This window comes from Burkholderia sp. Bp9031 (genome assembly GCF_003857965.1).
GTDB lineage: Bacteria > Pseudomonadota > Gammaproteobacteria > Burkholderiales > Burkholderiaceae > Burkholderia > Burkholderia ambifaria_A.
On sequence record NZ_QTPW01000010.1, the window covers coordinates 57,672 to 234,640 of the forward strand.

161 protein-coding genes, 2 tRNA genes and 2 pseudogenes (1 of these 165 only partly in view) are annotated in these 176,969 nt (G+C 67.2%); 84 read left to right on the plus strand and 81 right to left on the minus strand.

The window, feature by feature from the left end; genetic code table 11:
- A protein-coding gene (gene gshA, locus DIE15_RS15545) for a glutamate--cysteine ligase (RefSeq protein ID WP_185734478.1) crosses the window boundary here: on the plus strand, nt 1-1,457 show its 3' portion. The gene continues 157 nt to the left of window position 1, outside the view; 1,457 of the gene's 1,614 nt are visible here — the last part of the coding sequence; its start codon lies off the left edge, out of view; it ends in the stop codon at nt 1,455-1,457.
- Nucleotides 1,458-1,536: 79 nt separating this feature from the next.
- On the opposite strand, the gene DIE15_RS15550 is transcribed toward gshA, so the two are convergent.
- Entirely contained in the window at nt 1,537-1,848 is a 312-nt protein-coding gene (locus DIE15_RS15550; RefSeq protein WP_057924659.1) for a DUF4148 domain-containing protein, read from the minus strand.
- 521 nt (nt 1,849-2,369) lie between these two features.
- On the opposite strand from DIE15_RS15550, the gene DIE15_RS15555 reads away from it, so the two are divergent.
- Together DIE15_RS15555 and DIE15_RS15560 are read left to right on the plus strand one after the other, a co-directional pair.
- Nucleotides 2,370-4,010, plus strand: a complete 1,641-nt coding sequence (locus tag DIE15_RS15555) for an L-lactate permease (protein ID WP_057924658.1) — start codon at nt 2,370-2,372, stop codon at nt 4,008-4,010.
- Nucleotides 4,011-4,294: 284 nt separating this feature from the next.
- Nucleotides 4,295-5,020, plus strand: a complete 726-nt coding sequence (locus DIE15_RS15560; RefSeq protein ID WP_057924657.1) for a phosphonate utilization associated transcriptional regulator — start codon at nt 4,295-4,297, stop codon at nt 5,018-5,020.
- 63 nt (nt 5,021-5,083) lie between these two features.
- Here the strand turns inward: DIE15_RS15560 and DIE15_RS15565 are convergent, their stop codons facing one another.
- The 7 genes from DIE15_RS15565 to DIE15_RS15595 all read right to left on the minus strand — a co-directional run bounded on the left by DIE15_RS15565 (nt 5,084) and on the right by DIE15_RS15595 (nt 12,809).
- Nucleotides 5,084-5,356 carry a hypothetical protein gene (locus DIE15_RS15565; protein ID WP_124833733.1) on the minus strand — a complete coding sequence of 91 codons (273 nt, stop codon included), beginning with the start codon at nt 5,354-5,356 and terminating at the stop codon, nt 5,084-5,086.
- The gene (locus tag DIE15_RS15570) at nt 5,353-5,658 is read right to left on the minus strand and encodes a hypothetical protein (RefSeq protein ID WP_124833734.1); all 306 of its coding nucleotides are present in this window, start codon (nt 5,656-5,658) and stop codon (nt 5,353-5,355) included. Before DIE15_RS15570 ends, DIE15_RS15565 begins: the two co-directional genes overlap by 4 nt.
- A gap of 476 nt (nt 5,659-6,134) precedes the next feature.
- Nucleotides 6,135-7,523, minus strand: coding sequence for an FAD-dependent oxidoreductase (locus tag DIE15_RS15575; RefSeq protein ID WP_124833735.1), 1,389 nt, complete (start codon nt 7,521-7,523; stop codon nt 6,135-6,137).
- 124 nt (nt 7,524-7,647) lie between these two features.
- Nucleotides 7,648-8,778 carry a 2-aminoethylphosphonate--pyruvate transaminase gene (locus DIE15_RS15580; RefSeq protein ID WP_057924653.1) on the minus strand — a complete coding sequence of 377 codons (1,131 nt, stop codon included), beginning with the start codon at nt 8,776-8,778 and terminating at the stop codon, nt 7,648-7,650.
- 48 nt (nt 8,779-8,826) lie between these two features.
- Nucleotides 8,827-10,554 (minus strand): putative 2-aminoethylphosphonate ABC transporter permease subunit, encoded by a 1,728-nt coding sequence (locus DIE15_RS15585; protein ID WP_057924652.1) that lies wholly within the window; start codon nt 10,552-10,554, stop codon nt 8,827-8,829.
- Nucleotides 10,551-11,642 carry a putative 2-aminoethylphosphonate ABC transporter ATP-binding protein gene (locus tag DIE15_RS15590; protein WP_057924827.1) on the minus strand — a complete coding sequence of 364 codons (1,092 nt, stop codon included), beginning with the start codon at nt 11,640-11,642 and terminating at the stop codon, nt 10,551-10,553. Before DIE15_RS15590 ends, DIE15_RS15585 begins: the two co-directional genes overlap by 4 nt.
- 111 nt (nt 11,643-11,753) lie before the next feature.
- A complete protein-coding gene (locus DIE15_RS15595) occupies nt 11,754-12,809 on the minus strand; it encodes a putative 2-aminoethylphosphonate ABC transporter substrate-binding protein (protein WP_057924651.1) in 1,056 nt (351 codons plus the stop codon).
- 218 nt (nt 12,810-13,027) lie between these two features.
- Between DIE15_RS15595 and phnA the strand changes: the two genes are divergently transcribed.
- Both phnA and phnY read left to right on the plus strand, forming a co-directional pair.
- On the plus strand, nt 13,028-14,266 hold the full coding sequence (gene phnA / locus DIE15_RS15600; protein ID WP_124833736.1) for a phosphonoacetate hydrolase: 1,239 nt from the start codon (nt 13,028-13,030) through the stop codon (nt 14,264-14,266).
- 28 nt (nt 14,267-14,294) lie between these two features.
- A complete protein-coding gene (gene phnY, locus DIE15_RS15605) occupies nt 14,295-15,749 on the plus strand; it encodes a phosphonoacetaldehyde dehydrogenase (protein ID WP_124833737.1) in 1,455 nt (484 codons plus the stop codon).
- 33 nt (nt 15,750-15,782) lie between these two features.
- Here phnY and DIE15_RS15610 read toward each other — a convergent pair whose 3' ends face one another.
- The gene (locus DIE15_RS15610) at nt 15,783-16,586 is read right to left on the minus strand and encodes an alpha/beta fold hydrolase (RefSeq protein WP_124833738.1); all 804 of its coding nucleotides are present in this window, start codon (nt 16,584-16,586) and stop codon (nt 15,783-15,785) included.
- Nucleotides 16,587-16,667: 81 nt separating this feature from the next.
- Here DIE15_RS15610 and DIE15_RS15615 point away from each other — a divergent pair, with 81 nt between their 5' ends.
- A complete protein-coding gene (locus DIE15_RS15615) occupies nt 16,668-17,282 on the plus strand; it encodes a CGNR zinc finger domain-containing protein (protein WP_124833739.1) in 615 nt (204 codons plus the stop codon).
- A gap of 38 nt (nt 17,283-17,320) precedes the next feature.
- Here the strand turns inward: DIE15_RS15615 and DIE15_RS15620 are convergent, their stop codons facing one another.
- A complete protein-coding gene (locus DIE15_RS15620; protein ID WP_124833740.1) occupies nt 17,321-18,370 on the minus strand; it encodes a DUF3592 domain-containing protein in 1,050 nt (349 codons plus the stop codon).
- A 204-nt stretch (nt 18,371-18,574) separates the two neighbouring features.
- A tRNA-Lys gene (locus DIE15_RS15625) sits at nt 18,575-18,650 on the minus strand.
- Nucleotides 18,651-18,841: 191 nt separating this feature from the next.
- On the opposite strand from DIE15_RS15625, the gene DIE15_RS15630 reads away from it, so the two are divergent.
- Nucleotides 18,842-19,246 carry a PaaI family thioesterase gene (locus DIE15_RS15630; RefSeq protein ID WP_057924645.1) on the plus strand — a complete coding sequence of 135 codons (405 nt, stop codon included), beginning with the start codon at nt 18,842-18,844 and terminating at the stop codon, nt 19,244-19,246.
- A gap of 8 nt (nt 19,247-19,254) precedes the next feature.
- Nucleotides 19,255-20,121, plus strand: a complete 867-nt coding sequence (locus DIE15_RS15635) for a patatin-like phospholipase family protein (RefSeq protein WP_124833741.1) — start codon at nt 19,255-19,257, stop codon at nt 20,119-20,121.
- A gap of 39 nt (nt 20,122-20,160) precedes the next feature.
- Here the strand turns inward: DIE15_RS15635 and DIE15_RS15640 are convergent, their stop codons facing one another.
- On the minus strand, nt 20,161-21,174 hold the full coding sequence (locus DIE15_RS15640) for a D-2-hydroxyacid dehydrogenase family protein (protein ID WP_124833742.1): 1,014 nt from the start codon (nt 21,172-21,174) through the stop codon (nt 20,161-20,163).
- Nucleotides 21,175-21,600: 426 nt separating this feature from the next.
- Here DIE15_RS15640 and DIE15_RS15645 point away from each other — a divergent pair, with 426 nt between their 5' ends.
- Complete coding sequence (locus DIE15_RS15645) at nt 21,601-22,650, plus strand: LysR family transcriptional regulator (protein WP_124833743.1); 1,050 nt, start codon at nt 21,601-21,603, stop codon at nt 22,648-22,650.
- A 129-nt stretch (nt 22,651-22,779) separates the two neighbouring features.
- Here DIE15_RS15645 and DIE15_RS15650 read toward each other — a convergent pair whose 3' ends face one another.
- The 3 genes from DIE15_RS15650 to dprA form a co-directional block, all read right to left on the minus strand.
- Nucleotides 22,780-25,377, minus strand: a complete 2,598-nt coding sequence (locus DIE15_RS15650) for a DNA topoisomerase III (RefSeq protein WP_124833744.1) — start codon at nt 25,375-25,377, stop codon at nt 22,780-22,782.
- A gap of 191 nt (nt 25,378-25,568) precedes the next feature.
- Nucleotides 25,569-25,949 carry a thioredoxin family protein gene (locus DIE15_RS15655; RefSeq protein WP_124833745.1) on the minus strand — a complete coding sequence of 127 codons (381 nt, stop codon included), beginning with the start codon at nt 25,947-25,949 and terminating at the stop codon, nt 25,569-25,571.
- Nucleotides 25,950-25,985: 36 nt separating this feature from the next.
- Entirely contained in the window at nt 25,986-27,308 is a 1,323-nt protein-coding gene (gene dprA / locus DIE15_RS15660; RefSeq protein WP_175825856.1) for a DNA-processing protein DprA, read from the minus strand.
- A 185-nt stretch (nt 27,309-27,493) separates the two neighbouring features.
- Here dprA and def point away from each other — a divergent pair, with 185 nt between their 5' ends.
- The 14 genes from def (at nt 27,494) to DIE15_RS15730 (ending at nt 40,259) form a co-directional block, all read left to right on the plus strand.
- Nucleotides 27,494-27,997 carry a peptide deformylase gene (gene def, locus DIE15_RS15665; RefSeq protein WP_057924826.1) on the plus strand — a complete coding sequence of 168 codons (504 nt, stop codon included), beginning with the start codon at nt 27,494-27,496 and terminating at the stop codon, nt 27,995-27,997.
- A gap of 34 nt (nt 27,998-28,031) precedes the next feature.
- On the plus strand, nt 28,032-29,015 hold the full coding sequence (gene fmt / locus DIE15_RS15670) for a methionyl-tRNA formyltransferase (protein ID WP_124833747.1): 984 nt from the start codon (nt 28,032-28,034) through the stop codon (nt 29,013-29,015).
- Nucleotides 29,016-29,125: 110 nt separating this feature from the next.
- Nucleotides 29,126-29,767, plus strand: a complete 642-nt coding sequence (locus tag DIE15_RS15675; protein WP_124833748.1) for a LysE family translocator — start codon at nt 29,126-29,128, stop codon at nt 29,765-29,767.
- 100 nt (nt 29,768-29,867) lie between these two features.
- Nucleotides 29,868-30,725 (plus strand): zinc metalloprotease HtpX, encoded by an 858-nt coding sequence (gene htpX / locus DIE15_RS15680; RefSeq protein WP_006485774.1) that lies wholly within the window; start codon nt 29,868-29,870, stop codon nt 30,723-30,725.
- A gap of 175 nt (nt 30,726-30,900) precedes the next feature.
- The gene (rsmB, locus tag DIE15_RS15685) at nt 30,901-32,289 is read left to right on the plus strand and encodes a 16S rRNA (cytosine(967)-C(5))-methyltransferase RsmB (protein WP_124833749.1); all 1,389 of its coding nucleotides are present in this window, start codon (nt 30,901-30,903) and stop codon (nt 32,287-32,289) included.
- Nucleotides 32,286-32,876 (plus strand): DUF4390 domain-containing protein, encoded by a 591-nt coding sequence (locus DIE15_RS15690; protein ID WP_057924636.1) that lies wholly within the window; start codon nt 32,286-32,288, stop codon nt 32,874-32,876. Before rsmB ends, DIE15_RS15690 begins: the two co-directional genes overlap by 4 nt.
- Complete coding sequence (esaS, locus tag DIE15_RS15695; protein ID WP_057924635.1) at nt 32,866-35,280, plus strand: sensor histidine kinase EsaS; 2,415 nt, start codon at nt 32,866-32,868, stop codon at nt 35,278-35,280. The genes DIE15_RS15690 and esaS overlap by 11 nt, the downstream gene beginning before the upstream one ends.
- Nucleotides 35,281-35,982 (plus strand): response regulator transcription factor EsaR, encoded by a 702-nt coding sequence (esaR, locus tag DIE15_RS15700; RefSeq protein WP_057924634.1) that lies wholly within the window; start codon nt 35,281-35,283, stop codon nt 35,980-35,982.
- 61 nt (nt 35,983-36,043) lie between these two features.
- Nucleotides 36,044-36,119, plus strand: a tRNA-Phe gene (locus DIE15_RS15705).
- Between the two features lie 347 nt (nt 36,120-36,466).
- Nucleotides 36,467-37,201, plus strand: a complete 735-nt coding sequence (gene queC, locus DIE15_RS15710) for a 7-cyano-7-deazaguanine synthase QueC (protein WP_057924633.1) — start codon at nt 36,467-36,469, stop codon at nt 37,199-37,201.
- Nucleotides 37,202-37,276: 75 nt separating this feature from the next.
- Nucleotides 37,277-37,909 (plus strand): 7-carboxy-7-deazaguanine synthase, encoded by a 633-nt coding sequence (gene queE, locus DIE15_RS15715; RefSeq protein WP_057924632.1) that lies wholly within the window; start codon nt 37,277-37,279, stop codon nt 37,907-37,909.
- Between the two features lie 18 nt (nt 37,910-37,927).
- Nucleotides 37,928-38,380: a 6-carboxytetrahydropterin synthase QueD gene (gene queD, locus DIE15_RS15720; RefSeq protein ID WP_057924631.1), complete on the plus strand. Its 453-nt coding sequence runs from the start codon at nt 37,928-37,930 to the stop codon at nt 38,378-38,380.
- Between the two features lie 311 nt (nt 38,381-38,691).
- The gene (locus tag DIE15_RS15725; RefSeq protein ID WP_124833750.1) at nt 38,692-39,477 is read left to right on the plus strand and encodes an HpcH/HpaI aldolase/citrate lyase family protein; all 786 of its coding nucleotides are present in this window, start codon (nt 38,692-38,694) and stop codon (nt 39,475-39,477) included.
- Nucleotides 39,474-40,259, plus strand: coding sequence for a tetratricopeptide repeat protein (locus DIE15_RS15730; protein ID WP_057924629.1), 786 nt, complete (start codon nt 39,474-39,476; stop codon nt 40,257-40,259). Before DIE15_RS15725 ends, DIE15_RS15730 begins: the two co-directional genes overlap by 4 nt.
- A 104-nt stretch (nt 40,260-40,363) precedes the next feature.
- On the opposite strand, the gene rodA is transcribed toward DIE15_RS15730, so the two are convergent.
- The 5 genes from rodA to DIE15_RS15760 all read right to left on the minus strand — a co-directional run bounded on the left by rodA (nt 40,364) and on the right by DIE15_RS15760 (nt 46,929).
- Nucleotides 40,364-41,512: a rod shape-determining protein RodA gene (rodA, locus tag DIE15_RS15735; protein WP_124833751.1), complete on the minus strand. Its 1,149-nt coding sequence runs from the start codon at nt 41,510-41,512 to the stop codon at nt 40,364-40,366.
- Nucleotides 41,513-41,523: 11 nt separating this feature from the next.
- Complete coding sequence (gene mrdA, locus DIE15_RS15740) at nt 41,524-43,800, minus strand: penicillin-binding protein 2 (protein ID WP_124833752.1); 2,277 nt, start codon at nt 43,798-43,800, stop codon at nt 41,524-41,526.
- A 380-nt stretch (nt 43,801-44,180) separates the two neighbouring features.
- Complete coding sequence (mreD, locus tag DIE15_RS15750) at nt 44,181-44,693, minus strand: rod shape-determining protein MreD (protein WP_009687274.1); 513 nt, start codon at nt 44,691-44,693, stop codon at nt 44,181-44,183.
- Nucleotides 44,690-45,757: a rod shape-determining protein MreC gene (gene mreC / locus DIE15_RS15755; protein WP_124833754.1), complete on the minus strand. Its 1,068-nt coding sequence runs from the start codon at nt 45,755-45,757 to the stop codon at nt 44,690-44,692. The genes mreD and mreC overlap by 4 nt, the downstream gene beginning before the upstream one ends.
- A 128-nt stretch (nt 45,758-45,885) precedes the next feature.
- Nucleotides 45,886-46,929, minus strand: coding sequence for a rod shape-determining protein (locus DIE15_RS15760; RefSeq protein ID WP_004189550.1), 1,044 nt, complete (start codon nt 46,927-46,929; stop codon nt 45,886-45,888).
- A 367-nt stretch (nt 46,930-47,296) separates the two neighbouring features.
- Between DIE15_RS15760 and gatC the strand changes: the two genes are divergently transcribed.
- The 7 genes from gatC (at nt 47,297) to DIE15_RS15795 (ending at nt 54,726) form a co-directional block, all read left to right on the plus strand.
- Nucleotides 47,297-47,596: an Asp-tRNA(Asn)/Glu-tRNA(Gln) amidotransferase subunit GatC gene (gene gatC / locus DIE15_RS15765; RefSeq protein WP_006477478.1), complete on the plus strand. Its 300-nt coding sequence runs from the start codon at nt 47,297-47,299 to the stop codon at nt 47,594-47,596.
- 69 nt (nt 47,597-47,665) lie between these two features.
- The gene (gene gatA / locus DIE15_RS15770) at nt 47,666-49,237 is read left to right on the plus strand and encodes an Asp-tRNA(Asn)/Glu-tRNA(Gln) amidotransferase subunit GatA (RefSeq protein ID WP_124833755.1); all 1,572 of its coding nucleotides are present in this window, start codon (nt 47,666-47,668) and stop codon (nt 49,235-49,237) included.
- A gap of 2 nt (nt 49,238-49,239) precedes the next feature.
- Nucleotides 49,240-50,715, plus strand: coding sequence for an Asp-tRNA(Asn)/Glu-tRNA(Gln) amidotransferase subunit GatB (gene gatB, locus DIE15_RS15775; RefSeq protein WP_124833810.1), 1,476 nt, complete (start codon nt 49,240-49,242; stop codon nt 50,713-50,715).
- Nucleotides 50,716-50,833: 118 nt separating this feature from the next.
- Nucleotides 50,834-51,673, plus strand: coding sequence for a polyphosphate kinase 2 family protein (locus DIE15_RS15780; protein ID WP_057924623.1), 840 nt, complete (start codon nt 50,834-50,836; stop codon nt 51,671-51,673).
- A 49-nt stretch (nt 51,674-51,722) separates the two neighbouring features.
- The gene (locus tag DIE15_RS15785; RefSeq protein ID WP_057924622.1) at nt 51,723-52,496 is read left to right on the plus strand and encodes an exodeoxyribonuclease III; all 774 of its coding nucleotides are present in this window, start codon (nt 51,723-51,725) and stop codon (nt 52,494-52,496) included.
- A 583-nt stretch (nt 52,497-53,079) separates the two neighbouring features.
- Nucleotides 53,080-54,090, plus strand: a complete 1,011-nt coding sequence (locus DIE15_RS15790) for a DUF6402 family protein (RefSeq protein ID WP_244104870.1) — start codon at nt 53,080-53,082, stop codon at nt 54,088-54,090.
- Between the two features lie 141 nt (nt 54,091-54,231).
- Nucleotides 54,232-54,726 (plus strand): hypothetical protein, encoded by a 495-nt coding sequence (locus DIE15_RS15795; protein WP_124833757.1) that lies wholly within the window; start codon nt 54,232-54,234, stop codon nt 54,724-54,726.
- 612 nt (nt 54,727-55,338) lie between these two features.
- Here DIE15_RS15795 and DIE15_RS15805 read toward each other — a convergent pair.
- Nucleotides 55,339-56,391, minus strand: coding sequence for an NAD(P)-dependent alcohol dehydrogenase (locus tag DIE15_RS15805; RefSeq protein ID WP_124833758.1), 1,053 nt, complete (start codon nt 56,389-56,391; stop codon nt 55,339-55,341).
- 228 nt (nt 56,392-56,619) lie between these two features.
- Here DIE15_RS15805 and DIE15_RS15810 point away from each other — a divergent pair, with 228 nt between their 5' ends.
- A complete protein-coding gene (locus tag DIE15_RS15810; RefSeq protein ID WP_124833759.1) occupies nt 56,620-57,564 on the plus strand; it encodes an AraC family transcriptional regulator in 945 nt (314 codons plus the stop codon).
- A 52-nt stretch (nt 57,565-57,616) separates the two neighbouring features.
- Here the strand turns inward: DIE15_RS15810 and DIE15_RS15815 are convergent, their stop codons facing one another.
- The 13 genes from DIE15_RS15815 to argB form a co-directional block, all read right to left on the minus strand.
- Nucleotides 57,617-58,663 (minus strand): M48 family metallopeptidase, encoded by a 1,047-nt coding sequence (locus DIE15_RS15815; RefSeq protein WP_057924823.1) that lies wholly within the window; start codon nt 58,661-58,663, stop codon nt 57,617-57,619.
- Complete coding sequence (locus tag DIE15_RS15820; RefSeq protein WP_057924618.1) at nt 58,653-60,074, minus strand: AmpG family muropeptide MFS transporter; 1,422 nt, start codon at nt 60,072-60,074, stop codon at nt 58,653-58,655. Before DIE15_RS15820 ends, DIE15_RS15815 begins: the two co-directional genes overlap by 11 nt.
- Nucleotides 60,075-60,190: 116 nt before the next feature.
- Nucleotides 60,191-60,799 (minus strand): methionine biosynthesis protein MetW, encoded by a 609-nt coding sequence (gene metW / locus DIE15_RS15825; protein ID WP_057924617.1) that lies wholly within the window; start codon nt 60,797-60,799, stop codon nt 60,191-60,193.
- Complete coding sequence (locus DIE15_RS15830) at nt 60,796-61,941, minus strand: homoserine O-acetyltransferase (RefSeq protein WP_057924616.1); 1,146 nt, start codon at nt 61,939-61,941, stop codon at nt 60,796-60,798. Before DIE15_RS15830 ends, metW begins: the two co-directional genes overlap by 4 nt.
- Before the next feature lie 261 nt (nt 61,942-62,202).
- Entirely contained in the window at nt 62,203-65,088 is a 2,886-nt protein-coding gene (locus DIE15_RS15840; RefSeq protein WP_124833760.1) for an autotransporter outer membrane beta-barrel domain-containing protein, read from the minus strand.
- A 468-nt stretch (nt 65,089-65,556) separates the two neighbouring features.
- Nucleotides 65,557-66,099: a fimbrial protein gene (locus DIE15_RS15845; RefSeq protein ID WP_057924614.1), complete on the minus strand. Its 543-nt coding sequence runs from the start codon at nt 66,097-66,099 to the stop codon at nt 65,557-65,559.
- Nucleotides 66,100-66,346: 247 nt separating this feature from the next.
- Complete coding sequence (locus DIE15_RS15850) at nt 66,347-67,375, minus strand: fimbrial protein (protein ID WP_175825866.1); 1,029 nt, start codon at nt 67,373-67,375, stop codon at nt 66,347-66,349.
- A gap of 64 nt (nt 67,376-67,439) precedes the next feature.
- Nucleotides 67,440-70,133 (minus strand): fimbria/pilus outer membrane usher protein, encoded by a 2,694-nt coding sequence (locus tag DIE15_RS15855; protein ID WP_124833762.1) that lies wholly within the window; start codon nt 70,131-70,133, stop codon nt 67,440-67,442.
- 113 nt (nt 70,134-70,246) lie between these two features.
- Nucleotides 70,247-71,011 (minus strand): molecular chaperone, encoded by a 765-nt coding sequence (locus DIE15_RS15860; RefSeq protein ID WP_082664573.1) that lies wholly within the window; start codon nt 71,009-71,011, stop codon nt 70,247-70,249.
- A gap of 102 nt (nt 71,012-71,113) precedes the next feature.
- Complete coding sequence (locus tag DIE15_RS15865; RefSeq protein WP_057924611.1) at nt 71,114-71,656, minus strand: fimbrial protein; 543 nt, start codon at nt 71,654-71,656, stop codon at nt 71,114-71,116.
- 521 nt (nt 71,657-72,177) lie between these two features.
- Complete coding sequence (gene slmA, locus DIE15_RS15870) at nt 72,178-72,843, minus strand: nucleoid occlusion factor SlmA (RefSeq protein WP_057924610.1); 666 nt, start codon at nt 72,841-72,843, stop codon at nt 72,178-72,180.
- Entirely contained in the window at nt 72,810-73,601 is a 792-nt protein-coding gene (locus tag DIE15_RS15875) for a pyrimidine 5'-nucleotidase (protein ID WP_057924609.1), read from the minus strand. Before DIE15_RS15875 ends, slmA begins: the two co-directional genes overlap by 34 nt.
- The gene (gene argB, locus DIE15_RS15880) at nt 73,598-74,497 is read right to left on the minus strand and encodes an acetylglutamate kinase (protein WP_057924608.1); all 900 of its coding nucleotides are present in this window, start codon (nt 74,495-74,497) and stop codon (nt 73,598-73,600) included. Before argB ends, DIE15_RS15875 begins: the two co-directional genes overlap by 4 nt.
- Before the next feature lie 282 nt (nt 74,498-74,779).
- Between argB and DIE15_RS15885 the strand changes: the two genes are divergently transcribed.
- The 3 genes from DIE15_RS15885 to DIE15_RS15895 all read left to right on the plus strand — a co-directional run bounded on the left by DIE15_RS15885 (nt 74,780) and on the right by DIE15_RS15895 (nt 77,075).
- On the plus strand, nt 74,780-75,004 hold the full coding sequence (locus DIE15_RS15885; RefSeq protein WP_057924607.1) for a cysteine-rich CWC family protein: 225 nt from the start codon (nt 74,780-74,782) through the stop codon (nt 75,002-75,004).
- Between the two features lie 108 nt (nt 75,005-75,112).
- A complete protein-coding gene (locus tag DIE15_RS15890; protein WP_057924606.1) occupies nt 75,113-76,519 on the plus strand; it encodes an ATP-binding protein in 1,407 nt (468 codons plus the stop codon).
- 13 nt (nt 76,520-76,532) lie between these two features.
- On the plus strand, nt 76,533-77,075 hold the full coding sequence (locus tag DIE15_RS15895) for a response regulator transcription factor (RefSeq protein ID WP_057924605.1): 543 nt from the start codon (nt 76,533-76,535) through the stop codon (nt 77,073-77,075).
- 83 nt (nt 77,076-77,158) lie between these two features.
- Here DIE15_RS15895 and hslU read toward each other — a convergent pair whose 3' ends face one another.
- The 8 genes from hslU to dapF all read right to left on the minus strand — a co-directional run bounded on the left by hslU (nt 77,159) and on the right by dapF (nt 85,327).
- Nucleotides 77,159-78,502, minus strand: a complete 1,344-nt coding sequence (gene hslU / locus DIE15_RS15900; protein ID WP_057924604.1) for an ATP-dependent protease ATPase subunit HslU — start codon at nt 78,500-78,502, stop codon at nt 77,159-77,161.
- A gap of 10 nt (nt 78,503-78,512) precedes the next feature.
- The gene (hslV, locus tag DIE15_RS15905) at nt 78,513-79,049 is read right to left on the minus strand and encodes an ATP-dependent protease subunit HslV (protein ID WP_057924603.1); all 537 of its coding nucleotides are present in this window, start codon (nt 79,047-79,049) and stop codon (nt 78,513-78,515) included.
- 234 nt (nt 79,050-79,283) lie between these two features.
- Entirely contained in the window at nt 79,284-79,700 is a 417-nt protein-coding gene (dksA, locus tag DIE15_RS15910; protein WP_006477498.1) for an RNA polymerase-binding protein DksA, read from the minus strand.
- Between the two features lie 494 nt (nt 79,701-80,194).
- Complete coding sequence (locus DIE15_RS15920) at nt 80,195-81,265, minus strand: GTP-binding protein (RefSeq protein ID WP_124833763.1); 1,071 nt, start codon at nt 81,263-81,265, stop codon at nt 80,195-80,197.
- Between the two features lie 201 nt (nt 81,266-81,466).
- Nucleotides 81,467-82,681, minus strand: a complete 1,215-nt coding sequence (locus tag DIE15_RS15925; protein ID WP_057924601.1) for a class I SAM-dependent rRNA methyltransferase — start codon at nt 82,679-82,681, stop codon at nt 81,467-81,469.
- Nucleotides 82,682-82,757: 76 nt separating this feature from the next.
- Nucleotides 82,758-83,678 carry a tyrosine recombinase XerC gene (gene xerC, locus DIE15_RS15930; protein ID WP_124833764.1) on the minus strand — a complete coding sequence of 307 codons (921 nt, stop codon included), beginning with the start codon at nt 83,676-83,678 and terminating at the stop codon, nt 82,758-82,760.
- Nucleotides 83,679-83,691: 13 nt separating this feature from the next.
- The gene (locus tag DIE15_RS15935; protein ID WP_057924599.1) at nt 83,692-84,420 is read right to left on the minus strand and encodes a DUF484 family protein; all 729 of its coding nucleotides are present in this window, start codon (nt 84,418-84,420) and stop codon (nt 83,692-83,694) included.
- A 37-nt stretch (nt 84,421-84,457) separates the two neighbouring features.
- Entirely contained in the window at nt 84,458-85,327 is an 870-nt protein-coding gene (gene dapF / locus DIE15_RS15940; protein WP_124833765.1) for a diaminopimelate epimerase, read from the minus strand.
- Nucleotides 85,328-85,746: 419 nt separating this feature from the next.
- Here dapF and DIE15_RS15945 point away from each other — a divergent pair, with 419 nt between their 5' ends.
- Together DIE15_RS15945 and DIE15_RS15950 are read left to right on the plus strand one after the other, a co-directional pair.
- Nucleotides 85,747-86,025 carry a type II toxin-antitoxin system RelE/ParE family toxin gene (locus tag DIE15_RS15945; RefSeq protein WP_057924597.1) on the plus strand — a complete coding sequence of 93 codons (279 nt, stop codon included), beginning with the start codon at nt 85,747-85,749 and terminating at the stop codon, nt 86,023-86,025.
- A gap of 14 nt (nt 86,026-86,039) precedes the next feature.
- Nucleotides 86,040-86,342: a HigA family addiction module antitoxin gene (locus tag DIE15_RS15950; protein WP_057924596.1), complete on the plus strand. Its 303-nt coding sequence runs from the start codon at nt 86,040-86,042 to the stop codon at nt 86,340-86,342.
- Between the two features lie 25 nt (nt 86,343-86,367).
- Here DIE15_RS15950 and lpxL read toward each other — a convergent pair whose 3' ends face one another.
- Nucleotides 86,368-87,252, minus strand: coding sequence for a lauroyl acyltransferase LpxL (gene lpxL, locus DIE15_RS15955; RefSeq protein ID WP_124833766.1), 885 nt, complete (start codon nt 87,250-87,252; stop codon nt 86,368-86,370).
- Between the two features lie 265 nt (nt 87,253-87,517).
- Between lpxL and metK the strand changes: the two genes are divergently transcribed.
- Nucleotides 87,518-88,705 carry a methionine adenosyltransferase gene (gene metK, locus DIE15_RS15960; protein ID WP_040128500.1) on the plus strand — a complete coding sequence of 396 codons (1,188 nt, stop codon included), beginning with the start codon at nt 87,518-87,520 and terminating at the stop codon, nt 88,703-88,705.
- A 117-nt stretch (nt 88,706-88,822) separates the two neighbouring features.
- Here metK and DIE15_RS15965 read toward each other — a convergent pair whose 3' ends face one another.
- A complete protein-coding gene (locus tag DIE15_RS15965; protein WP_124833767.1) occupies nt 88,823-89,164 on the minus strand; it encodes a hypothetical protein in 342 nt (113 codons plus the stop codon).
- Between the two features lie 354 nt (nt 89,165-89,518).
- On the opposite strand from DIE15_RS15965, the gene DIE15_RS15970 reads away from it, so the two are divergent.
- Entirely contained in the window at nt 89,519-90,292 is a 774-nt protein-coding gene (locus tag DIE15_RS15970; protein WP_124833768.1) for a phytanoyl-CoA dioxygenase family protein, read from the plus strand.
- A gap of 150 nt (nt 90,293-90,442) precedes the next feature.
- Here DIE15_RS15970 and DIE15_RS15975 read toward each other — a convergent pair whose 3' ends face one another.
- A complete protein-coding gene (locus DIE15_RS15975) occupies nt 90,443-90,649 on the minus strand; it encodes a DUF3185 family protein (RefSeq protein ID WP_057924822.1) in 207 nt (68 codons plus the stop codon).
- A gap of 184 nt (nt 90,650-90,833) precedes the next feature.
- On the opposite strand from DIE15_RS15975, the gene mgrA reads away from it, so the two are divergent.
- Entirely contained in the window at nt 90,834-91,877 is a 1,044-nt protein-coding gene (gene mgrA / locus DIE15_RS15980; protein ID WP_124833769.1) for an L-glyceraldehyde 3-phosphate reductase, read from the plus strand.
- Nucleotides 91,878-91,994: 117 nt separating this feature from the next.
- Here the strand turns inward: mgrA and DIE15_RS15985 are convergent, their stop codons facing one another.
- The 3 genes from DIE15_RS15985 to DIE15_RS16000 form a co-directional block, all read right to left on the minus strand.
- Nucleotides 91,995-92,180 carry a hypothetical protein gene (locus DIE15_RS15985; protein ID WP_011353526.1) on the minus strand — a complete coding sequence of 62 codons (186 nt, stop codon included), beginning with the start codon at nt 92,178-92,180 and terminating at the stop codon, nt 91,995-91,997.
- Nucleotides 92,181-92,479: 299 nt separating this feature from the next.
- Nucleotides 92,480-93,361: a DMT family transporter gene (locus DIE15_RS15990; protein WP_124833770.1), complete on the minus strand. Its 882-nt coding sequence runs from the start codon at nt 93,359-93,361 to the stop codon at nt 92,480-92,482.
- Nucleotides 93,362-93,761: 400 nt separating this feature from the next.
- Entirely contained in the window at nt 93,762-95,012 is a 1,251-nt protein-coding gene (locus DIE15_RS16000; protein WP_057924590.1) for an MFS transporter, read from the minus strand.
- Between the two features lie 332 nt (nt 95,013-95,344).
- On the opposite strand from DIE15_RS16000, the gene DIE15_RS16005 reads away from it, so the two are divergent.
- Both DIE15_RS16005 and DIE15_RS16010 read left to right on the plus strand, forming a co-directional pair.
- Nucleotides 95,345-95,557, plus strand: coding sequence for a hypothetical protein (locus DIE15_RS16005; RefSeq protein ID WP_011353523.1), 213 nt, complete (start codon nt 95,345-95,347; stop codon nt 95,555-95,557).
- 58 nt (nt 95,558-95,615) lie between these two features.
- A complete protein-coding gene (locus DIE15_RS16010; protein WP_409364301.1) occupies nt 95,616-96,638 on the plus strand; it encodes a serine/threonine protein kinase in 1,023 nt (340 codons plus the stop codon).
- A gap of 73 nt (nt 96,639-96,711) precedes the next feature.
- Here DIE15_RS16010 and DIE15_RS16015 read toward each other — a convergent pair whose 3' ends face one another.
- Nucleotides 96,712-98,154 (minus strand): coniferyl aldehyde dehydrogenase, encoded by a 1,443-nt coding sequence (locus DIE15_RS16015; protein WP_057924588.1) that lies wholly within the window; start codon nt 98,152-98,154, stop codon nt 96,712-96,714.
- 717 nt (nt 98,155-98,871) lie between these two features.
- On the opposite strand from DIE15_RS16015, the gene DIE15_RS16025 reads away from it, so the two are divergent.
- Complete coding sequence (locus DIE15_RS16025) at nt 98,872-100,512, plus strand: GMC family oxidoreductase (RefSeq protein ID WP_124833771.1); 1,641 nt, start codon at nt 98,872-98,874, stop codon at nt 100,510-100,512.
- Between the two features lie 33 nt (nt 100,513-100,545).
- Here the strand turns inward: DIE15_RS16025 and DIE15_RS16030 are convergent, their stop codons facing one another.
- Genes DIE15_RS16030 through fliF form a run of 6 tightly spaced genes read right to left on the minus strand, consistent with a single transcriptional unit; the run spans nt 100,546 to nt 107,278 of the window.
- A complete protein-coding gene (locus DIE15_RS16030; protein WP_124833772.1) occupies nt 100,546-101,823 on the minus strand; it encodes a flagellar hook-length control protein FliK in 1,278 nt (425 codons plus the stop codon).
- 31 nt (nt 101,824-101,854) lie between these two features.
- Nucleotides 101,855-102,313, minus strand: coding sequence for a flagellar export protein FliJ (gene fliJ, locus DIE15_RS16035; RefSeq protein WP_124833773.1), 459 nt, complete (start codon nt 102,311-102,313; stop codon nt 101,855-101,857).
- Nucleotides 102,314-102,318: 5 nt separating this feature from the next.
- Nucleotides 102,319-103,860: a flagellar protein export ATPase FliI gene (gene fliI, locus DIE15_RS16040; protein WP_124833774.1), complete on the minus strand. Its 1,542-nt coding sequence runs from the start codon at nt 103,858-103,860 to the stop codon at nt 102,319-102,321.
- Nucleotides 103,854-104,537 (minus strand): flagellar assembly protein FliH, encoded by a 684-nt coding sequence (gene fliH / locus DIE15_RS16045; protein ID WP_057924583.1) that lies wholly within the window; start codon nt 104,535-104,537, stop codon nt 103,854-103,856. Before fliH ends, fliI begins: the two co-directional genes overlap by 7 nt.
- Complete coding sequence (gene fliG, locus DIE15_RS16050) at nt 104,530-105,525, minus strand: flagellar motor switch protein FliG (RefSeq protein ID WP_057924582.1); 996 nt, start codon at nt 105,523-105,525, stop codon at nt 104,530-104,532. Before fliG ends, fliH begins: the two co-directional genes overlap by 8 nt.
- Nucleotides 105,515-107,278: a flagellar basal-body MS-ring/collar protein FliF gene (gene fliF, locus DIE15_RS16055; RefSeq protein ID WP_057924581.1), complete on the minus strand. Its 1,764-nt coding sequence runs from the start codon at nt 107,276-107,278 to the stop codon at nt 105,515-105,517. Before fliF ends, fliG begins: the two co-directional genes overlap by 11 nt.
- Nucleotides 107,279-107,527: 249 nt before the next feature.
- On the opposite strand from fliF, the gene fliE reads away from it, so the two are divergent.
- The 6 genes from fliE to DIE15_RS16085 all read left to right on the plus strand — a co-directional run bounded on the left by fliE (nt 107,528) and on the right by DIE15_RS16085 (nt 111,655).
- Nucleotides 107,528-107,872, plus strand: a complete 345-nt coding sequence (gene fliE, locus DIE15_RS16060) for a flagellar hook-basal body complex protein FliE (protein ID WP_057924580.1) — start codon at nt 107,528-107,530, stop codon at nt 107,870-107,872.
- A gap of 293 nt (nt 107,873-108,165) precedes the next feature.
- Nucleotides 108,166-108,600: a flagellar export chaperone FliS gene (gene fliS, locus DIE15_RS16065; RefSeq protein ID WP_124833775.1), complete on the plus strand. Its 435-nt coding sequence runs from the start codon at nt 108,166-108,168 to the stop codon at nt 108,598-108,600.
- A complete protein-coding gene (locus DIE15_RS16070; protein WP_057924578.1) occupies nt 108,597-108,929 on the plus strand; it encodes a flagellar protein FliT in 333 nt (110 codons plus the stop codon). Before fliS ends, DIE15_RS16070 begins: the two co-directional genes overlap by 4 nt.
- A gap of 75 nt (nt 108,930-109,004) precedes the next feature.
- A complete protein-coding gene (locus DIE15_RS16075; protein ID WP_124833776.1) occupies nt 109,005-110,330 on the plus strand; it encodes a flagellar hook-length control protein FliK in 1,326 nt (441 codons plus the stop codon).
- Nucleotides 110,327-110,653 carry an EscU/YscU/HrcU family type III secretion system export apparatus switch protein gene (locus DIE15_RS16080; RefSeq protein ID WP_057924576.1) on the plus strand — a complete coding sequence of 109 codons (327 nt, stop codon included), beginning with the start codon at nt 110,327-110,329 and terminating at the stop codon, nt 110,651-110,653. Before DIE15_RS16075 ends, DIE15_RS16080 begins: the two co-directional genes overlap by 4 nt.
- A 267-nt stretch (nt 110,654-110,920) precedes the next feature.
- Complete coding sequence (locus DIE15_RS16085) at nt 110,921-111,655, plus strand: PepSY-associated TM helix domain-containing protein (RefSeq protein WP_057924575.1); 735 nt, start codon at nt 110,921-110,923, stop codon at nt 111,653-111,655.
- Nucleotides 111,656-111,733: 78 nt separating this feature from the next.
- Here DIE15_RS16085 and DIE15_RS16090 read toward each other — a convergent pair whose 3' ends face one another.
- The 9 genes from DIE15_RS16090 to DIE15_RS16130 all read right to left on the minus strand — a co-directional run bounded on the left by DIE15_RS16090 (nt 111,734) and on the right by DIE15_RS16130 (nt 120,397).
- A complete protein-coding gene (locus tag DIE15_RS16090) occupies nt 111,734-112,759 on the minus strand; it encodes an XdhC family protein (RefSeq protein WP_057924574.1) in 1,026 nt (341 codons plus the stop codon).
- Between the two features lie 233 nt (nt 112,760-112,992).
- A complete protein-coding gene (locus DIE15_RS16095) occupies nt 112,993-114,393 on the minus strand; it encodes an amino acid permease (protein WP_057924573.1) in 1,401 nt (466 codons plus the stop codon).
- A 216-nt stretch (nt 114,394-114,609) separates the two neighbouring features.
- Entirely contained in the window at nt 114,610-115,266 is a 657-nt protein-coding gene (gene rqpR / locus DIE15_RS16100; protein WP_057924572.1) for a response regulator transcription factor RqpR, read from the minus strand.
- A gap of 7 nt (nt 115,267-115,273) precedes the next feature.
- On the minus strand, nt 115,274-116,089 hold the full coding sequence (rqpS, locus tag DIE15_RS16105) for a quorum system sensor histidine kinase RqpS (protein ID WP_124833777.1): 816 nt from the start codon (nt 116,087-116,089) through the stop codon (nt 115,274-115,276).
- Nucleotides 116,090-116,502: 413 nt separating this feature from the next.
- Nucleotides 116,503-117,273, minus strand: coding sequence for a ferredoxin--NADP reductase (locus DIE15_RS16110; protein ID WP_059535031.1), 771 nt, complete (start codon nt 117,271-117,273; stop codon nt 116,503-116,505).
- A 226-nt stretch (nt 117,274-117,499) separates the two neighbouring features.
- Nucleotides 117,500-118,147 carry a LysE family translocator gene (locus tag DIE15_RS16115; protein WP_124833778.1) on the minus strand — a complete coding sequence of 216 codons (648 nt, stop codon included), beginning with the start codon at nt 118,145-118,147 and terminating at the stop codon, nt 117,500-117,502.
- Between the two features lie 74 nt (nt 118,148-118,221).
- The gene (locus tag DIE15_RS16120) at nt 118,222-119,037 is read right to left on the minus strand and encodes an endonuclease/exonuclease/phosphatase family protein (RefSeq protein WP_057924568.1); all 816 of its coding nucleotides are present in this window, start codon (nt 119,035-119,037) and stop codon (nt 118,222-118,224) included.
- 5 nt (nt 119,038-119,042) lie between these two features.
- On the minus strand, nt 119,043-119,531 hold the full coding sequence (locus DIE15_RS16125; protein ID WP_124833779.1) for a hypothetical protein: 489 nt from the start codon (nt 119,529-119,531) through the stop codon (nt 119,043-119,045).
- Between the two features lie 146 nt (nt 119,532-119,677).
- Nucleotides 119,678-120,397 carry a nitroreductase gene (locus tag DIE15_RS16130; RefSeq protein ID WP_124833780.1) on the minus strand — a complete coding sequence of 240 codons (720 nt, stop codon included), beginning with the start codon at nt 120,395-120,397 and terminating at the stop codon, nt 119,678-119,680.
- A gap of 230 nt (nt 120,398-120,627) precedes the next feature.
- Here DIE15_RS16130 and DIE15_RS16135 point away from each other — a divergent pair, with 230 nt between their 5' ends.
- The 10 genes from DIE15_RS16135 (at nt 120,628) to DIE15_RS16180 (ending at nt 132,001) form a co-directional block, all read left to right on the plus strand.
- Nucleotides 120,628-121,608: an AAA family ATPase gene (locus tag DIE15_RS16135; protein ID WP_057924566.1), complete on the plus strand. Its 981-nt coding sequence runs from the start codon at nt 120,628-120,630 to the stop codon at nt 121,606-121,608.
- Between the two features lie 152 nt (nt 121,609-121,760).
- On the plus strand, nt 121,761-122,870 hold the full coding sequence (locus DIE15_RS16140; RefSeq protein ID WP_124833781.1) for an NAD(P)/FAD-dependent oxidoreductase: 1,110 nt from the start codon (nt 121,761-121,763) through the stop codon (nt 122,868-122,870).
- A gap of 159 nt (nt 122,871-123,029) precedes the next feature.
- Complete coding sequence (locus DIE15_RS16145) at nt 123,030-123,341, plus strand: high-potential iron-sulfur protein (protein WP_124833782.1); 312 nt, start codon at nt 123,030-123,032, stop codon at nt 123,339-123,341.
- Between the two features lie 191 nt (nt 123,342-123,532).
- A complete protein-coding gene (locus tag DIE15_RS16150) occupies nt 123,533-124,840 on the plus strand; it encodes an MFS transporter (RefSeq protein WP_057924564.1) in 1,308 nt (435 codons plus the stop codon).
- Between the two features lie 328 nt (nt 124,841-125,168).
- Nucleotides 125,169-126,797, plus strand: a complete 1,629-nt coding sequence (locus DIE15_RS16155; protein WP_124833783.1) for an ABC transporter substrate-binding protein — start codon at nt 125,169-125,171, stop codon at nt 126,795-126,797.
- 111 nt (nt 126,798-126,908) lie between these two features.
- Nucleotides 126,909-127,919, plus strand: a complete 1,011-nt coding sequence (locus DIE15_RS16160; protein ID WP_057924562.1) for an ABC transporter permease subunit — start codon at nt 126,909-126,911, stop codon at nt 127,917-127,919.
- 4 nt (nt 127,920-127,923) lie between these two features.
- On the plus strand, nt 127,924-128,841 hold the full coding sequence (locus tag DIE15_RS16165; RefSeq protein WP_124833784.1) for an ABC transporter permease subunit: 918 nt from the start codon (nt 127,924-127,926) through the stop codon (nt 128,839-128,841).
- Nucleotides 128,842-128,851: 10 nt separating this feature from the next.
- Nucleotides 128,852-129,850, plus strand: a complete 999-nt coding sequence (locus DIE15_RS16170; RefSeq protein WP_124833785.1) for an ABC transporter ATP-binding protein — start codon at nt 128,852-128,854, stop codon at nt 129,848-129,850.
- Complete coding sequence (locus DIE15_RS16175) at nt 129,847-130,863, plus strand: peptide ABC transporter ATP-binding protein (RefSeq protein ID WP_124833786.1); 1,017 nt, start codon at nt 129,847-129,849, stop codon at nt 130,861-130,863. The genes DIE15_RS16170 and DIE15_RS16175 overlap by 4 nt, the downstream gene beginning before the upstream one ends.
- On the plus strand, nt 130,856-132,001 hold the full coding sequence (locus tag DIE15_RS16180; RefSeq protein ID WP_057924559.1) for a TraB/GumN family protein: 1,146 nt from the start codon (nt 130,856-130,858) through the stop codon (nt 131,999-132,001). Before DIE15_RS16175 ends, DIE15_RS16180 begins: the two co-directional genes overlap by 8 nt.
- Nucleotides 132,002-132,558: 557 nt before the next feature.
- Here the strand turns inward: DIE15_RS16180 and pxpA are convergent.
- From pxpA to pxpB, 3 genes are read right to left on the minus strand one after another with little or no spacing between them, the layout of a single operon-like run.
- Nucleotides 132,559-133,323 carry a 5-oxoprolinase subunit PxpA gene (gene pxpA, locus DIE15_RS16185; RefSeq protein ID WP_124833787.1) on the minus strand — a complete coding sequence of 255 codons (765 nt, stop codon included), beginning with the start codon at nt 133,321-133,323 and terminating at the stop codon, nt 132,559-132,561.
- A 55-nt stretch (nt 133,324-133,378) separates the two neighbouring features.
- On the minus strand, nt 133,379-134,446 hold the full coding sequence (locus DIE15_RS16190) for a biotin-dependent carboxyltransferase family protein (RefSeq protein WP_057924557.1): 1,068 nt from the start codon (nt 134,444-134,446) through the stop codon (nt 133,379-133,381).
- Entirely contained in the window at nt 134,443-135,099 is a 657-nt protein-coding gene (gene pxpB, locus DIE15_RS16195) for a 5-oxoprolinase subunit PxpB (protein WP_057924556.1), read from the minus strand. The genes DIE15_RS16190 and pxpB overlap by 4 nt, the downstream gene beginning before the upstream one ends.
- Before the next feature lie 148 nt (nt 135,100-135,247).
- Here pxpB and DIE15_RS16200 point away from each other — a divergent pair, with 148 nt between their 5' ends.
- Complete coding sequence (locus DIE15_RS16200) at nt 135,248-135,760, plus strand: winged helix DNA-binding protein (RefSeq protein ID WP_057924555.1); 513 nt, start codon at nt 135,248-135,250, stop codon at nt 135,758-135,760.
- A gap of 68 nt (nt 135,761-135,828) precedes the next feature.
- Here DIE15_RS16200 and DIE15_RS16205 read toward each other — a convergent pair whose 3' ends face one another.
- Complete coding sequence (locus DIE15_RS16205) at nt 135,829-136,440, minus strand: 5-formyltetrahydrofolate cyclo-ligase (protein WP_057924554.1); 612 nt, start codon at nt 136,438-136,440, stop codon at nt 135,829-135,831.
- Between the two features lie 8 nt (nt 136,441-136,448).
- Here DIE15_RS16205 and DIE15_RS16210 point away from each other — a divergent pair, with 8 nt between their 5' ends.
- From DIE15_RS16210 to DIE15_RS16225, 4 genes are all read left to right on the plus strand, one after another.
- Nucleotides 136,449-138,401, plus strand: coding sequence for a lytic transglycosylase domain-containing protein (locus DIE15_RS16210; RefSeq protein WP_057924553.1), 1,953 nt, complete (start codon nt 136,449-136,451; stop codon nt 138,399-138,401).
- Nucleotides 138,402-138,771: 370 nt separating this feature from the next.
- Entirely contained in the window at nt 138,772-139,734 is a 963-nt protein-coding gene (locus DIE15_RS16215; protein WP_057924552.1) for a complex I NDUFA9 subunit family protein, read from the plus strand.
- A gap of 55 nt (nt 139,735-139,789) precedes the next feature.
- The gene (locus DIE15_RS16220) at nt 139,790-140,437 is read left to right on the plus strand and encodes a glutathione S-transferase family protein (protein ID WP_124833788.1); all 648 of its coding nucleotides are present in this window, start codon (nt 139,790-139,792) and stop codon (nt 140,435-140,437) included.
- A complete protein-coding gene (locus DIE15_RS16225; RefSeq protein ID WP_057924550.1) occupies nt 140,434-141,675 on the plus strand; it encodes a multifunctional CCA addition/repair protein in 1,242 nt (413 codons plus the stop codon). Before DIE15_RS16220 ends, DIE15_RS16225 begins: the two co-directional genes overlap by 4 nt.
- 45 nt (nt 141,676-141,720) lie before the next feature.
- Here DIE15_RS16225 and DIE15_RS16230 read toward each other — a convergent pair whose 3' ends face one another.
- A complete protein-coding gene (locus tag DIE15_RS16230; protein ID WP_124833789.1) occupies nt 141,721-142,536 on the minus strand; it encodes a helix-turn-helix domain-containing protein in 816 nt (271 codons plus the stop codon).
- A 444-nt stretch (nt 142,537-142,980) separates the two neighbouring features.
- Between DIE15_RS16230 and DIE15_RS16235 the strand changes: the two genes are divergently transcribed.
- Nucleotides 142,981-144,831, plus strand: coding sequence for a M24 family metallopeptidase (locus tag DIE15_RS16235; protein WP_124833790.1), 1,851 nt, complete (start codon nt 142,981-142,983; stop codon nt 144,829-144,831).
- Between the two features lie 86 nt (nt 144,832-144,917).
- Here the strand turns inward: DIE15_RS16235 and DIE15_RS16240 are convergent, their stop codons facing one another.
- The 3 genes from DIE15_RS16240 to flgA all read right to left on the minus strand — a co-directional run bounded on the left by DIE15_RS16240 (nt 144,918) and on the right by flgA (nt 147,226).
- Entirely contained in the window at nt 144,918-145,358 is a 441-nt protein-coding gene (locus tag DIE15_RS16240; protein ID WP_057924818.1) for a flagella synthesis protein FlgN, read from the minus strand.
- Between the two features lie 85 nt (nt 145,359-145,443).
- Nucleotides 145,444-145,776: a flagellar biosynthesis anti-sigma factor FlgM gene (flgM, locus tag DIE15_RS16245; RefSeq protein ID WP_057924547.1), complete on the minus strand. Its 333-nt coding sequence runs from the start codon at nt 145,774-145,776 to the stop codon at nt 145,444-145,446.
- 118 nt (nt 145,777-145,894) lie between these two features.
- On the minus strand, nt 145,895-147,226 hold the full coding sequence (gene flgA / locus DIE15_RS16250; RefSeq protein WP_124833791.1) for a flagellar basal body P-ring formation chaperone FlgA: 1,332 nt from the start codon (nt 147,224-147,226) through the stop codon (nt 145,895-145,897).
- A 205-nt stretch (nt 147,227-147,431) separates the two neighbouring features.
- Between flgA and flgB the strand changes: the two genes are divergently transcribed.
- The 14 genes and pseudogenes from flgB (at nt 147,432) to DIE15_RS16320 (ending at nt 161,130) form a co-directional block, all read left to right on the plus strand.
- Nucleotides 147,432-147,920: a flagellar basal body rod protein FlgB gene (gene flgB, locus DIE15_RS16255; protein ID WP_124833792.1), complete on the plus strand. Its 489-nt coding sequence runs from the start codon at nt 147,432-147,434 to the stop codon at nt 147,918-147,920.
- 36 nt (nt 147,921-147,956) lie between these two features.
- The gene (gene flgC / locus DIE15_RS16260) at nt 147,957-148,382 is read left to right on the plus strand and encodes a flagellar basal body rod protein FlgC (RefSeq protein WP_057924544.1); all 426 of its coding nucleotides are present in this window, start codon (nt 147,957-147,959) and stop codon (nt 148,380-148,382) included.
- A 76-nt stretch (nt 148,383-148,458) separates the two neighbouring features.
- Nucleotides 148,459-149,202: a flagellar hook assembly protein FlgD gene (locus DIE15_RS16265; protein ID WP_057924543.1), complete on the plus strand. Its 744-nt coding sequence runs from the start codon at nt 148,459-148,461 to the stop codon at nt 149,200-149,202.
- A 28-nt stretch (nt 149,203-149,230) separates the two neighbouring features.
- A complete protein-coding gene (gene flgE / locus DIE15_RS16270; RefSeq protein WP_124833793.1) occupies nt 149,231-150,472 on the plus strand; it encodes a flagellar hook protein FlgE in 1,242 nt (413 codons plus the stop codon).
- A gap of 20 nt (nt 150,473-150,492) precedes the next feature.
- Nucleotides 150,493-151,251 (plus strand): flagellar basal-body rod protein FlgF, encoded by a 759-nt coding sequence (flgF, locus tag DIE15_RS16275; protein WP_057924541.1) that lies wholly within the window; start codon nt 150,493-150,495, stop codon nt 151,249-151,251.
- A gap of 35 nt (nt 151,252-151,286) precedes the next feature.
- Nucleotides 151,287-152,075, plus strand: a complete 789-nt coding sequence (gene flgG / locus DIE15_RS16280; RefSeq protein WP_014895799.1) for a flagellar basal-body rod protein FlgG — start codon at nt 151,287-151,289, stop codon at nt 152,073-152,075.
- 21 nt (nt 152,076-152,096) lie between these two features.
- Nucleotides 152,097-152,786: a flagellar basal body L-ring protein FlgH gene (gene flgH, locus DIE15_RS16285; protein WP_057924540.1), complete on the plus strand. Its 690-nt coding sequence runs from the start codon at nt 152,097-152,099 to the stop codon at nt 152,784-152,786.
- Nucleotides 152,787-152,791: 5 nt separating this feature from the next.
- Nucleotides 152,792-153,982: a flagellar basal body P-ring protein FlgI gene (locus DIE15_RS16290; protein ID WP_124833794.1), complete on the plus strand. Its 1,191-nt coding sequence runs from the start codon at nt 152,792-152,794 to the stop codon at nt 153,980-153,982.
- 277 nt (nt 153,983-154,259) lie between these two features.
- Nucleotides 154,260-155,243 (plus strand): flagellar assembly peptidoglycan hydrolase FlgJ, encoded by a 984-nt coding sequence (flgJ, locus tag DIE15_RS16295; RefSeq protein ID WP_057924539.1) that lies wholly within the window; start codon nt 154,260-154,262, stop codon nt 155,241-155,243.
- Nucleotides 155,244-155,460: 217 nt separating this feature from the next.
- Nucleotides 155,461-156,216, plus strand: coding sequence for a flagellar brake protein (locus tag DIE15_RS16305; protein ID WP_057924538.1), 756 nt, complete (start codon nt 155,461-155,463; stop codon nt 156,214-156,216).
- 191 nt (nt 156,217-156,407) lie between these two features.
- Nucleotides 156,408-157,791 (plus strand): annotated as a pseudogene (flgK, locus tag DIE15_RS16310) (flagellar hook-associated protein FlgK); the annotation flags it as partial.
- A 158-nt stretch (nt 157,792-157,949) separates the two neighbouring features.
- A pseudogene (locus DIE15_RS38150) lies at nt 157,950-158,342 on the plus strand (flagellar basal body rod C-terminal domain-containing protein); the annotation flags it as partial.
- Nucleotides 158,343-158,359: 17 nt separating this feature from the next.
- Nucleotides 158,360-159,595: a flagellar hook-associated protein FlgL gene (gene flgL / locus DIE15_RS16315; protein WP_124833796.1), complete on the plus strand. Its 1,236-nt coding sequence runs from the start codon at nt 158,360-158,362 to the stop codon at nt 159,593-159,595.
- A gap of 230 nt (nt 159,596-159,825) precedes the next feature.
- Nucleotides 159,826-161,130, plus strand: coding sequence for a solute carrier family 23 protein (locus DIE15_RS16320; protein WP_057924535.1), 1,305 nt, complete (start codon nt 159,826-159,828; stop codon nt 161,128-161,130).
- Nucleotides 161,131-161,169: 39 nt separating this feature from the next.
- On the opposite strand, the gene DIE15_RS16325 is transcribed toward DIE15_RS16320, so the two are convergent.
- Entirely contained in the window at nt 161,170-162,063 is an 894-nt protein-coding gene (locus DIE15_RS16325) for a transcriptional regulator GcvA (protein WP_124833797.1), read from the minus strand.
- 96 nt (nt 162,064-162,159) lie between these two features.
- Here DIE15_RS16325 and DIE15_RS16330 point away from each other — a divergent pair, with 96 nt between their 5' ends.
- The 6 genes from DIE15_RS16330 to gor all read left to right on the plus strand — a co-directional run bounded on the left by DIE15_RS16330 (nt 162,160) and on the right by gor (nt 167,700).
- A complete protein-coding gene (locus DIE15_RS16330; protein WP_124833798.1) occupies nt 162,160-162,774 on the plus strand; it encodes a chromate transporter in 615 nt (204 codons plus the stop codon).
- Nucleotides 162,771-163,298, plus strand: coding sequence for a chromate transporter (locus DIE15_RS16335; protein WP_057924532.1), 528 nt, complete (start codon nt 162,771-162,773; stop codon nt 163,296-163,298). The genes DIE15_RS16330 and DIE15_RS16335 overlap by 4 nt, the downstream gene beginning before the upstream one ends.
- Nucleotides 163,299-163,356: 58 nt before the next feature.
- The gene (locus DIE15_RS16340; RefSeq protein ID WP_124833799.1) at nt 163,357-164,112 is read left to right on the plus strand and encodes a YoaK family protein; all 756 of its coding nucleotides are present in this window, start codon (nt 163,357-163,359) and stop codon (nt 164,110-164,112) included.
- Between the two features lie 257 nt (nt 164,113-164,369).
- A complete protein-coding gene (locus DIE15_RS16345) occupies nt 164,370-165,491 on the plus strand; it encodes a porin (RefSeq protein WP_057924530.1) in 1,122 nt (373 codons plus the stop codon).
- Between the two features lie 380 nt (nt 165,492-165,871).
- A complete protein-coding gene (locus tag DIE15_RS16350; protein WP_057924529.1) occupies nt 165,872-166,096 on the plus strand; it encodes a hypothetical protein in 225 nt (74 codons plus the stop codon).
- A gap of 248 nt (nt 166,097-166,344) precedes the next feature.
- A complete protein-coding gene (gene gor / locus DIE15_RS16355; RefSeq protein WP_124833800.1) occupies nt 166,345-167,700 on the plus strand; it encodes a glutathione-disulfide reductase in 1,356 nt (451 codons plus the stop codon).
- 85 nt (nt 167,701-167,785) lie between these two features.
- Here gor and DIE15_RS16360 read toward each other — a convergent pair whose 3' ends face one another.
- From DIE15_RS16360 to DIE15_RS16395, 8 genes are all read right to left on the minus strand, one after another.
- Nucleotides 167,786-169,087: an FAD-binding oxidoreductase gene (locus DIE15_RS16360; protein WP_124833801.1), complete on the minus strand. Its 1,302-nt coding sequence runs from the start codon at nt 169,085-169,087 to the stop codon at nt 167,786-167,788.
- Nucleotides 169,088-169,112: 25 nt separating this feature from the next.
- Nucleotides 169,113-170,417, minus strand: coding sequence for an FAD-binding oxidoreductase (locus DIE15_RS16365; protein WP_124833802.1), 1,305 nt, complete (start codon nt 170,415-170,417; stop codon nt 169,113-169,115).
- 112 nt (nt 170,418-170,529) lie between these two features.
- A complete protein-coding gene (locus DIE15_RS16370; protein ID WP_124833803.1) occupies nt 170,530-172,107 on the minus strand; it encodes a DUF3138 family protein in 1,578 nt (525 codons plus the stop codon).
- Between the two features lie 102 nt (nt 172,108-172,209).
- The gene (locus DIE15_RS16375; RefSeq protein ID WP_057924524.1) at nt 172,210-173,049 is read right to left on the minus strand and encodes an ABC transporter permease subunit; all 840 of its coding nucleotides are present in this window, start codon (nt 173,047-173,049) and stop codon (nt 172,210-172,212) included.
- Entirely contained in the window at nt 173,046-174,032 is a 987-nt protein-coding gene (locus tag DIE15_RS16380) for an ABC transporter permease subunit (protein ID WP_057924816.1), read from the minus strand. Before DIE15_RS16380 ends, DIE15_RS16375 begins: the two co-directional genes overlap by 4 nt.
- 10 nt (nt 174,033-174,042) lie before the next feature.
- Complete coding sequence (locus DIE15_RS16385; protein WP_124833804.1) at nt 174,043-175,197, minus strand: ABC transporter ATP-binding protein; 1,155 nt, start codon at nt 175,195-175,197, stop codon at nt 174,043-174,045.
- Nucleotides 175,198-175,387: 190 nt separating this feature from the next.
- Nucleotides 175,388-176,506: a polyamine ABC transporter substrate-binding protein gene (locus tag DIE15_RS16390; protein ID WP_057924522.1), complete on the minus strand. Its 1,119-nt coding sequence runs from the start codon at nt 176,504-176,506 to the stop codon at nt 175,388-175,390.
- Between the two features lie 62 nt (nt 176,507-176,568).
- Nucleotides 176,569-176,969: aminotransferase class III-fold pyridoxal phosphate-dependent enzyme (locus DIE15_RS16395; protein ID WP_124833805.1), on the minus strand; the 401-nt coding region annotated here is incomplete at its 5' end.

Here is a 176,969-nt window from a genome sequence, read left to right on the forward strand (position 1 = left end):
CGCATCCGCGCGCGCTCGGTTCGGCCCTCACGCACCCGTCATTGACGACCGACTATTCCGAGGCGCTGATCGAACTGATCACGCCGGCGGAAGCCGACGCGTCGCTCACGCTCGAACGTCTCGACGATCTGCACCGCTACGTGTATGCGTCGCTCGGCGACGAGATGCTGTGGAACGACTCGATGCCGGGCCTGCTGCCGGCCGACGATGAAATCCCGATCGCCGATTACGGCATGTCGAATATCGGCCGCCTGAAGACGGTGTACCGCCGTGGCCTCGCGTATCGCTACGGTCGCACGATGCAGTGCATTGCCGGCATCCACTACAACTATTCGCTGCACGAGGAAGTGTGGCGGCGCTTGCATGCGGACGAAGGCTCGACGGCCACGCTCGTCGACTATCAGTCGGAGCGCTATCTCGCGCAGGTTCGCAACTTCCGCCGCCGCAGCTGGCTGCTGATGTACCTGTTCGGCGCGTCGCCCGCGCTCGACGCGAAATTCCTGCGCGGCAAGCCGCACAAGCTCGACACGTTCGACGCCGATACGCTGTACCGGCCCTATGCGACGAGCTTGCGGATGAGCGACCTCGGTTACTCGAACACGACCGCGCAGGCCGCGCTGCAAGTCGACTACAACACGCTGCCCGGCTATCTCGACGCGCTGTCGAAGGCCGTGAGCGAGCCGTATCCGCCGTACGAGGCGATCGGCACGCATCGCGACGGCGAGTGGATCCAGATCAACACGAACGTGCTGCAGATCGAGAACGAGTTCTACTCGACGATCCGGCCGAAGCGCGTCACGTATTCGGGCGAGCGTCCGCTTCATGCGCTTGCGTCGCGCGGCGTGCAGTACATCGAAGTGCGTTGCCTCGACATCGATCCGTTCGAGCCGACCGGCATCGCGCTCGATACCGCCCGCTTCATCGACGCATTCCTGCTCGCGTGTGCGCTCGACGAGAGTCCCGTGCTCGATTGCGACGCATACAAGGAAGCGAATGCGAACTTCGGCAGCGTGACGATGGACGGGCGCAAGCCGGGGCTCACGCTGATGCGCGACGGCCAGCCGGTCACGCTGCAGGCATGGGCCGACGAGTTGATGACCGACATCGAAACAATCGGGCGCCGTCTCGACGAGATTCGCGGCGGCGACGAGCATACGCGTGCGATCGCCGCGCAGCGCGAGAAGCTCGCCGATCCGGAGCGCACGCCGTCGGCGCGCGTGCTGCGCGAGATGCGCGAGAACGGGCAGTCGTTCCTCGCGTTCGCGCGCGCGCACAGCGAAGCGCATGCCGCGCACTTCCGCGCGAATCCGCCGTCGGCGGAGACGATGCGCACCGAGCAGGCGCTCGCGGCAAAGTCGCTGGCCGAGCAGGCCGAGCTGGAAGCGAAGGAGGCCGGATCATTTGACGCATTCGTCGCGGCCTATCGTGCATACACGCTGAACCGCTTCAGCGTGTAATGGCAGCTGCGCGTCGCGCGGCGGGCAGGCCGCCGGCGGGTGGTCGCGTATTTACGCGCCCGGCCCGGTTTCGTCCGCTTCAGTGATGCGCGTACGTGTCGCGATCGACCCCGTGCGGCAGCGCCGGCTTCCCCGATTCCACGTTCGCATGGCCGTCTCGGCCGTAGCCGGCCGCGTCGCCGCGCGCCTGCGCGGCGCGCTGCATGATCTCCTGCATGTTTTGCGGAAAGTCGGGACTGCTGGCGAGACTCGGCCGGTAGCCGGCTGCCTGCAGTTCCGCGAGTTCCTGGCGAACTTGCGCACGCGTCAGCGCCGACGCGGCCTGGGCCTGGGCGGCGACAGCCGAGCCGATCAGCAGTAACGCGCAGGCAGCAAGTTTCATGGTTTTCATCGTGTTTGCTCCGTGAGGTCTCCGGAGCCGTGCCGTTTTCCGGCGCGGGCGGAATCGATGCAGCCAGTCTAGGCTTCGGATGCCAAACGAAACACCCCGCTCGCCGTCAGTCACCTTTGTCGACTGAGCAACATTGCGCCGCCGGCTTGCTGGCGCGCGCGTCAGCGGGCCGTTAGCCGCCGTTCAGCGTGCCGCGGATGCCGTGTATCGGCGCCACGCGTATGGGGCTTGCCCTCCTTGTGAAAGCGCGATGTGCCTCCTAACCTCTTTTAAGCGACCGATCGGTCGGCGCTGCGGCATGGTTGCATGCACAAGCGTTGGATGGATGATCGTCGCCGCCGTGGAACACACGTTTGATACGGGACCGGGGCATGCGCAGGCGTCAGGGCGTTCGCTTCAGTCGAAGGCGAAGCATGGAACCGGAGCAAGCGCTAAAGGGCCAACTCCGGTCGACCGCGAAGCATGGGACCGGAGCAAGCGCTAAAGCGCTAACTCCGGTCGACACGGAGACACGAGACACGATGAATCCCACCGCAACCCTGCCGCCCGGCATCCTGTTCGCGCAGCCGTTGACGCCCGTCGCCAACTCGCTGTTCCTGTCGTTCCTCGTCGCCGTGATCCCGATCGCGGTCGCACTGATCGCGCTCGGCGTGCTGCGCCGGCCGGCGTGGCAAGCGTCGCTGGCCGGGCTCGTCGCTGGCCTCGCAGTCGCGATCGGCGCCTGGGGCATGCCGGCCGGCCTCGCGTTCAACGCGGTCGGCGCCGGCATGGCGCTCGCGGTCGTGCCGGTGATGTGGATCGTGTTCAACGCGCTGCTGCTGTACAACATTGCGGTGAAGTCGGGCCGCTTCGACCAGTTCCGGCAATGGATGCTCGACAACCTGCCCGACGACCGCCGCCTCGTGCTGCTCGTCGTCGCGTTCTCGTTCGGCTGTCTGCTCGAAGGGATCTCCGGCTTCGGCACGCCGGTCGCGATCACCAGCGCGCTGCTGATCGCACTCGGCTTCCCCGCACTCGAAGCGCTCACCTACACGCTGCTGTTCAATACGGCACCGGTCGCGTTCGGCGCGCTCGGCGTGCCGATCACCGTGCTCGGTGCGGTCACGTCGCTGCCGCCCGCGACGCTCGGCGCGATGGTCGGCCGGCAACTGCCGTTCTTCGCGCTGCTGCTGCCGTTCTACGTGGTCGGCGCATACGGCGGCCTGCGCTCGATTTCGAAGCTGTGGCCCGCGCTGCTCGTGTCGGGTGCCAGCTTCGCGATCGCCCAGTTCGTCACGTCGAACTTCCTCGGCTACCAGCTCACCGATGTGCTGTCGTCGCTCACGTCGCTGATCGTCACGATCGGCTTCCTGCAGGTATGGAAGCCCCAGCCCGATCCGCAATATGCGCTCGCGCGCAGCGTGCCCGCCACGGCCGGCGCCGCGCGCGCGGGCTTTGGCGGCTGGCTGCCGTGGATCGTCGTGTCGGTGGTCGTGATCGTCTGGGTGCACGCGAACATCGCGGCGATCGGCGACGTGAAGATCCAGTGGCCGGGCCTGCACAACACGGTGTTCGTGTCGCTGTACCACAAGCCATATGCGGCGATCTGGGACTTCCAGCCGCTCGGCACCGGCACCGCGATCCTGATCTCGGCGATCATCACGGCCGTGCTGACGCGCACCGGCGTCGGCGCGTTCTTCGAATGCGTGGTCAAGACGTGGCGGCAGACGTGGATCGCGATCGTCACGGTGATGATGATCGTCGGGCTCGCCTACCTGCTGAACTACTCGGGGATCAGCTACACGCTCGGCACCGGCGTCGCGTCGACCGGTGCGCTGTTCCCGCTCGTGTCGGCGTCGCTCGGCTGGATCGCGGTGTTCCTGTCCGGCAGCGACACGTCCGGCAATGCGCTGTTCGGCAACCTGCAGGTCGTCGCCGCCAGGCAGCTCGGCCTCGATCCGGTGCTGATGGCCGCGACCAATTCGTCGGGCGGCGTGATGGGCAAGATGATCTCGCCGCAGAACATCGCGACGGGCGTGTCGACGACCGACCTGAAGGGGCAGGAAGGTGTCGTGTTCGCGCGCACCTTCTGGCACAGCGTGATCCTCACGCTGCTGCTCGGCGTGCTCGTGTTTCTGCAGCAGCACGTGCTGACGTGGATGATCCCCGCGCTGCCGAAGTGACGCGCGGCGGGAAGCCGCAACGAAGCACGAGGAAAGCCACGAGAGAAGGCGTGGGAAAAGCGCCGGAAAGTGCAGGAAGGTGCAGGAAGGTGCAGGAAAGTGCGATCCGAAATTCGCGAAACCGGTGAACGCGCGCGGCGGCTCAACGCGCGTTCGCCGGCCGCGCGATTGACTTTTGGAAACTGAAAACTGTTGACAATCTATCGGGGCGAGGGTATACAAGGATCATTCGCCGACATGGCGCCCTCGTTTTTTTCACCCGCAGCTGCGCTGCCTGCCCGACCATGACTGCCCCGAACGCGCTCAACGCCATCGAACTCCTGCAAAGCCAGTCGCTCGCGATGATTGTCCAGGACATGCTCGAGCGTGCGATCGTATCCGGCGAATACGCGCCGGGCGAGAAACTCAACGAAGTCGATATCGCGACCAAGCTGAACGTGTCGCGCGGTCCCGTGCGTGAGGCGTTCCGCGCGCTCGAGCAGGCCGGGCTGCTGCGCAACGAGAAGAACCGCGGCGTGACGGTGCGCGTCGTGCCGCTGCGCGAGGCCGAGGAGATCTACGAAGTGCGCGCGATGCTCGACGAGTCGGTCGCGCGCGCGCTCGCGAAGCGCATTTCGCCCGACACGCTGAAGGTGCTGAAGGGCATCATCCAGTCGATGAAGGATGCGGCGAAGACGCACGACGTCACGCGCTACACCGAGCTGAACGTGCAGTTCCACGACGCGATGGTGGTCGGCGTCGGCAATACGCACCTCACCGACACCTATCGCCGGCTCGTGCGCCAGCTCGGGCTGCTGCGCCAGGCCGCGATCGAGGCCGAGGAGGATGCGATCGCGGTGTCGGCGGCCGAGCACGACAAGATCGTTCAGGCGCTCGCGAGCGGCGACGAGGAGAAAGCGGTCGCGCTGGTGCGCGAGCACGTCTCGCACGGCCTCGCACGGATGCGCCGCACGCATGAGCAGGGGCTGCCGGGAGCGGGCAAGGCGGCGCGGGAGAGGGCCGGCGCGTGAGCGGACGCGGTACGTGTCGCCGCACATCCATGACGAAAGAATGCGGCGATCGCCGGTAAGCGACTATTTGCCGCCTCGTTTGTCGAAGAAATCGTCGAGGACCCAGCCGGTACCGGATTCGCAGCGCACTTGAGTGTATGCGTAAATTTTGGCAACACGATCCGTCAGAGGAACGCAGGACTCGCCTTTCCCGATCGTAAAGATTGGCTGGGTTCTATCGTCGTTGGGCTCGGCGAAGGCAGGCATGTCTTGAAGCGCCGTCCATTGCTCATCTCTATATTTCGAGCACGCACTGAACATCACGACGAGTGCGGCTAATAGCAGAAAGCGCGTCATTTCTTTGGGTATCGTCTGATTCCAATCAATCGTTTCGAATGGTGCAGACCGGTCATCAAATCCGCTGGGGATATGATACCCGGGAGCTGCCATCTCGGGTCGTAAGCCAGTATTCCCGCCTTGCCGAGTATTTCGGCTATATTTGATGAGCAGTTGTTGTCGACAAGAGAGTGGTGCTTGTTTTCATTCCGCCTCTTTATTATCTCGGAAATAATAATCCCTTTTTCGGCCTCGGAGGCGTTGACGAGATAGCCGACCGTATCGCGTTGCATCTTGGTTTGTTGACGATTCAGGTAGTTCAAGACATTATCAACGTCCCATCCCGGATGGGCTCTGCCGTATACAACTCCATCGACTGCGATCGCTGCATGTCCGAACTGTGATCCCCTTGAGATGGATCGGGAGTCGCTAATCAAGATTTCGATAGTGGATGACCGGTGCATGAAAAATGCGAGGAATCCATTTTTTGTTGAAAACGTGAAATCCTATCATGTCGGTTTTGTCAATAAAATCGAGATAATGGAAGGGTGGTATGTCGCGTAATGAATGTATCGTTAATCCACTCGGCATCGGGACGGGTCTTATTGATTTGCAGTTAATTACATGGCGGACTGATTGATTTAGAGAAGGCAAGGCATCGACGATTTGACTTGTTCTATTGAAGGACTTTCCCTTCCTTGTTATCCGTGCGGTGCGCGAGCTCGAATCGAAGTCGGTGATGCGGCAGCCCTGGCGAGCCGGGTGCGTTTCTTGACCCCCATCACATCGTGCTCGTCAGTCACGCCTTGTCGGCCTTCCCCGCCGCACTCGCAAACTTCGCGAGCCACGTGTCGACGAGCGCCGGCTGCCGGCTCTCGTCTTCCGCTCGCTCCTTGCGGCGGATCGCGTTGCGCACGACGTGCGCGCCGACATAACGAATCGGCTCCGGCGGGAAAACCCCAAGCGGGCCGCGCACGATCGGGCTGCGCGTCCACGCGTTGTCTAGGCCGAGCACCAGCGACGACAGGATCTGCCCGCCCATGTAGGTCGGTCCGACGCCGTTGCCCGAATAGCCGAAGCCGTAGAACACGTTCGGTGCGTCGTCGAGGCGGCCGAAGAACGGGAAGCCCGTCACCGAGCGGTCCGACGGGCCGTTCCAGCTCGCGGTGACCGGCACGCCCGCGAGCGACGGGAAGAATTCGCGCAGGCTGCGCGTGAGCTGCGCCTCGTACGGCGAGCGCCGGTCGAACACCGGCGCGATGCGGCTGCGCCACGAGAACGTGTTGCCGCCCTTGCCGAGCATCAGCCGGCCATCGGCGGTCGTGCGGTAGTAGTACACGAAGATCCGCGAATCGAGCACCGACACGCCGTCCACGAGCCCGGTCTGCTCGAGCAGTTCCGGGCATTTCTCGGTGATGACCATGTCGCTCGATACGACGGCGATCGTGCGTTCGAACTGCGGGAAGCGGCTCGCCATCCACGCGTTGATCGCGAAGACCAGCTTGTCCGCCCGCACGCTGCCCGACGGTGTGCGCACGACGGCCGGCTGCCCCGGCGTGAAGTCGACGAACGGCGTGCGCTCGTAGATCCGGATCCCCATGTCGAGCGCGACGCGCCGCAGCCCGCGCACGAGCTTGCCCGGATGCACGGTCGCGGCGATCGGCGAGTACACGCCGTCGAGATTGCGCGCGGAGCCCGAGCGGCGCACGACTTCGGCGGCCGGCAGCGGCTCGTAGCTGTGGATGCCGCACGCGGCGAGCGCGTCGAGCACCGGCGCGAGCGTGCCGACCTGCGCGCGCGACGTGGCGGTGTACAGCGTGCCGTCGAGCCGCAGTTCGGCACCGATCCGATGCGCGCGGCAGAAGTCGGCAATGTGCTGGACGGCTGCCTCCGACGCCTTCACGAGCCGGATCGCTTCCGCTTCGCCGAACAGGCGGCGCAGCGTCAGGAATTTCGCGGACCATGTGAGCAGGCACCCGCCGTTGCGTCCGCTCGCGCCGGCGCCGCACAGATCGGCCTCGAGTATCGCGATGTCGAGCGCCGGGTTCTGCTGCTTCGCCTGGATCGCGGTCCAGAGCCCCGTGAAGCCGCCGCCGACGATACAGACGTCGGCCTGCGTCGCACCCTGCAGCGCGCGGGCGAGATCGCCGTCGTTGAACAGTGCTTGTTCGATCCAGAAAGGTCGCATCGGGTGTCGTGCCGGTAAGGGTCGGATGGCCGTGCCGCGCACGGCGGGAAAGCGAAAACGAAACCGCCGTACGGCGACGCGCGGCGGGTGGGCCGCGCGCCGCAGTGCGGCCGGGTGTGTCGCGTCAGGCCGCCGCTTCGGCGGACACGCGGCGCACGCCCATCGCCTTCAGCGTGTCGGCGATCGCGGCGACCGCGCCCGGAATACCGGCTTCGCCGAAGTGGCCGATGCAGCCGACGCGGAACGTGTCGACTTCGGTCAGCTTGCCCGGATACAGAATGTAGCCGCGCTTTTTGACCTCCTGATAAAACCGCTTGAAGTCGTAGTTCGGATCGTCCGGCGCGTGGAACGTGACGATGATCGGCGCCTGGATCGCCGGATCGAGGAACGGCCGGAAGCCGAGCGCGCGCATCCCGTCGATCAGCGCGCGATAGTTGCGCTGGTAGCGGCCGCCGCGTGCGGCCAGGCCGCCTTCGTCGACGTACTGCGCGACGGCCGCGTCGAGCGCCGCGACCACGTGCGTCGGCGGCGTGAAGCGCCATTGCGTCGTGCGCTGCATGTACACCCACTGGTCGTACAGGTCCATCGCGAGCGAGTGGCTATTGCCTTCGCAGCGTTCGAGCGTCGCGCGCTTCGCAATCACGAAGCCGAGCCCCGGCACGCCTTCGAGGCATTTGCCGGATGCCGCGATCACCGCGTCGAACGGCGTCGTGCGCGCGTCGATGTCGATCGCGCCGAACGAGCTCATCGCGTCGACGATCAGCCCGCGGCCGTGCTTCGCGACGACCTGCGCGACGTCATGCAGCGGGTTCAGCACGCCGGCGCCGGTTTCGCAGTGCACGAGCGCGACGTGCGTGATGGTCGGATCGCTGACGAGTGCCCGTTCGACGTCGGCGGGATCGACGCGGCGGTCCTCGCTGTAGTCGATCGTCGTGAGCTTGCGGCCGAGCACGCGGCAGATCTTGGCGAGGCGCGCGCAGTACGCGCCGTTGTTCGGCACGAGCACGTGGCCGTCGCGCGGCACGAGCGTACCGATCGCGGCCTCGACCGAAAATGTGCCGCTGCCCTGCAGCGGCACGCATTCGTGCGTGCCTTCGCCGTGCACGATCTGCAGCAGCCGTTCGCGCAGTCGAGCGGTGATCGCGTTGAAGTCGCTGTCCCACGAACCCCAGTCGCGCAGCATCGCGTCGCGCGTGCGGTCCGAGGTCGTGAGGGGGCCAGGGGTGAGCAGGATGGGCTGGGTGGCGAGCGTCATGGTGTCTCCTTGGTGAAGTCGGGACGTCACGTGAATGCGGCTAACGGATCAACGGCGATGCGGGGTGCGCCAGGCTTGCGTGCGGCGCAACAGCCGGTGCGAGATGCAGGCGAACAGCACGCAGGCGAACGACGAGGTCGCGAGCACGAGCGTCGCCATCGCGGCGGCCGGGCCCATCTGGCCCGCGTCGTCGAGGTTCAGGATCGCGACGGAAGCGGGCTGCGTGTCCGGCGAGTACAGGAACGCGACGGCGGAGACCGTCGTCATCCCGTTGACGAACAGGTAGCGCGCGATCAGCAGGATCGCAGGCAGGCACACGGGCACGGTCACGCGCAGGAAGGTCTTGTAGAACGGCACCTTCAGCGACGCCGACACGGCCTCGAACTCGCTGTCGATCTGCCTGAGCGCGGTGACGGCGGTCAGGTGGCTCGACGCGTAGTAGTGGACGACGGTCACGATCGCGAGCAGCCACAGCGACCCGTACAGCCCGTTCAGCGGATTGCCGGGCGCGTTGAACAGGAAGATGTAGCTGATGCCGAGCACGAGGCCCGGCACGCCCATCGGCAGGATCGCGCACAGGGCGATGAAGCCGCGCAGCCAGCGCGCGCCGCGAGTCTTCTCGATCAGGTACGCACCGCCGAACACGACGATCGTGCCGCCGAGCGCGACGGTCGCGGCCATCCGCAGGCTGTTCTTGTACGCATCGAAGATGCCGGCGCCGATCAGTCCCATCTTGTAGTGCTGCAGCCCGAGGCTCATCTGGTACGGCCAGAACTTCACGAACGACGCGAACACCGAGATGCCGACGACCGCGATGAAGAACGCGCAGACGAGCGCGCAGTACGCGAGCATCGCGAAGTCGAAACCGCGCGACGGCTTCGGCTGGTACGGCGTCGAGCGTGCGCCGAGCTGAGACTGCTGGCGGCGGCGGATGAAGAAGTCGACGCCGAACGCGACGAGGGCCGGGCACAGCAGCATCAGGCTCACGACCGCGCTGCGGTTGAAGTCCTGCAGCCCGATGATCAGCTTGTAGATGTCGGTCGACAGCACGTTGTACGAACCGCCGATCACCACCGGCACGCCGAAGTCGTTGATGCACATCGTGAACGCCACCATCGTCGCGCTGATCAGCCCGTACTTCGCGCCGGGCAGCGTGATCGTGAAGAACTTGCGCGTGCGGCTCGTGCCCATTGCGTCGGCGGCTTCGTAAAGCCGGCCGTCGGCGAGCGACAGCGCGGTGACGAGAATCATCAGCACGTGCGGGAACGACGCGTACACCATGCTCGCGACGATCCCCGGCAGCCCGTAGATCGAATGGCCGTGCAGCAGCGGCTTGAGCAGCCCCGCGTTGCCGAACCAGTAGATGAACGACACGGCGGACAGCAGCGTCGGCGCGAGCAGCGGCAGCAATGCGATCGTGCGTGCGGCGTTCTTCAGCGGCATGCACGAGCGCGTGAGCGCATACGCGAACGTGAACGCCATCGGCACGACGATCGACGTGACGAGTGCGCCGACCGTCAGCGAATGGAGCATCGAGCGCAGCACGCCGCTGTCCTCGAGATATTCGACGAAGTTGTGCGCGCCGACGAAATGGCCGTCCGCATCGACGAAGCATTTCTGCACGACGAGCGCGAGCGGAAGCAGCAAGAACAACGACATCAGCGCAGCCATCGCGACGAGCGCGAGTTGCGCGATGCGGTCGTGCCAGTGCGTGATCTGGCGCACGTCGGCGGGGGCGGCCGCGCCGCGGCGGCGTTCGGTGAGGACCGTGCTCATTGCAGTCGCTCCTTTGCGCTCGGGAACACGCGGACATGCTCGCGATCGAGCGCGAGGTCGATGCGCGCGCCGGCCTGCACGCCGGTGCGGTCGACGTCGTGATACGACAGGTCGGCGACGATCTCCTGGCCGTCGAGCCCGTCGATCCGGAAACTCACGCGGCAGAACGCGCCGAGGAACTCAAGCTTCTCGACGCGGCCGGCCAGCACGTTGTCGGCCGTCTCGCCCGGAATGCGGATGCGCAGGTCCTCGGGCCGCACGTAGACCGACACGGCCGCGCCCTGTGCGGGCCGGGCGGTGCCGTGCCGGCAGTCGAAGCCGACGCCGCCCGCGCGCAGCGTGCCGTCCTGCGCGACTTCGGCGGCAATCGTATTGACGCGGCCGATGAAGTCCGCGACGAACGGCGACGCGGGCTGCCGGTAGATTTCGAGCGGCGTGCCGATCTGCTCGATCACGCCGTGGTTCATCACGACGATCCGGTCCGCCATCGACAATGCTTCTTCCTGGTCGTGCGTGACCATGATCGTCGTCACGCCGAGCCGCTGCTGCAGCGCGCGGATTTCCTGGCGCAGTCGCACGCGCACGCGGGCGTCGAGCGCCGACAGCGGCTCGTCGAGCAGCAGCAGGCCGGGCGACGTCGCGAGCGCGCGTGCCAGCGCGATGCGCTGCTGCTGGCCGCCGGACAATTGACCGGGATGCTTGCGATGGCTGTCGGGCAGGCCGACCAGCGCGAGCAGCGTATGCACGCGCTTGTGGATCTCGTCGCGCTTCATCTTGCGGTTCACGAGCCCGTACGCGACGTTGTCGTAGACGGTGAGGTTCGGAAACAGCGCGTACGACTGGAACACGATGCCGTAGTCGCGCAGTTGCGGCGGCAGCCGCGAGATGTCGCGGCCGTCCTGCGTGATGTGGCCGGCGCTTTGCGCCTCGAGCCCTGCGATGATCCGCAGCAGCGTGGTTTTCCCGCAGCCGGACGGCCCCAGGAAGCAGATCATCTCGCCCTTCATCACGCTCAGGTTGATGTCGGTGAGGACCTGTGTGTCGTTGTACCGCTTTTCGATGCGTTCTACGCTCAGATAGGGTGCCATGCACGCCTCCACGCTGCGGGTGGCCCGCAAGCGGGCCGGATACGACGAAGGGAAGGGATGCGGGGCGGCGCGTCGCGCAGCCCCGCTGCCTGTTGTGGCGTTACTGCTGCGTCATTGCTGGGTTTTCGCCCCGTAGCGCTTCTGCCAGGTGTCGAGGATCGACTGGCGGTTCTTCGCGGACCACACGAAGTCGTTCTTCACGAGCAGGTCCGAATAGTTGTCGGGGATGCCGGTCAGCTTGCGCGCGACGCCCGGGTACGCGACGATCGCCCACCAGCGCGCGGTGATCTCGTTCGCGTCCTTGCTGGCCATGAAATCGGCGAGCTTCTTCGCGGCGTCAGGCTGCTTCGTCGTCTTCATGACCGCGGTGCCTTCCATGTCCCAGCCGAGCCCTTCCTTCGGGAACACCAGGTCGATCGGCGCACCCTGCGCCTGCAGTTCATGGCCGCGGAACTCGAACGAGATGCCGATCGGGAATTCGCCGGTGCCGGCGAGCGTGCACGGCTTCGAGCCCGAGTGCACGTACTGCGCGACGTTCTTGTCGAGCGCATCCATGAATTTCCAGCCACGGTCGTCGCCGAAGGTCTGCAGCCACGCGGTCACGTCGAGGTAGCCGGTGCCCGACGACACCGGGCTCGGCATCACGATCGCGCCCTTGTAGATCGGCTTCGTCAGGTCTTCCCACGACGTCGGTTTCGGGATGTTCTTCGCCTGCGCGGCGACGCGGTTGTAGCAGATCGTCGCGCCCCACACGTCCATGCCGACCCAGTGCGGCGGCGTGTTCGCATCGCTGTACTTGCGCGTGAGCTGGTCGAAGCCCTTCGGCGAATACGGCATCAGCATCCCCTGCAGGTCGAGCAGCGTGAGGCTCGATGCGGCGAGGCCGAGCACGACGTCCGCGCGCGGGTTGTTCTTTTCGGCGAGGAGTTTCGCGGTGACCGAGCCGGTCGAGTCGCGCACCCAGCGGATCTCGATGTCGGGGTTCGCCTTCTCGAACGCGTCCTTGTAGGGCTTCATCGCCTCGTCTTCCAGCGCGGTGTAGACGAGCAGCGACGTCTTCGCGTGGGCCGCCTGCGCCGCGCCCAGTGCGACTGCGGCGGCCAGCGCGAGACGGGCCACGCCCGTCGCCCATCCATTCAAACGCTTGTGTACCGGCACTTCGTTCATCTTCAGACCCCTTGACTGTGGCGCCGCGGCGAGCGGCGGATGAGTGGAGACCAGCCCTCTTTGTGCTTCCTCGTGCTTTCGTATTTTGCTTTCTGTTCTCTGCATGTTGTTGACAATCTACAAATCATCCATTTTAATGTCAAGCATGGAAAACACCTCCTCGGCGCGGCGCGGGCGCCGACAGCTCAACCCCCTTCGAACCGAAAGGACTGAACGTCATGACTGAAACGCCTGTATCCGTGGAAGTGAACGGCCGCCGCTACAACTGGATGAGCCGCCCCGTGGTGGTCGTCTGCGTCGACGGCTGCGCCTATGAATATCTCGAGATGGCGGCCGAGGCCGGCGTCGCGCCGTTCCTGCGCACGCTGCTGAAGCCGGGCACGGCGCTCAAGGGCGAGTGTGTGGTGCCGAGCTTCACGAACCCGAACAACCTGTCGATCGTGACCGGCGTGCCGCCGGCGATCCACGGGATCAGCGGCAACTACTTCTACGATCGCGACACCGGCGCCGAGGTGCTGATGAACGATCCGAAGTACCTCGTCGCGCCCACCGTGCTCGCGACCTTCGCCGAACAGGGCGCGCGCGTCGCGGTCGTCACCGCGAAGGACAAGCTGCGGCGCCTGCTCGGCAAGGGGCTCAAGGGCATCTGCTTCTCGTCGGAAAAGGCCGACGAGGCGAGCATCGAGGAAAACGGCATCGACAACGTGCTCGAACTGGTCGGCAAGCCGGTGCCGAGCGTGTACAGCGCGGACCTGTCGGAATTCGTGTTCGCGGCCGGCGTGCGCCTGCTCGAGACGCGCCCGATCGACCTGATGTACCTGTCGACCACCGACTACGTGCAGCACAAGTGCGCACCCGGCACGGACGGCGCGAACGCGTTCTACCAGATGATGGACACGTACCTGAAGCGGCTCGACGAACTCGGCGCGATCGTCGCGATCACGGCCGACCACGGGATGAACGCGAAGCACGACGGCGAGACCGGCGAGCCGAACGTGATCTACCTGCAGGAGCTGTTCGACGAGTGGCTCGGCCACGATGCGGCGCGCGTGATCCTGCCGATCACCGATCCGTACGTCGTGCACCACGGCGCGCTCGGCTCGTTCGCGACGGTCTACGTGCCTGGTTCCGCCGATGCCGACGCGCTGCGCGCGCGGCTCGCCGCGGTGGACGGCATCGAGGTCGTGCTGACGGGCGCCGAAGGCTGCGCGCGGTTCGAGCTGCCGCCGGCGCGGATGGGCGACCTGATCGTGATCTCGAAGCAGGATGTCGTGCTCGGCACGCGCCGCATCAAGCACGACCTGTCCGGCCTCGACGTGCCGCTGCGCTCGCACGGCGGGATCTCCGAGCAGATCGTGCCGCTGATCTTCAGCAAGCCGGTCGCGACCGACGTTTCGGGCCGCGCGCGGCTGCGCAACTTCGACATCATCGACATCGCGCTCAACCATCTGCAGTGATACGCACGTATCCGCCAGGGAGATACTCATGAACGCCATTGCAGCATCGACGGGTGTCCGCGCGCTTCATCGTGAAGCACTGCGAATCGACGGTGAGCGGATTTATCGCGACGAAGTCATCGACGTGCGCAACCCGTACGACGGCTCGCTCGTCGGCACCGTGCCGAAGGCGACGCTCGACGACGTGCGGCGCGCATTCGCGGTCGCGCGTGCATACCGGCCGTCGCTCACGCGCCACGAGCGTGCGGCGATCCTGCGCCGCGCGGCCGACATCGTGCGTGCGCGCACCGCCGAGATCGCGGCGCTGATCACGGCCGAGGCCGGGTTGTGCATCAAGGATTCGACGTATGAAGCCGGGCGCGTCGCCGACGTGCTCACGTTCGGCGCGGGCGAAGTGCTGAAGGACGACGGGCAGATCTTCTCGTGCGATCTGACGCCGCACGGCAAGAAACGCCGCGTGTACACGCAGCGCGAGCCGCTGCTCGGCGTGATTTCCGCGATCACGCCGTTTAACCATCCGATGAACCAGGTCGCGCACAAGGTCGTGCCGTCGATCGCGACCAACAACCGGATCGTCGTGAAGCCGTCGGAGAAGGTGCCGCTGTCGTGCTACCTGTTCGCGGACATCCTGTATGAAGCCGGCCTGCCGCCGCAGATGCTGCAGGTGATTACCGGCGACCCGAAGGAAATCGCGGACGAGCTGATCACGAACTCGGCGATCGACCTGATCACCTTCACCGGCGGCGTGTCGATCGGCAAGTCGATCGCGTCGCGGATGGGCTACCGGCGCGCGGTGCTCGAGCTCGGCGGCAACGATCCGATCATCGTGATGGAAGACGCCGATCTCGACGAGGCAAGCACGCTCGCCGTGTCGGGCTCGTACAAGAACTCGGGGCAGCGCTGCACCGCGATCAAGCGGATGCTCGTGCACGAGGCGGTGGCCGATCGCTTCACCGAGCTGGTCGTCGAGAAAACCCGCGCTTGGGGCTACGGGAACCCGGCCGATCCGTCGGTCGACATGGGCACGGTGATCGACGAAGCGGCCGCGAAGTTCTGCGAGCAGCAGGTGAACGACGCGATCGCGCGCGGCGCGCGCCTGCTGGTCGGCAACGTGCGCGACGGTGCGCTGTACTCGCCAACCGTCATCGATCGCGTGACGCCCGACATGCCGCTCGTGAAGTACGAGACGTTCGGGCCCGTGTCGCCGATCATGCGCTTTCGCGACATCGACGAGGCGATCCGGATGTCGAACAGCACCGACTACGCGTTGTCGTCGTCGGTCTGCACGAACCGCTTCGACAACATCACGCGCTTCATCACGGAGCTCGAGGTCGGCAGCGTGAACGTGCGCGAGGTGCCGGGCTACCGGCTCGAGCTCACGCCGTTCGGCGGCGTGAAGGATTCGGGCCTCGGCTACAAGGAAGGCGTGCAGGAGGCGATGAAGAGCTTTACGAATACGAAAACCTATTCGCTGCCCTGGTAAGCCGCACTTCCCGATGCACCCGCGCGGGTGCGCCTACCGGTCGAGCACGGCGGCGACAATCGCCTCCGGCGCATCTTCCTGGACCAGGTGACCCGCGCGCGGCACCCTGATCAGCTTGCCGTTCGCGATGCGATCGGCAAGCGCCTGCCCCTGTTCGAGCGGAATCCATCCGTCGTCCTCGCCCCATACGATGTGCACCGGAAAGTCCGGCGGCGCATAGCGGGCCTCCGCTTCCTCGATGTAGCGCTGGCGCATCTGTGCGATCTGGCGATAGAACGCGGCCTGGCCGGCCGGCGTGAGCCACGGCGAGCGGTAGATCGACAGCACGTCGTCGCTCAACGGCTGCGCGACCGCATTGCCGATATAGGCTGACACCAGCGCATGATGCGCATAGGCCGGCAATCCGGTGAACGCGGCTTCGTGCTGCGCGACATGCCGCACGAACGGCGAGCCTTGCGGCGCGATCGCGACCGGGTTCACGAGTGTCAGGTCCGAATATGCGATGCCGTCGAGGAAATGCGCGCGCAGCACGGTCGCACCGCCGTAATCGTGCGCAAGCACGCGCGGGCGCGAAATATTCCATTCGTCGAGCAACGCGCCGAACAGCACGTTCTGCCGTCCGAGCGATACGTCCGCGTCGGGCATGTCCGACTGGCCATAGCCGAGCAGGTCGTAGAAGAACACGCGATGGCGCCGCGCAAGCCACGGTGCGATCCGGCGCCACACCTGCGATGAAAACGGCGTGCCGTGCACGAGCACGAGCGGGGGGCCTTCGCCGAGCGTACCCCATGCGATCCGGTGACCTTCGAAAATGAAGCGATTGGCGAGATCGAGCATCGGCGCCTCCGTGCTAACCTGTTTTGGTTATTAACAGGTTACGCCTGTTCATCCGGATATGAAACCTATAGGCGGAAATAAATGGTTACTCGACGCGAGCCTGCGCGACAGGCGCACGCATGGAGCGCGGCCGATTTCGTCGGCGGCCATCCGGCGCTCGATTTCCTGAACACGGTGGCCGACACGGGCAGGACGCGCGCCGACGACAAGTTCGTCGACTGGCTGGCCGTGCGTGCGTGGGCCGGAAAGTCAGGGTTGCTGGAGGCGGCCGACCTGACGCGGTTCCTGCGTCATCCGCGGCAGGATGGCGCAGATGAACTCTCCGCGCTGCATGGATTTCGCGAGGATGCGTATGCGGCGCTCACGTACCTCACGGCCGGCGACGGCGGCAGCGCAGGCGCGCGAGCGGTGGACCGGCTCGCCGTGGCGATTCGCGATGCGATCGGGCGCAGCACATTCGACGTGGTCGATGGCCGCTTCGCGTGGCGCCCTGATGCGCGCGCCGCGTCGCGCTGGATCGATGCGGCCGCGCTCGGGTTCGAGCATCTCCTGCGCGGCGACGACTTCGCGCGTGTGCGGCAGTGCGGCCGTTGTACCTGGTTCTTCGTCGATCGCGGCCGCGGCGTCGGGCGACGCTGGTGCGACATGCGCACGTGCGGGAACCGCGCGAAGGTGGAGGCGTTCAGGGAGCGGTGAGGGTGGGGCGCGACGTTGACGGCTCGGCTTCGCGTTCGTCATTCGGCGATTTCGAGCGGCCGGTGCTCCGGCCACAGCACGCCTGCGACGAACAGTCCGGCGACGAGGAACGGCGTGCCGATCGCGAACAGGATTGCCGTGAGTTCCCATCGATCCCAGAACCGGTCGACGACTGCGCGCTCGGGCGTGACCGGGTCGTACAGCACGTTGACGATTTCGCCTTCGTACAGCCCGGGATGCGATGACGTCGAGTCTTGTGCGAACGTGACCAGGCGGCCGCTGTCGGTCGTGAACGCGATGCTCACTGAATAGAGTGATGTGCGGGCGCGGGGCGAGTGTGTTGTTTCGGCGATCTCGACGACATGACCGGTCGAGTGCGCGTAATGGCGGGCGATCTGCCACTGGCGCAGCCCGACTGCGCCGGCGCTGGCCAGGAAGCCGGTGCCGATCGCGATCGGTACCAGCACGATCGCGATGTTCCAGCGGCGCCGGACCGCCTTGCGTGCGGCCAGTGCGGAAAGCGTGTCGAGTTGCCGGCTGCGGCGCTCGTTCACGTACAGCAGGCTGCCGATCGCAAGCGACACGACCGCGAGCAGTGCCGGGACCGCGACGGGAAACCAGCGTTGCGCGAAATCGTCGATGAGCACGGGACGGTTCGGATGGTCCGGGTCGACCAGGATGTCGACGCTTTCGCCGATGTCGTACGCCGGGACCGTCGATGCGGTATTGCCGACGACTTCGTGGCGCTGGCCGTCGTTCGCGAGATAGGTGACGATCGGACGATATGCACGCATCGCGTCGTTGTCCTGCACGATGCGCACGACCGTGCCCGGCGCGCGGAGCAGATGGCCGGCCGCGCGGCTCGCGATGACGGCGAGCGCGGCCGCGACCACGAGCAGCGCAATGCCGAGCGCGAACGCGACGAGGGCGTCCTTACGCAGCATGAGCGGATCCGCTGCGCGCGTCGTGCGACGGGTCCGGATGCGATCGGGGGGCGGGCGCGACTCGACGTGCGCGCCGATATCGGCGCGACCATGCCCTTTGAATGGTCGCGTCTCGCTCGGATGATTCCATGTGTAACGTCCCATGCTCTCTCAGAGCCGGCGGCGATACGGCGATCACCGTGACGGCCATGTGATATTTATCGGACGATTCTAGCGGAAAGTGTATGGGCGAGGAGGCATGTATGTGATTGCCTGCCGTGATGCGACAGCGGCCGGGCGGCGCCGAAAGGTGTGCGAAACCAATGGAAAAAGCCCGGTTAGCTTTCGCTAACCGGGCTTCGGAATTCCTGGTGGGGCGTGAGTGACTCGAACACTCGACCTACGGATTAAGAGTCCGCTGCTCTACCAACTGAGCTAACGCCCCCAACAGAAGAGAGATTATGCATGGGTATTTCGGTCTTGGCAAGTGCTTTCTGCAAATTCCCTCAAAATATTTCGTGACCCCTACGGCGGCTGTCGGCGCGGTAACGAGCCATCGCAGTTGGCGCGCTCCCGGTATGATGACGTCCACACTCGTTGCGCGGCGGTCGCGCAACGTTTTCTGGACATTCGAAGATGGACGAAAACGCAGTCCGCGAATTGCTGGATCGCCTGCTGGCCCCGTGGGTCCGCTCGCTTGGTCTGGTCCCCGTATCGATCGGCGACGACAGCGTCACGATGCGCCTGCCGTTTTCCGGCGAATTCCGTCATTCGGGTGGCATCATCTGCGGCCAGGTGTTCACGGCCGCCGCCGACACCGCGATGGTGGTGGCGATCTCGGCCGCTCTCGGCGAGTTCCGGCCGATGACGACCGTATCGCTGAACACGAACTTCATGCGGCCGGTGCGCAAGGGCGACGTGCTCGTCACCGCGCGCGTGCTGCGGATGGGCCGCAACCTGGTATTCGGCGAAGTCGAGCTGTTCGACGAGGACGGCAAGATGGCCGTTCACGCGACGTCGACCTACGCGCTCGTCGGCTGAGCCGCGCGATGTTCGACCAGATCGTCTTCGCGGGAGGCGGCAATCGCTGCTGGTGGCAGGCCGGCTTCTGGGGCGTCGCGCAGCCGGCGCTCGGCTTGCGCCCGCGCGTGATTGCCGGCATCTCGGCCGGCGCGGCGACGGCCTGCATGCTGTATACGCGCGACGCCGCGTGGGTGATGCGCTATTACGAGGAAGCGCTGCGCCACAACCGCAAGAACGCGTACTGGGGCAACCTGTTCGGGCGCGAGCCCGTGTTCCCGCATTACCGGATCTACCGCCAGGCGCTGCTCGACATCTACGGCGAGCCGTTCGCGCAGCTCGCCGGCGCACCGGAGATCCGCATCGGCGTGTCGCACGTGCCGCGCTGGCTCGGCGCACGCAGCGCGGTCGCCGCGGGCCTCGTCGCGTACAACATCGAAAAGTACGTGCGCAAGACGCTGCACCCGACGCTCGGGCGCACGCTCGGCTTCCGGCCCGAGTTCGTGCGCGCGCAGGCCTGCACGAGCGTTGACGAACTCGCCGACCTGATCCTGCAGTCGTCGTGCACGCCGCCGTTCACGCCGGTGCTGCGGCGCGGCGGCCGGCCGGTGCTCGACGGCGGGATGGTCGACAACGTGCCGGTCGACGCGCTCGACCCGTCGCCGGGCGACGTGCTGGTGCTCGTCACGCGGCTGTATCCGCGCCCGCAGATGTTCACGGTTGCGCATGGCGACCAGCGGCGGCTATACGTACAACCGTCGAGCAAGGTGCCGATTTCGAGCTGGGATTACACGAGTCCGTCGCAGATGCGGCATGCATACGACCTCGGGCGGCGCGACGGCGAGCATTTCCTCACGCGCGTCGACGCGAGGACGGGCGGCCGTGTGACGGCCTGAAGGCGGGAGCGGGGCCGCGGCGCGCGCGGCCCGCACTGGTCAACGCACGCGGCGCGGCGTCAGCGCTTCCGGGTTGACGACGCTCGACAGGTCGCCCTGGTCGAACGCAAGGATGTTCCGGAACGCCGCGCTGAAATAGAGTTCGTAGCTTTCGCGTTCGACGTAGCCGATGTGCGGCGTGCAGATCACGTTTTCCATCCGCAGCAGGCTGTAGCCCTGCAGGATCGGCTCGCTTTCGAACACGTCGATCGCGACCATCCCCGGGCGGTTGTGCGACAGCGCGTTGACGAGCGCGTTTTCCTCGAGCAGCTCCGCGCGGCTCGTGTTGACGAGCAGCGACGTCGGCTTCATCCGCATCAGGTCTTCCTGCTTGACGATTCCGCGCGTGTCATCGTGCATGCGCAGGTGCAGCGACAGCACGTCGCTCTGCTCGAACAGCGCCTCGCGGCTTTCGGCGGCCGTGTAGCCGTCGGCGCGTGCGGCTTCGAGCGAATGCTCGCGACCCCAGATCAGCACGTTCATCCCGAACGCCTTGCCATAGCCGGCGACCAGCCGGCCGATCTTGCCGTAGCCCCAGATGCCGAGCGTCTGGCCGCGCAGTACCTGGCCGAGGCCGAAGTTCGGCGGCATTGCCGACGTCTTCAGGCCCGACTGCTGCCAGGCACCCTGCTTGAGGTTCGCGACGTACTGCGGAATGCGGCGCTGGGCGGCCATCACGAGCGCCCAGGTCAGTTCGGCCGGCGCGACCGGCGAACCCGTGCCTTCGAGCACCGCGATGCCGCGGTCGGTACACGCTTCGAGGTCGATGTGGCTCGAGATACGGCCGGTCTGGCTGATCATGCGCAGGTTCGGCAGCTTGGCGAGCAGTTGCGACGAAATCGGCGTGCGTTCGCGAATCAGCACGAGCGCCTCGACTTCCGCGAGACGGCTCGCGAGTTGCCCCAGGCCGCGCACCGTATTGTTGAAGACCTTCACGTCGTGCTCGGCAAGCATCTCGAAGCAGTTCAGCTTGCGGACGGCGTCCTGGTAGTCGTCGAGGATGGCAATTTTCATGATCAGCGGGAGTCGCGCGTTGAAAGCGGCGGTGGCGGCGGCGCACGTCGCGCACCCGTCCCGCCCGGCCGGGGCCGACATGATGCTACGTCGGCGCACATCGTGGTGTCTTTTTAACAGGTTGTTACGCTCCGCCGCAATCGGCGCCGGCCTGACTCCGCGGCGCTCTCGTACGGGGCGGCGGGGTGCGCTGCTGTGTCGCATCAAACACGTCCTTCCTGATTCGGCCGTTTACCCGACGAGGTTCACCCAATTGTTGCTCCAATCAGAATAATTGGATCATCCATTCGCGATGAGTGAGGATTTTTGACTATTTTTATCGTCAACCGCGGCGTTGTTGAGCAACTCTGCATCATTTCCGCTGTCGTAGGAGAATTACGCATTTGCTTCAACTTTTTGAAGTTGTAACAGCGGCAGGAGTCGTTTATGGATCATTTGCAGTCGATGCGCGTGTTCGTCAAGGTTGCGGATCTCGGCAGTTTCGCGCGGGCCGCGAGTGCAATGGATATCTCCAACGCGGTCGCGACGCGTCACGTTGCCGATCTGGAAGGCCGGCTCGGCACGCGGTTGCTGAACCGCACCACGCGCAGCCTTTCACTGACGGAGTCGGGCCAGGTCTATCTGGAGCGGGCGCGCCAGATTCTCGATGAGCTCGAAGATGTCGAGCAGATGGTCGTCGCGCGCAATCACGAGCCGGTCGGCACGTTGCGCATCGTCGCGCCGGTCGTGTTCGGCCTGCACAACCTTGCTCCTGTCCTGCAGTCGTACACGGAGAATTTCCCGAAAGTGGTGCCGGATCTGACGCTGGTCGACCGCCAGGTCGATCTCGTCGAGGAAGGTTTCGACGTCGGCATCGTCGTCACGCGCCAGATGCGCAGCGCGAGCATCGTCACGCGGCGGCTGACCACGGGCTGCATGACCGTGTGCGCGACGCCGAGCTACCTGGAAAAACACGGCGTGCCGACCCACCCAGAACAGCTCGCCGAGCATCCGGCGCTGAGCCTGCCGACCGAATACTGGGGCGACGAGCGCGTGTTCACGGGGCCGGATGGCGAAGTGCGCGTGCGCCCGACCAACGTGATCGTCGCGAACAACACCGCGATGCTGCGCCAGTTCGCGCTGCTCGGGATGGGTGTTGCGATCCTGCCGAGCTACCTGATCGGCAGCGACATCGCGCGCGGTGCGCTGGTGCGGCTGCTGCCGGATTTCCGGCTGCCGCAGGTCGAGATCAACATCGCGTATCCGAGCCGGCGCCACCTGCCCGCGAAGGTGCGCACGTTCATCGACCACCTCGTCGAGTATTTCAGCCACTCGACCGACGCGATGATGGGCGAACAGTGGGTTGCACAGGGTGCGGCGCCTGCGCCGATCGGCGTCGAGATGCGTGCCGAGCCGGCCGAGTCGACCGACCCGAACCTGCAGCCGCGTCTCGCGCGTGCGCCGCGCGCGCGCGTTGCGGTGCCGTCTCCGCTGTAACGGCGCGGCGGCCGCGTATTGAGGCGGCCGGCACCAAAGAAAAAACGCGGATCGAGCGATCGATCCGCGTTTTTTATTGCCGTTTGACCGGCGTGCAATGCGCCGGGGAAACCCCCGGCGGCCGGGTTGTTACGAGCCCGTCTTGCGCGCCGTCGTCTTGCGGGCGGCAGTCTTGCGAGCCGGTGCCGGTTTCTCGTCGGCGCCTTCCGTCACGGTTTCGGCATCCTTCGTCGCCGATTTTGCCGTCTTCTTCGCGGCAGCGGCCTTCGGCTCCTTCTTTTCGAACTCGAAACCGATCTTGCCGTCCGGCTGCTTCACGAGGAACGCCTTGAAGTTGCGGCCCGTGCGCGACGACTTGAAGTTCGGCAGTAGATCCGTGCGGCCGTCGGCGAGCAGCTTGGCCATCTGCTCGCGGGTGATTTCCTGCTGCAGGATCACCTTGCCCGAACGGAAGTCGCAGGTCTTCGGGTTGGCCACCGAGTGTTCGCACACGTAGCTCATCCCGTGCTCGAACACGCGGCCCTTGCATTTCGGGCACGCGCCGACCGGTTCCTGCGCGGAAAAGTCGGGCGCCTCGCCTTCCTCGCCGCCCTGGTCCTGACCGAAGTCGAACTCGAGCTTGTAGTTCTTCGTCTCGTCGTCGAAGGACAGCTTGAGGATCGCCGAGAACGGGCGGCCCATCTTGCTGCGGAAGCCGGACAGCGGGCCGATGGTCTTCTCCCGCAGCAACTCCTCGACTTCCGCGATTTCGAACTGCCGGCTGCCCGGGATCTTCGAGATCGAGAACTCGCACTTCGTGCACGCGAAGCGGCGATAGTTTTCCTTCACCTGGCCACCGCAGTTCGGGCACGGCGTCTCGAGCGTCGCGTAATCGCCGGGGATCGTGTCGGAATCGTATTCCTTCGCGCGCTTGACGATCTGCTGCGTCATGCGGGCAATTTCCTGCATGAACGCGTCGCGCCCGAGGTTGCCGCGCTCCATCTGCGACAGCTTGTATTCCCATTCGCCGGTGAGCTCGGGCGCGGTCAGTTCCTTCACGCCGAGCCCGCGCAGCAGCGTCATCAGCTGAAATGCCTTCGCGGTCGGGATCAGTTCGCGGCCTTCGCGCACGAGGTACTTCTCGCCCAGCAGGCCTTCGATGATCGCCGCGCGCGTGGCCGGCGTGCCGAGGCCCTTCGCGGCCATCGCCTCGCGCAGCTCGTCGTCCTCGACGAGCTTGCCAGCGCCTTCCATCGCGGACAGCAGCGTTGCTTCCGAGTAGCGTGCGGGCGGCTTCGTGACGAGCGCGACGGCGGCGATTTCGTCCGTCTTCACCTTCTCGTCCTTCTGCACCGGCACGAGGTTCGCATCCGCGCCTTCGGCGTCGCGGCCGTACACCTGCAGCCAGCCCGGCTCGACGAGCACCTTGCCTTCGGTCTTGAAGTGATGGCCGGCGACTTCGGTGATCCGCGTCGTGACACGGAATTCGGCGGCCGGGAAGAACACGGCGAGGAAGCGCTTCACGACCATGTCGTACAGCTTCTGCTCCGGCTCGGACAGCGACTTCGGCGCCTGTAGCGTCGGGATGATTGCGAAGTGGTCGCTGATCTTCGAATTGTCGAAGATTCGCTTGTTCGGCTTCACCCAGCCCTTGTCGAGCACCCGCTTCGCATGCGGCAGGTAGTTGTGGCTCTCCTTGAGCATCTCGAGCGTGGACTGCACCGTCGAAATGTAGTCTTCGGGCAGCGCGCGCGCGTCGGTACGCGGGTAGGTCAGCACCTTGTGCTTTTCATACAGCGCCTGCGCGAGGCCGAGCGTGTTCTTCGCGGAGAAGCCGAAGCGGCTGTTCGCCTCGCGCTGCAGGCTCGTCAGGTCGAACAGCAGCGGCGACAGTTGCGTCGACGGTTTCGACTCCTCCGAGACCGTGCCGACCTGGTCGCGGCACGCGGCGACGATGGTTTCGGCGGCCGGCAGGCTCCACAGGCGGGAGTCGCGTTTTTCCGGATCGAATTCGTCGCGCTTGAATTTCGGGTCGAACCACTTGCCTTCGTAGAAGCCGCCTGCGCATGCGAACTCGGCCTTCACTTCCCAGTAGTCGCGCGGGATGAATCGGCGGATTTTCTCTTCACGTTCGACGACGATCGATAGCGTTGGCGTCTGAACGCGGCCAACGGTCGTCAGGAAGAAGCCGCCGCCCTTGCTGTTGAACGCAGTCATCGCGCGCGTGCCGTTGATCCCGACGAGCCAGTCGGCTTCCGAGCGGCAGCGTGCGGCGTCGGCGAGCGGCTGCATGTCGGTGTCGCTGCGCAGGTGCGCGAAACCGTCGCGGATCGCTTGCGGCGTCATCGACTGCAGCCACAGACGCTGGACCGGCTGCTTCGCCTTCGCGTGCTGCACGATCAGGCGGAAAATCAGCTCGCCCTCGCGCCCCGCGTCACATGCGTTGATCAGGCGATCGACGTCCTTGCGCTTCATCAGCTTGGTAAGGACCTTCAGGCGCGACTCGCTTTTTGCGATCGGGTTCAGGTCGAAATGCGGGGGGATGACGGGCAGATGGGCGAAGCTCCATTTCCCGCGCTTGACCTCGTACTCTTCCGGGGCGGCGATTTCCAGCAGGTGGCCGACTGCGGACGAAAGGACGAATTCGTCGCTCTCGAAGTATTCGTCATGCTTGGTAAAGCCGCCCAAAGCGCGCGCGATGTCGTTCGCGACAGAAGGCTTTTCCGCAATGATCAGAGCTTTGGACATGACAGGTGTGTGTTGGTAGACCGGGTTCGCCGGTGTGGGTCCCTTTTACGACGGCTTTATAGCACACGCCGCGGCGACGGCGGCTCGGCGTGCAAAAAGCGGCTCATCATAGAGGGGGGGCGCAACGGCGGCAAGCGCCCGGCGCGGCGGCGCGCGCAACGGTGCGACGAGCCGCCCGGCCGGTGCGCGGCTTACGCCTCGACGTTCAGGATGTTGCGCAATTTCGGTGCGTGCGGCGTGCCGGGTACCGCGCTCAGGTCGGACAGCATCCGTTCGACGATCGCCGCGTGCGGCAGCACCGTGCCGAAGAAACGCGCGGTGTTCGCGTCCTCGATCAGGATCGTAGGGAAATTCTCGACGTCGAGATCGTCGAGCCGGTCGGCATGGGTTTCGATGTCGATCCACGCGAAGCAGGCGTCGGGATGGGCATCGGCGAGCTGCTCGAAGGCCGTCCGGTAGTCGCGGCAGGTGCCGCACCACTCGGCGCACAGGCAGGCGACCAGCAGCGTGTCGGGATCGGCGAGGCGCTCGGCGATCCGATCGGCATCGGTGTCGAGATTCAGCGCGGGCATGGAATTCCTTGGGTATCGTCGGCGGCACGGCCGCCCCTATGCGGGGGAATGTAGCACGCCGGACCGAGGCGGGGTGGGCGCTGCGTCAAGTCGCGCGAAGCGTCCGCCGGGCACGGTCGCGACGCGGCCGGTCAGTTCGAGCGCGAGCAACGCGCGATGCAGTACGTCGTCGGACAGGCCGCTGTGCTCGGCGAGCCACTCGTAGGTAACGGGGCCGTATCCCAGTGCGGCGAGCACGGCTTGCTCGGCCGGGTTGTCGGGCGGCGCGCGTTCGATTCCGCCGGATGCGGCGGCTGCACCGGCGGCGTCCGCTTTCGCGACGTGCCCGCTCGCACGGTGACCGGCCGTGCCGGCTGCTTCGTCGTTATCGGGGCGCGAACCTGAACTCGCCGTGGCGTGGATGGCTTGAGCACCCGGTTCGCCCAATCCGTATTCCTCCAGCACGTCGAGCGGCGTCGAAGTGAGCTTCGCGCCGTCGCGGATCAGCGCATGGCAGCCCTGCGCGAGCGGCGCATGGATCGAGCCCGGCATCGCGAACACGTCGCGGCCCAGCTCGTTCGCGAGCCGCGCGGTGATCAGCGAGCCGGAGCGCGGTGCGGCTTCGACGACGAGCGCGCCGAGCGCGAGCGCGGCGATCAGCCGGTTGCGCTGCGGGAAATGCGACGCCCGCGCAGGCGTGCCGAGCGGCCATTCGGACACGATCGCGCCGCGTGCGGCGATCTCGTGCGCGAGCGTGCGGTGCCGCGCCGGATAGACGAGATCGGCGCCCGTCGCGATCACCGCGATCGTGCTGGCGCGGCCGTCGAGCCCGCCGCGATGTGCGGCGCCGTCGATGCCGAGCGCGAGGCCGGAGACGATCGCGAGCCCCGCATCGGACAGCGCATGCGCGAAGCGTGTCGCATCGGCGAGCCCTTGAGGCGTCGCGTGGCGGCTGCCGACTACGGCGAGCCCACGGGCGTGCAACAGGTCGAGCCTGCCCTTTACATATAGCAGCGCCGGCGGATCGTGCAGGTCGCGCAGCCGGGGCGGATAGACAGGGTCGTTGAGCGCGACGATCGCGTTGCCCGGTGCGTCGAGCCACGCGAGCGCGGCGTCGGTGCGCGCGTCGAGGTCGTCCCGTTCGCTCGCGCGCACCGCCCGCGCGGCGGCCGCGCTGCTCGCCGCGCCGATGGCCTGGTCGGATGCGCGCAGCAGCGCTGCCGGCGAGCCGAATGCATCGAGCAGCGCGTGCAGCACGGCGGGCGAGAGGCCCGGTGCATGCGCGAGCTGCAGCCACGCGCGCAGCGCGGAGGTGGTCAGCGCTTGCGGCGACATGAGGTTCCCCTCGAATGAGGTGGCCAGCGGACGGCGTGGCGCCATGATAAAATTTTCATCATCCGAAATACTCGACAGGGCCGCGCGCACGGCGTCCGGCCAATTGCAGGAGGCATGACCTGCGGCGTTGATATGCCGCGTGTCCGCCTTATCTTCATTGCATCCCGGCAATGGCGCCAGCCGGCCGGATGGCCGATGCGGCACGCCGCTCCACCGAAATACCGAACACCATGGCTTTGCTGAACATTCTTCATTACCCCGACAAGCGGCTGCACAAGGTCGCCAAGCCCGTCGACAAGGTCGACGACCGGATCCGCAAGCTCGTCGCCGACATGGCCGAGACCATGTACGCCGCACCCGGCATCGGCCTCGCGGCGACGCAGGTCGACGTGCATGAGCGCGTGATCGTGATCGACGTTTCCGAGGAGAAGAACGAGCTGCGCGCGTTCATCAACCCCGAGATCATCTGGTCGAGCGACGTGAAGCAGGTCTACGAGGAGGGTTGCCTGTCGGTGCCCGGGATCTACGACGAGGTCGAGCGTCCGGACCACGTGCGCGTGCGTGCGCTCAACGAGCACGGCGAGACCTTCGAGCTCGATTGCGAGGGCCTCCTGGCCGTGTGCGTGCAGCACGAGATGGATCACCTGATGGGGCGCGTGTTCGTCGAATACCTGTCGCCGCTGAAGCAGACCCGCATCAAGACGAAGATGAAGAAACTCGAACGCGCGATGTGACGCGCGTTCGCCAAGCCCGATTTCGAACGCTGTCATGACCCATACGTTGCGCGTGATTTTTGCCGGCACGCCGGAATTTGCCGCGGCCGCACTCGCCGCGATTCACGAGGCCGGTTTTTCGGTGCCGCTCGTGCTTACCCAGCCCGACCGCCCCGCCGGGCGCGGGATGAAACTGCAGGCGAGCGCGGTAAAGCGCTATGCCGTCGAGCACGGGATGCCCGTCGCGCAGCCGCCGTCGCTGCGCCGCGCGGGCAAGTACCCGGCGGAGGCGGCCGATGCGATCGAGCTGCTGCGCACGACCCCGCACGACGTGATGGTGGTCGCCGCGTACGGTCTGCTGCTGCCGCAGGAAGTGCTCGACATTCCGCGCGCCGGCTGCATCAACATCCACGCGTCGCTGCTGCCGCGCTGGCGCGGCGCCGCGCCGATCCACCGCGCGATCGAGGCTGGTGACGCCGAGACGGGCGTCACGCTGATGCAGATGGACGTCGGCCTCGACACCGGCGCGATGATCGAGGAGGCGCGTCTCGCGATCGCGCCCGACGATACGACCGCCACGCTGCACGACCGGCTGGCCGCTGACGGCGCGCGGCTGATCGTCGACGCGCTGGTGCGGCTCGAGCGCGACGGCATGCTGACCGCGACCCCGCAGCCGGCCGACGGCGTGACCTATGCGGAAAAGATCGGCAAGCACGAGGCGGCGCTCGACTGGCGCAAGCCGGCCGACGTGCTCGCGCGTCAGGTGCGTGCGTTCGACCCGTTCCCGGGCGGCGTCGCGACGCTCGACGGCGCGGCAATCAAGCTGTGGGCGGCCGAGCCCGTGGCGGCGCACGGCGACACCGCGCCCGGCACGATCGTGGAGGCTGCGCCGGAAGGCGTGATCGTCGCGTGCGGCAGCGGCGCGCTGCGCATCACGCAACTGCAGAAGCCGGGCGGCAAGCGGCTGCCGGCGCGCGAATTCCTGGCCGGCTCGCCGCTCGCCGCGGGCCAGTGCTTCGCGTTGCCCGACGCGGCCTGAGCGTCATTCGACACGGCACGCCGGCCGCGCGCAATCGGCCGGACGGCCGAGTCGCGCGGCGCGGCAGGCGCGCGTAGAATTTCCCTGCGCTTTCCGGTTTCGAGGTTTTCATGCTTGGCATCACCCATTTCGGCTTCTTCGTGCTCGCGGTTTTCCTGCTGAACGTCACGCCCGGCCCGGATACGGCGTACATTGTCGGCCGCAGCGTCGCGCAGGGCCGTGGCGCGGGGCTGATGTCGGCGCTCGGCATCTCGACCGGCTGCTGCGTGCACGCGCTTGCATGCGCATTCGGCCTGACCGCGCTGCTCGCGGCGTCGGCCGCCGCGTTCACGGTCATCAAGCTGGTCGGTGCCGCTTACCTGATTTACCTCGGCGTGCGCATGATCCTCGTGAAGCAGGCCGCGGCATCGGCAGGCGCCGAGGCGGCGCAGGCCACGGCCGCGAAGCCGCTGCGCCAGCTGTTCATGCAGGGTTTCTGGACCAACGTGCTGAACCCGAAGGTCGTGCTGTTCTTTGTGTCGTTTTTCCCGCAGTTCGTGTTGGCCGACAGCCCGCACAAGGCGCTGGCGTTCCTGGCCCTCGGTTCGGTGTTCGTCGTGATGAGCACGATCTGGACCTGCATCGTCGCGTGGGTCGCGGGCAGCGTCACACAGCGCTTTTCCGGCAAGCCGGGCGTCAAGAAATGGCTCGACCGCACGGTCGGCAGTGCGTTCGTCGGCCTCGGGCTGCGGCTCGCGGCGGCGCAACGCTGAAATTGAATTTTTCCGGCAAGACCTTATCTAACAAATCACTTACAATTTTCTGCCGCGCGCGGTGATGTGTGGCGGGTCCCCTGACGGATAAGGAGTGGGTATGTTCAATTGGGTCAAAACGGCGATGCTGATGGCCGCGATCACGGCCCTGTTCATCGTGATCGGCGGCATGATCGGCGGCTCGCGCGGCATGACGATCGCGCTGCTGTTCGCGCTCGGCATGAATTTCTTTTCGTACTGGTTCTCCGACAAGATGGTGCTGCGCATGTATAACGCGCAGGAAGTCGACGAGAACACGGCGCCGCAGTTCTACCGGATGGTGCGCGAGCTCGCCACGCGCGCAAACCTGCCGATGCCGCGCGTCTACCTGATCAACGAGGACGCGCCGAACGCGTTTGCCACGGGCCGCAACCCGGAACACGCGGCGGTCGCCGCGACGACGGGCATCCTGCGCGTGCTGTCCGAGCGCGAGATGCGCGGCGTGATGGCGCACGAGCTCGCGCACGTGAAGCACCGCGACATCCTGATCTCGACGATCACCGCGACGATGGCGGGCGCGATTTCGGCGCTGGCCAACTTCGCGATGTTCTTCGGCGGCCGCGACGAAAACGGCCGTCCGGCCAACCCGATTGCGGGGATTGCGGTCGCGCTGCTCGCGCCGATCGCCGGCGCCTTGATCCAGATGGCGATCTCGCGGGCGCGCGAGTTCGAGGCTGACCGCGGCGGCGCGCAGATCTCCGGCGATCCGCAGTCGCTCGCCACCGCGCTCGACAAGATCCATCGCTATGCGGCCGGTATCCCGTTCCAGGCGGCGGAAGCGCATCCGGCCACCGCGCAGATGATGATCATGAACCCGCTGCACGGCGGCGGTCTGCAGAACCTGTTCTCCACGCACCCGGCGACCGAGGAGCGCATCGCCCGCCTGATGGAGATGGCGCGTACCGGCCGCTTCGACTAAGTCGCGTCGCACTCGACACATCGCCCCGCACGCCCCGCGCTGCGGGGTGTTTCATTTGTGCGCCCCGTAAAGGGGCCGCATGGCCTCACGCTACAATGCGCGGTTTGGAATCGCGGCGGCCACGCGGCCGCAGGGTTCCCGCCGCTCGCGGCGCCCGTTTGCCGATTTTGCTCCGATGACACGAACCCGTTCCTCCGCTCCGTCTTCCTCCGGCCGTCCTGCGCGCCTGTCCGCGCTGCATCTCGCGCCCGATTCGCTGGGCTTCGCGCTCGACGCGGCCGCGCAGGCAGTCGATGCGGTCCGGCGCGGCACCGCGCTGCCGGCGGCACTGGCCGCGGTGTTCGCGCAGATGCCGGCCGGTGCGCAGGCGCTGGCGCGCGGCGCGACGCAGGACGTCGCGTACCGCACGATGCGTCGCCTCGGCAGCACGGACTGGCTGATCGGCCGGCTCGTCAGCAAGGCGCCGCCCGCGTACGTGCAGGCGGTGCTCGCCGGCGCGCTTGCGCTGCTGCTCGATCCGGAAGAGACGGCCGCGTATCCGGCGTTCACGATCGTCGACCAGGCCGTGACCGTGATCGGCGCACGGCGTGAATATGCGTTCGCGAAGGGGCTGGTCAACGCGGTACTACGCCGTTTCCAGCGTGAGCGCGACGTGCTCGTCGCGGCGCTGCAGGACGATCCGGTCGCCCGCTGGAACTACCGTCCGTGGTGGATCGATGCGGTGAAGCGCGCGTGGCCAGACGCATGGCAGGCGATCCTCGCGGCCGGCGAGCGCCAGGGGCCGCTGACGCTGCGCGTGAACGCGCGCCGCGCGAGCGTCGACGCATATCTCGACACGCTGCGCGCGAACGGAATCGACGCGAGCGCGATCGGGCGCCATGCGGTGCGACTCGCGTCGGCGTTGCCGGTCGATCGCATTCCGGGCTTCGTCGACGGCGTCGTGTCGGTACAGGATGCCGGCGCGCAGCTCGCGGCCGAATGGCTCGGCGCGCGTGACGGCATGCGCGTGCTCGATGCATGCGCGGCACCGGGCGGCAAGACCGGCCATATCCTCGAGCTGGCCGATGCGGACGTCGTCGCGCTTGAAAGCGACGCGACCCGCGCGGCGCGCATCGGCGAGAACCTCGCGCGCCTGTCACTCGCGGCGGATGTGCGCGTCGGCGATGCAGGCGCGCCGCACGCGTGGTACGACGGCCGTCCGTTCGACCGCATCCTCGCCGACGTGCCGTGCTCGGCGTCCGGCATCGTGCGCCGTCATCCCGACATCCGCTGGCTGCGCCGCGAAGCCGACATCGCCGCGCTCGTCGCGGAACAGCGCCGCATCCTGACGGCGTTGTGGCCGCTCGTGAAGCCGGGCGGCGAACTGCTCTACGTGACCTGTTCGATCTTTCCCGAAGAAGGAGAATTGCAGGCCCGCTGGTTTGAAGCGGCCTGTGAAGATGCGGTACGATTGGACGCGCCCGGCCAACTGCTGCCGGGCGGCGTGCACGGCGGGGCGGCCGCCGCACTCGACCAGAACACCGATCACGACGGATTTTTCTACGCGCGGTTTCAGAAACGGTGACGATCAAACACCTTTTTCCACTTCGGCTCGCGGCCGTCCTGCTGGTCGCGCTGGCGCTGTGCCTGACTGTCGTTCGGCCGGCGCGCGCCGAGTCGATCGCCGTGCAGCGCGCATCGCTGCAGGCTGACGGAAGCGGCTGGAGCCTCGATGCCCGCTTCGATTTCGAGCTGAATCCGAACCTCGAGGATGCCGTCAACAAGGGCATCCCGCTTTACTTCACGACCGACTTCGAACTGAGCCGCGCGCGCTGGTACTGGTTCGACGAGCAGCCGGTGTCGGTGTCGCAGACGATCCGCCTGTCGTTCCAGCCGCTCACGCGCGAGTACCGCGTGTCGACGGGCGGGCTGCAACTCGGCTTTCCGTCGCTGAAGGACGCGCTCGCGGTCGTCCGGCACATCACGTCGTGGCACGTGATCGACCGCAACCAGGTGCGTGCCGGCGAAACCTACATGGCCTCGGTGCGCATGCAGCTCGATACGGCGCTGATGCCGAAGCCGTTCCAGGTCGACGCGGTGAACAACCGCGACTGGACGCTCGGCTCGGACTGGAAGCGCTTCAACTTCACGGTGACCGAACGTGCTAAATAAAGTGCGCCGCGCGGCCAGCGGGAAGAGCATCCTCATTCGCGTGATCGTTTCGACCGTCGCGCTCACCGCGCTGCTGCTGCTCGTGCTGCTTGCGGCCGCGAGCGCGAACACCGAGTTCTTCGACCGCTACTACTCGTGGCTGTACGCGATGAACATCATCGTCGCGCTCGTGTTCCTGCTGGTGGTGCTCGGGCTGATCGGGATGATCGTCGCGCGCCTGAGGAAGGGCAAGTTCGGCACGCGGCTGCTCGCGAAGCTCGCGGTGTTCTTCGCGCTCGTCGGCGTGCTGCCGGGCGGGATCATCTACATCGTGTCGTACCAGTTCGTGTCGCGCAGTATCGAGTCGTGGTTCGACGTGAACGTCGAGACCGCGCTGACGGCCGGCCTGAACCTCGGCCGCGGGATGCTCGATGCGTCGCTGTCCGACCTGCAGACGAAGGCGCGGCTGATGTCCGACCAGCTCGCGAGCGTCGATGCGAACACGAACGGCACGACGCTCACGCTCTTGCGCCTGCGCGACCAGTTCGGCGTGCAGGACGCGACGATCGTCGAGCCGAGCCGCGGCGGCTCGGGTGCGGCGCCCGACCTGCACATCGTCGCGCAGGCGTCGGGCAATTTCGCCGCGCTGATTCCGGACGACCTGCCGACGCCGCTGATGCTGAGCCAGGCGCGCGAACACGGCGCATATGCGGCGATCGAGGGCGAAGTCGACGGCGACCCGCGCGCGCACGGCGCGAAGGGTGCGTTGCGGCTGCGCGTCGTGCGGCCGATTCCCGACGCGACCACGTCGCTGCTGCAGCCGGCGGAGCGGTTCCTGCAGCTCACGCAGCCGGTGCCGCCCACGCTCGCGCACAACGCCGACGCGGTGCAGCGCGCGTATCGCGAGTACCAGGAAAAGTCGCTCGGCCGCACCGGGCTGCGCAAGATGTACATCGGCACGCTGACGCTCGCGCTGTTCCTCGCCACCTTCATCGCGATGATGCTCGCGCTCGCGCTCGGCCAGCAGCTCGCGCGGCCGCTGTTCCTGCTCGCGCAGGGCACGAAGGAAATCACCGAGGGCGACTACACGCCGAAGCGCGAGATCAAGTCGCGCGACGAGCTCGGCTTTCTCACGCAGTCGTTCAACGCGATGACGCGCCAGCTGTCCGAGGCGCGGCTCGCGGTCGAGAAGAACCGGGTCGCGCTCGAGCATTCGAAGACGTATCTCGAGAGCATCCTCGCGAACCTGACCGCCGGCGTGTTCGTGCTCGACCGCCAGTTCCGGCTGACGACAGCCAACCGCGGCGCCGAGCGGATCTTCCGGCAGCCGTTCAGCTCGATGATCGGCACGGCGCTCGACCGGATCGGCGTCGTGGCGGAATTCGGAGCGATGGTGCGCAAGGCGTTCGCCGATCGCGAAGCGGCTTCCGACGGCGGCAGCGGCGATCGCGGCCACTGGCAGCAGCAGTTTGCGATCGAAGTGCCGGGCGAAGCCGATCCGCTGACCTTGCTCGTGCGCGGCACGCGCCTTGTGTCGACGGTCGAGGGGCAGGCCGACGATCCGCAGACGTCCGGCTACGTCGTCGTGTTCGACGACATCTCCGACGTGATTTCCGCGCAGCGTTCGGTCGCATGGGGCGAGGTCGCGCGGCGGCTCGCACACGAGATCAAGAACCCGCTGACACCGATCCAGCTGTCGGCCGAACGGCTGCAGATGAAGCTGTCCGACAAGCTCGCGCCGCACGACGCGGACGTGCTCAAGCGCGGCTCGACGATGATCGTCAACCAGGTGGCCGCGATGAAGCGGATGGTCGACGACTTCCGCGAATATGCGCGCACGCCGCCGGCGGTGCTCGGGAACCTGCAACTGAACGAACTGGCGAGCGAGGTGCTCGGGCTGTACGGTGTCGGTGAAGGCAAGAGCGCCATCGTCGCCGAACTCGCGCCGTCGCTGCCGGTGATCCGCGGCGACGCGACGCAACTGCGCCAGGTGATTCACAACCTGCTGCAGAACGCGCAGGATTCGGTCGCGGAAGTCGCGCATCCGCGTGTGTTGATCGAAACCAAGACAGTAGAATATGGCGACCCCGACGCCGAGGGCAAAACGCGCGTCGCGGTACGTCTTACCGTGTCCGACAACGGGCCCGGTTTTCCGGCACGCATCCTGACCCGTGCGTTCGAGCCTTACGTGACCACGAAGGCGAAGGGCACGGGGCTCGGGTTGGCCACGGTCAAGAAAATCGTCGACGAGCACGGCGCGCGGATCGATCTGCGCAATCGCATGCACGGCGAGACCGTCGAGGGTGCGCAGGTGTCGATCCTGTTCCTGCAGATGGCGAGCGATACGCCAGGCGCCGAACCCGGCGCGCAGGGTGGGGCGGCTCCCGCCAAGACAAAAGCAAGTGTGCAGACAAAGGCAGCGTAAATGGCAACCATCCTGGTGGTAGATGATGAAATGGGCATCCGGGAATTGCTCTCGGAGATCCTCAGCGACGAAGGACATGTCGTCGAGGCGGCGGAGAACGCGCAGGCCGCGCGGGAATACCGACTGAATCAGGCGCCCGATCTCGTGCTGCTCGATATCTGGATGCCCGATACCGACGGCGTCACGCTGCTCAAGGAATGGGCGGCGCAAGGCTTGTTGACGATGCCCGTGATCATGATGTCCGGGCACGCGACGATCGACACGGCCGTCGAGGCGACGAAGATCGGCGCGCTCGATTTCCTCGAGAAGCCGATCGCGCTGCAGAAGCTGCTGAAGTCGGTCGAGCACGGTCTCGCGCGCGGCGCGGCACCGGTGTCCGTCAACGCGGCGGCGAAGGCCGGCGCCGGCCAGGCCTCGGGCCCGGCGGCGGTCGCGTCCGCCGCCGCGCTGCCGACGCTCGGCGACGACATGGCAGCGGCGCTCGGCCTCGCGGGCCAGACGGCCGCGATTCCGTTCGACATCCCGTTGCGCGAAGCGCGCGACGCGTTCGAGCGCGCGTACTTCGAATATCACCTCGCGCGCGAGAACGGCAGCATGACGCGCGTCGCGGAGAAGACGGGCCTCGAGCGCACGCACCTGTATCGCAAGCTCAAGCAGCTGGGCGTCGAGCTCGGCAAGAAGCCGTCGGAAGGCGCCGTATAAAATATTTCGCGAAAACACTTGCGTAAGTGAAGAGGGCTGGATATACTTTCTCTTCTTCGTTGGCCCGGTAGCTCAGTTGGTAGAGCAGCGGATTGAAAATCCGCGTGTCGATGGTTCGATTCCGTCCCAGGCCACCAGCAGTTCCAACCCCAAGAATCGGAAGGTTCTTGGGGTTTTTCGTTTGTGGTGGATTCGCGGCATCGGCGGCGCGCCGGGCAGCATTCGGCGGGGCGTGATAAAATCCGTGCCCGCTCAATGACTTAGCGCATCGCTTCATACGCACGGCTGGCTGCCCGCAGGCGCCGCCGTGGCGCGCGGCAACGATGCCGCGGGATGCGCGGTATAAGCGCGCCGCCGCGTTCGCGGCCGACCGCGCTGCCTATACTGGTCGAGCCGGCGCAGGCCGGCACGCGTCGGGCCGCCCGGCGGCAGCCGGCCCCGGGGCGCAGCGCGACGCGAGCCTACACATTCACGGAGTATCACGGTGATTCGGACAGACGCTAAAGACGGCGCGCTCGTGTTGTTTTCCGGCGGGCAGGATTCGGCCACGTGCGTGGCCTGGGCCCTGGAACGCTACCAGACGGTCGAGACGCTCGGCTTCGATTACGGCCAGCGCCACCGCGTCGAACTCGAATGTCGCGAGGGCGTGCGCGACGCATTGAAGCATCAGTTTCCCGCCTGGGCCGACCGTCTCGGCGACGATCACATGATCGACCTGTCGGTGCTCGGCGCGATCAGCGATACCGCGATGACGCGCACGATCGAGATCGAGACCTCGGCGAGCGGCTTGCCGAACACGTTCGTGCCGGGCCGCAACCTGCTGTTCATGACGATCGCGGCCGCGATTGCCTATCGCCGCGGACTGCGCGTGCTGGTCGGCGGGATGTGCGAGACCGATTTCTCGGGCTACCCCGACTGCCGCGACGACACGATGAAGGCGCTGCAGGTCGCGCTGAACCTCGGGATGGACACGCGCGTCGTGCTCGAGACGCCGCTGATGTGGCTCGACAAGGCGCAGACCTGGCAACTCGCCGAGCAGCTCGGCGGCGAGGCGCTCGTCGAACTGATCCGCGTCGAGACGCACACGTGCTACGTGGGCGAGCGCGCGGAACTGCACGACTGGGGCTTTGGCTGCGGCGAATGCCCGGCCTGCAAGCTGCGCAAGCGCGGCTACGAGGCCTACCTGAAGGGCGAGCGGGTGACCGAAGCGCCGCTGTGACGCGGGTGCGCCGGCAGCGCTTGATGGACAACGGATTCTGATCGACAACGAGCGGCGCGAGCCGGACGAAGCACGATGACTTACGCGGTCAAGGAAATTTTCTACACGTTGCAGGGCGAGGGCGCGAATGCGGGCCGTCCGGCCGTGTTCTGCCGGTTCGCCGGCTGCAATCTGTGGTCGGGCCGCGAAGAGGATCGTGCGGACGCCGTGTGCCGCTTCTGCGATACGGACTTCGTCGGCACCGACGGCGAGAACGGCGGCAAGTTCAAGGACGCCGAAGCGCTCGTCGCGACGATCGCCGGCCTGTGGCCGGACGGCGAAGCGCACCGCTTCGTCGTCTGCACGGGCGGCGAGCCGATGCTGCAGCTCGACCAGCCGCTCGTCGACGCGCTGCATGCGGCGGGTTTCGAGATCGCGATCGAGACCAACGGCTCGCTGCCGGTGCTCGAGACGATCGACTGGATCTGCGTGAGCCCGAAGGCCGACGCGCCGCTCGTCGTCACGAAGGGCAACGAACTGAAGGTCGTGATCCCGCAGGACAACCAGCGGCTTGCCGACTACGCGAAGCTCGATTTCGAGTATTTTCTCGTGCAGCCGATGGACGGCCCGTCGCGCGACATCAACACGAAGCTCGCGATCGACTGGTGCAAGCGGCATCCGCAGTGGCGGCTGTCGATGCAGACCCACAAATATCTGAACATTCCCTGAGCCACGGCTTTTGACATCGTGCTGATTACCCGAAAACTCGAATTCGACGCGGGCCACCGCATTCCCGATCACCGCAGCCAGTGCAGGAACCTGCACGGCCATCGCTACGTGCTCGAAGTCACGCTGCGCGGCGATCTCGTCGATACCGAGGGGGCGCCCGACCGCGGCATGGTGATGGATTTCGCCGACGTGAAGGCGCTCGCGGTCGAGCACCTCGTCAACAAGTGGGACCACGCGTTCCTGGTCTACGCGCGCGACGAAGTCGTGCGCTCGTTTCTCGAGCAGATGGCCGACCACAAGACCGTCGTGATCGACCGGATCCCGACCGTCGAGAACCTCGCGGCAATCGCGTTCGACATCCTCGCGAACGTGTACGACGCGCACTATGGCGTGAACCTGCGCCTGGAGCGCGTGCGCCTGTACGAAACGCCGAACTGCTGGGCCGACGTCGAGCGCCAGCCCGGCAACTGATCCTGCCTTCGCGGCAGCCCCGCCGGCCGGCGCGGGCTGCGTGCCATCGCGTCCCGCGGCCTCGCGCCGGCGCTGTCCCCTGCCTGTTCCCACATTCCGCGCAACGCCGCGCTATGATCGTTGCGTGGCACCGGAAAACGCGCCCGTGTGCCGTCGGCCGGCTCGCGCTGTCAGATCGGCCGCCCGCGGCCGACTAACGTCGAGGGTCCGCTTGGACGCCACCGCCGTGATTCGATTGCCCGGCGTGTCGCGCCCCGCTTCGCCCGTTGCTTGTCCCGTTCGATTGCCGTTCCGTCCAGGAGGCCGTATCGATGAGCACGCTCACCAATTCCCTCAAACAACGTCTGCATGACGGCGACGAGCCGCTGTACGGCCTGTGGCTGTCGCTCGGCTGCGATTCGGCCGCGGAAGCGCTCGCGCACGCCGGCTACGACTGGCTCTGCATCGACATGGAGCACGCGCCGAACGACAGCCGTGACGTCGCGTCGCAACTGCGCGCGCTGGCTGCCGCGCACCTGCCGAGCGAGCCCGTCGTGCGTGTGCCGGGGCGAGAGCCGTGGCTCGTGAAGCGCGCGCTCGATGCGGGCGCACGCACGCTGATGTTCCCGTGCATCGAGACGCCCGACGAGGCCGCGCACGCGGTGCGGCTCACGCGCTTCCCGTCGCCGGATTCCCCGGACGGGCTGCGCGGCGTGGCCGGGATGGTGCGCGCGGCGGCGTTCGGCATGCGCCGCGATTACCTGCAGACGGCCAACGCACAGGTCGCGGTGATCGTGCAGATCGAATCGGCGCGCGGCATCGACGAAGTCGAGCGGATCGCCGCGACGCCGGGTGTCGATTGCCTGTTCGTCGGCCCGGCCGATCTGGCGGCGAGCCTCGGGCATCTCGGCGACAGCCGCCACCCGGACGTCGAGACCGCGATGGCGCGCGTGCTTGCCGCCGGCAAACAGGCTGGCGTCGCGGTCGGCATCTTCGCGAGCGATACGGCGACCGCACGCCAGTATCGCGAGGCCGGCTACCGGATGATCACACTGTCGGCGGATGTGAGCTGGCTGCTGCGCGCGACGCGGCAGGCGCTGCAGGAGGTGCGGTCATGAACGGTGGCAATGGCGCGGGCCGCGCACGCACGCGGCGTGCGATCGGTATGGCCGGTGCAGGTGGGCGGATCGGCGCGATGCTCGGCATCTGGGCTGTGTGCGTTGCCGCGGCCGCGCAGGGCGCGTCGCACGAGAAACCGGACCCGGCGCACGAGACGCAATCGGCGGTAGCCGACTACAACGCCGGTGACTATCGTGCGGCGCTGGTGCAGTTCCACGACGCGGCCGAACGCGGCGACCGGCTCGCGCAGTTCAATTACGCGATGATGCTGCTCACCGGCGTCGGCGTGACTGCGAACGTCGACGAAGGGCTGCGCTGGCTCAAGCGGGCGGCCGACGCGAATATGTCGCATGCGCAGTACGTGTACGGGCGGATGTTCGACGACGGCGAGTTCGTCGCACGCAACCCGGCCGAAGCGCACCGCTGGTTCCTGCGCGCGGCGAAGCAGGGGCATGTGCAGGCCGAGTTGTCGCTCGCGAACCAGTTCCTCGACGGGCGCGGCACGCCGCGTGACAACCGGCAGGCGTTCGCGTGGTACAAGCAGGCGGCCGACGCGGGCGAGCCGACCGCGCAGTACGTGACCGCGTCGTTCTACGAGCGTGGCGGCGATGGCGTCACGCAGAACCTGAACATCGCACGTGCGTATTACGCGGCCGCGGCCGCGCAGGGCGACGAGACGGCCGAGCTGAAATTCAAGGAGTTGAGCGCGCGGCTGAAGACGCAGGAGCCGGCGTCGGGTGCCGGTGCAGACCACGGGAGCCCGCGCGCGACGCCGCAGTGAGCGGGCGGTACGCGCTGCATTCGGCCTTGCCCAACGAAAAACGGCGCCCGACGCGCCGTTTTTCGTTGTTGCGACTGCTTGCGGCCATGTGCCGTGCCGCGCCGTCAGCTCTTCATCAGCCGCCGCTGTCGCCCGACGCTCATGATCATCCCGATCGCGATGCCGAGCGTCGCGAGCGCGGTGCCGCCGTAGCTCATGAACGGCAACGGCACGCCGACGACGGGCAGCACGCCGCTCACCATCCCGATGTTGACGAACGCATAGACGAAGAACGCGAGCGTGAGCGAGCCCGCGAGCAACCGGCCGAACAGCGTCGCGCCCTGCGCGGCGATGTAGAGCCCGCGCGCGATCAGCGCCATGTACAGCGTCAGTAGCACGAGGCCGCCGACGAGCCCCCATTCTTCCGAGAACACCGCGAAGATGAAGTCGGTGTGCTTCTCCGGAATGAATTCGAGATGGGCCTGCGTGCCCTTCAGGTAGCCCTTGCCGAGCACGCCGCCCGAGCCGATCGCGATCACGGCCTGGATCGTGTGGAAGCCCTTGCCGAGCGGGTCGGAGGTCGGGTCGAGCAGCGTGCACACGCGGTGCTTCTGGTAGTCGTGCATCAGCGGCCACTGCACTTCGGGCTGGCAGATGCGCTCTTCGAACACGGCAATCGAGCCGACCGCGATCACGCCCGCGACGAGCACCGGCACGATCAGCTTGAACGACAGGCCGGCGAGGTAGATCACGAAGAAGCCTGCCGCGAACACGAGCAGGCCGGTGCCGAGGTCGGGCTGCTTTGCGATCAGGCCGACCGGGACCAGCAGGATCCCGAACGCGGCGATGAAGTCGTACCAGCGCAGCCCGCCTTCGCGGCGCTGGTAGTACCACGCGAGCATCAGCGGGGTCGCGATCTTGAGGATCTCCGACGGCTGGATCACGACGCCGACGTTCAGCCAGCGCTTCGCGCCCTTCTTGGTCATCCCGAACAGCGCGACCGCGACCAGCAGCGCGACCCCGAACGTATAAAGCGGGACCGCGAAGCGCATCAGCGTCGTCGGCGGGATGTTGGCGATCACCCACATCAGCACGAACGTCAGCAGGATGTTGCGCAACTGATCCTCGACGCGGCCCGGCATGTCGATCGCCGCGCTGTACAGCGTGACGATGCCGACACATAGCAGCAAAAACACGATGAGGGCGAGCGGGCGGTCGAAGCCCGCGAACATCTGCTTGATCTTGTCGAGCCAGGCGCGCTTGTCGAATTGCATGCCTTTCTCCGTTAATGAGCGGTGCCGGCATTGGCCGTTTTCGCGGCGGCCGTGGCACGGAAGTTGTCGTCGCGTGGCGCCGCGGCGAGCGGCTGCGCGTCACTGGTGGGCCGGCGTGGCCGGTGCGGGCGTCGGATCGGCGGCAGGCTCGCGGCCCTCGGCGCTGCGGCGCTCGCGTCGGACGCTTGCACCGCGCTCGCGCCGGCTGCGCTCGACGCATCGGGTGCCGATGCGTCGTTTGCCGCACTGGCTGCAATCGGCACGACCGGCTGCGGCAGCGCGGTGAAGCCGGCCGCGACGGCGGCGGGCTTCGAGGTATCGCCGATCACGGGCGCGCTCACCGGCTCGGTCGCCGATGCGGCGGCGGCCACGGCCGCGGCCTCGTTCTGCGGGTTCTGGCGCTCGACGAGGTAATAGTCGAGCACGCGACGGGCGATCGGACCCGCGGCCTGCGCGCCCCAACCGCCGTTCTCGACGACCAGCGCGAGCGCGATCTGCGGATGGTCGACCGGCGCGTACGCAATGAACAGCGCGTGGTCGCGCAGGTGCTCGGCGAGCAGGTGGCCCTTGTAGTTCGAGCCCTGCAGCGAGAACACCTGCGCGGTACCGGTCTTGCCGGCCGCGAGGTACGACGCGCCGCGGAACACCTTGTACGCGGTGCCGGACGGGTTCTCGATCACGTTTTCCATCCCGCGCTTCACGACGTCGATGTCGGCCTGCTTGAGCGGGATCACTTCGCTTTCCTTCGGCACCGTCAGATGGCGCGCGCGCGAGATCGGATCCTCGACTTCCTTCACGAGGTGGGGCTTCATCACGACGCCGTTGTTCGCGAGCGTCGCGGTGGCATGCGCGAGCTGCAGGATCGTGAACGAGTTGTAGCCCTGGCCGATCCCGAGGCTGATCGTCTCGCCGTCGAACCACTTCTGCTGCGCGGCCTTCTTGAACGCCTTCTTCTTCCAGTCGGTCGACGGCAGGATCCCGCGCGCCTCGCCCAGGATGTCGATGCCGGTGATCTGGCCGAAACCGAACGGCTTCATGAAGTTCGCGATCGCGTTCACGCCGAGGTCGCGCGCGAGCATGTAGAAGTAGGTGTCGTTCGACACCATGATCGCCTTGTTCATGTCGACCCAGCCCTGGCCCGAGCGCACGTCGTTGCGGAACGTGTGGCCGCCAAACGTGAAGTAGCCGGGATCCTGGAAGCCCCAGCCGGGCGTGCGTTTGCCGAGCGTCAGACCGGCGAGCGCCATGAACGGCTTGTACGTCGAGCCGGGCGGGTAGGTGCCGTGCAACGGGCGGTTCAGCAGCGGCTTGTCGGTCGAGTTGTTCAGCTCGTCCCAGGTCTGCTGGTCGATGCCGTCGACGAACGAATTCGGGTCGAAGCTCGGCGACGACACGAACGCGAGCACGTCGCCCGTCTTCGGCTCGATCGCGACGAGCGCGCCGCGCTTGCCGGCGAACGCCTGCTCGGCGACCTGCTGCAGCCCGATGTCGAGCGACAGCACCAGGTTGTTGCCGGGCGTCGCCTGCGTGCGCGACAGCGTGCGCACGGGCCGGCCGCCGGCCGTCACCTCGACTTCCTCGAAGCCCGTGAGGCCATGCAGCTCGGTTTCGTAGCTCTGCTCGACGCCGATCTTGCCGATGTAGTCGGTGCCCTTGTAGTTGTTCGCGTCGCGGCGCGGATCGTAGTGCTCCTGGTCGCTGTCGTTGTCGTCGCTCATCGCGTCGATGCGATCCTGGTCGCGCTTCGAGATCCGGCCGATGTAGCCGATCACGTGCGCGGCCGTCATGCCGAGCGGGTACTGGCGGAACAGCCGCGCACGCACGTCGACGCCGGGGAAGCGGAAGCGCTGCGCGGTGAAGCGCGCGACTTCCGCGTCGGTGAGGCGCGTGCGGATCGGCAGGCTCTCGAAGTTCTTCGAGTCTTCCTGCAGCTTCTTGAAACGGCGGCGGTCACGCGCGTCGATCGGGATGATCTCGGACAGCTTGTCGATCGTGTTGTCGAGCGTGTCATCGAGCTTCGATGGCGTGATCTCGAGCGTGTACGCCGAATAGTTCTTCGCGAGGACCACGCCGTTGCGGTCGGTGATGATCCCGCGGTTCGGCACGATCGGCGCGACCGAGATGCGGTTTTCCTCGGCCTGCAGCGCATATTTGCCGTGCTGCATCAGCTGCAGGTAGAAGAAACGGCTCGCGAGCAGCCCGAAGCAGACGAACACGAACACGCCCGCCGCCGCGACGCGCAGGCGGAACTTCGAGAGCTGCTGTTGGGTGTCGTTGAATTCGGTCATGCGGCTAGGGTCTATTTACATATGGAACGTGCATGCGTTGCCACGAGAACGGCCGCTCGCTGGACGTATTCGCAAGGAGCGCAACGCGGCGAGCGGCCGTTCTCGTGGCAACCCCAAATTTAAAGTTCATTCCAGGGGAATGCCCGAAATCGCCCGTATGGCGGCGTCGCTCGTCACTTGTTTGGCTCGGCCAAACGGCGCTCCTCACTTCTTGCCCTACGAGCGATTTCGGGCATTCGCATGTACGTTCCATATGTAAATAGACCCTAGGGTCGGTCTGACCCGTGCGCGTCGCACGCGCGCGGGCGAGGGGCCGCCCCGGAGCGCAGCGCGCGGCGGGCGTGGGGGCGGCGGGTATTCAAGGTCGGTCCTAGTGCGGCTCAGATGGGGCGCGTATCGTCCGGGTCGACCGGGCGGCGTTGCGGCATCAGCAGCAGGTGGCTCGCGATCGGCCAGAGCGCGGCCTCGACGAAGCCGTCCACCAGATAGCGCCAGCCGGGAAACGCGGCGCCCATCACGAGGCGGATCACGAACGGCACCAGTTGCGCGACGACGAGCAGCGGCGTGACATACAGCACCTGCACGCCGATCGGCATCCACAGCACGCGGCGATGGATCGTGATCGCGCCGTACGACAGCAGCGTATAGGCGAGCGCGTGCTCGCCGAGCAGCCCCGCATCATGCACGTCCATCAGGATGCCGAGCGCGAACGCGACGCCCATCCCGACCTTGCGCGGCTGGTGGATGTTCCAGAACAGCAGCACGAGCGCGACGAAGTCGGGCACGCCGGGCAGGCGGCCCCACGGCATCAGGTTCAGCAGGAACGCGGCGGCGAGGCTGAAGACGATGAAGTACGGGTTGACCGGCTGCAGGATGTATTGCGGGCGGTTCATCGCTGGGCTCCTGGTTGCCCGGCCGCGGGCTTCGCGGGCGCGGCGGCGGGCTTGGCCGGAGCGGCAGGCGCCGCCTGCGCGGGTTTCGCTCCGGGTGCGGCCGCCGCGGCCGGCTTCGCGTTCGCGTCGGCCTTCTCGGCTTTCTCGCCCTTCGCGGCGGCCTTGGCGCCCTTCTTGCCCTTCGCGTTCTTGTCGGCGGCCGGCTCGGGCTCGGCCGGCCGCGGCGGAACGTCGTTCTGGTAATGCAGCACGAGCATCTGGCGTGCGCCGCGCACAGCTGCGACCGGCGCGCAGGTCACGCGCGCGAACGCGGTATCGGCGAGCTTGTCGACGCGCACGACCTTCGCGACCGGCAGGCCCGGCGGATAGACGCCGTCGAGGCCGCTCGTGACGAGCTCGTCGCCCGCGACGAGGTCCGAGCTCGTTGGCACGAAGCGCAGGTCGAGCGAATCGCCCTTCGGCGTGCCATAGATCACGCTGCGCAGGCCGGTGCGCAGCACCTGCACGGGAATCGCGAGATCGCGGTCGGTGATCAGCGTGACTTCGGCCTGCAGCGGGAACACGCGCGTGACCTGGCCGATCACGCCGTCCTCGCTGACGACCGGCGCGCCATTCTGGATGCCTTGCTGCGACCCCTGCCCGATCACGATCTTCTGCGTGAACGGGTCGCTCGTGTCGTACTGGATCTCGACCGGCGTCGATTGCGTCGCGATGTGCTGGCGCAGCTCGAGCACCGCGCGCAGATGCGTGTTTTCCTGCGCGAGCACGGCGGCCTGGTTGGCCTGCGTGGACAACTGCAGGTTGCGCTTGCGCAGCGCGTCGTTCTCGTGGCGCAGCGATGCGCCCGTGACGGCGATGTCGGCCGCGCCCATGAACAGGTCGCGCGGCACGAGCGCCGCCCGCTGCAGCGGGTACAGCACGGTGCCGAGCACGCCGCGGACGATTTCGAGCGTGCTGAAGCGCGCGTCCGACACGAGGAGCGCGATGGCGAGGGCGACGAAGAAGATGAGCCGCGCGAGTGCGGGCGGACCTTGCTTGAAGAGGGGCGGCGGACTGTATTCCATGGTCGGCGCCGGGCGCGTGGCGATCGGTTAAATAATGCTCAGACGCGCAAACGGCGTGGCGGTTCGTTCTGAACGAGCGATCCGGCCACGCCGCGGGTGCGTCATATCAAACGGGACTGCTTAGGCGATCACTCGTACGAGAAGATGCTGCCCAGCTTGTCCATGCGCTCGAGCGCCATGCCCGAGCCGCGCACGACGCAGGTAAGCGGGTCTTCGGCGACGAGCACCGGCAGGCCGGTTTCTTCCGCGAGCAGGCGATCGAGGTCGCGCAGCAGCGCGCCGCCGCCCGTCAGCATCATCCCGCGCTCGGCGATGTCGGCGCCGAGTTCCGGCGGCGTCTGCTCGAGGGCGATCTTCACCGACGACACGATCTGGTTCAGCGGATCGGTCAGCGCTTCGAGGATTTCGTTGCTCGAGATCGTGAAGCTGCGCGGAATGCCTTCCGACAGGTTGCGGCCCTTCACTTCCATTTCCTTGACTTCGGAGCCCGGGAACGCGGAGCCGATTTCCTTCTTGATCGCCTCGGCGGTCTGCTCGCCGATCAGCATCCCGTAGTTGCGGCGGATGTAGTTGACGATCGCTTCGTCGAACTTGTCGCCGCCGACGCGCACCGAACCCTTGTACACAATGCCGCCGAGCGAGATCACGCCGACTTCCGTCGTGCCGCCGCCGATGTCGACGACCATCGAGCCGGTGGCTTCCGACACCGGCAGGCCCGCGCCGATCGCAGCCGCCATCGGCTCTTCGATCAGGTAGACCTGCGATGCGCCGGCGCCGTGCGCCGCTTCCTTGATCGCGCGGCGCTCGACCTGGGTCGAGCCGCACGGCACGCAGATGATGATGCGCGGCGACGGCGAGAACATGCGCGACTCGTGCGCCGTCTTGATGAACTGCTTGATCATCTGCTCGGTGACGGTGAAGTCGGCGATCACGCCGTCCTTCATCGGGCGGATCGCCTCGATGTTGCCCGGCACCTTGCCGAGCATCTGCTTGGCTTCCTTGCCGACCGCCTGGATCGTCTTCTTGCCGTTGGGGCCGCCTTCCTGGCGGATCGACACGACGGACGGCTCATCGAGCACGATGCCTTTGCCGCGCATGTAGATCAGGGTGTTTGCGGTGCCGAGGTCGATCGCCAGATCGTTGGAGAAATAGCTGCGCAAAAAACCGAACATTCAGAATCCTGTTTCGCTCTGGGCCGGCCCTGCATAGCGAGCGCTGAGGGCGGCAGCGGAAAAAATAACAGCCTCGGGAAGCGTGGCGGATGCGGCCGCCGCGGCGCACGAAGCTGCGAGTGATGTCTACCGGGAATCGCACGAAGCACGCACGGGTTGCCGAAGCGGGGCGAAACGGTGCGGGAAAAGGCTGCCGGGTTTGGGTCGAACGCGTAATGATACCTTATAATTTCGCGGTATTTGAATCGAAACGGGCGGTATTTTTGCCGCTTCGGCCCCGATTTTTGAGGGTGGGATCGCACCCTCCAACCCCCCGCCGCAGTGCCGCTTTTGATGCGCTGCGCAGCCTTGTTTTTCCGGTGATCGCATGGCCCTGACCCTGACCGATGTGAAACGCATCGCGCACCTGGCGCGACTCGAAATGGCCGACGCCGACGCCGAGCACATGCTCGGCCAGCTCAATGAATTCTTCGGCCTCGTCGAACAGATGCAGGCGGTCGACACCGCCGGCATCGCGCCGCTCGCCCACCCGATCGAACAGATCCAGGAAGTCGCGCAGCGCCTGCGCGACGACGCCGTGACGGAAGTCGTCAATCGCGACGACAACCAGCGTCCGGCGCCGGCCGTCCAGGACGGCCTCTATCTCGTGCCGAAGGTGATCGAGTAAGCATTCGATGACAAGCGCGCCGCCGCCTTCGCGCAGCGCGCCACCCAGAATTCCCAGGAAAACCACTCAATGCACGCAAAAAGCCTGACCGAACTGCGCGTCGCGCTCGCCGCCAAGGAATGCTCGGCCGTCGAGCTCGCGCAGCTCTACCTGAAACGGATCGATGCCGCGCGCGACCTGAACGCGTTCGTCCAAGTCGACGCCGACCTGACCCTCGCGCAGGCGAAAGCCGCCGACGCGGAGCTCGCGCGCGGCGCGGGCGGCGCGCTCACGGGCCTGCCGATCGCGCACAAGGATGTCTTCGTCACGCGTGGCTGGCGCTCGACTGCCGGCTCGAAGATGCTCGCGAACTACGAGAGCCCGTACGACGCGACCGTCGTCGCCCGCCTGCAGGCGGCCGGCATGGTCACGCTCGGCAAGACCAACATGGACGAGTTCGCGATGGGCTCGTCGAACGAGAATTCGGCGTTCGGCGCGGTGAAGAACCCGTGGGACACGAACGCGGTGCCGGGCGGCAGCTCGGGCGGCAGCTCGGCCGCCGTCGCCGCGCGCCTCGCACCGGCCGCGACCGGCACCGACACCGGTGGCTCGATCCGCCAGCCCGCGTCGTTCGCGGGCGTGACGGGCATCAAGCCGACCTACGGCCGCGTGTCGCGCTACGGGATGATCGCGTTTGCGTCGTCGCTCGACCAGGGCGGCCCGATGGCGCAGAGCGCGTCCGACTGCGCGCTGCTGCTGAACGCGATGGCCGGCTTCGACGAGCGCGACTCGACGAGCCTCGAGCACGACGATGAAGATTTCACGCGCCATATCGGCCAGGCCTGGACGGCCGGCAACGATGCGGCCAAGCCGCTCGCGGGCCTGCGCATCGGCCTGCCGAACGAGTATTTCGGCGACGGTCTCGCCGACGACGTGCGTGCGGCGATCGACGCGGCGCTGAAGCAGTATGAAGCGCTCGGCGCGACCCTCGTGCCCGTATCGCTGCCGAAGACGGAGCTGTCGATCCCCGTGTACTACGTGATCGCGCCGGCTGAAGCCTCGTCGAACCTGTCGCGTTTCGACGGCGTGCGCTTCGGCCACCGCGCCGCGCAGTACGGCGACCTGCTCGACATGTACAAGAAGTCGCGCGCGGAAGGCTTCGGCCCCGAAGTGAAGCGCCGGATTCTGGTCGGCACGTACGTGCTGTCGCACGGCTACTACGACGCGTACTACCTGCAGGCGCAGAAGATCCGCCGCATCATCGCGAACGATTTCCAGGAAGCGTTCAAGTCCTGCGACGTGATCATGGGCCCGGCGTCGCCGACGGTCGCATGGGATCTCGGCGCGAAGGGCGACGATCCGGTGCAGATGTATCTCGCGGATATCTACACGCTGTCGGTGAGCCTCGCCGGCCTGCCCGGCATGAGCGTGCCGTGCGGCTTCGGTGCCGGTGCGAACGCGAAGCGCCCGGTCGGCCTGCAGATCATCGGCAACTATTTCAACGAAGCCCGGATGCTGCAGGTCGCGGACGCGTTCCAGCGCGCGACCGACTGGCACAAGCAAGTTCCGGCAGGGGTGGGGAATGAGCCCCCACGCTCACTTTGTTCGCTGCCCCCCGAGGGGGCGCATGCCTCCCTTGAGGCGGCTCGGCGGGAGGCATGAATATGGCTACTCAATGGGAAGTCGTCATCGGTCTCGAGACGCACGCGCAACTGTCGACCGTCTCGAAGATTTTCTCCGGCGCGTCGACGCAGTTCGGCGCCGAGCCGAACACGCAGGCCTGCCCGGTCGACCTGGCGCTGCCGGGCGTGCTGCCGGTGCTGAACCGCGGCGCGGTCGAACGCGCGATCCGCTTCGGCCTCGCGATCGGCTCGACCATCGCGCCGCGCAGCATCTTCGCGCGCAAGAATTATTTCTACCCCGATCTGCCGAAGGGCTATCAGATCAGCCAGTACGAGATTCCGGTCGTGCAGGGCGGCCAGATCACGATCCAGGTGCCCGCCAATGAAAAGGCCGGCAAGGAAGCGTACGAGAAGACGGTCAACCTGACCCGCGCGCACCTCGAAGAGGACGCCGGCAAGTCGCTGCACGAAGACTTCGCCGGGATGACGGGGATCGACCTGAACCGCGCGGGCACGCCGCTGCTCGAGATCGTCACCGAGCCGGAAATGCGCAGCGCGGCCGAGGCCGTCGCCTACGCGAAGGCGCTGCACGGGCTCGTCGTGTGGCTCGGCATCTGCGACGGCAACATGCAGGAAGGCTCGTTCCGCTGCGATGCGAACGTGTCGGTGCGCCCGGTCGGCCAGGAGAAGTTCGGTACGCGTGCGGAAATCAAGAACCTGAACTCGTTCCGGTTCCTCGAGGAAGCGATCAACTACGAAGTGCACCGCCAGATCGAACTGATCGAGGACGGCGGCGAAGTCGTGCAGGAAACGCGCCTCTACGATCCGGACAAGCGCGAGACGCGTTCGATGCGCAGCAAGGAAGACGCGCACGATTACCGCTATTTCCCCGACCCCGACCTGATGCCGCTCGTGATCGGCCAGGACTGGGTCGAACGCGTGCAGGCCGGGATGCCCGAGCTGCCGGCCGCGATGCAGCAGCGCTTCGTCGAGCAATATGGCGTGTCCGCGTACGACGCCGGCGTGCTGACGTCGAGCAAGGCGATGGCCGCGTACTTCGAATCGGTGGTTGCGAAGGCGGGTGCCGCGAACGCGAAGATCGCCGCGAACTGGCTGATGGGCGACGTGTCGTCGCAACTGAACCGCGACGGCATCGAGATCGACGCGATTCCGGTGTCGGCCGCACAGCTCGCGCTGGTGCTGCAGCGCATCGCCGACGGCACGATCTCGAACAAGATCGCGAAGGAAATCTTCGCGACGATCTGGGACGAGAAGGCGACCGACGAAGCCGCGGCCGACCGCATCATCGACGCGAAGGGCCTGAAGCAGATCTCCGACACCGGCGCGCTGGAAGCGATCATCGACGAAGTGCTCGCGGCCAACGCGAAGTCGGTCGAGGAATTCCGCGCGGGCAAGGAAAAGGCGTTCAACGCGCTGATCGGCCAGGCGATGAAGGCGACCAAGGGCAAGGCCAACCCGCAGCAGGTCAACGAACTGCTGAAGAAGAAGCTCGGCTGAGCATGAGCGCGCGCCTGATCCGCGCTTGACGACGGGCCGCTCCGAACCAGTTCGGGGCGGCCCGTTGCGTTTGGTGGATGCGTTATCGTATGCACCACAGCGTCCAATGGAGGAACGAATGGCGAAACAACCGTCGCTCGACGATTTCCGCGTGCCGTACAGCACGCGCGAGAAGGAAGCTGCCGCATTCAAGCTCGATGCGTTCGACCCGGCCGCGAAGCCGTTCTCGTCGGGGTCGAAGGACGCCGACCGCGAACGGCTCACCGCCGTGTCGACCGAGCTCGACGTGCAGCAGGAGCGCCTGCACACGCAGCAGAAGAAGCGCGTGCTGCTCGTGCTGCAGGGGATGGACACCAGCGGCAAGGACGGTACCGTGCGCGCGGTGTTTCGCGACGTCGATCCGCTCGGCCTGCGCATCGTGCCGTTCAAGGCGCCGACGCCGATCGAGGCCGCGCACGACTTTCTGTGGCGCGTGCATGCGCAGGTTCCGGCAGCGGGGGAGCTCGCGATCTTCAATCGTAGCCATTACGAGGACGTGCTCGTGCCGCGCGTGCTCGATGCAATCGACAGCAAGGAATGCGAGCGCCGCTACCGGCAGATCCGCGATTTCGAGACGATGCTCGCGGAGAACGGCACGACGATCGTCAAGTGCTTCCTGCACATCTCGAAGGACGAGCAGCGCGAGCGGCTGCAGGCGCGCATCGACGATCCGACCAAGCACTGGAAGTTCGACATCTCCGATCTCGACGCGCGCAAGCACTGGGATGCGTACCAGTCGGCGTACCGCGACGCGCTCGCCGCGACGTCGGCCGAGCATGCACCGTGGTACGTGATCCCGGCGAACTCGAAAACCCATCGCAACGTGATGATCGCCGAGCTGCTGCTGCGCACGATGACCGACATGAAGCTCGAATTCCCGCCGCCGAAGCCGGAGCTCGAAGGCGTGAAGATCCGCTAGGCCGCGATCCTGCAAAAACATCGAACTGAACTGAACAACGGAACCCGACATGATGCGAGTGATTACCGCCAACCTGAACGGCATCCGCTCTGCCGCGAAGAAGGGCTTCTTCGAATGGCTCGGCGAACAGAACGCCGATTGCGTGTGCGTGCAGGAAATCAAGGTGTCGGCCGACGACCTGCCGGCCGAATTCGTCGAGCCGCACGGCTTCAGGAGCTATTTCCACCACGCCGAGAAGAAGGGCTACAGCGGCGCGGGCGTGTACAGCCGCCACGAGCCCGATGACGTGATCATCGGCTTCGGCAGCAGCGAATTCGATGCCGAGGGGCGCTACGTCGAGGCGCGCTACGGCAAGCTGTCGGTCGTGTCGGTGTACGTGCCGTCCGGCTCGAGCGGCGAGGAGCGCCAGCAGGCGAAGTACCGCTTCATGGACGAATTCATGCCGCACCTCGCCGAGCTGAAGAAGAAGCGCGAAGTGATCCTGTGCGGCGACGTGAACATCGTCCACAAGGAAATCGACATCAAGAACTGGAAGAGCAACCAGAAGAATTCGGGCTGCCTGCCGGAAGAGCGCGCGTGGCTCACGCAGCTGTTCGACGACGTCGGCTACGTCGACGTGTTCCGCACGCTCGACCCGCGCGCCGAGCAGTACACGTGGTGGAGCAATCGCGGCCAGGCGTACGCGAAGAACGTCGGGTGGCGGATCGATTACCAGATCGCGACGCCGGGCGTGGCCGGCACCGCGAAAAGCACGTCGATCTTCAAGGACATCAAGTTCAGCGATCACGCGCCGCTGACGGTCGATTACGACTACAAGAAGTGATGTTTTCCGCCGTGCATCGTGCGCGGCGGCGCGGTATGTGTCCGATCGCAGCTTGCCCCGGTGTATCGGGGGAAACTTCATATTGACTCGCGGGCGGCATCTTGCCCAGTTGCAGTCGTCTCGGTTCGCCGGACACGGGTGCTTCATCACATGCGGCCGTTCGGCGGGCATTTCTCCCATGCACCACGAAGTTACTTCAGGCGCTTGGCGTACATTTCATCAAATTTTCGTACTCCTCCTATTTTCGCGTGTGCGCGTTTTCGGAAGACTGTCTGTCGAAATGGCGTGTGCGGGCTGAAGGTGCGAATCACCAATGACCAGTCATGTGGGCGGGCGTGATTGTGCGAGCCCGCGCTTCATGTCGAACGACGGGGACGGAATGGGAGCGCGATGATGAAGCTGTCGTATTACAGAGATCAACAAGATCTTCTGGATATGGACGCGATGCGAAGGCAAGGATGGTTGCGAAATTGTTCGTGATGCGACGTTGTCAATGGGCAAGGCGCCACCACCATTGCCAGAGCCGCCGAAGAAGCCCGAGCCCCCGAAGCCGCGCCCCCGGCGGTTGACTCACAAGGATCGCGTGAACAATACCTTCGATGGGCTGTTGGCCGCGGCCGAGGGAATTTCGCGCTTCAAGAAATGGCTGAACACACCTGATCCGCCGAAGGAACACAAGCCTGCACCGGTCAAGAAACAGGAAAAGGAGTCGACTGTCCCGCCGTTCGATATTCAGGAAATTCCGCGGGCGATGCGCAAGATCTTTTTGCCGAACTCGGCCGAGTTGATGGAGCGATGGTTTGCCGGACGGCTCAACTATTCGCAGGTCGACGCCGACGAAGGGGCGGAGATCAATCAGGACGGCAAGCCCTATCCGCCTGATATGTACGATACGACGACGATAAAGCTGGATTGGGTGTTCCGCTTTCCTCGTGCCAAGGAGAAATATGACTATCTGATCCGCGAAGCCATTCGATCACCTCAGGGAATCGGTGAGCTCACCAAGATGCTCGCGACGCACAAGGACCAGGTGATTGATCTCTTCACCGGAGACATTTGCAAAAGCAATCCCGTGACCTTGCATCGCAATTTTCAATTTCAGTATGTCGCAGTCGATGGGACGTTCGGGCAGAAGATAAATCTATTGCTGACAGCGGAGTGGGAGCGTAGTGGTGCTCCTGACGATCTCACCGGTGCACTCGGTTCGTTCGTCATCTACGCCGCCCTTGGTCGTGCACAGTTCTCCTGGGATGTCGAATGGCGCCGGACCGTGGTCGAGGTAACCGGCATTTGGGTATACGTGAAAGATAACTACACATTCACCGACAAACCCGGCGACCGTTCGCAATACTTGGGCCACTGGAGCAGTAACGGCGTCATCGTCGTGCCGCTCGATACGTTCGCGGCCCAGATCCCGTATGTCAAATCCGCCGTCATGCTTGGAAATCCTGCGACGAAGGGAAACGTCTACTATCCGGTGCACAACGCCGATTTTCGACAGTGGGCGATCAAGCATCAACGAGGTGGGGATTTCATCATCTACTCTGATTGTCGTTATGTTCCTGTCAATCCGAGTATCAAGATCTATCTATGATTCGATCAGCCAAGACCATCACGCTGCCGAAGTCTGATACAGCGGAAGAACATCCTTGCAACATGGAGAAGCGGCGAAAATCAATTGAACGGCGGATGACACCATTGGTTGTCCCACTCGCACGCCGATCGAGGTGTCGTCATGATGGTTGATTTCGGTGAGCCGCTCGCGGCGCTGTTCGGCGCATCTGTCGCATTGATTGCCATCACCGTCGTGGCAATCAAGTGGCGCACGTGGCAAGAGGTGTCACGTGCGAGAGCGACGAAGATCGGCAAGGTGGCCGCGATATCGGTTGCTATCTACATGTGCTATGTCGGCTTCTTCAACAGCACGCCGAATGGAACCGGATGCCGGAGTTCAGCATCGTCAGACGGCCGCTATATGGCGGAGCTGTGCCTGCTGAAATGGGTTCCTGGCGGGAGTTCGACGTACGTCGGGAGGATATTTGACGCGGGCAGCGGGAAACTGGCGGTACAGCGCACCTTTAGCACGCCGACTCCTGAAATCTCGTGGTTCGACAACAGTATGTCGTTCTCCCGCGGAGGTGACGAGTCCACATTCATCACGTTTCCACTTTCGATGTGGGACAGGGTCTTGGCTGGGCGTCCGCGTATGCACTTTGAGGTGTCGCCGTGATAATTGATTTCGGTGAGCCGCTCGCGGCGCTGTTCGGCGCATCTGCCGCATTGATGACTATCGCCTTCACGGCAATCAAGTGGCGCACGTGGCAAGAGGCGTCACGTGCTAGAGCGACGAAGATCGGCAAGGCGGCCGTGATATTGGCCGCCATCTACATGTGTTACGCGAGTCTCTTCAACAGCACGCCGGATGGAACCGGGTGCCAGAGTTCAGCCTCTTTGGATGGCCTTTACATTGCAGAGCGATGCTTGCTGAAATGGGTGCCTGGGGGGAGTTCCAAGTACGTAGGACGGTTATTCGACGCAAAGAGTAGAAAGTTGCTCGCCCAACGTACGTTCACTACATCGAGCCCGGAGATTGAGTGGTCCATAAACGGTCGTTCTGCTTACTTCTCGAGGGGAGATTCGGATGATGGCGACGATGAAATAACGCTGCCACCTTCAAGATGGGACAGACTACTTGCCGCGCGCCCACGTTTGTAACAACCGCTACATGCCCGTTATTTCACAGGCTGGCGTGATCACATGCGGCGGCACGTGACGCGATTCGCGTCCGTGCCGCCATTTCACGACATCATCCGACCGGCTGACTGAAACGCCGAATCGTTGCTCAGTGCTTGAGCGACGCCATGTCCACCACGAACCGGTACTTCACGTCGCTCTTCAGCATGCGCTCGTAAGCGGCATTGATCTGCTGCATCGGAATCGTTTCGATATCCGACGTGATGCCGTGCTCCGCGCAGAAGTCGAGCATTTCCTGCGTCTCCGCGATCCCGCCGATCAGCGAGCCCGCGAGGCGGCGGCGCTTGAAGATCAGGTTGAACACCTGCGGCGACGGATGGTCGTGCTCCGGCGCGCCGACGAGCGTCATCGTGCCGTCGCGCTTCAGCAGGTTCAGAAACGGGTTCAGGTCGTGCTGCGCGGCGACCGTGTTCAGGATGAAGTCGAAGCTGTTCAGGTGCGCGTTCATCTGCGCTTCGTCCTTCGAGATCACCACTTCGTGCGCGCCGAGCCGCTTGCCGTCCTCGATCTTCGACGGCGACGTCGTGAACAGCACGACGTGCGCACCCATCGCGCGCGCCAGCTTCACGCCCATGTGGCCGAGGCCGCCGAGACCGACGATGCCGACCTTCTTGCCGGGACCGACGTTCCACTGCCGCAGCGGCGAGTAGGTCGTGATCCCCGCGCACAGCAGCGGCGCGGCGCCGGCCGGGTCGAGCGTGTCCGGCACGCGCAGCACGAACGCCTCGTCGACGACGAGTTGCGTCGAATAGCCGCCGTACGTGAGCTCGCCCGTCACGCGATCCTGGCCGTTGTAGGTGCCGACGAAGCCGTTCTCGCAATACTGCTCGAGGCCTTCCGCGCAGCTCGGGCAGGTGCGGCACGAATCGACGAGACAGCCGACGCCGACCAGCTCGCCGACCTTGAAGCGCGATACCTGCGAGCCGGTCGCGGTCACGCGGCCGACGATTTCATGGCCCGGCACGACCGGGTAGATCGTGTTGCGCCATTCGTTGCGGGCCTGGTGCAGGTCCGAGTGGCAGACGCCGCAGTAGAGGACCTCGATCTGGACGTCGAGTTCGCGCAGCGCGCGGCGCTGGAATTCGAACGGGGCGAGCGGCGAGTGCGCGTCGGTCGCCGCGTAAGCGTAAGTTGTGCTCATGCAGGGGCTCCTTGTCCGGGAAAAACATCCGGCAAATCAGACTGCCGCCGCACCATGTGGCGACGCGGCGAGACAGGTGCCCATCGTAAGGAGCGCGCCGCGTCGGCGAAATACACGAAGGTCTCGAAGATTTGCCTATTCCTCTCGAATTTCGCGCGAACGGCCGTCAAAACGCTTTCAAGGTGCTACATTGCGAGCCAGATTCTCTTGCCGGACAGGACGACGCCGATGAGCTTCCAGCCCCTTTTCGACGACTCGGGCGAGCGTGTGCGGCGCCGCATGATCGAGCTGCATTCGCGCCTCGCACCGAACGACGGCGATACGCTGGCGGCGCTCGACGGCGTGCGTTTCATCCGCGTGAGCCGTCCCGTGCCGCGCATGCCGGTGCTGTACGAGCCGAGCATCATCGTCGTATGCCAGGGCCGCAAGCTCGGCTATCTCGGCGACCGCTCGTTCGTCTACGACGCGCAGCAATATCTCGTGCTGTCGGTGCCGCTGCCGTTCGAATGCGAGACCTTCGCGAGCATGGACGAGCCGTTTCTCGCGATCTCGATCCGCGTCGATCTCGCGGTGATCGCCGAACTCGCGATCCTGCTCGACGAGACACTCGGCGCGGCGGTCAGTGAGCCGCACGGCGTCTATTCGACGTCGCTCGATGCGCCGCTCGCCGACGCGGTGGTGCGGCTGCTCGAAGCGCTCGCGTCGCCGCACGACACGTGCGTGCTCGGGCCGGCGATCATGCGCGAGATCGCGTACCGCGTACTGACGGGCGCGCAGGGCGACGCAATTCGCGCGGCGCTCGTCCAGCAGCATCATTTCGGCCGCGTCGCGAAGGCGCTGCGGCGCATCCATGCGGACCTGAAGGCCGATCTCGATGTCGAAACGCTCGCGCGCGAAGCCGGGATGAGCCTCGCGGTGTTCCACGCCCAGTTCAAGCACGTGACGGCGACGTCGCCGATGCAGTATGTCAAGACCGCGCGGCTGCACCAGGCACGATTGATGATGGTGCAGGACGGCGTCGGCGCGGGTGCTGCCGCCGCGCGAGTCGGCTATGCGAGCGCGTCGCAGTTCAGCCGCGAGTTCAAGCGGCTATTCGGCCGCAGCCCCGGTGACGAAGTGCGCTGGATGCGCGAGAGCGGCAGCCGACCGGTCGAATCGGACGTCGGCGCGTAGCGCCGCATCACGCTCCGGCCAGGTCCGATGAGAAAGCCGCGGGCTGCGGTGCTCAGCGCCGCACGACCTTGCGCCGCTGCGCGCTGATGCCGGCGTAGTCCGGGAGCGTGTCGACCCGTTTGCCAATCGCCTTCGCATACAGCGGCATCAGGTCCGGCAGGCGGTTCAGCAGATCCTGCCGCCGCGTCGCGCCGTACGGGTGCATGTAGATGAAGCCCGACGTCTTGTTCGCGCGCGTCGCGGCCGCGAGCTTGTCCCACAGCGTGATCGCCGCGCGCGGATCGAAGCCCGCGCGGGCGGCGATGTCGCCGCCGATCACGTCGGCTTCGGTTTCGTCGGTCGGGTCGTAGCGCAGCGTCTGCAGGCGTGCGCCGAGGTTCAGCGCCTGCGGCAGCGGATCGCCGACGCCGAACAGCGGCGGCAGCGCGGCCGCGCGCAGCGACGTTTGCGACGTCGCGCTGAAATTGCTGCGCGCGTGTTCGCGCAGCGCATGCGCGATGCCATGCGCGAGCAGCACGCCGAACTCGTCATCGTTCAGGCGGACGCGATCGAGCAGGCCGCCGTATACGAGCACCTTGCCGCCCGGCAGGCAGGTGACGCGGATGTCACGCGAGCGGATCGCGTTGACGTCCCACGCCCAGTTCTTCACGCGATCGTTCCACTTCACCGAATACGGCGCGAGCTTCATCACGATCGCGCGCAGGCGTTTCACGCGCGGCTGGTTCGCGGGCAGCAGGCGGTCGCTGTCGGCGGCGGCCTGCACGATCTGCGCGTATTCGCTCGCGGTGAGCTGTTCGAGCAGCGGCGACGGGATCAGCGTGCGGAACGCGATCGCGTTGCCGTAGCGGACCTGCTGCGGCGTCGGTGTATAGGCTTTCGCGGGTACTGCCGCGCCGGTCGGCTGCGCGGCTTCGGCGGCGGACGGCGGAACCGGGGCCGCCGGCGTGGACGGCGCAGCCGGCACGGTGGCGGGTGCGGAGCCGGCCGCGGTCGCACTGGCGTCGGCGGCATGCGCGCTTCCCGCCGCGCCGAGCGTCGCGATGCCGACGCTCAGCGCGGCGGCAACGCGTGCGACGCGATGCAATCGATCATTGCGCACGGCTGGCCTCGCCGTTGCGCGCGACACCGTTCCACGGCGCGATCTTGAACAGCAGCAGCATGCCGGGAATCGCGAGCGCGGTGCACACGATGAAGTAGTCGAACCAGCCGATCTTCGCGACGATGAAGCCGCTCGCCGCCGACGCGAGCGTGCGCGGCACGGACGCGAGGCTCGTGAACAGCGCGAACTGCGTGGCCGTGTAGCGCGGGTCGGTCGTGCTTGCGATGTACGCGACGAACGCGGCCATCGTCAGGCCGGTGGTGAAGGTTTCGGTGCCGTAGACGATCGCGAGCGCGACCGTCATCGGGCTGAACTGCGGCGTGACGGCGATGCCGAACACCGACAGCGCCGACGCGATCGCATGGCTCGTCGATACCGTGAAGTCGTACAGCACGGCAAGCACGGGCGAGCCGGGGCCGAGCTGCGCGAGCCACGCGAAGCCGAGCGTCGACACCATTTGCAGCGCGCCGAAGATCCACAGCCCGCGGCCGATCCCGATCTTCACGAGCCAGACGCCACCGATGATGCCGCCGGCGACGCTCGCGACGAGCGCGGTGGTTTTCGCGACGATGCCGATCTCGGTACGCGTGAAGCCGATGTCGAGGAAGAACGACGTCGACAGCGTGGTGGCCATCGTGTCGCCGATCTTGAACAGGAAGATGAACGCGATGACGAGCAGCGCGCCGGCCCAGCCGTCGCGCTGGATGAATTCGCGGAACGGCAGCACGATCGCGTCGCGCAGGTTGCGCGGCGGCGCACCGACCACTTCGGGCTCGCGCACGACGAGCGTCATCAGGATGCCCGGCAGCATGAACGCGCCGGTGAGCGCGAACACGGCGTCCCACGGCATGTGGTCGGACAGGATCAGCGCCAGCGAGCCGGGGATCAGCGCGGCGAGCTTGTACGCGTTCACGTGCACCGCGTTGCCGAGGCCCTGCTCGGTGTCGCGCAGCAGCTCGCGGCGGTACGCGTCGATCACGATGTCGGCGCTCGCGCCGAAGAACGCGACGAGCGTCGTGAGCGCGGCGACCGTCCAGATCGAGTCGCGCGGCGACACGAAGCCGAGCGCGGCGATCGCGCCCGCGACCAGTATCTGCGTGAGCAGCAGCCAGCCGCGCCGGCGGCCCGGCCGCCAGCCGGGCAGGCGCGGGATGTAGCGGTCCATCAGCGGCGCCCACAGGAACTTCCACGTATACGGGAACTGGATCAGCGCGAACAGGCCGATTTCCTTCAGGTTCACGCCCTCGGAGCGCAGCCATGCCTGCACGAGGTAGACGAGCGTGAACAGGGGCAGACCCGACGTGAACCCCAGGAACACGCAGATCAGCATGTGCGTGTTCAGATAGGCTCGCCAGCCGGGGTGATCCTCGTGAGCGGTGAGCGCGGGCGCCTCGTGTGGCGTTTTGGACATGGACTGGAACTGGGTAGCGTTGACTGATTGCGGCGGCAGCGCAGGCGGCGCGGGTAGCGCAGGGGCGCGGCCGCACGTGCGTGCAGACCGTCGGCGTCCGTCAACGGCTCCCCGGCTCAGCTGCGCTTGACGCGGTAGACAGCAAGACTACCACGCCAGTTCGCTCCCCATCGAATCGGCTGGCCTTCGTGCAGCACGATGCGGTCGAGGATTGTGACGCCGACTTCCGGCGCGAGCGCCTCGAAATCCTTGATCGTCAGCACCCGCACGTTCGGCGTGTTGTGCCACTGGTACGGCAGCGACTTCGACACCGGCATCCGGCCGCGCAGCACCGACAGCCGGTGCGCCCAGTAGCCGAAGTTCGGGAACGACACGATGCACTCGCGCCCGACCCGCGCGGTTTCGCGCAGGATCGCGGCCGTCTGGTGGATCGTCTGCAGCGTTTGCGACAGGATCGCGAAATCGAAGCTGTGGTCCTCGAACAGGCGCAGGCCGTCCTCGAGGTTCTGCTGGATCACGTTGATCCCGTTCTTCGTGCTCGCGAGCACGCCTGCGTCGTTCAGTTCGATCCCGTAGCCGGACACGTCCAGCTCTTCCGACAGCAGCGACAGCAGCGAGCCGTCGCCGCAGCCGAGGTCGAGCACGGTTGCGCGCGGTTCGACCCAGCGGGCGATCGCGCGAAAGTCCGCGCGTGCGGACAGGGAATTCAGCGCTTGCTGGTTCATGCACCCACCTCGATGGCGATTCGTTCGTAATACGCGCGGAGCAGGTTGTGATAGCGCGCGTCGTCGAGCAGGAACGCGTCGTGGCCGTGCGGCGCGTCGATCTCCGCGTAGCTGACCGTGCGCTTGTTGTCGAGCAGTGCCTTCACGATCTCGCGGGAACGCGCCGGCGCGAAACGCCAGTCGGTCGAGAAGCTCGCGATCAGGTATTTCGCCTGCGTGCGCGCGAGTGCGGCGCTCAGGTTGCCGTCGAACGCCTTGGCCGGATCGAAGTAGTCGAGCGCACGCGTAATCAGCAGGTACGTGTTCGCGTCGAAGTAGTCGGCGAACTTGTCGCCCTGGTAGCGCAGGTATGACTCGACCTCGAACTCGACGTCGAAGCTGAAGTTGTACGCGTCGAGCGCGCCGTCCGCGCGGCGCAGCGCACGGCCGAATTTCTCGGCCATGTCGTCGTCGGACAGGTACGTGATGTGGCCGATCATCCGCGCGACGCGCAGGCCGCGCTTCGGTTTCACGCCGTGCGCGTAGTAGTCGCCGCCGTGGAAATCGGGATCGGACAGGATCGCCGAGCGCGCGACCTCGTTGAACGCGATGTTCTGCGCGGACAGCTTCGGTGTGGACGCGATGTCGATGCAGTGCGCGACGCGCTCCGGATACATCAGGCTCCACGCGAGCGCCTGCATTCCGCCGAGGCTGCCGCCCATCACCGCGGCGAAACGCTCGATGCCGAACGCGTCGGCGACACGCGCCTGCGCGTGCACCCAGTCCTCGACGGTGACGACCGGAAAACGCGCGCCGTACGGCTTGCCCGTTGACGGGTCGGCGCTCATCGGGCCGGTCGAGCCGAAGCACGAGCCGAGGTTGTTCACGCCGATCACGAAGAAGCGGTTGGTGTCGAGCGGTTTGCCGGGGCCGACCATGTTGTCCCACCAGCCGGTGCTGCGCGGATCGTCCGCGTAGATGCCGGCGACGTGGTGCGATGCGTTGAGCGCGTGGCAGACGAGCACCGCGTTCGAGCGCGCGGCGTTGAGCTCGCCGTACGTCTCGACGACGAGCTGATAGTTGCCGATCACGCTGCCGCTTTGCAAGCGCAGCGGTTCGGCGAAGTGCATGGTCTGTGGAGCGACGATGCCGATCGATTCCATTCGTTCCGCCTTATGACTGGGCAGCTAAATGGTGTCGGCGATGCGCGGAGTCGGAGATGCGCGGCTGACGACCTCTTTAGCCGCATTTGTAGTGAACCCGCCGGGACAAAGACATATCAAGGCCCCGGCCGGTTCGCGCGCCCGCAATCGAGTCAGCAAATCGGCGCGCTTCCGACCTGCCGCCAAGGAGGCGGCAGTCGGAGGAGTATAGCGGAATTCCGCAGGGTGCGGATTTCACGCCCCGCCGGCGGTCGGTGCGGCTTACCAGCGATATTTTGCCGAGAGTTGCCCCCGGACGACCGAATAGTCGGACAGATTGCCTTCCACGCCGAGGCTCGCCGAAATCGAGAATTGCCGGCTCAACTGCCCGGTCGCGCCGATCCGGACGGCAACCCGGTCGCGCGGCACGCTGAACGAGAACGCATTGCGATCGAGCATCAGCGAGCGCGAGCCGGGGCCGTGCCACCAGTTTGCTTCGATGAACGGCCGAAGTTCGCGTCCATGCGGCATCGCGGTTATGCCATGCACACGCACGCCCAGGCGGGTGAGCACGTCGGTGGAGCCCTGGCCGTCGACACGGCCGCCGGCCGTGCCGTGTGCATCCGCGCGATAGTCGGATACGACGAGCTGCGCTTCGGGCTCGACGAAGAATCGTGTGTCGCCGCGTTCATAGAACCCGAACGAATAGCCGGTTTCCAGCGAGCCCGTGACGGTGCGTGACCGGTACGAATCGGCTGCGAGGCTGCCGCCGACGCTGTTCGCATAGGCACCGTACATGAACCATGCGTCGACATAGGGGCCGGTCAGGATGTCGCGGTTGCCGTACCACGTGCCATACAGCCCGACGTTGTAGCCGGAGACGCTGCCGCGAGCGGTGGCGTTCATCACGCGGTGCTCGATCGCGTTCCACAGGGGGCGCGTCGACCAGTTCGTCTGACTGCCGTACATGCCCATCGCGCCGGCGCGGATACTGCCGCCGCGACCGTCGTCGAAGCGGAGCAGGTCGGCGCCCGCATGAATCAGGCGGCCGTTGCCCGACACGCTGCGGTTGCTGCCCGACATCGACGTCATCTGGCCCTCGGCGCGCAGCCAGACCGCGCCGTCGAGCGGGCCGGCTGCTTCGGTGCGCAGCGAGCGATCGTCGCGCTGATGCAGCGTGTGGATTGCCATCGTCGACGCCGCATCGGCGTTCGCGAGATACGCATCCGGCTCCGGGGCGGCAGTGCGAGGGGGCGGATTGATTTCCGGGCTGATCGGCGGATCGGGATCGACGGGGCCGGGTGGCTGCGGCGGTTCCGGCGGAACGGGTTTTGCCGCGGAGACGAGATACCAGTCGTCCTCGCGGCCGCCCTGGCCGCCGCGCTTGAGCATGTAGTCGTAGCCGCCGGCAGACAATGTGCCGAAGCCTTGCCGGTAGCCGTCCGATGCTGCATCGAGCGTGAAGGCCGACGCGTCGGTCGTGCCGCCATTGCGCGTTTCGACGATCGGGATGCCGACGGTCGTTGGCGCGCCGTCGCCACCCGAACGCTTGACGACGATGCCGGTGTCGCCCGACGCGTGGCCGCCGTCGATCACGAGGCGGTCGGTGGGCGACGCGTCGTCCTGCAGCGTCGTATGGAGAACCAGCCGGCCGTTGCGGGCCGCATAGTCGCCCGTCACGACGAGTGTGCGCTGTGTCGGCGTGCCACGGGCCGCGGGTGCGGCGAACGCGATCGTCGAATCGTTCAGCGCGACGGAGCCGACCGTCGAATCGGCGGTGACGGTCCAGCGGCTGTTCGTGTCCAGCGACAGCGAGCGGACCACGTCGGTCGCGCCGGTCCACGCGGACGCATTGGCGAGCGTGACGTTCGTCACGGCATCCGTCGGGCTGCCGTCGTCGGTCGGCTGGTTGATGATGTCGCCGTCGGCACGGGAACCGGTGTCGAGCGTCAGGAGCACGGGTGCGCCTGACGCCGCATGGACGGATAGCAGCGTGCCGTTGCCGCCGATGGCGCGGGTGCCGTTCTTCAGTGAGATGATCGCGTCGGATGCGTCGATCGCGCCGTGGCGTTCGCTGACCAGCGAGCCGTCATCGATCGTCAGCGTGCCGCCGTAGACGGCCGCTGCATGGGCGCCGTCGCCGGTTGCGCGCGCGCTGGTCCGCACGAGGTCGATCGTGCCGCCGACGCTCGAATAAAGCGCGACGGCTTCCTTGCCGTGGGTTTCGACGCTTGTATCGACGAGCGATGCGACGGAGTCCGTACCGGCCGACATCACGCCGCGCGCGCGTTCGCCGCTCGTCGTGATGCCGCCGCGCGTCATCGAGATCTTGCCGCCGAGGCGGGCGATCGCGCCGATCGCGCGCGTGCCGGTGGTGGTCACGAACGTATCGGTTGCATCGACGGCCGGCGTATCGGTGTACTCCTTCGATGCATAAAGCCCGTGCGCGCTGTTGCCGTGCGTGATGACGCGCGTGCGCGCGAGCTCGACGCTGCCCTCGCGCGTGTCCACGCCGAGCGCGTAGTCGCCGGCGGTTTCCAGGTGCGAGTCGCTGAATGCAACTGTGGAAGCGCTCGGTAGATACAGCACCGACGCATAGTCGCCATCCGTACGGATATCGGTGCGGGTCAGTGTTGCCCGGACGCCGCCGTAACTGATGGACAGGCCGACGCCGAACAGGCCGCTGGTACGGATCAGCGTGTCGGACACGTCGATGGTGCCGCCCGGCGCCAGGATCGCCGTGATGCCATGCGCTTCCTTGCCGCGCGTCACGATCACGCTGTCGGACAGCGTGAGGCGCGCATTGTCGCCGTCGACGGACGCGCCATGCGAATAGTCGCCGTCGGTATCGATGGACACGCGCTCCGCGGATGCGTTACCGCCGTTACGAAGGTCGATGCCGGCGCTGGAGCTGCCGCGGGTCCGGATTTCGGTATCGCGGAGGACGACGCGCGACTGGCTGCCCCACGCGGCGGCACCCGCCGCGCCGTTGCCGGTCGAAAAGACGCGGGTCCGGCTGTTGGTCGTCAGGATGCCGCCGTTGATTGCGGACAGCACGGCTTCGCCGGACTTGTGCGTCGAATATTCACCCGGCGCAACTTCGAGTTCGATGCCGTCGGCTCGTTGCGGGCCGCCGCCCGTGACTTGTGCGGTTGACGGCGACGACATCGCCGCGCCAGCGAGCAGGGCCGAATGTGCGACATATAGTCGGACGCGCGCTCGGGACGAGAGGAAATAACTGCGGTTCACCGGATCACCTTTTTTGTCTTGAACAGGTGAAAAGTAGTTTTGTTGAGTGATTTTGGATATTGGACGAGTTCGAATTTTCGGAAGAGACCGACGGGCGGCATGGAGGACACGTGAGGCGCGATAGTGCTTCGGAACCGACTGTCTGAATGATTGCGGGCGTTGGGGTGTGTCTTTGACCCATTGCGAGTCACTCGGCGTGAGCGTTTCCGGCCTGGTTGGTAAGGGGATCCTGAAAGAGGCGAGGTGCAGTGCCGACTGGTCGAACGACAATGCCGTCGGCATGCGGATCGATGGCGCGTTGGTTCGCCGAAGATGCCGGGGAAGGGGCGCGCGCCCCCGCGCCCCTGTGACGATCCGGCGCACGGGACGCGCGCCGGCTCTCGGACTTTACTGATACATGATCGAGTACATCACCGAGGTGTTCACCGTGCCTTGGCCTGCCGGGCCGCCCGTCGCGACGTACTGAGCGTAATACGGCAGCTCTGCAGCGCCGTTCGACAGTGCGACCGTCTTCGAATTTTCATCGGCCTTGCCTACGCCGATGTTGCTCGTGTCGCCGTTGAGCAGGCCGACTTCGACATTCTTCGCGGTGCCCGTTGCGTTGAACAACTGGCCGGTGGTCGAGTTGACCGTGGTGCCCGGTTCGAAGTGCGTGTAGACGTTGCCGGTTGCCGGCGAGCAGTTCGTCAGGCCGATCTTGAACGGCGTGCGGCCGGCCGTCGAGCCGCCGCTGGCGAGCGACGACGTCGACACCTTCGGCAGTGCGACGGTGAAGTCCTTGCCGCCCGTGCCGTTGCCGTTGATCGTGCAGGTCTGCGTACCGATCTGGCCGTTGATGGTGATCGTGCCGTCGGTGGCGTGCGCCACGGTGGGCAGGGTTGCTGCGGCAACGACGGCGAGTGCTGCGATGCTGGAGAGTGCGAGCTTCATATCAAATCCTCTGGTACTGGTTGAGAAAAAAATGGACTTCGTCATCAGGTCGCTCACCTGCCATGACAGGTCGTACGAACAACATCCGACTTGGTCCGAAAGCCAACCTTCCGATGCATCTATAAGGACTGCAAAATGGAAGGTCGTTCGACCATCGATCGGGCGATGGCCGTCAGTGAGTATCGGTCGCTCCGCGCTACCCGGCGACCGGTACTACCGAATTACTGTGCCGTTCGGCGTGCTGCGACTACTGGTAACTCATCGTGAATGTAGCGACCCCCTTCACCGTTCCACTGGACACCTTGCCGGTCGCGATATATTGCGCGGTCAGCGGAATGTTGCTAAGCGTTGCGGACGGGCCGACATACCATTGATTCGTGTTGCCGATGGCGGCCGAATCCGGACCGTAGCCGACGGGCTGTCCATTTCTCAAAATGCGCAGCTTCACGCCTTGCGCCGACGAATCCGGCGTGAGCGTCAGTTGATTTCCCGTATTGCCCTGGTTCGTCAAATCAGTCAGCGTCACGTAGACGTTCGATCCGGACTTGCAATTCAATCCGATGTTGAATCCGGTATCGCCCGCGGTCATGCCCACTGTACCGAGCTTGCTCGCGGCCACCGGTGGCAATGGAAACCTGATATCCGGCGTGGTGACGGTGCAGGTCTTCGGCATGATGACCAGCTTTCCTTTGCCGGCTTCATTCCAATAGATCTGATACTTGTATCCGTACGTGGGACGAGCCCGGTTCTGTGCGCCTATCTGCCATATGCCGACGGTGCCGTTGGGGATGACCGCGTTGTATATGCGATCGCTGGCCTTGATCAGTTCGATCTTGATTCGGTATCGGCCTTCAATCGGTTTCGTTGTTGTATGAGGCGGTGCCCAATCCTGCGTTGCGCCGTTATAGACCATCATGACCTCTCCGGTCTCGAGATTGGTGAAGCGCAGCCCCAGGGATTCCGGCGCGGGCAAGCTGGTCAGAACATACGAAACGCCGGGAATGCCGGTGGGCCGCTGATTGTTCATGAAGTAAAACGAATATCCATAGGGCGAAGTAGTATTCGCGTCGCATCGATATGGCATCGTCAGGGTCGTTGTCGCCAAAACCGTGCCGTCAGGTACGTCGCTCGGGACAAGGACAGTGCCGAAAGAGAAGCTGCGCTGATAATCGGCACCAGTTTCGTCGTTATAGCATCTTGGAATTTGCGCTTGACTGGCGACTGAATACATCGAGCCAGCGATACAGAGCGTGGTAATCAGCAGATACTTGAGCATGGTCTTTCCGTTTTGCATTGGGTGACATTCCGCCTGGACAGGCATTCGGGGAATGCCGAGTTTCCTAGTGCGAACCGTTGCCGGGAGGAAGCTTCGCGCCAACGGTATCGATCGAATCATCGGTCTCTTCCCGTGCATCGGTTGCGGCGGCGTTATGCGACGCTGCAGCGTTGTCGCATGTCGATTCGACACGTGTGTACACGTCGCTCTTGCTGTGCTTGACAGGCAGTTGGTAACTGAAGGAGCAGACTTCGGTCTTGCGATTGCCCCATTTCGCCGTCAGGGTGCCGGTGTCGCTCAGGCCGCGGGCGAACAACTTGCCGCCCTGTCCCGCCATCCCGATGGTCTTGCCGCCTGCGTCGATGACGGCGCTGCCGAACGGTACCGGCGAGCCATCAGGCTGGCGCATCGTCAGCAGGACCGCGCGACCGCTGACCGTCCCGAACTTGAGCTTCACGACCGAATTCGCACGTGGCGCGACCTGCTGGCTGGTCGTCAGCATTTCGACGTCGGTCGGGATGCCCTTCGGATCCAGTTCGACGGTGTTCATCTTGTACGGCGTCAGATACGGGAGCACCGCGTAGCCGCGCCCGTCAATCCGCACGTCCGTGCCGTTCGTGACTTGCGCGCCGACGGCGTCTTTCGCCTCGACGATCGCGGCGGTGTCGCCGAGATCGTTGGTGAGCGTGATGCCGCCCGCGTGACCGACGAATGCGCCCGATACGCCGGCGGACACGCTCGAGTAGCCGCTGCCGCCGGTCGCGCTGCCGGAGAACGTTGCGAACGGGCTGCGATACTGCGCATTGCCGCCGCCGGACGTCGCGCCGCCGCCGGAATTGACGTTGACGCCGTACGAGAACGCATTGGACTTTCCGACGGTGCCGGTCAGCGACGTCTGGGCGGTCGTGCCGCCCTGGCTGTTGCGTGCGACGCTCGCGCTCAGCGTCGGTGCATACGAGCGTCGGCCGAGCGGAACCGTTACGTTCGCGTACACCTGGTTGCTCAGTTGGCCGGTGGAGCCGTCGCGTTGCCGCGAGACCGACAGGTTGTAGCTCAGGTTGAGGCCGGCGACGCGCAGGCTGTTGTTGTAGCCAAGCTGGAACTGCGTCGTCGTGCCGGGGTGATTCCAGTAGTTGACCGTCGAGCCCACCGCGAACAGGCTGCCGCGCTTTTCGCCGAGCGTCTGATTGAGCGTCAGCTGGACCTGGTTGCGTTGCCGGTAGACGCTGTTTGTATCGTTGCCCTTGGCCGCGAGCTCGCGGGCATACATCGCGTCGCGCATGGTCCAGTAGCCGCGCGACGAGTAACGATACGCGGCGACCGCGACGTTCGTGCCGGTCGCCTCGACGGACTTGCTGTAGCTGACGCGAACGCTTTGCCCGGTCGTTGCGGAGGCGCCCGGAATACGCGCGCTCGCATGCGTGACGTCGGTGGCGAACGCGCCGAACGACGTATTGAGTGCCGCACCGACCAGCCCGGCCAGGTAGTTCTCCGCGACGATCGCGCCGACGTAGCCCGTTATCAGGTTGTTGATGCCGCGCTGATAAGTGGCCTGCGCGAAATTCGGATGGCGTTCGAGCTGCGGCTCGCGCAACTGCCCGAGCGCGACGCCGAACCGCGAGATGCCCGGACGCAGCGATTGCACGACGGCCGCATACGGCACCGTGAAGCTGTGCGTCTTGCCGTCGGCCTCGGTGACCGTGACGAGCAGGTTGCCGCCGTAGCCGGTTGCGTACAGGTCGTTGATCTCGAACGGCCCCGGCGCGACGTTGGTTTCGTACAGCACCGCGCCGTTCTGCGAAACCGAGACGTGCGCGTTGCTCGTTGCGATGCCGCGGACCACGGGTGCGTAACCGCGCATCGAATCGGGCAGCATCCGGTCGTCCGTCTCGAGCGTGACGCCGCGCATGCCCACGCTGTCGAACAGCGTGCCGTCGGTGTAGGTCTCGCCGATCTTCAACTGGCTGCGCCAAGCCGGCAGGTCGCGTTGAACGTACGTGTTGAGGCTTTGGTAGCGGTTGTCGCCCTGCGTTTGTGCGGTGTAGGTGCCGTTGTGCCGGAAATGCCAGTTCGCGACGTTGACGCCGGCATTCAACCCGACGTATCCCTGCATGCTTTCGTATCCCGACGACGTGTTGCGGAACACGTTGGCGTTGTACTTGAGCGTCGCGCTCGTCACGCCGCTGTCCCACAGTTCCGGACTCACGTAGCCGCGCGGATTGCGCAGCAACGCGGCCTGCGGAATGCTCACGTTCAGCCGCAGCTCGGACATGTCGAATTCGACCGTCGCGCCGCCCACCAGTTTGTCGACAGTTGTGCATTCGCCGGCCTGCACGCGCGCCAGCTCGGCACGCGCGACGTCGGTCAGCGCCTGGTCGTCGAGGTTGAGGCGGCTCACGAGCGTGCGATCGAAGCACGGCGTCGCGTCGGTCGCGCCTGCCGTTGCGTCGAAGCGCACCGTCGAGCGGCCGGTCCACGTTTCGTTGACGTAGAGGTCGACCAGGTAGTCGCCGGCAGGCACCGGATTGCCTTTCGCGAAGCGATCGAGGTCGAGCCGCTGGCCGCGCGGTTTCATCATCAACGTATCGTTGAACTGAACCTGCGCGACGTCGAAACGGCCCGCCGAGGCGGCCGTCGTGTCGGCAGCCTGCGCACCGGCCGCCCAGCCGCCGAGCGTCGCCATGACGAGCAGATAGCTCGGCTTGAGCGCAAAACGTGCGGTGGCTTCCAGCGGTTGATTTTGATGATTCGCTCGCATGAATTCGATAAATTAATGCCGCATCGTCATATTGCGAGCGACAGTCTGCTAGCGCCGGCGCGATTGAGCGCCGTCGATCAGCGACGGATTGAGTCAGGAATGCCTGGGTGGCGTCAGTGCGCTTTCTTCGGTGCGTAGCTGCCTTCGATGCCCGCGCCGTAGTCGTTGAGGAACGTGTAATCGACCTCGATCGGTGCGCCCGGCATCGATTGCACGTTGCCGACGTCGAACTGCTCGGTCGCGCCAGGCTTGACCATGCCGCCTTTGTCGTCGGTCCAGGTCGTGCCGCCGGACTTGACGGTGAGCTTGGTGAACGTCACGTGGTAAGGCGTGGGGTTCTTCGCCTGCAGCGCATAGCCACCACCGGCTTTCGGTGCGAAATTCCAGGTCACCTTTTCCGCGGACTCGTCGGCGATGCCTTGCAGCGCGGCCGGGCGGAAGAACAGCTTGATGCGCGAGCGGAACGCGAGTTGCAGCAGGTTCGGCGTATTGGCGTCGTCCGCGGCCTGCGGCGGGACGTCGAGCACGTTGAGCCAATACAGCGTTTCCTTGTCCTGTGCGAGCGGTTCCTGCGTGTAGATCAGTCGCAGGCTCTGGCCTTTCTTCGGATCCAGGCGGAACAACGGCGGTGTCAGCATGAACGGCACTTTCGATTCGTCGGGCAGCGCGTTCGCGTTGCCGTCGTCGATCCAGGCCTGCACGAGCGACGGACGATCGCCTTCGTTGGTCAGCTTGACCGTTACCTCGCGCTCCTTTTCCGGATAGACCACGCGCGTTCCGCCGATCACGACGCTTGCGTCCGCCGTACCCATGCCGGAAAGCGACGCGACCAGCGCTGCGGCGCCCACGCTCAAGCGCCAGTTCATTGGCATACCCATCGCCGAGTTCTCCTTACAGATGATCATATTTACAGTTGGTCCGGTGCGGCCCGCTCACCGCTGCAGCTTTGCGGTGCACGGGCCGCCGGTCGGGGGACCGGGTTACTGGTACGAGACTGAGTACATGACCGACGTACCGACCGTGCCTGCGGTGGAGGCGCCGCCGGTCGCGACGTATTGCGCGTAGTAGTCGAGGGTTGCCGCGCCGCCCGAGATCGGCACGGTTTGCGAGTTCTGCTGTGCCTGGGCTGCGCCGAGCTTGATGTTCGAGCCGTCCTTGTTCAGCAGGCCGACCTCGACGTTCTTCGCGTTACCCGTCGAGTTGAACAGCTGGCCGGTTTGCGCGTTGACCGTCGTGCCTGGTTCGAAGTACACCGACGCATTGCCCGAGTTCGGCGAGCAGTTGGACAGTGCGATACGGAACGGTTTGCGGCCGGCCGTTGAGCCCGGCACGGAGAGCGCCGACGTCGACACGGTGGGCAGCGTGACGGTGAAATCCTTGCCGCCGCCGTCGCCCGAGATGTTGCAGGTTTGGGCGGTGATTTCGCCGGTGATCGTGATCGTGCCGTCAGCTGCCTGAGCCGACGAGGCAGCGGCGAGGAGACCTGCTGTCGCCATCAGAATGGAAAGTGCTTTTTTGGACATTTACGTACCTATTAGTAAGGGCCTCGCGTCGAAAGACGACGCACGGACGTTTCCATCGCGCTGTCGCGCATCGCTGCTACGGGGCGGCAGCAGCTGCGGGAAACAGGTGATATTGTTCCCGAGTAAGCCATTCGAAAGAATGGGACAATCTCTAAGTCGACTGGCTTTCACGTAGGTCGAGTACTAAATTTCTTTTAAGAATCGTCAGGGGACGTGACTCGCATGCCGCACACACGTGCCGAGACGTCGACGTTGCGGGGGCGCTGCAAGGATCGAGAGGCTGTCTGGTGGATGCAGCGCGCTTCGGCGCCGGTTCAGGTAGGAATGTATTAAGGATGGCGAATTAATGACGGCGTGCTCGGGATATGAGCCCCGCGCCGATTCCGGCTGTCAGTACCGCGAGCGTGGACAGGCGAGGCCATGCCATGTGCCACGGCTAGCGCGGATTCGGCGCCTGGGCGTCGACGCGTGTGACCAAGCGTGTGCGACGCTCGATGGCGCGCACGTCGGCGTCTCGAGCGTTACTGCAGGATCAACCGCAAATGCGCATCGGCCTGCTCGCCGGGCGGCTTCTGGAACCCGCCCTTCGCGAAACGGTGCCACCGGCCGATCACGTAGCTGACGAGCAGGCTCGCGCGGGCGGCGGGATCGTAGTCGGCCGGTAGCGAGAACGGTGCGGCGCCGTCCTGCGGCGCGCTGGCTTCCGTGCGCGCGACCCGCAGGCATTGCTTGACGGTCGCCTCGATCCGGTCGAGCAGCTGGTTCACGCGTTCGGTGAGCCGCTCGTCCTCGCCGACCAGTGCCTCGCCGGTCAGCACGCGCGTCATCCCGGGGTTCTTCGCGGCGAAATTGAGCATCGTCAACGCGATCGTGCGCGCCTGCAGTACGCCGTTCGGCTCCTTCGCGACGATCTGGTTGACGAGTCCGAACAGCGCCTGCTCGATGAACTCGATCAGCCCTTCGTACATCTTCGCCTTGCTGGCGAAATGCCGGTAGAGCGCTGCTTCCGACACGTCGAGCCGGGCCGCGAGCGCGGCGGTCGTGATTTTCTCGGGCTTGGGCGCCTCGAGCATCGCGGCGAGTGTCTGCAGGATCATCACGCGCCGCTCGCCCGGTTTCGGGCGCGGGCGGGACGGTGTGGCCTGGTCTTCCGTTACGGCTTGGTCCTGCGGGTAAGTCGGCTGCATTTCTGTCGCCCCGATCGTGTGCCCAGTCGCAGCGATTTTAACGAACGAATGCGCTGGTCGACATAATGCGGACGGCCGATGTTCGGCAAATGACCCGGCAGGTGGCCGGTGATCCATACGGTGCCGATGCCGAGGCGCTTGTAGCGCTTCAGGTGGCTGCGGGTATCTTCGACGAGGATCGCGTCGGCCAGCCGCGCGTGCGCGGCGCGCAGCGTCCGGCGCAGCATCGTGTGGTCGGGCTTCGCGCGCCATGTGCGCCGGTCGCGCATGTGCTCGATCGCGATCACGCGCTCGAACAGCCGCTCGATGCGCAGCTCGCGCAGGACCGCACGCGCGTAATTCTCCGGCGCGTTGGTCAGCACGAACTTGCGCCCCGGCAGCGCGGCGACGATGCGCGCGAGGCCGCGCTCGGCGCGCAGCATCGCCGGCAAATCGGAAAACGTGTGGACGACCCGCAGGAAGTCGTTCGGATCGATCGGATGATGGCGCGCGAGGCCGAGGAGCGCGGCGCCGTAACGCTGCGTGTAGCCGGTGCGCAGCCGGTCGGCCTCGGCACGCTCGACGTGGAGCGCGTCGATGATGTACTGCGTCATCGCGCGGTTGATCTCCGGAAAGATCGCGTGCGATGCGTGGTGCAGCGTGTTGTCGAGATCGAACAGCCAGACGGGCGCGCCGGCACGCGGCCGGCTGCGGGAGATGCGCCGGCGTCGCAGCGACGCTGGCAAGTCGGGGCGAGTGGGCGGGCGGCGCGCGCTCAATGCGAGCGGATCATCGTGCCGAACGGCTGCTCGGTCAGGATTTCCAGCAGCACCGAGTGCTCGATCCGGCCGTCGACGATGTGCACCGACTTCACGCCGCTCTTCGCGGCGTCGAGCGCCGACGAGATCTTCGGCAGCATGCCGCCCGAGATCGTGCCGTCTTCGAACAGCGCGTCGATCTCGCGTGCGGACAGGTCGGTCAGCAGGTTGCCGTCCTTGTCCATCACGCCGGGGATGTTGGTCATCATCAGCAGCTTTTCGGCGTTCAGCACCGTGGCGAGCTTGCCCGCGACGAGGTCCGCGTTGATGTTGTACGACAGGCCATCCGCGCCGAAGCCGATCGGCGAGATCACCGGGATGAACGCGTCGTCCTGCAGCGCCTTCACGACCGCCGGGTTGATCGCTTCGACTTCGCCGACCTGGCCGATGTCGATGTACTGGCCCGGGTTGTCGCGGTCCGGCATCAGCAGCTTGCGCGCGTGGATCAGGCCGCCGTCCTTGCCCGTCAGGCCCACCGCATGGCCGCCGAAGTGGTTGATCAGCATCACGATGTCCTGCTGCACTTCGCCGCCGAGCACCCATTCGACGACTTCCATCGTCTCTTCGTCGGTCACGCGCATGCCCTGGATGAAGGTGCCGGCCTTGCCGATCTTCTTCAGCGCGTGATCGATCTGCGGACCGCCGCCGTGGACGATCACCGGATTGATGCCGACCAGTTTCAGCAGGATCACGTCGCGCGCGAAGCCCTGCTTGAGCCGCTCTTCCGTCATCGCGTTGCCGCCGTATTTGATCACCACGGTCTTGCCGTGGTATCGGCGGATGTACGGCAGCGCCTCGGCGAGGATTTCTGCCTTCAGCGTGGGGGCGATCTGCGAGAGGTCGATGGGCTCGGACATGGCGGCGGCTCTGGCTGGGAACGGTTGAAACAGGGCGAATTGTACAGGAGTGGCGCAGCGCAGCATCGGGTTTTTGGGCTGGCCGGACGGCAGATCGTGCGGGGCGGGCGGCCCGCCGGCTATGGCGCGGGGCCCTGCGGCAGTGGTCCGGGCGGGGCGGCGAGCGGCGCATCCGGCGGTGCCGGCGGCACGCCTTGGCCGGACGGCCGACGTGCAAAATCCGTCCGCCGCGCTATGCTTGTCGCGTAGGGTGACGTTCATGCCCGCTTCCGCGCTTGCCCCATGACCGATTCCGCCGCCGACGCCCGTTCGACCCCGCGCCGCGCGCGCTGCCCGCACTGCGGGCGCAGCTTCGACTGCGGCGTCCGCACGCAGCCGTTCGACTGCTGGTGCACGTCGATGCCGGCCCTGCCTGGCGACGCGCCGCCAGCGGCCGGCGCGCGCTGCCGCTGCCCCGAGTGCCTCGCCGATGAGATCGCGCAGCGCATGGCCGGTGCGGCCGGCTGACGGCGCGAGCCCGTGCAACCCGACGAGACGCCGGCTTGCCCGGCTGTCGGGCGAGTATCCGATCCGGCCCCGTAGAGGCGCCGGGTGCTAAACGGGTAAACTGCTCGGATGCAACGAATCACCACCACCGGGCGCGTCAACCTGAGCCACCTGTTCTGGCTGCGCAATCTCGCGATCATCGGCCAGCTCGTGACGATCGGCGTCGTGCAGACCTATTTCGGCGTGCATCTGCCGTTGCCGGCGATGCTGATGGTCATCGCGCTCGAAATCGTTTTCAACGCGCTGACCTGGGTGCGCGTGCTGCGCGCGCGGCCCGAGACCAATTTCGAGCTGCTCGGCCAGCTGTGGGTCGACCTCGGCGCGCTGTCGGCGCTGCTGTTCCTGTCGGGCGGCACGACCAACCCGTTCGTGTCGCTGTACCTGCCGTCGCTCGCGATCGCGGCGGCCGTGCTGCCGTGGCACCTGATGATCTGGCTCGCGGCGTTCGCCGTCGCGTGCTACGCGGCGCTCGGCTTCGATTCGGTGCCGCTCAACATGGACAACCCGGCGAACCTGTTCGACTACTACCGCACCGGGATGTGGGCGAACTTCATGGTCAGCGTCGGGCTGATCGCATGGTTCGTCGCGCGCATGTCGAACGCGCTGCGCCAGCGCGATTCGGCGCTCGGCGAAGCGCAGGCGCACCTGCTGCGCGACGAGCGGGCGGTCGCGCTCGGCGTGCAGGCTGCTACCGTCGCGCACGAGATGGGCACGCCGCTGTCGACGATCGCGATGCTCGCGGAGGAGTTGCGCGACGCGGCACGCGCCGATCCGGGGCTGGCGCGCTACGAGGCCGACCTGAAGGTGCTGGAAGAACAGATGACGCTCTGCACATCGGCGCTCGCGCGCCTGCGCAGCCGCGCGAGCGCGCCGGCGAGCCGCCAGCCGGTGGACGACTGGCTCGACACGTTCGTCGAGCACTGGCGCCTGCGGCATCCGCACGTGCAGTTCGAGCTGCTCGGCGCGCGCCCGTCGGGCGTCGCGCTCGACGATACGGTCGCGGCCGGCCAGATCCTGACGATCCTGCTCGACAACGCCGCACGGGCGAGCCCGCACCGCGTGACGCTGGCCGCGAAGCTCGCGCACAACGAGCGGGCGGGCGACCAGATCGAATTCGAAGTATGCGACGACGGCCCGGGAATTCCGGCCGCGTTGCGCGAATCGCTCGGCGCGATGCCGGTCGACAGCACGCAGGGCGGGCACGGGGTCGGCCTGTACCTTGCGTTCAGCGCGGCAGTGCGCCTCGGCGGCGAGATCGAGCTGTCCGATGTCACGCCGCGCGCGGCGATCGGCAACGGTCGCGCCGGTGGCGGAGCGAACGGTCACGCCGCTGCCGCGTCGGGCCGGCGCACGACCGAACGAGCGGCAGCCGCGCCGGACAGCCGCCCGGCCGGCGCTTCCGGCCGCGGCACGCGGGCGGTGCTGCGCCTGCCGGTGGCGCGCATCGCGGCGCCGGCCGCCTCAACCAACACGTAGACGGAGAAACCACATGAGCGAGAACAATTTCCTGGTGATCGACGACAACGAGGTGTTCGCGGGCACGCTCGCGCGCGGCCTCGAGCGCCGCGGCTACGCGGTCCAGCAGGCGCACGACAAGGAGGGGGCGCTGCGGCTCGCGGCCGGCGGCAAGTTCCAGTTCATCACCGTCGACCTGCATCTCGGTGAGGATTCGGGCCTGAGCCTGATCGCGCCGCTGTGCGACCTGCAACCCGACGCGCGGATCCTCGTGCTGACGGGCTACGCGAGCATCGCGACCGCCGTGCAGGCCGTGAAGGAAGGCGCCGACAACTATCTCGCGAAGCCCGCGAACATCGAGTCGATCCTGGCCGCGCTGCAGACCAACGCGAGCGAAGTGCAGGCCGACGAGGCGCTCGAGAATCCGGTCGTGTTGTCGGTCGACCGGCTCGAATGGGAGCACATCCAGCGCGTGCTCGCGGAAAACAACAACAACATCTCGGCGACTGCGCGCGCGCTGAACATGCACCGCCGCACGCTGCAGCGCAAGCTCGCGAAGAAGCCGGTCCGGCAGTAAGCGGCGGCGCGGCATCGGCCGGCCGCACCAACGAAAACGGGCGGCCCGCCGGGCCGCCCGTTGCGCATTCGACGCCGCGCGCGTTACAGCACGTAGCGCGACAGGTCTTCGTCCTGCGACACTTCGCCGAGCGCACGGTCGACATACTTCGCGTCGATCGTCACGCGCTCGCCGGCGTGGTTGCCGGCCGAGAACGACACTTCCTCGAGCAGCTTCTCGATCACCGTGTACAGGCGGCGCGCGCCGATGTTCTCGGTTTTCTCGTTGACCGCATACGCGATCTCGGCGAGGCGGCGAATGCCGTCCTCGCCGAACTCGAGCTGCACGTCTTCCGTTGCGAGCAGCGCCTGGTACTGCTTGACGAGGCTCGCGTCGGTCGCGACGAGGATCGCCTCGAAATCGTTCACCGACAGCGAGTCGAGCTCGACGCGGATCGGGAAGCGCCCCTGCAGTTCCGGAATCAGGTCGCTCGGCTTTGCGAGGTGGAATGCGCCGCTCGCGATGAACAGGATGTGATCGGTCTTCACCATCCCGTACTTCGTGTTGACCGTCGTGCCTTCGACGAGCGGCAGCAGATCGCGCTGCACGCCCTGGCGCGACACTTCGCCGCCGCTGCCTTCGTTGTTGCGGGACGTGATCTTGTCGATCTCGTCGAGGAACACGATGCCGTTCTGCTCGACGTTCTGCACCGCCTTCGTCTTCACTTCCTCGTCGTTGAGCATCTTCGCCGCTTCCTCGTCGGTCAGCAGCTTCAGCGCTTCCTTGATCTTCACCTTGCGGCGCTGCTTCTTGCCGCTGCCGAGGTTCGAGAACATCGAGCGGATCTGCTCGGTCATCTCCTCCATCCCCGGCGGTGCCATGATGTCCATGCCGGCCGACGGCTGCTCGATGTCGAGCTCGACTTCCTTGTCGTCGAGCTGGCCTTCGCGCAGGCGCTTGCGGAAAGTCTGGCGCGTCGCGTTGTTGTCGTCGTTCGCGTGATCGGCGTTGCCGCCGAAGCCCACCGCGCGCGGTTGCGGCAGCAGGAGGTCGAGGATGCGGTCTTCCGCCTGGTCGGTCGCCTTGCTGCGCACCTTGCGCATCTCGGATTCACGCGTCTGCTTGACCGAGATCTCGATCAGGTCGCGCACGATGCTGTCGACGTCGCGGCCGACGTAGCCGACTTCGGTGAACTTGGTCGCTTCGATCTTGATGAACGGCGCGTCGGCGAGCTTCGCGAGGCGGCGTGCGATTTCGGTCTTGCCGACGCCCGTCGGCCCGATCATCAGGATGTTCTTTGGCGTGATTTCCTGGCGCAGCGGGTCGGCGACCTGCTGGCGGCGCCAGCGGTTGCGCAGCGCGACCGCGACGGCCTTCTTCGCCTTGGCCTGGCCGATGATGTGCTTGTCGAGTTCCGAGACGATCTCGGCAGGGGTCATGGTGCTCATGGTGCGGTCCTTACTCGATCGTTTCGATGATGCGGTTGTGGTTCGTGTAGATGCACATGTCGCCGGCGATCGCGAGCGATTTCTCGACGATTTCGCGCGGGGACAGCTCGGTGTTCTCCGCGAGCGCGCGAGCCGCGGCCTGCGCGTACGCGCCGCCCGAACCGATCGCGCAGATGCCGCCTTCCGGGTCGAGCACGTCGCCGTTGCCGGTGATCACGAGCGTGGTGGTCGCATCGGCCGTGATCAGCATCGCCTCGAGGCGGCGCAGCATCCGGTCGGTGCGCCAGTCCTTCGCGAGCTCGACGGCCGCGCGGGTCAGGTTGCCCTGGTGCTTCTCGAGCTTCGCCTCGAAGCGATCGAGCAGCGAGAACGCATCGGCGGTGCCGCCCGCGAATCCGACCAGTACCTGGTTGTTGTAGATCCGCCGCACTTTCCGCGCGCCACCCTTCATGACGATGTTGCCGAGGGTTACCTGGCCGTCGCCGCCGAGCGCGACCTTGTCGCCGCGTCGGACCGAAACGATGGTCGTGCCGTGAAATTGCTCCATCTGCGTTCCTTGAGAAAAACGGGGAAGAGTCGGGCGGCGCGGGGCGCCGCCGCATGAATCGCAGTGCGCCGGGGAGCGGCCCGGCGCGCGTCCGTTTCATTTTAGGGCGGGCGCCGGGATATCAAGAGGGGGATGCAAATCGGCCCGGACGGGAACCGGTGCCGGAAAAACAAAAAGCGCGCGGCAGGCCGCGCGCTTTCGGGAAGCAGCGTGTCGGAGCGGAACGCCGCTCGATCAGTCGCCGAACAGCTTCTGGCGCAGCTCGCGGCGCTCTTGCGCCTCGAGCGACAGCGTGGCCGTCGGGCGCGCGAGCAGGCGCGGGATGCCGATCGGTTCGCCGGTTTCCTCGCACCAGCCGTAATCGCCGGAATCGATGCGGGCGAGCGACTGCTGAACCTTCTTGAGGAGCTTGCGTTCGCGATCGCGCGTGCGAAGCTCGAGCGCGTGCTCTTCCTCGATCGTCGCGCGATCGGCGGGATCGGGCACGATCACCGTCTCGCGCAGGTTCTCGGTCGTCTGGCCTGCGTTCTTGAGGATGTCCGCCTGCAACTGTTCGAGCCGATTTTTGAAGAAGGCGAGCTGATCCTCATTCATGTAATCCTTGTCGCTCATCTTCAGGATTTCGGCTTCGGTCAAGAGTTTCTTCGTCATCTGCTTGCTTCTTCAATGTGCGGCAAATCAAGAGATATTGCCTGCACTTTGGGATTACCCGCAACTGCGCTTGCAATCATTTGCGATTTGCCGCCGCGGGGCCGAAAGCCTCTGGAAAACCGGTTCTCAAATACCAGGATAGGCCTGGCGCGGATTTGCGCGCGCGGCGAACCGGTGCTGCGCGGCAGATCGCATCGGCCGCGGCCGGGTGGCGGATGGGCGATCCGGCGCGGTTGCGATGCCCGGATTAATGGTTCAGCAAGAACCGGGCCTGTTATTGCCGTACTCCAGCGGGCACGTATTGTAACTGAATCGCAAGCGGGCGCCGTATCGGGTCGATCCCCGTCGGCTGCGCCAATATCTAGAAAATATAACGCGCAAATCGCGAAAAAGCGATGACGGCGAAACCCTGCCCGGAAAAGGCGCCCCGCGGCCGCAGCCGCCGCCTGCGAGACGGCCGTGCGGGAAGGGGGCGCAACGGTTGCCCGCGCGCGTCAGGCGAGGCAGGCGTCGAGGCCGTCGGTGATCAGGTCCTGCGGCAGGTCGACGCCGATGAACACCATCTTGTTGGTCTTCTTCTCGGCCGGCAGCCACTTCGCGGCGAGGTCGCTGCCCATCATCTGGTGCACGCCCTGGAACACGACCTTGCGATCGACGCCCTTCATGTACAGCACGCCCTTGTAGCGCAGCATCCGTTCGCCGTAGATCTGCAGGATGCCGCCGAGGAAGTCTTCCAGCTTGTTCGGGTCGAACGGGCGGTCGTTGCGATACACGAACGACTTGATCTTGTCGTCATGGTGCGCGTGGTGGTGGCCATGATCGTGATCGTGCGCGCATTGACCGTGATCGTGGTCGCAATTGGCGTGATCGTGATCATGGTCGTGATCGTGGTGGTGATGCGCGTGATCGTCTTCGGCGAGGAAGTCGGGGTCGATCTCGAGCTTCGCGTTCAGGTTGAAGCCGCGCAGGTCGAAGATTTCCTTGATGTCGGCTTCGCCGAAATTCACGACCTTGATCGTCGCCTTCGGGTTCATGTGCATCAGACGGTGCTTGAGGCCCGCCACCGTCTGGTCGTCGACGAGGTCCGACTTCGTGATGAACAGGCGATCGGCGAAGCCGACCTGGCGCTGCACCACTTCATGTTCGTCGAGCTGCGCGTTCGCATGCTTCGCGTCGACCAGCGTGATGACGGCGTCGAGCAGGAAATCGTCGGCGATCTCGCTGTCGATGAAGAAGGTCTGCGCGACGGGGCCCGGATTCGCGAGGCCGGTGGTTTCGATCACGATGCGGTCGAAGTCGAGCTTGCCGTCGCGCTTCTTCGCGGCCAGGTCGCCCAGCGCGCGTGCGAGGTCGCCGCGGATCGTGCAGCAGATGCAGCCGTTGCTCATCTGGATGATCTGCTCTTTCGTGTCCTGAACGAGGATCTCGTTATCGATGTTCTCTTCGCCGAATTCGTTCTCGATCACGGCGATCTTCATGCCGTGCTGTTCGTTCAGGATGCGCTTGAGCAGCGTCGTCTTGCCGCTGCCGAGGAAGCCGGTAAGGATGGTGACGGGAGTGGCCATGTCGGTCGCCTGTGGTTCGTGAATCGGGGTCAAAACCAGGATGTGTGCGTCGCGCCTTCGGCTCGCGAGCCGGGGCGCACAACCATCCATTGAAACATACCTGTCAAGCCCTCGCCCGTCGTCCGGACGACAGGCGGGAGTACGAATCCGCCGGGTGCGAGGGTGCGGCCGGCGGACGGTTACGCGCGTAGATCGGGGCGATCAGACGATTTGCAACAGCAGGCCCTTCAGATATTCGCCTTCCGGGAACGCGGCGAGCAGCGGATGGTCGACGCCCGCGCCGAGCCGCTTCAGGATCCGTGCGTCGACCTTCGCGTCGGCCGCCGCGCCCGCGACGATCTTCTGGAACAAGTCCATGTCGATCGCGCCCGAGCACGAGTATGTGAACAGCAGGCCACCCGGGCGCAGCAGCTTGAAGCCGCTCAGGTTGATGTCCTTGTACGCGCGTGACGCGCGCTCGACGCTGTCGCGGGTCGGGGCGAACTTCGGCGGATCGAGCACGATCAGGTCGAAACGTTCGCCTTCGTCGACGAGGCGGCGCAGCGTCTTGAACGCGTCCGCGTCGAGCCAGGTCGTGCGTTCGGCATCGAAGCCGTTCGCCACGACGTTCTGCTGCGCGAGCGCGAGCGCATCGCCCGACGAGTCGATCGACACGACGCGTTTCGCGCCGCCCTTGAGCGCCGCGAGCGAGAAGCCGCCGGTGTAGCAGAAGCAGTTGAGCACGTCGCGGCCGTCCGCGTATTGCGCGACGAGCGCGCGGTTGTCGCGCTGGTCGACGTAGAAGCCCGTCTTGTGGCCGTTCGGCACGTCGACGTGATACCGCACGCCGTTTTCGTTCGCGATCAGCGTGGCGGGCGGCGCGTCGCCGGCGAGCACGCCGGTCGTCTGCTCGAGCCCTTCCTTGTCGCGGATCGACACGTCGGAGCGTTCGTACACGTTCGGGCAGCCAGTCGCGCCGCTGAGCGCCGCGACGATCGCGTCCTTCCAGGCTTCGACGCCCGCGGCCATGAACTGGCACACGAGCTGGCCGCGCGGCGTGGCGCCCTGTTCGGCCGTGTCCGCGATGTAGTAGTCGACGATCAGCCCCGGCAGCCCGTCGGCTTCGCCGAACACGAGCCGCACGGCGCCCGTGCCCGACACCATCGTCGTGCGGTGCGCGACCGCGCGCTGCACGCGGCGCTTGAAGAATGCGTGGTCGATCGGCTCGTTCTCGTCGAAGCTCCACACGCGCACGCGGATCTGCGACTGCGGGCTGTACGCGCCGCGTGCGAGGAAGCGGCCGTCGTGCGCGCGCACGACCACGGTCGCGCCCGGCGCGGGCTTGCCGTCGACGCGATCGATCGCATTGGCATAGATCCACGGATGCCGGCGCAGCAGCGATTTTTCCTTGGACGGTTTGAGTGTGACGGTTTGCATGATGAGATCGAAATGGGCCGTGCGCGAAGCCGGCCGTTGCCGGTCGCCGCGCGCGGCGGGTAACGCGGGACGCGCGTCAGTCGCGCTTCTTCGCGCGCGGATGCGCGCTGTCGTAAATCTTCGCGAGATGCTGGAAGTCGAGCGACGTATAGACCTGCGTCGCGGCGACGCTCGCGTGGCCGAGCAGTTCCTGCACCGCGCGCAGGTCGCCGCTCGACTGCAGCATGTGCGTCGCGAACGAATGGCGCAGCACGTGCGGGTGGACGTTGGCGGGAATACCCGCGGCGAGCGCCGCGCGTTTCACGCGGTCGCGCACGACGCCCGGCGCCATCCGGTTGCCGCGCACGGACACGAACAGCGGATGCGGGTCGTGCTTCACGAATTCGCTGCGCACCGCGAGCCACGCGTTCAGCGCGTCGATCGCCTTGCGGCCGACCGGCACCTTGCGTTCCTTGTTGCCCTTGCCGAGCACGGTGACTTCGGCTTCGGCGAGATCGAGCCAGCCGGCCGAGCGGTAGCCGTCGGCCTGCGTGTACATGACGTCGAGCCCGACCAGTTCGGCGAGGCGCAGCCCCGACGAATAGAACAGTTCGAGGATCGCGTGATCGCGGATGCCTTCGGTCGTGCCGGCGAGCGGCGCGTCCATCAATGCCGAGGCATCGTCGACCGACAGCGCCTTCGGCAGGGTTTTCGGACGCTTCGGCGCACGCACCGCGGCGACCGGGTTTGCGGGCATCTCGATGCGTTGCGCGAGCCAGCGGTAGAACGCGCGCCATGCGGACAGCCGGTGCGAGATCGAGCGCGCGGACAGTCCGCCCGCATGTGCGCGCGCGACCGCACCGCGCATGTCGGCGGCCGTCAGCGCGTCGAGCGGCCGGCCGGCGGCGAGCTTCTTCAGTTCGTCGAGTTCGTGCGTGTACGCCCGCAGCGTGTGTTCCGACAACTGCCTGACGTGCTTCAGGTTCGACAGGTAGGCGGCGATCGGATCGTCGGTCATCGCGGGCGCGAGATCAGTGCGGCAGCAGGCGCGTGAGCGCGGCGCTCGCGAGCGTCGCGATCTGCGCGAGGAAGTCGGTCGCCATCCCGTCGTGGAAGCGGCGCGGATCGGGCGAGCCGAGCACGAGCAGGCCGAACGCGGGCGCATCGGTGCCGGCGAGCGGCGCGCGCAGCGCGAGCAGTGCGACCGACGTGGCCGCGCCGTCACCGGCCGGCGGCGCGGCTTCCACGCCATCCGTCGCATTCGCGGCCGAGGCGGCGACCGTGGGCGCGAGCCACTGCGCGGCCTCGAAGCCGGTGTTCGCGCCGCAGTACGGCGTCGACAACCCGTTCGTAAACAGGCGCACTTCCTCGCCGACCTGGCGCGCGAAATCGGCCTGCGCATAGGTGTCGGCGACATCCCACACGCGCAGTGCCGTTTGCGGCACGTCGAACACGTCGGCGATGCCTTCGGCGATCGTGCGCGGCAGCGCGTACGGGTCGCGTTCCGCGATCACGCGCGCGGTCCAGCGGCTGAACTTCGCGGACAGGCTGTCGTTCTCGTGGCCGTAGCGCACGAGCTCGGCGAGCCGGCGCTCGAGATGCTTGTTCTTGTCGCGCAGCATCTCCATCTGCCGCTCCTGCAGCGAGATCGCGGCCTTGCCGTGCGGGTTCGCGAGGCGGATCGTCGCGAGCAGCTCGGCGTGCCGCGCGAAGAATTCGGGATTGGCGAGCAGGTAGTCGGCGACTTCGCGATCGTTCATGTGGCTGGAGCGTTCAGTTATCAATGACGTTGCAGGGTCAGACGTTCAGGTCGATCTCGCCTTCGAACACGGTTGCGGCGGGCCCGGCCATCATCAGCGCGGCGGTTTCGTCGCGCGCGCCGTCCCAGCTGATCGTCAGCGTGCCGCCGTGCGTGTGAACGGTCACCGGCGAATCGAGCAGGCCGCGCCGGATGCCGGCCGCCACCGCCGCGCATGCGCCGGTGCCGCACGCGAGCGTCTCGCCCGCGCCGCGTTCGTACACGCGCAGTTTCACTTCGCTGCGCGACACGATCTGCATGAAGCCGGCGTTCACGCGCTGCGGGAAGCGGGCGTGGCGCTCGATCAGCGGGCCTTCTTCGAGCACCGGATACGCTTCGGCATCGTCGACGATCTGCACCGCGTGCGGGTTGCCCATCGACACCGTCGAGATCCAGCGCGTCGCGCCGCCGACGTCGAGCGGCCACAGCGTGTCGTGGCCCTCGGTGCGGCCGTCGAGCCCCGCTGCGTCGAACGGTACCTGCGCCGGCACGAACACGGGCGCGCCCATGTCGACGACGACTTCACCGTTGTCCTGCATCGTCAGCGTGATCAGGCCCTTCATCACCTGCACGCGCACGCTGCGCTTGTCGGTCAGGCCGCGGTCGCTGACAAACTTCACGAAGCAGCGCGCGCCGTTGCCGCAGTGTTCGACCTCGCCGCCGTCGCAATTGAAGATCCGGTACTTGAAATCCGCGTTGTCGGCGGTCGGTTTCTCGACGACCAGCAACTGGTCGGCGCCGATGCCGAAGTGTCGGTTGGCGAGTGCGCGTACCTGCGCTTCGGTGAGCGGCGGCAACGCGCGCGAATAGCCGTCGAGCACGACGAAGTCGTTGCCCGCGCCGTGCATCTTGGTGAACGAGAGTTTCACTGGGTCCGGAATTCCATGGCGAACAAGGCGGTCGGCACGACGGACGCGGCATGCCGTCATGTCGGGCGCCGTCGTTCGTCGTGCTGATCTCAACCGCAAATGATACATGCAGCCGACAGGGGCGTCCTGCTCGGGCGGCGCGGCGGGTGTCGTTCGGGCGGCGGAGCCGGAAGAGGTCGGCCGATCGGCCGACTGGTCGCGCGGGCGACGAGTCGGCAGATTGAGGCGGTGCGGTGTGGCGGGCGTTGCCAGGGCGAGTGAATCCGGCGGCATGCGTCCGGGCTTTGCCTACGCACGGGACGAACCGCGTGCGTGTTTTCGTACCGGTCGAATTGACAACTCAATCGGGCGATTCGTATAGTCAGGCTATACGCCATGTGGGCCATGCCATCGATATCGCACGCAAGTATGGGAGGCCCATGATCAAGTCATGGCAGCACAAGGGGCTGGAGGCGTTTTTCACGAACGGGAGCAAGGCGGGCATCCGGCCGGATCATGCCTCGCGGTTGCGGCGCCAGCTTGCTCGTCTCGACATGGCGAGTCAGCCGCTCGACATGAACGTGCCGGGCTGGCGCCTTCACCGCCTCGCCGGCGGGATGGAGGGTTACTACTCGGTGAGCGTGAGCGTCAACTGGCGCCTGACGTTCAGGTTCGAGGGGCCCGATGTCGTCCTGGTCAACTATCAAGACTATCACTGAGGTCATTCAACGCCATGACTCGCATCTTCAATCCGCCCCATCCGGGCGAAACGCTGCGTGACGACATTTTGCCGGCGCTCCGCCTGACCGTGACCGAAGCCGCCGCGCAGCTCGGCGTCACGCGGGCGGCACTGTCGCGCATCCTGCACGGTCACGCCGGCATTTCGCCTGAAATGGCACTGCGTCTCGAAGCGTGGCTCGGTGAGGAAAACGGCGGGAAGGCCGATCTGTGGCTCGCGCAGCAGTCGGCCTACGATCTGTGGCAGGCACGCGCGAAAGGCGTGCCGAAGGTGGCGAGGGCGCGGGCGCGCGTTTGACGGCGCGCTCGCGGCCCCGCTCGACTCAATAAAGGCTCGGCTCGCCGGGCGGGCGCGTCTTGAAGCGCTTGTGGACCCAGTAATACTGCTCGGGCATCAGCGGAATCTGTTCCTCCAGGAATTCGTTCATCCGCCGCGCGTCGAGATCGTCGTCGCCGGTCGGGTAGTGATCCCACGGCTTGAACACCTTCAGCCGATAGCCCTTGTAGTTCGGCAGCACCTCGCCGATGAACGGCACGACCTGCGCGCGGCCCGTCTTCGCGAGCCGGCCGACGGCCGTCAGCGTGCACGCGGGCACGCCGAAGAAGGGTACGAACGTCGAATTGCGCAGACCATAGTCCATGTCCGCGCCGAGCATCACCGGCTTGCGGTCGCGCAACCAGCGCAGCACGACGCGCGCGCTGTCCGCACGGCCGACCATCTCGGCATCGAAACGCCCGCGCGCCTTCTTCGCCTCTTCCTCGAGCACGGCATTCGAGAACGGCTGGTACAGCGATCCGCAGCGACGCTGCAGCGAGCGGTTCAGCCAGATCGAGCCGGCTTCGATGCCGACGAAATGCAGGCCCAGGAACAAGGTCGGGGGCAGATCGGGATCGGTGAGATCGACCGCACTGTCGACCTGGATCAGCTTCGCGAGCTTCCTCTCGGAGCCGAACCACTGGACGCTGCGCTCGACGTAGCTGCGGATCGCGTGACGGAAATGCAGGCCCGCCACTTCCTCGCGCCGTTCGCCGCTCCAGTCGGGGAAGCAGAGTTTCAGATTGGTATGTACGATGCGCTTTCGCCGGCTGGGAATCTGGTACAGCAGCCAGCCGAGGCCGTCGCCGAACCGTGCGGTCAAGCCATACGGCAGCAGGGCGAGCAGCTTCAGCAAGCCGATGGCGAGGTGCGTGCCGAGGCGGCCTAGCATGCGGAATCTCCGTGGGGCCGGCTGGCCGGCACGTTGCGAACAGGGGGGTAGGACAGCGGACGATGCAGCACGGGTGGCGCTCTGTGACAATTCACGAAAGCCGCTATAATACGGGCTTCGCCGAGTTAACTGACAACTTGCGGGGCGAAGCCGGCTGGCGCGAAGCGCGCTGCCCGGTCCTGGTAATCCGCTAAAGCGTCGCCGCTTCAGGCCCAACGAAGCTGGCTACGTGAAACCAACCGTAACCACACAGGAGCCTGAAAAAGTGGCAAACGATTATCTCTTCACGTCCGAATCCGTCTCCGAAGGCCATCCGGACAAGGTCGCGGACCAAATCTCGGACGCGATTCTCGACGCCATCCTCGAGCAGGACAAATACTCCCGCGTTGCAGCCGAAACGCTGTGCAACACGGGTCTAGTCGTTCTGGCTGGTGAAATCACCACGACGGCCAACATCGATTACATCCAGATCGCGCGCGACACGATCAAGCGCATCGGCTACGACAACACCGACTACGGCATCGACTACAAGGGTTGCGCGGTGCTCGTCGCGTACGACAAGCAGTCGCCGGACATCGCGCAAGGCGTCGACCGCGCACATGACGACAACCTCGATCAAGGCGCGGGCGACCAGGGCCTGATGTTCGGTTACGCCTGCGACGAAACGCCGGAACTGATGCCGCTGCCGATCTACTTGTCGCACCGTCTGGTCGAGCGCCAGGCCAGCCTGCGCCGCGACGGTCGCCTGCAATGGCTGCGTCCGGACGCGAAGTCGCAGGTGACGGTCCGCTACGTCGATGGCCGCCCGGATTCGATCGACACCGTCGTGCTGTCGACGCAGCACGCACCGGACATCGAACTGCCGGCACTGCGCGAGGCCGTGATCGAGGAAATCATCAAGCCGACGCTGCCGGCCGACCTGATCAAGGGCGACATCAAGTTCCTGGTGAACCCGACCGGCCGGTTCGTGATCGGCGGCCCGCAGGGCGATTGCGGCCTGACGGGCCGCAAGATCATCGTCGATACCTACGGCGGTGCCGCACCGCACGGCGGCGGCGCGTTCTCGGGCAAGGATCCGTCGAAGGTCGACCGTTCGGCAGCGTATGCCGGCCGCTACGTCGCGAAGAACATCGTCGCGGCAGGCCTCGCATCGCGCGCGCTGATCCAGGTGTCGTACGCGATCGGCGTCGCCGAGCCGACCTCGGTGATGGTCAACACGTTCGGCACGGGCCGCGTGTCGGATGCGGTGATCACGAAGCTCGTGCGCGAGCATTTCGACCTGCGTCCGAAGGGCATCATCAAGATGCTCGACCTGCTGCGCCCGATCTACGAGAAGACGGCAGCTTACGGCCACTTCGGTCGCGAAGAGCCGGAGTTCTCGTGGGAAGCAACCGACAAGGCACTCGCGCTGGCCGAAGCGGCCGGCGTGGAGCCGACGGCGCGCGTCGCGTAAGCGTCGTCCGCCAGAAACGAAAAACCCCGGCATGCCGGGGTTTTTTTATGCGTGTCGCGCGCCGGCGAGATGGCGGCGCGCGTGGCGGGTACGGCGCGCCGGCGCGGGGGTTCAGGTTCAGCGTGCGCTGAAACCGAACCACCCGTTGCTGGCCGCGAGGCGGCGCGGGCGGTTGATGCGGCGCTGCGGGCCGAGCGTGCGGCGCAGCGCGAGCGCGCGCAGCGACGACGGCTTTTGCAGCAGCGAGCGCAGGCCGGCGCGGCGTGCGAACGTCTGCGCGCTCATCATCGAGAAGAACGCGTGGAACCACGCGCGGATGCCGTCCAGCCGGCTGTGCGCGTGCGTGTGCTCGGCGAGCGCCTGCGCGCGGGCGCGGTGATGGCGCAGCGAGCGGGCGGGAGCGGACGGCACGACGCGCTTCGCAGCGCGGCTGAGACGGGAAGTCAGACGGAATGGCATGTGAACGATGCTTCGCTTGTATGGATGGCGCCCTTGAAGAGCACACTGGTATGAACGGCCTCGGATGGCGCAACGGATCTTACCGAAAGTCGTCGCGCGCCGCGCCCGCCAGAATTGACAGGCCGCGACAGGCTACAGGGGTTTCATGACGCGCAAAAGTCGCGATAAACCCTTGTGCCGCAAGCGAGTCGCCGCATACCGCCTGTCGCTGAGGCTCGCGCCGCGCCGCACAGTTCCCTTGCGCCAGATCAAATCGGCGATTGGCATGCCCCTGCGCACGACAATGGCGCTGTTCGCGGAATCCGGCGCCGATTTACAATCGTCACATTCACACCAATAAACGTCTGGCATCCCATGTCGTCTCCATTGCAGTCGGAATCGATCCGCGCGCAAGTCGCGGAATTGCTCGAACGCGGTTTCGTCGTTGCGCGCGGCCTCGTCAGCGAAGCGCAGTGCGCGGCGCTCAAGCGCATCGCGGAGCGCCAGTTGCAGGAAGCGGCGGAGCCGATCGAGTTCGAGGCGGATTTGCGCTACCCGGGCGCGCCGGAGTCGAAGCATGCGCCGGGCGGGCATACGGTGCGGCGGCTGCTGGACGCCTACACGCGCGATCCGGCGTTTGCCGAGCGCGCGATCGCGCCCGAAATCGGCGCGTGGATGCGTGAGTACTTCGGCGAGCAGCCGGTGCTGTCGTGCGCGCATCACAACTGCATGATGACGAAGCATCCCGCGTACGGAAGCCTGACGGGCTGGCATCGCGACTTCCGCTACTGGTCGTTCGAACGTGCCGACATGGTGTCGGTGTGGCTCGCGCTCGGACCGGAAACGAACGAAAACGGCGCGCTCTGGCTGGTACCGGGGTCGCACACGGCCGAATTCGGGCCCGAAGCGTTCGACGACGCGAAGTTCTTCCGCAGCGACCTGCCGGAGAACCGCAAGATGATCGACGCGGCAACCTGTCCGCCGCTCCAGACGGGCGACGTCGTGTTCTTCCACTGCAACACGCTGCATTCGGCGGGGCAGAACCGCTCCGACCAGGTGAAGTTCTCGCTCGTCTACACGTATCACGGCGTGAGCAACCGGCCGGTGCCGGGCACGCGTTCGGCGACGAAGCCGGAAGTGCAGTTCTAGCAGTGCTTCGGGGCGGCGACGCAGCCGCGCCGATGGCCCGATGCGGCGCTGTGCGGGCGGATGAAGAAACGGGCGGCCTCGGCCGCCCGTTGCATTTTGCGTGGCGCGTTCGCGCGACGCGGGCCCGTCATGAGCCGCACCGCTGCGCGATCAGCGCTTGCTAGGCGGCATCGCGAGGCCGATCAGGCCGATCAGCGAGGCGACAGCGCCGCCGGCGATCAGCAGGATCGTTTTCGTGGCGGGCGAGCCGGTGAAGAAGCGCGACATGTTGTCGTTGATCGAATGGAACGACTGGCCGCCGAAATACAGCAGCACGACGCCGCCGACGAGCAGTGCAACCGAGATGACCCGGGACATACCAACCTCGCTGTAACGGTGATTCGAGACGCCGCAGTGTAGGCGACGCGCGCGGTCGCGTCCATTGCCGTGCGTGCTCGCGCCGCGTTCGCTACCATAGCCGTCGTGTGTTTCCTTCGCCGTCGGCGCGCGATGTTCGCGTGCGGCGCGCGTCCCTTCCCCGACGTCTTGACGGAACCGACCCATGGCCTACGAAGCAGCTTCCGAACGTTATGCCGACATGCAATACCGCACCTGCGGCAAATCCGGGCTCAAACTGCCCGCCCTGTCGCTCGGCCTGTGGCACAACTTTGGCGACTCGACGCCGATCGCGACGCAGCGCGACATTCTGCGCACCGCGTTCGACCTCGGCATCAATCACTTTGACCTCGCGAACAACTACGGGCCGCCGTACGGCAGTGCCGAAACCAACTTCGGCCGGCTGCTGAAGGAAGATTTCCGGCCGTACCGCGACGAGCTGCTGATCTCGACGAAGGCCGGCTGGGATATGTGGCCGGGGCCGTACGGCAGCGGCGGCGGGTCGCGCAAGTACGTGCTCGCGAGCCTCGACCAGAGCCTGCAGCGGATGGGCCTCGACTACGTCGACATCTTCTATTCGCATCGCTTCGACGCGCACACGCCGCTCGAGGAAACGGTCGGCGCGCTCGCATCGGCCGTGCAGCAGGGCAAGGCGCTGTACATCGGCATCTCGTCCTACTCGGCCGCGAAGACGCGCGAGATGGCCGAGTTGCTCGCGCAATACAAGGTGCCGCTGCTGATCCATCAGCCGTCGTACAACATGCTGAACCGCTGGATCGAGCAGGATCTGCTCGGCACGCTCGACGAGATCGGCACGGGCAGCATCGCGTTCACGCCGCTCGCGCAGGGGCTGCTGACGTCGAAGTACCTGAACGGCGTGCCGGCCGATGCGCGGGTGAACAAGCCGGGCGGCGGGTCGCTGAAACAGGATCACCTGAGCGCGGACAACCTCGAGCACGTGCGCAAGCTCAACGGCATCGCGGAGCGGCGCGGGCAAAGTCTCGCGCAGATGGCGCTTGCGTGGGTGTTGCGCAATGGCCGCGTGACGTCCGCGCTGATCGGCGCGAGCCGCGCGGAGCAGGTGCGTGAAAACGTCGGCGCGCTGAAGAACCTCGAATTCTCGGCCGACGAACTTGCGGAGATCGATCGCTACGCGACCGAAGGCGGCATCAATCTGTGGGAAAAGCCGTCCACCGATCAGGCGATCTGACCGGCAGCAACGACAGTCGATACGGGATGCGAACGATCGCATGCCGTATCGCAACACGCACACGAACGCCCTCGCGTCGCTGCGATACAGCGATGTGACCGGCGCGCAAATGCGTCGCTAGATCAGCGCAGGCAGGCCTTCGACGAGCAATACCGCAACGCCGACGCCGAGGATGACGCCGAGCACGCGCAGCAGGTTGTGGCGGAATTCGGTTGCGCACGGCACCGCGCCGAGAAATAGCGCTCCGGCCAGCGCCATCGGAATCAACAGGATGAAGTCGCCGATCGTGAAATAGGTCGTCATGCGTGTCTCCATAGTCGGCCGGCGCAGGCACGCGCCTGTTCCCGCCCCGATGCCGGGCATTTCTCATGTTGTGCCGACCCGATTGCGAGCGGGGCGACAGTTCGAGTATAGGCAACCTCGCGGCGTTTTTCGCTATCCGAACCATTAAAAGTATGCGGAAAACCCGGGGAATTCCGCATTTTTCCCGCGAACAAGACGAACGCCTTGCGCAAGTCTTTCCCGTTCCTTTCGTTTTGTGCAGATACGTCGTACGTGTTCGATCCGGAGCGCCGCACCCGCGGGTACGGCGCTCCGTCCGCTTACGCGCGGTCGGGTTGCGCGCGAACGGCCGGCGTGCGGAACACGAGCGCGAGCCCCGCGACGATCGCCCCCATGCCGGCGAGCGCGAGCGGTTCAGGCCGGTTGCCGAGCCAGACCGCGTCCATCAGCGTGGTGACGACGGGCACGAGATAGAACAGGCTCGTCACGTTGACGAGATCGCCGCGCTGCATCAATCGGTAGAACAGCAACTGCGCGATCACCGAGATCACGATGCCGAGCCACAGCAGCGGCACGACGAGCGCCCAGCCGACTTCGACCGAGATCGGCCGGAACGGCAGGACCGCCGCGCACAGCGCGAGGCCGATCGCGTTCTGGAGCGGCAGCACGTCGGCGGGCGCCGCCCGCGCGCGTTTTTGCAGCAGCGAGCCGACGGTCAGCGCGACGAGTGCCGTGAGCGCGCACGCGACGCCGATGATCGGCAGGCCGGCGCCGCCCACGCCGCGGCACACGACGAGCGCGAGGCCGCCCAACGACAGCCCGAGCCCGGCGATGCGCATCGGCTGCCAGCGCCGCTCGACGATCGCGAGCGTGAGGATCGGCTGCACGCCGAGGATCGTCGCGAGCACGCCCGGCGCGATCCCGCGCTCGAGCGCGAGCAGATAGAAGATCGAATAGCCGCCCATCATCAGCAGGCCGGTCAGCGCGGCCATGCGCCGCTCGCCGCGTGGCGGCAGCCAGCGGCCGCGCACGACGGCCGGCACGAGCAGCACGAGTGACGCGAGCGCGAAACGTGCGGTGAGAAAGACGAACGCGGATGCGTGACGCAGACCGAGTTCAGCGAAGATCGCGCCGCTGCTCCACAGCAGCACGAAGAGCGACGTCACGCCATGCGCGGCGAGCGCGCGTTTGAACGAAACCATGTGAATCCACCTGTCGAACGGATCGAAACGTTCCATGTCGCGCGCGGCAACGCGCCGTGCGTGATCACGCACGAACGGCCGCAAACGGGCGAATGGAAAACGGAAAGGAAAGCCGGCTGGTCAGCCGACGCGTGCCGCCGGCGGGGGCGGCGCGGCGCCGACGAGCGGCGGTGCGACAGGAGGAGGAAGGACCGACGGATGCGCGCACGCCTGCGGCCGCGAGTCGAACTGCGGCCGGGATTTTGCGAGAGCGGACGTGAGCGGATGCATCGTGTCGAAAGGCGCTTGAACGCGAATGAGCGTCAACGGTACCGCAAGGCGGCCATTCAGCGCAACTGCCAGCGCAACTGCCGCACTGGCGGCATGACGCCACCGCCGTCGCGCGAACGACCGAACAAGGTCACGCGGCGCCGCGGCGTTCGCGCATGCGCAGCCACGCGGCAGCGGCGAGCCCGTTCGCGAGCAGCGTGGCGACCAGTGCTGCGACGCCCGGCCAGCCATACGCGCTCCAGAAGCGTCCGCCGAGCGAGCCGACGATGCTCGAGCCGAGATAGTAGGACAGCAGGTACAGCGCGGCGGCCTGGCCCTTGCCCCGCGTCGCGAGGCGGCCGACCCAGCCGCTTGCGGTCGAATGCCCGGCGAAGAAGCCGAACGTCACGCATGCGATGCCGAACGCGATCGCCGCGACCGGCTGCAGCAGCGTCAGCGCGACGCCGGCCAGCATGATGACGACGCTGGCGATCAGCACGCGGCCGCGGCCGAGCGAGTCGGCCATGCGCCCTGAAAGCGGCGACGCAACGACGCCGACGAGATAGACGACGAAAATCGCACCGATCGTTGCCTGGTTCATCGAATACGGCGGCGCGAGCAGCCGGTAGCCGACGTAGTTGTACAGCGTGACGAAGCCGCCCATCAGGATGAAGGCCAGCGCGAACAGCACGGGCAGCTCGCGGCGGCCGGCGAGATGCCGGCCGAGCGCGGCGCGATGCTGCGCGAAGCCGAGCCCGCGGCGTGGTGCGAAATGGCGCGACGGCGGCAGCAGCGCGCGAAACGCGAGCGTGGACGCGAGTCCGAGCACACCGATTGCACCGATCGCGATGCGCCACGTGAACAGGTCGGCCAGCACACCCGCGATCACGCGTCCGGCCATTCCGCCGATCGCGTTGCCGCCGACATAGAGCCCCATCGCGAGCCCGAGGCCGTCCGGGCGGACTTCCTCGGCGAGATACGCCATGCCGACCGCGGGCACGCCGCCGAGCGCCAGCCCGGTGAGCATGCGCAGCACGAGCATCTGGTGCCAGTGCGGCGCGAATGCGGCGACGAGCGTGAGCAGCGACGACAGCAGCAGCGACACCGTCATCAGCCGGTGGCGGCTCACGCCTTCCGAGACGAAGCCCGCGACGAACACGGCGACGGCGAGCGCGGCCGTCGAGAACGACAGCGCGAGGCTGCTCTGCGCGGGGCTGACGCCGAACGTGCCCGAGAATTCCGGCAGCAGCGGTTGCACGTAGTAGAGCAGCGAGAAGGTCGCGTAACCGGCGAACAGCAGCGCGACGCTCGCGCGCCAGTAGCTGCGCGAGCCGCGTTCGAGATAGGGCGGGGAGGCGTCGCGGCGCGCGGCCGCGGGCGTGGTTCCGTTGGAGGCGGTCACGCGAGATCTCCTGACGGCCGGGGCAAAGGCCAGACGATACGCGCAATGCGCAATTCGCGTGCGCATCGCATGGCCGGCCGGATTCGGGAGACAGTCACATTCGACAGGGTATGATGGGGGTGTCCGCCCGTGCAAGCGCACGCGCGACGCAGTGGTTGATTGGAGACATTCGACGAATTCGCGGCACTTCACCCGCTTCTTCTTCTTTTCGCGCTTCGATAAACCGTGAACAATGGGATCACGCGCAACACCCCGGCGAGGGCGGCGCGGATCGTGCATTTGCCGGCTCGCCAGCGGGCCGGGTTTCAAAGTTTCAAGAGTGGGGAACCATCATGCATGTCGGGTCGATTGTCTGTACTACCCATATCGCGGTGCCGAAGGGCGCGCGCGGCATCGTCCAGCGCGTTCTGGGCGACATGGCCATGGTGACCTGGTACGCGGGCGTGCCGGGCGAGTCGAAGGAACTCAACACCGAGCCGTTCTTTCTCGAGGACCTGATCGACACCGGCGAATCCGTGCTGCCGGCCGGCGCCGCGCTCCACTGAGCATGCGTGCCGCACCGGACGCTCGTGTTTCGGCGCGGCTGACGGCACAATGCGGGGCATGAAAGACGTCACTTCCGCCCCTGCTGCTCCCGCCGGCCCGCCGTTCGCCGGCCTCACGCCCGAGTGCGTGCTCGACGCGCTCGACAGCGTGCTGATGCCGGCCGGGTTACGCACCGACGGGCGCCTGCTCGCCCTGAACAGCTACGAAAACCGCGTCTACCAGGTCGGCATCGAAGACGGCCCGCCCGTCGTCGCGAAGTTCTACCGGCCCGCGCGCTGGACGGACGACGCGATCCTGGAAGAACACGCGTTCGTCGCCGAACTCGCCGCGCGCGAGATTCCGGCGGTGCCCGCGCGCGTGTTCGACGGCCGCACGCTCCACGCGTTCGACGGCTTCCGCTTCTCGATCTTCGAGCGGCGCGGCGGCCGCGCGCCCGATCTCGACCGCAGCGACACGCTCGAATGGCTCGGCCGTTTCATCGGTCGAATCCACGCGGTCGGCGCGACGCAGCCGTACGTCGCGCGTCCGGTGCTCGACATCGGCACCTTCGGCTACGAGCCGCGCGATTACCTGCTCGCGCACGACTTTCTTCCCGACGATGTTCGGCCCGCCTACGAGACGGCGGTCGCGCTCGCGCTGGAAGGCGTCGAGGCTGCGTTCGAGCGCGCAGGCGACATCCGCCTGCTGCGCACGCACGGCGACTGCCATCCGAGCAACGTGCTGTGGACCGACGCGGGCCCGCATTTCGTTGACTTCGACGACAGCCGGATGGCGCCCGCGGTGCAGGACCTGTGGCTGCTGCTGCCGGGCGATCGTGAAGGCGCGTCGCGCGCGCTCGCGGACCTGCTCGCCGGTTATGAGGACTTCTGCGAATTCGAGCCGCGCGAGCTGCATCTGGTCGAGGCACTGCGCACGCTGCGGTTGATTCATTACGCGGCCTGGCTTGCCCGCCGCTGGGACGATCCGGCGTTTCCGGCCGCGTTCCCGTGGTTCAACACGCACCGCTACTGGGAAGCACGCGTACTCGAGCTGCGCGAGCAGATCGGCGCGATGCAGGAAGGGCCGCTCTGGCACGTGTGACGGCGCGCGCGGCAGCGTCGCCGCGCGGCATTTGCGAAGTGGGCGGCCGCGCGTTGTGCGCGGCCCGCATCGCTCAGAACTTCAGCATCATCCTGATCACCGCGGCGAAGCGTTTGCCGTAAGGCGGCGCGATCAGCCCGCGGGTGTTCAGGCGCGCCTGCGTGAGCACGGGCTTCATCTTCGAGAACGTCACGAAGCCGTCGTAGCCGTGATACGCACCCATTCCGCTCGCGCCGACACCGCCGAACGGCAAGCTGCCGCACGCGATGTGCATCAGCGCGTCGTTGACCGTCACGCCGCCCGAGATCGTTTCGCGCATCACGCGGTCGATCGTGCCGCCGTCCTCGTCGAACAGGTATAGCGCGAGCGGCCGCGGACGCGCGTTCACATAGGCGATTGCTTCGTCGAGCCGCTCGTACGGCACGAGCGGCAGCAGCGGCCCGAAGATTTCCTCCTGCATCAGCTGTGACGCGGCTGGCGCGTGCGTGACCGCGCACGGCACGAAGCGGCGCGACGCGGGATCGGACTGCGCGTCCGACAGCGGATGCAGTTGCGCGCCGGCCGCCTGCGCGTCGGTCGCAAGCTGTTGCAGCCGCGCGTAATGACGCGGCGATACGATCGTCGTGTAGTCGCCGTTGGTCGACAGGTCCGGATACAGCTTCGCGAAGCGTGCGCGCGCGCGCTCGATGAACGCGCCTTCCATCCCGCGCGGCAGCAGCACGTAGTCGGGCGCGATGCAGGTCTGGCCCGCGTTCAGCGTCTTGCCGCCGATGATCGCGTCGACGGCCGCATCGAAGCGCGCATTCGGGCCGACGATCGCCGGCGACTTGCCGCCGAGCTCGAGCGTGACGGGCGTGAGGTTGTCGGCGGCCGCGCGCATCACGTGGCGGCCGACGTGTGTCGAGCCGGTGAACAGCAGGTGGTCGAACGGCAGCGCGCTGAATGCGGCGCCGATCTCGGCATCGCCGTTCACGACCGCGACGTGATCGCGCGAGAAGGTCTTCGCGATCAGTTGCTCGAACAGCGCCGACGTGCGCGGCGTCAGTTCGGACATCTTGATGATCGCGCGGTTGCCGGCCGCGAGCGCGCAAATCAGCGGCCCGGCCGCGAGCAGGATCGGATAGTTCCACGGCACGACGATGCCGATCACGCCGAGCGGTTGCGGCAGCACCTTCGCGCGCGCCGGCCGCAGCCACTTGTTCATCGGCTTGCGGATCGGCTTCATCCAGCGCTTGCCGTGCTTGAGCGCGTCGTCGATCTCTTCCTTCGCCATCCAGATTTCCGACAGCAGCACTTCCTGCTTCGCGCGATGCCCGAAGTCGGCGCTGATCGCATCGGCAAGCGCATCCGCGTGATCGATCAGCATCGTGCGCAGCGCGCGCAGGTGCTGCGCGCGGGTGTCCCACTCCGGATACGGCGTGCGCAGGTAGGCCGCGCGCTGGTCGTGCAGCAGCGTCGTCAGCGCATCGACCGACGGCAGCGCTTGCGGGGCCAGTTCGGGCAGATCGTTCTTCATGTCGTCTCCTCCAGTTGAGCGTGGCACGTCGGCCAGCAGTCAGGTCGCACGTACCCGCTCGGCGAGCGTGGCGGGGCGGGATTGGCGTGCGTCGCGCGGCGCGGGGCCGGATGCGACGCGCGGGCGAATACAGGGGGCAGCGTGCGGCAACCGTCGCATCCGCGCGACGGTGTTCGCGTCCGAAAACGGGATTGCACGGCTCGCGTGGACGGCCCGATGCGATTTCCGATGGGGGCACGATCGCGCGCTGAGAGCGCTTGCCGGCGCACCGAAGCGGGGCGGCACGCGGCGCGCGGCGACATACGCACTGGCTCGTCGTGCCGCTCGTGCGACGCGCCATCCAAACGGTCGGCGACACGTGGCGTCGTTCGATTTCGACCGGGCACGCGCACGGTGTCGCACGTCACCGACCGGGCATCCGTTTGAAATGAAATGCGGGCCGCGCGCGGTGCGTCCGGATCACCCGGTCGGCACGCGGCCTGCAGAACGTCGCGCTGCATCGTCGTCTCCCCAGTTTCGCGACGGCGCGGCTTCTGGCGGCCGGTGCAGCGCGTCGCATCGATCGATACATCTTAAATTTAGTTCACGCGGGCGTTTAGAGGAATCGCTCTTGAATCGGCGCGCCGCGCGCGCGACGGCCATTCCTACAATGCCCGAACATTACAAGCGGGAGCCGGTCCGCGCCGGGCGCCGTTCATGACACGAAGGAGACGTGACATGCAATACGACTACATCATCGTCGGCGGAGGGTCGGGCGGGTCGAGCCTTGCCAGCCGCCTCGCCGATGCATGCCCCGACGCGACGATCGCGCTGATCGAGGCCGGTTCGCATACGGAGCGCAACCTGCTCGTCAACATGCCGGTGGGGATCGCGGCGCTCGTGCCGTTCAAGCTGGGCACGAACTACGGTTACGAGACAGTGCCGCAGCCGGGCCTCGGCGGCCGCCGCGGCTACCAGCCGCGCGGGCGCGGGATGGGCGGCTCGAGCGCGATCAACGCGATGATCTACACGCGCGGCCACCCGGGCGACTACGACGAGTGGGCACAACTCGGCGCCACGGGCTGGGGCTGGCAGGACGTGCTGCCGTATTTCCGCCGTGCGGAAGGCAACGCGCGCGGCGCCGATATGTGGCATGGCGCGGACGGCCCGTTGACGGTTTCCGATCTGCGCTTTCGTAATCCGTTCTCCGAACGATTCATCCAGGCCGCGCACGCGGCCGGCTATCCGCTCAACGACGATTTCAACGGCGCGACACAGGAAGGCGTCGGCTTCTATCAGGTCACGCATCGCGACGGCTCGCGCTGCAGCGTCGCGCGTGCGTACATCTACGGCCGCAACCGGCCGAACCTGCGCGTGATCACCGACGCGACGGTGCTGCGCGTGGGCTTCGACGGCAAGCGCGCGGTCGGCGTCGTGGTGTCGCGCGACGGACGCATCGAGACGCTCGGCGCGCGCGCGGAGGTGATCCTGTCGGCCGGCGCGTTCAATTCGCCGCAACTGCTGATGTGCTCGGGGATCGGTCCGGCGGAACAGCTGCGTCGGCACGGGATCGCGGTCGTGCAGGACGCGCCGGACGTCGGCACCAACCTGATCGACCATATCGACTTCATCATCAACACGCGCGTGAATTCGTCGGAGCTGGTCGGCGTCTGCCTGCGCGGGATCGCGAAGATGACGCCGGCGCTCGCGCGCTATTTCTCGAGCCGCACCGGGATGATGACGAGCAACGTCGCGGAGGCGGGCGGCTTCATCAAGAGCGATCCGTCGCTCGATCGTCCGGACCTGCAGCTGCATTTCTGCACGGCGCTCGTCGACGATCACAACCGCAAGATGCACTGGGGCTTCGGGTATTCGCTGCACGTATGTGCGCTACGGCCGTTCAGCCGCGGCACGGTCGCGCTTGCGAGTGGCGATGCGCGCGACGCGCCGCTGATCGATCCCCGTTTCTTCAGTGATACGCGCGATCTCGATCTGCTCGTGCGCGGCGCGCAGGCGATGCGCCGCATCCTGTCGCAGGCGCCGCTCGCGTCGCAGGGCGGGCGCGAGTTGTACACGCGCGCGGACCAGAGCGAAGCGGAGCTGCGCGCGACGATCGTCGCGCATGCCGACACGATCTATCACCCGGTCGGCACCTGCCGGATGGGTTCGGATGCGCGGGCGGTCGTGGATCCGCAACTGCGCGTGCGTGGCGTCGAGGGGCTGCGGGTGGTGGATGCGTCGGTGATGCCGACGCTGATTGGCGGCAACACGAATGCGCCGTCCGTGATGATCGGCGAACGCGCGGCGGACTTCATCGTCTCGGCGCGTCGGGGCGGCGTGCCGCGCGGCGAGGCGGCCGCGGCGGCGCACGGCCGCTGAACGGCGTGCACCGGCTCGCGGCCGACGCGATGCTCAGGCGAACGTATCGACGAGGCCCGCGCGGCTCACGGTCGCGCCGGCCGCTGCGGATTGCGCAGCGTCGAGCGGTGCGTCGACGGCTGACGTTCCGGCGCGTGCGCGCGGCGACGACCGGCCGCCGGCGAAGTTCTGTTGCGGGTTCTGTTGCGACGCGAAGCCGCCGTCGCTGACGGTCGCGCTGCCCAGGCCGAGCCCACCCGCCTCCATCGCTTCGCGCAGCTTCGGCAGCGCGGCTTCCACCGCGTCGCGCACTTGTGCGTGCTGCGACACGAACAGCGCATGCGCGTGGTTGTCCGCCACGCGCAGCACGACCTGCAGCGGGCCGAGGTCCGGCGGGTTCAGCGTCAGCTCGGCGCTCTGCTGGTGCGCATTGGACAGGAACACGACCTTCTGGCTCAGCGCATCGGTCCAGTCGGCCGTGCCGACATGCGGGGCCAGCACGTGCGCGTTGGCCGCGGCGATCGAGCTTGCGGCGGGCGCCGTCGCGACGTTCGCCTGGGCGGCCGCCGCCGCCGCTGTGGCTGCCGCGACCGATGCGTCGGCGGCCGGGCTGGCGGTTTCCCCGTCGGCCGCGAGTGCGTGTGCCGCGGACTGGCCGGTCGCGCCGGCCTGCAGCGCCAGGGCGGTGGCTTGCGTGGGCGTCTGCTGCGTCGCGAGCGTGCCTTTCGCGTCGGCGAGCGTGTGGTCGAAGGTCGGGACTTGCGGCGTCAGCGGTGCATCGGCCGCTGCCGTGCCCGTCCCGGGCATCGCGATCGCCCCCGCACCGCCGGTCAGTCTCGCCAGCGCGCCCTGCAGTGCGTCGCGGCCCGATGCCGGCACGGCGGCCGCATCCTTGCCTGCATGATTCGCCAGCGCCGCCGTGGCGTCAGGCTGGCCGGACACGGCGGTCGTTTGCGCGGCGGTGGCATCGGCCGGCGCCGCGCCGTTCTCGCGCGCCTGCAGCTGTGCCTGCACGGCCGCCGCCGCGGCGAGCGCGGCGGCGTCGGGACCGGACGTCGCGTTCGCGTCGTCGGCCGACTTCTCGTCGTCGCGGTCGGCGGGTTTCGTGCCGGCGGCCGGCGTCGACGACGCGTGTTTCGTCGCGGCGTCCGGCTTGCCGGCGTTCGCCGTGTCGTGCCGCGTGACGACGCTTCGCTTCAGCGTCTGCGCGAACGGCACGGCGGCCGGGCTGTTTGCGGCATCGTCGCTGGCGGACGAACTCGCGCCGCGGACGGCCTTGAGTGCGATGCCGGCGGTGTCGAGCAGCGCGCCGAGCAGGGGCAGGGGAGGCATGGCGATTCTCTCGTTCGAAAGCGGTGAGCGGTTACGCCGAGCGGGCCGCATCGGCCCGCATGCGCAGGATTTTGGCGGCGTGTTCGTCGGCGTCGCGCTGTTCGCGCTTCGCGGCACGCTGCGCTTCCTGCGCGACGCCGCGCGCCTGCAGGGTTTCGTATGAGCCGACGGTGCGTTTCTTCTGTTGCCAGTTCGGGCGCGCTTCGTCGATGCGGAGCTCGGCCGCGGCCAGCACGTTGCGCTGCTGCGCGATTGCCGCGTCGAGCGTGTCGATGAACGACTGGAAATTGCGCAGGTTGCCGGCGGGCATCCCGTGCTGCGCGGACTGCGCGAAGCGCGCGTGGTATTCGTCGCGATAGCGCAGCAGCGCATCGAGCTGTTCGGCGGCCGCGGTGCGGTCGCGCTGCGCGGTGCCGAGCTGCTTCGCGGCGGTGTCGAGATCTTCCTGCGCGCGATCGAGCAGCAGTTGAAGGGGAAAGCCGTGTGGCATCGGGATCAGCCTCCGTGTACGTCGAACAGCGCATCGAGTGCGGTGAGGCTCGACGAGAACGGCGCGCGTTCGCGAAAGCCCTGCTGCAGGAACGATTCGATGCGCGGATAGAGTGCGATCGCGCGGTCGAGCTGCGCGTCGCGGCCGGGTGCATACGCGCCGACCGCGATCAGGTCGCGGTTGCGCTGGTAGCGCGACAGCATCTGCTTGAACTGCCGCACGCGGTCGAGATGCGTTTCATCGATCAGCGCGGTCATCGCGCGGCTGATCGATGCCTCGATGTCGATCGCCGGATAGTGGCCGGCCTCGGCGAGCGCGCGCGACAGCACGACGTGGCCGTCGAGGATCGCGCGCGCCGAATCGGCGATCGGGTCCTGCTGGTCGTCGCCTTCGGTCAGCACCGTGTAGAACGCAGTGATCGAGCCGCCGCCTTCGGGCCCGTTGCCGGTGCGCTCGACGAGCGCCGGCAGCTTCGCGAACACCGACGGCGGATAGCCCTTGGTCGCGGGCGGCTCGCCGATCGCGAGCGCGATCTCGCGCTGCGCCATCGCGTAGCGCGTCAGCGAATCCATCAGCAGCAGCACGTGCTTGCCCTGGTCGCGGAAATACTCGGCGAGCGACGTCGCGTAGGCGGCGCCCTGCATTCGCAGCAGCGGCGACACGTCCGCCGGCGCCGCGACGACGACCGAGCGCGCGAGCCCGTCCTTGCCGAGGATCTGTTCGATGAATTCCTTCACTTCGCGGCCGCGTTCGCCGATCAGCCCGATCACGATCACTTCCGCACTCGTGTAGCGCGCCATCGTGCCGAGCAGCACCGACTTGCCGACGCCGGAACCGGCAAAGAGGCCCATGCGCTGCCCGCGGCCGACGGTGAGCAGCGCGTTGATCGCGCGCACGCCGACGTCGAGCACGTGGTGGATCGGCTCGCGATCGAGCGGGTTGATCGACGGGGCCGACAGCGGCGCGTCGACCTTCGACGCGAGCGGGCCCAGGCCGTCGAGCGGGCGGCCCGACGCGTCGACGACGCGTCCGAGCATTTCCCAGCCGACCGGCAGCCGCTTCGCGCCCGCGAGCGGGTCGGCGACCGGTGCGCTTTCGAGCGGCCATACCCGGGCGCCGGGCAAGACGCCGGCGACGTCGGTGGTCGGCATCAGGAACAGGCGATCGCCGGAGAAGCCGACGACTTCCGCTTCCGCATGCGGCAGCGTGCTGCCGGGCGGCAGTTCGATCATGCATTCGGCGCCGACCGACAGGCGCAGCCCGATCGCCTCGAGCACGAGGCCCGCGGCACGCGTGAGGCGCCCGCTCGGGCGCAGCGGCAGCGCGCGGTGGCTGCGCGTCGCGAGCCCGTTCAGGTGCGTGCGCCAGTGCGCGAGATGCGGATTGTGCGGTGCGCGCGGCGCATCGTCCGATGCGGGTGCCGCGTGCGGATCGGCGCCGTGTGCGGTGTCAGGCGCGCTGTCTGGGCCGAACGACGCGAGCGCGAGTTCGCGCTCGAGCGGCGTCATCCCGTCGTGCAGGATCGATTCGGGCGTGGGCGTCACCATGCGCTCACCTTGCCGATCGCGGCGGCGACACGCTGCCAGCGGGTGGGCAGCGTCGCGTCGACCTCGCCTGTCGCGGCGTGCGCGCGGCAGCCGCCGCGCTCGATCGACGCGTCGGTGCGCACGTTCCAGCCGAGCGTATCGAGATCGTCCTGCAGGTACGCTTCGACGACGGGCAGGTCGGCCGGATTCACCGCGAGATGCGGCGCGCCGGACAGCGCGGGTTCGGCTGCGAGCACGTCGCGCACGGCGGCAACCAGCGCGGCCGGGTCATGCTTCACGTGTTGGCGCACGACCTGCTGCGCGATGTCGAGCGCGAGCTGCGCAAGGTCGGACGCGAGATCGTGCTCGACGCTCGACACGGCTTCGCGGAACGATGCGGCGAGCGCCGCGAGCTGCGCGGCCTGTTCGCGGGCTTCGGCCTGGCCGGCCTCGAAACCCTGCGCGCGGCCCTGGTCGAAACCGGCCTGGTAACCCAGGGCCTGACCTTCGACGTGGCCGGCCGCATGGCCTTCGGCATGCGCGGCGTCGCGCACGCGCTGCAGTTCCTCGGCGAGCGCGGCGGCAGCCGCTGCCGCATCGTCGGGCGGCGGCGGGGGCGGAGGCGGATCGAACGACGCCATCTCCCACCGCTGGTACGCGGTGAGGGTGCCGGCGCGGTCGCGCGCGGAATCAGACATACGCGTCTTCCGCCTTGCCGCCGATCGCGATCTGACCGCTTTCGGCAAGGTTGCGCACGATCTGCAGGATGCGGCGCTGCTGCGTCTCGACTTCGGACACGCGCACCGGGCCGCGCGCGTCGAGATCCTCGGCGAGCAGTTCGGCCGCGCGTTGCGACATGTTCGCGAGGAACTTCTGGCGCAGCGCGGGCGGTGCGCCCTTCAGCGCGATGATCAGCGTTTCCGATTCGACTTCCTTCAGCACCATCTGGATCGCGCGATCCTCGAGGTCGAGCAGGTTCTCGAACACGAACATCTGGTCGACGATCTTCTGCGCGAGGTCGGCGTCGTACTGGCGCACGCTTTCGAGCACGCCTTCTTCATGATTGCTCGTCATGAAGTTGAGGATCTCGGCCGCGGTGCGGATGCCGCCCATCGGGCTGCGCTTCAGGTTGTCGCTGCCGGACAGCAGGCCGGTCAGCACGTCGTCGAGCTCGCGCAGCGCGGCCGGCTGGATGCCGTCGAGCGTTGCGATCCGCAGCATCACGTCGTTGCGCAGCCGATCGGTGAAGCACGACGCGATTTCGGACGCCTGGTCGCGGTCGAGGTGCACGAGGATCGTCGCGATGATCTGCGGATGCTCATTCTTGATCAGTTCGGCCACCGCGCCCGAGTCCATCCACTTCAGGCCCTCGATGCCGCTCGTGTCGCTGCCCTGCAGGATCCGGTCGATCAGCACGCTGGCCTTGTCCTCGCCGAGCGCCTTGGTCAGCACCGAGCGGATGTACTCGCTCGAATCGAGCGACAGCGCGGTGTGCTGCTCGGCTTCCTTCGCGAATTCCTGCAGCACGTCCTCGACCTGCTCGCGCGTGACGTTCTTCAGCGCGGCCATCGCGGCGCCGATCTTCTGCACCTCGCGCGGCGCGAGGAACTTGAATACCTGCGCGGCCTCTTCCTCGCCGATCGACATCAGCAGCAGCGCGCTCTTGGTCAAGCCTTCAGCGTTCATCGGACACCCAGTTCTTCACGACGGTGGCGACGATCTTCGGATCCTGGCGGGCGATCGTGCGCGCGTAGTCGAGGTTGCGTTCGTAGCGGCTCCTTTCGTTCTCGAAGCCGAGCAGCAGCGGATCTGACTCGTCGGATTTGTCCGGTGCGGGCAGGCCGTCGAGCGCGACCGGATCGTCCGGCCCCGCGAGCGCCGGGGCGACCGGCGCGGGCGGCGGGAACGCGCGGCGCATCGCCGGGCGCACGAACATGAAATAGAGCGCCGCCGCGGCCGCCGCGATGCCGAGCCACTTCGCGGCTTCCTTCGCCATCGCGATCATGTCCGGCTGGCGCCACCACGGCAGGTCGGCGTACGGGTCGCTGACGGTCGAGAACGCGCTGTTCACGACGTTCACCGAGTCGCCGCGCTTCTCGTCGTAGCCCATCGCGTCCTTCACGAGCTGCTCGATCTGCGCGAGCTTGGCGGGCGGCAGCGGCTGCATCGTCACGTGGCCCTTCGCGTCGGCGACGGGCTGGTAGTTGACGACGACGGCGACCGACAGCCGCTTCACGTTGCCCATCGGCTGCTCGACATGGCGGATCGTCTTGTCGAGCTCGTAGTTGGTCGTCTGGTCCTTGCGGTCGCTGACGGGCGTCGACTGCGGCCCGTTCTGGCCGTTGCCGGCGACGACCGGCGCGGAGGCCGGCTGTGGCGGCGTGTTCGACAGCGCGCCCGGCACGCCCGATGCGCCGCCTTGCGCGAGTTCGGTCGCGCTGCTGGTCTGCTGGCTGCGGATCGCGGCCTGCTGCGGCGCGCCGTTCGGGCCGTAGCTTTCCGAGGTCTGCTCGAGCTTCGAGAAATCGACGTCCGCGCTGACCTGCGAGCGTGCGTTGCCGGCGCCGAAGATCGGCGCGAGGATCGCGTCGATGCGCTTTTGCGTATTGCGCTCGACCTGCTGCACATACTTGAGCTGGCTCGCGTCGAGGCCGGAGGCCGATGCGGTCTGCGTCAGCAGGTTGCCGTCCTGATCGACGATCGTCACGTTCTTCGCCGGCATGTCGGGCACGCCGGACGACACCATCCGCGTGATCGCCTGCACCTGGCCCTCGTCGAGCACGCGGCCCGGGTAGAGGTCGACGAACACCGACGCGCTCGGCGCCTCCTTGTCGCGCACGAACACCGACGGCTTCGGGATCGCGAGATGCACGCGCGCGCCGCGCACCGCGTTGATCGATTCGATCGTGCGCTGCAGCTCGCCTTCGAGCGCGCGCTGGTAGTTCACCTGCTCGGCGAACTGGCTGATGCCGAATTTCTGGTTGTCCATCAGCTCGAAGCCGACCGAGCCGCCCTTGGGCAGCCCCATCGCGGCGAGCTTCAGGCGCGTTTCGTGCACCTGGTTCGACGGCACGAGGATCGCGCCGCCGGCGTCGGCGAACTTGTAGGGAACGTTTGCCTGCTGGAGTGCGGCGATGATCGCGCCGCCGTCGCGATCCGACAGGTTGCTGTACAGCACGCGATAGTCGGGCGCGCGGCTCCACAGCACGAGCGCGGTGATCGCGGCAATCGCGAATGCGACGGCGATCACGAACGGCAGCTTCGGATTGCCCTTCATCCGCGAGATGCCGGGGATGCGTTCCGCGAAGCCGCCGAACCCGAAGTCCGCGCCGGCGCCGCCCGCTCCCGGCAACGCGGCGGCCGCGGTGGCGCCTGGCACCGGGCTGGCGAGGCCCGTGCGGGCGTCGGGGTTGATCAGCGAGTTGGCCTGCGAATCCATGCGAGGAGTTTCTCCGGAGCGGAACGACTGAGCCGCTCGGACGAGCGGACGGACAATGACACGATGCGATTATCGGGACCCGGGAGCGACTCCGATCGACCGAAAAGAGCGGGGTTTCCCCCGTACTTTCGCGGCTTTGGCGCGCACGGCGCTGCTATTCTTTTTCGCGATCCGGCATGGTGCGCGTGGTGCGGCGCCGGCGGAAACGCCCGGTGCGTCCGGGTCTCTTCTCTTATGTCTGGGGACAGCATGGCTGCCAACGTCAGCGGAATCGGTTCGGTGTTGCAACAGATGCAGGCGATGGCCGCGCAGGCGAGCGGCGGCGCCGCGAGCCCGGCGGCGGCGCTCGCCGGCTCGGGCGCCGCGACGGCCGGCACGTTCGCGAGCGCGATGAAGGCGTCGCTCGACAAGATCAGCGGCGACCAGCAGCATGCGCTCGGCGAGGCGCAGGCGTTCGAGGTCGGCGCGGCGAACGTGTCGCTGAACGACGTGATGGTCGACATGCAGAAGGCCAACATCGGCTTCCAGTTCGGGCTCCAGGTCCGCAACAAGCTCGTGAGCGCGTACAACGACATCATGCAGATGTCGGTGTGACGCGACGGGCATCCGGGGACGGCTACCGGCGACGGGCATCCGGGGACGGGCATCCGGGGACGGCCACCCGGCGACGGCCACCCGGCGACGCACACCCGGCGACGCCCATCCGGCGACGCCCATCCGGGGGGCAGCTACCTGGACGGCGACCCCCGGGGCGGCCGGCCCGACGGAGCCGGCGGCCCGCGAGCCTAAAGCTTTTCAATTCCCTTCCGATAACTCCGGTACAAGGCCGCGTCGTGCAATGCAGGGCGGCGGCTTCCGCATAGCCAACGCATCACAAGGAGAAGCGCATGTTTTCCCCAGGACACGCTGGAGCCAGTGCGTACGCGCGTGTCGGCGTCGAGACAGGGGTGATGGGCGCCTCCCCGCACCGGCTGATCGCGATGCTGTACCAGGGCGCGCGGCAGGCCATCGCGCTTGCGCGCATGCATCTGCAGCAGGGCAACGTGCCCGCGCGCGGCGAAGCGATCGGCAAGGCGATCGGGATCGTCGAAAGCGGCCTGCAGGCGGCGCTGAACCGCAACGCGGGCGGCGAGATCGCCGGGCGCCTCGACGCGCTGTATTCGTATATCGGCCGGCGCCTGCTACAGGCCAATGCGCAGGCAAGCGACACGATGCTGGTCGAGGTCGACGGGCTGCTCGCCACGCTCGAGGAAGCGTGGACGGGCATTGCCCCCGAAGTCGCGCGGATGGCCGCGCAGCAGGCAGCGGACGTGGCGCGATGAATCGCAAGGCCGAATACTTCGCTCGCTACGAGGCGCTCGCGGCCGTGTCGGGCCGCATGCTGAGCGCTGCTCGTGGTGCCGACTGGAGCGCGCTGCCGGCGTTGCAGGCCGAATTCCTGCAGCTCGTCGACGGATTGAAGGAGGCCGATCCGGGCGTCGCACTCGACGAATCGGATCTTGGCCGCAAGCTCGCGCTGATCCGCCGCATCCTCGCCGACGACGCCGCGATCCGCGATCTCGCGAGCCCCGAAGTCGCGCGGCTTTCCGCGCTGTTCGAGGCGCGGTGCTCGACCAAGGCATTGGCCGATCTCTACCGCGCTCGCGGATAGTGCCCGTTTGCCGGGGCCGCGGTTGTCGCGTCCCCGGCTTTGCAACGATGTGGCTGAGGTGAGCAGGCTTCGATCATGACCGGTATCGACTCCGTTGCGGCCGCCCTGCTGGCGAGCCGCCTCGACAGCCTGCTGACCGGCACCGTGACGGCGTCCGCCGGCGGCGCGACCGCGCAGGTCGGCACGCCGGGCGCCAGCGTGTCATCGCCGCCCTCGACGGGCGCACCGCCGGCCGCGCCGCCGGCGTCCGCGCAGACCGCGCTGTCCGACGTGGCACTTGCGCTCGACGCGATCTCCCGCGCGGGCGGCGTCGCGACGCCGGTGATTGCCGGACGCACGCCGCTGCTGGCCGATCCTGCCGTGCTGCTGAGCGCGGCCGCGCCGCCGGACGGACAACCGGCAGCCGGTCCGGCCGCGTCTGCCGCCGCTTCTTCCGCTCCTTTGTCCGCGTCCGACGTCGCGGCTGCGCGCGCTGCGTCGGACGTGTCGCCCGCCGCGGCGCTGCGCGCGGCGCTTGCGCAAGCCGTGAGCGAAAGCGGGCTCTTTTACGAATCCCATCTCGCGCAGTGGCTGGCCGGCCAGCGGCCGCTCGCCGCGCTGATGCGCGAACCGCAGGCGCGTCTCACGACCGCGCCGGTGCAGCCGGCTCCGGATGCCGCGCAGCACGATGCGCCCGATGTGCTCGACGAACTGCTCGCGCAGCGTCTGTCGTTGCCGACGGCCGCGCCGCGACCCGCCACGCAGCTGGGCGCAGCCCCGCACGAGCTCGCGCAGAACGCGCAGGCGGCTGCCCGGCAAGGCGCGGCGTCGGGTATGGCCGGAATGGACGACCCGCTCGGCCCCGACACGCGCTGGACGCCCGCGCGCGCCGAACTGGCCGCCGCATCGGCCGATCCGCAGGCGCAGGCAGTAGCTTCCGTGCATCCGGCGGCCGTACCGATCGTCCGGCAGCAACTCGATGCCCTCGCGACCGACCAGTTCCGCTGGACGGGCGAGGCATGGCCCGGCGCGCGGCTCGACTGGACGATCGAACCCGACGATCCGGGCGGCCACGCGTCGCGCAGCGGCGACGATGGCGGTGACGGTTTCGCATGGCGCACGCGGCTGACGCTGACGCTGCCGTCGCTCGGGACGGTCGACGCGGAACTGGTGTTGAACGGCAAGCAGCTCGTCGCACGGCTGCGCGCGAATTCGGCCGGCGCCGACCGGCTCACGCGGAACGAGGCCGCGCTGCGGCAGCGGTTCGAGGGATCCGGTCTGCAACTCGGCGGGCTGTCGATTCGCGCGGTCGGCGACGAACCGGACAGCTTCGACCCGCGCGTCGCGCAGGCGGCCGCCGCCGCGTATGCGCGCGGCGCGGCTGGCGGCACGCCGGGCGCCGACGACGAGGTGCAGCGATGAGCATGACGTCGCGCAAGCGCGCGGCCGCGCTCGTCTACGATCCGAAAGGCGGCGATACCGCGCCGCGCGTGGTCGCGAAGGGGTACGGCCTGCTCGCCGAGATGATCGTCGCCCGTGCGCGCGATGCGGGGCTGTACGTGCATACCGCGCCGGAGATGGTGTCGCTGCTGATGCAGGTCGACCTCGATGACCGGATTCCGCCGCAGCTTTACCAGGCCGTCGCGGATCTGCTCGCGTGGCTGTATGCGCTCGATCGCACCGAGCCAGAGCCCGAGCCGGGCGACGCCGCGCCGCGCTTTCCGCTGCCGCCGCTGCGCCGCTGAGTACACGGCGGCCGCGGTTTCTTGCGAAAGGCTGTCTCTGTCTTTCGTCATCATTCAGCCGGCATTTTTCTTCTATTGACCGGTATCGGCGTGCAATCCGCACGCTTCATCGGCCATCGGCGGGCGTTTCGCGCTGGCGCGCCGTGCGCCCGCGGATTGAGCGGCTGCGCCATTTGTGTAATGATATCCATTCTCATTTTCATGCTCTCCGGGCGGCACACGTTTTCCGTGCGCCGCCCGTTGCTTTGAACGAATGGACACTCTCGCGTGAACGCGCCCGAAACGATCGCCCCGCCGCAGGCGGGCAGGCCCCCCGCGGGCGTCACCGTGCCGCATCCGGCCGCACGTCCCCTGAGCGACGCCGAACTGGCGGCGCGCCGCCAGCGTTCGCGCCGCGCGACCTTCATCAAATGGCTGCGCAAGGTGCACGGCTGGGTCGGGCTATGGGGCGCGGTGCTCGGGCTGCTGTTCGGCGTGACGGGCGTGCTGCTCAATCACCGCGCGCCGCCGCTGAAGATCTCGACCGGCGAACCGCAGGTCGAGCAGATGCAGATCGCGTTGCCGGACCCGGTGCCGAAGTCGCCTGCCGCGATGACGAAGTGGCTGCAGCACGAGCTGCATTTCGACGGCCGGCCGGGCCGCATGCGCAAGGAGCCTGCGCAGCCGGTCGCCTGGGGCGACAAGCGCGTGATGCAGCCCGAGCACTGGCAGATGGGGCTGTTCGGGCCGCACCAGAACCTGCAGGCCGAATACTGGGTCGGCAACGGCTACGTGTCGGTGAAGCGCACCGGCAACACGTTCCTGACGACGCTGAACAACCTGCATCGCGGCGTCGGCATGAATCTCGGCTGGGTGCTGCTGATGGACACGATCGCGGGGTCGCTGATCCTGTTGTCGCTGACGGGCGTGCTGCTGTGGACGGAGCTGAACAAGCGCCGCACGGTCGGCGTCGTGCTGGTGGCCGGCTCGGTCGCCGCGGCGCTCGCCGCGGGCCTTGCTTGACCCAGGCGCAGCAGTCGAAACACGCCGGCTAGCCGCCGGCGCGCGACGGCCGTGCGCCGGTGTCGGTGTCGGCGGGCCTCAGAGGCCGCAGGTCGCGCCGTTGTTTGCCGCGATCTCGCGGGCGGCTTTCGCCCCCTCGACCTGAAGGATCGTCGGCAGCGACACGTTGTTCTTCGCGGCCGTGACCTCGGCCAGGATCGAGATCGCGATTTCCGGCGGCGTGCGGCTGCCGATATAGATGCCGGCCGGCCCGTGCAGCCGCGCGAGTTCCGCGTCGGTCAGGTCGAATTCGAGCAGCCGCTCGCGCCGCGCCGCGTTGTTGCGCCGCGAGCCGAGCGCGCCCACGTAGAACGCGGGCGTCTTCAGCGCTTCCATCAGCGCGAGATCGTCGAGCTTCGGGTCGTGTGTGAGCGCGATCACGGCCGAACGCGCGTCGAGCTTCATGTCGAGCACCGTGTCGTCGGGCATCGTGCGCACGACGCGCGTGCCCGGCACGTCCCACGCATCCGTGTACTCCTCGCGCGGATCGCAGATCGTTACCTGGTAGTCGAGCCCGACCGCGATCTGGCACAGATAGCGCGACAACTGCCCCGCGCCGATCACGAGCATCCGGTAGCGCGGCCCGTGGATCGTCACGAGCCGTTCGCCGTCGAACGCGAGCCCGTCGGTCGCCTGCGCGGGCGATAGCGACGCGCGGCCGGTCGCAAGCGTCATCGTGCGCGTGATGAGGCGGCCGGCTTCCACTTCGGCGCACAACGCGGCGATCCCGCTGTCGCGCGTGAGCGGTTCCAGCACGAGCTGGATCGTGCCGCCGCAGGGCAGCCCGAAGCGGTATGCTTCCTCGGCCGTCACGCCGTACTTGACGGCTTCCGGGCGCGCATCGGCCGCGATGCCGCTTGCATGCACGCGGGCGATCAGGTCGTCCTCGATGCACCCGCCGGACACGGAGCCGACCACGAGCCCGTCCTCGCGCACCGCGAGCATCGCGCCCTCGGGGCGGGGCGACGAGCCCCACGTCTTCACGACCGTCACGAGCAGCACGCGGCGCCCTTCGTCGAGCCAGCGCGCGCTCGACTTCAACACGTCGAGATCCACACTTTCCATGTCGTTACCTCATTGATTGACGCGCATTATGAACCGCCCGCTGCAGCCTTGCTTGCCGAGCGCCGGCGTGCGGCCGATCGGTGGCGGGATCGGGAGGGCCGGTTCGAGCTGCGGGTTCGAGTTGCCGGTCGGCACCCCGTTCAGGCTGCCCGCCGCGCCGCAAAAGCAAACGGCGCGCCCGCGAGACGGGCGCGCCGTTGAAACGGGGTGACGCAGCGCGTCGCCGCCGGGCGTCAGTCCGCGTGGCCGCGGGCGAGCTTCGAGTTGTGCCGCGAATACAGGAAGTAGATCACGAGGCCGATCACGAGCCAGATGCCGAACGCGGCCCACGTGATGGGCTGCAGGTTCAGCATCAGGAACAGGCATGCGCCGACCGCGAGGATCGGCACGACCGGCACGCCCGGGCAGCGGAACGCGCGCGGCAGTTCCGGGTGCGTGCGGCGCAGCACCAGTACCGCGATCGACACCATCGAGAACGCGGCGAGCGTGCCGATGTTGATCAGCTCGGCGAGCACGTTGAGCGGCACGAGCGCTGCGATCAGCCCGAAGAACAGGCCGACGAGCCAGGTCGTCAGGAACGGCGTCGCGTAGCGCGGATGCACGCGCGACAGCGTCGCCGGCAGCAGCCCGTCGCGCGACATCGCGAAGATGATCCGCGTCTGGCCGTAGCTCATCACGAGGATCACGGTCAGCATGCCGAGCACCGCGCCGAGATCGATGAAGCCCGCAACCCACTTCTCGCCGGCGATCTGCAGCGCATACGAGATCGGGTGCGACACGTTCGCGTACTGGGCCGCCGGCACGATGCCGGTCGCGACCGCCGCGACCGTCACGTACAGCACCGCGCACACCGCGAGCGACGCGATGATGCCGATCGGCAGGTCGCGCTTCGGATTTTTCACTTCCTCGGCGGCCGACGACACCGCGTCGAAGCCGATGAACGCGAAGAACATCACGGCCGCCGCGCCGAACACGCCGTTCCAGCCGTGCGGCATGAACGGCTTCCAGTTCGCGGGCGTCACGTGGAACAGGCCGACCGCAATCACGAGCAGCACCACCGACACCTTGATGAACACCATGATGTTGTTGATGCGGGTCGACTCGCGGATGCCGATCGACAGCAGCGTCGTGATCACCAGCATCACGAGGAACGCGGGCAGGTTGAACCACGTGACGACGCCCGGGATCGCGCCGGGCGCGGCGCTCAGCACGGTCGGCAGCGAGAGCCCGAAGCCTTGCAGCAGCGACTGCAGGTAGCCCGACCAGCCGACCGACACGGCCGACGCCGCGAGACCGTACTCGAGCATCAGGTCCCAGCCGATGATCCATGCGACGAGCTCGCCGAGCGTCGCGTACGAATACGTGTAGATCGAGCCCGCGACCGGAATCGTCGACGCGAATTCGGCATACGACAGCGCCGCGAGGCCGCACGCGATCGCGGCGATCACGAACGACAGCATCAACGCGGGGCCGGCCTGCACGGCGCCCGTGCCGGTCAGCACGAAGATCCCGGTGCCGATGATCGCGCCGATGCCGAGGAAGGTGAGGTCGATTGCGCCGAGCGCTTTCTTGAGCCCGGCGCCGTGCGCACCGGCGATCATGCGATCGACGTTTTTCTTGCGGAAGAGGGACATTGCGGATGAGTCTCCAGCGCGCGCGAAAGCGCGGCGGCGCCGAGTGAGTGAAAACCCGGAATTTTAGCCGATTTGGCGCGGAAGACCCGCTGCGGCGCAGCGGTGTGCTCCGGAATCGTCCGATAAAACAAGCGCTTGCATGCAATGTGCGGCGGCCGTGGCCGGCCTCGCGCAGGCCGGCGCGGTGAATCGCGCGATGCCGGTGAATGCGATGGATCAGGCGCCCGACGCGGGCGCCATGTCGACGAGCCGATTGCTCATCACGTAGAACGTCAGTTCCGCGTTGTTCGACAGCCGCATCTTCTCGAGCAGCCGCGACCGGTACACGCTGACCGTCTTCACCGACAGCGACAGCGTGTTCGCGATGTCGGTGAGGCGCTTGCCCGACGCGAGCATGCAGAGCGTCTGGTATTCGCGATCCGACAGCTTCTCGTGCGGCAGCGGTTCGTTCTCGAACGACACGTATTCGGCGAGCGCCTCGGCCATCGCCGGGCTCACGTACTTGCGGCCGGCCGCGACCTGCTGGATCGCGCCGATCATCTGCGCGGCATTCACCGTCTTCGACAGGTAGCCGGACGCGCCGGCCTTCAGCGCGCGCACCGCGTACTGGTCCTCGCGGTACATCGAGAACATCAGCACCGGCGTGCCCGGCAGCTTGCGCTTGATGCGCTTGAGCAACTCGATGCCGTTCGTGTCCGGCAGCGAGATGTCGAGCAGGATCACGTCGAAGCTTTGGCGGTCGATGGCGGCCACCGCATCGCTGCCGGTCTCGGCTTCGGTCACTTCGCGCGCGACGCCGCGGTCGATCAACAGGTGGCGGATCCCTTGCCGGACGATCGCGTGATCGTCAACGAGCAGGATGTTCAGGCTCATGACGACCTCACGAACGCGATGCGCGGCGCACGGCGGCCGGCACCGAGAACAGCGAGTCCCACGCGAAGCGCGCGGTGACGCGCGTGCCGCGCCCCGATTCCGGTGCGCTCGCGTCGAAGCTGCCGCCGAACGCCTCGCAGCGGGCGCGCATGCCGGCGAGGCCGTAGCCGGCGCGCCGGCTACGGGCAAAACCGGTCCCATCGTCCGTGACGATCAGCGACAGATGCGAGCCGTCCGTGTCGATCTGCACGTCGACGGACGCCGCGCGCGCATGCTTCGCGACGTTCGACAGCGCTTCCTGCGCGACGCGGAAGATCGCGAGCGCGCTGGCGCCGGCGAGCTGCGGGAGCCGCGCGTCGGCCGCGCAGACGAAGCTCGTGCGCAGGCCGGTGCGGGCCGCGTGGCTGTCGACCCACGCCGACAGTGCGCCGATGAGGCCGCCGTCGAGTGCCGGTGTGTCGCGCTCGTCGATCAGCCGGCGGTTTGCGTCGGTTGCGGCGTCGAGCGCCCGCTGCGCGAGTTCGAGCGCGCGCAGGCAGCCGTCCGGCGCATCGGCCGGCAGCCACGTTTGAACGTTTGCGAGCGCGAAACGTGCGGCGGTGAGTTCGGCGCCGAGCCCGTCATGCAGTTCGCCGGCCAGATAGCGGCGGGCCGCTTCGTCGGCGACCATCAACTGGGTGGACAGCGCCGCGATCCGGGCAGCGCAGGCGTCGCGTTTGGGCAGGGTTTCGGCCACGGGTGCGGCCTCGGCGCAGCTGTGCGCGAGCGGCCGCGACGGGAACGGGGCGTGGGCGCCCGGGGGCGCGTTGAGCGACGTATCCATACTCTCCCTGCTGTCAGAAAGCGGTTCAGACACCGGCTGGCTGCGTGGACCGGCTGCCGTTTCGATGACGGCTGCCGCCAGAGAATCGCCTCATGCAGAGGTAACAAAAGTTACATCTTGTAACGTTTGAGTCCGACCCTTCAATGGTCGCCCGATCGGCGACCGCGCGGGGCGAATAATATCTCAAAAAATTGGAAAACGTCATGCTGGACGGACATTTAAGGGTAAATGTGAATAATCGGAACGAAGCCGTTGTAGGAAAAATACCGACACGAAAGCGTCCGGCGAGCCCGTATCAAAATGTAACTATTTGAGATGGGATGGTCCCAGTTTGTTACGAATTCGCCAAGTCGGGACGAAAAAAAACCGGAGCTTTTGCTCCGGTTCTTGATGCGGCACAAATTCGGGGGCGATCAGTCCACGAATGCGCGCTCGATCACGTAGTGGCCCGGCGCGCTGTTCTTGCCTTCGACGAGGCCGGCCTGCTTCAGCAGGTCGGTCGTGTCCTTCAGCATCGCGGTGCTGCCGCACAGCATCACGCGGTCGTTTTCCGGCGAGAACGCCGGCACGCCGAGGTCCGTGAACAGCTTGCCCGTCGCGATCAGGTCGGTGATCCGGCCCTCGTTGTCGAACGCTTCGCGCGTGACCGTCGGGTAATAGACGAGCTTTTCCTTGATGATGTCGCCGAGATATTCGTGGCCCGGCAGGTCGTGCTTGATGTAGTCCATGTACGCCAGCTCGCCCTTCAGGCGGCAGGTGTGCGTCAGGATGACCTTGTCGAAGCGTTCGTAGATGTCCGGGTCGCGGATGATCGACATGAACGGCGCGAGGCCCGTGCCGGTCGACAGCATCCACAGCGTCTTGCCGGGCAGCAGGTTGTCGGCGACGAGCGTGCCGGTCGGCTTCTTGCCGATCAGCACCGAGTCGCCCACCTTCAGGTGCTGCAGGCGCGACGTCAGCGGGCCGTTCTGGACCTTGATGCTGAAGAATTCGAGGTGCTCTTCGTAGTTCGGGCTGACGATCGAGTAGGCGCGCGCGAGCGGCTTGCCGTCGACCTCGAGGCCGACCATCGTGAATTCGCCGTTGTTGAAGCGCAGGCTCGGCTCACGGGTGCAGGTGAAGCTGAAAAGCGTGTCGGTCCAGTGATGGACGGATTGGACGGTGGCGGTGTCGTATTTGCTCATGGCTTTGAAAACGGACGCGCGTAGCGAACGCGTGTAACGGGCCCAAAAACGGGCAAAAAACCGAGTGCGTCGGCCCGATCGCGGATCGGCCGGCCGGCGCGTCGGACACGCGCCTTCTCGATGACAGACGATTGAGGAACTCGCTATTTTACCCTGCTTGGGGCAGATGCGGGCTTGACCCGCGCGGCTGCGCGGATTTGGCGCAACGAATCATTTCAACGAGCTTTCAGCGGTCGGCCGCGAGCTTCGCGCCGAGACCGACGAGCGCGGCGCCGCACAGCGCGTCGAGCGGGCGCCGCACGCGCCGGTAGCCGCGCTGCGCGCGCGGGCTCGCGAACAGGTACGCGACGCACGAATACCAGCCGGCCGACAGCACGCCGATCGTCACCAGCACCGCGCCGTTGAACCACAGCGGCACGTGCGCGGGCAGCATCGCCGCGAACACGCTGGTCCAGAACGCGCACGACTTCGGGTTGGTCAGGCAGGTGAACAGGCCGCCGCGATAGGCGCGCAGGTAGTCGCGAGCGTGCGGCGCGGCCAGCGGCGTGCTCGCATTCGCGGTGTCGGCCGGCGCCGCGTCGCGGCGCACGCCCGAGCGCAGCAGCTTGATGCCGAAATACACCAGATAGACGGCGCCGCCGATCCGGATCGTCTCGTACAGCCATTCGACCTGGTGCAGCACGGCTGCGAGGCCGAGCATCGCGAGCGTCGCCCAGGCGACCGACGCGGTGCCCACGCCAAGTGCCGACGCGGCGCCGAGGCTGCGTCGCCCCGCGAGCGACAACTGCGAAATCATGAAGAAGTTCGGGCCGGGCGTGATCGCCGCGACGAGATAGACGACGGCGATTTGCAGCAGGATCGGGAGGTAGCTCATGGCGGCGCGACGGCGGGGCGGGCAAAGCGCTACTGTAGCGCGCGCAGCGCGGCCGCACTTGCGGCGCTGCTGCATCACGGCTGATCGAGGCGCAGCCGCGCGATATACGGCAGGTGGTCGGACAGCCACGCGGTTTCGCCGGACGGTGCCTGCCATTCGAGCGGCGTGAGCCCGCGCACGAACATCTTGTCGAGCGCGAGCGCCGGCGAGAACGCGGGGAACGTGCGGCCCGACTGGCCGAGCAGCGTCGCGACCTCGGACAACCCGATCTCGCCGAACAGCGCGACCGAATCGTTGCGCCAGTCGTTGAAGTCGCCGGCGAGCACGAGCGGATCGTCGCCCGCGTTGCGCACGATCCAGTGCGCGATCCAGTGCATCTGGCGCAGTCGCGCCGCACGCGTGAGCGCGAGGTGCGCGCACAGCAGCGTGACGGGGCGCGCGCCGGCGAGCGTCGCACGCGCGACGAGCAGCCCGCGCCGCTCGAAGCGGTGCGCGGAGATGTCCCAGCGGCCGCCGAGATCGAGCGGATGCGGCGACAGGATCGCGTTGCCGTGCCGCCACGACGGCTTGAACACGTTCGGCCCGAGCGCGATCTGCCAGTCGAGCGCCTGCGCGATCTCGGTGGCCTGGCAGTGCCACACGTCGTCGACCGCGTCGTCCATCGGCGCACCGAAGCCGGGGGCGAGCATCGGGCGCGGCATGCGGCGCGCCATCGCTTCCTGCAGAAAATACACGTCGGCGTGCGTCGACTGCATCCAGTTGCGCATCGCGTTCCACGCGGTGAAGCCGAGCGGCGAGCGGCCCTTGTGCAGGTTCCAGCTGACCGCGGTGATTTCGTCGGGCGCGGCGTGCGGTTCGGCGAACGGCAGGGACAGGGCGTCGGCGGACATGGCGCTCAGTCCTTTGCGGCGTGCGCACGCACGCGGTAGACGAGATGCGGGTGCTGCTCGACGATCGTCCAGTCGGTCCACGCGTCGCCGCCGACCGCCAGCCCCGGATGGCTCGCGACGATCTGCCGCGGCGACGCGGGCAGGCATGGATCGCTGCGCGTCGCGTTTTCGTCGTCGAGGGTTTCCTGCACGTCGAGCGCGAGCGACACCGTGTGCGCGGCGTCGTCGACGGCGAGCGGCGCGACCGTCACCGAGCGCGAGCGCTCGGTCGGCACGACGCGCGCGGCATTGCCGCAGCCGACGGGCACGGCGGACGGATAGCGATGGGTGTCGGTGCGGGTCTGACCCACGGTGGTGCGTTGCTGGAACGTGTCGATCGTCTGACTGTCGCGCACCACCTGGATCTCCCACGCGACGACGGCCGGTGCGGGGCTCTGCGCATGGGCCGCGAGCGCGATGCTCGCGAGCAGGACGGCCAGGCCGTGTTTCAGCATGGAACTTCTCCGGAAACGCGGGGTAGCGGGGAACGGACGCACATCTTACGCCCGATCGATTTGGACGGTGGTCTGACAGGACGCGTCGCCGCGGGTTCGCAGCACGATCCGGTCCTGATCGAAAGGTAGGTTCGCGTCACGCGTTTTCAAGCGAAAAAGCGCGCGAACTCGGCGACGCTCGCGCGCTCGGTGACGAGGCGGTTCTCGATCGCGTCCGGATCCGCGTGGCCGAGCGACATCCCGCAGACGAGCTGCTCGTTCGCCGGTATCCCGAGATGCTCGGCGACGACCCGGTGGAACGGCACGAACGCGGCCTGCGGGCACGTGTCGAGGCCGCGTGCGCGTGCGGCCGTCATCACGCCCTGCAGGAACATCCCGCAGTCGAGCCAGGCGCCGTGCGTCATCAGGCGATCGAGCGTGAAGAACAGCGCGACCGGCGCATCGAAGAAGCGGAAGTTGCGCGCGTGCTGCGCGTGCATCCGGGCTTTTTCGTCGCGTCCGATGTTCAACAGGCCGTACAGGTCCCAGCCGACCTTGCGGCGCCGGTCGATATACGGCGACACCCATTCGCGCGGATAGTAGTCGTACTCGGCGACATATTTCTCGTCGCGCGCCGGATCGTCGTATGCCGCCGTGAGGGCCGCGGCGAGCGCGTCACGCGCCGCGCCGGTCGCGACGTACACGTGCCATGGCTGGATGTTGGTGCCCGACGGCGCGCGGCTCGCGGCTTCGAGGATCGCCTCGAGCGTGTCGCGCGGCACGGGTGTCGGCAGGAAGGCGCGAATCGCGCGGCGCGACTTGAGCGCGGCGTCGACGGCATGGATCGCGTCGCGGTCGACGCGCGGGGCAGCAGCGGGGACGGACATCGGCATACCTTCGAAACGAAGCGCGCGCGCCGCCGCGCGGGCGCCGTCGGCGAGGCCGGCGCGGCGGCCGGTGAACTTTCGATCATACGCCGTGCGGCGCGATGCTGCAGTGCGCGCGCGGTGTTAGCAGCAGACTCGCGCGGCTGCTTGCTTGCGCGCCGATGCGGGATCGCTACACTGAAATCGTAAGGGTCTGATGGTTGTGTGACGGCAGCGGTAGCGAGGTTGGTATGACGACGGCGATGGTGAAACAGGAACTGGCGGTGGCGTCCTTCAGCACGGTGTACGACCTCGAGCAGGTCGAGACCGCGCTGAACGACCTGAACGAGAGCGCGAGCGACGCACTGCGCGCTACCTACGAGCGGATGCTCAAGACCGGCAATCTGCGCTTTTGCGTGAAGCCGAACCGGATGCCGTCGTTCGACGAGCTCGGCGACGCGCTGCCCAATTTCACCGAGCCGCTCGACGACGTGCGCAAGCAGGTCGCGCTGTGCCTCGAGACCGACGATCGGCTCGAACTGATGCCGATCCTGCTGCTCGGGCCGCCCGGCATCGGCAAGACGCATTTCGCGAAGGCGCTCGCGCAGTTGCTCGGCACCGCGTACCACTACGTGCCGATGAGTTCGCTGACGGCCGGCTGGATCCTGTCGGGCGCCTCGTCGCAATGGAAGAACGCGAAGCCCGGCAAGGTCTTCGATGCACTCGTCAACGGCAGCTACGCGAACCCGGTGATCGCGGTCGACGAGATCGACAAGGCCGGCAGCGACGCGCAATACGATCCGCTCGGCGCGCTGTACGCATTGCTCGAGCACGACACCGCGCGCGCGTTCGTCGACGAATTCGCCGAAGTGCCGATCGATGCGGGCAACGTGATCTGGGTCGCGACCGCGAACGACGCGCAGGCGATTCCGGAGCCGCTGCTGAACCGGATGAACGTGTACGAGATCGCACCGCCCGATGCGGCCGGTGCGCGGCGGATCGCGCAGACGATCTACGACGAGATCCGCACGTCGCACGCGTGGGGGCGGCGCTTCCCGGACACGCTCGACGACGACGCGCTCGACGTGCTGGCCGCGACGCCGCCGCGCACGATGCGCCGCGCGCTGCTGCATGCGTTCGGTGCGGCGCGGCTCGACGGCCGCGACGTGATCGCACCGTCCGACATCCGCGCCGACGAAGGCGCGGCGAAGCGCAGGCCGATCGGATTCTGAGCCGGCGGCGCGCGTATCGCCGAGGCCTGCGCACGTCGCGCCGCGCGTCGCGGCGCGTGCGTACGTGCCGATACACATACGTTCGGCAAGCGGGCGAACCGGGACGTACAATTCCTTTCTCTCCCCTCGACGCGTGAGTGAAGCGAAACGCCATGGAGCAGATGGATTGTGTGGTGATCGGCGCAGGTGTCGTCGGTCTTGCGATTGCGCGCGAGCTCGCCGCGCGCGGGCGCGAAACGATCGTGCTCGAGGCCGCCGACGCGATCGGCACGGGCACGAGTTCGCGCAACAGCGAAGTGATTCACGCGGGGCTCTACTACCCGCGCGGTTCGCTGAAGGCGATGTCGTGCGTGCACGGGCGCGACCTGTTGTACGAATTCTGCGAAACGCACCACGTGCCGCACCGGCGCGTGGGCAAGCTGCTCGTCGCGACGAGTGCCGCGCAGGTGAAGCAGTTGAAGGCGATCGCCGCGCGCGCAGTGGAAAACGGTGTGCTCGACCTGATGCCGCTCACGCGCGCCGAGGCGCAGACGCTCGAGCCCGCGCTCGAATGCACGGAGGCGTTGTTCTCGCCGAGCACCGGCATCGTCGACAGCCGCCAGCTGATGCTCGCACTGCTCGGCGATGCCGAGCGCGACGGCGCGATGTGCGCGCTGAAGTCTCCCGTCGAATCGATCGAGGTGCTGCGCGGCGGCCGCTTCGTCGTGTGCACCGGCGGCGACGCGCCGACCGAGATCGAGGCCGCCTGCGTGATCAACAGCGCGGGCCTCGGTGCGCAGGCGCTCGCGCGCCGCACGCGCGGCCTCGATCCGCGCTGGGTGCCGCCGCTCTATCTCGCGCGCGGCAATTACTTCAACCTGTCGGGCCGCGCGCCGTTCTCGCACCTGATCTACCCGATGCCCGATCGCGCGGGGCTCGGCGTGCACCTGACGCTCGATCTCGGCGGGCAGGCGCGCTTCGGCCCGGACGTCGAGTGGTGCGACTCGCTGCGCTATGAAGTCGATCCGGCGCGCGCGGGCGCGTTCTACGCGTCGATCCGCGCATTCTGGCCGGGCTTGCCCGACGACGCGCTGCAGCCGGCGTACGCGGGCATCCGGCCGAAGCTCGCGGGGCCCGGCGAGTCGCCGGCGGACTTCATTGTGCAGGGCGCCGCGCAGCACGGCGTGCGCGGGCTCGTGAACCTGTTCGGCATCGAGTCGCCGGGGCTGACCGCGTCGCTCGCGCTCGCGCAGCGCGTCGGCGACATGACGTCGCATGCGTGACCCATGCGGCACGCGCGGGGACGGACCGGCCGTGCGAAACCCGTGTGAAATCCCTTATCTCCGGCATTTCGGCGCGCACATTCATCCGCTTGAGCGTTATTCTGTCGAACGGCTGTCGGCAGAGCAGCTTTCAAACCAATAACGTGGAGCGAGTCCCCCATGAAAACAACCCGTCGGAGTTTCCTGATTACGAGCATTGGCGCCGTGTCCGCGCTGGCACTGTCGCGCGAAGCGCTGGCCGATGCGCCGATGCTGTCGGAAACGGATCCGACCGCCGTGGCGCTCGGCTACAAGGCCGATGCCACGAAGGTCGACAAGACGAAGTATCCGAAATACGCAGCGGGCCAGGATTGCGCGGCCTGCATGCTGTACCAGGGCAAGAAGGGCTCGGCTTCGGGCCCGTGCGGCGCGTTCCCCGGCAAGCAGGTGTCGTCGAAGGGCTGGTGCAGCGCATTCTCGAAGATGGGTTGACGTCCGCTGCGGCATCGTGCGATGCCGCAATGTGGCGAAAACCGCAAAACGCCCGCCGTCGGACGACGGCGGGCGTTTTTATTGCTTGAAAACGGTTCCGTCGCTTTCTACACTCGCTGCAAACCAGCGTGCCGCGGCATCCCCGCGCGCCGCGCCGCCCGATACGGCGAATTCACGAGAACGAGGCTCGCATGGCGACGATTGCGAATTCAACCAAAACGATCCGGCCCGAGCGTGCGCTGAACCGGCGCGCGGTCGCGGCGGCCGTGATCGGCAACGCGCTCGAGTGGTACGACTTCACGGTGTTCGGCTTCATGACGGTCGTGATCGCCGAGCTGTTCTTCCCGACGACCAGTGAATACTCGTCGCTGCTCCTGACCACCGCGACGTTCGGCGTCGCGTTCTTCATGCGCCCGATCGGCGGCATCGTGTTCGGGCTCTATGCGGACCGAGCGGGCCGCAAGGCCGCGCTGTCGCTCGTGATCCTGCTGATGACGGCCGGCATCTTCCTGCTCGCGATCGCGCCGCCCTATGCGGCGATCGGCATCGGCGGCCCGATCCTGATCGTGCTCGGCCGCCTGCTGCAGGGTTTCTCGGCGGGCGGCGAATTCGGCAGCGCGACCGCGCTCTTGATCGAAGCCGCGCCGTTCTCGAAACGCGGCTTCTACGGCAGCTGGCAGATGGCGAGCCAGGCGGCCGCGCTGCTGATCGGCGCACTGGTCGGCGCGGCCGTCACGCGCGGGCTGTCGCACGACGCGCTGCACAGCTGGGGCTGGCGCGTGCCGTTCATCCTCGGCCTCGTGATCGGGCCGATCGGCTTTTATATCCGCCGTCATCTCGCCGATTCCGAAGCGTTCCTGCATGCGCAGCAAAGCGCGCGCCGTGCGACGCTCGGCGAAGTATTCACGCGCCACCCGCGCGAGGTGCTGTGCGGGCTCGGCTCGGTGATCGCGCTGACGGTGACGATCTACGTACTGATCAGCTATCTGCCGACCTTCGCGGTGAAGCAACTGAAGCTGCCGTATGCGGAATCGTTCTACGCGGTGATCGTCGGCAACCTGCTGCTGATGGTGCTGTCGCCGATCGCCGGCGCGTGGTCGGACCGCATCGGCCGCAAGGGGCTGTCGCTGTGGTCGCTCGTGCTGACGCTCGCGCTGATATACCCGTTGTTCGCGTGGCTCGACGCCGCGCCGAGCATCGGGCGGCTGATCACGGTGCAGGCCGTGCTGTCGGTGACGCTCGCCGGCTACTACGGGCCCTTCGGCGCGATGATCGCCGAGCTGTTCCCGGCCAACGTGCGCTCGACCGGGCTGTCGATCGCGTACAACGTCGCGGTGATGCTGTTCGGCGGGTTCGGGCAGTTCATCGTCACGTGGCTGATCAAGGCGACGGGCACGCCGCTCGCGCCGACCTATTACGTGATGGCGGGGCTCGCGCTGTCGATCGTCGCGGTCGCGTTCGTGCCCGCGCGCAGCGCCGATCTCGACGCGCCGGCCTGACGGTACGTGCCAGGACAGGCATCTCATCGTTTCCGAAAACGCAACGATGCGCGGCGAAGCCCGGAAATCACGCGGACATACCGCGTGACGCACGTTCGCATGCACGCACGAATTGTTTAGTTATCGAAGGAAACACGCGCCGGATCGGCGAAATGGCCGCTCGCGCGTGCAGACGCACTTTTCGCGTGTCCAAGACATCGGCAAAAACCCGCGTGGATGCGTCTAGAAGAGTTTTTTCTCCGGCTTGTTGCAGAATCGCTAGCTCAAGTAATATCCGCGTACCCGGCCCCCTGGGGGACCGGTTCCGATCTGGAGACCTGGAGGAAACATGGAATACAACCGTCTGTTGCACACCCTGCGTGTTACCGCCATTGCAGGCGTGGCAGCGGCATCGCTCGGCGTCGCGGGTTCTGCATTCGCACAGATCCCGAACAAAACGCTCGTCTACTGCTCAGAAGGCAGCCCGGCGGGTTTTGATTCCGCGCAATTCACGACCGGCGTCGATTTCACCGCCGCCACGTTCACCGTCTACAACCGGCTCGTCGAATTCGAGCGCGGCGGCACCAAGGTCGAGCCGGGCCTCGCCGAGAAGTGGGACGTCTCGTCCGACGGCAAGGTGTACACGTTCCACCTGCGTCATGGCGTGAAGTTCCACACGACCGACTTCTTCAAGCCGACGCGCGAATTCAACGCGGACGACGTCGTGTTCACGTTCGAGCGCATGCTCGATCCGAACCAGCCGTTCCGCAAGGCCTATCCGGTGTCGTTCCCGTACTTCACCGACATGGGCCTCGACAAACTGATCACGAAGGTCGAGAAGGTCGATCCGTACACCGTGAAGTTCACGCTGGCCGAGCCGAACGCGCCGTTCATCCAGAACATGGCGATGGAATTCGCGTCGATCCTGTCGGCCGAATACGGCGACCAGCTGATGAAGGCCGGCAAGGCCGCCGACATCAACCAGAAGCCGATCGGCACGGGCCCGTTCATCTTCCGCAGCTACACGAAGGACGCGACGATCCGTTTCGACGGCAATCCCGATTACTGGAAGAAGGGCGCGGTGAAGATCTCGAAGCTGATCTTCTCGATCACGCCCGATCCGGGCGTGCGCGTGCAGAAGATCAAGCGCAACGAATGCCAGGTGATGAGCTATCCGCGTCCGGCCGACATCGCGACGCTGAAGGCCGACTCGGGCATCGACATGCCGTCGCAGCCGGGCTTCAACCTCGGCTACCTCGCGTACAACGTCGAGCACAAGCCGGTCGACAAGCTCGAAGTGCGTCAGGCACTCGACATGGCGATCAACAAGAAGGCGATTCTCGAATCCGTCTATCAGGGTGCGGGCCAGGCCGCGAGCGCGCCGATGCCGCCGACCCAATGGTCGTACGACAAGAACCTGAAGATGCCCGCGTACGACACCGCGAAGGCGAAGGCGCTGCTCACGAAGGCAGGCTTCCCGAACGGTTTCGACATCACGCTGTGGGCGATGCCGGTGCAGCGCGCGTACAACCCGAACGCCCGCCTGATGGCCGAGATGATCCAGGCCGACTGGGCGAAGATCGGCGTGAAGGCGAAGATCGTCACGTACGAGTGGGGCGAGTACATCAAGCGCGCGCACGGCGGCGAGCAGGACACGATGCTGATCGGCTGGACGGGCGACAACGGCGACCCCGACAACTGGCTCGGCACGCTGCTCGGCTGCGAAGCGATCAAGGGCAACAACTTCTCGCACTGGTGCTACAAGCCGTTCGACGACCTGGTTCAGAAGGGGCGCACGACGACGGGCCAGGATGCGCGCACGAAGATCTACACGCAAGCCCAGCAGATCTTCGCGCAGCAGCTGCCGTTCTCGCCGATCGCGAACTCGACGGTCTACCAGCCGGTACGCAAGACCGTGGTCGACATGCGCATCGAGCCGCTCGGCTATGCCCGCTTCGATGGTGTCGGCGTGAAGTAATACGGCCCGTATAAGCTGTCTACGAAGACTGGCTAACTCATCCGGCGGCGGGAGGCCAAAAGCTTCCCGTCGCCGGTCGCACATTTCCCACAAGAAAATACGAGACGCATCATGTTCAGATTCGTGTTGCGCCGCGTGGGCATGGTGATCCCGACCTTCATCGGCATCACCATCCTGGCGTTTGCGCTGATTCACCTGATACCGGGCGACCCCATCGAAGTGATGATGGGCGAGCGCGGCGTCGATCCCGCGATGCATGCGGAGGCAATGAAACGGCTCGGGCTCGACCAGCCGCTGCCCGTGCAGTACATCCACTACATCGGCCGTGCACTGCACGGCGACCTCGGCACGTCGATCATCACCAACACCAGCGTCGCGGGCGAGTTCTTCGCGCGCTTCCCGGCGACCGTCGAGCTGTCGCTGTGCGCGCTCGTGTTCGCGCTCGCGGTCGGCCTGCCCGCCGGCGTGATTGCCGCGCTGCGGCGCGGCTCGGTCGTCGATCACGGCGTGATGGGCACCGCGCTCACCGGCTACTCGATGCCGATCTTCTGGTGGGGGCTGATCCTCATCATGGTGTTTTCGTCGTATCTCGGCTGGACGCCCGTGTCGGGCCGTATCGCGGTCGAATACGACTTCCCGCATCCGACGGGCTTCATGCTGATCGACGCGCTGCTCGCGCCGGACGAAGGCTCGTTCAAGTCGGCGGTGAGCCACCTGATCCTGCCGTCGATCGTGCTCGGCACGATCCCGCTCGCGGTGATCGCGCGGATGACGCGCTCGTCGATGCTCGAAGTGCTGCGCGAGGACTACATCCGCACCGCACGCGCGAAAGGGCTGTCGCCCGTGCGCGTGGTCGTCGTGCATGCGCTGCGCAACGCGCTGATCCCGGTCGTCACCGTGATCGGCCTGCAGATCGGCACGCTGCTCGCGGGCGCCGTGCTGACCGAGACGCTCTTTTCGTGGCCCGGTGTCGGCAAGTGGCTGATCGATGCGATCGGCCGCCGCGACTATCCGGTCGTCCAGGGCGGCATCCTGCTGATCGCGACGCTCGTGATCGTCGTGAACCTGGTCGTCGACCTGCTGTACGGCGTGCTGAATCCGCGCATCCGCCACACGAGGTAATTCCATGAGCAATCTGCAAAACACCCTGCCGACCGAATCCGCGCCGGCCGGCGGCCGTGCGCTCGCGCTGCGCGAGTTCTGGGCCAACTTCTCGCGCAACCGCGGCGCCGTCGGCGCCGGCGTCGTCGTGCTGGTGCTGATCCTGGTCGCGATCTTCGCGCCGCTGATCGCGCCGCACAGCCCGGTCGAGCAATACCGCGACTTCGTGAAGATCCCGCCCGCGTGGCTTGACGGCGGCAACTGGAAATTCATCCTCGGCACCGACGAAGCGGGCCGCGACATTCTTTCGCGCCTGATGTTCGGCGCGCGGATGTCGTTCTGGATCGGCTTCGTGTCGGTCGTGCTCGCGCTGATCCCCGGCATCGTGCTCGGGCTGGTCGCCGCGTTCTTCCAGAAGTGGGCCGACACGCCCGTGATGCGCATCATGGACGTGCTGCTCGCGCTGCCGTCGCTGCTGCTCGCGGTCGCGGTCGTCGCGATCATCGGCCCGGGCCTCACCAACACGATGTTCGCGATCGCGATCGTCGCGCTGCCGGCCTATGTGCGTCTCACGCGCGCGTCGGCGCTCGGCGAGCTGCAGAAGGAGTACGTGACGGCGTCGCGCGTGGCCGGTGCCGGCACGCTGCGCCTGATGTTCTCGCAAGTGCTGCCGAACTGCACGGCGCCGCTGATCGTGCAGGCGACGCTCGGCTTCTCGTCGGCCATCCTCGACGCGGCCGCCCTCGGCTTCCTCGGCCTCGGCGTGCAGCCGCCGACCGCCGAGTGGGGCGCGATGCTGGCCTCCGCGCGCGACTACATCGACAACGCATGGTGGATCGTGACGATGCCCGGCCTGTCGATCCTGATTTCGGTGCTCGCGATCAACCTGCTCGGCGACGGGCTGCGCGACGCGCTCGATCCCAAGCTGAAACGGATGGCGTGACATGACACAAATGACACAAGATCTTCTGACCATCCGCAATCTCGCGGTGAACTTCAACGGCCTGCCCGCAGTCGACCGGATCAACCTGTCGATCGCACCGGGCGAGGTGGTGGGCGTCGTCGGCGAATCGGGCTCGGGCAAGAGCGTGACGATGATGGCGCTGATGGGCCTGATCGATGCACCGGGCAAGGTGACGGCGGATGAAGTCACGTTCAACGGCGTGGACCTGCTGAAGGCGTCGCCGAAGGCGCGCCGCAAGATCGTCGGCAAGGACATCGCGATGGTGTTCCAGGACGCGCTGACGAGCCTGAACCCGAGCTACACGGTCGGCTACCAGATCAAGGAGGTGCTGAAGCTGCACGAAGGCCTGCGCGGCGATGCGCTGCACCGGCGCGCGCTCGAGCTGCTCGACCAGGTCGGTATTCCCGACGCGAAGAACCGCGTCACGTCGTTTCCGCACCAGATGTCGGGCGGGATGAACCAGCGCGTGATGATCGCGATGGCGGTTGCGTGCAACCCGAAGCTGCTGATCGCCGACGAGCCGACCACCGCGCTCGACGTGACGATCCAGGCGCAGATCATGGACCTGCTCGTGAAGCTGCAGAAGGAGCGCGGGATGGCGCTCGTGCTGATCTCGCACGACCTGGCCGTGGTGTCGGAGGTCGCGCAGCGCGTCGCGGTGATGTATGCGGGCGAGGTGATCGAGACCAATCGCGTGCCGGACATCTTCCGTGCGCCGCATCATCCATACACCGAAGCGCTGCTCGCGGCGATTCCCGAGCACAATAAGGGGGCGCGTCGCCTTGCCGCATTGCCCGGCATGGTGCCGGGCCGCGATGATCGCCCGTCCGGGTGCCTGTTCGCGCCGCGCTGCAAGTACGTCGTCGACGACTGCCGCAAGGCGCGGCCGGCGCTCGATACGCTGGTGTCCGGCAACGATGCGATGCGCGCACGCTGCATCAAGCCGCTCAATGTTTCCAACCTCGACCTGACGGGAGGTGCACGATGAATGCAGTCAATCAAACGCGTGCCACGCCGCACGACGAGGAAGCCGTGCTGGTGGCCGACGGCCTCGCGAAACACTATTCGGTGAAGCGCGGGATGTTCGGGCAGGGCACGGTGAAGGCGCTGAACGGCGTGTCGTTCTCGCTGAAGCGCGGCAAGACGCTCGCCGTCGTCGGCGAATCGGGCTGCGGGAAGTCGACGCTCGCGCGCCAGCTCACGATGATCGAGACGCCGACGGCGGGCAGCCTGACGATCGACGGCAAGAACGTCGCCGGCGCAAGCCGCGAGACGGTCGCCGACCTGCGCCGCCGCGTGCAGATGGTGTTCCAGAACCCGTTCGCGTCGCTCAATCCGCGCAAGACCGTCGAGCAGACGCTTTCCGAGCCGCTCGAGATCAACGCGAACCTGACGGCCGCCGAGCGCGGCGCGCGCATCGCACAGATCATGCGCACGGTCGGCCTGCGGCCCGAGCACGCGAAGCGTTATCCGCACATGTTCTCGGGCGGCCAGCGCCAGCGGGTCGCGATCGCGCGCGCGATGATCCTCGATCCGCGCATCGTCGTCGCCGACGAGCCGGTGTCCGCGCTCGACGTGTCGATCCAGGCGCAGATCCTGAACCTGTTCATGGATCTGCAGGAGCAGTTCAAGACGAGCTACGTGTTCATCTCGCACAACCTGTCGGTGGTCGAGCACGTCGCGGACGACGTGATGGTGATGTATTTCGGCAGCGTCGCCGAGCTCGGCGACAAGGCGACGATCTACGCTCGGCCGCGCCATCCGTACACGCGCGCGCTGATGTCGGCGACGCCGGCGATCTTCGAGGAAGACCGCCGCGTGCAGATCAAGCTGCAGGGCGAGCTGCCGTCGCCGCTCAATCCGCCGTCGGGCTGCGCGTTTCACCAGCGCTGCCCGTACGCGGTCGAGCGGTGCCGCGTCGAGGAACCGCAGCTGCGCGACGTCGACGGACGCCGCGTGGCCTGCCATCGCGCCGAGGAGGTGGGGGAGGCGAATGCCTGATGGTTTGGCGGCGCGCGCGCCTGGCGTGCGCCGTTCGGGGGCCGGCAGCGCGCGCATGATGCGCGCGTGCCGCAACGCACGGCGCTGGAGCGTGCGCACGGTCACGGGCGCGGCGCTGGCCGGCGCATGCGTGGCCGCCAGCATGCTGGTGCCGGTCGATGCCGCGCGTGCCGAAGGGCGCGCGCCGGCGAGTTCGCCGATCCATCCATCGCAGGTTCCGCCGCCCGGCATGAGCCTGCCGGGCTTCCACGCGCCGTCCGTGTCGAACGGCACGGTCGCGCGCGGCACGGTGCGCGTGCAGCCCGCACGCATGCCGTTCTATGTCGCCACCAAAGGCAGGGTCACGCTGTACCTGCTCGGCACGCTGCACACGGGCGACCCGTCCGACTATCCGGGCGCGCAGCCGTTCCGGCCGCGCATCCTCGCGGCGCTCGCCGCGTCGCCGACGCTTGCGCTCGAGCTGTCGCCGGACGATCTGCTCGAATCGCAGGACGACGTGTCGAAGTACGGCGTGTGCCGCTATCCGTGCCTGCAGCGCCTGCTGCCCGAGCCGCTGTGGCAGCGCCTCGCGGCGCGCCTGCGCGGCAACCCGGCCGCGCTCGTGGAGATCCGCCGGATGCGGCCGTGGCTCGCGGCGCTGGTCGTCGAGACCTACGACTCGCTGTCCGCCGGCCTGCAGACCGAGTACGGCACCGAGGCGCAACTGCAGAACGTGTTCCTGAAGAAGAAGGGCGGCCGCGTGATCGGGCTCGAGACGCTCGCCGAGCAGATGCGCGCGTTCACCGGGCTGACGCTCGCCGAACAGCGCGAAATGCTCGCGCAGGACATGGTGCAGACGCCGGCGCAGAACGCCGACGACATCAAGTCGCTGCACCGGCTGTGGCAAATTGGCGACGCCGATGCGATCTCGGCGTGGGCGGTCGCGAAGAGCGAGCGGCTGGCCCGTTCGAAGGCGCTGTCTGCGTCGATCGACAACAAGATCCTGTACGAGCGCAACCGGCGCTTCGTTGCACGGATGACGGCAATCGCCGCACCGAACCGGCCGGTATTCGTCGCGATCGGCGCGCTGCATCTGGGCGGCCCGCGCGGAGTGCTCGAATTGTTGCGCCAGCAAGGATACCAAGTCGACGCGAACTGATCGCGCCGGGTGCCGCGCACCGATCCTCCCCTGTTTGATCGACGCTGCGCGCGCGGCGTGAAGCGCCTGCGCGGCCGCGCGGTTCGATAAGGAAAACCCTCGAATCCTCAGGAAATAGCGTTTAAAACGATTGACATCCCGTTCTGCCAATATCTATTCTTCATCCCACAAGTTGAAAAAATGAAAAGAATAGAAAAGTTCTACGGGGTAGCAGAAAACAAAGCGCGGGGTTAGCGTAGCCGGCACGTGATGATCGTGCCGGCCGCGGAGTGTCTGCATGCACGGCGGGGCCAAACATCGTCGGCACAACAAATGCATGCGACAGACTTGCGGATAAGCGACGCTCCGTCGTCCGGCCGGGGGAAGCAGCAATCGGGCGGCGGCGGACGTTTTTTAATCCGGAGCATTTTTCCGGTCACCGTCGACAGACGGTTTCGGGGGGCGAATCGACAGACGGCGAAGTCCGCGGCGATTGCGCCAACAGAAAAGCGCCACGAGGGCGCTTTTTTCTTGTGCGCGGCAGATTTTGCAAGGCGGCAGCGGGGCGGACGAACCCGTCACGCGCCTTCGTCGGCCTGCAGCGCGCCGGGCGCGACGACGTCGACGCCTGCCGCTTCGAGCGCCGCGCGGATCCGCTTCGCGAACGCGAGCGCATGCGGGCCGTCGCCGTGCAGGCAGACGGTCTGCGCATTGAGCGGTACCCACTCGCCGCTCACCGCCCGCACCCGCCGCTCGCGCACCATGTCGAGCGTGCGCGCGAGCACCGCGTCCTCATCGTCGATCAGCGCGCCGGGCTGGCTGCGCGGCACGAGCGAGCCGTCCGCGCGGTAGCCGCGATCGGCGAACACTTCCTCCACCGCGGCGAGCCCCGCGTGGCGCGCGGCCGCGACGAACACGCTGTTCGCGAGCCCGAACACGGCGAGCGACGGATCGAAGTCGTGGATCGCGGAGACCACCGCGTCGGCGATCATCGGGTCGCGCGCGGCCTGGTTGTATAGCGCGCCGTGCGGCTTCACGTGCACGATGCGGCTGCCTTCGGCCTGCGCGATCGCCGACAGCGCGCCGAGCTGGTACAGCACGCCCGCATAGATGTCGCCGGCCGGCAGCTGCATTTCCTTGCGGCCGAAATTCTCCGGGTCGTGAAAGCTCGGGTGTGCGCCGATCGACACGCCTTTCTGCACGGCCCAGCGCACGCAGTCGCGCATCGCATTGGCGCCGCCTGCATGCCAGCCGCACGCGATGTTCGCCGACGTGACGAGGTCGAGCAGCGCCTCGTCCGATCCGCATCCTTCGCCGAGATCGGCATTCAGATCGATTTCCATAATGTTCCTCGTCCACTGATGGCGTGGCGCGTCCTCCGTGTTGCTTCCGCCATTGTCACGCCGCGCGCGACTGCGCGCGGCGGCGCGCTTCCTCGCGCATCTCGATCGCGACGTCGATCTGCCGCAGATAGGCACGTTCTGCGGTCAGGGCGGCGCGCGCGGCGTCGGGTGTCGTGCGCACGAAGCGGATCGGCAGGTTGAGCCGTGCTTGTGCAAGTTTCCAGAGATCCGCGCGGATCACCGTGCCGATCTTCGGATAGCCGCCGGTGGTCTGCGCGTCGTGCATCAGCACGATCGGCTGGCCGTTCGGCGGCACCTGGATCGTGCCGGGCAGCACCGCGTGCGACAGCAGCTCGGCCGGCCGCTCGCGCGCGAGCTCGGCGCCGGCGAGCCGATAGCCCATCCGGTTGCTGTTCGCGGTGACGAGCCATTCCTCGTCCCAGAACGCCTGCTGCGAATCGGCCGCGAACGACGCGTAGTCGGGGCCCGGCAGCACGCGCACGGGCATCGCCCATGGCGCATGCGCGGGACGGTGGCGGCGCGGCGGCTCGTCGACGCGCACGAACGCGCACCACGCGGGCGCCTTCACGCCGAACTCGGGCGCATCGGCCGCGAGGCAGCCGGCGCCGGCCGGCGGCACACCGATCGGGAGCCGGTCGCCGTCGCGCAGCGCGCGGCCGCCGAGGCCGCCGAAGCGCGACGCGAGATCGGTGCTGCGCGAGCCGAGCATCGGCAGCACGTCGATGCCGCCTGCGATGCACAGATAGCCGCGCATCCCGCGCTTCGCGGCCGGCAGCACGAGCGTCTGCCCGGCCGTGACCGGCAGGCTCCACCATGAAAACACGGGCTTGCCGTCGAGCGTCGCGCCGAATTCGGTGCCGGTGATCGCGATGCGCGTCGCGCGCGTGAAGCGGAACGCGGCCGGACCGATCGTGATCTCGACGGCCGCCGCGTCGGGGCGATTGCCGACGAGGCGGTTGCCGACCTCGAGCGCGAGACCGTCGAGCGCGCCGCCTTGCGCGACGCCGAGATGGCGTGTGCCGCGGCGGCCGAGATCCTGCACGGTCGACAGCGGGCCGGCGCGGACGACCTCGATCGTGCCCGGTGCGGTGTTCTGGCTCATGTCGCGTCGACTCCGGCAATGGTGAAGCGCACGCGGTCGCCGGGCAGCAGCAGCGTCGGCTGCGACCGCGTCGGGTCGAACAGCACGTGCGACGTGCGGCCGATCAGCTGCCAGCCGCCGGGCGACGTGGCCGGATAGATGCCCGTCTGCGCACCGCCGATGCCGACCGAGCCGGCCGGCACTTCGAGGCGCGGTGCCGCGCGGCGCGGCGTGTGCAGCGACGCATCGAGGCCGCCGAGATACGCGAAGCCCGGCTGGAAACCGACGAAGAACACGACGTATTCGCCGGCCACGTGGCGCGCGACGACTTCATCGGCCGACAGCCCCGTATGCGCGGCGACGGCCGGCAGGTCGGGCCCGGCGGCGCCGCCGTATTCGACCGGGATCTCGATGTCGCGGCCGTCCGCGTGCTCGACGTCGGCGGTTTCCCACGCGTCGCGCAGCGCCGGTGTGAGCGACTCGGCCGTCGCGGCGAGCGCGTCGAACACGATCGTCAGGTTGTTCATGCCCGGCACGACGTCGATCACGTCGGGCCACGCGCGCGCGACCTCGGCGACGGCCCAGACGCGGCGCTGGCAATCGAGCGTGGCGGGCGGCGGCACCTCGCAGACGAGGGCGGCATCGCCGAGCGGATAAATGCGGGGTTGCGTCATCGGACTGGCACGGTTCGGACGGCAATGTTAGCGCACATTGTCAATAAAATATCGACAACTTCCCAATAAGCGTTTTCGCCTAGCCCGGATGCGGCGGCTTCTGTCGTACACTCGGCACACTCTGACATCCGGCTTGCGCCGCCTTTCCATGAAGCGTCCTGCGACCAAGATCGTGTCATCCGAACACCTCGTTTCCGATTCGAGCGCGGAGCTGTCGGAGCTCGAATACGGGCTCATCATGGCCGGCAACGCATTCAACCGCTGGATGGTGCGCTGCATGTCGGCGGCGGGCGCGAAGGACATGACGGCGGTCGAGGTGTCGCTGCTGCATCACGTCAGCCATCGCGAACGCAAGAAAAAGCTCGCCGACATCTGCTTCGTGCTCAATATCGAGGATACGCACGTCGCGACCTATGCGCTGAAAAAACTGATCGCGCGCGGCTATGTGAAGAGCGAGAAGAGCGGCAAGGAAGTGTTCTTCTTCGCGACCGACGCGGGCCGCGAGCTGTGCCTGAAGTATCGGGAGGTGCGCGAGCATTGCCTGATCGAGACGCTGAAGGACAGCGGACTCACCAACGCGCAGATCGGCGACGCGGCGCAGCTGCTGCGCCACGCATCGGGCCTCTACGACACGGCCGCGCGCGCGGCGGCCTCGCTGTAAACGATTGCGGACGGGACGGTGAACGCGGTGACGCGCGGCATGCCGCTGACGCGGTGTCGCGCGCCGCGTCATCCGGCAGCGGCCGGGTAAAGCGCGCCGTCGGTCACGATCCAGCGCATCGCGAGATCGTGTGCTTCGGCCGGCAGCGCATCCACGCGGCACGCTTCATACGCGATGCCGACCGTCACCGGCAGCGTGTCGCCCGGCCACGTCGCGAGCGTGCGGTCGTAATAGCCGCCGCCATAGCCGAGCCGGTAGCGCTGCAGATCGAATCCCACACACGGAATCAGCAACAGGTCGGGCACGACGACGATTCCCGACGCCGGCTCCGGAATCCGGTGATGCCCTTCGCGCATCGGCGTGTGCGCATCCCACGCATGGAACGCGAGCGGGGTGTGGCGCTCGCCGATCACCGGCAGCGCGGCACGGCGGCCCGTGCCGGCCGCGGACCACGCGAGCACCGCGTCGCGCGCGTCGAATTCGCCCGGCAGCGGCCAGTAGAAGCCGACCGTGCGCGGTGCGAGCTGCGCGAGCAACAGGCGCAGCCGTGTGTCGAGTGCGGCGTTTGCATCGGGCTGCGACGCGGCGTCGCGACGCGCGCCGGACAGCGTTTTGCGCAGCGCAACCTTCGGGTTCGGCACAGGGTTGCATGCTATGCTTTCGCTCACTTCGTGCTCCATTCAAAACGATGTCGAACAGCCTTTTCCGAGTATATCGCGCGCTCGCGCTCGCGCTGTCGGCCGCCGCGCTCGTCGCGGGCACGGCCGCGTGTGCGGCACCGAACGACGACACGCTCGCCGGGGACGACCAGATCTTCGTGCAGCTTCGCGAAGCCGCGCGCCGCAACGACGCCGCGAAGGCCGCGCAGCTCGCGTCGACGATCCCGAATTATCCGGTCCCGTCCTACGTCGAGTATTTCCAGATCAAGCCGCAGCTGTTCGATTCGACGGGCCGCGCGCGTGTCGACGCGCCCGACGCCCCCGTGCAGTCGTTCCTGCAGCGCTACGACGGCCAGGCGATCGCCGACCGCCTGCGCAACGACTACCTGCTCGTGCTCGGCGCGCGCCACGACTGGCGCAACTTCGACGATCAGTACAAGCGCTTCGTGCTCGACGACGACACGCAGGTCAAGTGCTACGCGCTCGAATCGCGCGCGGCGCGTGGCGAGAACGTCGCCGAGGCGGCGCGCGCGCTGCTCGTCGAGCCGAAATACTACGGCGACGCCTGTGTCGACCTGATTACGGCACTGACGGTCAACCAGCAGTTCACGAGCGACGACGTGTGGCAGCAGGCTCGCCTCGCGTACGAGCAGAACTACACGACGCTCGGCGGCAAGATCGTCGACGCGCTCGGCCCGCGCCCGGTCGGCTTCGACCAGGCGACGAGCGCGCCGCCGCTGTATCTCGCGCGCGGCGTCGGCCCCGACGCCGCATCGCACCAGCTCGCGCTGATCGCGCTCGGCCGCATGGCGCGCAACGATCCGGACGCGGCAGCAGGGATGCTGACGTCGGTCGCCGGCTCGCTGACGAAGCAGGAGCAGGCGATCGCGTGGGGCGCGATCGGCTACCAGGGCGCGATCAAGCGCTCGCCGCTCGCGTCGGTCTGGTATGCGAAATCTGCGAACGCGCCGCTGTCGAACCCGGGCTACGAATGGCGCACGCGCGCCGCGCTGCTCGTCGGCAACTGGCCGATGGTGCGCTGGTCGATCGAACAGATGCCGCCGTCGCTGCGCGACGATCCGGCATGGATCTACTGGCATGCGCGTGCGCTCAAGCAGAGCGGCGACACGCTGCAGGCGAACCAGGAATTCGAGCAGGTCGCGGGCCAGTTCAACTTCTACGGGCAGCTCGCCGGTGAAGAACTCGGCCAGCGCACGTCGATTCCGCCGCGCACGAAGGTGAGCGACGCCGAGGTCGACGCGATGAGCAAGATCCCGGGCTTCGCGCTCGCGCAGCGCTTCTACGGGCTGAACCTGCGTCTCGAAGGCAACCGCGAATGGAACTGGCCGCTGCGCGGGATGACCGATCGCCAGCTGCTCGCGGCCGCCGAATACGGCAAGCGCATCGACCTGCTCGACCGCACGGTCAATACGGCCGACCGCACGAAGGCCGAGCACGACTTCACGCTGCGCTACCCGTCGCCGTATCGCGACATCGTCGAGCGCTACGCGCAGTCGTCGGGCCTCGACATCGAATGGGCGTACGGGCTGATCCGCCAGGAGTCGCGCTTCATCACGAACGCGCGTTCGTCGGTCGGCGCGGGCGGGCTGATGCAGCTGATGCCGGCCACCGCGCAACTCGTCGCGAAGAAGCTCGGGATGGGCGCGATCACGCGTGCGCAGATGCACGACATCAATACCAACATCCAGCTCGGCACCTGGTATCTGGCGGACATCTACAACACCTTCGACAGCTCGCCGGTGCTGGCGACCGCCGGTTACAACGCGGGCCCTGGCCGGCCGCGCCAGTGGCGCCAGGTGTTGACGCAACCGGTTGAAGGCGCGATCTTCGCAGAGACGATTCCATTCAACGAGACGCGCGACTACGTGAAGAACGTGCTGTCGAATACCGTCTACTACGCGGCGCTCTTCGAGGGCAAACCGCAGTCGTTGAAGAAACGTCTAGGCATGATCTCGCCCTGATCCGCAACATACACACTGCCGCGCGAGACGCGGCAGTGTTTAAGGGGCTGTTCACGCTAACAACGGGCTTGCGCTGGCCGCCAGAAGGGCCGAGCGCAAGGATTGCGACGAAGCGAATACTCGACGTATTCGCAAGGAGCATGACGCAGCGATCGGCCCTTCTGGCGGCCAGCCCCGCGAATGATTTTTTCCAAACAGGGGAACGAGCCTTGCCGGCCGCATTGCGGCGTCGCGCGTCGCTTGTTTGGCTAGGCCAAACGGCGCTCCTTGCTTCTTGCACGCGCCCGAAGGAAGTCCCCTTGGGGGGCAGCCGGCAAGGCTCGTTCGCAAGCCCGTTATTAGCGTGAACAGCCCCTTAGAGGTCTCGAACATGGATGATCGCCAGACTGTCGCGCTGTTGGGCGGCACCGGCTTCATCGGCAGCCGGCTCGTCAACGCGCTGCTCGACGCCGGCAAGCAGGTGCGGATCGGCACGCGGCGGCGCGAGCACGCGCGCCACCTGCAGATGCTGCCGGTCGAGATCGTCGAACTCGATGCGTTCGATACGCGCACGCTGGCCCGCTTCGTCGCCGGCGCGCACGCGGCCGTCAATCTCGTCGGCGTGCTGCACGGCGGCCGCGGCACGCCGTACGGGCCCGGGTTCGAGCGCGCGCACGTCGCGCTGCCGGCCGCGCTCGCCGCCGCATGCGTCGAAGTCGGCGTGCGGCGCGTGCTGCATATGAGCGCGCTCGGCGCCGATTCGCACGGCCCGAGCATGTACCAGCGCTCGAAGGGCGACGGCGAGGCCGCGTTGCATGCGGTCGCGGCGACCGATTCGCTGGCACTGACGATCTTCCGCCCGTCGGTCGTGTTCGGCCCCGGCGACGCGTTCCTCAACACGTTCGCGAACCTGCAGCGCACGCTGCCCGTGCTGCCGCTCGCGATGCCCGACGCGCGCTTCCAGCCGGTGTTCGTCGGCGACGTCGTGCGCGCTTTCGTCAACACGCTCGATCTCGCGGGCGCGCACGGCAAGACCTACGAGCTCGGCGGCCCGACCGTCTATACGCTCGAGCAGCTGGTGCGCTATTGCGGCACGCTGGTCGGCCGGCAGGCACGCATCGTGCGGCTGCCCGACGCGCTCGCGAGGCTGCAGGCGCGCGTGTTCGAATGCCTGCCCGGCGAGCCGGTGATCACGCGTGACAATCTCGCGTCGATGTCGGTGCCGAACGTGCTGTCCGGGCCGCTCGCGCCGGAACTCGGGGTGTCGCCCGCGAGTCTCGAGAGCATCGCGCCCGCATATCTCGGCCACGCCGCGCGGCGCTCCCGCTTCGACTGGTTCCGTTCGCGCCGCTAGGTGCCGCGAGCCGTCGCTTTCCGTCATTCACTTTCGCGCTTATCGGAACACCGCCATGAAACTCGTCATTGGAGACAAGAATTACTCGTCGTGGTCGATGCGGCCGTGGCTGCTGCTCGCGCATTTCGGGATTCCGTTCGACGAGATCGCGATCGAGCTGCGTCGCGACGACACGGCCGCGCGCATCAGCGAGTACTCGCCGACCGGCAAGGTGCCGTGCCTGATCGACGATCACGGCACCGCGATCTGGGATTCGCTCGCGATCGCCGAGACGCTCGCCGAGCGCTATCCGCAGTTCCCGATGTGGCCGGCCGATTCGCTCGATCGCGCGCATGCGCGCTGCATCTCGGCCGAGATGCACTCGGGCTTCGCCGCGCTGCGCACGCAGATGGGGATGAACGTGCGTGCATCGATGCCGGGGCGCGGCGCGACACCGGATGCGCTCGCCGACGTCGCGCGCATCGACGCGCTGTGGGGTGCGTGCATCGAGGCATCGGGCGGCCCGTTCCTGTTCGGCGAATTCGGGATCGCCGATGCGATGTATGCGCCCGTCGTGATGCGCTTCAACACGTATGCGCCGGCGCTGTCGCCGGAGGCGGCCGGCTACGCGGCACGCGTGACGGCGCTGCCGGCGGTGCAGCGCTGGATCGAGGCCGCACGCCGCGAAACCAACGTGATTGCCGAATACGAACCCGCGCCATGAACATCTACGCAGTAGGTGGAGCGATCCGCGACGAATTGCTCGGCGTGCCGGTGCAGGACCGCGACTACGTGGTGGTGGGCGCGACGCCCGAGCAGATGGCCGCGCAGGGCTTTCGGCCGGTCGGCAAGGATTTCCCCGTGTTCCTGCATCCGGACACGCAGGAGGAATACGCGCTTGCGCGCACCGAGCGCAAGACGGCGGCCGGCTATCACGGTTTCCAGTTCTATTACGCGCCGGACGTGACGCTCGACGAGGACCTCGCACGGCGCGACCTGACGATCAACGCGATGGCGCGCGAAGTGAGCCCGGAGGGCGCGCTGATCGGGCCGGTGATCGATCCGTTCGACGGGCAGGCCGACCTGCGCGCACGCGTGTTCCGGCACGTGGGCGACGCGTTCGTCGAGGATCCGGTGCGGATCCTGCGGATCGCGCGCTTTGCCGCGCGCTTCGCGGATTTCACGGTCGCCGACGACACGCTCGCGCTGATGCGGCGCATGGTCGAGGCAGGCGAAGCGGACGCGCTGGTGCCCGAGCGCGTGTGGCAGGAGATCGCGCGCGGGCTGATGGAGGTGAAGCCGTCGCGGATGTTCGCGGTGCTGCGCGCGTGCGGCGCGCTCGCGCGCATCCTGCCCGAGGTCGACGCGCTGTGGGGCGTGCCGCAGCGCGCCGACTACCACCCGGAAGTCGACACGGGCGTGCACGTGATGATGGTCGTCGACTATGCGGCGAAGCAGGGCTATTCGCTGCCGGTGCGCTTCGCGGCGCTCACGCACGATCTCGGCAAGGCGACGACGCCCGCCGACGTGCTGCCGCGCCACGTCGGCCATGAAGGCCGCAGCGTCGACCTCATCAAGCCGTTGTGCGAGCGGCTGCGCGTGCCGAACGAATGCCGCGAGCTTGCGCTGGTGGTCGCGCGCGAGCACGGCAACCTGCATCGCGTGATGGAGATGGGCGCGGCCGCGCTGGTGCGGCTCTTCGAGCGCAGCGACGCGCTGCGCAAGCCGGCGCGCTTCGCCGAGATGCTGCAGGCGTGCGAATCGGACGCGCGCGGCCGGCTCGGGCTCGACACGCAACCGTATCCGCAGGCCGAGCGGCTGCGCGTGGCGCTGGTGGCGGCGCGCAGCGTCGACGCGGGCGCGATCGCGCGCGGTATCGGCAACGATGCGATGCAGATCAAGGACGCCGTGCATCGCGCACGGGTCGAGGCCGTCAAGCAGGCGCTGGCGATCGGCGAATAGTGCGGAAGAAGCGGGTGGCGCGGTGCGCCGCCCGGCCGCCAGCCGTCATTTCGTCGTGCGGGCGGGGGGGCGGCGGGCCGGGGTGGCGGCGGCCGGACGTTTGCCGGCGGCCGCGCGTGGCTTGCCGGCAGCCGGCTGGGTTGCCGCTGCGCGGGCCGGTGTGTCGGTGGACTGAGCGGCGTCCGTGTCGCGCTCGCGTTTCGGCGCCGCTTCACGGCGGCTCACGCGCGGCTCGCCCGGCGCCGCGCCGGCATCGCGCGCAAGCGGCCTGATTTCCCTCTCCGCGGACCCGAATTCGGCGCAGCGGTCGTCGAAGAGCGGCAGCGTGCCGACCGCGATGAGTTCGGCGGGCCCGTCGCCAACGTTCGCGACGCGATGGCGCTTTCTCGCATCGAAGTGCAGCGAGTCGCCGGGCGACAGCGGGTAATCCTTCTTGCCGATCGTGTAGCAGACGTGGCCGGTCAGCACGTACACGAACTCGTCGCCGCCGTGCGCGACCCATTCCGAACGGTAGCCCTCCATCATCCGGACCTTGAGCGCGTTGATCTGGCTGCCGTCGAAGGTGGTGGACAGCCGCTCGTACCACTGCGACGTGGCGTCGACCGCATACGGTTCGCGGCGGCCGGCGTGCGAGTCGGGCTGCGCCTGGCGCGGCTGGTCGATCAGCGTGCCGAGCGGCACGTTCAGCGCCTTCGCGACGTTGACGAGCGACGACAGCGAGATGCCGGTGAGATGGCGCTCGACCTGCGACAGGAACCCGATCGACAGGTTCGCCTCTGTCGCGACTTCCAGCAGCGTCTTCTTCGCCTCCCGGCGCAGGCGCCGAATGCGCTGGCCGATACGCATGATGTCTGAATCCATGAATCTCTTTCGTGGCAACGAGTCGGAAGGCGAGCGGAGGGCGGGGCAGTCGCCGGGACGTTGCTTTTCCGCGAATCGCACGAAGCACGGCCGTCGGGACGGCGATGCCGGCGCATTGTACCGCGCAGTGGCGCACGCACGGCGCCACGCCGCGCAGGGGCGCGCGGCCGTCGTGCACCGTGCCGGTAACACCATGCCGGGAATTTTAGCCCTACGAAAATTTTAGCTTGACCTCAATTTCAGCGTGCTCTAGATTCTGTCGCGCGCATCAAACAAAGTTAAGTGAGACAAAAATTTTCCCGAAGACCTGCCGCTGGAACGGCACCGCGGCCCGGCTGTCTGCCGCGCCGCGCGTCGGCTGTGCACGGGTGGCGTGCCGCTCCCGGCGTGCGCCATGCCGCGCAACGCCGCCGGCCGCCGACAACAATCCATAACGGGCATCCGATGATCGATCGACTGAAATACAGTTTCTCCGGCCTTCCCTCGTATGACGCGTCCGTTGGCGACGCGCAGGCGGGCCTGTCGCGCGTGATCGACGCGCTGCGGCTCGACGCCGTGGTCGTCACGTCGCAGGACGAATACATCACCGAATACCTGCCGCGCCGCAACAACCCGCGCTACGCGGTGTCGGGCTTCGACGGCTCGGCCGGCTGCGGGATCTTCCTGAGCGCGGCGACCGCGCAGGCGCTCGGCGTGCCGCCGTTCGTGCTGTTCGTCGACGGCCGCTATCACCTGCAGGCCGAACAGCAGTGCGACCCGGCGCGCGTGCGGATCGAGAAGCTCGCGATGGACGTGACGATCTGGCAGGCGCTGGCCGACTGGCTGGTCGCGCATGCGAGCCGGCTCGCGCGGGTCGGCTACGACGCGCTGCGGATCAGCGTCGCGCAGCGCGACCGGCTGTTCGCGCAGACGCAGGCCGCGTCGCTCGACTGGACGAGCCTCGCCGAGCGCGAGATCGACCGCGCGATCGCGCTGCCAGGCTGGGTGGTCGAGCGGCCGATCTTCGAGCTGCCGGACACGATGACCGGCGCAAGCGTCGCGCAGAACCTCGACGCGCTGAACCGCCGGCTCGCCGCGCACACCGGCGCGGCACCCGGCAAGACCGCGTTCTTCACGTGCGCGTCGGACGATCTCGCGTACCTGCTGAACAGCCGCGGCTATCACATCCCGAACGCGTCGTCGCACCTGGGCTTCCTGTTCGCGGTCGGCGAGCAGGTCGCGCTGTTCCTGCCGGAAGGCTGCGACCGGTGCCCGGTCGAGCTGGCGTCGTATCCGGCGCTGCACGTGATCCGGCGAGACTTCGCCGAACTCGAGCGCTTCCTCGCGCGGTTCGCGGTCGACCACGTGTGCTACGGCTTCGAATCGGTCAATTGCGCGCTCGTTGAGTCGGTGCGCCGCGTATGGCCGCACGCGCGCCACGCCGATTTCAATCCGGTCGAGGCGATGCGGGCCGGCAAGACGCCGCAGGTGCTCGACCGGTTCCGGGACGCATTCGCACGCAGCTCGGCGGCGATCGCCGAGACGATGCGCTGGGCGAAGGCCGGCGAGCCGGGACAGCGCCATACCGAATACGACCTGGCCCGCACGATCAACGACGCGTACGGTGCCCGCTCGGCGGTCGCGCTGACGTTTCCGTCGATCGCGGCGAACGGCTCGAACAGCGCGTTCGCGCACTACACGGCGGCAAGCGCCGAGGTCGAGCTGACGGAGGGCGAACTCGTGCTGCTCGACAGCGGCGCATACTACGACGCCGGTTTCGCGACGGACTGCACGCGCGTCGTGTTGCGTCGCACGCAGCCGGAGACGGTCGCGCAGCCGTGGCAGCGCGAGATCTACACGGTCGCGCTGAAGGCCTGCATCAAGGGGCTCGTCACGCGCTTCCCGAAGACGGCGACGGGCGGCGACGTCGATGCGGCCGTGCGGCAGGTGTGCCGCGACCACGGCTATGATTTCGGCCACGGCACCGGGCACGGCGTCGGGATCCACGTGCACGAAGGCGGCGTGCGGTTCGCGCCAGGCGCGAAGTACGGGCTGGTGCCGAATGCGGTGATTTCCGTCGAGCCGGGCATCTACGTGCCGGGCAAGGGCGGCGTGCGGATCGAGAACATCGTGATCGTGCGCGCGGACGACGACGAATCGGACACCGTCGCGTTCGAGAACATCGTCACGGTCGGCTACGACTGGGACCTGATCGATGTCGAGCTGCTGGACGACGACGAGCGCGCGTACCTGCGCGACTACGAACGGCTTTGCGTGGAGCGCGGCACGCAGGTCACTGCGTGTCCGCTGCTGTAAGGCGGGGATGGCGCGCGCGGCCGCGGCAGGGCCGCGGTGCGCAGCCGGCGCGTCGGTACGCCGGCGTGGTCAATACATCAGTGCAATCAGCGCATCAGCGCCGACACGCGCCCGTCGGGCCCGTAGACGCCGGCCGGCGCGGGCGCCGAGCGCAGCACCGCGAGCGCGCGCTCGTTGTAGTCCATCCGGATCCGGATCAGCATCCCGTTGGTCGCATTGGCCTGGCGCGCGCGTTCGGCGGCCTGCAGCAGCAACTGCCAGCGGCCGGCAAGGCGCGCATCGCGCTCGGCGGCCTGGTCCATGCCTTTCTTGCCGGCCGGAAAGCCGAGCGCGGACAGCTGCGTGTCGCGCGTGCGTTCGAGCTGCGCGAGCCGGTCGATCAGCACGCTCTTCTTCTCGACGATGCCGGGCAGCATTTCCAGCGGCTCCGGGGTCGTGAGCGCCTTTTCCTCGTAGGCGAGCAGGGACGCGAACGCTTCGACCGTCGCGTGTTCGTCGTTGACCGTGGCCAGCAGCTCTTCTCTCATCGCGTCATGCTCGTCGCGCCGGCACGCGGGTGCGCATGCCGGCAAACCAGGGGGCCGGTCAGGGCGTGACGGGCCCCGGGCCGGTTCAGTTGCCCTGCGGGCGCTGCTGTTGCAGCAGGTCGCGGGCGGTATTCAGTACGCCGTCGGCGATCTTGTTCACATCGATCGTCAACGTGCCGTTGTTCAACGCGTCCTTGATCGACTGGACGAGGGCCGTGTCGATGTCGGCGCTGCCGGAGGCCGACAGCGAACGCAGCTGGCCCGACAGACCCGACAGGTTCACGGTCGTGTCGCCGCCGGTCGATCCTGCGTCGGCCGCCTGCGCGGGCGACGACGAAGCCGCGCCGGATTGCGCGCGGGTCGCGCCGTTGCCGGTCGACGCGAGTGGGCTCGGGTTCGGAGTGGAATCGATCTTCACGATGGGTTTCCTGTACGGTATGACCCAGATAACGGCCGGGTCGGCCCGAACTTTAGCATCGTGAACCCGAAATTCTCCGAATAAACAATTCTTTGCAATCTTGCGGCGGGATCCGTCCCTACAGCGGAATTTCCACGGTCCCGGCGTCCTTGACGATCGCCGTGACGATCTGCCCCGCGGCCATCCTGACCCGCACCGACTGGCCCGGCGCCGCATTCGCGAGCGCGCTGCCCTCGGCCGAGATCGTGAAGCCGGGCCCGGCCGCGACGACCCGCACCGTCTGGCCGGCCGACACCGACGCGGCGCTCTTCAGCATGTCCTGGCGCAGCGGCAGCCCGGCCGAGATCCGGGCCAGCGCGGTCGCGCCGACCGCCTGCGCGGGATCGGTGATCACTGCGAGCGGCAGCACCGTCAGGTCGCCGTCGCGCGCGACGAGGTCGGCGGCGGTGAGCGGCTCGCCGGGCGGGATCTGCCGCGCGGCGACGTAATAGGTGGCCTGCACGGCGACCTTCGCCTGCAGGTAGACGGTCCACGGCCGTTCGCCCGCGCAGCGCACGCCGACCGTCGTGCGGCCCCACAGGCGCGCGCCGGTCGGCAGGAACGGCTCGAGCGTCGTGCACGCGGCGAGCCCGCGCGGGAATGCGGCGGCGACGGTGGCGGTGGTCTTGCCCGGCAGGCCCGCGATCTGCTGCTGCAGGAATGCGAGGGCCGTGCGTCGGATCGCGTCGGGGTCCTGCTGGCCGGGTGGCGCCGCCTGCTGGAGCGCGGCGGCCGCCTGGGCCGGGGGGGCGGAAGTCATCGGCGCGCGCGGCGCCGGCGCGGCTGCAGCGGGGCGGGCTGCCGCGGTGCGCGTGGCGATCGCCGGGCGCGCGGGATTCGATGCGGGTTCGGCCGTACCGGCGACGACGGTCGCGACGGCGCCCGGATCGGTGGCGTGCGGCATGCGGTAACCGTACCCGTAACCGGCGCTCGCGCGCGCGGCCGCGTAGGCGGGGCGTGGCGCGGGCGTCGGCACGACGGCCGGCGGCGGGACGCTCGTCACGACCATCGAGCCGGCCGCGGCCGTGCCGGTCATGCCGGTCGCACCACTCGCACCGGCCGCCATCGCCATGCCCGCACCCGCACCCGCACCCGCACCCGCACCCGCACCCGCACCCGCACCCGCACCCGCACCCGCACCCGCACCCGCACCCGCACCCGAAGCCGCACCCGAAGCCGAAGCCGAAGCCGAAGCCGAAGCCGTTCCCGCCTTCCCGCCGAACTGCCCGCCGCTCGCCGCATTCGCCTGCGCGAGCGCGGTTTCGGCCGTCTCGCCGCGTCCGGGAATCACGATCATCCCGTCGTCCGCGTGGGCAGCCGACACCATGAGCCACAGCGCCGCGGCGAGCGCGAACGCACGCGGCACGCGTGTGCCGCGTGCGGCGTTTTCGCGAAGTGCGCTGCCTGTCATCGCCGTGTCCTCGAAACCGTTGATCCGATTCGCATTCTAGGGAGCCGGGCCGTCGCGCAAACGATGAATAGAGGGGGCCTTTGCCGCGTTATTCGTCCGATTGCCGGTTGCGCCCGACGCCTACCATCGCTGTCATGGAAAAAAGCCCCTTGGGCCGCCATCCGGCGCAACGGGCGTGCAGCGCTTCATACGGAGAGACGCACACATGCTGGACAAACTCGATGCCGAATTCGCGTTCGGCCGACAGGCGCTCGACGTGCGCGCCTATCGGCAGGAACTGCTGTCGTCGAACATCGCGAACGCCGACACGCCCGGCTACCAGGCCCGCGACGTCGATTTCGCGTCGACCCTCGCGCGCTCGCTGAAGCAGACCAGCGGCGGTCTCGCGCCGAGCAACGCCGCGCAGCTGCCGATGGCGCAGCCGGCCGGCGTGGCGAGCGGGATGACGATGGTGTCGACGGCGCCGGGCCACATGGCCGGCACCGCGAAGCTGATTCCGACGGGCGGCCCGGCCGACGACTACGGTCGCGCGCAGTACCGGATGCCGCTGCAGCCGTCGCTCGACGGCAACACGGTCGATCTCGACGTCGAGCGCGTGCAGTTCGCGAACAACGCGCTGCACTACGAAACCGGGATGACCGTGATGACCCAGCAGATCAAGGCGATGATCGCCGCGATCTCGACGAACTCGTAAGCGCGCGGCGCTTGCGCACCCGAACAAGGAGCCTCCATGCCCTCGTTGATGAACATCTTCGGCGTCGCCGGTTCGGCGCTGTCCGCGCAATCGCAGCGCCTGAACGTCACCGCGTCGAACCTCGCGAACGCCGACAGCGCGACCGGCCCCGACGGCAAGCCGTACAAGGCCAAACAGGTCGTGTTCGCGACCGACCCGATCGGCGGCGCGCGCACCGCGTCCGGCCAGGGCGTGGGCGGCGTGCGGGTGACGAAGGTGGTCGACGACCCGTCGCCGATGAAGTCGACCTACGACCCGTCGAACCCGTCCGCCGACGCGAACGGCTACGTGCAGATGCCGAACGTCGATCCGGTGCAGGAGATGGTGAACATGATCTCGGCATCGCGCTCGTACCAGGCCAACGTCGAGACGCTGAACACCGCGAAGACGCTGATGCTCAAGACGTTGACGATCGGCTCGTAAGCCGCGCGCCGAGCGACGTTCCAGACCGATACCCCAGACCAGACAGTTCCGACAGTTCCGACACAAGGCACCCCGGATGACATCCTCCAGCACGACGATCGGCAGCAACGGCACCAACGTGTCGACCCTGCCGACCGACACGATGAACACCAACAACGTGTCGATGACCGGCACGTCGGCGAGCGATCTGCAGGCGACGTTCCTGAAGCTGCTCGTCACGCAGTTGCAGAACCAGGATCCGACGAGTCCCGTCGACAGTTCGCAGATGACGTCGCAGCTCGCGCAGATCAACACGGTGAGCGGCATCGCGCAGCTGAACACGTCGCTCACGTCGCTGTCGACGCAGCTCGCGGCCGGCCAGCAGACGCAGGCCGCGCTCCTGATCGGCACGAACGTGCTCGCGCCGGGCAACGCCGTCGCGGTGAAGGGCGGCGCGGCGTCGCCGTTCGGCGTGTCGCTCTCGAGCGACGTGTCGAACCTGACGATCACCGTGAAGAACAGCTCGGGCGCCGTCGTCAACACGATCAATGCGGGCCAGCAGTCGGCCGGCACGGTGCCGTTCAACTGGACGCCGACGGACGCGTCCGGCAACGCGCTGCCGGACGGCAAGTACACCGTGAGCGCGCAGTACACGGGCAGCGACGGCAAGACGTACGCGCCGACCGTGCTCGCGGCCGCGCAGGTGCAGAGCGTGATCAAGCAGGCCGACGGCACGGCGGGGCTCGTGCTGTCGAACGGCACGACGGTGGGGCTCACCCAGGTCGCGTCGATTTTCCCGAACGCCGCGTCGTCGTCCGGCGGCACGACCACCACCAACTGATCCAGCTTTCTCGAAAACGGAGACCGAAATGGGTTATCAACAGGGTCTGAGCGGCCTCGCCGGCTCATCGACCGCGCTCGACGTGATCGGCAACAACATCGCGAACGCGAACACGGTCGGCTTCAAGTCGAGCACCGCGCAGTTCTCCGACATGTATGCGAACTCGATCGCGACGTCGGTCAACACGCAGATCGGGATCGGTACGACGCTCGCATCGGTGCAGCAGCAGTTCGGCCAGGGCACGATCAATACGACGAACTCGTCGCTGGATGTCGCGATCAACGGCAACGGCTTCTTCCAGATGTCGAACAACGGCGTGATGAGCTACACGCGCGACGGCACGTTCCAGCGCGACAAGAACGGCTACATCGTCAATGCGCAGGGCATGAACCTGATGGGCTACGCGGCCGACAAGAGCGGCGTGCTGAACACCTCGCAGACCGTGTCGCTGCAGGCGCCGACGACCAACATCGCACCGACCCCGACGACCAGGATCACCGGCCAGTTCAACCTGAACTCGCAGGACACGGTGCCCACCAAGACGCCGTTCGACCCGACCGACACCACGACGTACAACTATTCGACGTCGGTCCAGGTGTATGACTCGCTCGGCGGCTCGCAGGCGGTCAACATGTACTTCGTGAAGTCGGCGACCGGCACGTGGGAAGCCTACGCGGGCGTGCAGGGCAGCACCGCGACCGACCTCGGCACGGTCACGTTCGATTCGTCGGGCGCGATCCAGAGCACGACGACGGGCACGCCGCCCGCGCCGACCACGTCGGTCGGCCAGTTCCAGTTCACCGTGCCGACCACCGACGGCTCGGCGACGCCGCAGCAGCTCACGCTCAACCTGACCGGCACCACGCAGTACGGTGGCAAGGACGGCGTGAACAACCTCGCGCAGGACGGCTACGCGAGCGGCACGCTGACGACCTTCTCGATCGGCTCGGACGGCAAGCTGACCGGCAGCTACTCGAACGGGCAGACGGCGGTGCTCGGGCAGATCGCGCTCGCGAACTTCAACAACCCGAACGGCCTCGTCAACATCGGCGGCAACCAGTACACCGAGACGGCCGCGTCGGGCGTGCCGCAGATCTCCGCGCCGGGCAGCACGAACCACGGCACGCTGCAGGGCAGCGCGCTCGAGAACTCGAACGTCGACCTGACGTCGCAGCTCGTCAACCTGATCACCGCGCAGCGCAACTACCAGGCGAACGCGCAGACGATCAAGACGCAGCAGACCGTCGACCAGACGCTCATCAACCTGTAATGCGCGGATAACCGGCAGCCATGGACCGACTGATCTACACGGCGATGACGGGCGCGTCGCAGTCGCTCGACCAGCAGGCGATCGTCGCGAACAACCTCGCGAACGCATCGACGACGGGCTTTCGCGCGCAGCTCGCGACCTACCGCGCGGTGCCGATGAATTTCGGCGACGGCAGCACGATCGACCCGACGACGACGCGCACCTACGTGCTCGCGTCGACGCCCGGCGCGGATTACGCGCCGGGTCCGATCACGCGCACCGGCAACCCGCTCGACGTCGCCGTACAGGGCGCCGGCTGGCTGTCGGTGCAGACGGCCGACGGCGGCGAGGCGTACACGCGCGCCGGCAACCTGCACGTCGATGAAAACGGCCAGCTCGTCAACGCGAGCAACCTGCCGGTGATCGGCAACGGCGGCCCGATCTCGGTGCCGCCCAACGCGGAAGTGACGATCGGCAAGGACGGCACGGTGTCCGCGCTGATGCCGGGCGACCCGCCCACCGCCGTCGCGATCGTCGACCAGATGAAGCTCGTGAACCCCGACCCGGCCACGCTCGCGCGTGGCAACGACGGGCTGTTCCGCACCGCCGACGGCAATCCGGCCGATGCCGACCCGAACGTGGTCGTCACGCCGAATTCGCTCGAAGGCAGCAACGTGAATCCGGTGACCGCGATGGTCGCGATGATCGACAACGCCCGGGCGTTCCAGCTGCAGTCGAAGCTGATCCAGACGGCCGACCAGAACGAGCAGTCGGCGAACCAGCTGCTCAACTTCAGCTGAGCGGCACGGCCCTCGCTACCAGGAGAAGATTCAACATGAACCGATCGCTCTACATTGCCGCCACCGGCATGAATGCGCAGCAGGCGCAGATGGACGTGATCTCGAACAACCTCGCGAACACCAGCACAAACGGCTTCAAGGCGTCGCGCGCGGTGTTCGAGGATCTGCTGTACCAGACCATCCGCCAGCCGGGCGCGAACTCGACACAGCAGACCGAACTGCCGTCGGGCCTGCAGCTCGGCACCGGCGTGCAGCAGGTCGCGACCGAGCGCCTGTACACGCAGGGCGGCCTCACGCAGACCGGCAACTCGAAGGACGTCGCGATCAACGGCGCGGGCTTCTTCCAGGTGCTGATGCCGGACGGCACGAACGCGTACACGCGCGACGGCTCGTTCCAGACCAACGCGCAGGGCCAGCTCGTCACGTCGAGCGGCTACCAGATCCTGCCGGCGATCACGGTGCCGCAGAACGCGCAGTCGCTGACGATCGGCAAGGACGGCGTCGTGTCGGTCACGCAGCCGGGCTCGAGCAACGCGGTGCAGATCGGCTCGCTGCAGATCGCGACCTTCATCAACCCGGCCGGCCTCGAGGCGAAGGGCGAGAACCTGTTCGCCGAGACCACGTCGTCGGGCGCGCCGAATGTATCGCAGCCGGGCCTGAACGGCGCGGGCGTGCTCAACCAGGGCTATGTCGAGGCGTCGAACGTGAACGTCGTGCAGGAGCTCGTCAACATGATTCAGACGCAGCGTGCGTACGAGATCAACAGCAAGGCCGTGACGACGTCCGATCAGATGCTGCAGACCGTCACGCAGATGAAGAGCTAACCGGAAAGTCCAGTCGTCGCCATGAAGCAGGTTCGCCTCCTCCCGTCAGCCCCCGTCCGCGCCGCGTGCGCGGTCGCGGTGGCCGCGCTCGCCGGTTGCGCGCAGATTCCGCGCGACCCGATCATCCAGCAGCCGATGACGGCGCAGCCGCCGATGCCGATGTCGATGCAGGCGCCCGGCTCGATCTACAACCCGGGCTACGCGGGCCGTCCACTGTTCGAGGACCAGCGGCCGCGCAACATCGGCGACATCCTGACGATCATGATCGCGGAGAACATCAACGCGACCAAGTCGTCGGGTGCGAACACCAACCGGCAGGGCACCACCGACTTCAACGTGCCGACGGCCGGCTTCCTCGGCGGGCTGTTCGCGAAGGCGAACCTGTCGGCGGCCGGCAACAACAAGTTCGCGGCGACGGGCGGCGCGAGCGCGGCGAACACGTTCAACGGCACGATCACGGTGACCGTCACCAACGTGCTGCCGAACGGCAATCTCGTCGTCAGCGGCGAGAAGCAGATGCTGATCAACCAGGGCAACGAATTCGTGCGTTTCTCGGGTGTCGTGAACCCGAACACGATCTCGGGCGCGAACTCCGTGTACTCGACGCAGGTCGCCGACGCGAAGATCGAATACTCGTCGAAGGGCTACATCAACGAAGCCGAGACGATGGGCTGGTTGCAGCGCTTCTTCCTCAACATCGCACCGTGGTGATGACGATGCAGCAGCCTCTTTTCCACCGCCTGTCCCGCCGCATCGCGTTCGGCGCGCATGCCGTCGCGCAGCTCGCCGCCGCATGCGTGCTGGCGGCGTGCGCGTTCGGCACGGCACCCGCGCACGCGGAGCGCCTGAAGGACCTCGCGCAGATCCAGGGCGTGCGCGACAACCCGCTGATCGGCTATGGCCTCGTCGTCGGCCTCGACGGCACGGGCGACCAGACGATGCAGACGCCGTTTACGACGCAGACGCTCGCGAACATGCTCGCGAACCTCGGCATCTCGATCAACAACGGCTCGGCCAACGGCGGCCCGTCGTCGCTGAACAACATGCAGCTGAAGAACGTCGCGGCCGTGATGGTGACCGCCACGCTGCCGCCGTTCGCGCGGCCGGGCGAGGCGCTCGACGTGACCGTGTCGTCGCTCGGCAACGCGAAGAGCCTGCGCGGCGGCACGCTGCTGCTCACGCCGCTGAAGGGCGCGGACGGGCAGGTGTATGCGCTCGCGCAGGGCAACATGGCGGTCGGCGGCGCAGGCGCGAGCGCGAACGGCAGCCGCGTGCAGGTGAACCAGCTCGCGGCCGGCCGGATCGTCGGCGGCGCGATCGTCGAGCGCTCGGTGCCGAACGCGATCGCGCAGATGAACGGCGTGCTGCAGCTGCAGCTGAACGACATGGACTACGGCACCGCGCAGCGGATCGTGTCCGCGGTCAATTCCAGCTTCGGCCCGGGCACCGCGACAGCGCTCGACGGCCGCACGATCCAGCTCGCCGCGCCGGCGGATTCCGCGCAGCAGGTCGCGTTCATGGCGCGCCTGCAGAACCTCGACGTGAGCCCGGACAAGGCCGCCGCGAAGGTGATCCTGAACGCGCGCACCGGCTCGATCGTGATGAACCAGATGGTCACGCTGCAAAGCTGCGCGGTTGCGCACGGCAACCTGTCGGTGGTCGTCAACACGCAGCCGGTGGTGTCGCAGCCGGGGCCGTTCTCGAACGGGCAGACGGTGGTCGCGCAGCAGTCGCAGATTCAGCTGAAGCAGGACAACGGGGCGCTCAAGATGGTCACGGCCGGCGCGAACCTCGCCGACGTCGTGAAGGCGCTGAACACGCTCGGCGCGACGCCGGCGGACCTGATGTCGATCCTGCAGGCGATGAAGGCGGCCGGCGCGCTGCGCGCCGACCTGGAGGTCATCTAAGGGTCTGCCTACTCATGAAACGTACATGCGAATGCCCGAAATCGGCCGTCCCCCAAGGGGACTTCCTTGCGGGGCGCAGGGCAAGGAGTGAGGAGCGCCGTTTGGCCGAGCCAAACAAGAGACGAAGGACGCCGCCATGCGGCCGATTTCGGGCATTCCCGTGGAATGCAATTTAAATTTGGCGTTGCCCCGAGACGGGCCGCTCGCGGCGTCGCGATCCTTGCGAGCGGCCCGTCTCGGGGCAACGCATGCACGTTTCATGAGTAGGCAGACCCTTATGGCAGCTAATCTCCCGAACGCGAACGACCTCACGCAACGCTTCGCGCTCGACGTGCAGGGCTTCGACGCGCTGCGCGCGCAGGCGAAGCAGTCGCCGCAGGCCGGCGCGAAGGCGGTGGCTGGCCAGTTCGACGCGATGTTCACGCAGATGATGCTCAAGAGCATGCGCGACGCCACGCCCGACGGCGGCCTGCTCGATTCGCACACGTCGAAGATGTACACGTCGATGCTCGACCAGCAGCTCGCGCAGCAGATGTCCAAGCGCGGGATCGGTGTCGCCGACGCGCTGATGAAGCAGCTGCTGCGCAACGCGGGGCAGGGCGCCGGCAGCGATACGGCGGCCGACGCCGGGGCGGCCGGGCTTGGTGCGGCCGGCTTCGGCGCGGCGGGCAACGAAGGCAGCCTCGCCGCGATGAACGCGATGGCGAAGGCGTATGCGAACTCGGCGAACAACGGCGGGCTTGCCGGCGCACGCGGCTACTCGGCCGGCAGCGCGCTCACGCCGCCGCTGAAGGGCGCGAGCGGCGTGCAGGATGCCGACGCATTCGTCGACCGGCTCGCCGGTGCGGCACAGGCGGCGAGCGCGACCACCGGCATCCCGGCGCGTTTCATCGTCGGCCAGGCCGCGCTCGAATCGGGCTGGGGCAAGCGCGAGATCCGCGCGAGCGACGGCTCGACGAGCTACAACGTGTTCGGCATCAAGGCCAACAAGGGCTGGACGGGCCGCACGGTGTCGGCGCTGACGACCGAATACGTGAACGGCACGCCGCGCCGCGTCGTCGCGAAGTTCCGCGCGTACGATTCGTACGAGCACGCGATGACCGACTATGCGAACCTGCTGAAGAACAACCCGCGCTACGCGGGCGTGCTCAGCGCGAGCCGCAACGTCGAGGGTTTCGCACACGGGCTGCAGAAGGCCGGTTATGCGACCGACCCGAATTACGCGAAGAAACTGATCTCGATCATGCGGCAGATCGGCTGACAGGCCCGCCCGTCGCCCGCCTGCCGTCTTTCGGACCGCGCCCGGCACCCGCCGCGCGCGGTTTCAACGTTTGCGCGAAAAAAAGCGGCAATTCGATCTAAACTTTCGGTGAGCACTGCCGCTAAGTGTGTGAGACCTGCAACCGGGCCCGTGTTCTGGCCCGGTTTTACTGCGTCCCGGTTGCCCCGGGCGCCCATGAAAAGAAAACCGGCTAGCCATGAATATCGAAACGTCGACCGATCAGGGCCTGGATGCGGGCCATTCCGGGCCCGACTATGCCCGCCGCAATCCGCTGGAAATCGGCGTGCAGTTGCGCAACCTCGTGAACCGCGGCGACTTCCTGACCGTCCAGTACCCGGGCGGCCAGCTCGTCACGCGCCTGCTCGAGGTCGACGTCGGCGCGCGCACGTTCACGTTCGACTGGGGCGCGCTGTCCGAGCAGAATGCCGGCATCCTCGCCGCGTCGCACTGCACGTTCTCGGCCGCGCCGGACGGCGTGCGCGTCGAATTCACCACGAGCACGCCGCGCGAGACGCGCTACGAGGGGCTGCCCGCGTTCGTCGCCGATTTCCCCGACGTGCTGATGTGCATCCAGCGCCGCGAGTATTTCCGCGTCGATGCGCCGATCGTCGATCCGTTCCTGTGCCGCGGCAAGCTGCCGGAGGGCGAGAGCTTCGTGTTCGAGGTGCATAACCTGTCGCTCGGCGGCGTCGGGCTGCGCACGGCCGACGAGCGCGCCGAGGCGCTCGAGGTCGGCACGCTGCTGCCGGACGTCGAGCTCGAGCTGAACGGCCACGGCAAGCTGTCGCTCGACCTGCGCCTCGTGTCGCAGCGTTCGACGCAGATGCCGAACGGCTCGCGGCGCTACCAGCTCGGCTTTCGCTTCATGTCGCTGCCGGGCAGCGCGGAGAACACGCTGCAGCGCCTGATCACCCAGCTCGAGATGAAGCGCCGCTCGCTCGCGCGGGCCTGACGCACCCGCTCGCGGCTCCGCTCGGGGCCGCCTTCGCACCGGCGCCGGCAGTGGCCGCCGGGGCCCTCGAACGGCGCGCGCACGTGCGCGTCGCGCGTGCATTTTTTCCTCAATTTTTCCGATCCGCGGCCGTTATACCGGGAGTCACGCAACCCGGCGGCCGCAGCGCGGCCGGCTCATCAGGATCGCGCATGTCCAACACACTCATGAACCTCGGCGTCAGCGGCCTCAATGCCGCGCTCTGGGGCCTCACGACGACCGGTCAGAACATCAGCAACGCAGCGACGCCCGGCTATTCGGTCGAGCGCCCCGTTTATGCCGAGGCGAGCGGCCAGTACACGTCGAGCGGCTACATGCCGCAGGGCGTGAACACCGTCACGGTGCAGCGGCAATACAGCCAGTACCTGAGCGACCAGTTGAACAGCGCGCAGTCGCAGGGCGGCGCGCTGTCGACCTGGTATTCGCTCGTCGCGCAGCTGAACAACTACGTCGGCAGCCCGACGGCCGGCATCTCGACCGCGGTCACCAGCTATTTCACCGGGCTGCAGAACGTCGCGAACAATGCGTCCGACCCGTCGGTGCGGCAGACCGCGATGAGCAACGCGCAGACGCTCGCGAACCAGATCACCGCAGCCGGCCAGCAGTACGACTCGCTGCGCCAGAGCGTCAACACGCAGCTCACCAGCACCGTGTCGCAGATCAACGCGTACACCGTGCAGATCGCGCAGCTGAACCAGCAGATCTCCGCGGCGAGCAGCCAGGGACAGCCGCCCAACCAGATGATGGACCAGCGCGACCTCGCGGTGTCGAACCTGTCGAGCCTCGCCGGCGTGCAGGTCGTGCGCAGCGACAGCGGCTACAGCGTGTTCCTCGCGGGCGGCCAGCCGCTCGTCCTCGCCGACAAGAGCTACCAGCTCGCGACCGTCACGTCGCCGTCCGATCCGAGCGAGCTGACCGTCGTGTCGCGGGGGATCGCCGGCGCGAACCCGCAGGGCCCGAACCAGGCGCTGCCGGATGCGTCGCTGTCGGGCGGCACGCTCGGCGGCCTGCTCGCGTTCCGCAGCCAGACGCTCGACCCGGCCGAGGCGCAGCTCGGCGCGATCGCGACGAGCTTCGCCGCGCAAGTCAACGCGCAGAACGCGCTCGGCCTCGACTTGTCGGGCAACCCCGGCGGCAATCTCTTTACGACCGGCACGCCGACCGTCTATTCGAACCAGGGCAACACCGGCGACGCAACGCTGTCCGTGTCGTTCGCGAACGCGTCGCAGCCCACGACGAGCGATTACACGCTGTCGTTCGACGGGACCCACTACACGCTCACCGACCGCGCGACCAGCACGGTGGTCGGCCAGATGGCCGGCCCGATGCCGGTTTCGCTCGGCGGCCTGAATTTCTCGGTGCCGTCCGGCGCGATGAAGGCCGGCGACCAGTTCACCGTGCTGCCGACGCGCGACGCGCTGAACGGCTTCGGTCTCGCGACGTCGACCGGCTCGGCGATCGCGGCGGCGTCGCCGTACGCGTCGTCGGCGAGCACGACGAACACGGGCACCGGCACGATCGGCTCGCTGTCTGTCACGAGCGCATCGGCCGCGGCCAACGCACACAACTACACGATCACGATGGGCGGCACGTCGGCCGCGCCGACCTATACGGTCACCGACAACACGGCCGTGCCGCCGACCACGTCGGGCGCGCAGCCGTTCCAGACCGGTTCGCCGATCACGCTGACGGCGGGCGTCGCGGTGACGGTGTCGGGCGCGCCGGCAGCCGGCGACACGTTTGCGGTCGCGCCGAACACGGGTGGCACGAACGACGGCAGCAACGCGCTCGCGCTGTCGAAGCTCGTCAATTCGAAGTCGTTCGGCAACGGCTCGACCACGCTGACCGGCGCCTATGCGAGCTACGTGAACGGCATCGGCAACACGGCGAGCCAGCTGAAGTCGTCGAGCGCCGCGCAGACCTCGCTCGTCGGCCAGATCACGACCGCGCAGCAGTCGGCGTCCGGCGTGAACCAGAACGAGGAAGCGGCGAACCTGATGCAGTATCAACAGCTTTACCAGGCGAACGCGAAGGTGATCCAGACGGCGGCGACGCTGTTCCAGACCGTGCTCGGCCTGTTCAATTGATTCCGGGGACAGAAGCGATGCGGATTTCCACTGCCCAGTTTTACCAGATGAACGTCGCGCAGATGAGCGACCAGCAGGCGCAGCTCGCGCAGCTGTATCAGCAGATCTCGAGCGGCGTGAGCCTGTCGACCCCGGCCGACAACCCGGTCGGTGCGGCGCAGGCCGTGCAGTTGTCGATGACGTCGGCGACGCTTTCGCAGTACTCCGCGAACCAGAACGTCGCGCTGTCGTCGCTGCAGAAGGAGGATCAGGCACTGACGAGCGTCAACAACCTGCTGAACAGCATGCACACGATCGTCATGCAGGCCGGCGATGGTTCGCTGGCCGACAGCGACCGGTCGGCGCTCGCGACGCAGCTGGAGGGCTATCGCAACCAGTTGCTGACGCTCGCGAACACCACGGACGGCGCGGGCAACTACCTGTTCGCGGGCTTCCAGTCGACCACGGCGCCGTTCGCGGATGCCGCGGGCGGTGGCGTGACCTACAGCGGCGACAGTGGCGCGCGCCAGGTGCAGATCGCCGACACGCGCTCGATCGCGCAGGGCGACAGCGGCACGAACGTGTTCCTGTCGGTGCCGATGCTCGGCAGCCAGCCCGTGCCGGCCGCGGGCACCGGCAATACGGGCACGGGTACGATCGGTGCGGTATCGATCACGAACCCGTCGGCGGCCACCAACGCGCACCCGTTCACGATCACGTTCGGCGGCACGTCGACCGCGCCGACCTATACGGTCACCGACAACACGATCGGGCCATCGAGCCAGACCGCACCCCAGCCGTACTCGGACGGTGCCGCGATCGCGCTCGGCAACGGCCTGACGGTGCCGGTATCGGGCACGCCGGCATTGGGCGACACGTTCACGGTGACGCCCGCGCCGCAGGCCGGCACCGACGTGTTCGCGTCGCTCGACACGATGATCGCCGCGCTGAAAATACCGATCGGCAGCGATACGGCCGCCTCGGCCGCGCTGACGAACGCGATGACGACCGGCACGACGAAGCTGAACAACACGATGACGAACATCCTCACCGTGCAGGCGTCGGTCGGGGGCCGCGAGCACGAAATCCAGGCAATGCAGGCCGTGAACCAGACCAATACCGTGCAGGTCAGCAGCGACCTGGCGGACCTGACCAGCACCAACATGGTGTCGACGATCAGCCAGTTCCTGCAGATGCAGAATGCGCTGTCAGGCGCGCAGAAGGCCTACGCGCAACTGCAGAACCTGTCGCTGTTCCAGTACATCAATCCGTGACACCCGCGGCGCACTGCCCGGTGTGAGCGCCCGCTTACATCACACAGTGCGCCGGTTAAGCGCTGTCGGCGGCTGTCGGCGCTATCGTGCCGCCCGGGTGCCAGCCCCGCGGGCACCGCCGTCGCCCCGGCGGTTCGCGCTTGCCAGCCCCATTTCCGCTCCGTAAACTCGCGCCAGATTCCAGACCGGCGCACCGTCCGCAGCCGGCGTTCGACAGGAGCCCTTTTCCCATGTCCGATTCCTACTTCCCGCGCTGGCGGGTGCAATCGACCGGCGCGTCGCGCGTGGTCGGCCCCGACGAACGCCTTGCGTGGCCGCAGATGGTCGCGATGGGCGTGCAGCACGTCGTCGCGATGTTCGGCTCGACCGTGCTCGCGCCGCTGCTGATGGGCTTCGACCCGAACCTGTGCATTTTCATGTCGGGCATCGGCACGCTGCTGTTCTTCGTGCTGGTCGGCGGCCGCGTGCCGAGCTACCTCGGCTCGAGCTTCGCGTTCATCGGCCTCGTGATCGCGGTGACGGGCTACGGCGGCAGCGGCCCGAACCCGAACATCCCGGTCGCGCTCGGCGGGATCATCGCGTGCGGCGTCGTGTACGTCGCGCTCGGCGCGCTGGTGCAGGCGATCGGCACGCGCTGGATCGAGACGCTGATGCCGCCCGTCGTCACCGGGGCGGTGGTCGCGGTGATCGGGCTGAACCTTGCGCCGATCGCGGTCAAGGGCGTGTCGGCATCGACCTTCGACTCGGTGATGGCGCTCGTCACGGTGCTGTGCGTCGGCGGCGTCGCGGTGTTCGCGCGCGGGATGATGCAGCGCCTGCTGATCCTCGTCGGGCTCCTGATTGCCTATGCGATCTACGCGATCGCGACCAACGGGATGGGTCTCGGCAAGCCGATCGATTTCGCGATCGTCGCGCATGCCGCGTGGTTCGGGGTGCCGAGCTTCCGCGCGCCGGTCTTCGATCCGCACGCGATGCTGATGCTCGCGCCGATCGCGGTGATCCTGGTCGCGGAGAACCTCGGCCACATCAAGGCCGTCAGCGCGATGACGGGGACCAATCTCGACCGCTACGTCGGTCGCGCGTTCATCGGCGACGGGCTCGCGACGATCGTGTCGGGCAGCGTCGGCGGCACGGGCGTGACCACCTACGCGGAGAACATCGGCGTGATGGCCGTCACGCGGATCTATTCGACGCTGGTGTTCGCGATCGCCGCGCTGATCGCGATCGGGCTCGGCTTCTCGCCGAAGTTCGGCGCGGTGATCCAGACGATTCCGGGCCCGGTGCTCGGCGGGGTGTCGATCGTCGTGTTCGGGCTGATCGCGGTGACGGGCGCGCGGATCTGGGTCGTCAACAAGGTCGACTTCTCCGACAACCGCAACCTGATCGTCGCGGCGGTCACACTGGTGCTCGGTGCCGGCGACTTCTCGCTGAAGTTCGGCGGCTTCGGGCTCGGCGGGATCGGCACCGCGACGTTCGGCGCGATCATCCTGTACGCGCTCCTGCGCAAGGAGAAGGAACCGGGCCCGGTGGTGTGAGCGGGAGTGGGCGGTGCAATGCCGCCCGCCGGTGCGGACCTACGCGCCGGTATTCGACTGCCCCTGCAGCCACGCGCAGAACTGCGCGACGAGCGGATCGTCGGCCGGCGCGCGCGGCGCGATCCACCAGTAGCTGCGCGTCGCGATGCGCGGCCCGTCGAGCGGCATCACCAGGCGCCCGCTCGCAAGCTCGTCGTCGATCAGCGGCAGCGGGCCGAGCGCGACGCCCAGCCCGTCGACGGCCGCCTGCAGCGCCAGGTAGAAGTGGTCGAACGACTGCCGCTTGCGCCCCTTCATCGCCACGCCGGCCGCCGCGAACCAGTCGCGCCAGCCTTCCGGCCGCGTATCCGAATGCAGCAGCACGTGCCGCGCGAGATCGTCCGCGCGGGTGATCGGCGCGCGCTTGAGCAGCGCGGGGCTGCAGACCGGAATCACGCTTTCGTCGAGGAAGTGGCCGCTCGTGCAGTTCGGCCAGTGGCCGGGGCCGCGGCGGATCGCGACGTCGAAGCCGTCGAGCGCGTCGAGCGCGTCGAGCGGCGCGTTCGACGTGGACAGCTTCAGCTCGACGTTCGGCACGTCGCGCTGGAACCGCGACAGGCGCGGCAGCAGCCATTTCATCGCGAAGGTCGGCAGCGCATTGATGCGCAGCACACGTGCGGCACCGGTGTTGCGCAGCTGCTCGGTGGCGAGCGCGATGCTGTCGAACGCGGCGCGCACGGTGTCCAGGTAGCGGCGGCCTTCGTCGGTGAGCTTCACGCGCTTGCCGTAGCGGTGGAACACCGGCTTGCCGAGCCACGCCTCGAAGCCGGCGATCTGCCGGCTGATGGCACCGTGAGTCACATGCAGCTCGTCGCCGGCGGCGCTGAAGCTTTCATGTCGTGCCGCTGCTTCAAAGGCCCGAAGCGCGGAAAAAGGTGGGAGGTCGCGTGCCATGCTTGTGATTTTAGATCACAAGGACGCGCCGATAAAATCGTTTTGCCGGCATCCCGAACGGCGGTAACCTCGGGGCACCGTTTGATGAGGAGCCCCATGCAATCCGTTTCTCCGCCGCCTGCTGCGTCTCCGCGCCGGATCGGCCTCGCCGAGCTGTTCACCGGCTTCCTGTCGCTCGGCCTGATGTCGTTCGGCGGCGCGCTGCCGTTCGCGCGGCGCACGATCGTCGACGAGCGCAAATGGCTGTCCGCCGACGAATTCACCGATCTGCTCGGCCTGTGCCAGTTCCTGCCGGGCGGCAACGTGATCAACCTGTCGGTTGCCGTCGGCATGCGCTTTCGCGGCGTCGCGGGCGCGTTCGCCGGCATTCTCGGGCTGATCGCGGGCCCCACCCTCGTGGTCGTCGCGCTCGGCGTGCTGTATGCGAAGACGCAGGGCGATCCGCGCGTGCAGCACCTGTTCGGCGGGCTCGCCGCCGCGGCCGCGGGCCTGCTCGTCGCGATGGCCGTGAAGGTCGCGAAGCCGCTGCTGCAGGCGCCGCGCACCGCGGCCGGCATCGCGGCGCTCGCGTTCGTCGCGATCGCGGTGCTGCGCATTCCGCTCCTGACCACGATGCTGGTGCTGACGCCCGTGAGCATCTGGTTCGCGTCGCGGCGCCGCGAGACGCCGGCATCGCAGCGCACCGCCGCACGCGACGGAGGCCGGTCATGAACGACACGCTGATCGCGATCGCGACGATCTTCAGCCAGCTGTCGCTGCTCGCGTTCGGCGGCGGCAACACGATCCTGCCGGAGATGCAGCGGCAGGTGGTCGACGTGCATCACTGGATGAGCGCGCACGAGTTCACCGCGCTGTTCGCGCTCGCGCAGGCGGCGCCGGGACCGAACATGATGATCGTGTCGCTGGTCGGCTGGCATGTGGCCGGCTGGTCCGGGCTGCTGGTCGCGTCGATCGCGAAGTTCGGGCCGTCGTCGGTCGTCACGGTGCTCGCGCTGCATGCGTGGGAGCGCTTTCGCGACCGGCCGTGGCGCCGCTACGTGCAGCAGGGGCTGATGCCGGTTACGGCCGGGCTCGTCGCGGCCAGCGCGGTGCTGATCTCGGAAGCGTCGAACCGTTCGGCAATCCAGTGGGGCATCACGGCCGCCTGCGCGGCGCTCGCGTGGCGCACGCGCATCCATCCGCTGTGGCTGCTCGCGGCCGGTGCGGTTATCGGGCTCACCGGCATCGGTCAGTGAGCGGCGCACGACCGGCCTCCCGTGCGCGATACTGGCGCGACTCTTCACGGGAGGCTTGATGGATCTCGACGGCGCCAGCCGCAACCTCGCCGTCGCCGCGCTGCTCACGCTGTCCGGCGGCTACCTCGACGCGTACACCTATGTTGGCCACGGTCACGTGTTCGCGAACACGATGACCGGCAACGTCGCGCTGCTCGGCATCAACCTGTCGGCCGGTGAATGGGCGGCCGCGCTGCATCACGTGCCGCCGCTCGGCGGCTTCGTGGTTGCGGTGTTCGTCGCGCATCTGCTCGGCCTCGCCGCGCAGCGTGGCTGGATGCGCCACACCGCGTTCGCGAGCCTGATCGTCGAGATCGCGTTTCTCGGCATTGCCGCGAGCGGGCTCGTCGGCGCGTCGAGCGCGTGGCTGATTCCCGGCATCTCGTTCGTCGCGACGCTGCAGACGCTGTCATTCACCCATCTCGAGGAACTGTCGTACACGTCGGTGATGACGACCGGCAACCTGCGGCGTGCCGCGCAGAAGCTGTTCGTCGGCCTGATTCCGCGCTACGACGCGGGTGCGCTGCACGACTCGGCGCTGCTCGCGACGATCAGCTTCTGCTTCCTGGCCGGCGCGGTGGTCGGCGGCCTCGTCACGCGGCTCGTGCCGGACGTCGCGCTGTGGGGCGCGGTGCTGCTGCTCGTCGGTGCGTTCGCGGAAATCGTGCGGCGGGCGTGGCGGCGCGCGGGCGGGGGAAGCGACAGCAGGGGGGGCGCGGGCGGCGCGGGTAGCAATGGCAGCACTCCTGACGGCGGGAAGCCGCGGCCGACCTGACGCGCGCCGATCCTTACAGCACCGACCCGTTTTCCGCCGTCGCCGCGCCCCGCATCCGCAGCGCGAGAGGCAAGCCCGGCGCGGGAAACGTTGTTGCCGGGCGACAATCGCGCCTTACCACGCGTTTCAATTTCTTTCAGCAAGCGCACTCGTCTTATGATTCAGCCCACATCGCGCGCGCCATGAGCGTGCTCGATCGCCACCCGGCTGCGCACGCGGCCGGCCATGAATGGAGACACCCACAAAAAGGAAAGCTCATGAAGCAGACCACCCGACTCGCAGCCATCGCAGGGGGCGCGGCCCTGGCCTTCGCCAGCCAGTACGCAGCCGCACAAAGCTCGGTCACGCTCTGGGGCGTCGCCGACGCCAGCATCCGGTACCTGACCAACGCAAACGCCAAGAACGACGGCCTGCTGTCGATGACCAACGGCGCGATCACCAACAGCCGCTTCGGCATCTACGGCACGGAAGACCTCGGCGGCGGCCTGAAGGCCGTGTTCAACCTCGAGAGCGGCGTGAACCTGCAGAACGGCGCGTTCGCCGACAGCGGCCGCCTGTTCAACCGCGCGGCGTACGTCGGCCTGCAGAGCCCGTACGGCACGGTGACCCTCGGCCGCCAGAAGACCCCGCTGTTCGACCTGCTGTCGGACACCTACGATCCGCTGACGGTCGGCAACTACCTCGAAAACGCGTGGCTGCCGGTCGCGCTGGGCGGCGGCCTGTATGCGGACAACCAGATCAAGTACACGGGCAAGTTCGCGGGCCTGACCGCGAAGGCGATGTACTCGACGGGCACGAACTACGAATCGACCGGCGCGGGCGGCTTCTCGGGCCAGATCCCGGGCTCGCTCGGCAAGGGCAATGCCTGGGGCGTGTCGCTGTCGTACGTGATGGGGCCGCTGAGCATCGCGGCCGGCGCGCAGCAGAACAGCGACAACTCCGCACGCAAGCAGACGATCTACCACGCGAACGTCGTGTATGCGTTCAGCAAGGCGAAGGTCTACGCGGGCTACCTGCGCTCGAAGGACGACACCGGTTTCGTCGACAGCCTGCTCGCGCAGCAGTCGATCCCGGTCGCGAAGGGCACGGGCCGGATCGACGACGGTCCGTTCGCGGGCGTGAGCTGGCAGGTCAGCACGCCGCTGACGCTGACGGGCGCGTTCTACTACGACCACATGCGCAACGCGATGACCGCGAACGGCACGCTCGCGAGCGGCAACCGCTACGCGATTGTCGGCATCGCCGAATACGCGCTGAGCAAGCGCACGGAAGTCTACGGCACCGTCGACTTCAACAAGACGAACGGCGCGGCGAACGTCGAGCTGCCGGGCCGCAGCAACCAGACCGGCATCGCGATCGGCCTGCGCAATATCTTCTGACGAAAATCGGAACGCATGTGCCGGCTCCGGCTCCGGCTCGGCGCGCATCGAAGAGGCTCCCGCGGGAGCCTCTTTTTTTTCGTCACGCGAGCTTCAAGCGCGCGAACGACCATTCAGCGATCACTCCATCGGAAACGGCCTGTCCGTAAGCGTTCCGTCGGCAATCCGGAACATACTTTGACAGTGCGCGCGAGGCGTTTCCGCTACGCTGCGTGGATGATCCGCGGTGTGCCGCAGCACGCGCGCGGGCGTCGTTCCGGCGCGCGTTTTGCGTGCGGCCGGCCTGGTGCGTAACTTGTGTATCCGGTGATGACAAACACGGTCTGCCGGTTTTTTTTCGTGGGACGATGCGCTCACGATTTTCTTGAAAGGGGATGACAATGGGTATCCTGAACACCGTGGGTGAAATCGCTGGCGCCGTGGCGGCCGTCGAGGCAGCGGAGAAGGTCGATCCGGATGCGGGCCTGCTGACCAAGGCGGCGGCGGCCATCGCCGGCTTCAAGGGCGCCGAAGCGATCGAAGGCATGCTCGAGAAGAAGGAAGAGCAGCCCCCGCAGGCAGACGATACGCAGGCGACGGACGGCAGCGACACGTCGCAGGCCTGAGCATGGCGCTGGTTCCGCCGCGGGTGCGCCGTTCGCGTGCCCGGGCGGACCGGTGCCGCGCGGCCGGCAGGCCGGGCATGTGGTCGATCGGTGACGCATGGCACACCCGGCAGCCGGTTTGACCGGCGAGAGGCGACGTCTCTCGCCGTTTTTTATGAGCGCGCGCTGCGGCGCCACGCTCCGCACGAATTCCGGAATCTTGCTATCGTGCCGTCATCCGAACTGCTGAACAACGATGAGGGCTTGCGATGGATTTCAACTACGATCTGTTCGTCATCGGGGCCGGCTCCGGCGGCGTGAGGCTCGCCCGGATGTCGGCGTCATACGGCGCACGCGTCGGGATAGCGGAAGAGGAGCAGATCGGCGGCACCTGTGTGCTGCGCGGCTGCATCCCGAAGAAGCTGCTCGTCTACGCATCGCACTATCCGCACGAGCTCGAGGACGCGAAGGGCTTCGGCTGGACCTTCGGCGCCGGCACGCTCGACTGGCCGGCGCTGATCGCCGCGAAGGATCGCGAGATCAACCGGCTCAGCGACATCTATATCAACCTGCTGCGGCAATCCGGCGTCGAGATGCACGCGGGGCGCGCGACGCTCGTCGACGCGCATACGGTCGCCGTCGGCGATCGCACGATCCGCGCGCGCCACATCGCGATCGCGACCGGCTCGCGCCCGTCGCTGCCGCCGCGGCCGGGCATCGAACACGTGATCACGTCGCGCGAGGCGCTGTCGCTCGCGAAGCGGCCCGAGCGCATCGCGGTGGTCGGCGGCGGCTATATCGCGGTCGAGTTCGCGGGCATCTTCAACGGCTTCGGCAGCCATGTCGATCTCTTCTATCGCGGCGAGAAGATCCTGCGCGGTTTCGACGACGACGTGCGGCAATTCCTGACCGACGAGATGACCAAGCAGGGCGTCGCGATCCATTCGCGCGGGGTGGTCGAGTCGATCGCGCGCGCGGACGACGGCACGCTCTCCGTGCGCGTCGGCGATGCACAGCACGGGCCGTACGACGCGGTGCTCTATGCGACGGGCCGCGTGCCGAACGTCGAAGGGCTCGGGCTCGAACGCGCGGGCGTGCTGCTCGACGCGCGCGGCGCGATCGCGGTCGATGCGTATTCGGCGACGTCGGTCGAATCGATCCATGCGATCGGCGACGTGACGTCGCGGCCGCAGCTCACGCCGGTCGCGACGCGCGACGGCGCGCTGCTCGCGGCGACGCTGTTCGGCGGGCGCCGCGTCGCGACCGATCACGAATGGGTGCCGTCGGCCGTGTTCAGCCAGCCCGAGGTCGCGACGGTCGGGCTCACCGAGGCGCATGCGCGCGGCGTGTACGGCGAGCTCGACATCTACCGCACGTCGTTCAAGGCGCTGCGCCACACGCTGTCGGGCCGCGACGAGCGCACGCTGATGAAGCTCGTGGTCGCGCGCGACAGCCAGCGCGTGGTCGGCGCGCACATGGTCGGCCGCGACGCGGGCGAGATCATCCAGGGCATCGCGATCGCGATTCGCGCGGGCGCGACGAAGGCGCAGTTCGACGACACGATCGGCATTCACCCGACCGCGGCCGAGGAGTTCGTGACGATGCGGCAGAAGGTGGTCGAGTAGCGGGAACCGTGCCGTCGCACCGGGTAAAAGGGAGACGGCCGCGCGCGAGCGCGGCCGTTTCGCATGGGGCGGCCGTGCCGCCGGCTCAATGCACGCCGAACGCGTCGAGCAGCCGATACCAGCTCATCGCGAGCACCAGCGCAGGCGTGCGCAGCGTCGCGCCGCCGGGGAAGTCGCGATGCCGGACCTTGTCGAACAGGTCGAAGCGGCTCGCCTGGCCGTCGATCGCCTCGGCGATCAGCTTGCCCGCGAGCGCGGTCGTGTTCACGCCATGCCCCGAGAAGCCCTGCGCGAAATACATTGTCGGCGCGACGCGCCCGAAATGCGGCGCGCGGTTCATCGTGATGTCGACGAAGCCGCCCCATGCGTAGTCGACCTTCACGTCCGCGAGCTGCGGGAACGTCTTCAGCATGTCCGCGCGCATCGCGTCGGCGAGATTGCGCGGCGGCCGCGTCGAATAGCTGACCTTGCCGCCCCACACGAGCCGCGTGTCGGGCGCCGGCCGGAAATAGTCGAGCACGAAGCGGCTGTCGCAGACGGCCGCGCGCGCGGGCATCAGCGCGGCGGCGCGCGCTTCGCCGAGCGGCTCGGTCGCGATCACGTAGGTGCCGACCGGCATGATTTTCTTCGACAGCGCAGGCGCGAGCGTGCCGACATACGTGTTGCACGCGAGCACGACGAAGCGCGCGCGCACCTGCCCCTGGTCCGTTTCGACGACATGACCGCCCGTGACGTCGCGCACGCGCGTGACGCAACTGTCCTCGTGGATCCGCACGCCGGCATCGGTCGCCGCGCGCGCGAGCCCGAGCGTGTAGTTCAGCGGATGCAGGTGGCCGCTGTCGGGGTCGTACAGGCCGCCGCGATAGCGCGCCGACTGTACGTAGTCGCCGAGCGCGTCCGCTTCGACGAAATGCAGGCGCTCGTAGCCGAAGCGCTTCGCAGCCTCGTCGCGCCAGCGCTTCAGCGCATCCGCGTCGCGCTCGGTGTTCGCGGCGGTCAGGTAGCCGGGCACGAGCGCGCAGTCGATGTCGTGCTTCGCGATGCGCGATTTCACGAGCGACAGCGTTTCGAGCCCCATGTCCCAGATCCGCTTCACGTCGCCTTCCGGCATGAAGTTGCCGAACGTATCGATGTCGCACGCGAAGCCGCCGATCAGCTGGCCGCCGTTGCGCCCGCTTGCCGCCCATCCGACCCGCGACGCCTCGAGCACGGTCACCGAATGGCCGCGCTCGGCGAGGTTGAGCGCGGCGGACAAGCCGGTGAGGCCCGCGCCGATCACGCACACGTCGGCGGTGGTCGCGCCGGCGAGCGGCGCATGGCGGGTCGTATCGTTGGCGCTAGCCGCGTAGTACGACGCGGCGTGCGGCTGGTTGGCGAATGTCTGCATGATAAGGATCGCGAAGGAAGGGGGCTCAGAACAGCTCGCGCACGCGGTGGTACAGCATCCCGAGTTCGAGCGCAGGCTGCCGCCACGCGTCGCCGCCGGGAAAGCGCCGGTGGCGCAGCCGCGCGAACAGGTCGAACGCGCCCATGTCGCCCGCGATCGCGCTGGCGATCGTGCGTCCGGCGATCCCGGTCAGCGCGACGCCGTGTCCGCTGAAGCCCTGGACGTAGAAGAAGTTCGGATCGAGCGCGCCGAAGTCGGGCGCGCGATTGCGCGTGACGTCGACGAAGCCGCCCCATGCGTGCTCGACGCGCACGTCGGCGAGCTGCGGAAACACGCCGACCATGCGCTGCCGGATCGTTTCGGCGAGCGTGTCGGGCGACGCGCCCGCGGAGTTCGCGCGGCCGCCGAACAGCATCCGGTGGTCGGCCGACAGCCGGAAGTAGTCGAGGAAGAAGTTGTTGTCGCACACGGCTTCGCGCTGCGCGATCAGCGCATCGGCACGTGCGCGGCCGAGCGGTTCGGTCGCGATGATGGTCGACGCGATCGGCGCGATGCGCGCGGCGGTGGCGGCCGGCAGTATGCCGCCGGGGCCGGCGTTGCAGCACGACACGACGAAGCGGCAGCGCACTTCGCCAGACGGCGTGCGCACGACCGGCCGGGCGCCGCGCACGACGTCGAGCGCGGGCGTATGCGCATGGAGCGCGACACCTTCGCGGCGCGCGGCGTCGGCGAGGCCGAGGCAGTACTTGAGCGGATGCAGGTGGCCCGACAGCGGATCGTAGACGCCCGCCAGATAGCGGGACGACGCGATGCGTGCACGGATCGCGCCGGTGTCGAGCCACGACAGCGACGGATGGCCCCAGCGCGAACGCGCGGCCTCCATCCATGCGCGCAGGTCGTCGATGCGGCGCGGCTTCGTCGCGACCGTCAGGTAGCCGCGCGTGAAGTCGCAGTCGATCCCGTAGCGCGCGATCCGCTCGGCGATCAGCGCGACGCCGTCGAGCGACAGCGACCACGCGGCGCGTGCGCCGGCGGCGCCGAGCTGTTGCTCGATCACCTCGTCCTTCGCGAAGCCCGTGATCGCCTGGCCGCCGTTGCGGCCCGATGCGCCCCAGCCGGGCCGGTGCGCGTCGATCACCGCGACCGACAGCCCGCGCGCACGGCAGTCGAGCGCCGTCGACAGGCCCGCGAAGCCCGCGCCGATCACGCACACGTCGACGTCGATCGCATCCTCCAGCACGGGGTCGTCGGCTGCCGGCCGCGTGGCGGTCGCTTCGTAGTACGAGTCGCGCGCGAGCGCATCGGCACGGCGGGTGAAAGACTGCGTCATCAAACCGGCTCCCTCGAAGATGGCCGGCGCCGGTGCGCGATGCACCGCGAGCCGGCCGGGTGAAACGGCGCGGGACGCCATGCTTGCGACACGGCATCCCGCGCGGCCTGCATCAGAACGAATAGATGAACTGCGTTGCGAGCAGGTCGTTGGACTTGCCGTACGAACCGTCGTTGCGCAGGAACACCTTGTTGTTCGCCCAGTCGTGCCGGTATTCGACCTTCACGGTGATCTGCTGGGTCGGATAGAACAGCAGGTCGAGCGCGACGTCCTGGCGGATCGCCCCCTTGCAGTCGAAGCCCAGGCCGCCGTTCGCCTTCGACGTCGCGAGGCAGTCCGCATCGACGCCGAAGCCGTTGTACGGATCCATCCCGTTGCCGTTCAGCGCGATGCCGCCACCGCCGCCGCCGTTCTTGCTGTTGACGAGCGCATCGTAGCGCAGCGTCACGCCCATGCGGCCGACCACCGGCGCGTTGAACTTGCGGTGCGCGAGCAGCGACAGGCCGTACCACTGCGCGAGCCCGCCGTTGTACGCCGCATGCTGCTGCTGGCCGTAGTCGAGTTCCGCGTTGTACTGGATGTCCGCGAGCGTGTAGGTCGCATCGGCTTCCGCGAAGAAGAACGTGCCGTATGCGTTCGGCGCGGCGCCGCCCACACCGTACGACACGTTGCCGGTCGTCGGGTCGATCGCGCTCGGCAGCGTCTGGCGGCCGATGTTGAACGACCCGCCGATGTCGAGCGCGCTCGACCACGTATAGTCCACGCGGCCGGTGAAGGTCGGCACCTTGTTGCTGGTCGTGATCGGATCGCCGAGCGCGTTGGTGCCCGTCTGCGTGACCGAGCCGTACGTGCGGTACTGCTCGTTGCCGAGGAAGAACTTCCACGCCCAGTTGCCCTTCGTGTAGTTCGCGCCCGCACCGACGTAGCTGCCTGGATCGGAGAAGTCGTACAGCAGGTTGTGCGTGAGCGTGAGCATCTGGTTCGACTGCTGCACCTCGTAGCCGCCGAAGCTCGGGATCAGGCCGGCGACGAGCGTCGTCGTCGCGCTGATCGGCACGTTGACGACCGCGGTGTTCAGCAGGTTGTCGGTGATCGAGCCGCGCGAGTTCTGCAGCAGCGTGATGCCGTTGCCGCGGTTCGGCATCAGCGTGATCTCGGCCGACGGCGCCATCGGGCCGACGCCGAAGGTCTTCTTGATGTCGAGGTAGAGGTCGCCGAACGTGCTGTTGAAGTAGTTGTACGCGTTCTCGTGGTTCGCGAACAGGAACGACGACGTGCCGGCCGCGCGGTTATAGATGTAGGTCGGGTCGATGTAGCCCGTGACCGACAGGCCGGCGAGCGGCCCGGTGTTGGCCGCGTCGGTCAGCGAGTCGACCTTCAGCTGCTGGTTCGCGATCTGCTGCTTCATGTCGCTGACTTCGTCGTTGGTCAGCGCGGCCTGGGCACGGCCGTAGTCCGGCGAGGACGGATCGGCGGCCACGATCACCGGTTTGCCGCCGGCCGTCGTGCCGGCCTGCGCGACCGGGGCGCCGCCGGGCTTCGCGGCGAGCTGCGCCTGCATCGCCTTCATCTGCTTCTGCAGCGCGGCAACCTGCGCCTGCAGTGCCTTGATTTCGGCGGAGGTCGAGCCGGCCAGCGCGATGCCCGGCAACGCGCCGGCCACCAGCAGGCAGATCAGTTTCTTCTTCATTGCGGATTCTCCTAGTCGTGCGCTTGTCAATGTGCGTTTCGGTTGGCGCGCCGCATCGCGCGGCGCGCCGGTCTTGTTATCGAGGGATGGGGAAGCGGGGCTTCATGCCGCCGCGAACGCGGCCTTCATGTCGGCCACCCGACGCCGTTCGCGCGCGATCATCATCTGGTTCACGACGATCACGCCGATCGTCACCGCCGTGATGAACAGTGTCGCCAACGCGTTCATCTCCGGGTTCAGCCCGAGCCGCACGCGCGAGAACACCACCAGCGGCAGCGTCGTCGAGCCCGGCCCCGACAGGAACGCCGACAGCACCAGGTCGTCGATCGACAGCGTGAACGACAGCAGCCACCCCGACAGCAGCGCCTGCGAGATCAGCGGCAGCGTCACGACGAAGAACACCTTCAGCGGCGTTGCGCCCAGATCCAGCGCCGCTTCCTCCAGCGACTTGTTCATCTCCTTCACGCGCGACTGCACGATGATCGCCACGTACGACACGCACAGCATCACGTGACCGATCCAGATCGTCACCATCCCGCGCCCCTTCGGCCAGCCGAACATCTGCTCCAGCGCGACGAACAGCAGCAGCAGCGAGATCCCCTGGATCACTTCCGGAATCACCAGCGGCGCGTTGATCATCCCCGTGTACAGCGTGAAGCCCTTGAAGCGGCCGAAGCGCGCGAGCACGAAGCCCGCCCACGTGCCGATCACGACCGACGCGGTGGCCGTCAAGAGGCCGATCTTCAGCGACAGCCACGCGGCGGTGAGCAGCTCGTCGTCTTCCAGAAGCGCCGCGTACCACTTCAGCGAGAAGCCCGACCACACCGTCACCAGCTTCGACTCGTTGAACGAGTACACGACCAGGCTGATGATCGGGATGTACAGGAACAGGAAGCCGAAGGCGAGAACGCCCGTCGACAGCGGTTTGCTCGGCTTGATCATTTCGCTTCCTCCAGTTCCTTGACCTGGTAGTACTGGAACAGCGCCATCGGCACCAGCAACAGCAGCACCATCGCGACCGTCACCGCGGACGCCATCGGCCAGTCCATGTTGTTGAAGAACTCATCCCACATCACGCGCCCGATCATCAGCGTGTCGGCGCCGCCGAGCAGCTCCGGAATCACGTACTCGCCGACCGCCGGGATGAACACCAGCAGGCTGCCGGCGATGATCCCGTTCTTCGACAGCGGCAGCGTGATGCGCGTGAACGCGACCCACGGCTTCGCACCGAGGTCGTATGCGGCCTCGAGCAGCGTGAGGTCCATCTTCACGAGGTGCGCGTAGAGCGGCATCACCATGAACGGCAGGTACGAATAGACCATCCCGATGTAGACGCCCGCGTCGCTGTGATAAAGGCGCAGCGGCGTGTGGATGATGCCCAGCGCGATCAGCGCGTGGTTCAGCAGGCCGTCGTCCTTCAGGATGCCGATCCATGCGTACACGCGGATCAGGAACGACGTCCAGAACGGCAGCATCACGGCCATCATCAGCACGTTGCGTCGCGCCGGCTCCGAGCGCGCGATGTAGTACGCCATCGGGTAGCCGATCAGCAAGCACAGCACCGTCGACACGGCGGCCATCTTCAGCGAGCTGAGGTAGGTCGCGATGTACAGGTCGTCCTGCAGCAGGAACGCGTAGTGCGATAGCTGCAGCGCGAAGTGCACGACGCCGTCCTTGAACTCGACGAGCGACGTGTACGGCGGGATCCCCATCACCTGGTCGGCGAAGCTGATCTTGAACACCAGCACGAACGGCAGCGCGAAGAAGATCGTCAGCCACAGGAACGGCACGCCGATCGCGACGCTGCGGCCCGACGGCAGGAAGCGCGACAGCGCGGCGAAGCGGCTGCGGCGGGCGCGGCCGGCGCCGGCGCTTGCGGTGCCCGTCGACACCGGGGCGGACGAAGTGGAAGCGGAGGTTCTCATCATGTCGCCCTCACTGCGTCAGCACGACGCCGCTGGCCGGCGACCACGACACGAACACGTCGTCGTTCCACGACGGCGCACCGTCGTGCATCAGGTGCGAGCTCGACAGGTTCGACACCACCGTCTTGCCGCTCGGCAGACGCACGTGATACAGCGAGTAGCTGCCCATGTAGGCAATGTCGGTCACGACGCCGCGCGCCCAGTTGTGATGCGAACCGGGTTTCTCGCGCGATACCTGCACGCGCTCGGGCCGCACCGAGATGCCGACCGGCATCCCGAGCGGGCCGGTCACGCCGTGGCTCACGTACATGCGCGCTTCGAGGTCGTCGCTCTCGACGAAGATGTGGTCGGGCTCGTCCTCGACCACGCGTCCTTCGAACAGGTTCGTCGACCCGATGAACTCGGCCGAGAAGCGGCTGTTCGGGTATTCGTACACTTCGCCCGGCGTGCCGATCTGCACGATCTTGCCTTCGCTCATCACCGCGAGGCGGCTCGCCATCGTCATCGCCTCTTCCTGGTCGTGCGTGACCATCACGCAGGTCACGTCGACCTTCTCGATGATGTTCACCAGTTCGAGCTGGGTCTTCTGGCGGATCTTCTTGTCGAGTGCGGACATTGGCTCGTCGAGCAGCAGCAGCTTCGGGCGCTTGACGAGCGAGCGGGCGAGCGCGACGCGCTGCTGCTGGCCGCCGGACAATTGGTGCGGCTTGCGCTTCGCGTACTTGCTCATCTGCACGAGCGCGAGCGCGTCGGCCACGCGTTCCTTGATCTCGCTCTTCGGCGTGCCTTCCTGCTTCAGCCCGAACGCGACGTTCGACTCGACCGACATGTGCGGGAACAGCGCGTACGACTGGAACATCATGTTCACCGGGCGGCGGTACGGCGGCAGCGACGCGAGGTCTTCTCCGTCGACGAAGATCTTGCCGGAGGTGGCCGTCTCGAGCCCCGCGAGCATGCGCAGGAGCGTGGACTTGCCGCAGCCCGAGCTGCCGAGCAGCGCGAACAGCTCGTTTTTCGCGATCGTCAGGTTCACGTTGTCGACGGCCGTGCTGTCGCCGAACTTCTTCACGACGTTTTCGATGCGCACGAACGCGTCGTTCTTCGAACGGGCCACGGCGGCCGGTTGGGTATGGCGTGCGGCAGCGGAAGAGGGTATCGATTGCATGGGAGTCACCATTCGTTCTTCACGGATTGCAGGCGTGAGCGTTCCCGCGCGAGGCGCGCAACGCGACTCGCGGACAACGGCTCGTGCCGGATGGAACAGGGCGCGCGGTGCGCGCGGGCGGACGGAATGTCCGCGGATCCCGGGCGGGCAGGCGTTCAGCCGATGCCTGCGCCGCCGCGAGGGTTCGCGATCAGTGGCCCGTCTTCAGCTGCGCCCACAGACGGTTCTCGAGGCGCAGGATGTCGGCCGGCATCGGCTTCATCAGCACCATCTTCTTCAGCACGTCCTCAGGCGGGTAGACGGTCGGGTCCTGCGCGACGGCCGGCGTGACGAACGGGTGCGCGGCCTTGTTCGCGGTCGGGTAGAACACCGTGTTGGTGATCGCCGCGTTGACCTTCGGATCGGACACGTAGTTGATCCACTTCAGCGCGGCCTCGGGGTGCGGTGCGTCCTTCGGGATCACCATCACGTCGAACCACAGCAGGCCGCCTTCCTTCGGGTTCGCGAACTTGATGTCGTACGAACGCTTCGCTTCCGCCGAGCGGCGGTGCGCGATGCCGATGTCGCCCGACCAGCCGAGCGCGACGCACACGTCGTTGTTCGCGAGGTCGTTGATGTAGCCGGACGAGTTGAACTGGGTGATGTACGGACGGACTTTCTTCAGGACTTCGAATGCAGCCTGGTAGTCGCCGGGGTTGGTGCTGTTCGGATTCTTGCCCATGTACTGCAACGTGGCCGCGAACACGTCAACGGCCTGGTCGAGGAACGACACGCCGCAGCCCTTCAGCTTTTCCATGTTGGCCGGGTCGAACACGAGTGCCCAGCTGTCGACCGGCGCCTTGTCGCCGAGCGCCTTCTTCACCGCCTGCGCGTTGTAGCCGATGCCGTCCGTGCCGTAGGCCCAGGGAACGCCGTACTGGTTGCCCGGATCGGCGTCCGAGATCATCTTCATCAGCAGCGGATCGAGGTTCGCGAGGTTCGGAATCTTCGACTTGTCGAGCTTCTGGTACACGCCGGCCTGGATCTGCTTGGCCATGTAGTTCGACGTCGGCACGACGATGTCGTAGCCCGAGCTGCCGGCAAGCAGCTTCGCCTGAAGCGTGTCGTCGCTGTCGTAGTTGTCGTACTTGACGTGGATGCCCGTCTGTTTCTGGAAGTTCGGGATCGTGTCGGGTGCGATGTAGTCGGACCAGTTGTAGACGTTCAACTCGTCGGCGGCATGCGCCGACGGGCTGGCGACCGACGTGAACGCGGCCGCGGCGGCAAGGGCCGCGACGGAACAGGCTTGGCGAAGAACGCTGGAACGCATGGTGGAATTCCCCTGGATGATGGTGGCGTGCGGCGCCCGCCGCACGCCTGTAGGCAAAGCCGTTACGAAAGGCCCAGCTGCTGGGCGGTCGCATCGACGGCCTTCTTCGCCTTCGATACGAGTTCGTCGATTTCCTGACGCGAGATCACGAGCGGCGGCGACAGCAGCATCCGGTCGCCAGTCGCACGCATGACCAGGTTGCCGTTGAAGCAGAAGTCACGGCAGATCGTGCCGACGTCGCCGCCGTTCGCGAAGCGGCGGCGTTCGGCCGGCGCTTCGGCGAGCTGCAGGCTCGCGACCATCCCGTGACCGTGCACTTCGCCGACGATCGGATGACGCGCGAATGTCTCGCGCATCAGCGCCTGGAAGTACGGGCCCGTGTCGGTCTTCACGCGCTCGACGATCCCTTCGTCGCGCAGCAGCTTCAGGTTCGCGACCGCGACGGCCGCGGCGACCGGGTGGC

Excerpts from the sequence above, each read along its gene's own strand:
- DIE15_RS15550 (WP_057924659.1), bottom strand. The coding sequence starts at position 1,848 with ATGAAAACCATGAAACTTGCTGCCTGCGCGTTACTGCTGATCGGCTCG.
- DIE15_RS15555 (WP_057924658.1), top strand. The coding sequence starts at position 2,370 with ATGAATCCCACCGCAACCCTGCCGCCCGGCATCCTGTTCGCGCAGCCG.
- DIE15_RS15560 (WP_057924657.1), top strand. The coding sequence starts at position 4,295 with ATGACTGCCCCGAACGCGCTCAACGCCATCGAACTCCTGCAAAGCCAG.
- DIE15_RS15565 (WP_124833733.1), bottom strand. The coding sequence starts at position 5,356 with ATGACGCGCTTTCTGCTATTAGCCGCACTCGTCGTGATGTTCAGTGCG.
- DIE15_RS15575 (WP_124833735.1), bottom strand. The coding sequence starts at position 7,523 with ATGCGACCTTTCTGGATCGAACAAGCACTGTTCAACGACGGCGATCTC.
- DIE15_RS15580 (WP_057924653.1), bottom strand. The coding sequence starts at position 8,778 with ATGACGCTCGCCACCCAGCCCATCCTGCTCACCCCTGGCCCCCTCACG.
- DIE15_RS15585 (WP_057924652.1), bottom strand. The coding sequence starts at position 10,554 with ATGAGCACGGTCCTCACCGAACGCCGCCGCGGCGCGGCCGCCCCCGCC.
- DIE15_RS15590 (WP_057924827.1), bottom strand. The coding sequence starts at position 11,642 with ATGGCACCCTATCTGAGCGTAGAACGCATCGAAAAGCGGTACAACGAC.
- DIE15_RS15595 (WP_057924651.1), bottom strand. The coding sequence starts at position 12,809 with ATGAACGAAGTGCCGGTACACAAGCGTTTGAATGGATGGGCGACGGGC.
- phnA (WP_124833736.1), top strand. The coding sequence starts at position 13,028 with ATGACTGAAACGCCTGTATCCGTGGAAGTGAACGGCCGCCGCTACAAC.
- phnY (WP_124833737.1), top strand. The coding sequence starts at position 14,295 with ATGAACGCCATTGCAGCATCGACGGGTGTCCGCGCGCTTCATCGTGAA.
- DIE15_RS15610 (WP_124833738.1), bottom strand. The coding sequence starts at position 16,586 with ATGCTCGATCTCGCCAATCGCTTCATTTTCGAAGGTCACCGGATCGCA.
- DIE15_RS15615 (WP_124833739.1), top strand. The coding sequence starts at position 16,668 with ATGGTTACTCGACGCGAGCCTGCGCGACAGGCGCACGCATGGAGCGCG.
- DIE15_RS15620 (WP_124833740.1), bottom strand. The coding sequence starts at position 18,370 with ATGGGACGTTACACATGGAATCATCCGAGCGAGACGCGACCATTCAAA.
- DIE15_RS15630 (WP_057924645.1), top strand. The coding sequence starts at position 18,842 with ATGGACGAAAACGCAGTCCGCGAATTGCTGGATCGCCTGCTGGCCCCG.
- DIE15_RS15635 (WP_124833741.1), top strand. The coding sequence starts at position 19,255 with ATGTTCGACCAGATCGTCTTCGCGGGAGGCGGCAATCGCTGCTGGTGG.
- DIE15_RS15640 (WP_124833742.1), bottom strand. The coding sequence starts at position 21,174 with ATGAAAATTGCCATCCTCGACGACTACCAGGACGCCGTCCGCAAGCTG.
- DIE15_RS15645 (WP_124833743.1), top strand. The coding sequence starts at position 21,601 with ATGGATCATTTGCAGTCGATGCGCGTGTTCGTCAAGGTTGCGGATCTC.
- DIE15_RS15650 (WP_124833744.1), bottom strand. The coding sequence starts at position 25,377 with ATGTCCAAAGCTCTGATCATTGCGGAAAAGCCTTCTGTCGCGAACGAC.
- DIE15_RS15655 (WP_124833745.1), bottom strand. The coding sequence starts at position 25,949 with ATGCCCGCGCTGAATCTCGACACCGATGCCGATCGGATCGCCGAGCGC.
- dprA (WP_175825856.1), bottom strand. The coding sequence starts at position 27,308 with ATGGCGCCACGCCGTCCGCTGGCCACCTCATTCGAGGGGAACCTCATG.
- def (WP_057924826.1), top strand. The coding sequence starts at position 27,494 with ATGGCTTTGCTGAACATTCTTCATTACCCCGACAAGCGGCTGCACAAG.
- fmt (WP_124833747.1), top strand. The coding sequence starts at position 28,032 with ATGACCCATACGTTGCGCGTGATTTTTGCCGGCACGCCGGAATTTGCC.
- DIE15_RS15675 (WP_124833748.1), top strand. The coding sequence starts at position 29,126 with ATGCTTGGCATCACCCATTTCGGCTTCTTCGTGCTCGCGGTTTTCCTG.
- htpX (WP_006485774.1), top strand. The coding sequence starts at position 29,868 with ATGTTCAATTGGGTCAAAACGGCGATGCTGATGGCCGCGATCACGGCC.
- rsmB (WP_124833749.1), top strand. The coding sequence starts at position 30,901 with ATGACACGAACCCGTTCCTCCGCTCCGTCTTCCTCCGGCCGTCCTGCG.
- esaR (WP_057924634.1), top strand. The coding sequence starts at position 35,281 with ATGGCAACCATCCTGGTGGTAGATGATGAAATGGGCATCCGGGAATTG.
- queE (WP_057924632.1), top strand. The coding sequence starts at position 37,277 with ATGACTTACGCGGTCAAGGAAATTTTCTACACGTTGCAGGGCGAGGGC.
- DIE15_RS15725 (WP_124833750.1), top strand. The coding sequence starts at position 38,692 with ATGAGCACGCTCACCAATTCCCTCAAACAACGTCTGCATGACGGCGAC.
- DIE15_RS15730 (WP_057924629.1), top strand. The coding sequence starts at position 39,474 with ATGAACGGTGGCAATGGCGCGGGCCGCGCACGCACGCGGCGTGCGATC.
- rodA (WP_124833751.1), bottom strand. The coding sequence starts at position 41,512 with ATGCAATTCGACAAGCGCGCCTGGCTCGACAAGATCAAGCAGATGTTC.
- mrdA (WP_124833752.1), bottom strand. The coding sequence starts at position 43,800 with ATGACCGAATTCAACGACACCCAACAGCAGCTCTCGAAGTTCCGCCTG.
- mreD (WP_009687274.1), bottom strand. The coding sequence starts at position 44,693 with ATGAACCGCCCGCAATACATCCTGCAGCCGGTCAACCCGTACTTCATC.
- mreC (WP_124833754.1), bottom strand. The coding sequence starts at position 45,757 with ATGGAATACAGTCCGCCGCCCCTCTTCAAGCAAGGTCCGCCCGCACTC.
- DIE15_RS15760 (WP_004189550.1), bottom strand. The coding sequence starts at position 46,929 with ATGTTCGGTTTTTTGCGCAGCTATTTCTCCAACGATCTGGCGATCGAC.
- gatC (WP_006477478.1), top strand. The coding sequence starts at position 47,297 with ATGGCCCTGACCCTGACCGATGTGAAACGCATCGCGCACCTGGCGCGA.
- gatA (WP_124833755.1), top strand. The coding sequence starts at position 47,666 with ATGCACGCAAAAAGCCTGACCGAACTGCGCGTCGCGCTCGCCGCCAAG.
- gatB (WP_124833810.1), top strand. The coding sequence starts at position 49,240 with ATGGCTACTCAATGGGAAGTCGTCATCGGTCTCGAGACGCACGCGCAA.
- DIE15_RS15780 (WP_057924623.1), top strand. The coding sequence starts at position 50,834 with ATGGCGAAACAACCGTCGCTCGACGATTTCCGCGTGCCGTACAGCACG.
- DIE15_RS15785 (WP_057924622.1), top strand. The coding sequence starts at position 51,723 with ATGATGCGAGTGATTACCGCCAACCTGAACGGCATCCGCTCTGCCGCG.
- DIE15_RS15795 (WP_124833757.1), top strand. The coding sequence starts at position 54,232 with ATGATGGTTGATTTCGGTGAGCCGCTCGCGGCGCTGTTCGGCGCATCT.
- DIE15_RS15805 (WP_124833758.1), bottom strand. The coding sequence starts at position 56,391 with ATGAGCACAACTTACGCTTACGCGGCGACCGACGCGCACTCGCCGCTC.
- DIE15_RS15810 (WP_124833759.1), top strand. The coding sequence starts at position 56,620 with ATGAGCTTCCAGCCCCTTTTCGACGACTCGGGCGAGCGTGTGCGGCGC.
- DIE15_RS15820 (WP_057924618.1), bottom strand. The coding sequence starts at position 60,074 with ATGTCCAAAACGCCACACGAGGCGCCCGCGCTCACCGCTCACGAGGAT.
- metW (WP_057924617.1), bottom strand. The coding sequence starts at position 60,799 with ATGAACCAGCAAGCGCTGAATTCCCTGTCCGCACGCGCGGACTTTCGC.
- DIE15_RS15830 (WP_057924616.1), bottom strand. The coding sequence starts at position 61,941 with ATGGAATCGATCGGCATCGTCGCTCCACAGACCATGCACTTCGCCGAA.
- DIE15_RS15840 (WP_124833760.1), bottom strand. The coding sequence starts at position 65,088 with ATGTCGTCGCCGTCAACCGCACAAGTCACGGGCGGCGGCCCGCAACGA.
- DIE15_RS15845 (WP_057924614.1), bottom strand. The coding sequence starts at position 66,099 with ATGAAGCTCGCACTCTCCAGCATCGCAGCACTCGCCGTCGTTGCCGCA.
- DIE15_RS15850 (WP_175825866.1), bottom strand. The coding sequence starts at position 67,375 with ATGCTCAAGTATCTGCTGATTACCACGCTCTGTATCGCTGGCTCGATG.
- DIE15_RS15855 (WP_124833762.1), bottom strand. The coding sequence starts at position 70,133 with ATGCGAGCGAATCATCAAAATCAACCGCTGGAAGCCACCGCACGTTTT.
- DIE15_RS15860 (WP_082664573.1), bottom strand. The coding sequence starts at position 71,011 with ATGGGTATGCCAATGAACTGGCGCTTGAGCGTGGGCGCCGCAGCGCTG.
- DIE15_RS15865 (WP_057924611.1), bottom strand. The coding sequence starts at position 71,656 with ATGTCCAAAAAAGCACTTTCCATTCTGATGGCGACAGCAGGTCTCCTC.
- slmA (WP_057924610.1), bottom strand. The coding sequence starts at position 72,843 with ATGCAGCCGACTTACCCGCAGGACCAAGCCGTAACGGAAGACCAGGCC.
- argB (WP_057924608.1), bottom strand. The coding sequence starts at position 74,497 with ATGTCCGAGCCCATCGACCTCTCGCAGATCGCCCCCACGCTGAAGGCA.
- DIE15_RS15885 (WP_057924607.1), top strand. The coding sequence starts at position 74,780 with ATGACCGATTCCGCCGCCGACGCCCGTTCGACCCCGCGCCGCGCGCGC.
- DIE15_RS15890 (WP_057924606.1), top strand. The coding sequence starts at position 75,113 with ATGCAACGAATCACCACCACCGGGCGCGTCAACCTGAGCCACCTGTTC.
- DIE15_RS15895 (WP_057924605.1), top strand. The coding sequence starts at position 76,533 with ATGAGCGAGAACAATTTCCTGGTGATCGACGACAACGAGGTGTTCGCG.
- hslU (WP_057924604.1), bottom strand. The coding sequence starts at position 78,502 with ATGAGCACCATGACCCCTGCCGAGATCGTCTCGGAACTCGACAAGCAC.
- hslV (WP_057924603.1), bottom strand. The coding sequence starts at position 79,049 with ATGGAGCAATTTCACGGCACGACCATCGTTTCGGTCCGACGCGGCGAC.
- dksA (WP_006477498.1), bottom strand. The coding sequence starts at position 79,700 with ATGACGAAGAAACTCTTGACCGAAGCCGAAATCCTGAAGATGAGCGAC.
- DIE15_RS15920 (WP_124833763.1), bottom strand. The coding sequence starts at position 81,265 with ATGGCCACTCCCGTCACCATCCTTACCGGCTTCCTCGGCAGCGGCAAG.
- DIE15_RS15925 (WP_057924601.1), bottom strand. The coding sequence starts at position 82,681 with ATGCAAACCGTCACACTCAAACCGTCCAAGGAAAAATCGCTGCTGCGC.
- xerC (WP_124833764.1), bottom strand. The coding sequence starts at position 83,678 with ATGACCGACGATCCGATCGCCGCCTACCTGTCGAACCTGAAGCACGTC.
- DIE15_RS15935 (WP_057924599.1), bottom strand. The coding sequence starts at position 84,420 with ATGAACGATCGCGAAGTCGCCGACTACCTGCTCGCCAATCCCGAATTC.
- DIE15_RS15945 (WP_057924597.1), top strand. The coding sequence starts at position 85,747 with ATGATCAAGTCATGGCAGCACAAGGGGCTGGAGGCGTTTTTCACGAAC.
- DIE15_RS15950 (WP_057924596.1), top strand. The coding sequence starts at position 86,040 with ATGACTCGCATCTTCAATCCGCCCCATCCGGGCGAAACGCTGCGTGAC.
- lpxL (WP_124833766.1), bottom strand. The coding sequence starts at position 87,252 with ATGCTAGGCCGCCTCGGCACGCACCTCGCCATCGGCTTGCTGAAGCTG.
- DIE15_RS15965 (WP_124833767.1), bottom strand. The coding sequence starts at position 89,164 with ATGCCATTCCGTCTGACTTCCCGTCTCAGCCGCGCTGCGAAGCGCGTC.
- DIE15_RS15970 (WP_124833768.1), top strand. The coding sequence starts at position 89,519 with ATGTCGTCTCCATTGCAGTCGGAATCGATCCGCGCGCAAGTCGCGGAA.
- DIE15_RS15975 (WP_057924822.1), bottom strand. The coding sequence starts at position 90,649 with ATGTCCCGGGTCATCTCGGTTGCACTGCTCGTCGGCGGCGTCGTGCTG.
- mgrA (WP_124833769.1), top strand. The coding sequence starts at position 90,834 with ATGGCCTACGAAGCAGCTTCCGAACGTTATGCCGACATGCAATACCGC.
- DIE15_RS15985 (WP_011353526.1), bottom strand. The coding sequence starts at position 92,180 with ATGACGACCTATTTCACGATCGGCGACTTCATCCTGTTGATTCCGATG.
- DIE15_RS15990 (WP_124833770.1), bottom strand. The coding sequence starts at position 93,361 with ATGGTTTCGTTCAAACGCGCGCTCGCCGCGCATGGCGTGACGTCGCTC.
- DIE15_RS16005 (WP_011353523.1), top strand. The coding sequence starts at position 95,345 with ATGCATGTCGGGTCGATTGTCTGTACTACCCATATCGCGGTGCCGAAG.
- DIE15_RS16010 (WP_409364301.1), top strand. The coding sequence starts at position 95,616 with ATGAAAGACGTCACTTCCGCCCCTGCTGCTCCCGCCGGCCCGCCGTTC.
- DIE15_RS16015 (WP_057924588.1), bottom strand. The coding sequence starts at position 98,154 with ATGAAGAACGATCTGCCCGAACTGGCCCCGCAAGCGCTGCCGTCGGTC.
- DIE15_RS16025 (WP_124833771.1), top strand. The coding sequence starts at position 98,872 with ATGCAATACGACTACATCATCGTCGGCGGAGGGTCGGGCGGGTCGAGC.
- DIE15_RS16030 (WP_124833772.1), bottom strand. The coding sequence starts at position 101,823 with ATGCCTCCCCTGCCCCTGCTCGGCGCGCTGCTCGACACCGCCGGCATC.
- fliJ (WP_124833773.1), bottom strand. The coding sequence starts at position 102,313 with ATGCCACACGGCTTTCCCCTTCAACTGCTGCTCGATCGCGCGCAGGAA.
- fliI (WP_124833774.1), bottom strand. The coding sequence starts at position 103,860 with ATGGTGACGCCCACGCCCGAATCGATCCTGCACGACGGGATGACGCCG.
- fliH (WP_057924583.1), bottom strand. The coding sequence starts at position 104,537 with ATGTCTGATTCCGCGCGCGACCGCGCCGGCACCCTCACCGCGTACCAG.
- fliG (WP_057924582.1), bottom strand. The coding sequence starts at position 105,525 with ATGAACGCTGAAGGCTTGACCAAGAGCGCGCTGCTGCTGATGTCGATC.
- fliF (WP_057924581.1), bottom strand. The coding sequence starts at position 107,278 with ATGGATTCGCAGGCCAACTCGCTGATCAACCCCGACGCCCGCACGGGC.
- fliE (WP_057924580.1), top strand. The coding sequence starts at position 107,528 with ATGGCTGCCAACGTCAGCGGAATCGGTTCGGTGTTGCAACAGATGCAG.
- fliS (WP_124833775.1), top strand. The coding sequence starts at position 108,166 with ATGTTTTCCCCAGGACACGCTGGAGCCAGTGCGTACGCGCGTGTCGGC.
- DIE15_RS16070 (WP_057924578.1), top strand. The coding sequence starts at position 108,597 with ATGAATCGCAAGGCCGAATACTTCGCTCGCTACGAGGCGCTCGCGGCC.
- DIE15_RS16075 (WP_124833776.1), top strand. The coding sequence starts at position 109,005 with ATGACCGGTATCGACTCCGTTGCGGCCGCCCTGCTGGCGAGCCGCCTC.
- DIE15_RS16080 (WP_057924576.1), top strand. The coding sequence starts at position 110,327 with ATGAGCATGACGTCGCGCAAGCGCGCGGCCGCGCTCGTCTACGATCCG.
- DIE15_RS16090 (WP_057924574.1), bottom strand. The coding sequence starts at position 112,759 with ATGGAAAGTGTGGATCTCGACGTGTTGAAGTCGAGCGCGCGCTGGCTC.
- DIE15_RS16095 (WP_057924573.1), bottom strand. The coding sequence starts at position 114,393 with ATGTCCCTCTTCCGCAAGAAAAACGTCGATCGCATGATCGCCGGTGCG.
- rqpR (WP_057924572.1), bottom strand. The coding sequence starts at position 115,266 with ATGAGCCTGAACATCCTGCTCGTTGACGATCACGCGATCGTCCGGCAA.
- rqpS (WP_124833777.1), bottom strand. The coding sequence starts at position 116,089 with ATGGATACGTCGCTCAACGCGCCCCCGGGCGCCCACGCCCCGTTCCCG.
- DIE15_RS16110 (WP_059535031.1), bottom strand. The coding sequence starts at position 117,273 with ATGAGCAAATACGACACCGCCACCGTCCAATCCGTCCATCACTGGACC.
- DIE15_RS16115 (WP_124833778.1), bottom strand. The coding sequence starts at position 118,147 with ATGAGCTACCTCCCGATCCTGCTGCAAATCGCCGTCGTCTATCTCGTC.
- DIE15_RS16120 (WP_057924568.1), bottom strand. The coding sequence starts at position 119,037 with ATGTCCGCCGACGCCCTGTCCCTGCCGTTCGCCGAACCGCACGCCGCG.
- DIE15_RS16125 (WP_124833779.1), bottom strand. The coding sequence starts at position 119,531 with ATGCTGAAACACGGCCTGGCCGTCCTGCTCGCGAGCATCGCGCTCGCG.
- DIE15_RS16130 (WP_124833780.1), bottom strand. The coding sequence starts at position 120,397 with ATGTCCGTCCCCGCTGCTGCCCCGCGCGTCGACCGCGACGCGATCCAT.
- DIE15_RS16135 (WP_057924566.1), top strand. The coding sequence starts at position 120,628 with ATGACGACGGCGATGGTGAAACAGGAACTGGCGGTGGCGTCCTTCAGC.
- DIE15_RS16140 (WP_124833781.1), top strand. The coding sequence starts at position 121,761 with ATGGAGCAGATGGATTGTGTGGTGATCGGCGCAGGTGTCGTCGGTCTT.
- DIE15_RS16145 (WP_124833782.1), top strand. The coding sequence starts at position 123,030 with ATGAAAACAACCCGTCGGAGTTTCCTGATTACGAGCATTGGCGCCGTG.
- DIE15_RS16150 (WP_057924564.1), top strand. The coding sequence starts at position 123,533 with ATGGCGACGATTGCGAATTCAACCAAAACGATCCGGCCCGAGCGTGCG.
- DIE15_RS16155 (WP_124833783.1), top strand. The coding sequence starts at position 125,169 with ATGGAATACAACCGTCTGTTGCACACCCTGCGTGTTACCGCCATTGCA.
- DIE15_RS16160 (WP_057924562.1), top strand. The coding sequence starts at position 126,909 with ATGTTCAGATTCGTGTTGCGCCGCGTGGGCATGGTGATCCCGACCTTC.
- DIE15_RS16165 (WP_124833784.1), top strand. The coding sequence starts at position 127,924 with ATGAGCAATCTGCAAAACACCCTGCCGACCGAATCCGCGCCGGCCGGC.
- DIE15_RS16170 (WP_124833785.1), top strand. The coding sequence starts at position 128,852 with ATGACACAAGATCTTCTGACCATCCGCAATCTCGCGGTGAACTTCAAC.
- DIE15_RS16175 (WP_124833786.1), top strand. The coding sequence starts at position 129,847 with ATGAATGCAGTCAATCAAACGCGTGCCACGCCGCACGACGAGGAAGCC.
- DIE15_RS16180 (WP_057924559.1), top strand. The coding sequence starts at position 130,856 with ATGCCTGATGGTTTGGCGGCGCGCGCGCCTGGCGTGCGCCGTTCGGGG.
- pxpA (WP_124833787.1), bottom strand. The coding sequence starts at position 133,323 with ATGGAAATCGATCTGAATGCCGATCTCGGCGAAGGATGCGGATCGGAC.
- DIE15_RS16190 (WP_057924557.1), bottom strand. The coding sequence starts at position 134,446 with ATGAGCCAGAACACCGCACCGGGCACGATCGAGGTCGTCCGCGCCGGC.
- pxpB (WP_057924556.1), bottom strand. The coding sequence starts at position 135,099 with ATGACGCAACCCCGCATTTATCCGCTCGGCGATGCCGCCCTCGTCTGC.
- DIE15_RS16200 (WP_057924555.1), top strand. The coding sequence starts at position 135,248 with ATGAAGCGTCCTGCGACCAAGATCGTGTCATCCGAACACCTCGTTTCC.
- DIE15_RS16205 (WP_057924554.1), bottom strand. The coding sequence starts at position 136,440 with ATGGAGCACGAAGTGAGCGAAAGCATAGCATGCAACCCTGTGCCGAAC.
- DIE15_RS16210 (WP_057924553.1), top strand. The coding sequence starts at position 136,449 with ATGTCGAACAGCCTTTTCCGAGTATATCGCGCGCTCGCGCTCGCGCTG.
- DIE15_RS16215 (WP_057924552.1), top strand. The coding sequence starts at position 138,772 with ATGGATGATCGCCAGACTGTCGCGCTGTTGGGCGGCACCGGCTTCATC.
- DIE15_RS16220 (WP_124833788.1), top strand. The coding sequence starts at position 139,790 with ATGAAACTCGTCATTGGAGACAAGAATTACTCGTCGTGGTCGATGCGG.
- DIE15_RS16225 (WP_057924550.1), top strand. The coding sequence starts at position 140,434 with ATGAACATCTACGCAGTAGGTGGAGCGATCCGCGACGAATTGCTCGGC.
- DIE15_RS16230 (WP_124833789.1), bottom strand. The coding sequence starts at position 142,536 with ATGGATTCAGACATCATGCGTATCGGCCAGCGCATTCGGCGCCTGCGC.
- DIE15_RS16235 (WP_124833790.1), top strand. The coding sequence starts at position 142,981 with ATGATCGATCGACTGAAATACAGTTTCTCCGGCCTTCCCTCGTATGAC.
- DIE15_RS16240 (WP_057924818.1), bottom strand. The coding sequence starts at position 145,358 with ATGAGAGAAGAGCTGCTGGCCACGGTCAACGACGAACACGCGACGGTC.
- flgA (WP_124833791.1), bottom strand. The coding sequence starts at position 147,226 with ATGACAGGCAGCGCACTTCGCGAAAACGCCGCACGCGGCACACGCGTG.
- flgB (WP_124833792.1), top strand. The coding sequence starts at position 147,432 with ATGCTGGACAAACTCGATGCCGAATTCGCGTTCGGCCGACAGGCGCTC.
- flgC (WP_057924544.1), top strand. The coding sequence starts at position 147,957 with ATGCCCTCGTTGATGAACATCTTCGGCGTCGCCGGTTCGGCGCTGTCC.
- DIE15_RS16265 (WP_057924543.1), top strand. The coding sequence starts at position 148,459 with ATGACATCCTCCAGCACGACGATCGGCAGCAACGGCACCAACGTGTCG.
- flgE (WP_124833793.1), top strand. The coding sequence starts at position 149,231 with ATGGGTTATCAACAGGGTCTGAGCGGCCTCGCCGGCTCATCGACCGCG.
- flgF (WP_057924541.1), top strand. The coding sequence starts at position 150,493 with ATGGACCGACTGATCTACACGGCGATGACGGGCGCGTCGCAGTCGCTC.
- flgG (WP_014895799.1), top strand. The coding sequence starts at position 151,287 with ATGAACCGATCGCTCTACATTGCCGCCACCGGCATGAATGCGCAGCAG.
- flgH (WP_057924540.1), top strand. The coding sequence starts at position 152,097 with ATGAAGCAGGTTCGCCTCCTCCCGTCAGCCCCCGTCCGCGCCGCGTGC.
- DIE15_RS16290 (WP_124833794.1), top strand. The coding sequence starts at position 152,792 with ATGCAGCAGCCTCTTTTCCACCGCCTGTCCCGCCGCATCGCGTTCGGC.
- flgJ (WP_057924539.1), top strand. The coding sequence starts at position 154,260 with ATGGCAGCTAATCTCCCGAACGCGAACGACCTCACGCAACGCTTCGCG.
- DIE15_RS16305 (WP_057924538.1), top strand. The coding sequence starts at position 155,461 with ATGAATATCGAAACGTCGACCGATCAGGGCCTGGATGCGGGCCATTCC.
- flgL (WP_124833796.1), top strand. The coding sequence starts at position 158,360 with ATGCGGATTTCCACTGCCCAGTTTTACCAGATGAACGTCGCGCAGATG.
- DIE15_RS16320 (WP_057924535.1), top strand. The coding sequence starts at position 159,826 with ATGTCCGATTCCTACTTCCCGCGCTGGCGGGTGCAATCGACCGGCGCG.
- DIE15_RS16325 (WP_124833797.1), bottom strand. The coding sequence starts at position 162,063 with ATGGCACGCGACCTCCCACCTTTTTCCGCGCTTCGGGCCTTTGAAGCA.
- DIE15_RS16330 (WP_124833798.1), top strand. The coding sequence starts at position 162,160 with ATGCAATCCGTTTCTCCGCCGCCTGCTGCGTCTCCGCGCCGGATCGGC.
- DIE15_RS16335 (WP_057924532.1), top strand. The coding sequence starts at position 162,771 with ATGAACGACACGCTGATCGCGATCGCGACGATCTTCAGCCAGCTGTCG.
- DIE15_RS16340 (WP_124833799.1), top strand. The coding sequence starts at position 163,357 with ATGGATCTCGACGGCGCCAGCCGCAACCTCGCCGTCGCCGCGCTGCTC.
- DIE15_RS16345 (WP_057924530.1), top strand. The coding sequence starts at position 164,370 with ATGAAGCAGACCACCCGACTCGCAGCCATCGCAGGGGGCGCGGCCCTG.
- DIE15_RS16350 (WP_057924529.1), top strand. The coding sequence starts at position 165,872 with ATGGGTATCCTGAACACCGTGGGTGAAATCGCTGGCGCCGTGGCGGCC.
- gor (WP_124833800.1), top strand. The coding sequence starts at position 166,345 with ATGGATTTCAACTACGATCTGTTCGTCATCGGGGCCGGCTCCGGCGGC.
- DIE15_RS16360 (WP_124833801.1), bottom strand. The coding sequence starts at position 169,087 with ATGCAGACATTCGCCAACCAGCCGCACGCCGCGTCGTACTACGCGGCT.
- DIE15_RS16365 (WP_124833802.1), bottom strand. The coding sequence starts at position 170,417 with ATGACGCAGTCTTTCACCCGCCGTGCCGATGCGCTCGCGCGCGACTCG.
- DIE15_RS16370 (WP_124833803.1), bottom strand. The coding sequence starts at position 172,107 with ATGAAGAAGAAACTGATCTGCCTGCTGGTGGCCGGCGCGTTGCCGGGC.
- DIE15_RS16375 (WP_057924524.1), bottom strand. The coding sequence starts at position 173,049 with ATGATCAAGCCGAGCAAACCGCTGTCGACGGGCGTTCTCGCCTTCGGC.
- DIE15_RS16380 (WP_057924816.1), bottom strand. The coding sequence starts at position 174,032 with ATGAGAACCTCCGCTTCCACTTCGTCCGCCCCGGTGTCGACGGGCACC.
- DIE15_RS16385 (WP_124833804.1), bottom strand. The coding sequence starts at position 175,197 with ATGCAATCGATACCCTCTTCCGCTGCCGCACGCCATACCCAACCGGCC.
- DIE15_RS16390 (WP_057924522.1), bottom strand. The coding sequence starts at position 176,506 with ATGCGTTCCAGCGTTCTTCGCCAAGCCTGTTCCGTCGCGGCCCTTGCC.